Origin of the sequence: Streptomyces sp. NPDC021622 (genome assembly GCF_040640795.1) — a bacterium.
In the GTDB taxonomy this organism is placed as follows: Bacteria; Actinomycetota; Actinomycetes; order Streptomycetales; family Streptomycetaceae; genus Streptomyces.
This window is the reverse complement of sequence record NZ_JBFACK010000002.1, coordinates 398,096-628,781: the sequence shown is the minus strand read 5'-3', so window position 1 is coordinate 628,781 and position 230,686 is coordinate 398,096. Positions and strand designations below refer to the sequence as shown.

The window sequence follows — 230,686 nt, the reverse complement described above, 5'->3', positions numbered from 1 at the left end:
GGGTCGTACCCGCCGAGTACAAGGGGCGGGCCTGGAAGGGGAACTTTGCGTACTGCGTCTTCCTGCTCGACGGGTTTCTCGCTGGGGTGTGGCGGTGGGAGGAGGACGCGAAGGGCGGGGGCGGCGTGCTGACCATCGAGCCGTTCGGGCGGGTGAGCCGGGCTGGGCGGGAGGAGCTGGTGGAGGAGGGGGAGCGGATGCTGGGGGTGCTCGCCGGGGCGGCGGCGTCTTCTTTTGACGTTCGATTCGGGAACGTCATCGAGGGCTGAGGCGCGGGCTTCGCTTCTTTCCCCGACCCCGCCGACCCCGCCGACCCCGCCGACCCCGCCGACCCCGCCCCTTCCCGGCTGTGACATGTGCGGCTCCGCCGCGTGAGGAGGCAAGCCCCCGGACCCCCATCGTGGCGCTCGGTCCCGGGGCTCCGCCCAAGCCCCGCTCCTCAAATGCCGGAGGGGCTAAGTGCACATCACGGCAGCAGCCCCGCCCGCCGCGCCGCCACCACCGCCTCCAACCGCGTATGCGCGCCCAGCTTCCGCATGGCCGCCCGCAGGTACCCCTTGACCGTCTCCGGGCGCAGCCCAAGCCGCTCCGCCGTCTTCGCGTTCGTCAGGCCGCCGGCCACGCACGTCAGGACGTCCACCTCACGAGGGGCGAGGGACACGTCGGGTTCGGGGACGGGGGCCGCCGCCGTGGCCAAGCGGCCGCATGCCGCCAGGAGTTCCTCGCGCAGCGCCGGATCCAGGACGCGGGGGGCCAGGCCGCGCAGCGCGCTGTGGGCCTCGCGTACCTGTTCCCAGGCGGCGGGCCCGGCCACCGGTTCCCGCGCCGTCACCAGGAGTTGGCGCACCTCGTCGCGTACGACGTCGCGTACGACAAGGGCCTGCTCCACGTCCCGCGCCGCGGCCACCGCCGCCGACAGCGTCCGGTCGCCCAGCGGCTGGGCGGTACGCAGGGCGCCGTACAGCACGTCCCGCACCCGGCGGCGCACCACCACCGGCACCGCGAGGACCGAGCGCAGCCCCTCCGCGGCGACGGCACCGTCGTACTCATGGCTGATGTGCCGCGAATCGTGGTAGTCCGTGACCGCGCACGGACGCGAGAGCGCGACCGCCTTGCCGCCGAGACCGTTGCCCGCGGTCACCGCGAGCCCGCGCAGCGCACGCGTCGCCGTGCCGCTCAGCTCGCCGATCCGCACCTGACGCTGCCCTTCGAGGAGCCCGCCGAAGGCCACCGGCAGGCCCGTGCCCCGCCGCAGCCGCAGCAGAGCGGACCGCATCTCCACCGCATCGCCGCCGTCAGCCGTCACGCGTGTCGCCCCTTCACCGCACGGACACCCCCGTCCGGGGGTAGTGAGACCCGCAGCACGAATTACACGATGCTAAGTGGCGTCCGGCAATGAGCCCGGCAAAGGTGCGGGGCAGCGGACCGGCGACGAGGGAGAGCGCAATGACGACGACGGGCACCGGCGGCACGGAACAGTTCCGCACCGCTCGGGACTTCCTGCTGCGGCATCGTGAGGACTACGCCGCCGCCTACGAGGGCTTCACCTGGCCGCGGCCCGAGCGGTTCAACTGGGCGCTCGACTGGTTCGACGTCATCGCCCGCGGCAACGACAGGACCGCCCTGCACATCGTCGAGGAGGACGGGACGGAGACCCGAGTCTCCTTCGCTGCGATGTCCGACCGCTCCGGCCGCGTCGCCAACTGGCTGCGCGCGCAAGGCGTCCGCGCCGGCCACCGCGTGGTCGTGATGCTCGGCAACCAGGTCGAACTGTGGGAGATCGCCCTCGCCGCGATGAAGCTGCGCGCGATCGTCATCCCGGCGACCCCGCTGCTCGGCCCCATCGACCTGCGCGACCGCATCGACCGCGGCCGCGCCCGGCACGTCATCGTGCGGCCCGAGGACACGGCCAAGTTCGATGACGTGCCCGGCGACTACACGCGCATCGTGGTCGGCGGCGACAGCCCCGGCTGGATCTCGTACGACGATGCCGAAGACGACGCACCCGAAGCCGCCTTCGAGCCCGACGGCGTCACCCACGCAGACGACCCACTGATGCTCTACTTCACCTCGGGCACGACGGCCCGCCCCAAGCTGGTCGAGCACAACCATGTCTCGTACCCCATCGGCCATTTGGCGACCATGTACTGGATCGGCCTCAAGCCCGGCGACGTACATCTCAACATCTCCTCGCCGGGCTGGGCCAAGCACGCCTGGTCCAACCTCTTCGCCCCGTGGAACGCCGAGGCGACGGTCTTCATCCACAACTACACCCGCTTCGACGCCGCACGGCTGATGTCCGAGATGGACCGCGCGGGCGTGACGTCCTTCTGCGCCCCGCCGACCGTGTGGCGCATGCTCATCCAGGCGGACCTGACCCAGCTGCGCACCCCGCCGCGCGAGGTCGTCGCGGCGGGCGAGCCGCTCAACCCCGAGGTCATCGAGCAGGTCCGGCGCGACTGGGGAGTCACCATCCGGGACGGCTTCGGGCAGACGGAAACGGCCGTACAGGTCGCCAACTCGCCCGGCCAGAAGCTGAAGCCGGGCTCCATGGGCCGGCCGACGCCCGGCTTCGCCGTCGAACTCCTCGACCCGGTCACCGGCAAACCCGGCGCGCGGGAGGGCGAGATCTCCCTCGACCTGGCCAAAAGGCCGGTCGGCCTGATGGTCGGCTACAACGGCGACCCCGAGCGCACCGCCGAGGCCATGGAGGGCGGCTACTACCGCACGGGCGACATCGGCTCGCGCGACGACGACGGCTACATCACGTATGTGGGGCGCGCCGACGACGTCTTCAAGGCCTCCGACTACAAGATCTCGCCGTTCGAGCTGGAGAGCGCGCTCCTTGAGCACGAGGCGGTCGCGGAGGCCGCGGTCGTGCCCGCGCCGGACGCGGTGCGGCTCGCTGTCCCGAAGGCGTACGTCGTGCTGGCGAAGGGCTGGGCGCCGGGCGAGGAAACGGCGGAGGCGATCTTCCAGTACACCCGGTCGGTGCTGGCTCCCTACAAGCGCATCCGGCGCATCGAGTTCACGGAGGGGCTGCCCAAGACCATCTCCGGCAAGATCCGGCGAGTTGATCTGCGGGAGCGGACGGCGGAAGGGTCGGCGGACGAGTGGATGGAGCGCGGCAAGCGCTGAGTTCGTGCCAGAGCGGGGTCCTCAAACTCCCATTTCACTTTTGGGCCGGGCTCCCGCTGGCGCGTGGGCGTGCGGCATGCCCGAGGGCGCGTGGCGTGCCCGAGGGCGCGCTGGAACTGGGCGATTGCACCGTGGGCGCCACTCCCGCAAAACCCGGCTCATCGAGGAGATCCCCGATGTCGCCCAGGCTTGGCGCCTCGGGCAGGCCGTGAACAACGAGATCGACGACATCTGCTCCCACGCAGCCCACGAGATCAACATCCGAACGCGGTAACGCGGTAACGCGGTAACGCAGTACCGCCTCCGGCCAGGCCTGGCCGGAGGCGGTACTGCGTGGTGCCGTGGAGGTCCGCGTCGTCGCCGACCGGCACGACCTGTCGCGTGCGGATCAGTCGAGAACGCTGCCGTTGCCGGGGCGGCTGCCGCGGGTGCGGCGGTTGTCCAGGAGGACGAACGTGCGGTGCAGCCAGCGGTCCCGGCCGTCGTAGCGCGGAGTGAAGGCCGAACGCCCGTGGATGGCGATGCGGTTGTCCACGAACACCATCTCGCCGGAGCGCAGCGGGACCGACGTCGAGGCTTCGACGAACGCGTCCCGCAGTCGCTCCAGGGCCGCCGCGGCCTCCGCGTCGACGGCGGCGGTGGCATTGAAGTCCACCTTGACGTTGGGGTCTTCGGGGTCTCCCGTGAGCACCGCGTGGGCGACGGCCGAGTCCCCCGACCGGAAGGACGGCGGCGGCACGGTGGTGAAGCGTTCCTGGTGCAGCACCTCGCGGGTCGCGGGGGCGAGCAGGCGCAGCGTGCGTCGGAACGACGAGACGAGGGTGCCGGCCGCGTTGTCGGGGTCTCCGCGCAGGCACAACAGGCCCACGAAGTCGGGGCGGTGCGGGTGGAAGGCGTTCTCGACGTGCAGCTCCAGCGGTGTGGAGCCCGCGTTGCTCTGTGACGACTCGCGGCCCGGGACCGGCACCACGTTCTGCACGAGGGCGCCCGACTTCTCGTTGCGGTAGGCGGCGATCTCGCCGAGCTCCGCCGCGATCAGTACGGCGACGGCGGCCGGGACCGTGGCCTCCCGCTCCACCGACTCCGGAACCGTCGGCGTCGTGGGCAGCACCTCCGGGTCCACCGGCAGGTTGCGCAGCAGGAGGGTGCCGTCCTCGCCGGGGTCGTGCCGGTAGGCCCGTATGACCTGGCGCAGCCTCGGCGGCAGGTGGGCGGAGAGTTCCCGGGCCGCGGCCACCCACTTGGCGTCGTCGATCAGCTCCGGAGTGGTGGTGGCCAACTGCCGTGCCACGGCGTCGAATTCATGGCGCTCGGGGTCGGTCAGGGTCAGCGAGAGCGGTGCGTCGGCGTCGGCGTCGGACCGGACCGCCCCGGGATCGGGGGTCGCGATGGACATGCGTCTCCTTCGGGCCTGTGCTTGCGGGGTGCGTCGCCCGACGGGGCCTCGGCGGCCGTTCGGGCGTGCGGGAGTGTGCGTACAGGAGCGTGCGTACGGGAGCGGGCAGTCAGCTGGACATGGCCACAAGGACCCGGCGGCTGCCGGTGAACGAGCGGCGGCCGTGGCCGACCAGCACGTTGTCGATCAGCAGCAGGTCACCGGCGTGCCAGTCGACGTCGACGGCGGCGGCCAGGCCGCGGTCGCGCACCTGCAGCACGTACGCGTCGGGGATCGGACTGCCGTCGGCGAAGCTGACGGACTGCGGCAGTTCGTCGGCGGGCAGCACCCGGGCCAGTGCGGCCGCGTCCTCGCCGAGCGCCGCCGGGTGCCACTGGTCGGACTGGTTGAACCAGACCTCCTCGCCGGTCACCGGGTGACGCAGCGTGGCCGGGCGGTTCTGGGTGACGCGCAGGGCGTCGCCGGGGAGCCACGTCCAGTTCGAGGCGGTCGTGGAGAGGAACTCCTCGACCGCGTCGCGGTCCCCGGTCTCGAAGGTCTCCTGCCAGCTCTTGCCGAGGCCGCGGCCCCCGTGCAGGTTCTGCGTGTAGCGCACCCCGCCGGCGAACGCCTCGCGCACCTCGTCGTCCAGCGACGCGAGCCACAGCGCGCCGTTCACCACGGGGGTGGCGCCGCCGGTTTCCGGGGCGGTGTGGCAGAAGAACAGCAGCCGGGACGGCCAACGGTGCGCGTACGAAAGCTCGTTGTGCATCGAGATGACGAATTCCGGCGGATATTCCGTCGACGTGTAGACGTTCCGTCCGACCTTGGTGCGCGGGGAATTCCCGTGCACATAGGCCGCCCGGTCGGGCAGCAGGCGGTCCATGACGGTGTCGAGTTCGTCGGGGTCGACGCCGAAGCCCCGGAACACCAACGCCCGTTCCTCGGTGAGTCGTTCGGCGAGGTCGGGAAGAGCGTCGAGATACGCGGCGAGCCCTGCGGCGCCAGGTTTCGCGCCCACGCTCGCCGGGGTGATCTCCAGTGGTTTCCAGTTCCGGTGGTCCGGCATCCCGGCCTTCCCTTCTGCGCCCCCGCCGAGGCGTGTGGAATGCGATTCGCCGGACAGCTTGCGGAGCGTTTCTATACCGGCTCTACATGCCGGGGCGGCCCGATATAGAAGCCCTATAGCGCCAGTTCACAGACTCCCGAACGCCGATACGAGCAGATACGACACGTTCGAAACCCAACCGATCAGGGAGCGACATGGCCGAGCAGAACACCGACGCGCAGACCTACCTCGTCGTCCTCAACGATGAGGAGCAGTACTCCATCTGGTGGGCCGAGCGGGAGCTTCCTGCGGGCTGGCACGCCGAGGGCACCCGCGGCACCAAGGAGGAGTGCCTCGCGCACATCGGCGAGATCTGGACCGACATGCGCCCGCTCAGCCTGCGTCGCCGCATGGCGGAGGCGGCGGGCTGACCGCAGAGGCCCGCGCGGAAGCGGAGGCCCGGGGCTGAGCGGAGGCGCCCGCCCCGCTCCCCCTCCCCGCCCCGCGCGCTCGCACTCACCCCGACACCGGGCTTCCCAGCCCTCTCGTCCGGCCCGCACCTCACTCCGCCCACCCACCGCACACGACCCCACGGGGAGCACTTGTGGCACGTCAGTCGCCCCTCCACCTTCTCTTCTCGGACCTGGCAGCCCAGGCCCCGGACCGGACCGCCCTCGTCGACGGCGACGGCGGGCGCGGGATCGGTTACGCGGAGCTCGACGCGGAGGCCAATCGGCTGGCGCACCTGTTGTGCGCGGCCGGTGTGGGCCGGGGATCACTCGTCGCCGTGCACCTGCCGCCCTCCGCGGACCTGCCGACGGCACTGCTCGCGGTCTGGCGGGCGGGCGCGGCGGTCCTGCCGCTGCCGGCCGACGTGCCGGAGGAGGGGCTGCGGGCGCTGCGCCGGTACGCCGAGCCGGCGGCCGTCCTGACCCATGGCAACGCGGCGGTCGCCCTGCGCGCCGGAGCCGGACCGGCTCCGGTGATCGACCTCGACGCCGAGCGCGACACCCTGCGTTCCCAGGCGGCCACCCCGCCCGCGGTCACCGTCGAGGACGGCGATCTGGCCTGGGGAGTCCAACTGGCCGACAACGGCCAGTATCTGATGGTGGATCACACAGCCGTCGCACACCACGTCCGCTGGACCACCCGCCGCTTCGGTGTGACCGACGCGGACCGTGTGCTGTGCACGCCCTCCGGCCTCGCCTCCTACTGGCCGCTGTTCACCGCCCTCACCACCGGTGCGACCGTGGTGACGGCCACGGCGAAGGCCCCCCTCGCCCACACGGTCGCCGCCCACGGCGTCACCGTCATGCCGGTCGCCGCCTCCGGTCTCGACGCCGCCGCGGCAGAGGGCGACTGGGCCGCCTGCGGCGCCCTGCGCCTTGTCCTCGCCGCAGGAAGCCCCGCCGGTCCCGCCGCCACCGCTGTCGTCACCGCGGCCGGCGCGCAGGCCTGGCAGGTGTACGGCCCCGACGGCGGTGCGCTCGCCGTCACCGCGTGCCCTGTGGAAGGCGGGTCCGGCGATGCCGCGGCCGCCGCATCCCTCGGACGGCCGGTCGACAAGGTGCGCGTGCTCGTGCTCGACGCGTACGGAGACCCGGTACCCCCCGGCGTTCCGGGCGAGCTGCATGTCGCCGGTTCCGCGGTGGCTCGCGGGATCCTCGGCGACCCGCTCGCCACGGCCGAGCGGCTGCGGCCCGCCCCCTTCGGGGCGCCGGGCTCGCGCATGTACCGGACGGGCGACGAGGTCCGCTGGCGCGCGGACGGCGCCGTGGAGCTCCTCGGCCGGGTCTCCGACGGCGCACAGGCGCCCGCCGCCTTCGCCGCCGAACTTCCCGGGCGGCCGGTCCACGCGGCCCCGGTCACCGCCGCCGAACGCGCCGTCTGCCAGACGTGGTCGGAGCTGCTCGGCATCGCCGACATCGGCCTCGACGACAACTTCTTCCAGCTCGGCGGACACTCCCTCGTCCTCACCCAGCTCGCCGAAATGCTGCACAGGACCACCGGCCGCCAAGTGGTGCTCGCCGACCTCTTCGCCGCGGTCACGGTCCGCGAGCAGGCCGCGCTCGTCGACTCCGCGGCCGCCGTCGAACCCGCCGTCACCCCCGTTCCCCGCGACGGGGAACTCCCGCTGTCCTTCGGCCAGCGCCGGCTGTGGTTCATGGACACGATGCACCCCAAGAGCCCGGAGTGGACGGCACCCCTCTTCATCCGGCTCTCCCCGGACATCTCCGCCGACACCGTCCGCCGCGCGCTCGACATCCTCGGCGAGCGGCACGAGGCGCTGCGCACCCGTTACGCCTCCCGAGGCGGTGAACCCGTACAGATCGTCGAGCCGTACACGCCGGTCGAGCTGCGGGTCGTGGACGGTGTGCGCGACGACCTCCTCCCCGTCTACGCCGAGCAGTTCGAGGCGGGCTTCGACCTGGCGGGCGGTCAGGTCTGGCGGGCACTGCTCGGCCGGGCCCCCGGCGAGGACCAGCTGCTCCTTGTCACCATCCACCACATCGCCTGCGACGGCTGGACCTCGGCCGTCCTGGAGGACGAGTTCCGCACCCTGTGCCGCACCCTGCACGCCGGTGAGCGGCCCGCGTTGCCCGAACTTCCGGTGCAGTACGCGGACTTCGCGGCCTGGCAGCAGCAATGGCGCACCACCGAGCGGCTCGCCGACGACCTGGACTTCTGGCGCCGCACGCTCGACGGCATGGCCCCGCTCGAACTGCCCACCGACCACCCGCGCCCCCCGGAGCGCGACCCGCACGGCTCCGTCGTCACCTTCAGCATCCCGCAGCCCCTCGTCGACGCCGCGACCGCGCTCGGCCGCCGCAACGAGGCCACGCCGTTCATGACGCTGCTTACGGTCTTCGGCACCCTGCTCGCCCGGCACACCGGGCAGTGGGACGTCGTCGTCGGCGCCCCCGTCGCCGGCCGCACCCGGCCCGAACTGCGCCCCATGGTCGGCTTCTTCCTCAACTCCCTCGTCCTGCGCTGCCCCCTGGAGGCCGGACAGTCCTTCCAGGACGCCCTCGGCCGGGTGCGCGGCGCCTGCCTGGACGCCTTCGCCCACCAGGAAGTGCCGTTCGAGCACCTCGTCGAGGAACTGCGCCCCGAACGCGACCTGTCCCGCACCCCGCTCTACCAGGTCGCCTTCAACATGCACGACGAGCAGCTCACCGGCGGCATGCCCGACCGCACCGACCTCGACTACCTGCGCGGCGCCCGCCAGGTCTCCAAGACCGACCTGACCCTCTACGTACGGCGCGAGGCCGACGGCACCTGGACCGGCGCCCTCGAATACGCCACCGCCCTGTTCGAGCACGCCACCATCGAGCGCTTCGCGGACCACTTCGTACGCCTCCTGGCCTCCGTGACCGCCGCCCCCGCCACCCCGCTCGCCGAGGCGGACATCCTGCCCGACGCCGAGCGCGCGCGGCTCCTCGGGGAGTGGAACGCGACCGCGGAGGAGTTCCCCGCCGGCACGGTCCTCGACCGGATCGAGGCCATGGCCACCGCCCGCCCGGACGCCCCGGCCGTCCTCGCCGCCGACGCACGGCTGACGTACGGCGAACTCGACGCGTACGCCAACCGCATCGCCCACCATCTCGCCGCGCAGGGCGCGGGACCGGAGACCGTCGTCGGCGTCTGCCTCGACCGCGGTCCCGACCTGGTCGCCGCCCTCCTCGCCGTGTGGAAGACGGGCGCCGCCTACGTCCCGCTCGACGCGGCCAACCCCGCCGAGCGCCTGCGCCACGTCCTCACCGACAGCGGGGCCGCGCTGCTGCTCACCGACTCCGCCCTCGCGCACGCAACCGACGGCTTCACCGGCACCCGTGTCCTCCTGGACCAAGAGCGCGCGGCGGTCGCGCAACGCCCCGCCGACGCCCCGCCGCGGAGCGGCGACCCGGACGCCCTCGCCTACGTCATCTACACCTCCGGCTCGACCGGCACCCCCAAGGGCGTGATGGTCACCCACGGCGGTCTGGCCAACCATCTCGGCTGGGCGGCAAGGGAGTTGACGTCCGGCAGCGACGGCGGAGCGCCCCTGTTCTCCTCCGTCGCCTTCGACCTGCCCGCCACGAACCTGTATGTGCCGCTGATGACCGGCGGCCCCGTGCATGTCCTGCCCGCCGATCTGGACCTCGCGGACCTCGGCAGGGCGTTGGACGCCGCCGGACCGTTCGACTTCGTCAAGCTCACCCCCGGCCATCTGGACCTGCTCGCCCACCAGCTCGACGCCGGACAGACGGCCCGCCTCGCGAGGACCGTCCTCGTCGCGGGGGAGGCGCTCTCCGCCAGGACCGCCAACCACTGGCTGACCGCCCTCGGCGCCCATCGGCTGATCAACGAGTACGGCCCCACCGAGGCGTCGATCGGCTCCACCGCCCACCCGGTCACCGAGCCCTACGACGGCCCGGTCCCGCTCGGCGGCCCCCTGCCGAACACCACCGCCCACGTCCTGGACCCAGCAGGGCACCCCCTCCCCGTCGGCGTCGCGGGCGAGCTGCACGTCGGCGGGCACGGCGTGGCCCGCGGCTACCTGGCCCGCCCGGCACTGACCGCGGAACGCTTCGTGCCCGACCCGTTCGGCCCGGCAGGCTCCCGCCTCTACCGCACCGGCGACCTCGCCCGCCGCCTCCCGGACGGCAGCATCGAATTCCTCGGCCGGATCGACGACCAGGTCAAGCTGCGCGGCTACCGGATCGAACTCGGCGAGATCCGTGCCCAGTTGACGGACCTTCCCGGTGTCCTTGACGCCGTCGTCGTGCTGCGCGACGACGACGCGGGCGAAAAGTCCCTGGCCGCCTACCTCGTCCCGGACGGCCCTGCCGACCCCGACCTGACGGCCGTACGCGAAGGGCTCGCGGCCGTGCTCCCCGAGTACATGCTGCCGACCGCCTACGCCGTCGTCCCGGCGATCCCGCTCACCTCCAACGGCAAGGTCGACCACCGTGCCCTGCCCGTCCTCGACCTGGTAAGGGGCGCCTACCGGGCGCCGTCCACGCCGACCGAGGAACGCATCGCCGAGATCTGGGGCGAGATCCTCGGCCTGGAGCGGATCGGCGTACACGACGACTTCTTCGCACTGGGCGGACACTCCATCCTCGCCATCCGGATGACCTCCCGCCTCCAGGACGCCTTCGACGTCGACCTGACCATCCGGACGGTCTTCGAGCAGCCCACCGTCGGTGGCCTCGCCCAGGCGATCGAGGAGCGGATCAGGGCCGAGATCGACCAGCTGACCGATTCCGAACTCGCCTGACCACGCGAGCCCGTTGACTCACCGCCCGACGAACCGGGCCCAGTGACATACCCGTTGAGGAGCGGAAAGACCATGAGCATCGGCGACGCGCCGTCCACGAACGACCGGGAAGCGACCGCACTGCGGGAGGAGCTGCTGCGGAGCAGGCTGGCCGGCCGGCGGGGCGGACGCCGGGCCCCGATCCCGCGCGTCCCGCGGGATCGGGAGCTGCCGCTGTCGTTCGGACAGCAGCAGCTGTGGTTCCTCCACCGCATGGACCCCACGAGCACCGAGTACGCCGTACCGCTCGCGATGCGGCTGCACGGCGCCCTCGACCCCGAGGCGCTGCGGGCCGCCCTGACCCGGATCGTCGAGCGGCACGAGATCCTGCGCACCCGCTACACGCTGGCCGGGCGGGAGCCGGTCCAGGTCGTGGACGAACCAGGCGCCGTCGAGCTGCCCGTCGCCGACCTCACGGACGCCAGTGCCGCCGAGGCCCACGCCCGCGCCGAGGCCGACGCCGGCCGCCCCTTCGACCTGGAAGGGGAGTGGCCGGTCCGGGCCCGCCTCTACCGGCTCGGTGACGACGAGCACCTGCTCGTCGTCACCTTCCACCACATCGCCTGCGACGCCTGGTCGATGGGCGTCTTCGCCCAGGAACTCGGCGCCTTCTACACCGCGTACAGCACCGGCACGCCCCACACCGCGGACCCGCTGCCCGTGCAGTACGCGGACTACGCGGCCTGGCAGCGCGGCGAGCTCACCGGGGCAGCCCTGGAAGGCCATCTCGCGTACTGGCGCGAGCAGTTGGCCGACCTGCCCGTCCTCGAGCTGCCCACCGACCGGCCGCGCCCCGCACGCCGGGACCCGCACGGCGACGCCGTCGCCTTCAGCGTCCCCGCCGACCTCGCCCGGCGCGTCAGCGAGGTGGCCCGCACCCACGGCGTCACGCGCTTCACCGTCCTGCTCACCGCCTACCAGCTCATGCTGGCCCGCCACACCGGCGCCACCGACATCCCGGTCGGCGTGACCGTGTCCGGCCGGAGCCGCCCCGAGCTGCAGCAGCTCATCGGCTACGGCATCAACGTGCTTGTGGCCCGCGCCCGTTGGTCCGGCGACCCCACGTTCGCCGAGCTCCTCGCCGCAGGACGCACCACGGTCCTCGACGCTTTCGACCACCAGGCCGTGCCGTTCGCCACCCTCGTGGACGAACTCCAGCCGGAGCGCGACCTGTCCCGCACCCCGCTCTACCAGGCGGACTTCATCCTGCGCGAGCGACAGGCCCCCGACCTCGCGCTGCCCGGCCTGACGGTGACGCCCGAGACGGGCCACCGCACCGCCAAGACCGACCTCACCCTCGACGTCGCCGACGCCGCGGACGGCCCGCTCGACGCCCATCTGCTCTTCGCCACCGCCCTGTTCGACCGCTCCACCGCCGACCGCATGGCAGGCCACTACCTCCGCCTCCTGGACGGCCTCACCGCAGCGCCCGACGCCCGGATCTCCACCGCCGAGATGCTGTCCGACGGCGAACGCGCGGCCCTGGGCGCATGGGCGGCGGGCGAGAGCATCGACCGTGGCGACGCGGGCACCGTGGACCTGTTCACCCGGCAGGCCGCGGCCACCCCCGACGCGGTGGCGGTCAGGGCGGGCGACAGCGAGCTGACCTACCGTCAAGTCGAGGAGCGGGCCAATCAGATGGCCCACTACCTGCTGGAGAACGGCGTCGGACCCGACACCCTCGTCGGCGTCTGCCTGGACCGCGACGTCCATCTGGTGCCCGCGCTCCTCGGCATCTGGAAGGCCTCCGCCGCCTACCTCCCCCTCGACCCGAGCGTCCCCAGTGAACGCCTCGGCTACATGCTCACCGACACCCGCGCCGAACTCGTCCTCACCACCGGCGCCCACCTGCCCACGCTGTCCGCCGTCCACCACGGCACCCTCACCGTCCTGGACCAGGACGCCTGGCTCATCGACGAGCAGCCCACCACGCCTCCCGCCACCTCCCCCGACCCGCGCCAACTGGCCTACGTCATCTACACCTCGGGCTCCACCGGCCGCCCCAAGGGCGTGATGATCCACCACCGTGGCCTGGCCAACTACCTCTCCTGGACCGTGGGTTCCTACGCCGCCCAGGGCACCGGCGGCGCCCCGCTGTTCTCCTCCATCGCCTTCGACCTCGGCATCCCCGACCTCTTCACCCCCCTCATCACCGGCCAGCCGGTCACCCTGCTGCCCACCGACCTCGACACGGCCGCCCTCGGCAGCACGCTCGCCGCCCACGCCCCCTTCAGCTTCATCAAGCTCACCCCCGGCCACCTCGACCTGCTCACCCACCAGCTCACCCCCGCCCAGGCCAGGGACCTCGCAGGCCTCGTCATCGCCGCAGGCGACAGCTTCACCACCGACCTGGTCGCCCGCTGGCGCGCCCTCGCCGGACCGCAGGGCACCCGGCTCGCCACCGAGTACGGCCCGACGGAGATCACCATCGGCAACTCCGGCCAGCCGATCGACACGCTCCCCGACGGTGAACTGATCCCGCTCGGCGACCCCATCCCCAACTCCGCGATGTACGTCCTCACCGACGACCTCAGGCCCGCCCCCACCGGCGTTGCCGGCGAGGTCTACATCGCCGGCGACGGACTGGCCCGCGGCTACCTCGGCCGCCCCGACCTGACCGCCGAGAAGTTCCTCCCCGACCCGTTCGGCCCGGCAGGCTCCCGCATCTACCGCACCGGTGACCTGGGCCGCCGCCTGTCCGACGGCTCCCTCGACTTCCTGGGCCGCATCGACAACCAGGTCAAGCTGCGCGGCTACCGCATCGAGCTGGGCGAGATCGAGGCCCGCCTGCGGCAGCACCCCACCGTCGCGGAGGCCATCGCCGCCGTACGGCGCACGACGCACGGCGTGGAGCGCCTGGTCGCCTACGTCGTCACGGCCGACGGCGCCGACCCCGACCAGCACTCCCTGCGCGCCCACCTGTCGGCCGCCCTGCCCGACTACATGGTCCCCACGGTCTACGTCCCCATCGACGCCGTCCCCCTGACCCGCAACGGCAAGGTCGACCACCGCGCGCTCGCCGCCCTCGACCAGGTCTCCCCCGCCGAAAACCGTGGCACGGCACCGCGCACACCGGCCGAGGAACACCTCGCCCGCGTCTGGGCCGACGTCCTCGGCCTGGACGAACTCGGCGTCGATGACAGCTTCTTCGAACTCGGCGGCGACTCCATCGCGGCCGTACGCCTCGTGGGCGCCCTGCGCGAGGCCGGCCACGACGTCACTGTCCGCGACGTCTTCGAACACCGAACGGTCGCCGACCTCGCCCTGCTCCTGGGCGGCCAGGAGACGGAGGGCTCCGGCTCGCTGGTGTCACTCGTGTCACGGGTGGCGCCGTTCGCGCTGATCGACGCGGCGGACCGTGCCCTGCTCCCGGCGGACGTGGTGGACGCCTACCCGCTGTCGCAGATCCAGACCGGCATGCTCGTCGAGATGCTGGCCGCGGGCCCCGGCACGAAGGACGTCTACCACAACGTCAACTCCTTCCGCGTCCCCGACGAGCAGCCGTTCTCGCCGGAGGCCTTCCGGGCCGCCGTGGACACGGTCGTCGCCCGCCATGACGTCCTGCGCACGTCGATGCACCTGTCCGGCCACTCCCAGCCGCTGCAACTCGTCCATGCCGAGGCGCGCATCGGCGTCGAGATCCACGACGTACGGACCGCCGGCGCCCCGGAGCGGGAACAGGCCGTCGCCACGTACGTACGGCGTGAACGCGACCGCCACTTCGACCTGACCACCGCCCCGCTGCTGCGGCTCGGCGTACACATCGAGTCCGAAACCGGCTGGTGCCTGACGCTCAGCCACTGCCACGCGGTGACGGAGGGCTGGACCCTCAACACGCTCCTTGTGGAGCTCCTCGACTGCTACCGGCAGCTGCGGGACGGCGGTGAGGCACCGGAGTACGAGGCGCCCTCCGTGCGGTACGCGGACTTCGTCGCGGCCGAACTGGAGTCGGTGGCGAGCGAGGACGACCGGGCCTTCTGGCGGGCGGTGACGGAAGCGCATGCGCCGTTGCGGCTGCCGGAGGTGTGGGGCGATCCGACGGGGAGCGGCGCGCAGCGGGTCGGTCACCAGGTCCCGTTCGTGGATCTGGAAGGTCCGCTGCGGGAGCTGGCGCGTACGGCAGGCACCTCGCTGAAGAGCGTGCTGCTTGCGGCGCATCTGAAGGTCCTGTCGGCGCTGACGCCGGACGAGGCCTTCCACGCGGGTGTTGTCTTCCACGGCCGTCTGGAGGCGCCGGGCGCTGACCGGGTGCTGGGCATGCACCTCAACACCCTGCCGTTCCCTGCGACTCGGCCCTCCTCTGGCAGCTGGCTGGAGCTGGTGGGGCGGGTCCACGCCCAGGAGACGGAGATCTGGGCCCACCGCCGCTACCCGCTTCCCGAGATCCAGCGCGACTGCGGCATCGGCGACCGGCTCGTCTCCGTGCTCTTCGAGCACCAGGACTTCCGCCCGGCCGGTGCGGAGACGTACGGCAGCGGTGCGTCCTGGGACGTCGGCGGCAACGAGTTCACGCTGAACGTGGTGGCTGCTGACGGGGCCGTTCAGCTGGGCTCCACGACGGATGTGATCAGCGGGGAGAACCTGCGGCGGCTGGGGTCGATGTACCGGTCGGTGCTTGAGGCGATGGCGGTGGACCCGGATGGGGACGCAGGGGGCGCGTGTCTGCCCGAGGGGGAGTTCGAGGAGGCCTCGGACTTCACCGAGTGGGGTGGCCGTGTGGGTGCGCTGGAGTTGTTCGCGGGGCAGGTGGCGGATCGGGCCGGTGAGGCTGCCGTCGTCTGTGGTGAACAGCGCGTCAGCTACCGGGAGTTGGAGGAGCGGTCGAGTCGGCTGGCTCGGCATCTGCGGGGTGCGGGTGTGGTGCCCGGCGGTGTGGTGGGTCTGTCGCTGGGGCGGACGCCGGATGTGTTGGTGAGCATGTTGGCGGTGTGGAAGCTGGGTGCCGCCTATCTGCCGATCGACCCTGCGCTGCCCGCTGAGCGTGCCGCGTACATGGCCGAGGATGCCGGTGCGGTCCTGGTGCTCACGGACGACTACCTTGCCGCGCACCGGGCGGACATCGATGCTCTGCCCGCTGCGTTCGAGTCCGTTGCCGCGGATCCCGAGCAGGTGGCCTACGTCCTGTACACGTCCGGTTCGACCGGGCGGCCCAAGGGTGTCGTCATCAGCCACCGCGCCCTGCACAACCTCCTGGCCTCGCTGCGGGATCATCTCGGGGCCGATCAGACGGGTGTCTGGCTGGCGTCGACGTCGATCTCGTTCGACATTTCGGGCCTTGAGCTGCACCTGCCCCTCATTACGGGCGGGCGTGTGGTCCTGGCCGGTGATACCGAGGTCAAGGACGCCACCGCGCTGCGGGGGCTCGCGGAAGCGCATGGTGTGACCCATGTGCAGGCGACGCCTTCGGGCTGGCGCCTGCTGTTGGCGGCCGGGTTCAGTGATCGGTCGGTGGTGGCGTTGACCGGTGGTGAACCCATCGACGCCGAGCTGGCTCAGGAACTCGCCTCGCACGTAGGCCGGTTGGTGAATGTGTACGGTCCGACGGAGACCACGATCTGGTCGTCCATCTGGGACGTGCCGGAATCCGTCGCGCAGGTCTCGATCGGTGGTCCGCTCGCCAACACCCAGTTGTACGTGCTGGATTCGCGGGGGCGGCCGGTGCCGTCGGGCGTCGTTGGTGAGTTGTGCATCGCCGGTGACGGTCTGGCGCACGGCTATCACGGGCGTGCGGGGTTGACGGCGGAGAAGTTCGTCCCGAACCCGTACGGTCCTTCCGGTTCGCGGTTGTATCGCACGGGTGACCTGGCCCGTCGCTTGTCCGATGGCACCTTTGAGTGCCTGGGGCGTATCGACAGCCAGGTGAAGGTGCGCGGTTATCGCATCGAGCTGGGTGAGATCGAGTCGCGGCTGCGTGAGCACCCCGCTGTGACGGATGCCGTGGTCGTGGCGCGTGCGGATGAGGCCGGGGACAAGAGCCTGGTGGCGTACGTCGTCGGCACGGCGGAAACGGCCTCGCTGCGGGAGCACCTGGGCCAGGCGCTTCCGGAGTACATGGTCCCGGCGGCCTACGTGACCCTCGACGCGATCCCGCTGACCAACAGCGGCAAGGTCGACCACCGCGCGCTGCCCGCCCCCGACCAGACCGCGTACACCGGAACCCGTGGAACAGCCCCGCGCACACCCTCCGAGGAGCGACTCGCCGCGATCTGGGCGACCGTCCTGGATGAGGACGAGGTGGGGGTCGAGGACAGCTTCTTCGACCTCGGCGGCGACTCCATCCGGGCCGTCCGTCTGGTCGGCGCCTTGCGCGCCGCCGGTTACGACGTCGACGTCCGCGCGGTCTTCGAGCACCGCACCGTCGCCGCGTTGGCGACCCATGTGACAGGGGACAGCTCTGTCTCGCCGGCCGACACGGTGTCCCCCTTCGCGCTCATCGGCGAGGAGGACCGTGCCCTGCTGCCGGCGGATGTCGTGGACGCGTATCCGTTGTCGCAGATCCAGACCGGCATGCTCGTCGAGATGCTGGCGGCGCAGGAACAGGGCAGGTCGGCGTACCAGAACATCAACTCCTTCCGGATCCCGGACGATCGGCCGTTCTCCGCGGAGGCGTTCCGCGCCGCCGTCGACCACATCACACAGCGGCACGAGATGCTGCGTACGTCGATCGACTTCGTGCGCTACGCGCAGCCGCTCCAGATGGTGCACTCCGGCGCGCAGATCGAGCTGGCCGTGATGGATGTGCGGGGCCAGAGCCCCGATCAGCGGCAGCGGGAGCTGGAGGCGTTCGTCGCCGCCGAGGAGGCCGCCGCGTTCGAACTGCCGGCCGCACCGCTGATCCGTATGGCCGTGCATGTCGAGTCGGACGACGCCTGGCGGATCACCTTCACGTACGTCCACGCCATCGCGGACGGCTGGAGCTATCACAGCCTCGTGATGGAGCTGCTTGACTGCTATCGGCAGCTGCGGGACGGCGGTCAGGCCCCGGTGCACGAGGCTCCGGCCGTCCGGTACGCGGACTTCGTTGCCGCCGAACTCGCCTCGCTGGACGGCGATGAGGACCGCGCCTTCTGGCAGGACCTGGTCGAGCGCCACACTCCCTTGGCGCTGCCGGAGGCCTGGCGCACGGCGACGGGCGGGACGAGCGAGCCGCTGCGACTGCGGGTCGACTTCCGGGACCTGGAGCAAGGCCTGCGTGGGCTGGCCACGCGGGCGCGGACCTCGCTGAAGAGTGTGCTGCTTGCGGCGCATCTGAAGGTCCTTTCGGCGCTGACGCCTGACGAGGCCTTCCACACGGGTGTCGTGTACCACGGCCGTCTGGAGGCGTCGGGTTCGGACCGGGTGTTGGGCATGCACCTCAACACCCTGCCGTTCCCTGCGACTCGGCCCTCCTCTGGCAGCTGGCTGGAGCTGGTGGAGCGGGTCCACGCCCAGGAGACGGACATCTGGGCCCACCGCCGCTACCCGTTGCCCGCCATCCAGCGGGACGCCGGCGACGGCCGACGGCTGATCCCGGTGATGTTCGACTTCCAGAACTTCCACCAGGTCGACACCGAATCGGTCGACGTCGCCTCCGGACTCGGCGCGGGCTTCAACGAGTTCGCGCTCAGCGTCGTGGCCACGGGCGGCGGGCTCGTCGTCAAGACGCACACCGGCGCCCTCGGCCGCGAGGGCGCCGAGCGGCTGGCCTCGATGTACCGGCTCGTCCTGGAGTCCATGGCCGCCGATCCCGACGGCGACGCCACCGCCGCCTACCTTCCCGAAGTGGAGCAACCCCCTGTGTCCCGGCGCACCGAAGCCACCAGCACCGTGCTGACCCTTGAGACGTTCGTCGGCCAGGCGTCGGCGACTCCCGATGCCGTGGCGGTTGTCTGTGGTGAACAGCGTGTCAGCTACCGGGAGTTGGAGGAGCGGTCGAGTCGGCTGGCTCGGCATCTGCGGGGTGCGGGTGTGGTGCCGGGTGGTGTGGTGGGTCTGTCGCTGCATCGGTCGCCGGATGTGTTGGTGAGCATGCTGGCGGTGTGGAAGCTGGGTGCGGCCTATCTGCCGATCGACCCTGCGCTGCCCGCTGAGCGTGCCGCGTACATGGCCGAGGATGCCGGTGCGGTCCTGGTGGTCACGGACGACTACCTTGCCGCGCATCGTGCGGGGATCGATGCTCTGCCCTCAGCGTTCGAGTCCGTTGCCGCGGATCCCGAGCAGGTGGCCTACGTCCTGTACACGTCCGGTTCGACCGGGCGGCCCAAGGGTGTCGTCATCAGCCACCGTGCGCTGCACAACCTCCTGGCCTCCGTGCGGGACGACATCGGCACCGGACGTCGTGGAGCGTGGTTGGCGTCGACGTCGATCTCGTTCGACATCTCGGGTCTTGAGCTGCACCTGCCGCTGATCACGGGCGGGCGTGTCGTTCTGGCCGACGACACCGAGGTCAAGGACGCCACCGCGCTGATCGCACTGATGGACCGGCACCGGGTTACGCACGTACAGGCGACGCCTTCGGGCTGGCGGCTGCTGCTTGCGGCCGGATTCGACAACTACGCCGTGACCGCCCTGACCGGCGGAGAGCCGATCACGGCCGGTCTTGCGCGCGAGCTGATCACGCGGGTGCAGCGGTTGGTGAATGTGTACGGGCCGACGGAGACGACGATCTGGTCGTCGTTCTGGGATGTTCCCGATGTCCTGGACGGTGTCTCGATCGGTGGTCCGCTCGCCAACACCCAGCTGTACGTGCTGGATTCGCAGGGCAGGCCGGTACCGGACGGGATCACGGGCGAGCTGTGCATCGCCGGTGACGGTCTGGCGCACGGCTATCACGGGCGTGCGGGGTTGACGGCGGAGAAGTTCGTCCCCAACCCGTACGGGCCGTCTGGTTCGCGGTTGTATCGCACGGGTGACCTGGCCCGTCGCTTGTCCGATGGCACCTTTGAGTGCCTGGGTCGCATCGACAGTCAGGTGAAGGTTCGCGGTTATCGCATCGAGCTGGGTGAGATCGAGTCGCGGCTGCGTGAGCACTCTGCCGTGACGGATGCCGTGGTCGTGGCGCGTGCGGACGAGGCCGGGGACAAGAGCCTGGTGGCCTACGTCGTCGGCACGGCGGAAACGCCCTTGCTGCGGGAGCACCTGAACGAAGCACTTCCGGACTACATGGTCCCGGCGGCGTACGTGACCCTCGACGCGATCCCGCTCACCAACAGCGGCAAGGTCGACCACCGCGCCCTGCCCGCCGCCGACCAGGACGCCTTCTCCAGCGGTCGGCACATCGCTCCGCGGACCACGGACGAGGAGCGGCTCGCCGCAGTCTGGCGCAAGATACTCGGCCTTGACCGCGTCGGCGTCGAGGACAGCTTCTTCGACCTCGGCGGCGACTCCATCCGGGCCATCCGCCTCGTCGGCGCACTGCGCGCCGACGGGTACGACATCGGCGTACAGGACGTGTTCGAACACCGGACCGTCGCCGAACTCGCCCGCGTGATGGCGGGGCAGAACACGGGCGCCTCACTGACGGAGGCAGTCGCACCCTTCTCGCTCATCGACGACGAGGACCGTGCCGCCCTGCCGGCGGACGTCGTGGACGCGTACCCCCTGTCGCAGATCCAGACCGGCATGCTCGTCGAGATGCTGGCCCGCCCGGACAGCGGCCTGTACTACAACATCAACTCGTTCCGGATCCCCGACGAGCGTCCGTACGCGGCGGACACACTGCGCGAGGCCGTGCGCTCGGTCGTCCAGAGGCACGACATCCTGCGCACCTCCATCGCCATGACCGGCTACTCGCAGCCCTTGCAGCTGGTGCACGCCACCGCCGACGTACCGGTGACCGCCCACGACTGGCGGGGCATGGACCCGGCGGAACAGGAGCGGCTCGGCCGGGAGTTCGTGGCCCGCGAACGATCCGAACCGTTCGACCTGACCGCCGCCCCTCTGCTGCGGTTCGCCGTGCAGGTGGAGTCCGACACCGCCTGGCGGCTGACGCTCAGCCACTGCCACGCCGTCACCGACGGCTGGACCGTGAACTCCCTCCTTGCGGAGGTGCTCGACACCTACCGACGCATCCAGAACGGCGACGGCACCGCGGAACCCGCCCCGCTCGCCGTGCGCTACGCCGACTTCATCGCCGCCGAGCTCACCGCCCTGGCGTCTGCCGAGACCCGCGCGTTCTGGTCCGACGTCGTAGCCCATGCCACGCCGACGGCTCTGCCCGTGAATTGGGCCGATGAGTACGGCAGTTCGTCCGACCGGCATTGGACGCGTGTGCCCTTCGCGGACCTGGAACCAGGTCTGCGCAGCCTGGCGGAACGGGCCGGTGCTTCCCTGAAGAGTGTGCTGTTGGCGGCGCATCTGAAGGTGCTTTCGATGGTGACGGCGGAGGACGCCTTCCATACCGGTGTCGTGTACCACGGTCGTCTTGAGGCTCCGGATGCCGAGCGGGTGTTGGGCATGCACCTCAACACGCTGCCGTTCCCGGCGACTCGGCCGTCTTCGGGCACCTGGCTGGCTCTCATCGAGGAGGTGTTCGCGCAGGAGGCGGGCATCTGGGCCCACCGCCGTTACCCGCTCCCCGTCATCCAGCGGGACTCGGGCGCCGCCGACCGCCTGCTCACCATCCTTTTCGACTACCAGGACTTCCACCAGGTCGACAGCGCGGCGGTCGACGTCGAGGCCAACCTCGGCGACGGCGTCAACGAGTTCGCCCTGAGCGCGATCGCATCCGGTGGTCACTTCAACCTCGGTACGACCACGGACGTTGCCAGCCGCGAGAACGTACGACGTCTCGCCTCGATGTATCGGCGAGTTCTGGAGGCGATGGCTGCTGATCCGCTGGGTGATGCGGGTGCGGTGTATCTGCCGGAGGGCGAGGAAGAGCGTCTGCTGGGTGAGTGGGGTGCCGGTGGGGCGGTCGAGGTGCCTGTTGACCGGCGGGTGCACGAGGTCTTCGCCGAGCAGGCCGCCCGCACGCCCGATCACACCGCCGTCACCTGCGGCGACCACCGTCTGACCTACGCCGAGGTCGATGCCCGGGCCAATCAGATCGCCCACCACCTGGTCGGCCTTGGCGCCGGTCCCGACACCCTGGTCGGGCTTTCGCTGGAGCGGGGGATTGATCTGATCCCGTCTCTGTTGGGTGTGTTGAAGTCGGGTGCGGCGTATCTGCCGTTGGATCCGGCGAATCCGGACGAGCGGTTGGCGACGATCCTGGAGGATGCGGCCGCGCCGATCCTGGTGACGCAGCGCAGTCTGGTCGGCCGGTTGTCTTCGTTCGCCGGGCGTCTGGTGGTCATCGACGATGACGACGACAGGGCTGTGATCGACGGATGCCTGTCCGTGGCAGCACCGGTGACCGGGGGTGTGCCGGACGATCTGATCTACGTGATCTATACGTCCGGTTCGACGGGCAAGCCGAAGGGTGTCGGGCTCAGTCACGCCAATGTGCTGCGGTTGTTCAGCAGCAGTGACCGGTATTTCGGGTTCGGCGCCGATGATGTGTGGCCGCTGTTCCACTCGTATGCGTTTGATGTGTCGGTGTGGGAGATGTGGGGCGCGCTGCTGCACGGGGGCACGTTGGTGGTGGTGCCGGCGCAGGTGACGCGGTCGCCGGAGGAGTTCCTGGATCTGCTGGTCCAGGAGCGGGCGACGGTTTTGTGTCAGACGCCGACGGCGTTTCGGTCGCTGACGGCCCTTGCGGGTCAGGGGGACCCGAGGATCGGTCAACTCGCCTTGCGTGCCGTGGTGTTCGCGGGTGAGCGGCTGGATGTGAGTGAGCTGCGTCCCTGGACCGACCGTGTCGGTGTCGAGCGTCCGGCGCTGGTGAACATGTACGGGATCACCGAGACGACGGTTCACTCCACGTATCACCGGATCACGGGTGAGGACCTGGCCCATCCGGCGCTCAGCCCGGTCGGGTATCCCTTGGACGACACCGTCATCCACCTCTTCGACGCCCACGGACACCTCGTCCCGGTCGGCGTTCCGGGGGAGATCTATGTCTCCGGTCCGGCGGTGTCACGCGGGTATCTGGGGCGGCCGGAGTTGACGGCCGAGCGTTTCGTGCCGGACCCGTTCGGTCCGGCCGGTTCGCGGTTGTATCGCAGTGGTGACCTGGCGTTGCGGCGTCCGGACGGGAGTCTGGAGTCGCTCGGTCGTATCGACAAGCAGGTCAAGATCCGTGGTTATCGGATCGAGCTGGGTGAGATCGAGAACCGGCTGCGTGAGCACCCGGCCATCAAGGACGCCGTGGTCGTGGCCCGCGAGAGCCAGACCGGAGAGAAGTCCCTGGTCGCCTATCTCGTGGGCATGACGGCCGGTTCGGCTGAAGTGGGTGAACTGCGCGCCCACTTGAGCGTTGCACTGCCGGACTACATGGTCCCGGCGGCCTTCGTGGCCATCGACGCGATCCCGCTGACCACCAACGGCAAGCTCGACCACCGTGCCCTGCCCGCCCCCGACCAGGCCGCCTATACCGGTGGCCGGCGCGTGGCGCCCCGTACACCCGCCGAAGAGCGGCTGGCCGCGGTGTGGGGCCAGGTCCTTGATGTGGCCGAGGTCGGCGTCGAGGACAGCTTCTTCGAGGTCGGCGGTGACTCGATCAGCGTGGTGCGCCTGGTGGGCGCGTTGCGGGCCGCCGGGTACGACATCGACGTACGGGAGATCTTCGAGCACCGCACGATCGCCGCTCTGGCTGCTTCGGTCGAGGGGCGGTCCGCTGCCGAAGTGACGGCGGCGGTGGAGCCGTTCGCGCTGATCAGCGCGGAGGACCGGCTTGCCCTGCCGGCGGGCGTCGTGGACGCGTATCCGCTGTCGCAGATCCAGACCGGCATGGTCGTGGAGATGCTGGCCGCGCGGGGCGAGGGCCGGGATGTCTACCACAACATCAACTCGTTCCGGATCCCGGACGGGCAGCCGCTGGACGCGGAGGCATTGCAGCGCGCGGTGGACGTGGTCGTATCCCGCCACGACATCCTGCGTACGTCCGTACACCTGGACGGCTACTCCCAGCCGCTTCAAGTGGTTCACTCCCAGAGCGAGTTGACCGTAGAGGTCGAGGATCTGCGCGGGCGGGACGTCGCTGCGGCGGGTGAGGAGTACGCGGCGCGCGAGCGGGCCCGCGGCTTCGAGCCGACCGGAGCGCCGCTGATGCGGATCTGCGCGCACGTCGAGTCGGATGACGCCTGGCGTCTGACGGTCAGCCACTGCCACGCGGTGACCGAGGGCTGGACGCTCAACACGTTCCTCATGGAACTCCTCGATGTGTACCGGCACTTGAAGGACGGCGACGAGACGCCCGCCTACGAGGCCCCGTCAGTCCGCTACGCCGACTACATCGCGGCCGAGCTCACCTCCCTGGCGAGCGACGACGACCGCGCCTTCTGGCAGAACGTCGTCGGCACCCACACCGCACTGCACCTCCCCACCACCTGGGCTGACACCAACGGCGACACCAGTGACCGCTACTGGGTCCAGGCCCCCTTCGGCGACCTCGAAGAAGGCCTCAAGGACCTGGCGGAACGAGCCGGTGCTTCCCTGAAGAGTGTGCTGTTGGCGGCGCATCTGAAGGTCCTTTCGATGGTGACGGCGGAGGATGCCTTCCACACGGGCGTCGTGTACCACGGTCGTCTTGAGGCTCCGGATGCCGAGCGGGTGTTGGGCATGCACCTCAACACGCTGCCGTTCCCGGCGACTCGGCCGTCTTCGGGCACCTGGCTGGCTCTCGTCGAGGAGGTGTTCGCGCAGGAGGCGGGCATCTGGGCCCACCGCCGCTACCCCCTGCCCGCCATCCAGCGGGACTCGGGCGAGCCCCAGCGCCTGGTGACGACGCTGTTCGACCACCAGAACTTCCACCAGGTCGACACCGACGTCGTCGACACGGCGTCGAACCAGGACGCGGGCGGCAACGAGTTCGCGCTGAGCGCGATCGCGGCCGGCGGCAAAATCAACCTCGGTTCGACGACCCAGGTTGTGAGCCGCGAAAACATGGGGCGCCTTGCCTCGATGTATCGGCGGGTTCTTGAGGCGATGGCTGCTGATCCGCTGGGTGACGCGGGTGCGGTGTATCTGCCGGAGGGCGAGGAAGAGCGTCTGCTGGGTGAGTGGGGTGCTGGTGCGGCGGTCGAGGTACCTGTCGACCGGCGGGTGCACGAGGTCTTCGCCGAGCAGGCCGCCCGCACGCCCGATCACACCGCCGTCACCTGCGGCGACCACCGTCTGACCTACGCCGAGGTCGATGCCCGGGCCAATCAGATCGCCCACCACCTGGTCGGCCTTGGCGCCGGTCCCGACACTCTGGTCGGGCTTTCGCTGGAGCGGGGGATTGATCTGATCCCATCTCTGTTGGGCGTGTTGAAGTCGGGTGCGGCGTATCTGCCGTTGGATCCGGCGAATCCGGATGAGCGGTTGGCGACGATCCTGGAGGATGCGGCCGCGCCGATCCTGGTGACGCAGCGCAGTCTGGTCGGCCGGTTGTCTTCGTTCGCCGGGCGTCTGGTGGTCATCGACGATGACGACGACAGGGCTGTGATCGACGGATGCCTGTCCGTGGCAGCACCGGTGACCGGGGGTGTGCCGGACGATCTGATCTACGTGATCTATACATCCGGTTCGACGGGCAAGCCGAAGGGTGTCGGGCTCAGTCACGCCAATGTGCTGCGGTTGTTCAGCAGCAGTGAGCGGCATTTCGGGTTCGGGCCGGATGATGTGTGGCCGCTGTTCCACTCGTACGCGTTTGATGTGTCGGTGTGGGAGATGTGGGGTGCGCTTCTGCACGGGGGCACGTTGGTGGTGGTGCCGGCGCAGGTGACGCGGTCGCCGGAGGAGTTCTTGGACCTGCTGGTCCAGGAGCGGGCGACGGTTTTGTGTCAGACGCCGACGGCGTTTCGGTCGCTGACGGCGCTTGCCGGGGAGGGCGATCCGAGGATCGATCAACTCGCGTTGCGTGCCGTGGTGTTCGCGGGTGAGCGGCTGGATCTGAGTGAGCTGCGTCCCTGGACCGACCGCGTCGGTGTCGAGCGTCCGGCGCTGGTGAACATGTACGGCATCACCGAGACCACGGTCCACTCGACCTACCACCGGATCACCGGCGAGGACCTGGCCCATCCGGCGCTCAGCCCGGTCGGGTATCCGCTCGCCGATACCGTCATCCATCTGCTGGACGCGCAGGGCCGGTTGGTGCCCATCGGCGTCCCGGGGGAGATCTATGTCTCCGGTCCGGCGGTGTCACGCGGGTACCTCGGGCGGCCGCAGCTGACAGCTGAGCGTTTCGTGCCGGACCCGTTCGGTTCGGCCGGTTCGCGGTTGTACCGCAGTGGTGACCTGGCGTTGCGGCGTCCGGACGGGAGTCTGGAGTCGCTCGGTCGTATCGACAAGCAGGTCAAGATCCGTGGTTATCGGATCGAGCTCGGCGAGATCGAGAACCGGCTGCGTGAGCACCCGGCCGTCAAGGACGCCGTGGTCGTGGCCCGCGAGAGCCAGACCGGAGAGAAGTCCCTGGTGGCGTACGCCGTCGGCGGAGCGGACGCGGCATCGCTGCGGGAACACCTCGCGCCGGTCCTGCCGGACTACATGGTCCCGGCGGCCTTCGTGGCCATCGACGCGATCCCGCTGACCACCAACGGCAAGCTCGACCACCGTGCCCTGCCCGCCCCCGACCAGACCGCCTACACAGGCGGCCGGCACATCGCTCCCCGTACACCTGCCGAGGAGCGCCTTGCCGCGGTGTGGGGCGAGATCCTGGATGTGGCCGAAGTGGGCGTCGAGGACAGCTTCTTCGAGGTCGGCGGTGACTCCATCCGGGCCGTCCGTCTCGTCGGCGCGTTGCGGGCCGCCGGGTACGACATCGACGTACGGGAGATCTTCGAGCACCGCACGATCGCCGCGCTCGCCGCCCGGCTGTCCGGGCAGGGCGGGGGTGCCTCACTGATCCGTGCCGTGGCGCCGTTCGCGCTCGTGTCGGCGCAGGACCGTGCCGCCCTGCCGGCAGACGTGGTGGACGCCTATCCGCTGTCGCAGATCCAGACCGGCATGCTTGTGGAGCTGCTGCGGGCCGGTGACCTGCACACGTACCACAATCTGACGTCCTTCCGGATCCCGGACGAGCACGCGTTCTCGGCGGAGGCCTTCCGGGCGGCCGTGGACACCGTCGTCGCGCGCCACGACATCCTGCGTACGTCGATGCATCTGTCCGGCTACTCGCAGCCGTTGCAGCTCGTCCACGCGTCGGCCGTCCTGCCCGTGACCGTGCACGACTGGCGGGGGCTCGATGCCGTCGAACAGCAGCGGCTCGGCCGGGTGTACGCGGACGAGGACCGTGCCGCCGGCTTCGACCTGGACTCCGCGCCGCTGCTGCGGATCGGCGTCCAGCTGGAGTCCGACAGCGCCTGGCGGCTGACGCTGAGCCACTGCCACGCGGCGACCGAGGGCTGGAGCTATCACTCCCTCCTCATGGAGATCCTCGACTGCTACCGCGAGCTGCGCGAGGGGCGTGAGCCGGCCGCGTTCGTGGCGCCCGCCGTGCGGTACGCCGACTTCGTCGCGGCCGAACTCGACTCCCTGGCGAGCGACGAGGACCGTGCCTTCTGGCAGGACGTGGTGCGTGGGCACGCTCCGCTGACGCTGCCCGACACCTGGGCCGACGAGGACGGCGACGCCGGTGACCACCACCGTGTGTACGTTCCGTTCGCCGACCTGGAGGAGGGCCTGGGGCGTCTTGCGGCACGTGCGCGTACGTCGCTGAAGAGTGTGCTCCTTGCGGCGCATCTGAAGGTGCTTTCGACGGTGACGACGGAGGACGCCTTCCACACCGGTGTCGTGTATCACGGTCGTCTTGAGGCTCCGGATGCCGAGCGGGTGTTGGGCATGCACCTGAATACGCTGCCGTTCCCGGCGACTCGGCCTTCCGGCAGCTGGCTGGAGCTGGTGGAGGGGGTGTACGCCCAGGAGACGGACATCTGGGCCCACCGCCGCTACCCCCTGCCCGCCATCCAGCGGGACTTGGGCGAGGCTCAGCGGCTGATCTCCGTGCTCTTCGAGCACCAGAACTTCCATCAGGTCGACCGCGACGCCGTGGACATGGACGCCGGACTCAACTCGTCGCCGAACGAGTTCGCGCTGAGCGTGGTCTCCGGCAACGGCCGGTTCAACCTCGGCACCTCCACCGACGTACTCGGCCGGGACGCACTGCGCAGGATCGGCGATCTGTACCGGCGGGTCCTGGAGGCGATGGCCGCCGACCCGGACGGGGATGCCACGGTGGTGCCCCTCGCCCAGGACGATCTCGACCGGCTCCTGGTCGACTGGAACACCACGAACACCACGAACACCAAGGCCGAGCAGCCGGTCGAGCAGTGCGTGCACGAGGCGTTCGCCGCCCAGGCCGCCCTTACGCCCGACCACACCGCCGTCACCTGCGGCGACCACGATCTGACGTACGCCGAACTGGACGCGCGCGCCAACGGGATCGCGCACCGGCTGCGCGACTTCGGCGCAGGACCGGACACCGTCGTCGCCGTCCTCCTGGACCGCGACCTCGACCTGATGCCGACCCTGCTCGGCGTCCTGAAGTCGGGCGCCGCCTATGTGCCGCTGGACCCGCACAACCCCGACGACCGCCTCGTCCACATCCTGACCGACGCGCGGGCCGGCATCCTGGTCAGCGCGAGCGGCCTCGCGGAACGGGTGACGGATGACTTCGAGGGCGAGCTGCTCCTCGTCGACATGGAAGACGCGAGCGCCTGGCCGGCCACCGCGCCCGAGGGGCTGAGCGGCCCCGACGACCTGGCCTACGTGATCTACACCTCCGGATCCACCGGCACGCCCAAGGGCGTCGGTGTCAGCCACGCCAACGTGCTGCGGCTGTTCCGCGCGACCCGTGAGCAGTTCGCGTTCGGCGACACCGACGTCGTGACACAGGCCCACTCGTACGCGTTCGACGTGTCCGTCTGGGAGATGTGGAGCGCCCTGTTGCACGGCGGTCGCCTGGTGGTCGTGCCCCCGGACGTCGTCCGCTCGCCGGATGAGTTCCTCGACCTGCTCGTCGCGGAACAGGTCACCGTGCTGCTGCAGACCCCGACGGCGTTCCGCGCCCTCAGCGCGCCCGCCGGCGACGGCGACCCCCGCTTCGACCGGCTCGCCCTGCGCCTTGTCGGCTTCGGCGGCGAGAAGCTGGAGACGGCCGAACTGCGGCCGTGGGTGGACCGGATGGGCCTCGACGAGCCGGTCCTGGTCAACCTCTACGGGCCGACCGAGACCACGATGCACGCCTGCTACCACCTCGTCGGCGCCGACGACCTCGCCCACCCCCGCCGCAGCGACATCGGTCACCCCCTGGCCGACCTGAGCGCCCACCTCCTCGACCCGCACGGACACCTCGTGCCGGTCGGCGTGCCCGGCGAGCTGTACGTGGGCGGCCCGGCCGTCGCCCGCGGCTACCTCGGCAGGCCCGCGCTGACCGCGGAGCGCTTCGTGCCCGACCCGTTCGGGCCCGCGGGCGCGAGGCTGTACCGCACCGGCGACCTGGCCCGCCGACTGCCCGACGGATCCCTGGACTTCCTCGGCCGCATCGACGACCAGGTCAAGGTGCGCGGCTATCGGATCGAGCTCGGCGAGATCGAGAGCCGGCTGCGCGAGCACCCGGCGGTGCGCGACGCCGTCGTGACCCTCACCGAGCCCGTCCCCGGACACAAGGTCCTCACCGGCTACCTCGTCCCGGCAGGACCCGCGCCGACCGCCGCGGAACTCCGCGACCGTCTGGCGTCCGTCCTGCCGGAGTACATGGTCCCGGCGGCCTTCGTCCCCATCGACACCGTCCCCCTGACCACCAACGGCAAGCTCGACCACCGTGCCCTGCCCCTGCCCGACGGCGACGCCTTCGCCACCGCCCACCGCCTCGCGCCCCGGACCCCGGTCGAGGAGCGTCTTGCCGCGGTGTGGGGCGAGATCCTTGACGTGGCCGAAGTGGGCGTGGAGGACAGCTTCTTCGAGGTCGGCGGTGACTCCATCCGGGCCGTCCGCCTGGTGGGCGCGTTGCGGGCCGCCGGGTACGACATCGACGTACGGGAGATCTTCGAGCACCGCACGATCGCCGCGCTCGCCGTCGTGGCCGAGGGGCGGTCGGCCGCCGAAGTGACGGCGGCGGTCGCGCCGTTCGCGCTGATCAGCGCGGAGGACCGGCTTGCCCTGCCGGTGGACGTCGTGGACGCGTATCCGCTGTCGCAGATCCAGACCGGCATGGTCGTGGAGATGCTGGCCGCGCGGGGCGAGGGCCGGGACGTCTACCACAACATCAACTCGTTCCGGATCCCGGACGGGCAGCCGCTGAACATCGGTGCCCTCCAGCAGGCCGTGTACATCGTCGTATCCCGCCACGACATACTGCGTACCTCCGTGCACCTCGACGGCTTCTCGCAGCCGTTGCAGGTGGTGCACGCGCGGGTGGAGCCGATGGTGGAGGTCGTCGACCTGCGCGGTCGGGACGCGGCCGCCGCCGGTGAGGAGTACGCGGCGCGCGAGCGGGCCCGCGGCTTCGACCTGACCACGGCTCCGCTGATGCGGTTCTGCGCGCACGTCGAGTCGGCGGACGCCTGGCGTCTGACGGTCAGCCACTGCCACGCGGTGACCGAGGGCTGGACGCTCAACACGTTCCTCATGGAACTCCTCGACGTCTACGGGCAGTTGACCGGTGACGGCGGCGAGGTCACGCAGTATGCGGCCCCGTCCGTCCGGTACGCCGACTACATCGCGGCCGAACTCGCCTCCCTGGCGAGCGACGAGGACCGCGCCTTCTGGCAGAACGTGGTCGGCGACCACACCGCGCTGCGGCTCCCGGCCGCCTGGGCCGACGACGACGGCACCCCGGAGGACTTCCACTGGGCGCAGGCACCGTACGCCGATCTGGAGGACGGACTCCGTCAGCTGGCGGCACGTGCGCGTACGTCGCTGAAGAGTGTGCTCCTTGCGGCGCACCTGAAGGTGCTTTCGACGGTGACGACGGAGGACGCCTTCCATACCGGTGTCGTGTACCACGGTCGTCTTGAGGCTCCGGACGCCGAGCGCGTCCTGGGCATGCACCTCAACACGCTGCCGTTCCCGGCGAATCGGCCCTCCGGCAGCTGGCTGGAGCTGGTGGAGGGGGTGTACGCCCAGGAGACGGACATCTGGGCCCACCGCCGCTACCCCCTGCCCGCCATCCAGCGGGACTCCGGCGACAGCCGGCGGCTGATCACCACCCTCTTCGACCACCAGAACTTCCACCAGGTCGACCGCGACACCGTCGACGTCGAGGGTGGGCTCGGCGACGGCACGAACGAGTTCGAGCTCAGCGTGGTGGCGTCCGGCGGGCGGATCACTCTCGGTGCGGGCACCCATGTGTTCGGCCGGGACGCCCTGCGGCGCCTCGCGGACCAGTACCGGCGGGTCCTGGAGGCCATGGCCGCCGACCCGCACGGGGACGCGGGCGACCCCTGCCTGCCGCAGGACGAGCTGACCCGGCTGCTCGTCGACTGGAACACCACCGTCGAGCGGCCCGTCCACCACCGCGTGCCGGACGTCTTCGCCACGCATGTCGCCACCGCCCCCGACGCGGTCGCCGTCACCTGCGGGGACCGGCACCTGACGTACGCCGAACTGGACAAGCGCGCCAACCGGCTCGCCCACCACCTGATCGGCCTCGGCGCAGGACCCGGCACCGTCGTCGGCGTCTCGCTCGAACGGGACATCGACCTCGTGCCGACCCTGCTCGGTGTGCTCAAGTCGGGGGCCGCGTACCTGCCGCTCGACCCGACGAACCCCGTCGACCGTCTCGCGTACGTCCTCGATGACGCGGGGGCGCCCCTGCTGGTCACCAGGACCGTGCACGTCGCCACCTTCGACGGGATCCACGAGGGTCCCGTGGTGCTCCTGGACGGCGAGACGGACCGGGCCGCCATCGCGGCCTGCCCGGACACCGCGCCCGCAGTCGCCGGTACGCCGGACGACCTGATGTACGTCATCTACACGTCCGGTTCGACGGGCAGGCCGAAGGGCGTCGGCCTCAGCCACGCCAACGTCCTGCGCATGTTCACGGCCATCGCCGAGGAGATGCGCTTCAGCAGGGACGACGTGTGCACACAGGCACACTCGTACGCCTTCGACTTCTCCGTGTGGGAGATGTGGGGCGCGCTCCTGCACGGCGGCCGTGTGGTGATCGTGCCGACCGGCGTCGGCCGGTCGCCGGATGAGTTCCTCGACCTGCTCGTGGAGCAGCGGGTGACCGTCGTGTGCAGGATCCCGTCGGCGTTCCGCCAGCTTGCCGCGCTTGCCGCCGAGGGCGACGAGCGCATCGACCGGCTCGCGCTGCGGGCCGTGGTCTTCGGCGGTGAACGCCTCGACACGGCCGAACTCCAGCCGTGGGTCGACCGGGTTGGCCTCGACAAGCCGATGCTCGTCAACCTGTACGGCCCGACTGAGATCACCGTCCACTGCACCTTCCACCGCGTGGACGCCGACGACTTCCGCCGTCCCGCGCGCAGCGTCCTCGGCCGGCACCTGACCGATCTGCGCATCCACCTCCTCGACGGCCATGGACGGCTCGTCCCGGTCGGCGTCCCCGGCGAGATCCACGTCGGCGGCCCCGGCCTGGCCCGCGGCTACCTCGGCAGGCCCGCGCTGACCGCGGAGCGCTTCGTGCCCGACCCGTTCGGGCCCGCGGGCGCGAGGCTCTACCGCACCGGCGACCTGGCCTGCCGACTGCCCGACGGACGACTGGAGTTCCTCGGCCGCATCGACGACCAGGTGAAGGTACGCGGCTACCGCATCGAGCTCGGCGAGATCGAGACCGCGCTGCGCGAGCACCCGGCCGTCGCCGACACGGTGGTCGTCGCCCGCGAGGACCGGACGGGGGAGAAGTCCCTCGCGGCGTACGTCGTCCCGGCAGCACCGGGAGACGAAGCCGCATCCGGCGTCCTTCGGGAGCACCTGGCCGCCACCCTGCCCGACTACATGATCCCGGCCGCGTTCGTCACGCTGGCCGCCGTGCCGCTGATGGCCAACGGCAAGATCGACCACCGGGCGCTGCCCGCGCCGGACCGCGACGCCTTCGACACCGGCAAGTACGTCGCCCCGCGCACCCCCGTCGAGGAGCGTCTCGCCTCCGTCTGGGGCGAGGTCCTCGGCCTTGACCGGGTCAGCGTGGAGGACGGCTTCTTCGACCTGGGCGGTGACTCGCTGCGCGCCGTCCGCCTGGCCGGGGCGCTGCGCGCCGCCGGGTTCGACGTGTCCGTCCAGGACGTCTTCGCGCACCGCACCGTCGCCGGACTCGGCACGCACCTCGCGGGACAGGGCGGGGGCACCTCCCTGGTCACCACCGTGGCCCCGTTCGCCCTGATCGACGAGGCGGACCGGGCCCTGCTGCCCGCGGGCGTGGTGGACGCGTATCCGTTGTCGCAGATCCAGACCGGCATGCTCGCCGAGACCATGGCGGGCAGCCCCGACGGACGGGCCGTCTACCACAACCTCAACTCCTTCCGGATCCGCGACGACAAGCCGTTCTCGCTCGCCGCGCTCCAGGAGGCCGTCGACACGGTCGTGGCCCGCCACGACATCCTGCGCACGTCGATGCACCTGTCCGACTACTCCCGGCCGCTCCAGCTCGTCCACGCCACCACCGACTTCGCCGTGACCCTGCGCGACCTGCGTGGCCTGGACGCGGCGGAGCAGGAGCGACGCAAGGCCGAGTACGTGGCCCAGGAGCACGCCGTCGTCTTCGACCTGACGACCGCCCCCCTGATGAACGTCTCGGCGCTCCTGGAGAGCGACGACGCCTGGCGGCTCAACTTCACGTACCACCACGCCGTTTCGGAGGGCTGGAGCTACAACGCCTTGATGATGGAGATCGTCGAGTGCTACCGGCGACTGCGGGACGGTGGTGAGGCGCCGGAGTACGAGGCGCCTTCCATCCGGTACGCGGACTTCATCGCAGCCGAGTTGGCGTCGGTGGCGAGCGCGGAGGACCAGTCGTTCTGGCGTGGGGTCACGGACGGGCACGCCCCGCTCCGACTGCCCGAGACGTGGGGCGACCCGGAGGGCAGCAGCGAGGAGCGGCACGGTCTACAGGTTCCGTTCGCGGATCTGGAGGGGCGTCTGCGGGAACTGGCGCGTACGGCAGGCACCTCGCTGAAGAGCGTGCTGCTTGCGGCGCATCTGAAGGTCCTGTCGGCGCTGACGCCTGACGAGGCCTTCCACGCGGGTGTTGTCTACCACGGCCGCCTGGAGGCACCAGGCGCGGACCGGGTGCTGGGCATGCACCTCAACACCCTTCCCTTCCCGGCGGTTCGGCCCTCCTCCGGCACCTGGCGGGAGTGGGTGGAGCGGGTGTACGCCCAGGAGACGGAGATCTGGGCCCACCGCCGCTACCCCCTCCCCGCCGTCCAGCGGGACGCCGGAAACTCCCGACACCTCATCTCGGTGCTCTTCGAGTACCTCGACTTCCACCACGTCGACACCGACACGGTCGACACCGCCCAGGGCCTGAACGACGGCATCAACGAGTTCGCGATGAACGTCATTCCGACCAAGGGCAACTTCAACCTCGCCTCCACGACGGATGTGATCAGCGGGGAGAACCTGCGGCGGCTGGGGTCGATGTACCGGTCGGTGCTTGAGGCGATGGCGGCGGACCCGGATGGGGACGCAGGGGGCGCGTGTCTGCCCGAGGGGGAGTTCGAGGAGGCCTCGGACTTCACCGAGTGGGGTGGCCGTGTGGGTGCGCTGGAGTTGTTCGCGGGGCAGGTGGCGGATCGGGCCGGTGAGGCCGCCGTGATCTGCGGTGAACAGCGCGTCAGCTACCGGGAGTTGGAGGAGCGGTCGAGTCGGCTGGCTCGGCATCTGCGGGGTGCGGGTGTGGTGCCGGGTGGTGTGGTCGGCCTTGCTCTGCATCGGTCGCCGGATGTGCTGGTGAGCATGCTGGCGGTGTGGAAGCTGGGTGCGGCGTATTTGCCGATCGATCCTGCGCTGCCGGCTGAGCGTGCCGCGTATATGGCCGAGGATGCCGGGGCGGTCCTGGTGGTCACGGACGAGTACCTTGCCGCGCACCGTGCGGAGATCGATGGTCTGCCTGCTGCCTTCGAGGCGGTCGCTGTGGATCCGGAACAGGTGGCCTACGTCCTGTACACGTCCGGTTCGACCGGGCGGCCCAAGGGTGTGGTCATCAGCCACCGTGCGCTGCACAACTTGCTGGCCTCGCTGCGGGATCATCTCGGGGCCGATCAGACGGGTGTCTGGCTGGCGTCGACGTCGATCTCGTTCGACATTTCGGGCCTTGAGCTGCACCTGCCCCTCATTACGGGCGGGCGTGTGGTCCTGGCCGGTGATACCGAGGTCAAGGACGCCACCGCGCTGCGGGCACTCGCGGAAGCGCATGGTGTGACCCATGTGCAGGCGACGCCTTCGGGCTGGCGCCTGCTGTTGGCGGCCGGGTTCAGTGATCGCTCGGTGGTGGCGTTGACCGGTGGTGAGCCCATCGACGCCGAGCTGGCTCAGGAACTCGGCTCGCACGTAGGCCGGTTGGTGAATGTGTACGGTCCGACGGAGACGACGATCTGGTCGTCGTTCTGGGATGTTCCCGATGTCCTGGACGGTGTCTCGATCGGTGGTCCGCTCGCCAACACCCAGTTGTATGTGCTGGATTCGCAGGGGCGGTCGGTGCCGTCGGGTGTCGTCGGTGAGTTGTGCATCGCCGGTGACGGTCTGGCGCACGGCTACCACTGGCGGCCTGGACTGACCGCCGAGAAGTTCCTGCCCAACCCGTTCGGGCCGTCTGGTTCGCGGTTGTATCGCACGGGTGACCTGGCCCGTCGTTTGTCCGATGGCACCTTTGAGTGTCTGGGGCGTATCGACAGCCAGGTGAAGGTGCGCGGTTATCGCATCGAGCTGGGTGAGATCGAGTCGCGGCTGCGGGAACTCCCGGGCATCGAGACCGCGGTGGTCGTCGCCCGCGAGGACCGGGCCGGGGACAAGACCCTGGTGGCGTACCTCGTCGGCGAGGCGGCCTCGGCCGACTTGCGCGGGCAACTCGGCAGCACGCTTCCCGAGTACATGGTCCCGGCGGCCTACGTGACCCTCGACGCGATCCCGCTGACCAACAGCGGCAAGGTCGACCACCGCGCGCTGCCCGCCCCCGACCAGACCGCCTACGCGGGCGGGCGTCGTACCGCTCCGCGCACGCCGGCCGAGGAGCGGCTGGCCGGGATCTGGGCCACCGTCATGGAGCAGGACGAGGTCGGGGTGGAGGACAGCTTCTTCGACCTCGGCGGCGACTCCATCCGGGCCGTCCGTCTGGTCGGCGCCCTGCGCGCCGCCGGTTACGACGTCGACGTACGCGCGGTCTTCGAGCACCGCACCGTCGCCGCGCTCGCCGTCCACCTCACCGGCACCGAAGGGGCGTCCCTGCTCACCGCCGTGGAGCCCTTCGGGCTGCTCGGCGAGGAGGACCGTGCCGCGCTGCCGGCGGACGTCGTGGACGCGTACCCCCTGTCGCAGATCCAGACCGGCATGCTCGTCGAGATGCTGGCGGCGCAGGAACAGGGCAGGTCGGCGTACCAGAACATCAACTCCTTCCGGATTCCGGACGATCAGCCGTTCTCCGCGGAGGCGTTCCGCGCCGCCGTCGACCACATCACGCAGCGGCACGAGACGCTGCGCACCACGCTCCACCTCACCGGCTACTCCCGGCCGCTCCAGCTGGTTCACGACACGTCCGCCGTACCGGTGACGGTGCACGACCTGCGTGGCGAGAGCACACAGGGGCAGCATGCGGCACTGCGGGAGTTCGGTGCCGAGGAGCAGGCGACGGGCTTCGCGTTGGCCGACGACCCCTCCTTGCGGATCGCGGTGCACCTGGAGTCGGACGACGCCTGGCGGATCACCTTCACGTACGTCCACGCCATCGCGGACGGCTGGAGCTACCACACCCTCCTCATGGAGATCGTGGACTGCTACCGCAGCCTGCGGGACGGCGGTGAGGCCCCGGTGCACGAGGCTCCGGCCGTCCGGTACGCGGACTTCGTCGCTGCCGAACTCGCCTCGCTGGACGGCGATGAGGACCGCGCCTTCTGGCAGGACGTCGTCGAGCGCCACGCCCCCGTTTCCCTCCCGGAGAGCTGGGCGGACGCGTCCACGAATCTGCCGGGGACGCACGAGCAGTCGATCCCCTTCGGTGACCTGGCCGATGGCCTTCTCGCCCTGGCCCGGCAGTCCCATACCTCCCTGAAGACGGTCCTGTTGGCGGCGCATCTGAAGGTCCTGTCGTCCCTCACGGCGGACGAGGCATTCCACACGGGTGTTGTCTTCCACGGCCGTTTGGAGGCGCCGGGTTCGGACCGGGTGTTGGGCATGCACCTCAACACCCTGCCGTTCCCGTCGACTCGGCCCTCGGGTACCTGGCTGGAGCTGGTGGAGCGGGTCCACGCCCAGGAGACGGACATCTGGGCCCACCGCCGCTACCCGTTGCCCGCCATCCAGCGGGACACCGGCGACGGCCGGCGCCTGGTCTCCGTGCTCTTCGAGCACCTGGACTTCCACCAGGTCGACACGTCCGCCGTCGACGTGGCCGCCGGTCTGAACGACGGCGCGAACGAGTTCGCCCTCAATGTGGCCGCCTCCCAGCGGCACATCGCACTGATCGCCTCTGCCGAGACGATCGACGGGGCGAACCTGCGGCGCCTTGCGGCCCTGTACCGACAGGTGCTGGAGGCGATGGCCGCCGACCCGGCGGGCACGGCGGGCGAGGCACACCTTCCGGCCGAGGAGCTGACCGCCGCGCTTTCGGCACCTGCCGCGACCGAGTGGGGCTGTGCCGGTGCGCTGGAGTTGTTCGCGGGGCAGCTGGCGGATCGGGCCGGTGAGGCTGCCGTCGTCTGTGGTGAACAGCGCGTCAGCTACCGGGAGTTGGAGGAGCGGTCGAATCGGCTGGCTCGGCATCTGCGGGGTGTGGGTGTGGTGGCCGGCGGTGTGGTGGGGCTTGCTCTGCATCGGTCGCCGGATGTGCTGGTGAGCATGCTGGCGGTGTGGAAGCTGGGTGCGGCGTATTTGCCGATCGATCCTGCGCTGCCGGCTGAGCGTGCCGCGTATATGGCGGAGGATGCCGGGGCCGTCCTGGTGGTCACGGACGACTACCTTGCCGCGCATCGTGCGGAGATCGACGGTCTTCCGGGTGCCTTTGAGGCAGCCTCTGTGGATCCGGAGCAGGTGGCCTACGTCCTGTACACGTCCGGTTCGACGGGGCGGCCCAAGGGTGTGGTGATCAGTCACCGCGCCCTGCACAACCTGCTGGCCTCGCTGCGGGATCACCTCGGCGTCGATCACAGGGGTGTCTGGCTGGCGTCGACGTCGATTTCGTTCGACATCTCGGGTCTTGAGCTGCACCTGCCGCTGATCACGGGCGGTCGTGTGGTCCTGGCGAGCGATACCGAGGCCAAGGACGCCACCGCGCTGCGGGCGCTCGCGGAAGCGCACGGTGTGACCCATGTGCAGGCGACGCCCTCGGGCTGGCGCCTGCTGCTGGCGGCCGGGTTCGACGATCCCGTTGTCACCGCGCTGGTCGGCGGTGAAGCCATGAGCGCCGAGCTCGCTCAGCAGCTGGGCTCGCATGCAGGCCGGTCGGTGAATGTGTACGGCCCGACGGAGACCACCATCTGGTCGTCCACCTGGGACGTACCGCAGGCCCTCGACGGCTGCGTATCCATCGGTGACCCGCTCGCCAACACCCAGTTGTACGTGCTCGACGCGCAGGGCAGTCCGGTCCCGGTCGGCGTCACGGGTGAGTTGTGCATCGCCGGTGACGGTCTGGCTCACGGCTACCACGGGCGGCCTGGACTGACCGCCGAGAAGTTCCTGCCCAACCCGTACGGTCCTTCCGGTTCGCGGTTGTATCGCACGGGTGACCTGGCCCGTCGCTTGTCCGACGGCACCTTTGAGTGCCTGGGGCGTATCGACAGTCAGGTGAAGGTGCGCGGTTATCGCATCGAGCTGGGTGAGATCGAGTCGCGGCTGCGTGAGCACCCCGCTGTGACGGATGCCGTGGTCGTGGCGCGTGCGGACGAGGCCGGGGACAAGAGCCTGGTGGCGTACGTCGTCGGCACGGCGGAAACGGCCTCGCTGCGGGAGCACCTGGGCCAGGCGCTTCCGGAGTACATGGTCCCGGCGGCCTACGTGACCCTCGACGCGATCCCGCTGACCAACAGCGGCAAGGTCGACCACCGCGCCCTGCCCGCCCCCGACCGGACCACGTACGCATCCGGCGGCCCTCGTACCGCCCCGCGCACGCCCGTCGAGAAGCGGCTCGCCGCCATCTGGTGCGAGCTTCTCGGGGTGGACGGCGTCGCTGTGGAGGACGGCTTCTTCGACCTGGGCGGTGACTCGTTGCGGGCCGTACGGATGCTGGCGGAGTGCCGCGAGGCCGGGCTGCCGGTGGCCATGTGGATGATCCTCCAGGCGCGCAGCCTCGGCGACCTCGCGTCGCTGACGGCGGCGGCCGAGGCGGACGACGCCCGGTTCCCGGAAGACGGCATGCCGCTGCTTCCGGGGCACGTCAAGTGGCTCGACGGCTATGCGGCCGGGGCGCGCACGGTGCGGGTGCCGTGGGACGGGCGGGCCGACGCCGACGTACTGCGGAAGGCGCTGGCGGCCGTGGTCCGACACCACCAGGCGTTGCGGCTGATGCTCGACACCGCCGGTTCGCCGGCCGTCGCGCGGCTCGCCGAGGTCGACGACGACGCCCTGCTGCGGGTCGCCGACTTCACCGCCGTACCGGCGGAGCGGCGTGCGGAGGCGGTCCGCGCGGCCGTCGCGGAGAGCTCGGCGGACGTCGACGCGCGCAAGGGCGCCGCTCTGCGCGCCACCCTGGTCCGCTTCGACGACACCCCGGACGACGAACTGTGGCTGTCGGGGCATGAACTTGCCCTGGACCGCAGCTCCTGGTCCGTCGTCCTCGGCGACCTCGCGACGGCCGTACGGCAGGTCGCCCGCGGCCGGGTGGTCCAGCTGCCGGAGGTGCCCGTACCGCTGCACGGCTGGGCCCGGCAGCTCGCCGGTCTTGCCGGGAGCGAGGAGATGCTGGACCAGGCCGAGGCCTGGCTGGGTCTGCCCGAGGCACCGCCGCTGCCCGTCGACCACGAGGTCGGCCACGAGGTCGCCCACGCGGCTCAGGGCGTGACGGTCGACGGCAACACCGTCACCGTGGCGCTCCCGGCGGACGAGACCGCCGAGCTGCTGTCCGGTGACCGGCCTGAGCGGCTGCTGCTGTCCACGCTCGGGCGGGTGCTCGCGCGCTGGGCCGACGCGGACCGCATCGGCGTCGAGGTCACCGTCGACCCGCGCCGGGAGGCGTCCGACGAGGCCGCCGCCCTGGCCCGGACCGTCGGCCCGCTGACGGACCGCGTCCCGGTGTCCCTGCGCCTGCCGCGCGACCGTGGCCCTGCGGCCGATCTGACGTCGGTGACCCGGCAGTTGAAGGCACTGCCCGCACCCCGCCACGGCTACGGCCTGCTGCGCTGGCTGGCTCCTGATCCGGACGTCGCCGAGGAGCTGGCGGCTCTGCCTGCACCGCAGGTGAGGTTCGCGTTCACGCCCGCCGACGAGGTCCGCGACGCGGCCCTTCCGTTCGTACCGGAGCATGCGGTCACCCAGGACACGGAGCTGCCCGACGGGCTGCTCCTGGACGTCGACGTCCGCGTCCAGGGCGACCGGTTGTACCTGCACTGGACCCACCGCACAGCCGTCCACGAGGAGTCGACCGTCCGGAAGCTGGCAGAGGAACAGATGGCCGAGCTCGGCGCGCTGCTGCGCGACGGAGCGCGAGGCCCGCGGCGAGGTGCCGCCCGTGCGGTCCCGGATGTCCGGGACGCCGTCGAGGGGGTGATGGCGCGGCACGGCATCCCGGGCGCGAGCCTGGCCCTCGTCCGGGACGGCGAGGTCGCGGAGGTGCACGCCTTCGGGGTCCAGCGCGCGAACCATGCCGTACCGGTCACGGACGACACGGTGTTCGCGGCCGGGTCGATCAGCAAGCACCTCACGGCCTTCACCGTGCTGCGGCTGGTGTCCGACGGGCTGCTCGACATCGACCGCGACATCAACGACTACCTGACCTCCTGGCGGGTCCCCGACGGCCGTCCGGTGACCGCCCGGCTGCTTCTCGGCAACCAGGCCGGCTTCGCCGGGCACCCCGACCTGACGGAGGGCTACGGCCGGCACGACCCGGTGCCGACGGTGCTCGACGTGCTGAACGGACGGGCCCCGGCCCGCACTCCGGCCGCGCACCGGCAGGACGAGCCCGGCGCGGTGTTCCAGCTGACGCCCTTGCACTACTCGGTTCTCCAGCAGGCGATGAGCGACCTGACGGGCGAGGAGTTCCCCGACCTGGTCCGGCGGCTGGTGTTCGACCCGCTGGGGATGACCGGCAGCGGCTTCGAGCCGCGCTTCCCCGACCTGTCGGGACGGCAGTTCGCCCACGGCCACGACGCGAACGGAGCACCGGTGCCCGACGGCTACTACGTCAACCCGGAGGCCGCTGCCGGCGGTCTGTGGAGCACCGCGGCCGACCTCGCCGCGCTGGCCGTCCAGGTCCGGCGCTGCCGCCTTGGGTTGTCGGGCGCCCTCGTCGAGCAGCAGCTCGTACGGGAGATGCTGACGCCGAGGTCGGGCCGGATGTACGGCTGGAGCACCATCGTCGACGACTCCTCGGGCGACCTGGAGTTCGGCCACGGCGGGCAGGCGTACGGCTACCAGGCCATGACCGGCCTTCGGCTGCACTCGGGTGTCGGCGCGGTCCTGCTGACGAACGCGGTGGCCGGAAGGGAGCTGGTCCGGCACGTGATCGCCACGACCTGGAACGAGCGGACCCGCACGGCGGGCCTGTGGCAGCGCGCGATCGACGACGCGGTACAGCGGGAGCACGGCGCGGACGGTTCGGGCGTGCACGGTGTCTGAGCGCCTCGAAGTGTCCGAGACCGTCCCGCCCTCCGCGGCTGCCCCGGCTGCCCCGGCTGCCGCGGATGCCGCGGACACCGTGACATCGCCTCCCGTCCCCCTCCGCCGCAACGCCGACTTCATCCGGCTGTGGGTGAGCGCCGGTGTCTCACGGCTCGGTACGTCACTGACCATGGCGGCGTTCCCGCTGCTGGTCCTGTGGCACACCGGATCGGCCGCCGCGACGGGTCTGGTGACCTTCGCGGCGGCGCTGCCCGGCTTCCTCGTCCAGCTGCCCTCCGGGGCGCTGGTCGACCGACTCGACCGCCGGAAGCTGATGATCGGCTGCGACGTGGTGGGCGTGCTGGTCGTCAGCAGTGTCGCCGCCACCGAGGTGGCCGGTCGGTTCTGGCTGCCGCACCTGATGGCCGCCGCGTTCCTCCTGGCGTCCGTGACGATCGTCTACCAGCTGTCCGAACGGGCCACCGTCCGGCATGTGGTGAGCCCCGGACAACTGCCGGCCGCGCTCTCCCAGAACGAGGCGCGCGGCGCGGCCATCGGCCTGCTCGGACAGCCCGGCGGCAGCGCCCTGTTCACGCTCGCCCGCTGGCTCCCCTTCGCCGCCAACGCGCTGGCCGCCCTGGTCGCCCTCGTCCTGCTGCTCTTCATCCGACGGCGCTTCACGGCCGAGCAGGCGCCCGGCCCCAGGGAGCCGCTGCGCGCCGAAGTCACCGCGGGTGTCCGCTGGGTGTGGCAACGGCGGTTCCTGCGCACGATGGTGGGGATCTTCGCCGGCAGCAACCTGGTCTTCCAAGTGCTGCTCCTGTCGGTGATGGTGATCGTCCACGACGGCGGCCACTCGCCCGCAGTCGTCGGCGTCGTCGTCGGCGCGGGCGGCATCGGTGGCGTCCTGGGCGCCCTGTGCGCGTCCTGGTGGCTGCGCAGGGCGAGCCTGTACCGGACGGTGGTGACCGGTTTCGCCGTCTGGACCGTGCTCGTGCCGCTGTCGGTCCTTGCGCGCAGTCCTCTCGTCCTCATCGGCACCCTGGCGGGCATCTCCTTCGTGGCGAGCCTCTTCAACGTCGCCGGCGGCATCTACCAGATGCGCGTCACCCCCGACGCACTGCAGGGCCGGGTCAACGGCGCCACCGGCGCCCTGTCCTCCGTCGCGAGCGCCATCGGTGCCCTCGGCGGCGGCTGGCTCCTCGACCGCGCCGGTCTCACCGCCACGGGCGTCGGCGTCGGCGTCGTCGTCCTGCTGCTTACCGTGACGGCCGCCGTGAGCCCCGTCGCACGCGCGGAGGGACGTGGCCGCCAACCCGCCGACACACCCGTCCCGTAGACGGTGCGTCAGGCGTCCGCAGCCGCTGTGCAGAAGCGATATGGGCCGCATATAGATGCGGGCGGCAGCGTGTGGGCCGGGCCCGTACGCCCCGCCCGCGGGGCGGTGCGTCGGCGTGCGGTACCCACCCCCGATCCCTTGCAGGCAAAAGCGCCGCCCGGCGTTCCGGAAGGACTGTGATGACCGAGTCAGCGGACAGGTGGTTCCGCCGCTACCGAGCGACCACCGCACCCCGGCTGCGCCTGGTGTGCCTCCCGCACGCCGGCGGTTCGCCGACCGCCTACCGGACGTGGGCCCGCCGCCTGCCCGAGGACGTCGAGCTCCTTGCCACCTGCTACCCCGGTCGGCAGGACCGGTTCGCCGAGCCCTTCGCCGACTCGATCGGAGAACTCGCCGACGGGGTCGCGCAGGCGCTCAAGCCGCTTCTCGACACGCCGATCGCCCTGTTCGGGCACAGCATGGGCGCGGTCGTCGCCCACGAGGTGACCCGGCTCCTTGACGCCCGCCACGGGGTGCGCCCGCTGAGGCTCTTCGTGTCCGGAGCCGATGCCCCGCACCGTCGCGAGCGCACCGACCTGCACAGCCGGGACGACGCCGAATTCCTCGCCGAGATCCGGCAGTTGGGCTCGTCCTCCCTTGCGGAGATCGATGACCCCGCCCTCCTGGAGATGGTGCTGCCCGTCATCAAGGCCGACTACCGCCTTGTGGAGACGTACCGCCCGGACCCGGCCGCCAAGACCCGCTGCCCGGTGGTGGCCTACGTCGGTGACCAGGACGAGGACTGCGCGATCGAGGACGTCCGCGCCTGGTCGCAGACCACCACGGCCGGCTTCGAGATGCGGGTCTTCCCCGGCGACCACTTCTACCTGGAGCAGCAGGAACCCGAACTGCTCGCCCACCTCACCGGCCACCTCCGGGCCGACCTGCGCCTGCGCGCGGCCGTCGGCCGGACGGCCGGGGCCGCCGCGGAGCACGGCGCGTGACCACCGACCGCATCACAGAAAGGCCGTCCGCGCACATGAGCGACGACCACGACGCCCTCGTGAGCCCCGACCACGCCACGAGCCCCGACCACCTCGTCGGCCGGCTCGAGGCACACGCACGGGACATTCCGGACCAGCCGGCCGTGGTCTTCGTCCGGCACCCCGACGGCAGGCCCGTCGAGGAGACCCTGACGTACGGCGCACTCGACCGCGAGGCCCGCAAGGTCGCCGCCTGGCTGCGCGGGCGGTGCATGGCCGGTGACCGGGTGATGCTCCTGTACGGCACAGGCCTGGAGTTCGTGAAGGTGCTCATCGGCTGCATGTACGCCGGTGTGGTGGCCGTGCCGTCCCCGATGCCGGGGCAGCAGCGCGGCCACGACACCCGGTCCGCCGGGATCGTGCGGGACGCCGACGTCCGGCTCGTGCTCACCACGTCCGGTGAACTCGCCCCCATCACCGCCTTCCTGGCGGAGGCCGACGCCGAGGACGTGCCCTGCGTCGCCACCGACACCCTCGACCTGGCCGAGGCGCCCGGCTGGAGGGTTCCGGTGCTTGACGCCGCCACCCTCGTCATCCTGCAGTACACGTCCGGCTCGACCAGCGACCCCAAGGGCGTGCGGGTCACCCACGGCTCGCTCGCCCACAACGTGGGCGAGATGACCCACGCCTTCGGCCTCGACTCCGGGTCCCGGATAGGCAGTTGGCTGCCGCAGCACCACGACATGGGCCTCATGGGCAAGCTGTTGCTGCCGCTGCACCTGGGCGCGACCACGGTCCTGATGTCGCCCATGGACTTCCTGCGCCGCCCGCACCTGTGGCTGCGGCTGCTCGACACGTATCGCATCACCACCACCGTCGCCCCGAACTTCGCCTACGACCTGTGCGTACGCCGCGTCACCGACGACCAGCTCGCCGGCGTGGACCTGTCCCGGGTGCGCAACGCGGGCAACGGCTCCGAACCCGTCAGCGCCCGCACCCTGCTGAACTTCGCCGAACGCTTCGCATCGGCGGGCTTTCGCCTCGACGCCTTCAACCCCTGCTACGGCATGGCCGAGACGACCCTCCTCGTCACCGGTACGGGCCCCGACCGTGCCCCGGTCCTCGCGACCGTCGACGCCGACGCCCTGGCCCGCAAGGAGCTCCGCGCCCTGCCCGCCGACGCCGAGGGTGCCCGTCTTGTCAGCAGCGGCCGCGTCAACGACATGACCGTGCGGATCGTCGACGCCGACACCGGGCGTACGCTGCCCGACGGCCGGGTCGGTGAGATCTGGGTACGCGGCGACAGCGTCGCCGACGGCTACTGGCGCAACCCCGAGGCCACCGAACGGATCTTCCGCGCCCGCACCGCCGAGGGCGAAGGACCTTACCTGCGCACCGGCGACACCGGAGCCCTGCGCGACGGCGAACTCTTCGTCACCGGCCGGGTCAAGGAGATGCTCGTCGTCAACGGCCGCAACCTCTACCCGCACGACCTGGAGCGCGAGGTCCAGGACCTGCACGAGGCGTTCCAGGGGCTCGCGGGCAGCGTCTGCTCGGTCACCGCCGACGGTGAACGGGTCGTCGTGATGCAGGAGATGCGCCCGCGCGGGTCCTCTGCCGCGGACCTGCCCGAGCTGGCCCGCGCCGTGCGCGGTGCGCTGGCCGAGCGCGTCGGCATCCGCGTCGGCGGCGTGGTCTTCCTGCGGCCTGGCCAGGTCCGCCGCACCACCAGCGGCAAGATCCGGCGCTCCCACATGCGGGAGTTGTTCACGGACGGCTCACTGCCGGGTCTTTACGAAGACCTCGACGCCCCGCTGCTTCGTGAGTTCCGGGGAGCGGCACTGGCCGCCCAGGCTCCTGGACGGTCCGCGTGAGACACGCCCCCTATCTCGCCGCCGCCGAACTCGACCGGCGCCTGGGCGACCCCGCAGACGAGGGCCGGCTGTTCTCGTACGCCCGCTGCGGGGCCCTTGACGACCGCGAGGAGTTCCCGCTGGAGATCTGCCGGGAACTGGACCTGATGGGCCTGCACCGGCAGTACGTCCCCTACCTGCACGGCGGCGAACTGCGCTCCTACGAGCAGGTGCTGCAGCTGATGCGGGCGGTCGCCCGGCGTGATCTGACCGTCGCCGTCGCCCACGGCAAGACCTTCCTCGGCGCCGTCTCCGTCTGGGTCGGCGGCGACGCCCGGCAGATCCGGGAGACCGCGGCGCGGGTGGCCGACGGGGCCGTGGTGTCCTGGGGTCTTACCGAGCGGGACCACGGCAGCGACCTGCTCGCCGGTGAGGTGACCGCGCGCCGGGACGGCGGCCACTACCGGCTCGACGGCGAGAAGTGGCTGATCAACAACGCCAACCGGGGCCAGCTGATCTGTGTCCTCGCCCGTACCAAGGACACCGAAGGGCCGCGCGGCTTCAGCCTGCTGATGGTCGACAAACAGCGCCTCGACCGGAGCGCGTACCGGCCGCTGCCGCAGGTGAGGCTGCACGGCATCCGGGGCGCCGACATCAGCGGGATCGCCTTCACCGACGCCAAGATCCCGGAGGCCGCGCTGGTCGGCGCCGAGGGCGAGGGCAGCGAAATCGTCCTGAAGAGCCTGCAGCTGACCCGGACGCTGTGCGCCGCCCTGTCCCTGGGCGCCGCCGACCACGCCCTGACGCTGGCCACCGGCTACGCCCTCGACCGGCACGCCTACGGCGACCGGCTCGCCGACCTGCCACAGACGCGCAGGCTGCTGGCCCAGTCGTACGCCGACGTGCTGCTCGCCGAGGCGACGACCCTCGTCGCCGGCCGTACCCTGCACACCCTCACCGGCGAACTTGCCACCGTGTCCGCCGTCACCAAGTACTTTGTGCCGACCCTCGTCGACCGGGTCGTCGCCCGCCTTTCCACCGTGCTCGGGGCGCGCTCCCTGCTGGTGGGGGACACCTACGAACACGGCCGGTTCCAGAAGCTGCAACGCGACCACCGGATCGTCGGCATCTTCGACGGCAACACCGTGGTCAACCTGCACGCCCTGATCAACCTGTTCCCGCTCCTCGCCCGGCAGTGGCGGCGCGGCACCGTCGACGAGACGGGACTCGCGGCCGCCACCACGCTCGGCGCCGAGCTGCCCGACTTCGACCGCGACAGCCTGTCCCTGCTGCCGCGCACCGGCTGCAGCGTCGTCCAGGCACTGGCGCCGGGTGTGGAGGAGCTGTCCGCGCTCGCCGCGCGGGGCGAGCTGCCCGCCGCGGTGGCGCGCCGCGCCGAGGGTGTCCTTGCCGCCGCCGAAGGCCTCGCCACCGAACTGGACGGCTACCGGCCGACCGCCGTCGACGTACCGGCGTCCGCGTTCACCCTCGCCGAGCGCTACGCCTGGTGCTTCGCCGCATCGGCGGCCGTCCACCTGTGGCTGCGCAACCGGCAGGCCGTCGCCGACGCTGCGGCGGACGCCGGGCACGCGGCCGAGCTGTGGCAGGACGGCCGCTGGCTGGAGGCCGCGCTCGCCCGGGTCCTCGACCACCTCGGCACCTCCTTGCCCGACGCCACCGACGACGTCCTGGAGCGGTTGGTGCCGACCCTGATCGCCCAGCACGAGTCCGGGCAGCTGCCCTCACTCCTCCACCACCCGCTGAAGGTGAGCGCGTGACCACGATTCCCCGCCCGCCCGCTGCGGCTTCGGTCCACTCCCGGCTGCACGATCCTGCGCCGCTGGAAGCCCTCCTCGGCGACCCCGACGACCCGGACAACCCGCTCGGCTTCGCCGCCCTCATCGCTGCCGACGAGCGCGGCGACCTCCTGGCGACCGGCGAACGTGCCCTGGACGCCTACGGCCTGGGCGCGGAGTTCGTGCCGGGCGACCTCGGCGGGCGACTCACCCGCGCCGACGAACTGGCGCGTGTGCTGCGCCCGTTGTTCCGCCGCGACGTCGCCCTGGGCCTCGGGCACGGAGCAAGCAACCTGGTCGGCTCGGTGAACGTGTGGGCCGCGGGGCGACCGGACCAACGCCGGTGGCTGGCCGACGTCCTGCTGCGCAACGGCCGTATCGCCGCCGCGTACACCGACATGTCGACCGGCAACGACGTGACCCGCACCGGCTTCCGCGCCGAGGTGCGCGGCCGTGAGCTCGTTCTCAACGGCCGCAAGGAGATCATCAACAACATCGCGCGCGCCGAGGCGGTGACCGTCCTGGCCCGCACCAGCGAAGCCCCCGGCAGCCGCAGCCACTCCCTGGTGCTCATGGATTCCGCCACGGCACCCCGTGACCGGCTGCGCTTCCTGCCCCGCTACCGCACCAGCGGTGTGCGCGCCATGTACCTGGGCGGCCTTGAGTTCCGCGACTGCCCGCTGCCCGTCGACACCGTCACCGGCGACCTCGGTGAGGCGATGGAGACCGTACTGCGCGCCTTCCAGGTGACCAGGGCCGTGCTGCCCGGCGCGGCCGTGGGCACCCTCGACCAACAGCTGCGCACCGTCCTCGACTTCGTGACGGAGCGGCGCCTGTACCGCCGTACCGTCGTCGAGATCCCGCACGCCCGATCGGTCCTGACCGGCGTCTTCCTGGACCTGCTCGCCGCCGACTGCCTCGCCACGACCGTGTGCAGGGCGCTGCATCTGCTGCCCGAGCAGACCAGTGTGTACGCGGCCGCCGTGAAGTTCCTCGTGCCGCTGCTGATGCGGGACGCGGTGGACTCCCTCGCGGTGGTCCTCGGGGCGCGCTCGTTCCTGCGCGAGGGCCCGCACGCGGTCTTCCAGAAGCATCTGCGCGATCTGCCGGTGGCCTCGCTGGTGCACGCGGGCGGCACTGTCTGCCTGGCGACGATCATCCCCCAGCTGCCCCGGCTCGCCCGCCGCGCCTGGCTGTCCGACGACGTCCCGGCGCCTGCCGGCCTTTTCGACCTCGACGGCCCGCTGCCCGACCTGGACTTCGGCCGCCTGGCCATCACCGCAGGCCGCAAGGACCCGCTGATCGCGACCCTGCTCGCCGCAGAGGCCGAGCTGCGCGGCGAGCCCGTCCTCGGCCCCCTGCTCGGCCGGTTCACCGCCGAGCTGCGCGAACTGGCCGCCCGGTGCGGCGAATTGGCGCCACGTGATCGCACGCCGCTGGCCGGACCCGTCAGCTTCGAGCTCGCCGAGCGCTACGCCGTACTGCTCGCGGCGGCCGCCTGCGTCGGCGTCTGGCGGCACAACACCGACAAGGCAGGTGCCTTCCTGCGCGACCCCGGCTGGCTCACCGGCGTACTCGGCCGGCTTGCCGTCCGGCTGCGGCTCGCGCCGGTACCCGGAGCCGACGCGGCACACGAGGAGATGACCCGTGAGCTGTTGAACCGTCACGAGCAGCGCGACGGCTTCGATCTCGTCGGCCGCCGACTGGCGTGACAGCAGGACAGCGACAGCAGGGCAGCGGCAAAAGGGCAGCGACAACAGGAGGGGATGGACAGTGGCGGTATTCGTCCGGGCCGAGAAGGAGGGCCGGGTGGCGACCATCAGGATCGTGCGCCCCAAGGTCAGCGGGGTGGATCCGGCCGTACCGGGGGAGATGACCGCGGCCGCCGACGAAGTGGGCCGCGACGACGCCGTACGGGCCGTGATCCTGCGTGGCAGCAAGCGGGTCTTCGCCTCCGGCGCCGATCTGCGCGGCATGGCAGGACGGCCCACGGCCGAGGTCCGCGCCCACACCGGGCGACTGCAGGCCGGGTTCAGCGCCATGGCCGCCATCCCCAAGCCCGTGGTGGCCGCGATTAGCGGTTACGCCCTCGGCGGCGGCCTGGAACTCGCCCTGTGTGCCGACTACCGGATCGCCGGCCGTGGCGCCCTGCTCGGCCTGCCCGAGATCCGGCTCGGCCTGATCCCCGGCACCGGCGGCACCCAGCGGCTGCCCCGCCTGGTGGGCCCCGGCCAGGCCAAGAAGCTCATCTTCACCGGTCGGCCCCTGACCGCCCAACAGGCCCTGGACATAGGCCTGGTGGACGAGGTGGTCGCCGACGAGGACGTCGACGGCGCCGCCCGGAGCCTCGCCGAGGAGTTCGCCCAGGGGCCCACCGCGGCCCTGGCCGCAGCCAAGCGGGCCGTGGACGAGGGCCTCGGCACCCCGCTGGAGACCGGAATGGGCGTCGAGTGCCGGGAGTTCGCGGGTCTTTTCGCCACCGAGGACCACCGCATCGGCATCGACGCCTTCCTCGACGGCGCGATCCCCACCTTCACCGGCCGGTGAACGGGCCGCCGCCGCGGACGATATGGCCGCCGTATAGATCACTCCGGCAGCCTGGGCAGAGGCGAGCCCAGCGGCGATGAGCGCGTTCCCCACCGACCCGAACCGACCGGCCACCGGCGGCGCCGACAGAAAGACAACCATGCCGACTCACCATCAGCTCTCGCACGCACAGCAGGCCTTGTGGTTTCTCCACGAGCTGGCGCCTGTGAGCAGCGCCTACCACACCGGGGTCGCCCTGGCCGTGCGCAGCGCGCTCGACACGGCGGTCCTCGCCGATGCCGTCGCCGCGACGGTCCACCGCCACCCCATGGCCGACTCCGCCTTCATCCGGCACGGGGGACACCCCGTAAGGCTCCACACGGCGCCCGCGCCCCCGCGCCTCGAGGTGCGCGAGGTGCCGGGAGCCGACGACGCGGAGCTGCACCGGGCCGTCCGCGACGCCCTCAACGAGCCGTTCGATCTCGAGACCAGGGGCGCGTTCCGGTTCGTCCTGCTGCGCCGTACGCCATCGGACGCCGTCCTCCTCGTCGCGGGCCACCACATCGGCACCGACGCCACCTCCAACTGGCTGCTGCTGCGCGACGTGGTCCACGCCCACGGCCGCATCGCGTCCGGCGACGAGGCGGGCCTCGCGCCGGTACCCGGCGACTACGACGCCTATGTCGCCAAGGAGGCGAAGCTCCTTGCCTCGCCCCGTGGCGAACGGCTCGCCGCCCAGTGGCACGCCCGCTGCGACGGCGCCGCCCCCGCCGAGATTCCCACGGACCGGCCCCGCACCGCACACCGCTCGGGCGTCGGCGCGACCCACACGATCGACCTCGACGCACCCCTGGTGGCCCGTCTGCGGGAGGCCGCGCGCACCTGCGGCGTGACCCTCTTCTCCTACCTGCTCGGCACCTTCCAGGGGCTGCTGCACCGCTACACCCGGCAGAACGACTTCCTCGTCGGCTGCCCGACCACCACCCGCATGGCGCCGGCCCTGCGTGAGGTCGTCGGGAACTTCATCAACACCCTCGTCTTCCGCGCCGAGTTCGGTCCCACGACGACGTTCCGCGAAGCGGCCGGGGCCGCCGACGCCCAGGTCCGCGCGGGCATCGCCGGGGTGGGCTACCCCTTCTCGCTGCTGACCCGCACCGCGAACCGCCCGCGCAGCAGCTCGGGCGCCTCCCTGTGCCAGATCACCTTCAACATGATCGGCACCGCGGCCCCTGACCCCCTCATGCGGCTGCTCCTCGACAGCGAGAGCGGCGGCGACGCCATCGAGTACGCCGGTCTTGTGCTTGCGCCGTGCCCGCTGCCGCAGGCGGAGGGCCAGCTCGACCTCTCCGTGAACATCCGGCAGAGCGCCGAGACACTGTCGGTCGACTTCCGCTACGACGTCGACCTCTTCGACCCGGACACCGTGCGGCGCTTCGCCGACCTCTTCGTCCGCGCGGCCGACCAGTCCGCCGCGGACCCGGACGCCCCCGTCGCCCGGCTGCGCCTGATGGACGCCGCGGAACTGGCCCGCCTGATGGGCTTCGACGACGACACGTATGACGACGACGCCGACGACGCCGATGACACCGACGCGTACGGAGAGGTGGCGGGGCGTGGCTGAGATCACCCACCGCACCCTGCGTGCGGGAGGCCGCAGCTTCCACGTCGCCGAGGCCGGCGAAGGCCCCCTCGTCCTGCTGCTGCACGGGTTCCCCGAGCTGTCGTACTCGTGGCGGCACCAGCTCACCGGGCTCGCAGCGGCGGGCTTCCACGCCGTCGCCCCGGACCTGCGCGGTTACGGCGGCAGCGACCGCCCCGACGGCGTCGACGCCTACACCATCCACCACCTGGTCGGCGACGTCGTCGCTCTCCTCGACGCGCTGGGCGCCGAGCGCGCCGTGGTCGTCGGCCACGACTGGGGCTCCCAAGTCGCCTGGCACACCGCCCTGATGCGCCCGGACCGGGTGCGCGGGGTGGCGGGCCTGAGCATCCCCTACCGCCCGCGCAGCGGCCTGCCCCCGCTGCCCGCCCTGCGCCGCGCCTTCGGCGACCGCCACTACATGCTCTACTTCCAGACCCCCGGCCTCGTGGACGAGGAGCTGGCCAGGGACCTGCCCGCCACGTTCCGCCGCATGCTGGGCGGCACCTCCGGCGGTGCCCCCGCCGTCGACCCGGTGGTCCCGCAGGGCGGCTGTCTGCTCGACATCTATCCGGACTCCGGCGTCCTGCCCGACTGGCTGACGGAGGACGACATCGCCGTCTACGCCCGGGAGTTCGGCCGCACCGGCTTCACCGGCGGCCTGAACTGGTACCGCAACCTCACCGCCAACTGGGAGCTCACCGCCCCCCTCGCCAAGGCCCGGATCCCGGTGCCCGCGCTGTATCTGGCCGGCGCGGACGACTTCGTCATCCGCGCCGTCGACCCCGCCCACCTGGAGACCGAACTCCGGCGCTGGGTACCGCACTTGAGAGATCTCGTCCTGCTGCCGGGCTGCGGCCACTGGGTGCAGCAGGAGCGGCCGGCCGCCGTGACCGATGCGCTGGTCGCCTTCGCCCGATCCCTCGAACCGTCCGACCCTTCCACGACCTTGACCTTGGAGCACCGATGACCACCGCACAGCAGCCCTCCGCCGCCACCGCCGAGCACCAGGCCGTCGTCGACTGGCTGGTCGAGAAGGTGGCCTTCTACCTCGACGTCCCGGCGAGCGGAATCGCACCCGACGGCAAGCTCGTCGAGTACGGCCTCGACTCGGTGTACGCGCTGGCCCTGGTCGGCGACATCGAGGACGAGTACGACATCGAGGTGGAGGCCACGCTGGCCTGGGACCACCCGACGATCGAGTCCATCGCCGGACTGGTGCGGGAGCTGGTCGCCGGTTCGCGCGCCGACGGCTGACCGGACGAGGAAGAGTACGGCGGAGGAAGGAGTACGCCCATGCGCGCCGCGATCACCCGTGACGGAGCCCTCGTCGTCGAGGAGGTGCCTGATCCCGTACCGCAGGCAGGACAGGTCCTTGTGCGCACCCTGGCCTGTGGGATCTGCGGGTCGGACCTGCACGCGCTCGACGACCCGGACGCGTTCATGGACATCATGCGCCGCACGGGCGGAACCCCGCACGACATCCGTGAAGGCATCGTGCTCGGCCACGAGTTCGCGGGCGAGGTCGTGGATTACGGCCCCGGCACCGTGCGTGCGCTGCCAGTGGGCACGACGGTGTGCGGACCGCCGATCGGGTTCGGCCCGCAGGGCTCCGGGATCATCGGCTACACACCGGCGTTCCCGGGCGGCTTCGGCGAGTACATGATCCTGCCGGAGGCGTTCACGATGGCGGTGCCGGGCGGAGTGCCGGCCGAGGTCGCGGCCCTGACGGAACCCTTCTCCGTCGCGACGCGCGCGGTCCGGCGCTCGGGCATGGACGCGGGTGACGTGGCGGTCGTCCTCGGGCTCGGCCCCATCGGCCTCGGTGTCGTCGCCGTACTGAAGGCGCAGGGGCACGGGCCCGTGGTCGCCGTCGACTTCTCGGCCGAGCGGCGGGCGCTCGCCGAACGGCTTGGCGCGGATGTGCTGATCGACCCCGCGGTCGAGTCGCCGTACGACCGCTGGAGTTCGCTCGGAGTGGTCACAGGGACGATGGACCGGATGGCCGCCGAGTACCGCGGGTTGAAGGTGCGCGACGCCGTGCTGTTCGAGTGCGTGGGCGCGCCCGGCATGCTCGACCAGGTGGTGCGGGGCGCGCCTGCCGGTTCCACCGTCGTCGTGGTCGGAGTGTGTCTGCGGCCCGACACCGTCGACGCCGGGGTGGTGGCGCACAAGGAGCTGGACATCCGCGGCTCGTTCGGCGGCAGCCCGGCCGAGTACCGGCAGACCCTGCGGGACATCGCCGACGGCCGGATCGACGCGGGCGTCGTCATCACGGGCCGCACCGGACTCGACGGCCTGGCCGACGCCGTCGCCGAGCTGTCCGGAGGGGGCCGGCACGCCAAGATCACGGTGGATCCGCGGCTCGGCGGCACCTGATACCCCCTTTCGTCCCTGGCATGGCACGGGCCGCACCGAGGAACTCTCGGTGCGGCCCGTGCTTTTGGGTATTCGCCGGTTGTCGCGAGGGATTCCGCGGGCTCCGGGTTCCGGGCGGAGCGCAAAGAAACCGCAATGTGTTTCCATGGTCACGGATAATCACTCTTGGTTAGTTCAATACTAAACTCGCGGCCGGGTGACCTGCGGTTTCATGTACGATGCTTAGCGGTGCAACGCCCTGCACATGGAATGCACCAGGGGGTAATACAGTGGATACGATAAATTTTCGCATCCTGGGGCCGATTGACGCCCTGTCGAATGGAGACGCAATACAGCTCGGCGGGGCCAAGTCGAAGACTGTGCTCGCAGCGCTCCTGATGGCCGAAGGCCAGGTCGTCACCGTTTCCAGACTCGGGTACCTGCTCTGGCGTGACCAGCCGCCGAAGACGTGCGATGCGCAGGTCTACACGTACATCTCGCGGTTAAGGAAATCCCTGGACTGCCAGGTGTCGATAACACGTCGGGGGCATGGCTACGCAATGTCCGTCGGCGATGCGTCGTGCGATTGGAAAGATTTCGAACGGCTGTCGCGAATGGGGCGCGGCGCGCTGGCAGAACGTCGCTTCCGCCTCGCGGCGAAGTATCTCAGCGACGCGCTGTCCCTGTTTCGGGGAAACGCGCTCGCGGACGGCACGGAACACCTCATCAGCGAGGAGTCGGCCAGCTTCGACGAGGCCCGGATGGCCGCTCGGGAGGGCCGTATCGAGGCGTATCTCGCGCTCGGAGTACACACGGATCTGGTGCCTGAGCTGCTCAAAATGGTCACCAGATACCCGTTCCACGAGCGGGTGCGGGCCCAGTTGATGCTCGCCCTGCACCGCTGTGGCAGACAGTCCGAGGCCATCGCCGTCTACCACGAAGGGCGTCGGCTGCTCGCCGAGGAACTCGGTGTGGACCCCAGTCAGGTCCTTGCCGACGTCTTCCAGGGCATCCTCACCGGCCGTCCCGAGCTGCAGCCCGCGGTGTGATCCTGTGCGTGCCCGGCCGTGGTGCCCGTCCGTCTCCGGGCCTCAACTCCCGGAGCCGCGCGCGCAGATGGCCGCGCCCGCCAGCCACGTCGCGGCGACCGCGTACGGAGCCTCCCGCAGCAGTACCGACACCCCGCACAGAGCCGCGACGACCATGCAGAGCCGCAACCAGGACAGCCGCCGTCGGCGTGCCGCATGTGTGGCGATCGCCATATCGACGGCCTCGTCGACGATCTCCGCGATGCGGTCGTCGATCAGATCGCCGTACCGGTCGACGAACCGGTGCAGCTCCTCACGGGAAGCGGGTCCGGCCGGGGCGTTGCTTTCGTGGGGGGCGTCCGCGATCAGCGTGTCGCCCTCAACTGCCGTGTTCTGCTTCGTCATACGGATCACTCTGGACGACCGGGTGCCGCGCTGTCGGTCACGTGAACCCACGGACCGGGGGTGGGTTATCCCTACCCCCGACTCGTCGGTTGTCCTCGTATCGGCCCAGGCCACAGCCTCGCTACCGTCCCGGTGTAATCAGGAATCGTCAGTCGAGGAGGGCCGCATGGTTCTGGCCGACACCCACGAAGCCGGCCACCGGTCGGAACCGGGTGACCCCGTGATCGCCGGTGACCAACCGATGGCACGACCGCAGGGCCCGGCCCTGCCACCGAATCCTTACCGGGCTCTGGGATCCCCGTACTTGTGGCGGGCGAGCGTCCAGCTGGCCACCGACGCGGTGATGGGTGTGGCAGGACTGGCTGTGCTGACCGCGCTCGGTGCCGCGGTCTGCCTGGTGCCGGCCGGTCTTGTCGGCGTACCGCTGGTCATACTCGCGGGCCGGGCGCTGCATCTGCTCGGCGCCGCCGAGCGCCAACGCTGGTCCGCCATCTGCGAGTTGGACATACCGCCGCAGCCGCGTCCCGCGCTGTCCGGACCGCTGCTCGCATCGGCGGCGGCGCTCGCCAGGAGCCGGTCGAGCTGGCAACTGGTGGCCTACTTCGGGGTACTGGCCCCCTGGTCGCTGGTGACCCTGCTCGGCAGCGCGCTGGTGTGGGGCCTCCCGCTCGCTCTGGTCATGCTGCCCGCCTACTACACCCAACTACCTTCGGGATCCGCCTCGTTGGGGCTGATCACGGTCGGCGACCTCGGTACCGCGCTCCTGGTCTCCGCGGTCACGCTGTTGCTGTGGGCCGCCCTCGCCCCGCTGGTGGTGCGCGGTCTGCTCGCCGCCGACGTGCTGCTCGCCCGCACCCTCCTCGCGCTGCCCCGCGATGTCACACTGGCCCAGCGGGTCGAGTACTTGACGGAGAGCCGGGCCCGCGTGGTCGACGCCGCCGAGGCCGAACGCCGGCGCATCGAACGCGACCTGCACGACGGCGCCCAACAGCGCCTGGTCGCCATGGCGATGACGCTCGGCCGGGCCCGCTCCCGGCTCAAGGGCTCCGGCCAGGACGCGGCGCTCGAGCTGGTGGACGAGGCCAGGGCCAGCGCCCAGGAGGCCATCATCGAACTGCGCGACCTCACCCGCGGACTGCACCCGCCCGTCCTCACGGACCGGGGTCTGGACGCCGCCCTGTCCGCCGTGGCCGCCCGTCTTTCGATCCCGGTCGACGTCGACGTGGATGTGGCACCTCGCCCGTCGGCGACCGTGGAAGGCATCGCCTACTTCGTCGTCACCGAAGCCCTCACCAACGTCGCCAAGCACGCGCAGTCCCGGAAGGCCTGGGTGCGGATCCGGCGCACCGCGGACCGGCTTGCCGTGACGATCGGCGACGACGGCGTCGGCGGGGCGAAGGTCTCGCCGGGCGGCGGACTCGCGGGCCTGGCCGACCGGGTCTCCGGCGTCGACGGCCGACTGCACGTCACAAGCCCGCCCGGTGGACCGACCCTGATCGAAGTGGAAATGCAATGCGCGTAGTGATCGCCGAGGACTCCGCCCTGCTGCGGCAAGGCATCGTCCTGCTCCTGCGGGACGCCGGCATCGACGTCGTCGACGCCGTCGGGGACGGGGAGGCGCTGCTGCGCTCCGTCGCCGAGCACCGGCCCGACATCTGCGTCGTCGACGTACGGATGCCGCCCACCTTCGTCGACGAGGGCCTGCGCGCCGCCCTCGTCATCCGCAACCGCTGGCCGGAGACCGGGGTGCTCGTGCTGTCCCAGTATGTGGAGCAGAGCTACGCCGTCGATCTCATCGAGAGCGCGACCAGCGGCGTCGGCTACCTGCTGAAGGACCGGGTCTCGGACGCGGACGAGTTCGTCGACGGCCTGCGGCGCGTCCGGGCCGGCGACACCGTCCTCGACCCGGAGGTGGTCAAGCAGATGCTCGCCCGCAGTCGCAGGCAGGACCCCATGGCCACGCTCTCGCCCCGGGAGCGCGACGTGCTGGCCGCGATGGCGGAGGGCCGGTCCAACACGGGCATCGCCGACGAGCTGTGCATCGGCTCCGCCGCCGTCGAGAAACACATCCGCAGCATCTTCGTGAAGTTCGGGCTGCACCCGGAAGACGGCGAACACCGCCGTGTACTCGCCGTTCTACGTTACTTGGGAGCTTGAAAGACATGGCAACGCGCAAGAACCGCTGGATCCTGGCCGTCGGCCTGATCATCCTCGTCGTGGTCGCCGGCACCGGCGCTTGGCTGGTCACCGGCGCCCTTCCCGCCCACAAGAAGTACTCCTCCGACCACACCGCGAACGCCGCGTCCAGCACCCTGCTGCGCGTCGGCACCCACGGCGGCGTCACCTTGCACGCCGGCCATGACTCCAAGGTCCACGTCACGGCTACCGGCGACTACGCGGACACCCCGCCGAAGGTGACGGTGAAGTCCTCGGGGAAGACGACCGAGGTCACCGGCTCCTGCGGCGACGACTGCTCCCTGAACCTGGACATCACCCTGCCCGCCGCCCTCGCGGCCGAAGTCAGTTCCGACCAGGGGCAGATCACCGGAAGCGACCTCACCGGACGCCTCGCCCTGACCACCGATGCCGGTGCCATCGACCTCACCAACCCGCGGGGCTCGCTCGTGCTGCACACCGCCGGCGGCCAGATCGACGTGAAGGACGCCAAGCCCGCCACCTTCGAGGCAAGGACCCGGCAGGGCGAGGTCCGCGCCACCTTCGCGACCGCCCCCACCACGACGGCCGTCACCACCGACCAGGGCGGCGTCGACCTGACCCTGCCGCGCCACTCCGGCTACTACATCCAGGCGCAGAGCAAGACCGGAACCCCGCACATCACCCTGCCTTCGAACCGCGACGGCAAGCACACGGTCACCGTGCACACGAAGGAAGGCGGCGTGGAGATCCACTGAGGCTCATGGTGCGGGGGGCTCGAGGGTCGACGCGGCGCCGACCCCCGGGTCACACTTGACGCCGTTTCGGGTTCTGGGAGTGGTTCATGGGCGTGTTGACAGATGTCTCCGGCGAGGTCCGGCGGACCGAGCTCTCGTACGCGCACGGCGTGAGCGCGACGCCGCTGCTCGGTGACACGATCGGGCGGAACCTCGACCGGGCCGTCGAGGCCTGGCCGGAGCGGGACGCGCTGGTGGACGTGGCGGCGGGTACGCGGTGGACGTACGCCGAATTCGGGACCGCCGTCGAGCAGTTGGCGCGCGGGTTCATGGGGAGCGGGGTCGCCAAGGGGGACCGGGTCGGGATCTGGGCGGTGAACTGTGCCGAGTGGGTGCTCGTGCAGTACGCCACCGCGCGGATCGGCGCCATCATGGTCAACATCAACCCGGCTTATCGTGCACATGAGTTGGAGTACGTGCTCAAGCAGGCCGGGGTGTCGGTCCTGGTCGCGTCGCAGTCGCACAAGTCGAGCGACTACCGATCGCTCGTCGATCAGGTGCGGCCCGGCTGTCCCGACCTGCGGGCTGTTCACTACATCGAGGACGGTTCCTGGGATGTGCTGCTTGATGCGGCGAACGCCGTCTCAGGTGCCGAACTTGCCTCCCGCGAAGCCGAGTTGAGTTGCGACGACCCCGTCAATATTCAGTACACGTCCGGCACGACCGGCTTTCCCAAGGGGGTCACCCTCTCCCACCACAACATCCTGAACAACGGTTACTGGGTTGGGCGTACGGTCGGCTACACCGAGCAGGATCGGGTGTGTCTGCCCGTGCCCTTCTATCACTGCTTCGGGATGGTCATGGGGAATCTGGGTGCCACCTCTCACGGGGCCTGCATCGTCATCCCCGCGCCCTCCTTCGACCCCGTCGCCACGCTGCACGCCGTCGAGCGCGAGCGCTGCACCTCGCTGTACGGGGTGCCGACCATGTTCATCGCGGAGCTGAACCTCGCCGACTTCGCGACGTACGACCTGAGTTCGCTGCGCACCGGCATCATGGCGGGCTCGCCCTGCCCGGTCGAGGTGATGAAGCGGGTGGTCGCCGAGATGCACATGGAGGAGGTCTCCATCTGTTATGGAATGACGGAGACTTCGCCGGTCTCGACGCAGACGCGGCGTACCGACGACCTGGAGCGGCGCACCGGCACCGTGGGGCGGGTGTTGCCGCACATCGAGGTCAAGGTGATCGACCCGGTGAGCGGAGTGACGCTGCCGCGCGGCGCGTCCGGTGAGCTGTGCACTCGGGGCTACAGCGTGATGCTCGGCTACTGGGACGAGCCCGAGCGGACGGCCGAGGTGATCGACTCGGGGCGTTGGATGCATACGGGTGACCTCGCGGTCATGCGCGAGGACGGTTACGTCCAGATCGTCGGGCGGATCAAGGACATGATCATCCGGGGCGGCGAGAACATCTACCCGCGGGAGATCGAGGAGTTTCTGTACGGCCACCCGAAGATCGCGGATGTCCAGGTGGTGGGGGTTCCCGACGAGCGGTACGGGGAGGTTCCGCTTGCCTGCGTCATCCTCCGGGACGCGGACGCGGAAGATCCGCTGACGCTTGAGGAGCTCCGGGCGTACTGCGACGGGCAGTTGGCGCACTACAAGATCCCGGCCGGGCTGCGGATCCTGGCGGACTTCCCCATGACGGTGTCCGGGAAGGTGCGGAAGATCGAACTCAGGGAGCGGTACGGGGCGTAGCTCCGCCGGGGGTGAGGTCGCGGCGCATGGCCACCCGTGGCCAGCGGTCGAGGCCCAGCTCGGCCTCGTGGGCGCGGATCTTCCGCAGCCCCGGGGTGAGTTCGGCCTCGCCGAGCACGCGGAATCCGATGCGGGCGTAGTACGGGGCGTTCCAGGGGACGTCCGCGAACGTGGTGAGCGTGAGGGGCCTGCGGGTGCGGTCGGCGGTGTGCTCGATCAGGGCCTGGCCGATGCGGTGGCCCGCGGCGCGGGGGTGCACTGAGATCTGCTCGATGTGCTCGGCGTTGTCCACGGGTTCGCTGATGAGGTACGCGACGGGGGCGTCGTCGGTGGCGCCGTGCGCCGGGGTGGTGGCCACCCAGGCGTTCCCGGCGCGCCGGAAACGGTCCAGGGTTTCCAAAGTGGGCGGTTCGTCGTCGGCGATGGCCCCCATGCCGAGGGCGCGGAAGGGCTCGCCTGCTGCGCGCTCGATGTCCTGGAGCGTTGCCAGGTCGGCGGGGGTGGCCGGGCGGATTCGCATGCGCCGACTATGCCTGGTCCGGTGTGTCCGGGTGCGGGATTTTCTGGCCCGCCGCTTCGCGGCGGATTTCTCCCCCCCACCCACCCGATTGCCCTGCGGCGTCCTAAACCCCCATCGCCAGCAGCTCGTCCGCCGGTGAATTCACCGGCTGCGGCGTGCCCGTGAGGTCGATGAGGAACAGGGGGATCGACAGCGCCTGCGCGCGGGCGTGGGCCGGATCCTCGTAGCCGGCCAGGGAGAAGCAGAGACAGGTCGTCGTGGCCGCCATGGCGGACAGCCACAGGCATTCCACGTCGCGCAGGGAGAGGGGGCGTACCGATGGCTCTATCAGCGCGATCACGCCCTCCGCGGCGACCCGCACGCCGGACGGCGCCCGCTCGACCGCCCCGCGGATGTCCCGGTACCCCAGCCACCGCAGATACAGCTCGGCCACCGTCACCACGTCCCGCGCCGTACGGACGGCGATCGGCTGGAACGCGGGGCGCGGCGCCGGAGCCGTCCGGGGAAGCGGGATGTGCGCCGGAGCCGTCGGAGGCGTACGCACCGGTATGCGCAGCACCGCCCCGCAGCCGCACCCCAGCTCCGGCTGCGGCCACTGACCCCGGTGCCCGCACACCTGGCAGCGCACGCTCACCCACGCGTCCGCCCACGTCCGGTCGGTGACCGGCGACACCGCGGCGCCGCGCGCGAGGGGCAGGACCACGGGGGCGCCGCATCCGCAGGGGTATGTCGGCGGCGCGTACAGGTGCTCGCGCCGGCAGACGGGGCACCGCACCGGCATGCTGCTCTGCGTCATCGCCCTCACCGTCCGCCTGCCCCTGGAGCGTCCATCGTCCACCAACGAGGCCTGGCGGGACAGGAGATTGACGGTACATCAGCCAAATCCCACCGCCCCGATCCGCGACTTCGAGCTGGACACGAAGACGACCACCTGCCGCCCGCTCGCCGCCACCACATTGCCGATGCCGTCCATGGCCGCCACGTACGGCAGCGTGCCGTCCCCGTCCGTCGAACCGTCGTCGAGGTCGAAGCGCACGATGTGGGTCGGTTCGTCGGGGGAGCTGTACTCGACCATGCCGGTCACCTTGCCGTCGCCGAGCGAGAGCAGGTTCATGCCGCCGAACGGCAGCGGCTCGTGGAGGCGGACCTCGCCCGATTCCGTGTCGATCACGACGAGTTCGGCCTGTCTGCCGGACAGGCCCCTCGTCTGCGCGGCCACGATGTCGCCCTCGGACAGCATTCTGCCGTCGTCCTCGCCCCGGACCAGGTCGAGTTCGCCGTACGGACCGTGCCGCGCGAGCTCGTGGTGCGCGCGCCCCTTGAGGTCGAGGACGAGCAGCGAGTTCTTGCTGCCGTCGCCGCCCCGTCCAAGGGAGACGGCCACCGGCTCGGTGGTGAGCACCCGCGGCTCGGTGACATTGACCGGCAGCCGGTGCGTCCAGCGCACCTCACCGGTGGCGGCGTCCAGTTCCCGCACGGTGTTGGCGCTCGTGGCCACGCCGTCCCCGCCGGAGCACGTCTGGAGGAGGACGACCGTGCGCCTGCCCACCGTCGCGATGAACAGGCTGCAGTTGTCGACCCCTTCCGTGTAGTGCCACAGCTCCTTGCCGGTGCGGCGGTCGAGGCCGACAACCCCGCGCTCGCCCGACGCGACGAGCGTCCGGCCCGTCATGCCCAGTGTGATCCCCGCGCCGTGCGGTGCGCCGATGTCCTTGTGCCACAGGAGTTTTCCGCTGCCGGTGTCGACGGCGCCGACGCGTGTGCACTTGGCCTGCCGGTTCGGGTCCTTGCCGAAGCTGAGGGCGCCGATGCCGCCGGACGTCGCGCTCGGGCCCGCCGACGCCGAGCAAGTCCGAAGATTATTAGGGGGTTTGACCGTCCAGAGCTCGTCGCCGTTTGCCGCGTCGTATCCCCGCGCGCCGAGCCAGTCGACGCGGGCAGCGGTTCCATTGTGCAGCCAGCCGCCGAGCAGGAAGCGCTCGTCGTCATTCCCGGTGACGTCGGCCGTCCACTTCTTCTCGCGTACGCCTTCCGCCTGCGCCGCGGGGAGTACGTCGCTGCCGGGGCCGGCGGGCGCGGTGCGTGCGCTCTTGTTCGGGGGCGTGGCCGAGGAAGCGGGCGGTGAGCTGCTCGACGCGCCGCCGCCGGGCTTCTTTCCCTGCGGGGTGCCGCCTGCGTCTTCGTCCAGGAGCCGCGGCACGAACACCGCCGCGAGGACAGCGAGCACGGCGGCCGCCGCGACCAGCGGCCACCACGGGCGGCGGCGCCGCGGCGGGGTCACCGGCGGCGGGGGAGCGGGCCGTGGCGGGGGCGGGGCCAGGCGGTAGGAGGTCGGTTCGGGGGAGCCGTCCCACGGCGCGAGGGCCGACTGCGCGGCCCGCGCCGCCGCGATCACCTCGCGGGGCGAGGGCCGCCGCCCCGGCTCCTTCGCCAGACATGCGCGTACGAGGGGCAGCAGCGGCCCGGTGACACCGGCGGTGTCCGCGTCCTCGTGCACGGTCCGGTACGCGATCGTGGCCCCGGGCCCTTCGCCGAACGGATGCCGCCCGGTCGCCGCGAAGAGGAGGACCGCGCCGAGCGAGAAGACGTCCGACGCGGCCTCCACCGGTGCGGAGCCGGTGAGTTGCTCGGGCGACGCGTAGCCGAAGGTGCCGATCATCATGCCCGTACCGGTCAGCGCGGTGGCGTCGGCGGCGCGTGCGATGCCGAAGTCGATGACGCGCGGCCCGTCGTCGGTGAGCAGTACGTTCGACGGCTTGAGGTCACGGTGCACGACGCCCGCGCCGTGGATGACGACGAGCGCCTCGCCGAGCGCGGCGGCCAGCGTGCAGAGCCGGCCGTGCGGCAGCGGACCGCCCTGCGCGAGCGCCTCGCCGAGCGAGGGTCCGTCGACGTAACTCGTGGCGAGCCACGGCGGATCGCCCTCCGGGTCGGCGCCCACCACCGGCACCGTGAAGTAGCTCAACACCCGTTCGGCGGCGGCGACTTCCTGCCGGAAGCGGGCCCGGAACTCGGGGTCGTCGGCCAGCTCGGCGTGCACCAGTTTGACGGCGGCCTGCCGCCCCTCGCGGTCCCGCCCCAGATACACCTCGCCCATGCCGCCCGAGCCGAGCCGCCGCGTCAGCTCATAGCCGCCGACCCAACGCCCGCCGCTCCCGGGGCCGTTCACCGGCGCGGTCACCCCGTGCCGTCCGCGCTGCCGATGACGATCGGGCCCTCGTCCTCGTCGAGGATGCTGAACACGGCGGCCCGGCCGCCGTGCACCACGACCGTCGCCCCGCCGCCGAAGTCGCGGGCGTTCCCGATGGTGCCCCCGGACGTGACGTCCCCGTCGTCCAGGTCGAGCCGCTGGAGCCGGGCCTCGCGGCTGAATCCCTTGCTCTCGTCCCCGTCGGCCACCAGGACCCCGCGGTCGTCCACGCCGAGGACCATGGCGCTCGTCCCGTCGGTGTAGGGATGCCGCCAGCGCACCTTGCCGGTGGCCGCGTCGACGGCTAGCACCCCGAAGCCCTTCTTGTTGTAGTACTCGGTGACGACGACGTCGCGCCAGCCCTGCGGCCCGTCGAACGCGGACCCGAAGCCGCTGGTGGTGACGGTCCCGAAGGACTGCTTGTTGGCGAGCGGCTTCCCCGGGCGGCCCTTGGCGTCGAAGGTCTGCAGGGGCAGGTCCTTGGAGTCCTCGACGAAGAGCATCGCCGACACCGGCTCGGCGGTGGCCAGCGTCATCCCGGTCACGTCCTCGGGAAGCTGGGTGGCCCAGCGCACCGAACCGTCCTTCGCGTCGATCTCGCGTACGCGGGCGCGCCGCTGCCCGTCGTCGCCGCAGGTGGCCGACTCGACGACGGTGGCCCGGCCCACCAGGGCGGTCTGGAGTACGCAGCCCTTGGCGAAGTAGGGTCGCCGCCACCGCCGGTCACCGTCGCCGACCGCGTAACCCGCCTCGTCCGCGGCGGACAGGACGACGACGGTGTCGCCCGCGATGCCGACCCGCGTCCAGGCCCTGGGCGCGGGCGGATTCCGTACGGCCAGGGACTTCGACCAGGCGATGGCGCCGTCGGCCAGGTCGAGCACGGCCAGCTGGTCGCAGCCCTTCTTGAAGTCCGGGTCGGGGCCGTAGACGACGGCGCCGCGGCTCCCGTCGTCGGTGGCCGTCCGCGACATCGCGCACGGTTTGAGCCCCGGCTTCGGCGGCTTCGCGGTCCACAGGACCTTTCCGGTGGACGGTTCGAAGGCGCGGACCGCGTCCTCGTTCGCGCGGATCAGGGCCTTGTCCGTGAGCCAGACGCCGACCAGCTGCTGCCGGTCCTTGGACGTGTTGCTGCCTTCACCGGCGGCCGGCGGCTCGGGCCGCTCGGCCCACTCCTGCGACCACGATCCGTCCAGGGGTACGTTCCCGAGCGGGCTCACGAGGTCGCCGATGGGCCGCATGGCGCGCGGCCCCAGGGCCTCGGTGACCTTGCCGAGCCGCTTCGGGATCTTGTCGCCGTCGGGCCGGGCCCCGCCCGCGGAGCCGGAGCCGGAGCCGGAGCCGGAACCGGAGCCCGAGCCCCCGGACCCGCTCCCACCCCCGCTCTCCTCGCCCGGCACGAGCAGCAGCCCCGCCACCACGCCCGCCACGGCGAGCAGCGTGCCCGCCACGGTGAACGCCCGGCGCCTGCTGCCCGGCAGCGGACGCCCCGCCATGCGGGCGACGGTGCGCGGGGCGGGACGGGCCGCCGGGGTCTTGGCGAGGCAGGCGGAGATCAGCGGAAGGAGCTCCTCCGGGACGCCCGCGAGGTCAGGATCGGCGTGCACGGTGCGGTAGCCGACCGCGTCGGAGGGGCCGCTGCCGAAGGGGGCGCGGCCGGTCGCGGCGAAGGCGAGGACCGCGCCGAGCGAGAAGACGTCGGCGGCGGGCGTGGAGACGCCCTGCGTGAGGTGCTCCGGGGCCGCGTATCCCGCGGTGCCGGGCGTGGCGCCGCTCGCGGTGAGCCGGGTGCCGTCGGTGGCCCGCGCGATGCCGAAGTCGATGACGCGGGGTCCGGCGGGGGAGAGGAGCACGTTCGACGGCTTGAGGTCACGGTGTACGAGCCCGGCGCGGTGGATGGTGCTGAGCGCTCCGGCCAGGGCGCCGGCGAGGGAACGTAACTCGGCCACCGGGAGCGGACCGCCCTCGCGCACGCGCGCGGTGAGTGTGGGACCCGGGACGTACTCCGTGGCGAGCCAGGGCACGGCGGCGCCGGGGTCCGCGTCCACGAGCGCCGCGGTCCACGGGCCGCGGACCGCGCCGAGAGCGGCGATCTCGCGGGCGAAGCGGGCCCGGAACTCCTCGTCCCCGGCGAGAAAGCGGTGCACGACCTTGAGGGCGACCGTGCGGCCCGCGCCGTCGTGCGCGACATGGACTCTGCCCATGGCGCCCTGCCCGAGGAGCGGTCCGGTCGTCCAGCAGCCGAAGCGTTGCGGTGATGCGGCCACGGTCGACCCCCCGATGGTGTGGCCCGAATCCACCGACTGGGACGCCGTGCCGAGCGGCCCGGTTCCCGGATGTCTCTTGACGGTCTCCGTCACACCCCCCTACATTGCTTCCATATAGCAGAACATAATTTCCACAATGCGGAAACAGAAGCTCACCGCGGGGCGCGACGGGAGCCGAAACCGCCAGCCGTATCCGTCGGCCGCAAGGCCGTCGAAGCTGTCGAAGCTGTTGTCGAAGCAGGAGAACCCCATGGCTCGTATGACCGCTGCCCGCGCGGCAGTTGAGATCCTCAAGCGCGAAGGCGTCGTCAACGCGTTCGGTGTGCCGGGCGCCGCGATCAACCCCTTCTACAAGGCGCTCAAGGAGGGCGGTGGCATCGACCACACGCTCGCCCGCCATGTCGAGGGCGCCTCGCACATGGCCGAGGGCTACACCCGGGCCAACCCGGGCAACATCGGTGTCTGCATCGGCACGTCGGGCCCTGCGGGCACCGACATGATCACCGGCCTCTACTCGGCGACCGGTGACTCGATCCCGATCCTCTGCATCACGGGCCAGGCGCCGACGCACCTGCTCCACAAGGAGGACTTCCAGGCGGTCGACATCGCGACGATCGCCACGTCGGTCACGAAGATGGCCGTCACGGTCCTGGAGGCCGCGCAGGTCCCCGGCATCTTCCAGCAGGCCTTCCACCTGATGCGCTCCGGCCGTCCCGGCCCGGTCCTGATCGACCTGCCCATCGACGTCCAGCAGACCGAGATCGAGTTCGACCCGGAGACGTACGAGCCGCTGCCGGTCTACAAGCCGTCCGCGACCCGCGCCCAGATCGAGAAGGCGATCACCTTCCTGGTCGAGTCCGAGCGCCCGCTGATCGTCGCCGGCGGCGGCATCATCAACGCCGACGCCTCCGACCTGCTGGTGGAGTTCGCCGAGCTCACCAACACCCCGGTCGTGCCGACCCTGATGGGCTGGGGCACCATCCCCGACGACCACGACCTGAACGCCGGCATGGTCGGCCAGCAGACCGGCCACCGCTACGGCAACGCCACGTTCCTGGAGTCGGACTTCGTCCTCGGCATCGGCAACCGCTGGGCCAACCGCCACACCGGTTACAAGCTGGACGTCTACACCCAGGGCCGCAAGTTCGTCCACGTCGACATCGAGCCGACCCAGATCGGCAAGATCTTCGCCCCGGACTACGGCATCGCCTCCGACGCCAAGGCCGCCCTCGAACTCTTCGTCGAGGTCGCCAAGGAGCTCAAGGCCGCCGGCAAGCTGCCCGACCGTTCCGAGTGGGTCGCCTCCCACCTGGAGCGCAAGGAGACGCTGCAGCGCCGTACGCACTTCGACGACATCCCCATGAAGCCGCAGCGCGTCTACGAGGAGATGAACAAGGCCTTCGGCCCGGAGACGCGGTACGTCACCACCATCGGCCTCTCGCAGATCGCGGGCGCCCAGATGCTGCACGTCTACAAGCCGCGTCACTGGATCAACTGCGGCCAGGCGGGCCCGCTCGGCTGGACCATCCCGGCCGCGCTCGGCGTCGCCAAGGCCGACCCGGACACCCCGGTCGTCGCCCTCTCCGGCGACTACGACTTCCAGTTCATGATCGAGGAGCTGGCGGTCGGCGCCCAGCACCGCATCCCGTACGTCCACGTCCTGGTCAACAACGCCTACCTGGGCCTGATCCGCCAGGCCCAGATCGGCCTGGAGATCAACTTCCAGGTCAACCTGGAGTTCGAGAACCAGAACAGCCCCGAGCTGGGCGTCTACGGCGTCGACCACGTCAAGGTCGCCGAGGGCCTGGGCTGCAAGGCCATCCGGGTCACCGACCCGAACGACCTTGCCGCGGCCTTCGAGCAGGCCAAGAAGCTGGCTCAGGAGCACCAGGTGCCGGTCGTCGTCGAGGCGATCCTGGAGCGCATCACCAACATCGCCATGAGCCCCACGGCCGACATCAGCGCGGTCAAGGAGTTCGAGGAGCTGGCCACGGAGCCGGGCCACGCGCCGACGGCCATCCGGCCGCTGAAGGTGTGATGTGACGCTGCGCTGAGCTTTGGCAGGGGCGGTTCACCCGTGGGGGGTGGACCGCCCTTTTGTCATGGGCTCCTTTGTCATAGGCGCGAACTACCTTGGGCGGATGGAATCGCTCGCTGATCTGAAGGTCATGACCTGCGCGGACCGGGCCGAGTTGGAGGCCTGGCTGGAGGAGCACCACGCCGGCTCCCCGGGCGTCTGGGTCAAGCTCGCCAAGAAGGGCTCGGGGGTGGCCTCGGTGACGGCCGCGGAGGTCAACGACGCGGCGCTCTGCTACGGCTGGATCACCGGCCATCGCAAGTCGTACGACGACGTCTACTACCTGCAGAAGATCACGCCCCGCCGGCGGGGCAGCCTGTGGTCGAAGGTGAATGTCGACCGGGTTGCGGAATTGACCGCGGAGGGTCGTATGCGGGAACTGGGGCTGGCCGAGGTGGCCTTGGCGAAGGCTGACGGGCGATGGGAGGCGGCGTACGAGTCGCAGGCGACCGCGACGGTGCCGGACGACTTGGCTGCGGCCCTGGACGCGAGCCCCAGGGCTCGCAAGACGTTCGACGGGCTGACGAAGTCAGAGCGGTACGTGGTGCTGCACCGTCTGATGACCGCGAAAACCCCAGCCACGCGTGCCGCGAGGCTTGAACGGATGGTCGCGAAGCTAGGTGCGGGAGCGCCCCTTTAGGGGCGCGGGGAACTGCGCGACAAGCCACGACGCACCCGCAGACGTAAGAAGCCCCGCGAACCGCCAAAGCAGCGCACGCAAAAGAGCGCCGGGTCAGGGGACCGTCCCTGACCCGGCGCTCAGCTGAGGAGTTGTAGCCGTCCGACCGCGCGCGACTGGCGGAACATGCATACGCGCCGCCGGACGGAGACTTTGGTCCGCGGTGGCTGCGAATGGACGGGCGGGCTTCCTTCCCTCAGGTCGAGAAGGGAGCCGCCTGACCTTTACCACCGCACTGGCTCGCAGAGCCACCGCGGACTGCCCGCTTACCACGGGACCACCCCTCATCCGGGTCCGTGACGGTGCGGGCGTCGCGTCAGGGGAATGACCTCCCGTCATACCCCTGACGCAGCTGGGGAGTTCTAGTCCTCGCGCAGGGCGCGGACCGCCTCCTCCACGCGCTTGCCGTAGTCGGCGTCGGCGGCGTGGAAGTGGGCCAGGTTCTTCTCGATGACGTCGTCGCGGGAGACCTGGGACAGGCCGCCGGCGATGTTCGCCACCAGACGGGACTTCTCCTCCTCCGTCATCAGGCGGTACAACTCGCCCGCCTGGAAGAAGTCGTCGTCCTTGGTGTGGGCCGGGGCCTCGTGCGTGCCCGTGTGGCCGTTGACGGCGAGCGGGGCCGACAGGGCCTGGCCCGTCTCGGCGGGACCGTCGTACGAGTTGGGCTCGTAGTTCTTGCGGTCACGGCCGTACGCGTTGGACGCCATCAGACCGTCACGGCCGTAGTTGTCGGCCTTCGTCGCCTTCGGCGCGTTCACCGCGAGCTGGGTGTGGTTGACGCCCAGGCGGTAGCGGTGCGCGTCCGCGTAGGCGAACAGACGGCCCTGGAGCATCTTGTCGGGGGACGGACCGATGCCGGGGACGAAGTTGTTCGGGGAGAAGGCTGCCTGCTCCACCTCGGCGAACACGTTGTCCGGGTTGCGGTCGAGGACCAGACGGCCCACGCGCTGCAGCGGGTAGTCCTTGTGCGGCCACACCTTGGTGAGGTCGAACGGGTTGAAGCGGTACTCCGCCGCTTCGGCCGCCGGCATGATCTGCACGTGCAGCGTCCAGGACGGGTTCACGCCGCGCTCGATGGCCTGGAGGAGGTCCGTCTGGTGCGAGTTCGGGTCCTTGCCCGCGATCTCGGCGCCCTGCTCCGAGGAGAGGCTGCGGATGCCCTGGTTCGTCTTGAAGTGGTACTTGACGAAGAAGGCCTCGCCCTGGGCGTTCGTCCACTGGTAGGTGTGCGAGCCGTAGCCGTTCATGTGGCGGTACGAGGCGGGGATGCCGCGGTCGCCCATCAGCCAGGTGATCTGGTGCGTCGCCTCGGGGGCGTGCGCCCAGAAGTCCCAGACGTTGTCCGCCTCCTGCTTGCCCGTGAACGGGTCGCGCTTCTGGGAGTGGATGAAGTCGGGGAACTTGATCGGGTCCTTGATGAAGAACACCGGGGTGTTGTTGCCGACGAGGTCGTAGTTCCCGTCCTCGGTGTAGAACTTCAGCGCGAAGCCGCGCGGGTCACGGACCGCGTCCGCGCCACCGAGGTTGTCGGCCACCGTGGAGAAGCGCAGGAACGTCTCGGTGCGCTTGCCGACGGTGTTCAGGAAGTCGGCCGAGGTGTACGCGGTGACGTCGTCCGTCACCTCGAAGTAGCCGTACGCGCCGGAACCGCGGGCGTGCACCACGCGCTCCGGGATGCGCTCCCGGTTGAAGCGGGCGAGCTTCTCGAGCAGGTGCTGGTCCTGGAGGAGAAGCGGGCCACCGACGCCGGCGGTGGCGGAGTTCTGGTTGTCGGCGACAGGAGCGCCGGACTCGGTCGTAAGCACGCGCTTCGACATGTGTCGGGTGGGCCTTCCGTGCGGGAACTGCTGAGGTGACGCGAGCGTAAGTACGCCTGAACAGCTACGTCAACAGTTTGTTGAAGTTGAGGTTATGGTTCCGGGCCGCGGCGACGCCTGGGCGCGACAGGACAGGTGTCAGCGCCGCCACGGCCCGGAAGTTCGGTTGAGCTCTAAGCGCTCCGCTGGAAGTGCGGTGATGGATCCGCGGGCCGGTGGGGGCTGGTCGCGCAGTTCCCCGCGCCCCTTACGGGGCGCGATACCGCACCGGACTTCGTCGGGTCCGCTTAGAGCTCGGCGCCCGAGAGGCGCTCGACGGCGCGCAGCAGGGCGGAGTGGTCGAGGCCGCCGTCGCCCTGCGCGCGCAGGGAGGCGACCAGCTGGGCGACCACGGCGCCGACGGGCAGCGCGGCACCGACATTGCGGGCGGCGTCGGTGACGATGCCCATGTCCTTGTGGTGCAGGTCGATCCGGAAACCGGGCTTGAAGTCGCGGTTCAGGAAGTTGTCCTTCTTGCGGGTCAGTACGGTCGAGCCCGCAAGCCCTCCGTTGAGGACGTCGAGCGCGGCGGTCAGGTCCACGCCCGACTTCTCCAGGAAGACCACGGCCTCGGCGCACGCCTGGATGTTCACGGCGACGATCAGCTGGTTGGCGGCCTTCACGGTCTGACCCGAGCCGTGCGGACCGCACAGCACGATGGTCTTGCCGAGGGCGTCCAGGAGCGGCTTGGCCTCGTCGAAGTCGGCCTGCTCGCCGCCGACCATGATCGACAGTACGGCCTCGATGGCACCGGCCTCGCCACCGGAGACGGGGGCGTCCAGGACGCGCAGACCCTTCTCCTTGGCCGCCTTGGCCAGGTCCACGGAGGTCTGCGGGGTGATCGACGACATGTCGACGATCAGCGCGCCGGACTTGGCGTTCTCCAGGATGCCGTTCTCGCCGTACGCGATGGCCTCGACCTGCGGGGAGGCGGGCACCATCGTGACGATGACGTCGGCGTCCTTGACGGCCTCGGCGATCGACGTGGCGGCGGTGCCGCCGGCGGCGCTGAGCCGGTCCAGCTTGTCCTGCTCAAGGGTGAAGCCGGTGACGGAGTAACCAGCCTTGATCAGGTTCTCGGACATGGGGGACCCCATGATGCCGAGTCCGATCCACGCGATCTTGGGAAGGTTGCTCATTGGTGGAGCCTTTCTAACTGCGGAGTTTCGGGAGGGGGGTGCCCCCTGCTCCTTAAGAGCTTGGGGGAGGGCGGGAAAGATCCGCCGCGAAGCGGCGGTCTAGTCCGCAGTCGGCAGCCAGCCGAAGGACTCCGCGCTAGGACGGTCGCCGGCCTTGTACTCCAGCCCGACGTATCCCTCGTAACCGGCCTTGCGGAGCTGATCCAGCAGCTCCTCAAGCGGCAGCGACCCTGTCCCCGGGGCCCCACGGCCCGGGTTGTCGGCGATCTGCACATGCCCGGTCTGAGCGACGTACTGCTCAATGACGGCAGGCAGGTCCTCGCCATTCATGGACAGGTGGTAAAGGTCCATAAGGAACTTGGCGTTACCAAGCCCGGTAAGGGCATTCACCTTGTCCACCACGGCGACAGCCGCAGGCGCGCTGACGATGGGGCAGAGCGGCGACTCGGGCTTGTTGAGCGCCTCGATCAAGAGGATCGCACCGACCCGGTCGGCCTCCCGCGCCGCCAACGCCAGGTTCTCCAGAGCGAGTTCGTCCTGGACGGCGGGGTCCACGCCCTCCACCCGGTTGCCGTACAGCGCGTTCAGCGCCTTGCAGCCCAGGGACTGGGCGAAGTCCGCGGCCACCGAGAGGTTCGCACGGAACTTCTCACTCTCCTCGCCGGGGATCGAAAGCGCGCCCCGGTCGGGGCCCGGCAGCTGCCCGGCGTAGAAGTTCAGGCCCACCAGCTGTACGCCGGCGTCCGTGATCGCGGCCCGCAGGGCGTCGAGCTCGGACTGCTCGGGGGTGGGGGCGTCGACCCAGGGCCACCACAGCTCGACCGCTGTGAAGCCCGCCGCGGCGGCGGCCGCGGGGCGCTCCAGGAGCGGGAGTTCCGTGAAGAGGATCGACAGGTTCACATTGAAGCGCTGGTCGGAGTATCCCATGGGGCTTCCGCGCTCCTTCCGTATTGCGGAAGTTAATTTCTGTCTGATGGAAGATTGCCGTCGAGGCTCGGCCCTTGTCAAGAGGGGCCTCCCGGAAATCGGAAACGCGGCAGTAGGTTGGGCCCGTGCGATTGCGAGTGGAGTTCACGACCGAACCGTTCGACCTGGACGAGGCCCCGCCCCATGCGGTGGTGGCCCGGGAGGTCATTCAGGGAGCCGATCTCGACGCCGTGGACGTGGGTCCGTTCGGCAACACCGCGGAGGGTGGTGCCGACGAGGTCCTGACCGCCGTCGACGCCCTGCTGCGCAAGGCCCTGGCGGCGGGCGCCACCCGCGTCTCGCTCCAGGTGAACGTGCTCGGAGAGTCGGGGGAGGCCGCCGGATGACCGGGTCCAGAGACGACCACGACCCCTTCGTGGCCGCCGTCAAGCCGCTCGTGGACGCCATGGGCGGCGAGATGGTGCCGCCCTCCCAGGCGGGCACCGACGACGTCGTGCTCGCCTGGGAGGGGCAGGACGTGGTCGCCGTACGCCTTCCGCAGCTGGCGGACTCCCTCGACCACATCCTGCTGGCCCTGGAGCGCAAGCGGGGCATGCCCCTGTCCGAGCTCGACCGCAAGGCCAAGCAGGAGGTCGTACGGATACTCGAGGCGCGTGGCGCCTTCGCCGTACGGCATGGCGTGGAGACGGTCGCCGGCGCGCTCGGCGTCAGCCGTTTCACCGTCTACAACTACTTGAACCGCTCAACCTGAGCCCCAGCGGTTCGAGGAACCCCAGGTCATCGACCGTGTGAGGTCTACTACCGAGGCCGCCGTCCGGATACCGGACGGCGGTTTTCTGTAACGCGAAGTTTTCAACAAAGTGTTGACGTGGTGTTTCAGCTGGCGTTAGCTATCCGCAGCCCGTCCAGCACAAGGCCACGGAGGCTCCCCGTGACTTCGAGTACGACACCGGGTCTCGCCCGGTTCAACGCCTTGACGGAGAGCGCGGCAGCCGCCGCCCTCCACGAGGTCTGTGCCTCTTCGGCCTGGGGAAGCACATTGCTCTCCCAGCGCCCCTTCTCCACCGTCGAAGCCCTCTTCGCCGCCAGTGACGCCGCCACGGCCGAACTGGCCGACAAGGATCTGGCCGAGGCGATGGCGGGGCACCCGCCGATCGGCCGCCCGAAGCCCGGCGACCCCACCTCGTCCCGCGAACAGCGGGGCATGGCGGGGGCCTCCGAAGAGCTCAAGGCCGAAATGCTCGAACTGAACCTGGCCTACCAGGAGAAGTTCGGTCATGTCTTTCTGATCTGCGCCACCGGGGCGACCGGTGAGCAGATGCGCGATGCGGTCCGGACCCGGATCGGCAACACCGCCGAGCAGGAGCGCGACATCGTGCGCACCGAGCTTGGCAAGATCAACCGCATCCGGCTGACCCGCCTCGTCGAGGAAGCAGAGGAAGAGAACGCATGAGCACGGAAACCACCGCCTCGGTGTCCACGCACATCCTGGACACCAGCGTCGGACGCCCCGCAGAGGGTGTCGCCATCACGCTCACGGCCCGCAGCGGCCGGAACGCGGAATGGGTGACGCTCGGCGGGTCCGCGACCGACGCGGACGGGCGCTGCAAGGACCTCCCGGCCCTGCCGGAAGGCACCACCCACGTACGACTCGACTTCGAGGTCGAGGAGTACTTCGACAAGAAGCAAGCCGAGGCGCAGCAGGACGCCCCCCGCGTAAGGGACAGCGGTGCGTTCTTCCCGGAGGTGGCGATCACATTCGCCGTCACACCGGGCGAGCACTATCACGTACCGCTGCTGCTCAACCCGTTCGGCTACTCCGTTTACCGAGGGAGCTAGCAGACATGCCCACGATTCTCGGCCAGAACCAGTACGGCAAAGCAGAGAACCGCGTCGTCAAGATCACGCGGGACGGCGACACCCACCACATCAAGGACCTGAACGTCTCGGTCGCCCTCTCCGGCGACATGGACGACGTGCACTACTCGGGCTCCAACGCCAACGTCCTGCCGACCGACACCACCAAGAACACGGTGTTCGCGTTCGCCAAGGAGTACGGCATCGAGTCCGCCGAGCAGTTCGGCATCCACCTCGCCCGTCACTTCGTGACGTCGCAGGAGCCGATCCACCGCGCTCGGATCCGGATCGAGGAGTACTCCTGGGAGCGCATCGCGACCTCGGACAACAACTCCAAGTTCATCGGCTCGGACGAGGTCAACCACTCCTTCGCCCGCAAGGGCCAGGAGCTGCGCACCTCCCAGATCACCTTCGACGGCGAGAACTGGGAGATCATCTCCGGGCTCAAGGACCTCACGGTCATGAACTCCACCAACTCGGAGTTCTGGGGCTACGTCAAGGACAAGTACACGACGCTGAAGGAGGCGTACGACCGCATCCTGTGCACCGACGTGTCGGCCGCCTGGCGTTACAACTGGACCAGCGACGCGGACCGGATGCCCAACTGGGAGAAGTCGTACGAGCAGGCCAAGAAGCACATCCTGCAGGCCTTCGCCGAGACGTACTCCCTCTCGCTGCAGCAGACCCTCTACCAAATGGGTTCGCGCGTCATCAACAGCCGGAGCGAGATCGACGAGATCCGCTTCTCGCTGCCGAACAACCACCACTTCCTGGTGGACCTCGAGCCCTTCGGGCTGAAGAACGACAACGAGGTCTACTTCGCGGCTGACCGCCCCTACGGCCTGATCGAGGCCACGGTTCTCAGGGACGGCGTCCAGCCGAAGATCCCGGTCGACATGACCAACCTCTGACGCGGGACGCGCGCCCCCGCACCGCAGTGGGCGGGGGCGCGCCACACCGGAGGGAACAGCAGCAATGGCACAGCCTGCATCGGGGCCGGCGAAAGGCCCGTGTACCACCCCATCGGACATGGCCGACGGCGAGTCAACTGCCGCCTGCCATCCGGTGGATGAAAAGCTTCACCCCTCGCGGCTGTTCCCCGCCGCGCTCCAGCACATCGCCGCCATGTACGCGGGCGTCGTCACCCCTCCGCTGATCATCGGCCAGGCCTGCGGCCTGGACACCGTGGCCCAGACCCGGCTCATCGCGGCAGGGCTGCTCATCGCCGGTCTCGCCACCATCCTGCAGACGCTCGGCGCCAAGGGCTTCGTCGGCAACCGGCTCCCCTTCGTCAACGCGGCATCCTCCGCAGGCATCGCGCCGATCCTCGCCATCGCCGAGACCAACGCCAAAGGCGACCAACTCCCCGCGATCTACGGCGCGGTGATGGTCGCGGGCGTCTTCTGCCTCGCGATCGGCCCCTTCTTCGGCAGGCTGCTCCGCTTCTTCCCGCCGCTGGTCACCGGCGTCGTCATCACGCTCATCGGCGTCACGCTGATGCCCGTGCCCGTGAAGTGGGCGCAGGGCGGCGACGACACGGACCCGACCTTCGGCGACATGAAGTACCTGGCGCTCGCCGCCTTCACGCTCGTCGTGATCCTGCTCTTCCAGCGCTTCGGGCGCGGCTTCCTCAAGCAAGTCGCCCTGCTGGCTGGCATGTTCATCGGAACGCTCGCCGCGATCCCGTTCGGGATGGCCGACTTCAGCTCCGTGCAGTCCGCGCCGCTCGCCGCGCTGCCCACCCCCTTCGCCGCGGGCGCCCCCACCTTCCAGCCCGCAGCGATCCTCTCGCTCTGCATCGTGATGCTGGTCCTGATGACCGAGTCGGCGGCCGGGATGCTCGCCCTCGGAGAGATCTGCGACCGCAAGACCGACGGGAAGACCATCACCCGCGGCCTGCGCACCGACGGCATCGCGACCCTCGTCGGACCCGTCTTCGGCGGCTTCCCGACCTCGGCCTTCGCGCAGAACGTCGGCGTGGTCTCCCTGACACGTGTACGCAGCCGCTATGTCGTGGCCGTCGCGGGCGGCGCGCTCATCGTGCTCGGCGCCTTCCCGGTGCTCGGCGCGGTCGTCAACGTGGTCCCCATGCCGGTCCTCGGCGGCGCGGGCATCGTCCTCTTCGGCTCCATCGCCGTCAGCGGCATCCGCACGCTCTCCGAGGCGGGCCTGGACGACAGCTCCAACATCATCCTGGTGGCCGTCGCGCTCGGAGCGGGCATCATCCCGCTCGCCGCGCCCACCTTCTACGCCGATTTCCCGGCCTGGGCGCAGACCGTGCTCGGCTCCGGCATCAGCGCGGGCGCGCTCGTCGCGGTCTCGCTCAATCTGTTCTTCCACCATCTCGGCACCCGTGGCTCCACCGCCGCGGCACTCAAATCTTCCTAGGGTCATGCCGTGCCCACCTCGCCACTCACCCACAAAGGAAGCACCATGGCAGCATCGGCAAACCCCGACAGTGCGGTAGAGCGCATCGTCATCGAGAACGCCGCGATCGCGACGGTCGACGCCAGTGACACCGAGTACGCATCGGGGTACGTCGTCGTCGCGGGCAACAAGATCGAGTCCATCGGCGCCGGCAAGGCCCCCGAGGGACTGGAGAACGTCGTACGCCGTGTCGACGCGACCGGCCACCTCATCACGCCCGGCCTGGTCAACACGCACCACCACTTCTACCAGTGGATCACCCGTGGCCTGGCCACCGACCACAACCTCTTCAACTGGTTGGTGGCGCTCTACCCGACGTGGGCGCGCATCGACGAGCAGATGACGTACGCGGCCGCGCAGGGCTCCCTCGGGATGATGGCCCGCGGCGGTGTCACCACCGCCATGGACCACCACTACGTCTTCCCGAAGGGTTCCGGCGACCTGTCGGGCTCGATCATCCGCGCCGCCTCCGAGATGGGCGTCCGCTTCACCCTGGCCCGCGGCTCCATGGACCGCAGCGTCAAGGACGGCGGCCTGCCGCCGGACTTCGCCGTCGAGACCCTCGAAGGCGCGCTCGCCGCCACCGAGGAGACCGTCAGGAAGCACCACGACGCGTCCTTCGACGCGATGACGCAGGTGGCCGTCGCCCCCTGCTCGCCGTTCTCGGTCTCCACCGAACTCATGAAGCAGGGCGCCGAGTTGGCCCGCCGCCTGGGTGTACGCCTGCACACCCACGGCAGTGAGACGGTCGAGGAGGAGAAGTTCTGCCATGAGCTCTTCGGCATGGGCCCGACCGACTACTTCGAGTCGACCGGCTGGCTCGGTGAGGACGTGTGGATGGCGCACTGCGTCCACATGAACGACTCCGACATCGCCGCGTTCGCACGCACCGGCACGGGCGTCGCCCACTGCCCGTCCTCCAACGCCCGCCTCGCGGCAGGCATCGCCCGCGTACCCGACATGCTGAAGGCGGGCGTCCCCGTCGGCCTCGGCGTCGACGGCACCGCCTCCAACGAGTCGGGCGAACTCCACACCGAACTGCGCAACGCGCTCCTGATCAACCGCCTCGGCGCGCACCGTGAAGCCGCCCTGAACGCGCGCCAGGCGCTGCGCCTCGGCACGTACGGCGGCGCGCAGGTCCTGGGCCGCGCCACGCAGATCGGCTCCCTGGAGGCGGGCAAGCTCGCCGACCTGGTCCTCTGGAAGATCGACGGCATCGGGCACTCCTCGATCGCCGACCCGGTGACCGCCATCGTCTTCGGCGCGGCGGCCCCGGTCACGCTCTCCCTCGTCAACGGCAAGCCGGTCGTCGAGAACGGCCGCCTGCTCCACGTCGACGAGGACGCCATCGCCCGCTCCACGCGGGAGGAGGCACAGCGCCTCGCGCGGATCTCCGCCGAGAGCTGACACCTGGAACTCCGGTCAGGGGGGACGGCCCTTGACCGGACTTGAACAGCCGAGCGGGCTGTTCAAGTGCCGCCCCGGAACGTGGCCCAAAGCTTCACGTTCCCGGGGCGGTCAGTACTACCTGGGCGCACCACCCACAACTTCATACCGAGCAAGTCCTTGCACCACGCACCACCTCCCAGAAGCGAAGTGCCGGCACAGCCCGTACGCACTGGAAAACAACCGGAGGAGCCACAGTGGCCACAAAGCCCAGGTTCACCAAGCAAGGCACCACCCCAGAAACATCAGACAGCGACGGCGAGGGGTCCATACCACCCGTACATCCCGTAGACGAGAAGCTCCCACCCCTGAAGATGGCGACCACCGGCCTCCAGCACGTGGCCGCCATGTACGCGGGAGTCGTCGCCCCGCCGCTGATCGTCGGCGCGGCGATCGGCCTCTCTGCCAAGGAACTCACGTTCCTGACCGGCGCGTGTCTCTTCACCGCCGGACTCGCGACCTTCCTCCAGACGCTCGGCATCTGGAAGATCGGCGCCCGACTCCCCTTCGTCAACGGCGTCACGTTCGCCGGTGTCGCCCCCATGCTCGCGGTCGTCGACTCGACCAAGGACAAGGACGACGCGCTGCCGATCATCTTCGGCGCGGTCATCGTGGCGGGCCTCCTCGGCTTCATAGCGGCCCCCTTCTTCTCGAAGATGGTCCGCTTCTTCCCGCCGGTGGTCACCGGCACCGTCATCACCCTCATCGGCATCTCGCTCATGCCGGTGGCCTTCGGCTGGGCCCAGGGCCCGGTGCCGGGCGCCGACGACTACGGCTCGATGAAGAACCTCGGCCTCGCCGGCATCACCCTGGTGATCGTCCTGCTCCTGCGCCGCTTCACCACCGGCTTCGTCAAGCAGATCGCCGTGCTGCTCGGCCTCGTCGTCGGCACGCTCGTCGCGATCCCCTTCGGCGTCACGGACTTCAGCCCGGTCGGCGAAGCGGACATCGTCGGCTTCCCCACGCCGTTCCACTTCGGCGCCCCGCAGTTCGCGGCGGCGGCGATCGTCTCCCTCTGTGTCGTCATGGTCGTCTCCATGACGGAGTCCACGGCCGACATGCTCGCCCTCGGTGAGATCGTGGACCGCCCCGCCGACGAGAAGACCATCGCCGCGGGCCTGCGCGCCGACTGCCTCGGCTCGGCGGTCAGCCCGCTCTTCAACGGCTTCATGTGCAGCGCCTTCGCGCAGAACATCGGCCTGGTCGCGATGACCAAGATTCGCAGCCGGTACGTCGTGGCCGTCGGCGGCGGCTTCCTGGTCCTGATGGGCCTGTGCCCGATGGCGGCGTCGCTGATCGCGGTCGTGCCCCGCCCGGTGCTCGGCGGCGCGGGCGTCGTGCTCTTCGGCTCGGTCGCGGCGAGCGGCATCCAGACGCTGGTCAAGGCGAACCTGGAGAAGGACAACAACGTCCTGATCGTCGCCGTCTCGCTGGCCGTCGGCCTGATCCCGATCGCGGCGCCGGAGTTCTACCACGCGTTCCCGGAGACCGCGAAGATCATCCTGGACTCGGGCATCTCCACGGGCTGTGTCGCCGCGGTGCTCCTGAACCTGGTCTTCAACCACATCGGCGGCCGCAAGGACGACGACGATGTGACGGCTCCGATGGAGGCCGGGGGAGAAATAGCCGAACAGAGGGTGCACGAAGGGTCTTCCGCGGCGGGGGCCCACTGACGTAGCCGCGTGCGGAGTTCTTGTCCCGTGGGGGCACGGCTCCGCACGCGGCGCAGGCGACGCACCGAGGGTGCGCCGTCCACGCCTACGCTGGGGCACCGTGATCACCCAGCAACGAGACCTCACCCGCACGGCTGCCCCCGCCCGGCCCGCCACGCAGCCCCGCAGGCTCACCGCCGCGACCGTCGACGCCCTCATCGCCCTGATGTGCGGCCTTGCGGCCGCCGGGGCGACCGGCGTCACGGCGGCCGACGGGGTGGTCGAACTCCACGTGCAGTCCCCGACGGTGTGGGCCGCGGCGCTCGGCGCGTTGCTCGGCTCCTCGTTCCTGAACCACGTCCTGCTCACCCGCGCGACCCGCGCGAGCCTCGGCAAGCTGACGACGGGCCTGCGCGTCGTCCGCGCCTCCGACGGCGGCCGCCCCCGACTCCTCCCGCTCGTCGGCCGCTGGCTGTTCGGCTTCTACTGGACGGTGGTGTTCGTGCCCCTGCACCTCGCGGTGGACAGCGGTGTGGAGCAGCAGGATGCGGTGGGGATACGGGTGGTGCGCAGAAGCTGAGCGCTGCCGCTGCGGTGGATACATTGACGTCGGCACATTGACGTCGAATTCATGCCAGACCGGGGGCAGTTGGCGCTGATGGACTCGGCGTCATGCCCGCTCCCGCACCTGCTCCCGCTCTCCGCCCTCCGCTCAACGGCTGGCCCGCCGTTCTCTCCGTGACGATGGGGATCTTCTGCATCGTCACCACCGAGATCCTGCCGATCGGCCTCCTGACCCCCATCGGCGACTCCTTCGCCCTCTCGGACGGCACCTCGGGCCTGATGATGACCCTGCCCGGCATCCTCGCCGCCGTCGCCGCCCCCACCGTGACGGTGACGACAGGACGCGTCGACCGGCGGCGCATGCTCTGCGCCCTGATGCTGGTCCTCGCCCTGGCCAACTTCCTCGCCGCGATCGCGCCCGGGTACTGGCTGATGCTGGTCTCCCGCGTCCTCGTCGGACTCGTCATCGGCGCCTTCTGGTCCATCGGCGCCGGACTCGCCGCCCGCCTGGTCCCCGCGGCGCAGGCGGGACGGGCGACCGCCGTGATCTTCTCCGCCGTACCGCTGGGTTCCGTGCTCGGGGTTCCCGCGGGGACGCTGTTGGGTCAACTCACGGGCTGGCGTGCGGCGTTCATTGCGATGGGTGGTTTGACCCTGGCCGTTTTCGCCGCGCTGGTCGTGTCCGTACCGCCCCTGCCGCCGGAGCGGGTCACCCGGCTGACCGTGCTGCGGGACCTGCTGGGTACGGCTCGCGTGCGGGTCGGCCTGCTGGCCACGTTCCTCATCGTGACGGCCCACTTCGGTACGTACACCTACGTCACGCCGTTCCTGGCGGACGTGACGCATGCGGGCCCGCGGCTCATCACCGTGTTCCTGCTGGCGTACGGCGTCGCGGGCATCCTCGGCAACTTCCTCGCGGGAGCGTGGGTACGGCGTGAACTGCGCGCCACGTTCACGGTGGCCGCGTCGCTCCTCGCCGCCGCGACGCTGCTGCTGCCCGTACTCGGCACGGGGAGGGTGGGTGCGTTCGCGCTGCTGCTGGTGTGGGGCGTCGCGTACGGCGCCGTGCCGGTCTGCTCGCAGACGTGGTTCGTGACGGCGGCACCGCGTGCGCCCGAGGCGGCGTCCGTGCTGTTCACGTCCTCGTTCCAGGCGACCTTCGCGTTCGGCGCGCTGGCGGGTGGGGCGGTGGTGGACGCGTGGTCCACCACCGTGGTGATGGTTATCGGCGGGATCGTCGCGGTACTGGCGGCCGCCGGCACCGTTCTGCTCAGTCCAGGTACTCGAAGAGCTCGTCCCAGCGGCCCTACTGGTGTGTACGGGCGAGGCCGACGAAGGCCTGCCAGGTGATGGGGGAGAGGGCGAGTTGGGGGCCCTCGGGGTTCTTGGAGTCGCGTACGTGGATGGTGGTGGGGCAGGGGGCGATTTCCAGGCAGTCGCCTGAACTGCCGCTGCTGTAGCTCGACTTGCGCCAGGCCAGGGCGACTTCAACGCAGTCGTCGCCGGAGCTGCCGCTGTAACTGCTCTTGAACCAGGCGAGTTCGATGGTGCTCATTGCGCTCCTCGCAGTTGCTCCAACAGGCGCACGGAGTCCTCGGGAGTGAGGGCCTGTGAGCGCAGTTTCGCATACCGCATCTGCAGCGTACTGGTGACTTTCGGGTCGGCGACGAACTGTCCGCTCTCCTGCCCCTCGCAGTACCCGAACCACCTGTTGTCCGGCGTCTCCAGGAGCCGGATGGGTCCGTCGAGCCCGGGGTGCATGCCCCGCGTCAGCGGCATGATCTGCAACTGGATGTTGCGGGGCGAAGTGGTTTCAAGCGCATGCTCGATGAGCCCTTGGGTCGCCTCTGCGCCGCCCCGCCGAATGACGTACTCCTCGATGATGAAGCTGAAGTCCGTGTTGGGGCGCTCCCGTAGCAGCCGCTGCCGCTCCAGCCGGGCCGCGACCTGCTCCTCCAGTTCCTGGTCGGAGAGGAGCGGGACCCGAGAGCTGAACAGGGCCCGGGCGTACGCCTCCGTCTGCAACAACCCCGGAATCAACCGGCATTCGTACGTATAGAGATTCAGTGCCTCCTGCTCAAGCTGAGCCCAGCGGCGGAACCACGACGCAAGCCCCCGCTGCCGCGAAAGCTGATTAACCATCAGGCGAAGTGTGCCGAAGGCGTCCAGCGCGGCCTCGCACTGGTCGACGAACCGCGGCGGCGGAAACCTCCTCCCCTGCTCGATCGATGCAAGGAAGTGCGTGGAGTAGCCGATCTCGGGGGCCAGCGCTTCCTGCGTAAATCCGGCCCGCTTGCGGAAGCTCTTGACCGCCGCGCCGAAGGCCTTGAGCCCATCAGTCGGTTCGGGCTCATTGCTGCCCTGCGTACTTGACGACATCACGGGTATCCCCTGACGCTCGCTTACCTGTCCCCGCCAACTCGCCCATGGTCACGGTCGGTTACGCGTACTGTCCACACTTCGCACTCGTACAAATACGGAGCGTACGAGTTGGGGTCCTGGTGAGGGACGTGCCGCGAGGCCACGGTGGGCGCCATGCCACAACGAGCGCAAACCGCCACCCCCGTAAGTGTGTTCACGCAGCGTTTCAGCGCGACGCCCCGAGGTGCGCGTCTCGCGAGACGTCTGGCGAGGTACCACCTCGACGAGTGGGGACTGCCGTACGGCAGTGAACGCTCCGAGGCCGCGGCGCAGATCGTGGCCGAGCTGGCGGCGAACGCGGTGACGCACGGCCGGGTCGCGGGCCGTGACTTCGAGCTGCGCCTTGGGTGCGCGGACGGTGTCGTACGCATCGAGGTGAGCGATTGCCGTACCGAGAGCCGGCCGCCGCTGAACCCCCAACTGCCCGCCCCTGAGGAGGAGTCGGGCCGGGGTCTGCTTCTGGTGGCGGCGCTTGCGAGCGAGTGGGGCGTGGCCGAGCGGGAGGTCGGCAAGACGGTGTGGGCGCGGCTCGCCTAGGTCCGCTGATCCGGGCGGTCCGGGGCATCCGGTGTCTCGCGCGGTTCCAGCGGGCGGGTGGCCGGGCCGTGCAGGACGGAGCCGTCCGTGGCGAACCGGGAGCCGTGGCAGGGGCACTCCCACGCTCGTTCGGCGTTGTTGAAGTGCACCAGGCAGCCGAGGTGGGTGCAGCGCGCGGAGACCGCGCTGACCTGCCCGGCCTCGTCGCGGTAGACCGCGCACCGGTGGCCGTCCAGGCGTACGACGGCTCCGCTGCCGGGCGGGATGTCGGTCACCGCGTCGACGTGACTGGTGTGCAGTCGGTCGCCGATGAAGTGCTTGGCCACGGCCGCCTGGTGGGCGGCCAGTTCACCGGTGGCGCGGACCGGCGGCAGTCGGCGCGGGTCGAACAGCTCGGTCCAGGCGGGACGGGGCCCGCCCACGATGTGGGCGGTGAGCAGCCGGCCCGCCATGACGCCGTTGCTCATGCCCCAGCCGCCGAAGCCGGTGGCGACGAAGACGTGCTGGGTGCCGGGGTTGGCATGGCCGACGTAGGGCAGCCGGTCGACGGAGTCGTTGTCCTGCGTCGCCCAGCGATAGACGGAGTCCGCCTGCGCGAAAGGCGGCAGGGACGCGCTCGCCCAGGCGTCGAGGCGGGCGAACCTGCCACGGACGTCGTCGCCCGCACCCGGTTCGAACGACTCACCGGTCACGATGAGCAGCCGCCGACCTTCGTCGTACGGGGCGCTGCGCACCGAGCGGACCCGGTTCTCCGGCGTGATGTACATGCCCGTGGGCGCCGCGTCGGCCGGCACCGGCGCCGCGATCACCAGCTCACGCCGGGGTGTGAGCAGGGTGAAGAGCAGGCTGTGGTCGAAGACGGGGTAGTGCGTGGCGATGACCGTGTCGCGCGCCCGGACCGTGGCTCCGCTCTCGGTGGTCAGCCGGCAGACGTGGTCCTCGTGCAGGGCGGTGACCCGCGAGCGCTCGAAGATGCGTCCACCGGCCGTGATGATGTTCTCGGCCAGTGCGAGCAGGAACTTCCGCGGATGGAACTGCAGTTGGCCGCCGACGCGTACCGCCCCGGAGATGTCGAAGGGGAGTTCCGTGTCGGTCACGAAGGAGGCGTCAAGGCCGGCCCGCCGTGCCGCCGCGGCCTCCTGCTCGATCTCGTCGACGCGTTCGGGGTCCTGTACGTAGGTGAAGGCGGGGGCGCGTTCCAGCTCCGCGTCGATGTGCAGCTCGTCGCAGAGGGCGGCGGTGCGGTCCACGGCTTCCTGCTGGGAGCGCGCGTACAGCCAGGCCGCGTCGGCGCCTTGCTTGGCCTCCAGCCGCGCGTAGATCAGACCGTGTGCGGCGGTCACTTTGGCCGTGGTGGCGCCGCTCACGCCGGCGGCGATCCGGTCCGCCTCCAGGACGACCACGTCGAGGCCGGCGCGGACCAGGTCCCAGGCGGTGCAGAGCCCTGCGATGCCGCCACCGATGACGGCGACGTCCGCGGTCAGGTCCGCGTCGAGGGGCGGGTAGCCGGTACCGGGGGTGGTCGCCATCCAGTAGGACTCGTCGGTGGTCGGGCGCTGCGCATTCATGTCTGTCTACCCCTGTCGGTCAGGTGGGCCGGCCCCGCGAGACTGCGATGGGTGGCCAGGCTCGCGCAGAACCGCGAAGCCGGCATACCGCAGGGATCCCAATGGCCGAGTGCCCTCCCTCGCGCGTGTCAGTCGCGGTGTCAGGGCAGTGACAGGTGGGTGTCAGGCCCGGCCCCGATGGTTGAGCCATGACTTCAGCGATCGCAGTCGCAGGACTGCACAAGGCATACGGCGAGAAGGTCGTCCTCGACGGCATCGACTTCGATGTACCCGCGGGTTCGGTCTACTCCATGCTCGGCCCGAACGGGGCGGGCAAGACGACGACGGTGAACGTCCTGACGACCCTGATGAAGGCCGACGCCGGGACGGTGCGGATCGCCGGGCACGACGTGGCCACCGGCACCAAGGGCGTGCGCTCGGCCATCGGCGTGACGGGTCAGTTCGCCGCGGTGGACGAGCTGCTCTCGGGCCGGGAGAACCTCCAGCTGATGGCGGACCTGAAGCGTGTCCGCTCCGGCGGCAAGCTGGTCTCGGGGCTGCTTGAGCGGTTCGACCTGGTGGAGTCGGCGGACAAGCTGGCGGCGACCTACTCCGGCGGCATGCGCCGGAAGCTGGACCTGGCGATGACGCTCGTGGGCAGCCCGCAGATCATCTTCCTCGACGAGCCGACGACGGGCCTCGACCCGCGCAGCCGGCGCACGATGTGGGAGATCGTCCGCGAGCTGGTGGTCGAGGGCACCACCATCTTCCTCACCACCCAGTACCTGGAAGAGGCCGACGAACTCGCCGACCGCATCGCGGTCCTGAACAAGGGCAGGATCGCCGCCGAGGGGACGGCGGAGGAGCTGAAGCGGCTCATTCCCGGCGGTCATGTGCGGCTGCGGTTCTCCGACCCGATCGCGTACCGGTCCGCGGCCGTCGCGCTGCGCGAGGTCACCACGGACGACGAGACGCTGTCCCTGCAGATCCCCAGCGACGGCACCCAGCGCGAACTGCGTTCGATCCTCGACTGGCTGGACTCGGCCGGCATCGAGGCGGACGAGCTGACCATGCACACCCCCGACCTCGACGACGTCTTCCTCGCCCTGACCGAGCACACGAACGACACGAACGACACCAACGGCATCACCACGGAGGCGATCGCAAAGTGAGTACCGCATCGATGGCAACGACACTGGCCGACTCGGCGATCATGCTGCGCCGCAACGTGAAGCACACCCTGCGCAACCCCACCACGATGTTCAACGCGGTCCTGTTCCCGATCGTCCTCATGCTCATGTTCGTCAAGGTGCTCGGCGGCGGATTCGACGTCGGTGAGGCCTACATCGACTACGTGACACCAGGTCTGCTCGTGATGGCCGTCGGCTACGGCCTCGGCGCCACCGCGACGGAGGTGAACTCCGACATGACCAAGGGCGTCATCAACCGCCTCAAGGTCATGGACGTATCCCGCGGCGCCATGCTCAGCGGCCACGTCGTCATCACCACACTGCGCGCCCTGGTGGCCTGCGCCGCCATCATCGGGGTGGCCTTCCTGATGGGGTTCGACCCGGGCGCGAGCGCCCTCGACTGGCTCGGCGTGCTCGGGATCGTCGTGCTCTTCGGCTTCGCGGCCAGCTGGCTGACCGTCGCCATGGGGCTCTCGGCGAAGACCGTGGAGTCGGCGGGCATGTCCACCGTGCCGCTGGTCATGCTGCCGTTCCTCAGCAGCGCGTTCGTACCCGCCGACACGATGGGGACCGGCGTACGGCAGTTCGTGGAGTACCAGCCCTTCACCCCGATCATCGAGACCCTGCGCGGACTGCTCGCGGGCAACCCGTCGGGCGGCGACGCCATCGCGGCCGTCGCCTGGTGCCTCGGGATCGCCCTCCTCGGGTACGTCTGGGCGGTCTCCACGTTCAAGAAGCGAGCGTGACCTCGACCAGCAGGGACCAGTCGGTCCGCGTCCCCTCCAGAGCCGCCTCGGCGAACTTCTCCTCGCCGAGGCGGCTTCGGGCGCTCTCCTCGATCCGGGCCACGTCCGGGTGGGAGCTGTCCGGCAGCCCGCGCACGACCCCGCCCGCCGCGAGCAGCCGCGCGGCCTGCTCGTACTCGCCCTGGCGCAGCGCCAGGTCCGCGACCCCGACGAGCACCCCCGCGGTCAGCGGCGCTATGCCCGCCTCGGCCGCCGCCTCGCAGGCCGCCGCGCGGTGTGCACGGGCCTCGCCGATGTCGTCGGCGAGGTAGCCGAGCAGGTCGTGCGTCATGGCCCGGACGTACGTCTGCTCGGCGTCGTCGCCCAACAGGGCCTTCGCGACGCCGAGTTGGTCCCGCGCCTGCTGGGCGTCACCGTCCCACCGGGCGAGTTCCGCCTTCGCGAGGGCCAGTTCGGCCAGCGCGTCGGGCCAGGCGACGCGTTCCGCGTACCGCTCAGCCTCGGCGATGGCGGCCGCGGAGGCGCTCTTGTCGCCGAGGAACCAGTAGAGCCGTGCCTGCAGCGACCGCATCCGGATGATGTCCTCGGTGGCACCGACCTCGGTGACGACCGCAATCGCTTCTTCGTAGCGCTCGCACGCGGCGGCGAACTCGCCGTGCATGGCCATCCGGTCCGCCAGCTCGGTCAGGGCGAAGGAGATCCCGAACCGCTCGCCCAGCGCCCGGAATTCGGCGAGCGACCTCTCCAAGTACGCGTCCGCCTCCCGCCCTTCGTGGCCGAGCATGATCCGCATCTTGCCGAGGTGGAGCCGGGCAAGGGCGCGCACCCAGGGGTCCTCGTCGTCGAGGACCAGTTCCCATGCGGGCAGGAACGCGTCGGGCTCGGCCTCCAGCATGCGTATCAGCGGGGCGACGAGGCCCAGTGCCGGGTGGCGGCGCCGCCCGCTCCGGTCGCTCTCGCTGAACCGGTGCGCCTCGCGGATCCACCGTTCCGCCAGGTGCTGGTCGCCCCGCCCGGCGCTCGCGAACATCGAGACCACCGCGGACACCGTGGCCCGGACGTCGTCGCTCACTTCACCCGGCACCTCGGCGGCCGCGGTGAGCAGCTCGTAGCCTTCGGTCCTGCGTCCGCTGAGCCACCAGTACCAGCCCGCGCCCGCCGCGAGCTCCATCGCCTTCTGCGCCTCGCCCGCGGCGAGCGCGCCGCGCATGGCCGCGGCGATGTTGTCGTGCTCGGCCTCCAGCCTGGCCAGCCAGTCCAGCTGCTCGGCGCGGCGCAGGTGCGGTTCCGCCGTCTCGGCGAGCTCGGTGAAGAAGGCGAGGTGCGCCTGGCGCGCGAGCTCCGATTCCCCCGCTTCCGCGAGCCGCTGCCCGGCGTACTCCTTGATGGTGCCGAGCATGCGGTAGCGCGGGGCGCGGTCGTCCTCGGCGCGCAGCAGCGACTTCTCGGTCAGCGAGGTGAGCAGCTCGAGCACCTGCCAATGCTCGATGCCGTCTCCGCCGTCTCCGCCGTCTCCGCCGTCTCCGCCGTCTCCGGTGTCCCCGGCCTCCCCGGTGTCTCCCGAGCAGACCCGTTCGGCCGCCTCCAGGCTCGCCCCTCCCGAGAACACCGAGAGCCTGCGCAGAACCGTCCGCTCGGCGTCGCTGAGCAGCTCCCAGCTCCAGTCGACCGCCGCGCGCAGCGTCTGGTGGCGCGGCAGCGCGGTCCTGCTGCCGCCGGTCAGCAGGCGGAACCGGTCGTCGAGCCGGTCGGCGAGCTGCTCGACGGACATGGTGCGCAGGCGGGCAGCGGCCAGTTCGATGGCCAGCGGCATTCCGTCGAGGGCCCGGCAGATCCGCACCATGGTCGCCAAGGTGCGCTCGTCCGCATCCAGGTCCCGGCGCACCGCCCCGGCCCGGTCCCGCAGCAACTGGACGGCGGGCGATGACTCGATGTCCCCCGGGCCGGCATTCCCCTTCGGCAGGGCCAGCGGCTCGACCTGCCAGAGCGCCTCGCCGGTGATGCCGAGCGGTTCCCGGCTGGTCGCCAGGATCCGCAGCCGCCGGCACTCCCCGAGCAGCCGGTGCGCGAACATGGCCGCGGACTCGATCACATGCTCACAGTTGTCCAGGATCAGCAGGGCGTCCCGCTCCCGGATCGCGGCTATGAGCCGGTCGGTCAGCTCCGTGTTCGCGGAACCGCCCAGCAGGGCGTCCCGCAGCCCGAGCGCGGCGAGCGTCGCCTGCGCCACATCGCCCAGGTCGCCGTCCGCGCCGACGGCGGCGAGCTCCACGACCCAGGCGCCGTCCGGCAGTTCACCGAGCAGCGTGCGCGCGGTTTCCGTGGCCAGCCTGGTCTTGCCCGCGCCGCCGGGCCCGATGACGGTGGTGAGCCGATGCCCGGCGACGAGCTCACGGACGGCGCCGACAGCGGCGCCCTCACCGACGAAGCTGGTCAACTCGGCCCGCAGATTGGTCTTGCGGGGCTTCTCCTTGGGCGGCCCCAACTCGCCCCGCAGCAGCGCGACATGCAGCGCGGCAAGCTCCGGAGAGGGATCGACCCCCAGGGCATCGGCCAGGGCCTCCCTCGCACGCTGATACACAAGGAGGGCCTCGCTGTCGCGACCGGCGGCGGCGAGGGCACGCATCTGAGCGGAGACGAGCCGTTCCCGCACGGGGTGCGCGGCCACGAGGTCGGTCAGTTCGCTGACCATCTCGGCACCGCGCCCGAGGGTGACCTCCGCGTCGGCCCGCTCCTCGGTGGCGGTCAGCCGCAGCCCTTCGAGCCGGTCGACGGCGGCGTCGAACGCGGCGCTGTCCTGCAGCCCGACGTCCTGCATGGCCGCGCCACGCCACAGTTCGAGCGCTTCCCGCAACAGCCGCGCCCGCCCGGAGCCATCCTCGCTGCGGGCCTGCCCTGCGGTGACGAGCCGCTCAAACCGCACGGCATCGACATCATCGGCCTCAACAACCAACCGGTAGCCGTCAGTCCGCCCTTCGATCACCCCGGCAGGCAACACCTTCCGCAGCCGGGAGACGAGCCGCTGCAGGGCGTTCGTCGCATCGGCGGGCGGGTTCTCCCCCCAGATCCAGTCGACGAGCGACGCCTTCGGCACCGCGTGCCCCGGCCTGAGCGCGAGGGCGATCAACAGGGCGCGCAGCCGCGCGCCCGGCACGTCGATCAGGCTGCCGTCGCCCGCGCGCACTTCAAATGGACCGAGCATCCGGATCTGCATCCGCCGATTTTGCCATGACCGCTAGTCAGCCACTTTGTCAGGCACCCAATGGCTCTTGACCTCAAGCGAAGTTGAGCTTTTAGCGTGGCGTTACTCGAGCACCACAGGTGGCCCAGGACGCACCGGGCCCCACCCCAATTACCTGAATGAGGATGACATCGATGACCACTACCTCAGACCAGACGCAAGCCAAGCCGGCCGTGACCGTGATCGGCCTGGGCGAAATGGGCTTCACGCTCGCGAGCGCCTTCCTGGACGGCGGGCATCCGACCACGGTGTGGAACCGCACACCGGAGAAGGCCGACGACTTGGTCGCCAGGGGAGCCGAACTGGCCGCGTCCGTACGCGACGCAGTTGCCGCAGGCTCGCTCGTGGTCGTCAGCGTGAAGGGCAACGCGACGGCACGCGACCTCCTGGAATCAGCAGGGGGCGACGCACTGTCCGGCCGCGCCGTGCTCAACCTGACGGACGGGACATCGGCGGAGGCGAGGGCTGTGGCCGACTGGGCCACGGGCCAGGGCGCGCAGTACCTCCACGGGCAGATCATGACGATTGCGCCGGGCATCGGGGGAGCGGAGTCAGTCATCTTCTACGGCGGTTCGGACACCGTGTACAACCGCTACCGGCCGACGCTTCAACTCATAGGCGGCCGGGGAGCCCTGGTGGCGGACGACCCCGGCGTACCGACGCTGTACGGGATGGCCGTGCACGACACGATGTGGGGCACGCTGAACGGATTCCTGCATGCGGCCGCGCTGCTGTCCAGCGAGGGAATCGAGGCAAAGCGATTCCTGGACGACGCGGGCGCGTCGGTCTCCGCCCTGCTGGGGTACCTCCCGATGATCGCCGGCGAGGTAGACAGGGCCGAGTACGCGACGGAGTACGGCGCACTCCAACACCACCGCCCCTCGGTCGAGGACCTGATCAGGGAGAGCAGGGCACGGAACATCGATGCGGAGTTCCCGAGCTACACGCTCGGGCTTGTGAACAAGGCTGTGGAGGGTGGGCATGCGGGGGACAGCTACTCACGTCTGATCGAGCAGTTCAGGAAGTAGGGGGTGGTGGGGCGGGGGCTTTGCTGGGCCGGTGGTGGTGTTCTTACCGGGGCCGCCCGGTTGTCCTGAGGTTGGCGGTTCCGGGCCGGGAGTCAAGGGCGCTCCTTCGTCGCGTCGGCTGCGCCGATTCCGCTGCGCTCCACCCTTGACACCCAACCCTCCACCGCGAGAAGCGAATTGACCGGGCGGCCACGAAGCGGGGCTCACGGGGACGGGTCCTTGGGTCATCCGGCTTCGCTGCCGGGTGCGGACTAGTCCGTCGCAGCGCGCCGTGAGGCTGGAGGGGTGCGCGGCCGGTCCGGGGATGGGTCACGGCTTCGTCAAGCGTCTACCGGCCGGATCTTCCGGGGTGGCCGTCGCTTCCTGGATGAGTGGGGTGTGGGGGACCTACTTTGGAAAAGTAGTGTTCTGGCACAAGGGGGGCGCGCGCGTTAGGCAAACGCAACTTTCCCAAAGTAGGTCCCCCACACCCCCTCTCTGTCCCTCTCTCCTGGCCGGGGCCGGGAGATCCGGTCGCCAGACGCTTGACGAAACCGGCCACCCATCCCCGAGCCGATGGCGCACCCCTCCCACCCGGCTGCGCTGCTACGAACTAGTCCGCACCCGGCAGTGAAGCCGGATGGCCCGCCGGGTGGTCCCCGTGAGCCCCGCTTCGTGGCCGCCCGGTCGTCTTCCTTCTCGCGGTGGAGGGTTGGGTGTCAAGGGTGGAGCGCAGCGGAATCGGCGCAGCCGACGCGACGAAGGAGCGCCCTTTACACCCGGCCCGGAACCGCCAACCTCAGGAAAACCGGGCGGCCCCGGCGCCAACTCGACGCCGGGACACCAAAGCCCCCCGCCCAGAACCCTCAGCCGATCCGGTAGGAGTCCCCGTACACCTTCCACTCCAGCGGCGGATCCAAGTTCAGGTTGCCCTTCCGGAGGAACACCCGCTGCGCCGTGTCCACACGACTCGTGTCCTCGTGCGCCTCCTCCTGCTTCATCGCCCAGACCCGCGCATCGAGGAACGCGTTCAAGTAGTCCGTCTCGTCGCCGCCCTGCGAAGGCGGCTGCGCCTCGCCCAGAGCGCGCTTACGGATGTTCCCGAAGCTCGTGCTGTCGCCGCCGTCGCCGTGCATGACGATCGCGTCGTAGTACGCGAACTGGCCCAGCACGCCAAGGCCGTCCGCCTTGCCCTGCTCGACCGCCGGGTTGAAGTAGACGCGGTCCCGCTCGTCGTTCTGTGCCTTCTGGAACTCGGGGTCCTCCGCCGCCTTCTCCCAGTCGGGCTTGAACGTGGGGTCCAGGCCCTCGTGGGAATCGGTGCCGTCGACCTCGCGCAGGGCGGGGAGGTACTTGGCGAGGATGTTGTCGGGCTTGCGGTCGGTGTAGAGCTCGACCAGGTCCAGCATGTCGCCGGTGCCGGAGCAGAAGCCGATGATCCCGGCGGTGTAGCCGCGGCCGTCGCCGATGTCCTCGCAGTAGCGGTAGTAGTCCTTCCAGTTGAGGTCGGAGTTCTCTGCGGAGCACACGATCTTCATGGCGATCTCCTTCTTCGCCGGATCGTCGAGGCCGCCCGCCTCGGCGGTCGGTGCGGCCCCCGCCGTCTGCGAGGCGATGACCGGCCCCGCGACGAGCGCGGCGCCCATGAAGGCGAGCAGGGTGCGGCGTGAGGTGTGTATGCGGTGCGCTGGAGTGCTGTGGGGGGTGGGCACGGGGCCTCCAAGGTGGGGGGAGGGTGCACGTCGTTCCGGGTCGGATGACCCTGCCTTGCACTGTTAGGAAAGTTTCCTACCAGAGAATTGGGGTGACGTATACCCGTCAATGGAGGGGGAGTTGGTGACCTTGGGGGTCTTCGCGCGGGGCGCTATCGCCCTTCCGTCAGGCGTTCGCGCACCTGAACAGCGACTTTGTACGTGTCTCCGGTCGGGCCGGTGGCAAGTGATCCCGGATCGCGAATCCAGCCCTCCTCGACCGCGAACCAGTCGATCGGCTTCGGCTCCCGGCTCTCGGTCAGCGCCGCCCGCAGCTCCTTGAAGTACGTGTCCCAGCGCAGCCGGTAGAGACCGCCCACGAGCCCGGCCCACTCCCGGTTGGCGTAGTCACGAAGGCCCGCGTCCGCCCCGGATCGCGTACCCCACACGGTCAGCAGCGACAGCTGGTCGTACGCGAGCCGGTCCTTCTCCGTGGTGTCGGCACCCCACGAACGCGCGTCCGCCACCCAACGGCCAAGGAGGTGACGGGAGTCGGTCGCCGTCAGCTTGTCCAGTAGGTCCATTAGTGCGAGCCAGTCGCGCGTCAGCTCGTCGAAGCGAGGGGTGTCCTTGGCGTCGTACGCCTGCTTGATCCGGGGGAGCAGGGTGCGGCTTCGGTTGGAGAGGGCCTGGCGTGCCACGTCCAGTACGTCCCTGCGGTATGCGGACGAGTCGCGCAACTCACTTCGCACAGCGAGGAGTTCGCCCAGCGCCGGCTCGAACTCTGACGGTTCGTACCGCATCGCCTGCGGCGACCACGCCGCCGCCGACTTCGCCGACAGGCTCGGTCGCGCTCCGAAGAGGCCGTCCGCGCCCTCCGACCACTCGTCGGCGCGTGTCGTGCCGTACGCCGTGCGGCGCAGGATGTCCCAGGCGGCCGCCGCGTGCTGGTCCGCCGCGCCGTAGCGGGACACGGACCACTCGGCGAACCACTCGTCAAGGTTCAAGTCACCTGTCCGCCACGCCAGTTCGGAGAACAGCTCGAACGCCGCCGGGTTGTTGTCCGCCGCCTCCGGCATCAGCGAGATGCCGGACAGTGCGCTGCCCTCCTTGGTGCGCCACTTCTCGTACAGCGCCGCCCAGTCGGGGGCGTTGGCGCCCAGCGTCGTGTGTCCGCCGAAGTTCCAGATCGAACCGAAGGTGTACGGCGTTGAATTCCAGTCGGACTCGCGGTCGGTGACGGTGGGGAAGCGGTCGGAGAGGCCGTCCACCACCAGCATCCGCGACTTGTCGACGGCGTCCACGATGGCCTTCGGCGGATTGCTCTGCCAGCCGAGGATCACCCAGGTCGCACCGGGGTGCGCGGTGTGGAGTGCCTTCTCGACCGCCTTGGCCGCGTCGCCGACGGGGACGTCCCCCGGCTTTCCGCCCTCGTGGAGGAGATCCATCTTGTACATCGTCGACGCGCCGAACAGCTTGTCCTGGGCGCGATAGAACGCGGCGGACACGCGGGCGAAGTGTTCCGTGCGCGGGTCCAGCCAGTCCGGGCGCGTAAAGCCGACCCAGTCGCCCTGCGGCACCGTCTTCGCTCCGGGGTTCTTCGCCGTGAACTCCGGCGGGACCGTGCCGAAGTAGCCGGGGAGCACCGGCGTCATGCCCAGCTCGCGGAGCCGGTCCGCGATGCGCCTGCCCAAGGCGGCCCGGCGGTCGAGGAGTTGGCGCGAGACGGGGTAGGGGAACGCCGACATGTTCTGGAGCAGCCACCATGGCTGGTGCGCCGGGGCCGGGATCCACGCCCGCAACTCCTGGTCGGAGTAGCCGAACTCCTGGAACACCCGGTGGTAGAGCGCGTCCGCGCCCACGTACACGAGCACCTCGTTGTAGCCGTGCAGTGCGAGCACGTCGATCTCGCGCTCCCAGTACGACCAGTCGTGGTACGCCCCCGTGTAGCCGTCGTTCGTGTCGTTGAGCACGAAGCGGTGCGGGGTGTTGGCGCGGCCGTTCAGTGGTCTGTCCGGGGCGGGGAGCCGGTCGGGGAGGTCCGTCTGGCTGCCCGCCCAGGTGATGTTCGTGTGGGTGGTGTGCTTCAAGTAGTGGCGCAGACCAGTGAGTTGGACTGCCGGTGTGCGTCCGGTGATCGTGATGTTCCCGCGGCTGCCGGACACCCGGAACGTGTCGGCGGGGCCCGACGTCTCGAAGGTGAGCTGTTCCCAGTGGCGGGGGAGCAGGCGCCGGGCGGCACCGGCGGCGGGGGGCCGCCCGGCCGGTGTGCTGTCGGCGGCGGCTCCGGAACAGGCGACCGTGGCGCCGGTCGTGCCGGCGATGGCGGCCAGGAAGGTGCGGCGGTCCAGGGGCATGGTGAACGGATACCCTCCCGGTTCGGCGGTGCTCGACAGGCGTGGACGGCGCCTCACGATGAAGGGGCCGGGGGGGCGCGGTCAAGGTTCCGCGCCGGGCGGCCGCCGGGCCCGGAATACGCCTACCGCTTCGATAGCCGAAGCGGCAGTGCTAGCGTCGGCGGATGAGCACACCGCTGCCCGGCAGGCCGACCGGCGCCTCCACCACCGGGCGCCCGCTGATGGCCGCGCTCGATCTGTTCGGGCGCCGCTGGAGCCTGCGGATCGTCTGGGAGCTGCGGGCGGATCCGCTGGGCTTTCGCGCGCTGCGGGAGCGCTGTGACGCCATGTCGTCCAGCGTGCTGCGCCAGCGCCTGACCGAACTCCTCGAAGCACGTCTTGTCCAGCAACTGCCGGACAGTTCCTATACGTTGACCGCGCTCGGCCGTGAGGCCCATCAGGCGCTCATGCCGCTGGACGCCTGGGCCCGGCGGTGGGCTACCGAGGTCGGCGCCGACTCGGCAGCGGATCGGCCCTGAACGCCTCGCCCATCAGCGTGACGGCGGTCCGCAGCGTACTGAGCGGACGAAACAGGAGCGTGGCCTCACTCAAGTCGCCGTCGGCGTCCAGCTACTGCTGATTCGATTTTCGAAGCGTACTCGCGGGGCCGGCGCCTCCGGAAGTCCACTAGGTGCTCCCGGAAGTCCACGAGGTCTGCCGGGGATCTCCTGGGACTTTGTCCCGTCCCCATGGGCGATCCGCCCCCGCGTGCCCGGCCTCAAGTCCCGACGTCGGCGGCGGTCTATGCCCATAGATGAGGACGCCGCCCCCGTCTTACGTTCGTTCGCGGCGCCTGTGAAAGCCCTTTGAAATCCGAAAGCGGCCGGGCGCCTCATCCCTTCACTTCATCCCTTCAGGGAAAGGCAGCACATGAAGCGCGTGCACAGGACAGCAGTCAAGGCCGAGATCGTCCGCGAACCGGGGGCGAAGGAGACCACCCACCGGAAATTGATCGACACACCGGACGGCGCCGACCGATTCGTACTCACCGAATTCGAGGTTTCTCCCAACGGCTCCACACCGCCCCACTATCACGAGTGGGAACACGAGATCTATGTGCTCGAAGGGTCGATGGGGCTCGTCATGCCGGAGCTCGGCAGGACCGAGGAGGTCGGGCCGGGCGACGCCATCTTCATCCCGCGCAACGAACCCCACGGATTCGTCACCGGGCCCGGCCAGACCTGCCGGTTCCTGGTCGTCGCGCCGTGCGAGCGGCCGCCCGTGCGCAACGTCTTCCTCTCCGACGACCCGTACGAATACACGCAGAACCCCGAGTACGTGAGCCTCGTGGAGGGCGGCAAGTGACCGCCCCGGTCGTAGCCGCCGAGCGCCGCGCCCTCGCGCCGTACGAGGACGCCCCGGACCCCGGCCCGCTGCTCGCCCTGAACTTCGGGTTCGCCCGCGCCAGGGTCCTCGGCACGGCACTGGAACTCGGCGTGTTCACCGGTCTCGCCCGAGGGCCGCGCGGCACCCGGGGTCTTGCCGCCGAGCTGGGCTGCGACACCGCCGCGCTGCGCGCACTGCTCGCCGCCCTGGAGGAGCTGGGCCTCGTCACGGGCGGCGACGACGAGAGCTGGGGGCTCACCGAGGCCTCCCGTGGGCAGCTGGTCGCGGGGGGCCGGGGGTATCTCGGCGACCACTTCGCGGACGTACTCGCGGAGTGGGAGCAGTGGAGCGGCCTGACCGAACTCGTGCGGCGGGGCGGGCACGGCGGGGGTGAGCTTGGTGCGCCCGAGGCGCGCGGGCGGTACCCCGGCATGTTCTGCGGGATCTTTCCCGTGGCCGTGCGCACCGCCTTCCGTGTGGTGCGGGAGCTGGCGCTGCCTGCCGCCGGTCGTGTCCTCGACTTCGCGGCCGGCAGTGGGGAGTGGGGCATCGCGCTGGCCGCCGCCGATCCGCAGGCGCGGGTGGTGGCCCATGACGATCCCGCGCTGCTCGGCGCCGCGCGCGAGCGGGCGGAGGAGTTCGGCGTGGCCGAGCGGTTCCGTTTCGTTCCCGCCGACTTCACCGGGGATGCGGAGAAGGGGGCCATCAGGGCGCCCTTTCCCGACGGCTGCTTCGACACCGTCGTACTGGCGCATCTGAGCCGTTTCGCGGGACCGGCCGCCACGGAGCGGCTCGTCGCCGAGTGCGCCCGGCTGCTGTGTCCCGGCGGCAGGCTCCTGGTCGTGGACGTCATGCGCCAGGAGCCGGGGCGGCCCGCCCTGCACCGGCCGATGATCGCGCTCAGCCTGCTGGTGAACACCGAGGCGGGCGCGGTCCAGGAGGAATCCGCGTACCGCGCGGTCATGGAGAAATACGGCGTGACGGCGAAGGAGTCCGTCACGCCCGGTCTCATCACGGTCCTGACAGGAGAAAGGCGTTAGTGGTGCGAGAAGTCGTGGTCACCGGGCTCGGTGTGGTCAGCCCGGCCGGCATAGGTACAGAAGAATTATGGAAGACCATCTCAGCGGGGAAGAGTGTCACCAAGCCCCTTTCCGACATCACGAGTTCGGCGCTCTTCGGAGATTTCGACTTCCTGTCGGACTCGATCGCCGAGGTCGAGGGGTTCGAAGAGCAGATATCCGCGCTGCCGCCCGAGGTGCAACGGCTCGACCGCTACACGCAGTTCGCCGTCGCGGCCGCGTATCAGGCCGTCCGTGACGCGGGCCTCGAACAGGGCGGATACGACCCCGATCGCGCCGGACTCTCGCTGTCCACGGCGATCTGCGGCACCCCGAGGATGGAGGAGGAGTTCCTGCGGGTGACCGACGAGGGGCGCAAGCCCATCGACCCGGCGAAGGCGGGCCGTGATCTCTACCTCGCCTCGATGTCGAACACTCCGGGGACGATCCTGTCCGCGCTGCTCGGCATGCGGGGCCCGTGCGTGACCCTGTCGACGGGCTGCATCGGCGGCGTCGACGCGGTCGGGCACGCCTACGAGACGATCCGGCACGGCGACGCGGACGTGATGATCGCGGGGGCGAGCGAGGCACCCATCACCCCGGTGACCGTGGCGTCCTTCGAGATCATCAACTGTCTCTCGCGCTCCCACAGCGACCGGCCCGAAGCTGCATCGCGCCCGTACGACGTGGGCCGCGACGGGTTCGTGCTCGGCGAGGGTGCCGGAGTGGTCGTCCTGGAGTCGCGTGAGCACGCGGAGAGGCGGGGGGCCACGCCGTACATGACCATCGACGGCTTCTCGCACACCTCCAACGCCGCGCACATGACCGATCTGCTGTCCGACGGCGCGGACCTGACCCGCGCCATGACTCAGGCCGTAGCGGAGGCCGGCCTGCGTCCCGAGGACATCGATCACGTCAACTCGCACGGCAGCTCCACGCCGCAGAACGACACCTGCGAGACCAGCGCGCTCAAGCTCGCCCTGGGCGAGCGCGCCCGCCAGATCCCGGTGAACTCGGCCAAGTCGATGGTCGGCCACGCGCTGGCCGCGGCGAGCGCCATGGAAATCGTGCTCTGCGCCCTGGAGGGCAAGCACTCCTTCGTCCACCCCACCGCCAACTACGAGACCCCGGACCCGACTTGCGACCTGGATTACGTCCCAGGAGTCGGCCGCCCGTGGCACGGCGACACGATCCTCAAGGGCGCCAGCGGATTCGCCGGGCTGCACGCAGCGCTCGTCACCCGTGCCGTACGGGAAGGGGCCCACCGATGAGCGTCGTCATCACCGGAATCGGCGCGGTCACGCCCGCCGGCATCGGCATCGATCCCCTCTGGGACAGCGCACGCGACGGCACACCGCTGGTCGGCGCCATCGACCGGTTCGACGCGTCGGAGTACGCGTGCGACGCCGCGGGACAGGCGGGCTTCGACGCCCGCGCCGAACTGCCGTCCCGCTTCGTCAAGCGCACCGACCGCTTCACCCACCTGTCCGTACACGCCGTGCGCCAGGCATTGGCGGACGCCCGCGTCACCGTGGGCGACCAGGTCACGCCCGAGCGGACCGGCGTCATGGTCGGCAACATCCTGGGCGGCTGGGAGTTCGCCGAGCGGGAGCTGCGCCACCTGTGGACCGACGGGCCGCGGGCCGTCAGCCCCTACCAGGCGACCGCCTGGTTCCCCGCAGCGCCGCAGGGCAACATCTGCATCGACCAGGGGATCAAGGGCCCGGCCCGTACGTACGTCGCCGACCGGGCCAGCGGTGCGTACGCGCTGATCGGCGCGGCGGAGTCGCTGCTCCGCGACCGCGCGGACGTGGTGGTCGCGGGAGGCGTGGAGGCGCCCCTTTCGCCGTACGGCTGGCTCTGCATGGAGACCAGCGGGCTCGGCGCCAAGTCCCGCGGCTCGCTCGCCCCGCACGAGCTGTACCGGCCCTTCGACGCGGGCCACGGCGGCAGCGTCTTCGGCGAGGGCGCGGTCTTCCTGGTCATGGAGCGCCGCGAGCACGCCGAGCGGCGCGGCGCGACGATCATCGGCGAACTGGCCGGGTGGGGTGTGACGACGGACGGTTACATGCCGTACTACACCGTCGAACCCACCGGACAGGTCCTTGGCCGCGCCATGCGGACCGCCACCGAACGCGCCGGGATCACCGGCGCCGACATCGGCGCGGTCTTTGCGCACGGCTCGGGCATCCCCTTCGAGGACGTCACGGAGGGGTACGCGCTGCACGAGGCGTTCGGTGCCAGGGCGGGTCAACTCCCGGTCACCGCGCCCAAGTCGGGCTTCGGGCATCTCCTTGGAGCAGCGGCGCCCGCGGACACGGCGCTCGCGCTGCGGGCGATGCGCGAAGGCGTCGTACCGCCGACGGTCAACCTGGACAGGAAGGCGCCGGGCATCGACCTCGACCTGGTCGCCGGCGCGGCGCGCCAGGTCTCCGGCCTGGAGCACACGCTGGTCGTCTCCCGCGGTCTGGGAGGTGTCAACGCATGTCTGCTGCTGAGGCGTTGACCGCGAAGAGGGTCCTGCCCGCGCTCGTGGGCATCCGCGCCGTGGGCATCGACGTCGTCGACGTCGAGCGGCTGCGGGGCATGGTCGAGCGGCGCGGACAGCGGATCGTCGACCGCCTGCTCACGGTCAACGAACAGGCCCTGTGCGACGGTTCGCCGCGCCACCGGGCACACCGCATGGCAGGACGGATCGCCGCCAAGGAGGCCGTGCGCAAGGCGCTCGGCGGATACGGCGAAGGGTGCGGCTGGCTGGACGTCGAGATCGGCCGCGACGCCTCGGGGCAACCGGTGCCCCGGCTTACGGGCCGGGCCGACGAGGCCTTCCGGCGCGCCGACTACAGCGGTCTTCACGTGAGCATCTCGCACGAGGCGGGCGTCGCCGTGGCGATCGCGGTCGCCGACTGACGCGGATGTCGCCGACTGACGGCACATCAGAAACATCAACTTTCCCAAGGAGTACGTGAGTTCCATGGATGTACGAGAGAACGTGGTCACCGTCATGCGCGGTGCGGGCTTCGAGGGCGAGGAGCTCGCCGACGACCGGCGCATCGCCGAGGACCTGGACATCGACTCGACCGAGCTGGTGGAGGTCGTCGTCGCCCTCGAACAGCACTTCGGCATCAGCATCGACGCGGACGCCGAGGGCGGCTTCCGTACCTTCCGCGACCTCGTCGACTACGTGGACCGGCTGCTGTCGGCGGGCGCCGGGGCGGTGAGGAGCTGAGATGCCAAGGATCGAGAACAGCCTCGTCATCGAGGCGGACGCGCGGCACGTCTTCGACGTCACCAACGACATCGGCCGCTGGCCCCACCTCTTCGACGAGTACAGCCACGCGAAGGTGGTCTCGGAGGAGCGTGAAGGACGCTGGACCGAGATCCTCTTCGAGCTCAGCAACCCGGAGGGCTCCACCTGGACGTCCTGGCGGCTCCTGGACCACCGGGAGCTGACCGCGGTCGCCGAGCGGCGCGATCCGCTCTACCCGTTCCGCTATATGCACCTCAGGTGGAGCTACCGGCAGGTGCCCGAGGGGACGCTGATGACCTGGGTGCAGGACTTCGAGGTCGACGACAGGTTCGATGTCCCGCTGCCGACCGTCGTGGAGCGCATGAATGCGCACACCCGGCAGAACCAGACGGGCATCAAGCGGAAGATCGAGTCCGGGGTCTGAGTGCCCTGTGCCCATCGCAGTCACGGGGGTCATCGCGATGGACCACCTCATCACCTTCCCGGGCCGCTTCCCGGTGCGGCCGGTCACCGGCCGGCCGCACATCGCGTCCCTGACGTTCCTCGCCGAGCGCGTGGAGACACGCAGGGGCGGCACGGCGGCCAACATCGCCTACGGGCTCGGCAGGCTGGGCCAGGACCCGGTCCTGGTGGGCGTGGCGGGCTCCGACTTCGCCGACTACCAGGTGTGGCTCAAGCAGCACGGCGTGGACACCGATTCCGTACGCGTCGTGCCGGGCGAGCCCACCGCGCGACAGGTGTCCACGACCGACGTCGACGGGCACCGGATCAGCACCTTCCGGCCGGGCGCGACGCGTTCGGCGCGGGCCCGCCCGCTGCGTTCCGTCGTGGAGCGCACGGGCGGCATCGACCTGGTGATGATCGCGCCGGGCGACGACCCGGCCACGATGCTCCGGCACGTGAAGGAGTGCCGTGCGCTGGGGCTGCCGTTCGCGGTCCACGTCGCCCGGCAGATCTCCGGGATGAGCCGGAGAGACGCCAAGTCCCTGCTGCCGGGGGCGCGTTGCCTCTTCAGCGGCGAGGGGGAGTCCGAACTCCTGAGGGAAGCGACCGGCTGGACCGCCGTGCAGCTCCTCGACCGGGTCGGGGCGTGGGTGACCGCGCTCGGCCCGGCCGGGGTACGGATCGAGCGGGCGGGCCACCGGCCGTCCCTCGTCCCCGCGATCGGCTCGGTCACCGTGGCCGATCCGGCCGGGGCGGGGGACGCGCTGCGGGCGGGCCTCGTGGCCGGCGTCGCGCGCGGCATCCCGCTGGAGCGGGCGGCCCAACTGGGCTGCGTCCTGGCCTCGTTCGCCCTGGAGTCACCCGGCTCGCAGGAGTACCCGATGGACGTACGCGTCCTGCTGAACCGGGCCAGGGGCGCCTACGGGCACACGGCGGCGGCAGCGATCCGTCGCCTGCTCACCTACGCGGCATGAACCTCAACAGCGGCGTGAACCTCAACAGCGCATGAACCTCAACAACGTCATGAACCTCGACAACGGAGAGCGAGACGCATCCGACCATGTACGTCGACCTGAGCATTCCCATCAGCCGCCGGGCACCCGGCGTCGAGTTCGAGCAGTGGCTGCACCGCGACGGGATCCGCCAACTGTCCCGCAGGATCCGGGCGTTGCCCGGTGACAGCAGAAGGGACAGGTACCTCAACTTCTGGCGGTGGCTCACCGGCGCCCGGCGTCTGCGCGAGCGCGATCTGCCCGGCGGCTGCTTCCTCTCCAACGAGTTCTACCGGATGTCCGTGCACCAGGGCACGCACGTCGACGCGCCCTTCCACTACGGCCCCGAGTGCGCGGGCGAACCGGCGAAGAAGGTGATGGACCTGCCCCTGGAATGGTTCAGCGGTCCTGGTGTCGTGCTCGACGTCCGCGGCTGCGGGGGCCGTGTCACGGCGGCCGGCGTCAAGGAGGCGCTGGACGCGGCGGGTTCGGGGCCGGAGCCCGGGACGGTGGTGGGACCCGGGACGGTGGTGCTGTTCCGCACGGACTCCGATCTCCGGCTCGGCACTCCCGCGTACTACACGCAGTCCACCGCCATCACCCCCGAGGCCGTCGACCACCTCCTCGACCTCGGCGTGAAGGTCATCGGCACGGACTGCTGGAGCTTCGACGGCCCGGCCCGCGCGATGGTGGAGTCCTTCTACGAGACGCGTGACCCCGGAGCGCTGTGGCCCACTCATCTGCACGGCAGGGAGCGGGAGTTCATCCAGATCGAGGGCCTTGCGGGGCTGCGAGGGCTGCCGCGGCGCGGCCCGTTCACCTTCATGGCCTTCCCGATCGCCCTCGCGGATGCGGGCGCGGCATGGTGCAGGGCGGTGGCGCACGTACAGGAACCGCGCTGAATTACCCAATTGCCGAGGAATTCCACTCACATCACGGGTCGGTCGCCAGATCTCCTTGCCGGCCCAATGAGCGTTTTGCGTACAGCACGGTCTGTACGCGATTGGGTGTGCCCAGTTTGGCGTAGATACGGCTGAGATAGTTCCGGACAGTCTTCGGGCGCAGTCCGAGATGCTTGGCGATGCAATCCGTCTCGTGGTCGTCGGCCACCATGGACAGAATCTGCCGCTCGCGTTCCGTCAGCATCGCGAGGGGTGAGTCGTCGCCGCAGCCGCGGCCCGCCATCAACTGCAGGATCGGGCCCGCGGTGGCCGCCGTGAACGCGGCGCCGTCGCGGTGCACGGCGAGCAGCGTCTCGCGCAGCTCTCCGGCGTCGATGCTGCGGGAGAGATAGGCGTTGGCGCCGGCCACGAAGGCTTCTCGCATGTAGACCGGCTGTTGGTTGGAGGAGAGGATGACGATCCGTACGTGGCCGGATGCGCGGCGGATCGCCCGGATCGCGTCCACACCGCCCGTGCCGGCCACGCCGAGCCCCATCACGACGATCTGCGGGCGGTGCCTGTGTAACTGCGCCAGCGCCGATGCCGCGTCGTGGGTTATCGACACCACGCAGAATTCCGTAAAGCCGTCGAGGAGCTTTCGGAAACCTTCGAGCACCAGTTGTTCGCTGTCGACGAGCAGGACCCTTATCGATGACATTGAAGACCCCCCTGGGTTCCGCATTCACGACTGTGAAAGATCAGAACATGGGGGCACCAAGTCTCCTGCTCCTTGCCCCCGTTGGCTGATTCTCATCGTCGATGAATATCTGCCTCATCCGATGCTACACCACTGGACGAATCACTCTTCTGGTTAATTGTCAATTATTCGGCGGACGCCTTTCGGTGTTTGATCGCATTTCGGTTGAACCTTTCATTGGCGCGGGGCGGGTCGTGGAGTGGGCGGGCCCGCGGGGTGCGTGCCGGTTGCCGGTCAGTCATCGGAGCGATGCGAGGTGAAGCAGTCAACATCCGGTGTAGAAGGGTCAGTTGGGCGCATTGACATCCGATGTATTCCTCCCTACGTTCCCGAGCGACCCCTCAACCTCAGGAGCCGCCCCATGCGCAAGAGAGCCGCCGGACCAGCCCTGCTGCTCGCCGCCTCGCTGGCCTTCGCCGTCGTCCCCCAGGCGACCGCGGTTCCGGACCGCGAGCCGGAGCCGGTCGCGGGCCCCGGGACCGACCACGCCACGGACGACCCCTTCACGGCCGACCGCACCAGCTGGTTCCGCCAGGACCGCTTCGGCATGTTCATCCACTTCGGCGCGTACTCGAACCTGGAGGGCGAGTACAAGAAGGCCGACGGCTCCGTCTGCCGTGACGCCGAGTGGATCCAGCGCCAGTGCGACATCCCGCAGGCCGAGTACGAGAAGCAGGCCGCGACCTTCAACCCCGCCGACTTCGACGCCAAGGCCGTGGTCAAGGCGGCCAAGGACGCCGGGATGCGCTACATCGTCATCACCTCGAAGCACCACGAGGGCTACGCGATGTGGCCCACGAAGGTCAACGACTGGAACCTGCGCGACCACTCGTCCTTCGACAAGAATCGCGACATTCTCGCCGAGCTGAAGAAGGCCTCCGACGACGCGGGCATCAAGCTCGGCTTCTACTACTCGATCTGGGACTGGCACGACAAGGACTTCCCCGACCCGGCCACGTTCCCCAAGTACGAGAAGCGGATGCGCGCCCAGCTCAAGGAGCTGGTCGACAACTACGACCCGGCGCTCCTGTGGTTCGACGGCGAGTGGGACACCGACAAGCCCAACAACCCCTGGACGGCCAAGGACGGCGAGAAGCTGGAGGCCTACCTCCGCGACCTCGACCCCGACCTGGTCATCAACAACCGCGTGGGCAAGCGGCGCGTCGTCGACGGCGACTACGGCACCCCCGAGCAGGAGATCCCCGGCGCCCCCGTCGACGGCCAGCTCTGGGAATCCTGCATGACCCTCAACGACCACTGGGGCTTCGCCCGTTACGACCAGAACTGGAAGTCGGCGGCAACCCTGACCCGCAACCTCCTCTCCACCACGTCCCGCAGCGGCAACTACCTCCTGAACGTCGGCCCCGACGCCCGCGGCCGCGTCCCGCAGCCCTCCGTCGACCGCCTCAAGCAGATGGGCGACTGGCTACGTACGTCCGGCCAGGGCGAGGCAATCTTCGGCGCCCTCTACGGCGGACTCGTCGAGGAACCGGCCTGGGGTTCGGTGAGCCGCAAGGGAGACAAGCTCTACGCGGCGGTCACCCAGTGGCCGACGGACGGCACCGCCCTGCATCTGAAGGCGCGCACGGACTTCAAGGTCACATCGGCGCGAGTGCTCGGCAGTGACCAGCGGGTGGAGGTCACCAAGTCCGGTGACGGATACGACATCAAGCCTTCCGGAGCGGCGACGAACGACACCGCCACCGTCATCGAGCTGAAGGTCGATCCCGGCCCGACGGCCCGCCCCGGCAAGGGCAAGGGCCTCAAGCAGGAGATCTTCGACAACGCGGAGCTGAGCGGCACACCGAAGATCACCCGCACCGACGCGACGGTCAACCACGCCTGGAAGTACGAGGGTTCACCGGCCGCCGACATTCCCTCCGACAAGTTCGGCGTCCGCTGGACGGGCAAGCTGGAGCCGCGCCGTTCGGAGACGTACACGCTGACGGCCGTCTCGGACGACGTGGCGCGGGTGTGGATCGACGGCAAGCTGGTCATCGACTCCTGGACGCCGCACGAGCCGAAGATCGACAAGGCCCAGGTGAAGCTGACGGCGGGCACCCGGCACTCCATCAGGATCGACTACGCGGAGAACACGGGCGAGGCCCACATGAAGCTGCTGTGGTCGAGCCCCGGCCAGGAGCAACAGATCGTCCCGGCAACGCAGTTGTACGCGGACTGAGGGCCTAGCCCCCTTCCCGGCGGCGGATCGCCGCCTCCGGTGAGGTCGCGGGCAGCTTCCCCGCCCGTGACCTCACCGGACTCACCTGCGATATGGCGCCGTCAAGTGCCGCCGGAACAGGGTCAGTTGGGCCCATTTCCCGCTACAGTTTCCTTCTTGCCCCATTAGGGGGAACATTCGACGTCACCCTCTCCGGGAGGCCGAATGCGTGTCCGTGGCTCACCTTCAGTGGAGTCGATGCGGCGGCTGCGCCTCGCCGGGCGGGTGTCGACGGCTCAGGTGGACAGGGTGCTTGCGGACGCCTCGGCCCATCCGCAGCCTTCGGGGTCTGTGCTCCTCGACCTCTCCTCGGCGACCGCCTTCGACGTGGTGGCGCTGCAGCAACTCCTGTCGGTGTGCGCCGCCCGCAGGGACGCGGGCCTGGACACCAGGATCCGGCTGCCCGTGGACGCCGCCGCCCGGCATGTCCTGCGGCAGTGGCAGTTCCCGCTCGCGGCCGGTTCGGCCGCCCGGGTCCCGTTCAGGGATCTGGTCATGGACGAGGACCGTGCGTACTTCGGTGAACAGGCGCCGTCCGGCGCGACCGTCCCCGGCTCCGCGAGCCCACGCTCCTCGGTTCTCGCCTACCTCACGGCCCAGCGGCGGTTCGGACTGCGGCCCTACCGGATCGACGGTGCGGCGGCCCGTCTGCGGATACTCGAGGACGAGGTGGCCTGCTGGGGAGGCTTCGCCCTGACGCGGCTGCTCCGCAGCATGCTCCTGGGGCCCGCGCCCGAGGTGATCCGCGTACTGGTCCAAGAACTCGTCAGCGGCCCGCTGCTGCAACGCTGGTACGGAAAGGCCGCGATCACCGGAGCGCAACTCGAGCTGCCCGGCGAAGGGCCCGGCGCGGGCACCCTCACGCTGGCCATCTGGGACGACAGCGAGTCGCTCATCAGTGAGCTGAGGAAACGTGATCTGGCGGCCGAGCTGCCCCGGACGGAGGAGTTCACGGTGGCCGCTCAGGGCTGGTCCCCGGGCGAGGAGCCAGGGCGCGGCACCTGGCAGGCATGGCCCGATTCGGAGGATCCGGAAGTCCTCCTCGCCGGGTTGATGCGAAGCACGCCGCGCGACCGGTCGGCGGGCGGCGGCGCGGAAGGCAGCGACGGCATGTACGCGCTCTACAACTGCGCGGTCGACGTGTTCGGCGGGAGCCTCTGCATCGCGTCGAGGCGGACCCGGCTCACGATATCCGCCGCCCCGGCCGCGGACCGGGCCCGATACCGGGTCGAGGTGGCCGCCGGACCCCAACTCCCGGACCAGCACGGCAATCTGCTCGCCGTGCGGATACCGGTGCGAGATGGCTAGGCCCCTGCCCCTGGTCACCGCCCGGCAGATCACGGTGGCCCGCGACGCCCCCGAACCGGTCGCCGATGAGCGGGGCGACTTCTACCAGTGGCTGGGCGAGACCCTCGTAGGGCGGAGTGTCTCGATCGGGCCCGCCGGGGACACCGTCTACATCACCTCCGAGGAACTCACCTACGAGTCCTTCAGGATCGCGGACTATCTGGGCAGGACGCTGCCGACGGGCCGGGGGCCGCAGTTCCTCGTCATCGATCTGGCGGCCACCCCCTACAGTCAGCTGTGCGAGTCGCTGCTCATCGGCGTGGCCGACACCGTCCGGCTCTGGGCCGCGCAGGCCGCGAACCGGTCGCTCGCGATCCTCCTGCCGGCGTTCCCCCACGCCCGGTCCGAATTCTGGCCGGCCCTGCGCTCACTGGCGGACGGCCGCGAACCCGCGGCCAAACTGGTGGTCATCTCCAACGACGGGACCATCAGATGGCTGCACGGCGACAGCGGATCCCTGCGACGGGACTTCACGTCCGTCTACCCGCTGAAGCAGGATCCGCCGCAGCGTGATCCCCGCGAGCGGATGTCCGGCCAGATCGTCCGCAGACTCGGCCACTATGCCTCCCGCGAACGCAACGGCCCGCTCTGCAAACGCTACTTCTTCGACACCGGCCATGCCGCGCCGGAGATCGCCGAGCTCGCCGAACGATGGCTGCGCACCACGGTGCTCGCCGATCCTGACGTGCCGGGCGACCTCCTGCTGCTGAGCAAGGACCGCCAGACAGGCCTGGACGAGGCCATCGCCGGCATCGCCGCCGACCTGCGGCTCGACTTCGGGACGTTCGACTCCGAAGGCGGCGTCTTCGGCCCGGACGGGAAGCCCCTGGACGGCGTGACCATCCACAGCACGGTCGTGCTCTTCTTCGCCGTGGTCAGCAAGCGGCAGAAGTTCGAGCGGATCATCAGGAACATGCGCCGGGAAGGGATCCGCCTGGCCCCGCGGGCCTGGACCGTCCTGGCCACCGACGACGAGGCGGAACTCGCGGACACGGTGCCGCCACTCGACGTCGAACGGACGGTGAGCCGCAAGGCGTCCCGCCAGCAGGACTGCGAGCAGTGCACCATCGGCCTGCCGCACACCGACCCGCTGAGGGAACACCACACCCTGCGCACCTTCGACGCCTGGGAAATCCTCCTCACGTCGAAGTGGGGAGAGGAAAGAGTCGCCCCGACACCCGAGGGGAGCTTCTTCCGCTACGCCCCTGACATGGGGGACGTATTCGACAACTACGGGAACTGGATCGCGTCCAAGGTGATCTCCCTCCTGCGGACACGGGGCCTCGCGCCCGCCAGCACGGTCTTCGTCTTCCCCGACGAGGAGCGCATCAAGAGACTTCTCGTCAGGATCAGCACCCTCATGCGGGGCCGGCCGGTGACGATAAGGATCCCCAGCGAGGTCCTGGGGCACCGCACGTCCGCCGACGGCCGGAGCGCCGCCGGTGTGCGGCGCGGGCGGACGAGCAGTGACATCTGGGAGCGCCAGCTCCACCATCTGCGGGGCAGCAGGGACAAAGTGGTGATCCTCGACGAGTTCCGGGCATCGGGCCACACCGCCCGCGCGATGCTCTCGCTTCTCCTCAGCAGGGAGATCCATCCGGTGGTCTACATCCCCATCCTCGACTTCTCCGACGAGACGGACCTCGACGGCCTGCCCGTCCACCCGCTGTACCGGATACGGGCCACCAGGGGCGGGGCATGAAGGCCGGCGGCGTGCGCGCCCAACTGGTGGAAGAGGCCTGTCTGACGCTGGTGTATCTGCTGCACAACCGACGCCGTGAATGGGCGCTCGGCCGGCACAATCCGGATGAACTCGGCCACATCAAACGCAACATGCTGATCGCCGACTATGCGCGCAAGGCCCTTGACCTCCCCATGGGGGTGCGCCGCGAGCTCGACCGGATGGTCGTCGAATCCTTCCTGCCGCCCCATCCGACGGCCCCCTGGAACGGACCCGCCATGCCGCCCCCGCCGCCCGAGCCCGAGCCCGTCGACGTCGCCGTGGTGGTCGTCATCATCGAGGAACTCGACGCGGCGCTCGGCGTCTTCGGCATGACCCAGGACGACTTCCGCAGGGATGCCGTCGTGGGCGATCAGCGCTTCTTTCCGACCCGTGTGCCGAACGGATACCGCCCGGAGAAGCCCCTGTCGGTCGTCATCACCTCGGCGGGCAGGACCGGGAACGTACAGATGGTGAAGTCCGTCGACGCTCTTCTCAGGCGCTACGAACCGGAGTTGATCTGCCTGCTCGGCACCGCCTGCGGAGTGCCGGAAGCGGTGCGGATCGGGGACGTGGTGGCCTGCGACCGCGTCCACTACTTCCCACCCGGTCGACGGCTCCCCGGGAAGATCTTCCAGCCACGGCCGAAGCACGGGCAGGGGCGCAGCGACTACGGCCACGGGCTGCACTACTACAACCCCGCAAGGACCGACTACGCGAGCAGAGTACGGGAGTTCGTCCGCGGTCTGTCTCCCGCCGAAGTCCCCGAGACCTTCTCGGCGGCCCGCATTCCCGAGGTGCACACCACCGGTGTCACCATTGCCTCGGGCGAAGAGGTCCTGAGGGACGGGGAGTTGCTGCCCGGCCTGCGGGAGGTCGACAACACCATCTGCGCCGGCGACATGGAGTCGTACGGATTCTCCCAGGCCGCGGAGGGGCTCCCCTGGCTGATCTTCCGAGGGATCAGCGACTTCGGGCCGGGGCGCGAGGAACGCTGGAAGTACGTCTCGACGTCGTTCGCGGCCCTCTGCCTCGAAGACTTCCTCAGGACGCGTTACCTTCCGCCGGGGGCCGATGACCTGTGAGCGAAAGGTCGTGGCGGTACCCTGACCGGTCGTGGTGGGCCCTCTGACGGTCATCCCCGGTCGCGCGACGCTCTGGCGGGACTGCGTCCATCTGGTGCTGTTCGCGGCGTACTTGGTGCCGGCGGTCATCCCCCGGCGGCACCGGCTCCCGCCCCGGGGGGCCTGCCGCCCAGCCCCGGGATCAGCACCGCCGCCACCGCGAGGTGCATCAGAGTGAGGGAGACCCGAGTGCCGCCGTCCATGCCGTCGCCGATGAACGGCAGGAAGGACACGGCCAGTACGGCGCCGCCCACCCTGGTCCAGATGGCGCGGGCGCGCCGCACCCCGAACCGCTCCAGGGCGGCCAGTAGCCCCCAGCCGGAGAACGACGGCCCCGGACAGAGGCAGTTGGCCCGAACGAGTTCGCAACCGGCTCATAGGTAGGCCGCCGGGTCTTTCCCGGCGGCCTACCTATGGCGCTGCTTAGGGCAGCGACCACCAGTTGACCCACAGGTCGGAGTCATCCGTGATGACGAACGCGTACGGCCGCTGCGTGGCGTTCGGGTTGTCCTGCATGGTGATCGCCTCGCCGGGGCGCTCGATGACGCGTCCGGGCGGGGTGTTCTGGGCGGCCCAGTGCCACGCCTTTCCATCCCACCAGTTGACGTACAGCTTCGAGTCGTCGGCGATGACGAAGACGTACGGGCGGGTGAAGGCGTTCGGGTCGTCCTTCATCGTGACCACGCCGACAGAGTCGAGGATGAGCCGCCCACTGGGCGCGCCCTGCGCGCTCCAGTTCCACTTGCTGCCGTCCCACCAGTTCACGTACAGCTTCGAGTCGTAGCCCTGGACGAAGACGTACGGCCGCTCCGCCGCGTCCGGGTCGTTCTGGGCGCTGATGACGCCCGCGCCCTTCTTGACCGGCTGCCCGGACGGCGCGCCCTGGTCGCTCCACTTCCACTTGGAGCCGTCCCACCAATTGACCCAGACCTTGGAGTCGTCGGTGATGACGAAGACGTAGGGGCGGGTGAAGGCGTTGGGGTTGTCCTTCATCGTGGTGACGCCGATGGGGCGGGAGATGGTGCGGTTCGGCGGCGTGCCCTGGTCGCTCCAGTTCCACTTGGAGCCGTCCCACCAGTTGACCCACAGGTGGAAGTCATCGGTGATGACGAAGGCGTACGGGCGCTGCGCCGCGCTTGGATTGTCCCGGGCGGAGATGACGCCGACACCCTCACGGATCAGGCGTCCGGCGGGCGCGCCCTGGTCGCTCCAGTGCCACTTGCTGCCGTCCCACCAGTTCACGTGCAGCTTCGAGTCGTCGGTGATGACGAAGACATATGGGCGCTGCTGCGCGTCGGCGTCGTTCTGCATGGTGACGGCGCCGACCTTCTCGATGACCGTGCGCCCGGCCGGCGTGCCCTGGTCGCTCCAGTGCCACGCCTTGCCGTCCCACCAGTTGACGTGCAGACGCGAGTCATAGCCGCGCACGAAGACGTACGGTCGCTGTACGGCCTGTGGGTCGTCCTTCATGGTGACGGCGCCCATCGTGGCCCGGACACCGACTGTGGTGGTGGGCCTTTCTTGGTCGTTCCACTGCCATGAACCCATCGCGTTCCCTCTCCGGCCCCCATCCCGGCATCACGGACAGGGGCATGCTGAAGTGAGACGTGCTCTCAAGGACCTGGTGCCACGGGAGGCGGGCGCCAGGGTGCGGGGATGGGTCCGGCCGGAGTCCCACGACGTACCGTGCGCGCACACTCTGACACCGCCTTGCCGACCTGTCATCGCCGCAGAAGCGAAGAAGACGATCCACTGGCCTGTTCCGGACATGTCTGTCGACGGCACCGCATTCCCGGCAGCAGGCTTCATGTGCCAGGTCAGCGCGCAATCCGCAGAGGGAAGAACGCCGAAGATCACGTGACAGACGAGGAGATCCTGGGGGCCGAATGGCCAAGTACCGGCTGCGCCTGGCTACCCACCCTTGCTGTGATGGAGGGCGGCGCCACACTGCACTCGGCAGGATTCGAACCTGCAACCTTCTGATCCGTAGGTTGGGGCGGTGGCCTGCGGTTCTCCCGGTTAGGCAGCTGGCCACCTTGCTGGTGTGGGCCGTTGTGCGGCTCCGTGCGGAGACGTTGCCGTCAGGGCCGCCGTCAACCCCATAAAGCGCGCCCGTGCTCTGACGCGACGGCCCAGGGGTCCACCTCAGGCGGTATATATGGAGGCACAGCGCACTTTAAGTCCTGTTCAGCTACTCGGTAACTGCCTCGCTGATGAGAAGGGGTGCTGGGCGGGCGAGGACACCCTGAGCGTGTACGCCGCAGCCCGCGAGCTGCTGGCATGGTCTCAAGACAAGAGAACCTACGTTAAGAAACATCACCACGCCGCCTGGACGTCAGCTATTAGGGAGGTTGCAGCCTTAGTCATATTCCCGGAGCGCGGCAGCCAACTGTGGCCCTTCCTTCGCTCCTCGGCGCATCAGCACGGCGGCCGTGGAGTGCAGCTCGTTCCACTAGTGCGGACGCCCGATGTCGGCGGCGTCGGGGACGCTCGCCACAGCAACTGACGCGGCTTGGCCAGACTCACCGGCCCCGGCGAGTGCGTGCGCGAGGCAAGCGCGGTACCAAGTCTTGTCGCGTCGGTACTCGTCCGGCAGTGCGGCGAGCCCGACCGTGATCTGATCCACGGCCTCCCGCCAGTCACGCAAGTGCAGTGCAGCCATGCCTCGTTGCAGGGTGAACCACGTCTCGTCGTAGAAATACATCCACACCGGCTCGTCCTCGGGGTGCTCGGAGGCCCGGCGGATGAGCCCCTGCGCTTCATCGAGCAGGCGGTGAGCGTCGTCGGCCTCACCGTTGAGCGCGTGCCCTCGGGCAGCCATCTGTGCGGCCATGCCCTGCACTCCGAGCGAAGTGCCCGGCGCTGACCAGCGGGCTGCTTCCGCCAGGCGGACACACCTGGTTCCCCGGCCACCGGACCACGCCATGTGGGCCTTCACGCTGAGCGTCGTGGCGGCCATGTTGGCGTCTCCCGCTTCCAACGCCCACTCGTGCGAACGGTCGTACCAAGCAAGGGCAGCGGCAGACTGCGCCTGGTCCTGGGCCATCCATGCGAGGAACTGCGCATGTTCGGAGGCGAGTCGTACGACGCGGTCTGCGAGCGGGCCACGCGCCCCCGCGTACAGGTCAACGACGGTCCGGAGTTGCTGACGCATCACCTCGACGAGCGGCCGTGACCCAATGTGGTCCTCGGCGCGACGGTGCTCGGCGAGGAGACGGTCTAGCCAATCGAGAGTCGCTGCGTCGACTCGGTGGGAAGAGTCGACCACGCTCGTCACACGGGCCAATAGATCCTCATCCGGCGCGGCTCCCGGTAGCGAAAGCCCCGGAATCGGAGTCTCTGTCCGGCCTGCCTCTGCTGCTACGGCCTGGAGTTCGGCCGGAATCCCGAGCCCGGCCACGATCCGCTGCCTCACCTCGACGGAGGTGATCCGGCGGGGCTCCCGCTCGATGTCCGACACGTCAGGCTGGGCGAGGCCGACCCGTTCCCCCAGCTTCGTCTGGCTCAAGCCGGTGAGCTTGCGGTACGCGCGAAAGACGCGCCCCCAGTCCTCACTGGTGACCGCCGCTGCGAGCTGCGGGTGCGACCACAGGTTCCCGGGCGTGTCTCCCATATCTCCAATATAGGGCGGGTCTATAGGGCCATGGGATGGGATCAACAGGTGTTCGGCGCAAGGGTCTTGCTGAAGAAGGACCCCCGTGACCGAGCCGCACGGTACGGAGGTGATCGCGTGACGGTCGCGACGCACACGGCACGGCTGCTTCCTTGGTCGACCCCCGAAGGCAAGCCTTGCTACCTGTCCAGCGACGGCAACGGCTACTTGGCCCGCGTGGCGGACAACATCGAGTCCGTACAGCTCGGCATGGCGGGTGACCTGCTGAGCCATGTTGCCGAGTTGCTCGACGACAGTAAGGCCACTGCTGATCAGCTCCGGTTCGCGCTGTCCTGCATGAGCCAGTCTCTGCGCGACACGAAGCGGATCGCAGACAGCAGGGGCACACGGCTGCCCGTACCCGATGACGATCCTGGCCCGGTCGACGCGGAGGAGGACGATCGCGACGACGGGGACGGTCCACAGCTTCCGGCTGAGGCATTCGGATGAGCGCGGGCAGAGTCTCGCGCGGCGTCTATCGCTTCGCTGAGTGGACGCTGAAAGCCGAACCGGAAGTGGCCGTGCGCCACATCGGCAAGTGCCTCACCTGCTCAGAGCAATGCGTCGATACGGCGGCGGGAGATGACGCCCAACTGTGGTGTCAAGCACGCCGGGATCACTGGGCACGGCGGCTTTGAACTGTCGGCGTTCCAACACTTCACCGCCAGCATGGCCGACCCGGCGGCGAATCCCCCACCAGCTTCGTGACCTGCCAGATTCTCGTCGGCTCCGCCTAGGTAGAGGCGCGCGTGCCCACGCGGCCGGCCGCAGCGGCTTTGGTCGGTGTCCTGCCTGGGTTGGGGTCGGGCATGTTCAGGGGGCCGTACGCTCGCTGGCAACTCGGGCAGGCTCTGCGTCTGCCCGGAATGTGAACGAGTGGCCCCCTGGACTTGCCCGCCGCGGGCCCCGATCCGGGGAGGTGGCTAAAGCCGTGAAGGCCGTCTGCCCCAGCCACAGGGGTACACGAACCGTTCTGAGGCGTAGGGCGCAGTTGACTACAGGACAGAAGTGGCAGCGTGTCTCCTCTGCTCACCCTTCCAAGGTGCTGATGGCCTCGGCCAGCCACTTCTTCTCCTCTGTGCCCGTCGCGCGGGCGATCCTGAGCATGCCCTGGCGGAAGAGGTCGGGGGTCTCCTCCGCCTTCACCGGTTTTCCGTCGCGGTAGAAGAAGCTCGCCGGAGCGTCCAGGAAGGCCTGGCGGCGGCGGAGCACCGCGGCCTGCTCGGTGGGGTCGGGAAGGTGGCGCAGGAAGGCGAGCAGCGTGAAGAACCGTTGCCCGTCGGTGATTTCGGCGTCCTTGGGATCCCTCAGGCGGGCGAGCAGTTCGGTGCGGCCGGCCTCGGTGAGGGAGAGGATCCGGCGGGGTGCGGCGCTCTTGCCGGGCTCGGTGTGCTGCTCGACGAGGCCCGCCTTCACGAGCCGGGTGATCGCCGGATAGAGCGCGCCGTCGCTGACCGGGCGGATATGGCCGCTCAGGCCCTGGATGCGGGTCTTGAGTTCATAGCCGTGCAGGGGCTCCTCGCTCAGGAAGCCCAGGATCGACAGTTCCAGCATGTGAGGCGAGCCCCTTTCCGTTGCCGCGCACTTGTCCATCTCCTGCCGTGATGCTATCTCTTTCCGCTGTACCTCGATTCGATGTACAGCGGAAAGAGGGGGATGTGCCATGGGGGGATGTGTCATGGGACCGACCGAGCACCGGCGCAGGCTGGTGTCGCTCGCGTACCCGGTCTACTTCGAGCTCCTCGCGGGGGTCACGGCCGGGATCATCAACATGGTCTGGGTGGCCCGGCTCGGCGGCGACGCGGTCGCCGCGGTGGCCGTCGCCACGAACGTCGAGAACGTGCTGCTCGGCGTCATCCTCATGGCCGGGTCCGGAACCACCGTGCTGGTGGCCCGGGCCAGGGGAGCGGGGGACCCGGCGGCGGCCCGGTCCGCGGTGCGCGGCGGCTGGGCGCTGTGGGCGCTGATCACTCCCGTGGTCGCCGTCGGCGGCTACGTATGGCGCGAGCCGCTGGCCCGCCTGGTGCTCGGCTCAGGCGCCGGCGACGCCCTGCCGCTCGCCACGGAGTACTTCGCCGTCGCACTGCCCGGCATGGCGGTCTACTTCGCCACCAACGTCGTCGACGGCATCCTCAAGGGCACGGGAGACACCCGTACGCCGATGCGGCTCGCCCTGCTGGCCAACGGACTGATCCTCGTACTGGATCCGCTCCTCATCCTGGCCTGCGGACTCGGCGTACGCGGCGCGGCGATCGCTACGGTGGCCGGGCGGACGGTGGCGCTGGTGTGCGGGATCCTGGCACTGCGGGGCGGTATCGAGCCCCGTAAGGGGCGCGGGGAACTGCGCGACCAGCCCCCGCCGACCCGCAGGTACATCACTGCACAAGGCAGGCGCCTCTACGCCGACGCACGCGGAACGGCCGCGACCGGCCTCCCGATGTCGGCGGACTTCGTCATCCGAATGACGGGAGCGCTCGCGCTCGTCGCGGTCGTCGCCAGACTGGGCGTCGAGGAGGTAGCCGCGTACGGCATCGCGACCAAGGCGATGTACCTGGCGACCATGGCCTTCTACTCCGTACGCCAGGCCGCCGCGATCCACACCGCCCATCTGCTCGGCGCGGGGAGCGACGCACGCCGCGCCGTAGGGCGCCAGGCGCTGCTCGTCGCCGGGGCGCTGGGGCTGTTCGCCGCGCTGGTGCTGCTAGCCGCGGGCCCCTGGATCATGCGGGGCTTCGGCGCCGGGGGAGAGGTGGCCGACGCGGGGGCGCTCTATCTGCGGTGCCTGGGCCCGTACTTGGTGCTGCTCGCCTGCTTCATCGCGCTGGGCGGCGTCTTCGAGGGCAGCGGTTCGAGCCCGGCCCTCGCCCGCATCACCGCGTGCGGCGTCGTGCTCCAACTTGCCCTGGCCTACGCCCTGTTGGGCCTCGGCCTGCCGGGTGTCTGTCTGGCCATGGCGGTGTCCATGGCCCTGCAGTGCGCGGGGGTCACCCGAATGTACCGGCGTACAGGGCGAGTTCAGGAGCTCAAGGGAGGAGGCGGCGGGCCTCGACGGCTCCGCCCCGGGGTCAGGCGCAGAAGCGGGCGGTGGTGACCGAACCACCCGCGTTCTCGTCGTCCGTGCCGAGGGCGGCGAGGCCCGAGCCGGGGACGCAGTGCAGGGCCTCGATCTTGTGGCCCTTGAACTTCCGCAGGACATCGGGTGACTTGGCGAGCGTCAGGCGCCACTTCCCGGCGTCGGTGACGGCGAGCCTGCCCGCGTCGCTCACGGCCGAGTCGAACGGGCCGTCGTCACCGCCGTCCGAAGCCGAACTGATGAGAATGCGCCCCGACTTGGTCACGTCGATGTCGGAGGCGTGCCGGACGTCGCCGTTCGGGTAGGGCGCGCGGAACTCCGTCTTCGACACCGCGCCGAACTTGGACTCGCCGTAGGGGCTGATCGAGAACGGCGCCGCGTACAACGTGGCCGGACGGTCGCCCGCGCCCCGGTCGGCCCAGACCGCGGCCAGCTTTCCCTTCTGCGAGGTCAGCGTGAAGCTCTCGAAGTCGTCGCCGTTGCCGATCGCGGGGAGCGGCGAGATGTCGAGGACCTCCACCGCCTCGCCGGAGTCGGTCAGCTTCAGGTGGTAGACGAGGCCGCGGCTCGCGACCGCCACGTACTCGTCCGAGGTCCCCGGCACCCGGTCGAGCGCCTCCAGGTCGACCGGCTCGGCGCCGCCCTGCCAGGTGAGCGGCGAGGTATCGGGGGTCTGCCCCGGCCTATAGGTGACTTCGGCGATGCGATTCTGGCCCGGCTTCTTGTTGTCGCGTACGACGAGGGCGCTGAACGTGTCACCCGAGCGGGAGGCGACGGCGAGACCGCTGATGCCGGACCGCAGGTCGTACCCGACCCGCTGCCAGTCGGCGGCGGCCTTCGGCTGGGCCGGGGACAGGCCTGCGGTGAGGAGAACGGCAACTCCCGCGCCGAGGGCGGTCATTGCGGTCAAGACGGACTTACGCATGGTCAGGGCCTCTCACTCGATGTGCAACGCGCGTAGATTCACGGCTGGCCGGACGGTAGTGGTCCGCCCGTCCGTGAGGCAAGTGAGGTACGCGGACCGGGCTAACGGGCGCTTCGCACAGCAGCCGCCTCGCGGTGGCCGGGTGTCGGCCCGACGGTGACGGCGGGGCGGCGCCCCGGCCGCAGGACCGTCGCGGCGACGGCGAGGCCGAGCGCCGCGATCCCGGCGGCGACCCAGAAGGCGAGCCGGTAGCCGTCGGCCGTGGCCGCCAGGGTGCGTCCGCCGTCGGCGAGCAGTGCCTCCGTGCGGCTCGCAGCCAGTGTCGTCAGCACGGCGAGACCCAGCGAACCGCCCACCACCTGCGTGGTGTTGAAGAGCCCCGAGGCGAGCCCCGCGTCCTCCTCGCGCACCCCGGACATCGCGAGCCCGGTCACGGCGGGCATCGCGGCGGCGAATCCCGCGCCGAGCAGAATCATCGGGGGAAGCACGTCGGTGACGTACGAACCATCGGCGGGCAGCCGGCCGAGCAGGGCGAGACCGGCGGTGATGAGGGTGAGCCCGGCGAGCAGCGGGCGGTAGGGACCGAACCGGCCGATCAGCCTCGCGGACACGCTCAGCATCAGTACGCCGATGACGACGGGGGCGGGGAGGAAGGCGAAGCCTGTCTTCAACTCTCCGTATCCAAGGACGCGTTGGAAGTAGAGGGCGCCGATGTACTGGAAGCCGTACATCCCGGCGATCATCGCGATCTGCACCGCGTTGGCGCCGGTCAGCGACCGGGAGCGGAAGACGCGCAGCCGCAGCAGGGGGCGGGCGGCGCGGGCCTGGCGGACGGCGAAGGCGGCGTACAGGGCGAGGGAGAGCGCGGCGAGGCCGAGGGTGGCGGACGTTCCGTGCTCGGCGGAGCCGACGATCGTGTAGACGGTGAGCATCAGCGCACCCGTGATGAGCGCCGCGCCCGGATAGTCGGCGCCGCCGCCGAGCCCGGTGCCGCGGTCGTTCGAAAGAACGCGCACCGCAGCGACGAGCGCGACGACACCGATCGGCAGATTGATCAGGAAGATCCAGTGCCAGTTCAGGGTCTCGGTCAGCGCGCCGCCGAGGAACGTGCCGAGCGCACCGCCCGCCGCGCCGACCGCGCTGAACACCGCGACGGCCTTGGCCTGTTCGCGCGGCTCGGGGAAGAGCGCCACCAGCATGCCGAGCACGACGGCGGAGGTCATCGCCCCGCCGACACCCTGCACGGCGCGCGCCGCGATCAGCACGCCCTGGTCGGCGGCGACCCCGCAGAGCACGGAGGCGGCGGTGAACAGGGCGAGGCCCCACACGAACATCCGTTTGCGCCCGACGAGATCACCGAGCCGCCCGGCCAGCAGCAACAGACCGCCGAAAGCGATGAGATAGGAGTTGACCACCCAGGCGAGACCCGGCGCGGAGAAGCCGAGATCGCTCTGGATGGACGGCATCGCCACGGTCACGATATTGCCGTCGATGATCGTCATCAGCAGGCCCGAGGACAGTACGGCGAGCGAAGCCCAGCGTGAGCGTGCTGGCGTGGAATGCCCCTTGGGCTGCCCCTTGGACTGCCCCTTGAACTGACCCTCGGACACGACAAAAACCTCCATGAACTGCATAGGTGCACGACTTGTAACGGGACTCATCGTGGGTGACCATGGAGGCGTCGAGAAGGAGGCACTTCAATGTCCCAAGGGAACACCGGTGTTACCTCGCAGGTGGTGAACGCGCAGGCGTGCCCGGTGCGGGAAGTTCTTGACAGGGTGGTCGGGAAATGGAGCGTCCCGATCCTGGTCGCGGCGGCGCACGGGCCGATCCGCTTCACTGAACTGGAGCGCAGCATCGACGGAATCAGCCGCCGCATGCTGACCCTGACCCTGCGGAATCTGGAGCGCGACGGCCTGCTCGTGCGCACGGTGCACCCGACGGTCCCGCCGAAGGTGGAGTACGAACTGACGCCGGTGGCCGAGGAGTTGCACGGAACCCTGCTTCAGCTGACCGGCTGGGCGGAGCGCCACCGGGTGACGATCGCCGAGTCGCGGGCGGCGTACGACGAGCGGCGGGGCCTGGCCGACGCCTGACCCCGGCCGCTGCGATTGGCTGTGGGTGCCGTCCGCTTCAACGGTTCACGGTGTACGAGTTCAACCTCTACCAGCCGGCCCTGCGCGGTGAGGCCAGCAGATAGTGGCTGCCGCCCGGCCGCTCGGCATGCTCGCTGACCTGCCAGCCCGCCGCCGACAGCGCGGCCGCGCACGCCCGCAGGCCCTCGGCCGACACGTCGCGCACCGCGACGGCCTCCGGCTGCGGGGTCTCGCCCACCCCGTAGCCCTCGGGTCCCGGCGGGCGGCCCGCCGCCTCCAGGGCCAGGGCCGCGGCCTGGACGAGGTGCGTCCGCTCCCAGGCGCAGGGGCGGTCCCGCGCGCCGTCCGGGTTGGTCATGCGGCGCATTTCGAGGAGGCCTTCCCACGCGCTGCGTACGTCGCGGGCGCGGGCTGGGCCGGTCGCGCCCGGCGGGGGCGCGGGCTCGGTGCCGGTGCGGGCGGCGAAGAGGCCGGAGGGGGCGGCGGTTGGTGCCTCTGGGGTGTCGGCCTTGGCACCCGGCGCCTCCTCCCGTATCCGATGTCCCGCGGGCGTCAGGAAGAAGGCGTGCGGCGGCCGGGGGTGCCGGAAGGCGAGGCGGTGGCGCACGAGTGCGGCCAACTGCGCCTCGCTCCCGGTCAGCCGCCCGGTCGCGGGGTCCGCGGCCTCGATGATGCGGCGCTGAGCTGCCGTCGGCGGCTTCGCCATGAGTCCACCTCTTCCCAGGTTCTCCTGCTCCTGGTCCCGATGGTGCCTCGCGCCACTGACAACGGCTTCAGCGAACGTCCCCCGTGGCGAGGTCGACGACCTTCTCCGCGACCACTTCGAGTACGCGACGGTCGTCCTCGGCGGTGCCTCGCTCGCCCGGAGTACCGGGGTAGGTGTCCAGGAGGACGTCCGTGGCGCCCAGTTCGGCGAGGGCCTCCAGGTCGCCGCGGAGCTGGTCGACACTGCCGTGCCCGAGGGGGCGCTCGGCCGTGTCCGGCTGCGGGGCGAGCCGGAGCTGGAGCCGCGGCACCAGGGCGGGGGCCGGCCGGCCGGCGGCCTCGGCCTCCCGCGCGATCAGCGGCAGCGCGGCACGCAGCGCTGCGAGCGTCGGCATGAACGGGTGCCAGCCCTCGCCGAGTCGGGCGGCGCGGCGCTGGGCCGCGGGGGAGTTGCCGCCGACCCAGACGGGCAGCTGCGACGCCGCCGGGGCGGGGGCGGTGTGGACGCTTTCGTAGGAGACGTACCGCCCCTGGAAGGACGTCGTCTCCTCGGTCCACGCGGCGCGGATCGCGGCGAGGTACTCGTCGGTGATGGCGCCGCGCTCGCGGAAGGGGATGCCGAGCGTCTCGTACTCGGCGGCGGACCAGCCGACACCGGCGCCGAGGACGAAGCCGGCGTCGCCGTTGAGCTGGTCGATGTTGGCGGCGAGGCGGGCCGTCTGGAGGGGGTGCCGGTAGGGGATCACGGTGATGGTGGTGCCGAGCCGCAGCCCCGGTACGCGGCCCGCGAGGTGGGCGGCGAGGAGGAACTGGTCGTAGAACGGGGCGGGGTAGACGCCGTGCACGTCCGGGGTGACGGCTATGTGATCGGAGATCATCGCGAAGGTGTAGCCGAGGTCGCGGGCGTCGGTGGCCTGGCGGGTGAGGGTCTCCGGGGTGGTGCCGGAGCCGAAGTTGAGGAGATTTACGCCGTATCGCATGAGGGCCAGTCTCGATGATCTTGACGCTGTGTGTCGACCAAGTCCGGGTCCGCCGTCAGCCGCCGGACGGGTTATGAACTCGGCCGCAGATTCCAGCCCGCCACCACCGGACGCCCATGCTCCGTGCTCAGGCGGCTCACCGTCCCCGTCGCGAGTTGGAACAGCGCCCCGCCGGAGACGGGAAGCCCGAGCCGCCGCGCGGCAAGCACCCGCAGAAAGTGCGAGTGCGCGAACAGCACCACGCTGCCCTCGTTCTCGGCCAGCGCCGCGTCCACCTTGGCGAGCATCCGGTCCGCCCGCTCCCCGACCTGCTCCGGGCTCTCCCCGGGATGCTCCGGGGGCCCGGGGGCGACCCCGTCCGTGAACAGGTACCAGTCGGGGCGGTCGCGGTGGATCTCCACCGTCGTCACGCCCTCGTACGCCCCGTAGTCCCACTCGCTCAGGTCGGCATCGACCCGCGCGTCGCCGAACCCCGCGAGCGCCGCCGTGTCCCGGGCCCGCTCCCGGGGGCTCGTGAACGCCGCCCCGATCCGGTACGTCCCGATCAGCGACGCGAGCCCCCGCGCCTGCTCCCGGCCGTTCTCCGTGAGCGGGATGTCCGTCCAGCTGGTGTGCTGCCCGGTCAGGGCCCACTGGGTCTCGCCGTGCCGGACGAGCAGCAGATCACCCATGGCGCGGAACTTCCTGAACCAGAGTGCTGGGAACGCGCGCTTCGATGATCATGGCTCCTGATCCTAATGCTCACCGGCCGCACTCCGACGCTGATGCGCCCGCCGCAGGGGCGTACCGACCAGCGGGTGGCCAAGGCCAGCCGCGAAAGCCCCAGCCTGGGCGAGCCTATGGGAATGCCTCATGAGCGCAACGACGAACGTTCTTGACCGTTCTGAGCTCCTGGGGTGATGGATACGCAGCAAAGTGAAGGTTCGCCAGAGGGCTGCGTTAATGACGAGCCATGCTCATCCGTATGGGGAGTGAGGGCGCGGTAGCGCCACCCATCGGAAGGTCGAGGAGCGCCTGATGACGCCCCTGGAGTTCGCCGGATATGTGCCGGCAGGAGTATGTGCGGCTCGTGCGCTGGTCGCTGTGTTGCGCCGCTTTCGTCCGGCGCAACCCCCTGACTACGCGGGCATGGTGGAATCCAAGCTGTGGTGAGGACAGGTCCATCCACTCCGGACGATCCTCCGTTGCAGTTCGACGGCGAACAGAGCAGGGCGCTCCTGGACTGCTACGAGAGGTACCTGCAGAAGACCGAGCGGATGATCCGGCGCACCTTTCCAACGGCCTCTACGCCGTTTCCCCTGAACACCGAATCTCACCTCTGACAGGAGGGAATGCCCAAAGTTCCCGATTGCACCGAGCCCTCCATGAATTGCGTGAGGAACTGGGTGCGGCCGTCTATCTGAGCAGGTATGTCGATGGCGAGGTCGACATCGTCGACTTCGCCGACGGCCCACGGACTCCGCGGGCGAACGAATGGGTGGACTTCCGGGAAGCCGCACATGCCACCGCCCTGGGGAAATGCCTGCTCGGTCAACTCGACCACGAGGGACGCATGGACCATCTGTCCCGACACAAACCTGTCCGGCTCACGTCCAGGACCCTCGTCCATGAGCGGCTCCTCCTCTCCGTACTCGAACGCCAGCAGCTCAGCGACGCCCCAGTCCTGGGCCTGCAGGAATACGCCATCGGAACCGTATGCGCAGCCGTACCCCTCTCTGTCGGCACGGCCATCGGCTGCCTGGCCCTGTCCTTGCCCGTCGAGCACGCCCACCGCCTGCGAAGCGCGGCCCAAACCCTCAGCCGGCGAGCGGCAACGCTGTCACGGCACCTGGAGATCTGACACTGGGGCCGATTCCCGCCGGAAGCGGCAGCATGCAATGGCTCAGCCGGTCCGTGCTGACTGCCAGGCCGCGGCGTCGAGGAAATGCACGTCGTAGCGCTCCTGCTCGGACTCAAGGCTGTCAAAGGAGTCCAGGCCGTGCTGAATGCGTCCCAGAGCGCGGAAGTAGCCGAACCGGTCGATGCCTGGGGTCAGCACCGCGAGTAGGTCGGCGGTGGAACCGGGGGCGGCGCCGAAAGCATGCGGCATTCTTGGCGGAACGACGACAAGACCACCTGGTCCCACGGATGTCATCTCACCGTCCAGGAAGAACTCCACCGTGCCGCAGAGTACGTAGAACAGCTCTGACGACAGCACGTGAAAATGCGGCCTGGCACCGTCGGCGCCCGCGCCGAGGATCAGGCGGTTCGCGCCCAGCGCGCCGCCGGTTGCCCCGGCTTCGGCCAGCAACCGGAAGCCTCCGCCGTGGGGCAGTGGTACGTACTCGGCCTCCTCGGACCTCACGATCAGCGCGTCTTTGGTGTTGTCAGCGTCCCGAACCATTTTCTTGGATCCTCTCGCCCATCTCTGTGACCGGGTTCCATTCCAACCGGGGAACAAGCCGCGAACCAGAAGCAGTTGTCGCCTGTAGAAATCACCGGTCGCGATCAATCGGAGGGGCATGTGGAGCTGCGGCAGTTGCAGTACTTCGTGGCCGTCACCGAGGAGGGGGGCTTCGGCCGTGCCGCCGAGCGCCTGGGCATCGTCCAGTCAGCGGTGAGTCAGCAGATCCGCCGCCTCGAACGCGAGCTGGGGGTGGTGCTGTTCGAGCGCTCCACCCGTCATGTGCAGCTGTCCGGCGCCGGTGAGCGCTTGCTGCCCGAGGCGCAAGCCGTGCTCGTGGCCGCGCGCCGCACCCGCCAGGTGGCCGCCGACATCGCGTCCGGAGACGACGGCCTGCTGCGCCTGGGCAGCGTCCAAGGCCCCGGCGACCGGATCTACCGCCTGCTGAACGAGCTGTCGGCCACCGCGCCTCGGCTCCAGGTCCGACTGCGGCGCCTGGCCCTCGCCGACCGGCTGACCGCAGTGCGTTCCGGTCAGCTGGACGCCGCTCTCGTACGGGCGCTGCCCGCGGCACCGGGTCTTGAACTCCTGCCCGTGTGGAGCGATCCGCTGTATGTGGCCCTGCCCGACAACCAGGCGCTGGCGATCGAGCCGATCCTGCGCCTGGAGCAGCTGGCCGACCTGCCGCTGCGGCTCGCGCCGCGGGAGAACAATCCGCCCTTCCACGATCTGATCACCGGCGCCCTCCGTTCAGCCGGGGCCGAACCGCTTCTGGGGCCGCCGTTCACCAGTTTCCAGGAGACGCTCACCGCGATCGGTACCAGCGCGCCCTCCTGGACCGTCTTCTATGACGTGGTCGGGCTACCGCCTTTCCCACGGGTAGCCCTGCGCCCCCTGGCCGAGCCCGCCCTCGCCACGTCGCTGGCCGTCCGACCGGGGCCGCCCAGCCCCCAACTGCGCCACCTGCTCCGGGTCCTTGCTCATGCCGATACCAGTGCAACTCCATCGGTGGTGGCCGCACCCGGGCGCGCGGTGCGGCCACCACAGAGGTCAGATCCCGGCGGGCACGCGTGACGGGCGGCCCGAGCCGCGTGTCAGGCAGTAGCCGCCGACACCCGCGAGCGCGGCGAGTACGCCGCCGCCCGCGGTCCACAGCCAGCGCGACGACCACCACGCGGACGACCAGCCGTCCTCCGGCTCACTGGACGCCGCGGCCGTCTTCGTGCCGATCCCCGGCACCGGCGGCTTCGCAAGCGCGCCGTCCACCGCCTGCGCGCCGCCTCCGTCGTTCGACGTGACCTTCGTCGAGGCCTTCATCGGCAGCCCCAGGGCGTCCGCGTCCAGGTCGGTGACCGTCAGGCGTACGTAGTACGTGCCCTGCAGCGGGTCGTTGGCCCACGGTTCGGCCCAGCCCTTGACGGTGCGCAGGGTGCAGGACAGTTCGACCGTCTTCGCGTCCTGCGCCGCCGTCTTTGTCTGCGCGCCGTACCGGCACGCCTGGTGGCGCCGCAACCCGTCGTACACGTCGACCTGCCAGGTGGACCCGGAGCGACCCGACGCGGCCTCGGGCAGCTCCACCGTGGCGTGCACGGTGGGCCGTTGGCCGATGTCCGCGGGGAACGCCCAGTACAGGTAGTCGCCGGTGGACGCCTCCGCGGTGGCCTCCTGGTCCTGCTGGATCGCGGTCGCCGTGCGGAAGGACGTACCGGCCTCCGTCGGTGTGGCGGGCTTCTCGTCGCCGTCGGAGGAATCGGCCACCGCGACGCCCGCCGTCCCGGCCAGGGCCAGCAGTGCGGCCGCCCCCAGCGTGGCCACCCGGCTCAACACACGTGTCGTACGCATCAGTTGGTCCTCCAGACCGCGAAGCGCCAGCGCGAGACCCAGCCCCAGACCAGACCGGCGACGAAGCCGGTGAGGATCAGTGTGCCGAGCAGCCACCAGCCGTTGCCCAGGCCGAACGACGCCACGTCCGACGCCTCGTCGGGCGCGTCCACCACGTCGATGTTCAGCTCGACCGGCAGGCCGGGCGTCGTCTTGACGGACGCGGGTGCCGAGAAGGAGTTGCTGACCCGCAGGCACACCGTCTCGGCGACGGGCTCGCTGGCAGAGTCATCGGAGTCGTCGGAGTCCTGCTCCGGCTTCGGGTAGCGCAGGCCCGTCGAGATCACGTCCGTGCGTCCGTCACCCGCCTCCGCGCCCCGTACGATCTCGCGTCCGCTCTCGGTGGAGGCCCGGAGCAGTACGCCGTAGTCCTGATGCACCGCCCGGTCCGCCGCGACGCTGACGGAGGCGCGCAGTTCCTTCCCGGGCTCGACGTCCACGCGGTACCAGCGGTGCTCGCCGAACTTCTCGCGGTCGGTGTAGAGCCCGGCCTTCAGCTGCGGGGCGTCGGAGCACTGCGCCGCGCCCTTCGCGGCGACCGGCGTGGCGACGGGGTCGGCCGCGCGGTCCACCAACTGCTTGACGCGGCCGGAGAGTTCATCGGTGTGGCGTACGGATGTGTATGTTCCGCCGGTCGCCTCGGCGATGCAGCTGAGCTGGTCGCGGGTCTTGGCGTCCGGCACCAGGCCGAGCGTGTCGACGGTGAGGTGGATGCCCTCCGCGGCGATCTTGCGGGCCACCTCGCAGGGGTCGAGCGGCTGGCAGGTGTCCTCGCCGTCGGAGATGAGGACGATGCGGCGGCTGCGCTCGGTGTTGTCGTCCTTGAGGTCGTCGGCGGCCTTCAGGAGCGTGGGGCCGATCGGCGTCCAGCCGGTGGGCGCGAGCGTCGCCACGGCGGTCTTGGCGTCGGTGCGGCCCGCGCGGTCGAGCTCGGCGACGGGGTAGAGCAGCTCGGTGTCCTTGCAGCCCGTCTTGCGGTTGTCGCCGCGGTAGTTGGCGCCGAGCGTGCGTATGCCGAGCTGGACCTCGTCCGGCGTGGCGTCGAGCACCTCGTTGAAGGCCTGCTTCGCCGCCGCCATCCGGGACTTGCCGTCGATGTCGCGGGCCCGCATGGAACCGCTGACGTCGAGCACCAGCTCGACCTTGGGGGAGGGCTGGACCGGTTCGTCGGCTTCGGCCGCGGCGGGGCCCGCCGTGCCGAGTCCGGCGGTCAAGGCGGCGAGCAGGGCGAAGGCCCCGGCCGCCAGCCGTTGTCTTGTGATCATCGCCGGATCTTATTGATCTTGGCGTGCATACCCAAACCGGCGGCTGGGTATCAGCTTTCACCGCCCCGGTCCCACACTCGACTACCGCTTCAGCTCGCGCCCCCCCGAACGCCCCGCCGCCGTCCGCCTGCTTCCACCACGTCTCGAGCGCCGTCTGGTCCATGGACCGCCACGGCGGCGTCTCCTCCACAAGGGCGCGCCCGAGGCGGCGCCCCAGGTCGACCATCACGGCACCGGCGACGGTGCGGTCGGTGTCGTACGTGTCCAGGGCGTCCGGCCAGGTCGTCGCCGTGGCGAAGGCGGACTCCAGGACCGTCGCGTCCTGCAGCGCCTTCACCGCGCCCGCCCCGGTGTGCGGCCGGGCGACCGTGGCCGCGTCGCCCATGAGGAGCACCCGGCCCGTGGTGTAGCGGGGCGCCGTGAAGTCGTACATGGGCTGGAGGAAGAGCTCGTCGGGAGTGGTCGTACGGACGAGGTCGCCCCAGTAGGGCGGCAGAAACTCGTCGCACACGAACGTGAGATGGGAGGTGAGGGCCTCCGTGAGGCCGCCCGGCGGCAGGCTCGTGGGGGCGGTGAGCCGCAGATCGCGGCCGAGCCCGAGATCCAGGTCCGCGGGGGGCGCCGTGTAGAGCACCCAGTTGACGCGGTGGCCGCCCGTGCCGTCGGGGATGCGGTAGACGATGAGATGGCCGCCGGGGAAGACGACGTACACGCAGTCCTGCTCCGCCCACAGCTCCGGGTCCACGAGGCGGTCTGCGGGGAAGGCGCCCCGCCAGGCGAGATAGCCGGCGTACGTGGGACGCACGTCGGCGAACGCCGCCGTACGGACCACCGAGCGGTAGCCGTCCGCGCCGATCACGAGGTCGAAGCGCGCGGTTCCCTCGGCGGTATCGATCTCGGCGCCCTCGCTCCCCGGCCGCACCTCCTCCACCGGGACCCCGGACCGGAACTCGACGGACTCGGGAACCCTGCGGCGCAACTCCTGCCACAGCGGGCCCCAGTTGTACGTACGGAACGTGAACGGCAACACCCCGATCTCGTGGCCGAGCGGCCCGGCCGCGGATCCGTCCCGCACATACCAGCGCCGCCGCTCCAACTGCACCCACGGCATGTCCGCGTCCAGATATCCGGCCGAATCCAGCTCCGCGTAACGGGAGTTGTGCACCGCGAGCCCGACGCCGCGGTCCGCCAGGTGCCCCGCGGCACGCTCGTACACCGTGATCTCATCGGCGCCACCGCGGTGCGCGGCGAGTGCGGCGGCGCATCCGGCGATGCTCCCACCCACGATGGCGACCTTGCCTCCACGCATCATCGCGCCATCCTGGCAGCAAGGGTGACCGTCTGTCAGTGCAGGGACACCCCGCGCCCGGCGAAGAATGGCTCGAACTCGGCCAGGGTCAGGTCCGCCGTCCGTGTGCCCGCGTCGATCCCCGAGGGGTTGTGCAGATGCAGGCCGCCGTCCGGGGAACGTCCCGTGACCAGCACCAGGTGGCCGCCGCGCCCGGGGGACTGCCGGTGCGGACGGCGGATCTCGTAGTGCACCGAGACCATGACCTGGCGTCCTTGGTCAAGCAGCCCGGTGATCTCATCGACCGTAAGGTGCCGGTGGACCGTGGCGTTGACGCCGTGCACCTCACGTACGTACTCCGCGAAGGGCGCGTAGATCAGACCGCGGATCGTGCCGTCGGGATCCTCCGTGTACGCGCCGTACTTCAGCGCGCCGTCCCGCAGCTCGAAGAGCGTCGGTGCGGACGGGCCGAGCGCCATCCGCAGGCAGGTCAGACCGCACAGATGGCCGCACCAGCGCGCGTAGTCGTCGAGCGTCGCGGCACCCGACTCGGGCCAGGCGGGGTCGGCCGCGCGGTCGAATCCGCCGTACACGATGGGCTCGACGAGATCGGCCGAAGCGAACTGGGTGTGGGAGGGGACCTGGCAGGTGGGACAGAGCGACACGCGACCCCCGACTGCTGTCATGACTGGCGGTATCCGCTGAGGAAGCGGCCGATGCGGCTGATCGCCGCGTCGAGATCGTCAGCGTAAGGGAGGGTCAGGATGCGGAAGTGGTCGGGGCGCGGCCAGTTGAAGCCGGTGCCCTGGACGACCTGGATCTTCTCCTGGAGCAGCAGGTCGAGGACGAACCTCTCGTCGTCGTGAATGGCGTGGACCTTGGGGTCGAGGCGCGCGAAGGCGTACAGCGCGCCCTTGGGCTTCACGCACGAGACGCCGGGGATCTCGTTCAGCTTCTGCCAGGCCATGTCGCGCTGCTCGTGCAGCCTGCCGCCCGGCGCGGTGAGCTCGCGGATGGACTGGCGGCCGCCGAGCGCGGCCTGGATGGCGTACTGGGCGGGGGTGTTGGGGCACAGGCGCATGGAGGCGAGCATGGTCAGCCCCTCCAGGTAGCTCTTCGCGTGCTGCTGCGGGCCCGTGACGACCAGCCAGCCGGAGCGGAAACCCGCAACCCGATACGTCTTCGACAGGCCGCAGAAGGTCAGGACGACCAGATCAGGGGCGAGGGCGGCGACGCTGTGGTGCACGGCGTCGTCGTACAGGATCTGGTCGTAGATCTCGTCGGCGAAGACCATCAGGCCGTGCCGGCGGGCGAGGTCGAGGATGCCTTCGAGGACCTCCTTGGGATACACGGCGCCCGTGGGGTTGTTCGGGTTGATGATCACGACGGCCTTGGTCCGGTCGGTGATCTTCGACGCCATGTCGTCCAGGTCCGGATACCAGTCCGCGGACTCGTCGCACGTGTAGTGGACGGCCTTGCCTCCGGAGAGGGTCGTCACGGCGGTCCAGAGGGGGAAGTCCGGTGCGGGGATGAGGACTTCGTCGCCGTCTTCCAGCAGGGCCTGGACGGCCATCGTGACCAGCTCGGAGACGCCGTTGCCGAGAAACACGTCGTCCACGGAGACCTCGTCCAGGCCAAGGGCCTGGTAGCGCTGGGCGACAGCGCGCCGGGCCGAGAGGATGCCGCGCGAGTCCGTGTAGCCGTGCGCCTGAGGGAGCATCCGGATCATGTCCTGGACGATCTCCTCGGGCGCCTCGAAGCCGAAGAGCGCCGGGTTGCCGGTGTTCAGGCGCAGGACGCTGTGGCCCGCCTCCTCCAGGGCGTTGGCGTGCTCGATGACCGGGCCCCGGATCTCGTAACAGACCTCGCTGAGCTTGCTGGACTGCCGGAACTCCATGCGCTGTGCCTCCCGTGACGTGAGTTACTTGGTTTTACCAAGCTTGAGCTTGGAAAGTCCAACAACTTGCATAGACTGCGTCGCATGCCACCTGCACCCAGGTCCCGCCGAAGCTATGACCAGTACTGCGCCGCCGCCCGTGCCCTCGACGTCGTGGGTGACCGCTGGACGCTGCTGATCGTCCGCGAACTCCTGGTCGGCCCGCGCCGCTACACCGATCTGCACGCAGATCTGCCGGGGGTCAGCACGGACGTCCTCGCGTCCCGGCTCAAGGACATGGAGCGCGAGGGTCTGACGACCCGCCGCCGCCTTCCCCCGCCCGCCGCGGCGTACGTGTACGAACTGACCGACCGGGGGCGGGAGTTGCTCCCCGTCCTGCAGGCGCTCGCCACCTGGGGCGCGCCCGAGCTCCAGGAACGCAGGCCGACGGACGCGGTCCGCGCGCACTGGTTCGCACCGCCCCGCCCGACGCACCCGACGCACGCCTGACGCTGGACGCGGAGACCTGTGTGGCGGTGGGCCGGGGCGCGCTGACCGTGGGGGACGGGGTGCGGGCGGGCAGCATCGATCTCTCGGGCGAGGGAGTCCCGGCGAAGGCCCTGCGCGCGTCCTGACGCGCCGGACCGGTCATCCGCACCACCCGGGAAATATTCAGGGCGGCCGCGTGAACCTGTCCGATGTCCCGTCCCGCGGCTTGGGTCAGAGTGAATTCCGTGCCTCACAGGGGGTGGGGCACGGGAGGTGAACATGTCTTTGAGGACCGATCTCTACGCGGATATCACGGGATTCCTCCTGGCCAAGTGTGATGCCGACCCGGATGAACTCTCCGCGGAATCAGATCTGTACGACGACATCGGCATCGACTCACTCGACCTCGTCGCCATGGCGCAGACCCTTCAGGGTGCGTACGGCATCTCGATGGACGACGAGCGCATCGGTTCGCTCCGCACCGTCGGTGACGTCCTGGACTTCGCCGTCTCCAAGTGCGAGACCAAAGCAGCCGCCTAGATCACGGGGAGACTCCGCAATGCCTGCCTACATCACCGCCATGGGACGCTTCCTGCCCGGCGAACCGGTGCCCAACGAGGAGATCGAGGACTATATCGGCAGCGTGGGCCGCGCGAGTTCGGGGTTACGCGAGCAGACGTTGAGCAACTGCGGGATCAAGTCGCGGCATTACGCCATCGACAAACAGCAGAAGACCCTGTTCTCCAACACCGACATGGCGGCCGCGGCCATCCGCCAGGCGGTGGACCGCTCGGACATCACTCTCGACGACATCGACCTCATCGCGGCGGCCACCGGCGTCCCGGATCTCATCGCGCCCGGCATCGCCAGCGGCATCCACGGCGAACTGGGCAGCCCGCCCTGCGAGATCGTCACCACCCACGGCATCTGCAGCGCCGGGATGATGGCGCTCAAGAACGCCTACCTCCAAGTGGTGGCCGGGGAGAAGAAGAACGCGGTCGCCTCCGCGTCCGAACTGGTCTCGCGATTCATGAAGAGCGACCGGTTCGCCGACGTCAGGCCGGTCTCGGACGACGGTGCCATCGCCATGGAGATGGCGTTCCTGCGCTACATGCTCTCGGACGGCGCCGGCGCCGCGGTGGTGCAGGACCGCCCGGCGGCCGACGGGGTGAGCCTGCGCATCGACTGGATCTCGCTCACCTCGTACGCCAACACCGAGAAGACCTGCATGTACATGGGCTCGGCCGACAACTCGGCGGAGCAGACCTGGTGGGACTACCCCTCCGCGGCCGAGGCCGCCGCCGACGGCGCCCTTGCGCTGCGCCAGAACCTGGGCCTGCTGCCGCATCTCGTGCGGCTCGGGGTCAAGGAGTACCAGCGGCTGCTCGACGAGGGCCGCTTCGACCCGGACGAGCTCACCTGGTTCCCCGCGCACTACTCCAGCGAGCGCATGAAGTCCATGGTGCTCAAGGAGATCGAGAAGAAGAAGGTCAGGGGCCCCGCCATCGAGAAGTGGTACAGCAATCTGACCCGGGTCGGGAACATGGGCTGCGCCAGCATCTACGTGATCCTGGAGGAGATGCTCGGCGAGGGCCTGGTGTCCCCCGGCGACAAGCTCCTGGTGATGGTCCCCGAGTCCGGCCGGTTCGCGGTGTCCTTCGCGCATCTGACGGCCGTCTCCGCCGGGGAGGCCTGAGGCCGTGGGTGCACAGCCCCGAGTGACGGTCTACTGGTACTCACAGACCGGTCAGCTCCTGGAATCCGTCTCCGCCGTCACCGACCCGCTGGAGAAGGCGGGTTGGGACATACGCAAGGTCGAGATCAGGCCGCGGGAACCCTTTCCCTTCCCTTGGCCCGTGCGCCGATTCTTCGGTGTCTTCCCCGCCTCCGTCGACCCCGACGCGGCACCCGAGATCACCGCACGGCCGCCGGTGGCCGAGGTTGACGACGCAGACCTGGTCGTCTTCGCCTTCCCCGTCTGGTACTTGGCTTCTGCGCTGCCCATGCGGGCGCTCGTCGGCGCCGAGCCGAAGGCGTTCGACGGGCGTGCCGTCGTCGGCCTCGTGGCCTGCCGGAACATGTGGTACTCGGCCGCCATCGAGGTGCAGCGGCTGCTCCAGGCCGCGGGCGGGCGCTACTTGGGCACGATCGCCGCCGTGGACACCGCGTCCGCCGGGATCACCTTCGTCACCACGCTGCGCTGGCTGCTCGCCGGCAAGCGGGAGGCGTCCTGGGGGTTCCCGCGCGCCGGTGTCGGCACGGACGAGCTGGACCGGCTTGCGCTGCTCGGCGAGCGCATTGCGGAACTCGCCCCGCCGCGCCCCGAATTCGCTTCGGAGCAAGCCGGACCCGCGTCCCGCACCGCTTCCGAGGAGGCAGCCTTGGCCGACCGGGTCCGCGAAGTGCTCGCCACCCATGACGCGGCCCCCGTGCACCCTCCGCTGGCCGCGGCCGACCTCCTTGCCGGGAAGGTCTTCCGGGTCTGGGGCCGGATCATCCGCGCCGGCGGCCGGCGTGGCGAGGCTCAACGCACCGCGCTCACCGGTGTGTTCGTGGTCTGGCTGCTCGGCGCCATCCTGGCCGGGCTGCCCGCGGTCGTCGTCGCCCGCGTCCTGTTCAAGGCCGGCTTCGACGCCGCGGTGGCCCGGCGCCTTGCGCCCGTCGTCGCCGGTCTTGCGGAGGTGCGCCGATGACCGCAACCGAATCCCGTCCGCCGGAGGCCACCGAGCTGGTGGAGGCCGATGTCGTGGTGGTCGGTGCCGGGCCCACCGGCCTCGCAGCGGCCCACTTTCTCGCCGGACACGGCGTCCGTACGGTCGTCCTGGAAGAGCGCCCCGCGCCATCCGGTCACCCACGCGCCACGGTGATCAACTCGCGCACCATGGAGCTGCTCAGGCACCTGGGCGTCGACACCGAGGTGCGCCGCGCCGGCGTGCCCCTGGAGAACACGGCACGCATCACCTGGTGCACCGAGCTCGCCGGCACCGAACTCGCCGCCCTCGACGTCATCGATTCGGCGGACGCCCTGATGCAGCGGGCGGTCAACAGCCCGGTCCTGCCCGTGATTTGCTCGCAGAACCGGGTGGAGGCGCTGCTCGTCGACCGGCTCCCCGAGAACGCACGAGTGATCCGCGGCGTCAGGGCCGAGGAGCTGACCCGCACTCCGTCCGGCGTCAGGGTGACGGCATCGGGCGAGCGCCCCACCGTCGTCGAGGCCCGCTACGCCGTCCTGGCCGAGGGACTGCACGGCCCGCTGCGCGAGACGGTGGGCCTGCGGCGGACCACGGCCACGCCGCTCGGCAGGCTCCTCGACATCCACTTCAGCGCCGACCTCTCGCCCTGGACGGCAGGACGGGAGAGCGCCCTGTACTGGGTGCTCAACGACACCGTGCGGGGCGTCCTCATCACCGTGGACCCCAAGCGCGGCGAATGGCTCCTGGAGATCCCCGCCCTCACCCCCGACGAGGAACACACCTACTTCGAGCAGGAAGTCGATCACCACAAGCTGATCGAGGCCGCCATCGGCGAGTCGGGCGAAGCGATCGGGGAGCTGCGCATCCACTCCGTACGGAACTGGGTGATGGGCTCCACCGGGCTCGCCTCCTGGCGCAGCGCCGACGGCCGGGTGCTCGCCGCGGGGGACGCCGCCCACACCTTCCCGCCCACCGGGGGCTTCGGCATGAACACCGGCATCCAGGACGCCCACAACCTCGCCTGGAAGCTGGCCGCGGTGCTGCGCGGCGGCGCCCCCGGCGCGCTGCTCGACTCGTACGAGCGTGAGCGGCGCCCGGTCGCGGAGTTCAACGCCCGGCACAGCGAGAGCAACGCCCTCCAGAAGCGGGCGCTGCTCCAGTCCGACGCCGACCGGGCGGAGTTCGCCCGGACCATCGAACAGCACCGGCCACACTTCGACTTCGAGGGGCAGGCGCTTGGCTTCACCTACGCACCGGACCCCGGCGAGCCGGTGGTCCAGGACGTGGTCACCTATCTGCCGACCGCCAAGGCCGGCCACCGGGCCCCGCACGCCTGGCTCGACCGGGCCGGCGACCGGATCTCCACGACCGACCTGGCCCGCACCGGCTTCGCCCTGCTCACCGGGGCGGCGGGAGCCGTCTGGCAGCACGTGGCGCGGGAGACACCGACCGTCGTGGGCCTGCCCCTCACGGCAGCCGTGATCACCGCGGACGGGCCCCAACTGCGCGATGTCACCGGAGCCTTCGCCGACAGCTACGCCCTGCAGGGGCCGGAAGCGGTTCTCGTACGGCCCGACGGCCATGTCCTCGCCCGGCTGCCCGGCGTCGCACCACGGCAGGAACTCCGGGAGGCCGTCGACCGAATAGTCAGCAGCGGGCCGGTGCCCGCACGAGCGGAAGAGCCCTCATGACGGCCGAACCCACCTCTGCGTCCCTGTTCTCCCCGGAGCGAGTCGCGGCACTGCGCTCCGGCGCACTCTCCGAAGTCCGCGCCGCCCTCGACGGGCTGCCGCGCGAGGACCTGGCGGCCTGGCTGGCCACACCCGAGGGCGAGGCCGTGCTGCGCTCGGCCTTCGAGCGGATGCCCGAGCGCTACACCGGAGACCCCATGGACGGGCCGCAGACCGCCCGTTGGGAGGTGGCAAGGCCGCCGGCCGGCACCGTCGCGTACGACCTCGTACTCACCGAGGACACCTGCGACGTACGCGAGACGGGGAGCTCGGGCGCCCCCACGGTCACCCTCGCCCTCGACGCGGTCAGCTTCGTCGAGATGGCCTCCGCCACGACCCAGGGCATGGATCTGCTGCTCAACGGCCGGCTGCACATCCAGGGCGATGTCCAGCTCGCGATACGGATGGAGTCTCTCTTCGGGCTCGCCGAGCCGGGTGAGCCCGTATGAGCACCGCCCCCGGGCGCCACCGGGTGGTGGTGACGGGCATCGGCATGGTCACCCCGCTCGGCGTCGGCACCGAGAAGGTCTGGACGCGGCTGCTCGCCGGAACCTCCGGCGTGGGACCGATCCAGAGCTTCGACGCCGACCGCCTTCCGGTGCGGATCGCCGCCGAGGTGACGGACTTCGACCCGACCGACTGGCTGACCCCCAAGGAGGCCAGACGACTCGACCGGTTCTGCCACTTCGCGATCGCCGCGGCCGAACTCGCCGTGGAATGCGCGGGCCTCGACGGCATCGACCGGGACGGCGCCGCCACCGTGATCGGCAGCGCCATCGGCGGCGCCGACACCATGCGGGCGGGGGTGCTGAAGGACGTGGCGGCGCCCCGGATGGTCTCCCCGTTCTTCGTGCCGAGCTCCATCATCAACATGGGCGCGGGCACGGTCGCCCAGCGCTTCGGCTTCCGCGGCCCCGGCGCCGCACCGGTCACCGCCTGCGCCTCATCGGCCGACGCGATCGGGCAGGCCTACCGCATGGTCCGCGACGGCTACGCCGGGGCCGCGCTGGCGGGCGGCTCCGAGGCCTGCATCGCATCGCCGCTGATCGCGGGCTTCGCCAACCTGCGCGCGCTGTCCCGCCGCAACGACGAACCCCGCCGGGCCTCCCGCCCGTTCACCGCGGACCGGGACGGTTTCGTCATGGGGGAGGGCGCCACCATGCTGCTCCTGGAGACCGCGGAGTCGGCCGACGCACGCGGCGCTCACGTCTACGCCGAGATCTGCGGCTACGGCCAGACCAGCGACGCCTACCACGTCACCGCCCCCGATCCCTCCGGGGAGAGTGCCGCCCGCGCCATGCTCGCCGCGCTGCGCGAGGCCGACCTCAAGCCCGGCGAGATCGACCACGTCAACGCCCATGGCACCTCGACCCCGTTCTCCGACGCCGCCGAGACGAAGGCGATCAAGTCCGCCTTCGGCACACACAGCGGGAATCTCGCCGTCAGCTCCACCAAGTCGATGACCGGCCATCTCCTCGGCGCGGCCGGCGCGACCGAGACGGCGTTCTGCGCCCTGTCCATCGACCGCGGGATCATCCCGCCCACCATCAATCAGGACGCGGCCGACCCCGAGTGCGACCTCGACTACGTACCGAACACCGCCCGTCCGTACGACGTCCAGGCGGCCCTCTCCAACTCCTTCGCCTTCGGCGGGCAGAACGTCGCGCTCGCCCTCCAACGCTTCGTCAGGGAGTGACACCACGATGACCCAGCTCTCCACCGCACCCGTGGCCACCGACGCCCCCGGTCCCACAGGGCGGCTGCGCGCCCTGCTCGCGATATCCGGCAATCCGATGGACTACTTCACCGGGCTGCGCGACCAGTACGGCCCCGTCGTGCACATCCCGGTCGGCTTTCGTGACTTCTACCTGGTCAGCGACCCGGAGGAGATCCACGAGGTCCTGGTCACATCGCACCGCAACTTCTCGAAGGCCACCATGAGCGCCGGACGCGGCAAGTGGGCCGCCCCGCTCTCGGTGGTCTTCGGCAACGGCCTTACCACCAGCGACGGCGAGTTCCACCGCAAGCAGCGCAGGCTGATCCAGCCGATGTTCCATCACGAGCGCATCGCCGGCTACGGCCGTGCCTTCGCCGAGATCTCGGACGACATCCAGTCCGGGTGGAAGGACGGGGAGCGGCTCGACATGTCGGTCGAGATGACCGAGCTGACCCTCGCCGTCGTGGCCCGCACGCTCTTCGACGTCTCGCTCGACAGCGATGTGGCCCGCACCATCCGCACCGCCATGCCGCGCCACGAGGGTCCGCTGCGCTGGGACTCGCTGCCCTTCGCCCGCTATCTGTCGATGCTGCCGCTGGCCAGCAACAAGCGCTTCTTCGAGGGCCGGGAGAGGCTCGAAGCCATCGTCTACCAGCTCATGGCGGAGCGCAGGAAGGGCGACGGCCAGGGCGCCGACCTGCTCTCCCTGCTGCTCGCGGCGCGTGACGCCGACACCGGGGAGCCGATGGACGACCGCCAGGTGCACGACGAGGCGATCACCCTCCTCATGGCAGGACACGAGACCACGGCCAACGCTCTCGCCTGGTCCTACCACCTGCTCGGCAACCACCCCGAGGCACGGGAGCGGATGCACGAGGAGATCGACGAGGTGCTCGGCGACCGGCTGCCCACGATCGAGGACGTGCCCCGCCTCGCCTGGACCGACGCGGTCCTCACCGAGGCGATGCGCCTCTACCCGCCGATCATGGGCATGGCCCGCCGTCCGCTGGCCGACTTCGAGCTCCGTGGCCACCGCATCCCCAAGGACAGCTTCGTCGCGATCCTCCCGTGGGTCACCCACCGCGATCCCGAGCTGTGGCCGCAGCCGGAGCTCTTCGCCCCGCAGCGCTGGCTCAAGACACCCCGGCCCGCCGACGCGGCGGACGCACTCACCGGTCACGCGGTGGCGCCCGGACGCCCGCGCCTCGCCTATCTCCCCTTCGGCGCCGGTCCGCGGCAGTGCATCGGCAACACCTTCTCGCAGACGGAGGGCGTCATGGCGCTGGCCACCGTGGGGCGGCACTGGGAGTTCGAGCCCGTTCCCGGGTTCCAGGTCAACCCACTGGCAAGGATCACCATCCGGCCGGAGCACGGTCTGCCCGTGACCGCCAGGCGCCGCGGCGCCTGACTATGCTTCTCCCCAGTTGAGCACGGAGGAACTGGGGGAGCGGGACCTTTGGAAGCGCTGAGGCAGGTCGTTGCAACCCGCTACATCGAGCCGCTGCGGACCGGGGGCTCCGTGCCCGGCGTCGTCGAGGCCGACGACCTGGGCACGTACGTCGTGAAGTTCACCGGTTCCGCGCAGGGCCGCAAGGCGCTCGTCGCCGAGATCATCGTCGGCGAGCTGGCCCGCCGCCTCGGCCTGCGCTTCCCCGAGCTCGTCCTCGTCCACTTCGACCCGGCGGTCGCCGCGGACGAGCCGCACCAGGAGGTGCGGGACCTGCTTGACGCAAGCGCCGGGCTCAACCTGGGCATGGACCTGCTGCCGGGCGCCAAGGACTTCACGCCGGACGCGCTGGACGTGGACCCGCTGGAGGCCGGCAAGGTGGTGTGGCTCGACGCGCTCACCGCGAACGTCGACCGCACGGTGCACAGCTCGAACCTGATGGTCTGGCCCACGTTCGGCATCCATGAGCCGCTGTTGTGGTTGATCGACCACGGGGCGGCGCTGGTGTTCCATCACCGCTGGGGCGCGTCCGCGCCGGACAAGGTGTACGACTTCCGGCACCATGCGCTGGGGGGTTATGGCCCGGACATGGTGGCCGCCGATGCGGTGCTTGCGCCGCTGGTCACGGAGGCGATGCTGCGGGAGGTCGTCGCACTGGTGCCGGAGTCGTGGCTCGCCGATGAGCCGGGGTTCGCGTCTCCGGAGGAGGTGCGGGAGGCGTACGTCGGCTTTCTGCTGGCCCGCGCGAGGTGCTCCGCGGTGTGGCTGCCGAGGGGTTTTCCCAGCCGCGAGGAACTGGTGGCCGCCGATGCGAGGCGTGCCGCCGCTACTGAGAAGGGCCGCCCGGGGTGGCTGAAGCGGGTTCCTGATCTGCATGGGAAGCCTGGCGCGGAGCGGGACTGGTCGCGGCACGTCGGTTAGCTGCGGGTCGTTTGTGGCTGGGCGCGCAGTTCCCCGCGCCCCTGACGGGGCCCCCGAAGCGGCATCCAACGACAAAGCCCCCGGCGCTGTGCGGTGCCGGGGGCCTCGTCATGAACGTACTCCGGAGTGTCAGCTCAGCTGCTCGTACGCCGGCAGCGTGAGGAAGTCTGCATAGTCCGCGTCCAGGGAGACCTGGAGGAGGAGGTCGTGGGCCTGCTGCCACTTGCCGGCCGCGAAGGCCTCGTCGCCGATCTCGGCGCGGATCGCGTCCAGTTCGGCGGCGGCGACCTCGCGGGCGAGCTCGGCCGTGGCGGTCTGGCCCGTCTCGAAGACGACGCCCGCGTTGATCCACTGCCAGATCTGCGAGCGGGAGATCTCGGCGGTGGCCGCGTCCTCCATCAGGTTGAAGATGGCGACGGCGCCCAGGCCGCGCAGCCAGGCCTCGATGTAACGGATGCCGACCTGGACGGCGTTGACCAGGCCGTCGTACGTGGGCTTCGCGTCGAGGGAGTCGATGGCGATCAGGTCGCCGGGGGCGACGCTGACGTCCTCGCGCAGGCGGTCCTTCTGGTTGGGCTTCTCGCCGAGCACGGCGTCGAACGAGGCCATCGCGATCGGGACCAGGTCCGGGTGCGCGACCCAGGAGCCGTCGAAGCCGTCGCCCGCCTCGCGGTCCTTGTCGTTCTTGACCTTCTCGAAGGCGACCTTGTTGACCTCCGCGTCCTTGCGGGACGGGATGAACGCGGCCATGCCGCCGATCGCGTGCGCGCCGCGCTTGTGGCAGGTGCGGACGAGGAGTTCGGTGTACGCCCGCATGAACGGGGCGGTCATCGTGACCAGGTTGCGGTCCGGCAGGACGAACTTCGAGCCGCCGTCACGGAAGTTCTTGACGATGGAGAAGAGGTAGTCCCAGCGGCCCGCGTTGAGGCCGGAGGCGTGGTCGCGCAGCTCGTAGAGGATCTCCTCCATCTGGTACGCGGCCGTGATCGTCTCGATGAGGACCGTGGCGCGGACGGTGCCCTGCGGGATGCCGACGTAGTCCTGGGCGAAGACGAAGATGTCGTTCCAGAGGCGGGCCTCCAGGTACGACTCCGTCTTCGGGAGGTAGAAGTACGGGCCCTTGCCGAGCTCGATGAGGCGCTTGGCGTTGTGGAAGAAGTAGAGCCCGAAGTCGACGAGCGCGCCGGGGACCGGCTTGCCCTCGAACTGCAGGTGGCGCTCGTCCAGGTGCCAGCCGCGGGGCCGCATGACGACCGTGGCGAGCTCGGACGCGTCCTTCAGGGCGTACGACTTGCCGCTGCGCTCGTCGGTGAAGTCGATGCGGCGGGCGTAGGCGTCGGAGAGGTTGACCTGACCGAGGACCACGTTCTCCCAGGTGGGAGCCGATGCGTCCTCGAAGTCGGCGAGCCAGACCTTGGCGCCCGAGTTCAGGGCGTTGATGGTCATCTTGCGGTCGGTCGGTCCTGTGATCTCGACACGGCGGTCGTTCAGGGCGGCCGGAGCGGGGGCCACCTTCCAGGAGTCGTCCGCGCGGATCGGCGCGGTCTCCGGCAGGAAATCGAGCGTGGAGGTGCGGGCGATCTCGGCGCGGCGCTCGGAGCGGCGGGTGAGGAGCTCGTCACGGCGGGGCGTGAAGAGCCTGTGCAGCTCGGCCACAAAGGCGAGGGCCGCGTCGGTGAGGACCTCCTCCTGCCGCGGCAGAGGCTCCGCGTCGACGATGGCCAGCGGGGACTGCGCTGGTGCGGACATGAGCTGTCACTTCCTTCAGCGAGCTTCACGCGCAGGTGCCGTGGCTGCCGCCGGGCATTCTCAGTGACACTCAGTGCCACAGGAGCCGAGATACGGCCGCGGGCCCCACGTGAGGGAACGGGTGCTTCTGAACAGTGGATACTAGTTTCCTCATGGTGGAAGTTCAATCGTTTGTTGATGTCGAGATTCTCCTCATCAACAGAACGTGTCGCTGAGTGCCATGCCGATCACTCCAGGTGGACCAGGTCGGAGGGGGTGTCGATGTCGTACGCACGGGCCACGTCCCCGCACTCGACGAGCACGATTTCCCCGGCGTGTTCCTTCAGATAGGCGCGCGCCCCGCGGTCGCCGACCGCACTCGACTCGATGCCCGCCCAGTGGTCGGCGCCGAAGAGCACCGGGTGGCCGCGCTCCCCGTCGTAGGCGGCGGCCGCGAGGGTCGCCGGCGAGCGGTACGCGGCGTGCACGCGGGCGATCGCCGCGGGGCCGATACCCGGCTGGTCGACGAGCGAGACGAGGGCGGCGCTCGCGCCGGTGCCGCGCAGTGAGCGCAGGCCCGCCCGCAGCGAGGAACCCATCCCTTCCTCCCAGTCCGGGTTGTCGACCAGGACGCAGCCGGGGAGCGAGGCCTTCTCGCGTACGACATCGGCGTCGGCGCCCAGCACGACGTGCACGCGCGTGCAGCCGCCCTCGCGCAGGACGCGGACCGCGTGCTCCACGAGGGGGCGGCCCTGGTGGTCGAGGAGGGCCTTCGGGCGGCCGCCGAGGCGGCGACCGCCGCCGGCGGCGAGGAGGAGCCCGGTGATGTTCGTGTTCAGAGGGTCGATGTTCTGCGGATCGGTCATGGCTGGATCGGTCATGGCTCCTGCATACCGCACCGCGGGGCCGGTCTTCCGACCGCAAAGTGGCGCGTCCCGCTTCCTGTGGCGTTTACTGGCCCGCGTCCCCCTGGTGTCTGACCAGCGCCTGTGCGGGGGCGGCACGAACTGCACGAGAACACGCGCACGACGGAGTGCGAGGGGGAGAGCTGTGTTGCAGAGCATGGGGCAGAGGCGAGTGACCGGCAGCGACGAGGATCCGCGAGTGGCGGAGCTGCGTACCGCGGTGGCGCGGCTGCGCCGCGAGCTCGCCGCGCATCCGGCCGAGTTCCCCGACCGGGGTATCGCCGAGGACGAGTTGGCGGCGTTGGCCGCGATGGCGGTGAGCGGTGCGCCGGAGGCCCCCCGGCTGCGGCGGTCGCTTCTGCTGGTCGCGGCTGCGATCGGCTCGGTGAGCGCACTGGCGGCGGGGCTTGCCGCGGTCCGCGGCGCGGTGGACCTCTTCGGGGAGCAGGGCCGGGGGTAGTCCTGAACCCCCGCCGCTCCGCGGCGGGGTCTCCCACCCGCCCACCCGATTACCCCGCAGCCGCCTGCCCCCTCCCCGTTGTGGGCAGGCGTTCCGCACGGCGGAACGGGTGGGCACAACGGGCAGCCGCCGGGTGCCGATGGAGGGGCGGTGAGGGATACCGAGAGTTCAGGCCACCCAATGGCGAGGCGCTCCCGCTGCGGAGGGGGCAACGAGGCTGCCCCCGTCCAGCGCCGCAGCCAGCCTCAGCACAGCCTCCTCGCCCAGCGCCGCAGGCAACGTGTACGGAATCCGCAGCCGGTGTTCATGCGTGCCGGGGTCCGCGCCGAAGCGGGCCCCGCCCTCGATCCGCACCCCGTGGTCCAGCGCCGCCTCGGCCAGCGCCGAGGAGATCGGACGCCCCAGGTCCACCCACAGGGAAAGCCCGCCCGGCGGCAACTTCCAGCGCCACTCGGGAAGATGACGGGAGAGCGCCGCGGCCAGCGCGTCCCGCTGCGCCCGCAGCCGCGGCAGCCGCTCCCGCAGCACCTCGTCCATGCCCGCGATCAGCTCCACCGCGACCAGCTGGTCGATCACCGGGGTCGCCATGTCGGACGGCACCCGCGCCATCGCAAGCTCCGTGATCAGCCGTGACCCCGCACGCACCCAGCCGATCCGCAGCCCGCCCCAGTGCGTCTTGCTCAACGAGCCGACGGTGACGACCTGTTCACCCACGCCGTGCGGCGCGAGCGAGGCGAAGGGCGCGGGCGGCGGGCCGTCGAGCGCGATGTCGGCGATCGTCTCGTCGATCAGCAGCCAGCTGCCGGTGGCGCGGGCCGTCTCCAGGACGCGCAGCCGCTGCTCACGCGGCATCAGACTGCCGGTGGGATTCTGGAAGTCGGGCACCAAGTACGCGATACGGGGCGCCGCCTGACGGAGCGTCGACTCCACGAGCCCGGTGTCCCAGCCGGTGTCGGTGACCGGCACGGGCGTGGCGCGCAGCCCCGCGCGGCGGATCGCGTCCAGGGCGTTGGGGTACGAGGGGTTCTCGACCAGGACGCGGTCGCCCGGCCTGCCGAGCAGGGCGAGGGTGAGGGACAGCGCGTGCTGGGCGCCGGTGGTGATCAGGATCTGGTCGGGGATCGTCGGAAGCCCGCGCCGCGTGAACCGCTCGGCCACGGCTTCCCTCAACTCCGGGAGACCGTAAGGGTGGTAGCCCGGGGTCGACGCGTGCCGGGGCAGCGCGGCACCGGCCGCGGCAAGGGCCTCGCCCAGCTCCGCCTCGGGCGCGCCGGGCGCCGCCACCGCCAGGTCGAGCATGCCGTCCCCCACGGGGAACGCGGCCACGCCCGCGGGACGCCGGCCGTCGGGCAGCTCGGTCCAGGTGCCCGCGCCGCGCCGGCTGCGGGCGAAGCCGCCCTCGCGCAGCAGGTCGTACGCCGCGGTGACGGTGGCCCTGCTGACGCCCAGGGCCGTGGCGAGCTCGCGCTCGGCGGGCAGGCGGGTGCGCAGGGGGATGCGGCCGTCCAGGAGGAGGGTGCGGACGCCGTGGGCGAGCGCACGGTAGCCGGGGCGTTCCCCGGCCGTGCCGGTCACGAGCGCGGACAGCCGCCCGCTGCCCAGGCGCCGGTCCACATCGTGGATCCCTCGTACGTCTGCCATGCCACCTCCCGCTGATTGGCCCTGCTGGCCAGGCCAATCAGCGTACAGAATCGGGACCGTTACGCCGCATTGGCCTGGTGCGGTGGCTGACGGGGAGGTGTGCGGCATGGGAGCGCGGGTTGTGGTCGGGGTGAGCGGATCGCTGGCGAGCCTCGCGGCGCTGCGAGCGGCGGCGGGGGAGGCGCGGCGCGCGGGGCGGATCCTTGTGGCGGTGATCGCGTGGGAGCCGCCGGAGGGGGAGGGGCTGTATGCCCGTCGCCCGGACCGGGCGTGGGCCCGCCACTGGGAGGCCGAGGCGCGGGCGACCCTGGACCGGGCCTTCGAGGAGGCGTTCGGTGGGGCGCCGCAGGGAGTGTCCGTCGAACGCCGGGTGGTGCGCGACAGGCCCGGCCGCGCGCTGTGCGGCCTCGTGCAGCGCGGGGACGACCTGCTCGTCCTGGGCACGAGACGCCGCTGGAGCAGAACAGGCCGCCACGTGCACGCGCACGCGGGCTGCCCGGTGATGACGGTCCCGGGCCCGTCGGTACCGAAGCGCGCACGCCGCACCCTGCGAAAGGCCAGCGCGGCGGACTTCTCGGCGCCGGCGCCCTTCCCCGACGTATCGGGAAGGTCCGCGAGCGGCGGCGGAGCGCGCACGTTCCGCCCGCTGCACCCACGCGGCAACGGCCTCGACCACCGACGGGGCTGAGACCGGGCCCCGGCACCGGCGCGTGAGGTGGAGGGTGGGCGGCTGTACACGGGCTCGCTCCGCGCCGGGAGCGCCGTACGCCGGGCCGTGTGCGGGAGGTGGCTGACCCGCCGACTCCCCGGAAGTGATACCCGCGCGGGTCACTGGGCAAGGGTCGGTGCCCGGATCCCCGAGCCGGACAGCAGCGGCGTCCCGGCTACGTGATCGAGTCCCGGCCTGTCGCCGCGGCGTTGCGTCCGCTGCCGCCATCGGCCAAGGGGTCGGTGGCCGGATCCCTGGGCGGGGCAGCAGTGGTGGCCGGGCTGTGGGCCGCTCGCCGCCCTGATCGGGTTCCGGCCTGTCGCCGCGGCGTCGCGCCCGCTCCCGCCATCGGCCAAGGGGTCGGTGCCTGGACCCCCGAGCCGGACAGCAGCGGCTTCCCGGCTACGGGCGGCCCGCCCCCCTGATCAGGCCCCGGCCCGTCGCCACGGCGACCGCTGCCGTGCGGGAGTCGACGTTCAGCTTCGCGTAGATGTGCACCAGATGCGATTTCACCGTCGCCTGGCTGAGGAACAGCTGCTTGCTGATCTGGTGGTTGGAGAGGCCGTCGCGGACCAGTCGCAGGACCTCCAGTTCGCGGAGGCTCAGGGCCTCGCCCGGGGCCCGCATGCGGTCCATCAGGCGGTGCGCGATGGCGGGGGCCAGCGCCGACTGGCCCGCCGCGGCCGTGCGGACCGCGGCGGCGAGCTCCTCCGGTGGCGCGTCCTTGAGGAGGTAGCCCGCGGCGCCCGCCTCGACCGCCGCGAGGATGTCCGCGTCCGTGTCGTACGTGGTGAGGACCAGGACGCGGGGCGCGCCCGGCACCGCCGTGATCGCCGCGGTCGCCTGCGAGCCGTGCATGCCGGTGCCGAACTGGAGGTCCATCAGGACGACGTCGTACTCGCCGGTGGCGGCCAGGGAGACCGCCTGCTCGGCCGTCGGCGCCTCCGCCACGACGGCGAAGTCCGGTTCCGTGTCGAGGACCGCGCGCAGCCCGGCGCGGACCACGGGGTGGTCGTCGGCGAGCAGCAGTCTGATGGGGGCCGATGGGGTCACTGTGCGACCTCCAGCGGAGCGGGCGACGTCGTTGCCGGGAGGGGGAGCGTTACCGCCACCGCCGTGCCCTGGCCCGGGGCCGATTCCACGCTCAGCGTGCCGCCGAGCGACCGTGCCCGGGAGCGCATCGCGGGCAGTCCGAATCCGCCGTCGCCGCGCGGCGCGGACGCCGGGTCGAAGCCGCGTCCGTCGTCCACCACGTCGAGGGACACCGACGTGTCCATGAAGCTGAGGGTGATCTCGGCGCGGTCCGCCTCCGCGTGCCGGACGGTGTTCGCGAGGGCGGACTGGGCGGTGCGCAGGAGGGCCACCTCGTAGGGGGTGGGGAGTTCGGTGGGCGTGCCGCTGACCGTGAACTGGACCTTGGTGCCGTGCGACGACGTCGAGAGCCGCTCCAGGGCCGCGGCCAGCGAGCCGTGCTCCAGGTCCGGCGGGCTCAGCGCGCGCACGAAACGGCGTGCCTCGGCGAGGTTGTCCTGCGCGGCGGTGCGGGCCTGCTCGATGTGCGGGGCGGCGGGGGAGCCCGCGGGCAGCACGCGCCCCGCGGCGCGCAGCAGGAGCTGGATGGAGGACAGGCCCTGGGCGAGGGTGTCGTGGATCTCGCGGGCAAGCCGCTCACGCTCGGCGAGGGTCCCCGCGGTGCGCTCCGCGGCGGCGAGTTCGGCCCGCGTCGCCATCAGCTCGTCGATCAGCTCGCGGCGGCGCTCGCTCTCCCGGTACAGCGCCTGGTACCCGAGGACGGTGGCGACCGCGACGGCGGCGCCGAGCGGCGGCCCGATGAAGATGCCCGGCGAGACGGGAGAGGCGGGCGAGCTGTGCAGCAGATAGCCGGCGATGGCGGCCGCGGCGGTCAGCGCGACGGCGGGCAGCGCCCAGCGGACCGGCAGGAGATGGAGCTGCAGGAAGTAGAGCGGGAACGCGGCCCACAGCCCGTCCGGGGACAGGGCGAGCAGCACCACCCAGCAGACGCCGAGCGCCCCGAGCCACACCGCGGCCGCACGCCGTGATCGCGCCACGGCCGGGCTGAGCGTGCCCGCCGCGTACACGGCGCCCATGGCGAGGACGGCCCCCACGACGGCACCGGCGCGCGGCGCCCCGTCGGCGACGGCCCGCACCGCGGGCAGCGCGAGCAGTCCGGCGAGCAGCGCGTGCAGACAGAGCCGCAGGACGAGCGCGACGGGCGTGCGCTGAACGGCGTTCATGGTCACCTCCCGCGGGGCGCGGTGGTCGGGAGGCCGAGGGCCTGCGGTGGGGGGCTGGGGCTGGACAGAGCCCCGTCCAGCGTAGGCGGCCGCCCGTCCTTTCCCGTCAACCGAAAGTTGGAAAGCGGGCTCCCTCCTTCGATTCGGGTGAAGCGTGCTGTGGCGCGATGCCCGGTGCGGCCCCGCGGCCGCAGGGTTGAGGCATGTTCGTCGCATGGAGAGACCTGCGGTTCGCCAAGGGGCGGTTCGCCCTGATGGGAGCCGTCGTCGTGCTCATCACTCTGCTCGTGGGGCTGCTTTCCGGGCTCACCGCCGGGCTCGCCAAGGAGAACACCTCCGCCATCACCGGCCTCCCCGCCGACCGGCTCGCCTTCGCCGCGCCACCGGGCGGTCAGTCGGTCTCCTTCACCCAGTCACAGGTGGAGCAGCGCGCCTGGGAGACCTGGGCGGCCCGGCCAGGCGTACGGTCCGCGGAGCCGATCGGCATCAGCACGCTCAACGCCACCGCCGGTGACCGCTCGGCCGCCGTGTCCGCGTTCGGCGTCGAGCCCGACTCCGGGATCGCGCCGGACGGCCTCGCGCCCGGACAGGTCGTGCTCTCCCACAAGGCGGCAGCCGACCTCGGCGTCGGCCCCGGCGACGACGTACGCATCGGCGGGGTGAAGGAGCGCGTCGCGCGGGTCGCGTCGGACGCCTCGTACAGCCATACGCCCGTCGTGTGGACGCCGCTCGACGACTGGCAGGCGCTCGGCCACCGGGGCACGTCCCTGGACGAGCAGGCCACGGTCATCGCCCTGCGCACGGGTGACGGCGTCGACATCGGCGCCGGGGACAAGGCGGCGGGCACGGAGAGCAGGACGCTCGACGGGGCGCTCACCGCGATCGGCTCCTACCAGGCGGAGAACGGTTCACTACAGCTGATGCGCGGCTTCCTCTTCGTCATCTCCGCGCTGGTGATAGGGGCGTTCTTCACTGTGTGGACCATCCAGCGCGCCGGCGACATCGCGGTCCTGAAGGCACTCGGTGCGTCCACGCCCTCACTGCTGCGGGACGCGCTCGGGCAGGCGGTGGTGATGCTCGCCGTCGGGACGGCACTGGGTACGGGGATCGCGGCGGCCGTCGGTTCCGTGATCAGCGGCGGTGACGTCCCCTTCGTACTCGATGCGCCGACCGTCCTGTGGCCCGCCGCCGTACTGATCGCCCTCGGGGCGCTCGGCGCGGGCCTGTCCGTCCGGCGGATCACCGCCGTCGATCCGCTGACCGCGCTGGGGAGTGCCCGATGAGTCCGACCGGTCTGACCCTCGAAGACATCACGCTGACGTATCCGGACGGGGAGGGGCGTCTCACCGCCCTCGACGGCGTCGGCATCGAGGTCCCCGCGGGAACGCTGACGGCGGTCGTCGGGCCCTCGGGCTCCGGGAAGTCCAGCCTGCTCGCGGTGGCGGCGACGCTGGTGACGCCCGACCGGGGCCGGGTCATCGTCGACGGTACGGAGACGGGCGCGCTGTCCCGTGCCGAGCGGGCGGAGCTGCGGCGCCTGCGCATGGGCATCGTCTTCCAGCAGCCGAATCTGCTTGCGTCGCTGACGGCGCTTGAGCAGCTGATGCTGATGACGCATCTGGGCGGGCGCGGGCGCGGGCGCCGCCGGACGGCGGAAGTGCGGGAGGGGGCCCGGGAGTTGCTGTCGGAGGTGGGGCTTGCCGACCTTGCGCACCGTCGGCCGCATCAGCTGTCCGGCGGTCAGCGGCAGCGGGTCGGCATTGCGCGGGCGCTGATGAATGCGCCTGCGGTGCTGCTGGTCGATGAGCCGACCAGTGCGTTGGACCATGAGCGGGGGGCCGCGGTGATGGATCTGCTGGGGAGGCTCACGCGGGACCGGGGGACGGCGACGGTGCTCGTCACGCACGATCGTGCGCGGTTGGCCGTCGCCGACAGGGTGGTGGAGATGGTGGACGGGAGGCTGGGGGGTACGGCGGCGGATTCTTCCCCAAACCCGCCCCTTCCCGGCTGTGACATTTGCGGCTCCGCCGCGTGAGGGGGGCAAGCCCCCGGACACCCGGGTGGGCACCCGGGGGTGACCAAGATCGGGGCTCCGCCCCCAGGCGCCCTTCTGGGGCTCCGCCCCAGACCCCGCTCATCAAACCGCTGGAGGGATCTGATCCGCGGGCCGTCCGGGGCTGGTCGCGCAGTTCCCCGCGCCCCTTAAGGGGCGCGGGGCGCGTTTACGCCGCCGGGCCCGAGCTTGCCAAGGCGGCGGACAGTTCCACCGCCACCTCCTGGAGGACCGGGACGATCTTGTCCACGGCTGCCTCCGTCACGCGGCCCGCCGGGCCGGAGATCGAAATGGCCGCCGATGTGGGGGAGTTGGGCACCGACACCGCCAGGCAGCGCACCCCGATCTCCTGTTCGTTGTCGTCGACCGCGTACCCCGCCCTGCGGACCTCCTCCAGCGCGTCCAGGAAGCCGTCGGGCGTGGTGATCGTCTTCTCCGTCGCGGCCGGCATGCCGGTGCGGGCGAGCAGGGCCCGCACCTCATCCGGCGGGGTGTGCGCGAGGAGGGCCTTGCCCACGCCGGTGGAGTGGGGCAGGACCCGGCGGCCCACCTCGGTGAACATCCGCATGGAGTGCTTGGACGGCACCTGCGCGACGTACACGATCTCGTCCCCGTCGAGCAGCGCCATGTTCGCCGTCTCGCCGGTCTCCTCGACCAGGCGGGCGAGGTAGGGCCGCGCCCAGGTGCCGAGGAGGCGCGAGGCCGATTCGCCGAGGCGGATCAGGCGCGGGCCGAGCGAGTAGCGGCGGTTGGGCTGCTGACGTACGTACCCGCAGGCGACGAGCGTGCGCATCAGGCGGTGGATCGTGGGCAGCGGCAGGCCGCTGCTGGCGGAGAGCTCGCTGAGACCGACCTCGCCACCCGCGTCCGCCATCCGTTCGAGCAGGTCGAAGGCGCGCTCAAGGGACTGGACACCACCGCTGGCAGCGGGCGGCTTGGAGGCAGCGACTTCGGTGGAGGCGTCGCTTGCGCTTGACGTCGGCACGGCGCGGTCCTTTCGGGGCTGACGGGCAAGGCAGCAGCCTACCGGGCGGTTCTTCGCGGGGTCCTGTGATGGCCAAGACGTCTTGGCCGGTCAGGGGGCCTTTGTCCGCTTCTCCGCGGGAACGGCCGGTGATCGCTCGGCGGTCCGGTTGTGCGTAGCTACGTTCTCTCTTTCGGAATCCTATTTCCACTTTGTGGAAACGTCCAGGGTGTTCCAGGTGGCCTCTTGACGGGTCAGGGGTGGGCGTGAAGACTGATTCAACAGAACGTTGAATTCCGTTTAGCGGAACCGAAAGGTCTGTGTAGCGGAAGAGAACGGACGACGGAGACAGGACAAAGACAGGCAAACGTCGGCAAACGGCGACGGACAACAGCTAAGAGAGGGCGTTGAGGGTGGACGTTGAACTGGTGCTGCGCTCGACTCGCGTCATCACCCCGGAGGGAACCCGCGCCGCGTCGGTGGCGGTCTCCGGCGGGAAGATCACGGCCGTGCTCGCGCACGACGCCGACGTACCGGACGGTGCCCGGCTCGAAGACTTCGGGGACGACGTCCTGCTTCCCGGCCTGGTGGACACGCACGTCCATGTGAACGACCCGGGCCGCACGGAGTGGGAGGGGTTCTGGACCGCGACGCGCGCCGCGGCCGCCGGCGGCATCACCACCCTCGTCGACATGCCGCTCAACTCCCTGCCGCCGACCACCACCGTCGACAACCTGCGCACGAAGCAGGATGTCGCACGGACCAAGGCGCACATCGACATCGGCTTCTGGGGCGGCGCCCTGCCCGACAACGTCCGGGACCTCAAGCCCCTGCACGACGCAGGTGTCTACGGCTTCAAGTGCTTCCTCTCGCCTTCGGGTGTGGACGAGTTCCCGCATCTGGACCAGGACCAGCTCGCCGCCTCCATGGCCGAGATCGCCGGCTTCGGCGGACTGCTGATCGTGCACGCCGAGGACCCGCACGAGCTGGACGCCGCCCCGCACAAGAGCGGCCCCAAGTACACGGACTACCTGGACACCCGGCCGCGCGTCTCCGAGGACGTCGCGATCGAGGGCCTCATCGCCCAGGCCAAGCGGCTCGGCGCCCGTATCCACGTACTGCACCTGTCGTCGTCGGACGCGCTGCCGCTGATCGCCGCCGCCAGGCGCGAGGGCGTCAAGCTCACCGTCGAGACCTGCCCGCACTACCTCACCCTCACCGCGGAGGAAGTCCCGGACGGGGCAAGCGAGTTCAAGTGCTGCCCGCCCATCCGCGAGGCCGCCAACCAGGACCTGCTCTGGGCCGCGCTCGCCGACGGCACCATCGACTGCATCGTGACGGACCACTCCCCGTCCACCGCGGACCTCAAGACCGACGACTTCGCGACCGCGTGGGGCGGCATCTCCGGGCTCCAGCTCAGCCTCCCCGCCATCTGGACCGAGGCCCGCAAGCGCGGCCACAGCCTCGAGGACGTGGTGCGCTGGATGTCGACGCGCACCTCCGAACTGGTCGGACTCGACCAGAAGGGCGCCATCGAGGCCGGCCGCGACGCCGACTTCGCGGTCCTCGCGCCCGACGAGACCTTCACCGTGGACCCCGCGGAGCTGCAGCACCGGAACCGAGTCACGGCGTACGCGGGCAAGACCCTCAGCGGCGTCGTGAAGTCCACCTGGCTGCGCGGCGAACGCATCCTGCACGGCGGCGAGTTCAGCGAACCCGCAGGCCGACTTCTGGAAAGGAAGAACTGATCACTGTGACGGCGATACCCAGCTTCACCGGCGACGCGAGCCCCTACGGCGGCGGCGACCCGTACGCGGACTACCGCACCGCCGACTTCCCCTTCACGCAGTACGCGAACCTGGCGGACCGCCAGCTCGGCGCCGGTGTCATCGCCGCCAACGACGAGTTCTTCGCGATGCGCGAGAACCTGCTCCTGGCGGGCGCCGCCGAGTTCGACCCGGAGCACTTCGGGCACAAGGGCAAGGTCATGGACGGCTGGGAGACCCGCCGCCGTCGTGGCGTCTCCGCCGAGCACCCGTGGCCGACCGCCGAGGACCACGACTGGGCGCTCGTACGCCTCGGGGCCCCCGGCGTCGTACGCGGCATCGTCATCGACACCGCCCACTTCCGCGGCAACTACCCGCAGGCCGTCTCCGTCGAGGCCGCATCGGTCGCCGGTTCGCCGACGCCGGACGAGCTTCTCGCCGACGACGTGAAGTGGACGACCCTCGTGCCCCGCACGCCGGTCGGCGGCCACGCGGCGAACGGCTTCGCCGTGGACGTCGAGCAGCGCTTCACGCACCTGCGGATCAACCAGCACCCCGACGGCGGCATCGCCCGGCTCCGCGTCTACGGCGAGGTCGTCGCCGACCCCAAGTGGCTCGCGGCGCTCGGCACGTTCGACGTCGTCGCCCTGGAGAACGGCGGCCAGGTCGAGGACGCCTCCGACCGCTTCTACTCCCCGGCCACCAACACCATCCAGCCGGGCCGCTCCCGCAAGATGGACGACGGCTGGGAGACGCGCCGCCGCCGCGACACCGGAAACGACTGGATCCGCTACCAGCTGGTCGCCCAGTCGGAGATCCGCGCCGTCGAGATCGACACGGCCTACCTGAAGGGCAACTCGGCTGGCTGGGCGTCTCTTTCGGTACGTGACGGCGGCGAGGACGGCGCATGGGTCGAGGCCCTGCCCCGCACCCGCCTGCAGCCCGACACGAACCACCGCTTCGTCCTGGACACCCCGGCGGTGGGCACGCACGTCCGCATCGACATCTTCCCGGACGGCGGCATCTCGCGGCTGCGGCTGTTCGGCTCCTTGACGGAGGCGGGCGGGGTCGCCCTGACCGCGCGCCACCAGGAGCTGGGCGGCTAGTTCCGCACCGTCGATCACCGGCTCCGCCGAGTTCGTCCTCAAACGCCGGACGGGCTAAGTCCCTTTAGCCCTCCGGCGTTTGAGGAGCGGGGCCGCCCCTACGCCCCATACCCCCCGTCCGCCACCAGCTCCGCCCCCGTGATGAACCCCGCTTCCTCCCCCGCCAGATAGGCGACGAGCGAAGCCACCTCGTCGGCGGAGCCGAAGCGGGCCAGTGCCGTGGCCGCTCGCTGCGGTTCGGCGAACGGGCCGTCCGCCGGGTTCATGTCCGTGTCGATCGCCCCGGGATGCACCACGTTCACCGTGATCCCGCGGCCCGCGAGCTCCCGCGCCAGCGGCTTGCTCATCCCCGCGAGCGCCGCCTTGCTCATCGCGTACAGCGTCCCGCCGGGCCCGCCCGCGAACCGCGCGAGCGCCGAGCCTGTCGAGATGATCCGGCCCCCGTCGGCAAGCCGCCCTGCCGCCGCCTGCGAGGCGAGGAACACCGCGCGTACGTTGATGTCGAGCACCCGGTCGACATCGGCGAGCGCCAAGTCCCCGATGGGGCCGAGCACTCCGATGCCCGCGTTGTTCACCAGGATGTCGAGCCGGCCCAGATCATCCGCCGCGCGCTCCACCGCGCCCGCCGCGTCCCCGGGATCAGCCGCATCCGCCTTGATGGCGAACCCCCGCCGCCCCGCCGACTCGATCTTGGCGACGACATCGAGAGCGGCGGCCTCCCCATGGACGTACGTGATCGCCACATCGGCACCCTGCTGGGCAAGCCGCAACGCGATCGCCGCGCCGATGCCGCGGCTGCCGCCGGTGACCAGGGCCGTCTTACCGGTCAGTGAAGACATGTCGAAACCTCATCATCTACAGAATCTACAGAGCGAGAGAAGTGCTTGCGGTTTCAATGGAAGCGGGCGGCGCGTGCCATCGCTGGCGGGAATTGGACAGCGATTTCCCGGGGGTCCGCCGGGGTGCGATGACTTCCGGGCAGGCGCAGGGTCTGAGTAGGTGAAGGAACCGCAGAGGCGGCACGCACCCATAAGAGAGGCCTCGCCATGAAGCTCACGCTCACCCAGTTCCAGACCCTCGACGGCGTCATCCAGGCGCCCGGCGGCCCGGAGGAGGACCGCGTCGGCGGCTTCGAACACGGCGGCTGGTCGGTGCCCTTCGGCGACGACGACTTCGGCCGGTTCATCAACGGCGTCTTCGACCGCGCCGACGCCTTCCTGCTCGGGCGGCGTACGTACGACATCTTCGCCTCGTACTGGCCCAAGATGACCGACCCGGCCGACCCGGTCGCCTCCCGGCTCAACACGCTGCCCAAGTACGTGGCCACCACCACGCTCACCGGCAGCGACTGGGAGAACACCCACCTCATCGGGCGCGAGGACATCGCCAAGGACGTCGCCCTCCTCAAGGAGCAGCCGGGCCGCGAGCTCCAACTGCACGGCAGCGCGGGCCTCGCGCAGTCCCTCCTCGCGCACGACCTGATCGACACGATCCACCTGCTGACGTTCCCTGTGACCCTCGGCACCGGTAAGCGCCTCTTCGTAGAGGGCGGCTTGCCCACCTCGTTCAGGACGACTGCGTCGAGCGTGACTTCGACGGGCGTCGTCATCAGCACGTACGAGCGCGCGGGGCGTCCTGAGTACGGCACCTACTAGGCGTTGGCGGCGCCCGAAGGGGCGCGGGGCTGTGACATGTGCGGCTCCGCCGCGTGGGCGCGACCAGCCACGACGGACCCGCAGACGAGTACCGCTCTTCCCGCGGAGCGCTCCTCCGGATACGGTGATCGACCCACGTGAGAGCCACCGAAGTCTCCACACCGCCGCATCCGTTGGAGACCGCTCCCCGTGTCGACGCTCGCCGCGCCCGCCGCGCCCACCGCGCGCCCCGCCTGGTTCACCGATCTGCCCGTTCTGCTGGTGGCCGTCGTCTGGGGCGCCAGCTACCTCGCGGCGAAGGGCATCACGACCACGCACACCGTCATCGCCGTCCTGGTGCTGCGCTTCGGCATCGTGCTTCCGGCGCTCGTGGCGGCGGGATGGCGGGGGCTGCGCGCGCTGACGGCGCCGCAGTGGCGCGGCGCGGGGACGCTCGGGCTGATCCTGGGCGGAATCTTCCTCCTGGAGACCTACGGAGTCGTCCACACCTCGGCGACCAACGCGGGCCTCATCATCAGCCTCACCATGATCTTCACCCCGCTCGCCGAGGCCGCGGTGACCCGGAAGCGGCCGCCGCGCGCCTTCCTCGCGGCGGCGGGACTCTCCGTACTCGGCGTGGTCCTGCTGACCCAGGGCGGCGGCTTCACGCGGCCCTCGCTGGGCGACGGCCTGATCCTGCTGGCGGCGCTCGCCCGCACGCTGCACGTCCTGGCGATGTCACGCATCAAGGCCGTCCAGGATGCCGACTCGCTCTCCCTCACCACCGTCCAACTCGGCTCAGCCGTGGCCGTGTTCGCGGTGCTCGCCGGCGCGGGCACGGGGGAGAGCCCGTGGTCCGTCGCCGCGGACTTCGGCGTACGCGAGTGGGCGGGGCTGCTCTTCCTCTCCGTGTTCTGCACGCTCTTCGCCTTCTTCGTACAGATGTGGGCGGTGCGCAGGACCTCTCCCTCGCGCGTGAGCCTGCTGCTCGGCACGGAGCCGCTGTGGGCGGCCGCGGTCGGGATCGCGGTGGGCGGCGAACGGCTGGGTGTGGTGGGTCTGGTGGGAGGTGTGCTGGTTCTGGTGGGGACCAGCTGGGGGCGTCGGGCGCGGTGATACGTTCCGTGGTCGATCAAGGAGGGGGAGGCTCATGAACGAGTACTTCGAGCAGCGGTTCGCGGCGAGCGCGGAGAAGCGCCGTAACTGGGGCGGCGTGCTGCTGTTCCTGGCGGGCGTCATCTGGGTCGTGCTCGCGTACCAGCTGATGGTGCCGTTCGGCGACGGGGACGACGACTATCCCAGCAGCCGCAAGTGCTCGTCGGTGCTCTTCTACGAGGGGGACGCCCCGACCTGGGCGGAGGGCGAGACGCGGGACGACTGCCGCGCCCAGCGCCGTTGGCCCGAGATGCTGGCCTGGCTGGGACTGTCCGTGCCGCTCTCGGTCGGCGGCGCCGTGCTCTACACCAGCGGGTCCACCAGCCTTCGGATGCGTGAGTACATGGCGGAGCACCGCATCGCCGCCGCGAAGAAGGACGCAGCCGCCAAGAAGGACGCCGCCGCGAAGAAGGACTGACGAACCGTGGGCGGCGCACGGTTAACTCCCGGAAAATTCACCGCACTTGAAGTTGACACGACAACCTCTACGCGCGTCACACTGGACCCATGCGAATCCCCCCACGAATCGTCAGCGTCACAGCCCTCGCCGCCGCCCTGCTCGTCGGCGGCCCTGTCGCCGTCTCCGCGAACGCGGCGCCGGCATCGGCCCCGGCCCCCACGTCGGCGTCGTACTCCATCACCGCCGTCGGCGACATCTGCTACTCCGCCCTGCCCTCCCAGGCGCACGACACCCTCGACCTGATCGAGGCGGGCGGCCCCTACCCGTATCCGCAGGACGGCACGGTCTTCCAGAACAGGGAAGGCATCCTGCCCTCGCAGAGCTCCGGCTACTACCACGAGTACACGGTCAAGACCCCTGGCTCACCGGACCGCGGCGCGCGCCGCATCGTGACCGGTGAGGAGAACCAGGAGGACTACTACACGGCGGACCACTACGAGTCCTTCGACCTGGTGGACTACGCCTGCTGACCGCGAAGGCCCTCTAGCGCCCCTTCCGGCTCCCCGCGGCCGCGAACAGCGCGAACGCCAGCGCGATGAGCGTGACGCCCGCGTAGATCTCGTATCCGTCGAGGAACCCGATCCGCCGCACGATGCCCCAGCCGTCGAACCGGCCGGTCAGCTCGTGCACCAGGGCGGCCACGCCCTGGATCAGGAGAAGGACGCCGAAGACCTCAAGTACCTGCTTCATACCGAAGAGCCTCGCCCCGTGGACTCCCCACGCACATCGGCCACGGGGCGAGGCTTCTTCCCGCCCGCTCCGCCGAAAGTCTCGACCCGTGCGACTTTCGTAGCCGATCACGTCCGATGGGCGTCCGGCGCCCGCCGCGGTGCGTAGATTTATCGACCATGAGCGGCAATGAACCCACGCGGTATCCCTTGGCCAGAAGTCCATGGGCGCTGCCGTCGGCCATCGCCGCGGAGCTCGACCCGGACGGTCGCGCGGGGCGCAGGCACAAGCGGACCGTGCGCGACTGGCTGGTCGACTTCGCCTGCTTCTTCGTGGCCGTCTTCATCGGCCTGCTGGGCGCGGATTCGGTCTCAGGGAACCCGGAGCTCTCCGAGGGCGCCGCCGCGCTCGACCAGCTGGTCGGCGCGCTCGCCTGCGCCGCGGTCTGGCTGCGCAGACGCTGGCCGCTCGGCCTCGCCATCGCCATGGTGCCGGTCAGCGTGGTCTCCGAATCGGCGGGCGGCGCGGCCGTGGTGGCCCTGTTCACGCTGGCGGTGCACCGACCCTTCCGGTACGTCGCCTGGGTGGGCGGGATCTCGATCGCCCTCGTGCCGTTGTTCTACTTGGTGCGGCCCGATCCCGATCTTCCGTACGTGGTCTCCGCCCTGCTCGGCGTCCTGCTCAGCGCCTCCGTCATCGGCTGGGGCATGTTCGTGCGCTCCCGCAGGCAGCTGCTGCTCAGCCTGCGCGACAGTGCCATCCGTGCCGAGAACGAGGCCGCGCTCCGTGCCGAACAGGCCCAGCGTCTGGCCCGCGAGGACATCGCCCGCGAGATGCACGACGTCCTGGCCCACCGCCTCACCCTGCTCAGCGTGCACGCCGGCGCCCTGGAGTTCCGCCCCGACGCACCCCGTGCGGAGATCGCCCGCGCCGCCGGAGTCATCCGGGAGAGCTCGCACGAGGCGCTGCAGGATCTACGTCAGGTCATCGGCGTGCTGCGCGGCGGCGATGGCGAGGCATCGGGCCGCCCGCAGCCGACCCTCGCCGCCCTGGACACGCTGGTCGCCGAGTCGCGCGACGCGGGCATGAAGGTCGCGCTCGACCAGCGGGTCGGCGATGCCGCGGAGGTGCCCGCCGCGATCGGCCGCACCGCGTACCGCATCGCCCAGGAAGCCCTGACCAACGCCCGCAAGCACGCCCCCGGCGCCGAGGTGACCGTCGCCGTCTCGGGGCGGCCCAGCGAGGGCCTGGCCATCGTCGTACGCAACCCGCCGCCACCCGGCGACGTGCCGCACGTTCCCGGCTCGGGCCAGGGCCTGATCGGCCTCACCGAACGGGCCACGCTCGCGGGCGGGCGCCTGGAGCACGGCACGTCGGCGGACGGCGGCTTCGAGGTCAACGCCTGGCTGCCGTGGGCCCCGTGACGGAGCCTGCGCCTCCGCCTGGATACGATCAGCGGCCACATCGGGCGAGGCGAGGCGGATGACGCGGTGACGGGGGAGATACGGGCGGGGCGGTTTCGCCGCGCACGAGGAGCGGCGCGGGGGCTCATACGCACACGGCGCCGGGCGGCTGTCACGGGCGCCGTGGTGCTTGCGCTGGCCGCGGGGCTCGGCACGTGGGCGTTCCAGGGGCCTTTGGACGTCAAGGACCGCTACTGCTGGGGTGGTTGGGAAGAGGACAGCGGTCCCGGCATCCTCGGCGACGACGGTTTCGCGGGCGAGGACGGACGCAGCCGTACGTCGAAGGGGGCGGCGCCCACTGCGGGGAAGCCGGCGGGCACGTGCACCCTGGCCGTGCGCTCAAGACACACTTTCTCCGACGGCGACACGGGCGTCCAGGACACCACGGTCACGGTGACCTACGGCCGGGCGCCCAAGGGGGCGCAGGACCGCCTGGAGTGGCTGGTCGGTTACCTCGGTGACGGTGCGATGCCGCTGCCGGACGGACTGCCCGGCGCCGTCGACGCCGACCGCGGCCTCCTTGTGCTGCCGAAGCGGTGCGACACGCGCGACGGGCGGCCGGTCGCGGTCACCCTCGACGCGCGGGAGCGCTCGGAGCCGGACGAGGCGCTGCCGAGGACGGTGGACCTGGGCGGCTCGCGCACCGTCGCCGAACTTCTGGTGGCGGCAGCCAACCAGGGCATGGAGAAGGCGGGTTGCGCCCCGGCGGAGCCGCTGCGCGTCACCTCGCCCCTGCTCGCGCTGCCGGAGAAGCGGGAGACCTTCTACTCCGACCCCGCATGCCGCATCAAGGGCCTCGACCTCGACCTGGGTGACGACGCGGAATCCGACACGGAATACCAAGTCGGCCCGGTCACCCGCGACATGCAGTCCTGCTCGGTACGGATCGGCCGCGACGACGCGCAGTTCCTCGACGCCCTGATGGTCGCCCAGCCCCGGGTCGACGCCCTCATCGCCGACGTGACGGGCGAGCGGCCGCCCGCGCGCGGCTGGCGCGGCAAGGGCGTCCTGGGCGAGGGCCACCAGGTCGTACGGGCCCAGTGCGCGGGGCGTCCGACGACGTTCCTGATGCTGGGCTCCCCGCAGCGGGAGGCGACGGACCACTTCGCGGCGTTCAGCAACGCGGTGGCGCAGCGCCTCGGGTGCCCGGCGGTGGCACCGACGACGTCGAGTGAAGCCGGGGGGACCCACGGATGACCGGGAACGAAGAGACCGCAGCGACCGCAGCGACCGCAGAGACCGCAGAGACCGCAGTGACCGACGAGACCAACGAGACGGCGGGTGCGACGGTCGGCGTGCCCCCGAATGACGACGCGCCGCCCCGCCCCTGGTGGCACTGGCGCCGCCTCACGCGCGGCCGGCTGCGGCCCGCGATCGCCGCCGCCGTCGCGGGAGCGCTGCTCGGCGGTGCGGGGGTGGCCTGGCAGGCGCAGGCGGGCCCCTTCGAGGAGGCAGCGGCGTGCTGGGGCGCGCTCAGCGAGGACGACGTGGCGGACCTGTTCGGCGGCAAGCGGGACATCGAGGCGTCCGACGTGCCCGTCACCTCGGACCACATCTTCTCCGAGGGCCCCTCCGGGCTGTGCCGGCTGAAGTCGCCGCGCGGCCGCCGCGTCACGGCCCAGGTGCATGAACTCGACACCCGGTTCGGCGGTTCGGGCGACAAGTGGGCCGACGAGTATCTCTCCGCGCGGATGACCCCGCTCGGCGGCGGACTCCTGGGCATGGCCTCCGACACGCGCGCGTGGCTCGCGGTTCCGGAGGGCTGCGTCGGCAGGCCGGCGGAGGGCCACGGCCCGCTGGTGATCGACATCGAGGCCGGCTGGACCGTCTACGACGAAGAGGTCGACACCGGCGAACGCGCCCGCCTCACCACCGCCGTGGTCAGGCTCGTCAACGGCTACCTGGCCGAACAGGGCTGCCGGGGCAAGGTCGACGACCCGGCGGACCGGCTGCCCGGTCCTGCCCGCTTCCAGGACGAGAAGCCCGACGCGGTCTGCGGCATCAAGGGGCTGCACATGCGGGGCATGCGGGACGTCGACAAGTACAAGCCGCCGCTGGTGACCAAGGGCGAAGGCCCCGTACGGACCTGCGACCGCGACGTGGTCTTCGGTCACCCCGCACTGCGGCTCATGACGGTCGAGGACCCGCGCATCGCCGAGCTGTACCGGCAGCTGAAGTTCGACGGCGGCGACAACGTCAAGGCGGTGGGCGACGGCTCGGGTTCGGGCTTCCTGCGGGACGACTTCGGGTTCTTCCAGGCCGAGTGCCAGACGGGCGACGTCACCTTCCTCATCCGCGCCGAGGACACGGACCGCGCCGCCGACATCCGTACGCTGCTGCCCCGCTACGTGGCCGCGGAGTCGGCACGCGTCGGCTGCGGCCCTCTTCGGATCAAGCTGCCCGCATGACGCCGGGCTCCGCTCTTCTACCTGGTTACGGTGGTCGCATGAACCCCATCAAGCTGCTGCTCGTCGACGACGACCCACTGGTCCGTGCGGGCCTGTCGTTCATGCTCGGCGGCGCGGACGACATCGAGATCGTGGGTGAGGCGGGCGACGGCACGGAGGTCGCGGGACTCGTCGCCGAACGGCGTCCCGACGTCGTCCTGATGGACATCCGCATGCCCACGATGGACGGCCTCGCGGCGACGGAGGCGTTGCGCAGACGCCCCGACGCCCCCGAGGTGATCGTCCTGACCACCTTCCACGCGGACGAGCAGGTGCTGCGGGCCCTGCGGGCGGGCGCCGCGGGGTTCGTCCTGAAGGACACCGCGCCCGCCGAGATCGTCGAGGCGGTGCGTGCGGTGGCGGCGGGGGAGCCGGTGCTCTCGCCCTCGGTGACCCAGCAGTTGATCACTCGGGTGACCGGGGACGACCCCCAACAGGGGCGCAGGGAGCGGGCGTTGGGTCGGCTTGCGCTCCTTGGTGAGCGGGAGCGGGAGGTGGCGGTCGCGGTGGGGCGAGGGGCGTCCAACGCGGAGATCGCGGCGGAGCTGTTCCTGAGCGTGGCCACGGTGAAGGCGCATGTCTCCCGGATCCTGACGAAGCTGGACCTCAACAATCGTGTTCAGGTTGCGCTGTTGGCGCATGACGCGGGGCTGTTGGACGGGGTGGAGTAGCCCCGGCCGGGGGAAAATTCAGCCCGTCCGGCGTTTGAGGACGAACTCGGCGAAGCCGGTGATCGACGGTGCGCAATCACCGGGCGGAGCTGTCAGCCCCCTTCGACCTCCGTCAAGCGAACCACCCGCCCCGACCGCCGGGACGTCTCGCACGCCTCCGCAATCCGCAGCGCGGCCAGCGCCTCGCGGCCGTCGCAGGGGTTCGCCCGCTCGCCGCGTACGACCTCGACGAACGCGGCGAGCTCCGCCTCGTACGCGGGCGCGAATCGCTCGAGGAACCCCGGCCAGGGCTTCTCGGGCGGCGGCGGGCCCGCCGGTTCCACCGACGACAGGGGAGTGCGGTCGTCGAAGCCGACGACGATCTGGTCGTTCTCGCCCGCAAGTTCCATGCGTACGTCGTAGCCCGCGCCGTTGCACCGCGTCGCGGTGGCCGTGGCGAGCGTGCCGTCGTCGAGGGTGAGGACCGCCGCGGCCGTGTCGACGTCGTCCGCCTCGCGGAACATCGCGGGCCCCGCGTCGGACCCGGTCGCGTACACCTGTGTCACCTCACGGCCCGTCACCCAGCGCAGCATGTCGAAGTCGTGGACCAGGCAGTCCCGGTAGAGCCCGCCGGACAGCGGCAGATACGCGGCCGGCGGCGGCGCCGGGTCGGCGGTGATCGCGCGGACGGTGTGCAGCCGCCCGAGCCGCCCCGCGCGCACGGCATCGCGCGCCGCCAGGTACCCCGCGTCGAAGCGCCGCTGGAAGCCCAGTTGGAGCACAGTCCCCGCGGACTCGACCTCCCGCAGTGCGGAGAGCGTGCCCGGCAGGTCGAGGGCGATGGGCTTCTCGCAGAAGACGGGGAGGCCGGCCCGGGCCGCCCTGCCGATCAGCTCGGCGTGCGCGGAGGTCGCCGCGGTGATCACCACCGCGTCCACGCCCCCGGTGAAGAGCTCGTCCACCGACGCGGCGGCCGTCGCCCCGATGCGGGAGGCGAGGTCGGCCGCGCGCTCGGCGTCCACGTCGGCAACGACCAGTGCCGCCACGTCCGGGTGCCGCCGCAGAGCCGCGGAGTGAAATGTGCCGATACGGCCCGTTCCGATGAGTCCGATGCGCATGGACCCACCCTCGCCAGGCCCAGAGGTCCTGTCAATCCTTTGTCCGGACAAAGGGTCGTCAGAAATGGGGTTCCGCTTCCCCGGGCCGTCATCTGTTCCGATGTCGGCGACATGATCGGGGCTCCGAACTACGGTGTACAGCAGCGTTGTTCGGCCGAATCGCGTGACCGATTGCCTGATCCATTGCCTGATCTATGGCCTGATCTATTGAGAGAAGCACTGTCATGAGCAGCGAACCAGCAGACATCCACAAGATAGACACGTCCCTGCCGCACAGCGCGCGCGTCTGGAACTACTGGCTTGGCGGCAAGGATCACTACGCGTCCGACCAGATGGCCGGTGATGCCTACAAGGAGAAGTTCCCGCTGATCGTCCCGATGGCCCGGGAGTCCCGCGACGTACTGCGTCGCTCGGTGACCTGGATGGCGCGGGAAGGCGTCAAGCAGTTCCTCGACGTGGGCGCCGGGCTGCCCACGGCCAACAACACCCACGAGATCGCCCAGCGGGTCGCGCCGGACAGCCGGGTGGTCTACGTGGATCACGACCCGATCGTCCTCATGCACGTGGACACGCTTCTCAGGAGCTCGCCTGAAGGCGCTACGGACTATGTCCTCGCGGACATGCGTGACACCGACACGATCCTTCAAGGCGCCGCGAAAACGCTGGACATGTCCCAGCCCATCGGTCTCGTGATCAACGACGTATTAGGCCACATCTCCCCGTGGGAGGACGTCCTGACGTTGGTGCGCGGTCTGGTGTCGGGCCTTCCTTCCGGCAGCTATGCCTCGCTGACGCACTCCGACGCCGACGACGAACTGCATCGCAGTGTGCAGGAGGAGTACAACAACTCCGGCGCGATCCCCTACATCCTGCGCAGTCCGGAGCAGACGGTCTCCCTCTTCGACGGCCTTGAGCTCGTCGATCCCGGGTTCGTCCCCTGGCCGAAGTGGAAGCCGGACTCGGACATGCCGGGCTCGCTGACCATCCGGGCCGGATGGGTCGGTGTCGCGCGGGTGCCGTGACGCCGCCCGCGGTGAAGTGCGCGGGCCGGGGCCGAGCCGTTGTCCGCGCCGGGTTTGTCCGGACAACAGAACTTCAGAACTTCCCGTCATCATTCCCTGGGGCTACGCTCGGCCCGTGCCCAAATCTGCCGCCAAACCAGCCGTGGACCCGACGGTCTCCCTGCAGCTCGGCGTCGACCGCAGCAGCCCGGTCCCGCTGTACTTCCAGCTGTCCCAGCAGCTGGAGGCGGCGATCGAGCGCGGCGCCCTCACCCCGGGCAGCCTGCTCGGCAACGAGATAGAACTCGCCGGACGCCTCGGTCTGTCCCGGCCGACCGTCCGCCAGGCCATCCAGTCGCTCGTCGACAAGGGGCTGCTCGTACGGCGCAGAGGCGTCGGCACCCAGGTCGTGCACAGCCAGGTCAAGCGCCCGCTGGAGCTCAGCAGCCTCTACGACGACCTGGAAGCGGCCGGTCAGCGGCCCGAGACCCGCGTCCTGCTCAACACCGTCGAGCCCGCGTCCGCCGAGGTCGCGGCCGCCCTCGGCATCGCGGAGGGCGACGAGGTGCACCTGGTCGAGCGGCTCCGGCTCGCCCACGGGGAGCCCATGGCGTACCTGCGCAATCACCTCCCGGCCGGGCTGCTCGCGCTCGACACCGACCGGCTCGAGGCCACCGGCCTGTACCGCCTGATGCGGGCCGCCGGCATCACCCTGCACAGCGCGCGCCAGTCGGTCGGCGCCCGCGCAGCCACCGCGGAGGAGGGCGAGCGGCTCGTCGAGCCCGCGGGTGCCCCGCTGCTCACCATGGAGCGCACGACCTTCGACGACACGGGCCGCGCGGTCGAGTTCGGCTCGCACATCTACCGGGCCTCGCGCTACTCCTTCGAGTTCCAGCTCCTCGTACGGCCGTAGCGCCCGCTCACATCACCGTCGTAAGAATGTTCTGACAAATCCATTGACGGTGCCGCGCACCCACCGCTAGAACTCCCCCCAGCCGCATCGAGGCGGCCGGGAGAAGAGGTGGTCCTACCATGCGCACATCCCGTACGGCGACAGGTGTCGCGGCCTGCATCACGGTGATCGCCCTCGCGGCCGGATGCAGCAGCTCCGGCGGCAAGGACGACGAGGACACGTCGGGCGACGGCGGAGGCGGCGGCAAGGGCGTGAACACGCCCCGCCTCAAGATCGCGATGGTGACGCACTCCGGGGAGGGCGACACGTTCTGGGACATCGTGCAGAGCGGCGCCAAGCAGGCGGCCCGCAAGGACAACGTCGAGTTCCTCTACTCCAACGACAAAGAGGCCAAGGGCCAGGCCGAGCTGGTCCAGTCGGCGATCGACAAGAAGGTCGACGGCATCGTCGTGACCCTGGCCAAGCCCGAGGCGATGAAGACGGTCCTCGGCAAGGCCGAAGCCGCCGGGATACCCGTCGTCACCATCAACTCCGGCGGCGAGTTCTCCGCCGGCTTCGGCGCGCTCAGCCACATCGGGCAGGACGAGTCCGTGGCGGGCGAGGCCGTCGGCGACGAGCTGACCAAGGGCGGCAAGAAGAAGGTGCTCTGCGTCATCCACGAACAGGGCAACGTCTCGCTGGAGCAGCGCTGCGCGGGCGTCAAGAAGACCTTCAAGGGCTCGGTCGAGAACCTCAACGTCGAAGGCACCAACGCACCGGGCGCCCAGTCCTCCATCAGCGCGAAGCTGCAGGCCACCAAGGATATCGACGCGGTGGTCACGCTCGGCGCGCCCATCGCCGCGCTCTCGGTCAAGGCCAAGGAAGACGCCGGAGACGCAGCCAGCGAGGTGGAGGTCGCCACCTTCGACCTGAACGCCGAGGTGGTCAAGCGCCTCAAGGCCAAGGAGGTCGGCTTCGCCGTCGACCAGCAGCCCTACCTCCAGGGCTACCTCGCCATCGACGAACTGTGGCTCTACAAGACCAACGCGAACGTCATCGGCGGCGGCAAGCCCGTCCTCACCGGACCCGCGATCGTCACCGAGAAGGACGTGCCGAAGCTGGAGAAGTACACCGCCCGCGGTACCCGATGAGTACATGCGTGATCCGCGTGGTCGATACTTGGGCGGCTGGGGCCGGGGATCCGGACCGGCCTCACCGAGGAGCAGAGCAAGAAGGGCACGGCGTCGTGGCAAGGGTTCAGACAGGGGTACGTGCGGTGGGCGCCGTGCTGGTCGCGGTGCTCGGGGTATCCCTTGCGGGGTGCAGCAGCACCGGTGGCAAGCGCGCGGAAGACGCCCGCAAGGCAGCGGCGGCACAGGGGAAGGCGGCGGTGAACACGCCGCGCTGGACTTTCGGGATGGTGACCCACTCGGGCGACGGCGACACGTTCTGGGACATCGTGCAGAACGGCGCCGAGCAGGCGGCGGTCAAGGACAACATCAAGTTCCTGTACGCCCATGACGACGAGGCACAGCAGCAGGCCCAGCTCGTGGACTCCTACGTGGACAAGAAGGTCGACGGCATCATCGTGTCGCTGGCCAAGCCCGACGCGATGAAGGGCGCGCTGGCCCGCGCCAAGAAGGCCGGCATCCCGGTGATCACCGTGAACTCCGGCTCCGCGGAGTCCAAGGAGTTCGGCGCGCTCACGCACATCGGCCAGGACGAGACGATCGCGGGCGAGGCCGTCGGCGAGGAACTCAACAAGCGCGGCAAGAAGAAGGCGCTCTGCATCCTGCACGAGCAGGGCAACGTCGGCCACGAGCAGCGCTGCGACGGCGCGAAGAAGACCTTCGACGGCAAGCTGCAGAACCTGTACGTGACGGGCACGAACATGCCCGACGTGCAGTCGTCCATCGAGGCCAGGCTGCAGTCCGACAAGGACATCGACGCGGTCGTCACGCTCGGCGCGCCGTTCGCGGACGCCGCGGTGAAGGCCAAGGACGGCGCGGGCAGCAAGGCGGAGATCGACACCTTCGACCTGAACGAGAAGGTCGCCGCCGGCCTCAAGTCCGGCACCCTCGGCTTCGCCGTCGACCAGCAGCCCTACCTCCAGGGCTACGAGGCCGTCGACCTGCTGTGGCTTTACAAGTACAACGCCGACGTCCTCGGCGGCGGCAAGCCGGTCCTGACCGGACCGCAGATCATCACCAAGGACCAGGCCGCCGAGCTGGAGGACTACGCGAAGCGAGGGACCCGATGACAGCGACAGCACCCGCGCCCGCTCCGTCCCCGGACACCAGGACGGACGAGCGCCTCCTGAAGACCTCGCCGCTGAAGAAGCTGATGGGCCGCCCCGAGCTCGGCTCGGTCGTCGGCGCCGTCGCCGTCTTCGTCTTCTTCTCCTTCGTGGCCGACAGCTTCCTCCAGGCCACGAGCCTCGCCACGGTCCTGTACGCGGCGTCCACGCTCGGCATCATGGCGGTGCCGGTCGCGCTGCTCATGATCGGCGGCGAGTTCGACCTGTCGGCGGGCGTCCTGGTGACGACGTCCGCGCTGGTCTCGTCGATGTTCAGCTACCAGATGACGGCGAACGTCTGGGTGGGCGTGGGCGTCTCGCTCCTCACCACCCTGGCCATCGGCGTCTTCAACGGCGTGATGCTGACCCGCACGGACCCGCCGAGCTTCATCATCACGCTCGGTACGTTCCTGATGCTGACCGGCATGAACCTCGGCTTCACCAAGCTGATCAGCGGCACGGTCTCCACGAAGTCGATCGCCGACATGGAAGGCTTCTCCTCCGCGAAATCCCTCTTCGCCTCGACATTCACCATCGGCGGCGTCGACTTCAAGGTCACCATCCTGTGGTGGCTCGGCCTGGTCGCCGTCGCCAGCTGGATCCTGCTGCGCACCCGCGTCGGCAACTGGATCTTCGCGGTGGGCGGCGGCGAGGAAGCGGCCCGCGCGGTCGGCGTCCCGGTCGCCAAGACCAAGATCGGCCTCTACATGGGCGTCGCGTTCGGCGCCTGGATCTCCGGCCAGCACCTGCTCTTCTCGTACGACACCGTGCAGTCCGGCGAGGGCGTCGGCAACGAACTGATCTACATCGTCGCGGCCGTCATCGGCGGCTGTCTGATCACCGGCGGCTACGGCTCCGCGGTCGGCGCGGCGGTCGGCGCCCTGATCTTCGGCATGGTCAGCAAGGGCATCGTCTTCGCCGAGTGGAACTCCGACTGGTTCAAGTTCTTCCTCGGCGTGATGCTGCTCCTGGCCACCCTGCTCAACCACTGGGTCCGCAAGCGGGCGGAGGCGACGAAGTGACCACGGACATGACGAAGGCCGACGAGGTGCCGACGCCGGAGCCGGGGCGCACGCCGCTCGTCGAGCTCGACGACGTATCCAAGTACTACGGCAACATCCGCGCCCTCGAAGGCGTCTCCCTGGAGGTGCACGCGGGGGAGATCTCCTGCGTCCTCGGCGACAACGGCGCAGGCAAGTCCACCCTCATCAAGATCATCGCGGGCCTGCACAAGCACGACGCGGGCACCTTCCGCATCGAGGGCGAGGAGGCCAGCCTCGGCTCGCCCCGCGAGTCCCTGGACCTGGGCATCGCCACGGTCTACCAGGACCTGGCGGTCGTCCCCCTCATGCCGGTCTGGCGGAACTTCTTCCTCGGCTCGGAGCCGACGAAGGGCGCGGGCCCCTTCCGCCGCATGGACGTCGACTTCATGCGCGAGACGACCCGCGCGGAGCTGCTGCGCATGGGCATCGACCTGCGCGACGTCGACCAGCCCATCGGCACCCTCTCGGGCGGCGAGCGCCAGTGCGTGGCGATCGCGCGCGCCGTCTACTTCGGCGCGAAGGTCCTGGTCCTCGACGAACCGACGGCGGCGCTCGGCGTCAAGCAGTCGGGCGTCGTCCTGAAGTACGTCGCCGCCGCGCGGGACGCGGGCCTCGGCGTGGTCTTGATCACCCACAACCCGCACCACGCGTACCTGGTCGGCAACCGTTTCATCCTCCTGAAGCGCGGCACGATGTTCGGCAGCTACGCGAGGGACGAGGTCACCCTGGATGAGCTGACCCGCCAGATGGCGGGCGGCTCAGAGCTGGACGACCTCCGTCACGAACTAGAGGGACGCTGACGCAAGCGCGCCGTCAGGGGCGCGGGGAGGCCGTGGGCCGGGCCCCGAAGGGGCGCGGGGAACTGCGCGCTCAGCCCAAGAAAAGCCGCAGACGCGTCTGCCGAGTGTCGAGCAGACGCGTCTGCGGCCTTTTCGTGGCTGGCCGCGCAGTTCCCCGCGCCCCTTCGGGGCGCACCCCCCCGGGTCTGTTGTGCGCGCCCCCGCGAGCGTGAGGCAGAATCCAGGCAATGAGCACCTACCGCGACCTCGCGCACCGCGGCTCCGCACGAGCCACCGTCCTGCGGACCGTGGGCACGCGTGAACGCCGATCGCATCTGACGGCGCCCCGCGTGCCCACCGTCGGCATCGACATCGGCGGCACGAAGGTGATGGCGGGCGTCGTCGACGCCGACGGCAACATCCTGGAGACGCTCCGCACGGAGACCCCGGACAAGTCCAAGAGCCCCAAGGTCGTCGAGGACACCATCGTCGAGCTGGTCCTCGACCTCTCCGACCGGCACGACGTGCACGCGGTCGGCATCGGCGCGGCCGGCTGGGTGGACGCGGATCGCAACCGCGTCCTGTTCGCCCCGCACCTGTCCTGGCGCAACGAACCCCTGCGCGACCGCATCTCGGGCCGCCTTGCCGTGCCCGTCATGGTGGACAACGACGCGAACACGGCCGCGTGGGCCGAGTGGCGCTTCGGAGCGGGCCGCGGCGAGGACCACCTCGTCATGATCACGCTGGGCACCGGCATCGGCGGCGCGATCCTGGAGGACGGCGCCGTCAAGCGCGGCAAGTTCGGCGTGGCCGGCGAGTTCGGCCATATGCAGGTCGTCCCCGGCGGCCACCGCTGCCCCTGCGGCAACCGCGGCTGCTGGGAGCAGTACAGCTCCGGGAACGCGCTGGTCAGGGAGGCCCGGGAGCTCGCCGCTGCCGACTCCCCGGTGGCGTACGGCCTGATCGAACGGGTCAAGGGCAACATCCCCGACATCTCGGGCCCGCTGATCACCGAGCTGGCCCGCGAGGGCGACGCGATGTGCGTCGAGCTGCTCCAGGACATCGGCCAGTGGCTCGGCGTGGGCATCGCGAACCTCGCCGCTGCCCTCGACCCCTCCTGCTTCGTCATCGGCGGCGGTGTCAGCGCCGCCGACGACCTCCTCATCGGCCCGGCCCGCGACGCCTTCCGCCGCCACCTCACCGGGCGCGGCTACCGCCCCGAGGCCCGCATCGCCCGCGCCCAGCTCGGCCCCGAGGCGGGCATGGTGGGCGCCGCCGACCTGGCCCGTCTGGTCGCCCGCCGCTTCCGCCGCGCCAACCGCCGCCGCGTGGAGCGCTACGAACGCTATGAGCGGTACGCCGAAGCGCGCCGCTCCAACAACCGCACCTCTCAGGGAACCCAGTAAGCAGATGACCGTGCCCCGCCAGCCCTCGTCCCCGGACTCTCCGGACTCATCGGATTCCCCGGACTCCCCGGACGAGGGCAAGCGTCCCCCTGAGGACCGCCGCCACATGATCCGCCGCCGCTGGCTGACGGCGACGATCATCGTTCTGCTCATCGGCGTACCCGCCGGCTATCTGGTGATCTCCGCCAACCAGAGCCGCAACAGCGGGCGCGACAAGGAGGCCAAGTACTCCGCGACGGGCCTCACGGCGGGCTGGCCCTCCAAGGTGCAGCGCCGCCTGTACGACGTGCCGATCCCGCCGTACTCCAGGGAAGTCGCGTACTACGAGACGAACAACTGGCGCACCAGCCGCCTGTACGCCCAGTTCCTGACGAGCAACAAGGGCCTGAACAAGTTCCTCAAGCAGATCGGCACGAGCACCGCCGACCTGGAGAAGAACGACATCACGATCAGCAAGCGCGACCGCAAGGTCGTCGGCTGGGAGTTCACGGACCCGGGCCCCTGGTACGGCCTCACCCACGAACAGAAGGACCCGATCCCGACACTGGACGTCGTGGTGAACCGCGCCAACCCGGACCACCCGATGGTGTACGTGGTGTCGACGACAACTCCGTAACTGGCGCGTTTCACCGGTGAGTTGCCCAAGGGGTGGCTCGTACGATGACGCCCATGATCTCCAACGGGCTCTCCGAAGAGGCGTACGACGGACGTCGAAGGGCCCAGTGGCTCGCGGGGGAGGCCCGCGCGGCCGGGGTGGCGCGCAGGGACATGCTGCGGCTGCTCGCGGCGGCGGGCGGGGCGACGGCGCTGGCGTCGGCAGGCCCGCGGGCGGTGGCCGCTTCGCGCCCACCGGGCGCCGCACCGGGGATCGTGAAACCACTCCCCGCGGACCGCTTCACGATCCGGGGCACGAACGCGGAGACAAAGTTCGAGTCACTGGCGGAGACGGGCCTGTGCACCCCCGCCTCCCACTTCTTCGTACGCAACCACACCTCGACTCCGCGGCTGGACGCGAAGACCTGGAAGCTGAAGATCTGGGGCGACGGACTGCGGGGCGGGCCAAGGGAGTTCACCCTCTCCGACCTCAAGCGCCTCCCTTCGGTGTCACGCACCGCCTTCGTCGAATGCGCGGGCAACGCCCGCAGCTTCTTCGCCACACAACAGGGCAACCCCGTCTCCGGCACCCCGTGGACCCTGGGCGCGATCGGCAACGCCCGCTGGCGCGGCGTACGCCTCTCCGAAGTCCTGCGCCTGGCCGGCGTGTCACGCCACGCGGTGGACGTGCTGCCGCGAGGCCTGGACGCCGACTACGTCACGGACGACGGCACGAACCTGGGCAGGGTCCGCCGCCCCCTTCCCCTCTCCAAGGCGATGGACGACGTGATCCTGGCCTACGAGATGAACGACGCCCCGCTCCCGCCGGACCACGGCCACCCGGTCCGGCTCCTCGTCCCTTCCTGGGTGGGCATCGCCTCGATCAAATGGCTGGGCGACATCGAGGTCTCCACAACTCCCCTCTACTCACCCTGGAACACGGACTTCTACCGCCTGTTCGGCGATGCGTACCCGGACGAGGGCAGCGCCCCCTTGACCCGCCAGACCCTCAAATCCGCCTTCGAACTCCCCTGGAACGCAAGCCTCCCGGCAGCCGCAACCCACCGCCTCACCGGCCGCTCCTGGTCGGCGTCCGGCGCCATCACCCGGGTCGACATCAGCACGGACGGGGGCGCCACCTGGCACCCCGCCCACCTCAACGACAAGCCCCACCAGCCGAGTTGGACCCGCTGGACCACACGGTGGCACCCCACGGCCCCCGGCCCGACCGCCCTCCTGGCCCGCGCGACGGACACGACCGGGCGCACCCAGCCGGAGGCGACGGTGCACAACACGCAGGGGTATCTGTTCGATGCGGTGGTGCGGCATGCGGTGCGGGTGGTGTGAGACGGCGCGGGCCGCTCGTGTGGCCGCGCCCTAACCGGCGGACGAACCGAGGGCGGCCCACCCCTCGTACACACTCACCGCCACCCCCAGGTCCTCCCATGCCATCCCCGCCGACTTGAACAGCCGGGGCCGGTCGCCGGGGATCGTGAACTCGCCCCGTACCAGTTCGCTCAGCGTCCGCAGCCAGGCCACGTCGAAGGCGCCCGACTCGATCGCCAGGACGATGTCCCCGCACTCCCGCAGGGCCACGCCGCGGGACTCCGCCACCACCGAACCGCGGGCCAGGAGGGCCTCGTCGACCTCGCGGGCGTCCGGTTCGTGTGCGCCGACCGCCGCCACCGTCGCGTGGTCCGCGAGCAGGGTGCTGTCGAAGAGGGGGGTGCGCGCCGTCGTGCAGCAGCAGATCACGTCGGCCGACGCGACGTCCGCCGCGGTGGCGGCCGCCGCCGAGAGGCCCGCGGCGCGGCAGCGTTCGACGAAGGCCGTCACCCGCTCAGGGGTCCGCGCGACCACGTCGACATGCTCCAGGGCGGGCCGCACCGCCCGGACCGCCTCCACGTGCCCCCAGGCCTGCGGGCCGGTCCCGAAGACGAGCAGGCGGCGCGCTTCCGGCACCGCCAAGTACTTGATCGCGGCGCCCGATACGGCGGGCGTCCGCAGGGACGTCAGGGCGATGCCGTCCATCAGGGCGCGCGGCGTGTGCGTCACGCCGTCCAGGAGCGCGTACATGCCCTGGATACGGGGCAGTTCGCGGGCCGCGTTGGAAGGGGTGACCGTGGCGATCTTCACGCCGGTGTACGCGGTGGTGGCCGACGGCATCAGGAGGAGTTGCCCGCCGGGGATGTCGACCACGCCTCGGGGCGGTTCCGCCTCCGGGTCCAGGTCCGTCTTCAGGACGGCCTCCACCGCCCCGATCGCCGTGGACATGGGGACGAGCCGGGACATCGTCTCGGCGTCGATGTACGGCGGCGGAACGGTTCCGGACGGCATGGGCGGTTCCTTTCGGGGAGCGGTGCGGTGCGGTGTGGCTCAGTGGGAGGTCGAGGCCAGGCGTTCGAGGAAGTCGGGGAGTGCGGCGAAGGAGTCGAGCACGTGGTCCGGTGTGCCGGAGGCCGAACGGTGGGTCTCCGGAAGGTACTTGCCGGTCTTGACGAGTACGCCGGTGACGCCGCCGCGCTGGGCTGCGAGCACGTCGAACTCGATGTCGTCGCCGATCATGAGCGTCGCGGACGGCTCGGCGCCCAGGTGGGCGAGCGCGGCGGCGAAGAAGGCATCGGACGGTTTGCCTGTGATGGTCGCCTCGACCCGGGCGGCCCGTTCGAGACCGAGGAGGAAGGCGCCGGTGTCGAGGTCGAGGCCGTCGGCGGTGCGCCAGTAGAGGTTGCGGTGCATGGCCACGAGGTGCGCTCCCCGTTGCAGGTGACGGAAGACGCGGTTGAGGGCCGCGTAGCCGAACTCGTCGCCCGCGCCGCCGACCACCACGACGTCCACGTCCACGTCGACGTCCGCTTCGGACTCGTCGACCAGTGTCACGCCCGTCAGGTCGTCCCGGATGTCACCGGCGTTGAGCAGCAGGCAGCGCGCGCCCGGATGGTGCTCACGCAGGTAGGCGGCCGTGACGGCGGGGGCCGTGAGGATGTCGTCGACCGTGACGGGGAACCCCGCCTCCGCGAGGCGCGCGGAGATCGAGGCGCGGGTGCGCGAGGTCGTGTTGGTGACCAGAGCGAGCGGGATCCCCGCGGCGCGCAGCCGCTCCATGGCCGCGACGGCGCCTGGGAGCGGCTCCCAGGACACCGTGAGCACTCCGTCGATGTCGATGAGGACTGCGCCGATTCCGCCGACTTGCTCCATAGGACGACCGTACTCCGTAGATCACCTCGCCCCACCGGCGAAACCGGCGCCGCCACAACGGGGCTCCGCCCACTGCGGACGAGCCCCCGTTCGTCCGCTCAGCCGAACCGCAGGATGCGCGGGGCGAAGGTGCCCTCGGGACCGTCGGCGCGGCCGACCGACCACACCGTCTCCGTGCCCGGCACCGGCGCGAGCCGCAGCGCCCAGGATTCACCCTCCCCGGCCACCGCCGGTTCGCCGTACTCGGTGAACGATTCTCCGTTCCAGGCGAAGAAGTCCGGCCCGGGGACGAACGGCGGCCAGCTGCCGGGCGGGCCGTACTTCTGCGAGCGGGCCACCGAGACCCAGCCCAGCGCGCCGGACGTGGTGGGCGCCAGTGAGCTGATCGAGCCGAAGTCGGTGGGCACGGTCACCCGGTTCCACGCCTGTCCGTCGAAGCGGACCAGCAAGGGCGGAATCGGCTTGCCTACCGGGCCGCCGACGAAGCCGGCCGTGCCGCCCGCCCACACCTCCGTCGGCGAGACCGCCAGCACACTGCTCACGCCCGAGCGCGGGAACCCGCTCACGATCGTCTGCCGCCACTCCTGCCCGTTCCAGTGCGAGACGGCCGCACCCGCTTCGGTGGCGCCCGCGGCCCAGACGTCGTCGGACCTCAGGATGTGCAGGCCGTACACGGATCCCGGCGGCACCGGCACGTCCCGCCAGCCGCGCCCGTCCCGGCGCAGCAGTACCTGCGCGCCGTCCCGCGAACCGATCAGCCAGGTCTCACCGCCGCCGGTGACGACTCTGGTCAGCACGACACCGCGCGGCGGCCGGTTCTCGGACCACGCTTTGCCGTCGTGGCGGAGCAGGCGGGCGCCGCCCGCCGAGTCGCGGCCGACCGCCCAGACCGCGGTCGGTGAGGTCGCGGCGACGGACAGCAGCTCTCCCTGCTAGCCCACCCCGGGCAGACTCTGGCGCTGCCACGCGGTTCCGTCCCAGCGCAGCACCAGCGGGAAGCCCGGCGCCTCGCGCCCGACGGCGTCGGCACCCACCGCCCACGCCCGGTCGGGACCGAACGCCACGGCCTCGTTGAGGCCGGCCTGTGGGCGTACCTGGGCCGGGACCGGAACGTGTTGCCAGGACGGGGCTTGTGCCGCGGCCGAGGACATGACGGCCACGACGGTCAGGGCGACGGCGAGAGCCGCGACGAGAAGTCTGCGTGCCATGGTCAGCCTCCCAGCCGCTCGCTCATCAGGTTCGGTTTCGAGCCGTAGATCTCGACGGTCCCGAAGGACAGCAGTGCGGAACCGGCCTTCGCCAGCGCACGCGGCTTGACGTCGATCGCGTCTCTGCGCTCCGGTCCGTACGAGAACGTGGTGCGGGAGCCGACCCGTGCGTACTTCGACTGGAACGCGCGGTCGCTGCGCACCGGAAGCCACAGAGCGCCGTCCGGGCCGCGGACCATGGCCTCGGTGTAGGTGTCACCCAGCGGTGGGTAACTGGTGCGCCAGGCATGCCCGTTGAAGGTCATCAGGTAGGTGCGGGACACGCCGTCGGTGTACTGGCTGCCGCCGATCGTGACCCGGCCGGACGGTTCGGGCAGGATCGTGTGCACGTTGCTGTTCGGCGGCAGTGCCACCTTCGCTTCCCGCCACGCCGTGCCGTCCCAGCGCAGGACGGTGGTCCCGGCCCCGGTGCTGGTGTCCGCCCAGGCCCAGGCGTCGGTGGCCGTGCGCGCGTTGATCCCCATCACGTACAGCACGCCGTCCGGCGTTGGCTGTGTGGTCCAGCCGGAGCCGTCGTAGTGCAACACCTTCAGGCCGGTGTCGTCCTCACCGACCACCCAGGCGGCGCCCGGTACCGCGGTGAAGTCCTGGTAGACCGACAGGGTCTGCGGCAGCGGGAGGGCACTCCAGCCCCCTGTCGCCGACCGGCGCAGGATCTCGCCCACCCCGCCGCGGTTGTGGAAGACCCACACCTCATCGCCGACGAACTGCACCTTGCCGAGCCAGCCCGGCTCACCGGCGCCGGGGAAGGCGGTGTCCCGGCTCCACGCCGTGCCGTCCCACCGGTACAACATCGGCCGCAGCCCATCGGCGGCGTGCTCGTACCCGGTCGCCCACGCCTCGCCGGGACCGCGGGCGGCGAGATCCTTCACGGTCACCGGCGGGGCCGCCGCCGGCACCGGCAGCGCCGACCAGCTCGGATTCGCATCAGCGGCAGCGGCAGGTGTCGCCGTCACGGCCGCGGCCGGCGACACCATCGCGGCACACGCGAGCACAAGGCAGACAAGGACCGCACGGAGACCGTTCACGAGACCTCCCCAGGACGCACGCGAAGGGCGCACAGCATATTGGCATGCTCACGCCTGCGACCAGGCGGCATCCGGCCGACAGCGGTTCCTTGTGGAGCGCCGGACAGTCACATCTGTCCGTATGGCCATCGATTGAGGCTCTGTGGGTGCTCTGTTCACCCCTCGCTTTGGTGTCAGCGAATTCTCGGCGGAGCCCTTCTCGGTCGCCCGGCCGTCCGTGCCGGTGTTCTTGCCGACGTCCTCGCTCGCACTGCTCTTGGCGTTGTCGGTGGCGGAGTCCCCGCCGCCGCAGGCGGTCAGACCGCCCAGGGCGAGGTGGCGGTGGCGGCGGCCAGGGCGGCGGGGCGGATGCGGGAAGAACACTGCGGGCGCGCTTCTGATCCGGCTCGTGGAACGCCCTGCCGCGCGGCTGCTCGACGCCGGCCCGGCGAAAAGCGTGGTGTGCGGGACCGACGGAACCGGGTAACGTCTTGCCTCATGTTCTTCCAGACGCTGATTTACGAGTGAGAGCGTGATGGGCCCCTGCTGACGTCCCCCGACGTCGCCGCGCCCGTCCCCCACCGATGAATCCGTAGGTCCCTTCACATCATTCCGGGAGAACCCGTGAGCAAGAACATCAACAACCCCGTGGGCATGGGCGGCGGCCAGCGCAAGAAGCTGTCCCGCGCCGAACGGCAGAACAACGGTCCGCACCGCAACCTCGACCGCAAGGGCGCCGCCGACCAGAAGGCGGAGCTGGTGCGCAAGATGCGCGAGAAGGTGGCCGCGGCCGAGGGCGCCGGGCAGCCGGGCGACGACACCGAACAGAGCTGACGCACCGCCGCCGCAGGGCGGCACCGCACGGGGCAGGGCCCGGACCGCGACGCGCGGTCCGGGCCCTGCTGCCCTTGTCGGGCGTGGCCGGTCCCGCTCGCCTGCGAGCCCGCAGCCGCGCCGGAGCACGTGACGCGGTGGTGACGGCGGGCTGGCTAGCGTGTGGTCAGTCGTGGCGCCATACGCCCGGGGCGAACAGCAGGCGGGGGAGTGTGGTGGTGATGGCCGTGTTCGAGCCTCCTCTGCGACGTCAACTCAGCGCTCCCGCCCGGGAATCCGGCACCGCCGACGGGCCCGCCCGGGAATCCGGCACCTCCGCCCGGGAATCCGGCACCCGGCGTGGCGCGGACGCGCCAGGCCAACGCCTCGACCCTGAGGTCCGCGCCACGTTCCAGCGCGCGCTGGGGCACGACTTCAGTGACGTACGAGTGCACACCGATGCGCAGTCCGCGGCCGGAACGGGCCGCCACGGAGCGGCGGCATGCGCCGGCGGATCCGACATCTTCTTCGCCCCCGGGCATTACGAGCCGCACCTCGACCGGGGGCGACGGCTGCTCGCCCACGAACTCGTGCATGTCGTCCAGCACCACCGCGCCGGCGCCGGCGCCCCGCGTGTCTCCCAACCGCACGACCCGGCCGAAACCGAGGCAGGTTCGGCCGTCGCGGCTCTGGGCTGGGGCGGTCTGCGGGCCGCCTACCCGACTCTCACGACCGAGGTCGACGGCGATTCCGGCCGTCGGGCGGCCACGGCACCGCCCAGCATGTCGAGCCGTCCGGCACGGATCTCCCGGCTCGAGCTCACCTACGACGACGGGCCCGACGCGGCCGGCAACACCGGCCGAGTGCTCGACGCCCTCAATGCCGCAGGGGCGCGGGCCACGTTCTACCTGGTCGGCAAGCGGGTGGTGCAGGGCGAGAACTGGCGCCTGGTCTTCGACATGGCCGCAGGCGGCCACTGGCTGGGCAATCACGCCTACGACTGGAACGACACCAAGGACAATCACATCTTCCTGTACGGCACGGTGCAGGAACGTGCGGAGAAGATTCTCCAGACGGAATGGGCCATCCGCGACGCGCTCATCAAAGGGCGGGACGACGCGCAGCGACGGAACATCTGGGCCGGCATTCCGGAGCCCAACCGGTCCTACATCGCAGATGTGATCGCCCACGGAACCGGCCGCTTCCGTACCCCCGGATTCAGGAGCCACGTCTGGACCGCGGACGGTGCGACCTCGGCGGCGGCCCTCTCCTCGGTGAACCAAGTACTGGCGGCCAGTGGTCTGCGCACGCTGGTCATCACCAAGGTCGGGATCCTGTCGCGTGAAGGCGTCACCGTGGACCCCGAGGACTATGTGAAAGGCCGGACCAAGGAACAGATCACGGCCACGGTGACCAAGGAAGTGTCGGACAACGACGAATCAGTGCTCCTGCACTCGCGGATCGCCGCCTCCGCGGAAGCGACTCCCGCGATCGTGGCCGACTTCCAGAAGCGGAAGCTCACGTTTGATCCCACGGTTCAGGGCATGGTCGGCAAGGTCTACCCGAGGCCGGGCTTCGCCGGCCTCGACGCGATCTCCGATCCTCCGACCGCCCAGCAGATAGCGTCGGCGCGGTCCTACCTGCGCACGAAGCGGGCCTTGTTCGGCCCCTATGTCTCCGGCAGCCTGGCCATCGGCATCTTCCAGCTGGCCCAGCGTGCCGGAGCGCATGAGGTCGACGATTTCATCACCGAGATACGGACGACCACCGTGCCGATGCCGCCGCCGACCGGGCCTGTCCCGCTGGCGAACTGGATGGCCGTGAACCCGGAGTGGAGCCTCTTCCTGGGCTTCTACGAAAACTGGCGCCTCGCCAAGCCCTTCCCCCGCGTCAAGGGCGTCACGCCCTGAGGGCAGCTATAGGGGCTGCGTGGAGGATCGCTGCGGGGAGCGGAGTACGAGCAGGGTGATCTCGCTGGGGGCGAAGACGCGGAACGGCGGGCCCCAGAAGCCGGTGCCGCGGCTGGTGTAGAGGAGGGTGCGGGTGCCGTGGCGGCTGAGGCCGGCGAGGGCGGGCTGGTCGATGCGGACGAGGTGGTGGAAGGGCCAGATCTGGCCGCCGTGGGTGTGGCCGGAGAGCTGGAGGTCGACGCCGCCCGCAGCGGCCCGGTCGACGAACTTGGGCTGGTGGGCCAGGAGCAGGACGGGGTGGTCGGGGTCGGCGCCGTCCAGCGCTCCGGCGAGGTGGGCGCGGTGGCCGGCCAGGCCGGAGGACTCGGCGGTGACGTCGTCCACGCCGGCGACCACAAGGGTGTCGCCGCCGCGTTCGAGCAGCAGATGGCGGTTGCGCAGCGGCTCCCAGCCCAGCTCGTCCATCAGGTCGACCCAGCCCTGGGCCTCGCTGTAGTACTCGTGGTTCCCGGTGACGTAGACCCGGGCCCGGGTGGCTTGCACGGTGCCGAGCGGAGCGGCCTGGGCGCGGCGGCGTTCGGCCGTGCCGTCCGCGATGTCGCCGGTGTGGCAGACCAGGTCGGCTTCCAGGGTGTTGACCGTCTCGCAGACCCGCGCCGACCAGCGGGCGCGGTCGAGCGGGCCGTAGTGGGTGTCGGTGACGAGGACGACGCGGGTGCCGTCCAATCCGGCTCCCAGGCGCGGGAGTTGTACGTCGAGCCGGCGTACCCGTGGCACCCGGCGGGCCTCGGCGTACCCCCACGCGAGCAGCACGGCGGCCGTGCCGAGGATCGCCCAGGTGACGGTCCGGGCCCGGTCCTGGCCGTCGCCCACGCCGGCCACGGTCAGGGCGAGGCGCAGCAGGACGCCGAGGATGAGGGACCAGGTGAACAGTATCCAGCCGGCCCCAAGGAGGGTGTCCCCGACGATGGCCGCCCGGTCCTGCTGCCGCCGGCCGTGGCCGCGCGTCATCGCGAGCGGCATGGTGATCAGGCCGAGGACGAACAGGGCGGTGCCGCCCAGCGCCACGGGGAGCGGCCAGTGCTGGCCGGCGTGCAGCAGCACCCAGCAGGGCACGGTCCACAGCAGGACGGGGGCGATCAAAGGGAGGTAGCGCATCAGCCGGCGCAGTCGGCTCTGCTCGGCCGCATGCGCCGCACCGTCCGCGGATCGGGCTTCGCTGGTGTCGGTCACGCTTCCCCTCCTCAAGCAACCGGACTGCCGAAGCGCGCACTGTATCCGGTCGTCCCAGGGACCCCCGCACGTGCCGGTGGACAGCTGGAGGGGTGACCACAGGGTGTGAGCTATGTTGGGTGACGAGTGACATGAGAGGGAGGCCCGTCGGTGTCATCCGGGCAGCAGGCACGCGCCCAGGCGGCCGCCATCACGCCGGGCGGGAAGTCGCCGGACCAAGAGCACACCCCCGGCGAGCGGGTCCGTGCGCTGTTCGACGGCCATCGGCTGTCCCCGGGGCAGCGGCGCATCGCCCAGTACCTGATCGATCACCTCACCGAGGCCGCGTTCCTCTCGATCACGGAGCTTGCGGAACGGGCCGGTGTCAGCCAGCCGTCCGTGACCCGCTTCGCCGTTTCCCTCGGCTTCAGCGGTTATCCCGCCCTGCGGGAGGCGCTCCAGCCGATCGCCCTGAGCGCGGTCGCGGGCTCCCCGGGGGGCAGCGGGCAGTTCCGGCACAACGCGTTGCAGGAGGCCGTGGACGCCGAGATCGAGAACCTGCAGAACCTGCGTCGCCTGCTCGCCGACACCGACCAGGCGCTGGACATCGGGCGCGAGCTGGCCGGTTCCGTGCCGCTGACGGTACTCGGCCTGCGGATCTCGGTGTCCCTTGCGGAGTACTTCGCTTACGCGGCCCGGCGCATCCACCCCGACGTACGCCTGGTGACCCGTGGCGGCAGCGTGGCCTACGACGCCCTGCTGCAGTCCCGGGCTGCGGGCGGGACCTGGATGCTGGCCTATGCCATGCCCCGGCACGCCAAGGAGACCCTCGGCGCGCTCCGGGCCGCGCGGAGCGTGGGGCTCCGTACCGCGCTGATCACCGATCCCACCCTGGGGCCGCTGGCGGACGCGGCGGACGTGACGCTGACCGCGGGCACCGGGTCCCGGCTCGTCTTCGACTCGTACGCGGCGCCCGGCCTGCTGTCCGCGGCCCTGCTGCAGGCGATGGCCGACGCGGACCCCGAGCGGACGCAGGCGCGCCTCGAAGGCTATGAGCAGGTCGCCGACCAGCACGGTTTCTTCCTGTAGGCCGGTCCCCACTCGGCGCGCCCCCCGGGTTTTGCCCGTCTTGCGCCGGGCGTTTTCACCCTTACCTCCGTATGTAATTTTTCATTCCCTTGCGTACTCGGCGGTATATATATTTACTTGCCCAGCGCCCCGGATCCACCAGACGCCAGGGAGGGCGACCCCAAGCCCTCCCGGAAACCGGCACGCGGTGTGACGCCTCCTCCTCACGTCCCGCCCGTGCCCGGTCCCGGCTTTCGGATCCAACGGAGCGCTCACGGCGGCCTCGGTCAACCCCTGGGCCGAGGCCGCCACAACAACGTCTCGATCAGAGTTCGACACCACTCGGAAGCGACGAGAATGCGCCAGACTGCCTCCATCACGCTCAGCCCCGACTGGCCCTGCCAGGTCAAGGCGCCCGGCACCCAGGACTGGGAACGCACGGCGATGCGCTGGCTGCGGGACCTGCTCCCGGCCCGGTACGGCACCTATCCGACGCTGAACCGCCATCCCGCACTGCTCGCCCGGCACGCACAGCTCCAGCTGCAGCACGAGGTCCGGACGGTGCGGATCGCCCTGGAGACCAGCCGGGCGGAACTGCCCGCGATGGGCCTGTCCGCGTCCCTGATCGAGAACTCCATCAGGATGTACGCCGTCGAACTCCAGCAACTGGGCCGCCTGTCCCGAGGAGTCCGCCTCATCGGCGACGCCCTCCAGGTCCACGACGCCAACCGCCGTCCGTGACACCGCACTGTCGCTTGCCAACACCCTCACACCCTCACCCGACGGCCCCAATCGCCCTGTCCTGAAGCGGTGTTGTTGCTCCAGACGGTGGTGACACCCGGCGGCTTACGCCCCATCATGGGTGGGTCATGGCGCCTTCGGTCCTTCTGTTCCGTTCGCACCGTCGCGGCAGTGTGCCGCCCGCGGTGCCGGTGGCGGCCGTCCGGGCGGCATTGTTCTCCGGGGTGGGCTCGGCGCTGGCCGGCATGGTCCATCACCTGGCGTTCGACTCCAACCCGTCCTGGGGTGCGCGGATCCTCGCCGCGCTCGTGCTGTTCGGGGTCGCCTTGCCGGGCGCGGGCCAGGAGACGCCGCTGCGGCGGCAGGTGCTCCTCTCGTACGGAACACAGCTGGCTGTCGGCTGGTGGTTCGTGCTGGCCGACGACTCGACGGGCCTTGCCCCGCACGGGGAATGGCCGTCCGCCGTGCACGCCGGGGCGCCGGTCGTAGTGGCCCATCTGGCGCTGACGTTGCTCTGCGCGATCCTGCTGCACGGCCTGGGCGCCTGTCGGCGGCGGGTGCTGTATGCCGCGGGGCGGGATCACGGCGCGCTCGGCGATCTCGTACGCAGGCTGTTCGCTCCCCTGCCCACGCCCTGCGACATGGGCCTGGGCGGTGGCCTCCCGCGTCTTTCACCGCTGCCCGCCAGAGCCTCCCCGGTCGCGTTCTTGCTGACTGACGAGGTCGTCCGGCGCGGCCCCCCTTCCCCACGGCCGCTCGCTGTCTGAGAAGGCTCCCGCCGCACCCATCACACGTCCATGCCGGTACGCGGCCTGCCCGAGCATGCTTTCGGTCCGCCGCGTCAGGAGGGGATTCTCGTGTCTCGTACCACCGCATCTGCCGTTGTCATCGGGGCGGGCCCGTACGGCCTGTCCACCGCCGCGCACCTGAAGGGGCGCGGCCTGAAGGTCAGGGTCTTCGGCTCGCCGATGGCGAGCTGGGACCGGAACATGCCCAAGGGCATGCTGCTCAAGTCGCCGCCGAGCGCGTCGATGCTGTCGGCGCCCGATCCGGGTTTCACGCTGGAGGGGTACTGCCGGCAGGCGGGTGAGCCCGTCCTGAGCGGGCACGACACCGTGCCGGTGGAGCTGTTCGTGCGCTACGGGCGCTGGTTCGCCGAGCAGTTGGTGCCGGAGGTGGAGGACGTCCGGGTACTCGGGGTGGCCCGGCAGTCCGACGGGTTCCGGGTCAAGCTGTCGTCCGGGGAGGAGGTGCGGGCGCCCGCCGTGGTCGTGGCCAGCGGGATGGACGGGTTCGCGCACGTGCCGGGCGCGCTCGCTCCGCTGGTGGCCGACGGGCTCGTCTCGCACGCCTGCGACCATCCCGACCTGGGGGTGTTCGCGGGCCGCGAGGTGGTCGTGGTCGGGGCCGGGCAGTCGGCGCAGGAGAGCGCGGCGCTGCTCCACGAGGCCGGTGCCCAGGTGCGACTCCTCGCCCGTACGCGGGAGTTGGCGTTCGGGGCCGGGCCCACGCCGCCGCCGCACTGGCAGCCGGACACGCCGCTCGGGCGCTCGTGGGGCCTGTACGGGGTGGTGCACCACGCGGCCGCGTTCCGGTATCTGCCGCGGGAGGCGCGGCTGAAGCTGGTGCGCCGGGCCCTTGGACCGTTCGGGGCGTGGTGGCTCAAGCCGCGCCTGGACGGCGTCGTGCCCACCCTGCTGGGGCGGCGGATCACCGGGGCAAGGGCCTGCGGCGACGGCGTCGAGCTGACGACCCGGGACATGCAGGGACGCACGCACACCCTGCACACCGGGCATGTGCTGGCGGCCACCGGGTACCGCGTACGCCTGGACGCCGTCGACTTCCTCGACCCCGCCCTGCGGGCCCGGCTCGCCCGTACCGCCGGCTATCCCCGCCTGGACGCCGGGTTCGCCTCCTCGGTACCCGGGCTCTACTTCACCGGGATCCAGGCGGCGGCGACGTTCGGGCCGCTGATGCGGTTCACCTGCGGGACGGCGTTCGCCGCGCCCCGGCTCGCGGCGGCGCTGGCGGCTCGGAAGGGGCAGGGCCGATGAGGGCGGCGAGGAAGGGGACGTCGGCGTTGAAGTCCGGGGTCAAGCGGCTCTTGGGGCGTGCCGGGTTCGACATCGTGCGCAGCACCAACCCCCGGGGTGGAGTGGACGATTTCATCCCGTTCGAGGCGACGATGCGGGCCGCACGGGCGGCAGGTCTGTCGGTCGGCGACTACATCGACGAGGTCATGAACGGGACGCCTGGCGCCACTCAGTCCACCATCGATGAACTACGCGCTCTCGGCGTCTTCGCCGCCGCCCCGGACACGGTCCTTGAGATCGGCCCCGGGTCCGGCCGGTATCTGGAGAAGACGCTGAAGGAGTGTTCGCCGGGCCGCTACGAGATCTACGAGACGGCGGCGCCCTGGGCCGACTACCTGGTGGACACCTTCGGCGTGGTCGCCAGGCCGACCGCCGGAAGCAGCCTCGCCCCGACACCGGACGCCGGCGTCGACCTCGTACAGGCCCACAAGGTCTTCAACACCCTGACCTTCCTCGGCGCCTCCCGCTACTTCTTCGAGATGGCACGCGTCACGCGCCCCGGTGGCCGGATCGTCTTCGACGTCATGACGGAGACCTGCCTGGACCCGGCCGCGATGCGCGCCTGGGCGACGCAGGGCGGCGCGGGACACGACTCCTACCCGGCCGCCATGCCCCGCCGGACATGCGTGGACCTCTTCGCGACCCTCGGCTGCGGCCTGGAGGCCAGCTTCCAGGCGCCCATGGGCGTCGCCACCACCGAGGTGCTCGTCTTCCGCAAGGGGGCCTGACCCTCGCCCTGTCAGGACACGTCGCGCCGCATGCTCGTGGTGACGGCGAGCACCGCGAACACGAGCGTGTAGGCGGCCAGGACCCCGCCGCCGCCCCAGCGGGGCAGCAGGTCGCTGTTCATCATGGGCTCGGCCGCGGCGCCCAGGGCCTGGCCCGCGTTGAAGGGCAGCCAGCGGGCGAAGTCGCCGATCAGCTGGCCGACGATGCCCTCGACCAGGGCGACCCAGGCCAGTGCGGCGGCGATCGCGCCGATCAGGTTGCGGATCAGCGCGCCGGCACCGACACCGATGGCGGCGAACGCCGCGCTCCACGCGATGCCGCCGCCGATCGTCGTCCACATCTCCGCGTCCGCCCAGGCGAAGGAGGCACCCTTGCCCGCCCACCAGGCGGCCGCGACACCGAGGCCGACGAGACCGGCGGCCACCCCGGCCAGGGCGCCGAGGGCCGCGTACACCAGGAGCTTCGCCCCGATGACAGGCCCGCGCGCGGGAGTGCTCAGATACGTGTCCGTGATCGTCTGGTGCCGGTACTCCCCGGCGACGGCGAGGATCCCCAAGACCAGCGTGAACAGCGAGGCCAGGCCGACGTGGGCGAGCGCCTGGCTCTGTGCGGTCGCGTCGAGCGGCCTCTCACCGGAGACGACCAGGCCGCTCGTGCCCGCGACGACCAGCAGCGGGGAGGCAGCGAGGAGCAGCCACGGGCTGCGCACGGTGCGCAGCTTCAGCAGTTCGGTACGGGTCGTACGGATGAGGGTGTGCATGTCGTGTGCTCCTCGGGCTCAGCTGCGGGTGGGCACGGTGGCGGCCGTGCCGGTGCCCGGGGTTTTTGGGGGTGCGGTCAGCCGGAGGAACGCGGCTTCCAGCGTCTCTCCCTTCGCGTGCGTCAGGTCTGCCAGCGGGCCCGCGTAGCGCAGCGTGCCGCCGGCGACGATGACGACGCGGTCGACGGTCTGCGCCACTTCGCTCAGTACGTGGCTGGACATCAGGACCGTGCGGTTTTCGGCGGCCAACTCGCCCAGCAGGGCCCGTAGTTCGGCCATACCGGCCGGGTCGAGGCCGTTGGCGGGTTCGTCGAGGACGAGTACCCGCGGGTCGCCGAGCAGGGCGGAGGCGAGGCCCAGGCGCTGGCGCATGCCGAGCGAGTAGCCGCCCACGCGCCGGTTCGCGGCGTCGGTCAGGCCCACCCGTTCAAGCACTTCATCGACTCGCGCGTACGGGATTCCGGCCGCGCTCGCGAGAATCCGCAGGTGGTCGCGGCCGCGGCGGCCGGGGTGGAAGCCGGTCGCCTCCAGGACCGCGCCGACGGCCCGGCGGGGCTCGCTCAGCTCGGCGTACCGGTGGCCGTCGATCAGCGCCCGGCCCGCGGTGGGTGTCACCAGGCCGAGCAGCATGCGCAGGGTGGTCGTCTTGCCCGCGCCGTTGGGGCCGAGGAACCCGGTCACCACGCCGGGCTCGACCTCGAAGGTCAGACCGTCGACCGCGGTGACCGTGCCATACCGCTTGGTGAGTCCGTCCACCGCGATGCCGCCGCCGCTCATCGTGCGGCCCCCGAGGTCGTGTGCGGGCGGCGGGGCGTGGACGGTTCAGTGGGGGTGGGGTGCGTGAGGTGCATCGGGGGTCTCCTGTTCGGGGTGTCGCGGGTGAGGTGCGTCGGGGTCTGGGGACGGGGGTACGCCGGGTCCTATGGACGGGGCACGCCCGAGGGCTGCGACGTGGTGTGCCCGTGGTGGCGCGGATGGTGCAGGCCCGTTCCGGCGCTGTGCCTGCGTGAGGTGCATCGGGTCTCCTCTTCGGGGTGTCGCCGATGAGGTAGGTCGGATCTGCGGACGGGGTACGCCGGGCCCTATGTGCGAGGCAGGACGGCGGCCCGCCGGCGCGGTGTGCCCGTGGTGGAGCGGATGGTGCGGGCCCGTTCCGGCGTCGTGCCTGCGTGAGGTGCGTCGGGGGTCTCCTGTTCGGGGTGTCGCGGGTGAGGTGCGTCGGGGTCTGCGGAGGGGGTACGCCGGGTCCTATGGACGGGGCACGTCCGAGGCCCGCCGACGTGGTGTGCCCGTGGTGGCGCGGATGGTGCAGGCCCGTTCCGGCGCCGTGCTCACCTTTCCTCCGGCGCCACACTCACCCTCCCGACGGCGGCGCCGCGCGTCATCGCCCGGGCACGGTAAGCGCGGCTGCCGTGCACGCGGTGATCGTCGGGCGGGCTACCGCGTGCGCGGTAGGCGGGCCTGACGCGTAGGGCCGACGTCTGGCGGTGGGGGCGCGCCTATCGTGAACACATGACCGCCGTCCTCGCCCACCTGCGCAGCGCCGTGCGCCGGCACGCGCATCTGGCGGACGCGGTGATCGCCGTGGCCGTGTTCGCCGCCACCCTGGTGACCGCGTTCGCGGACCGGCCGGGCGGCGACCGGACCGTCGCGATCGTCGTCGCCGCGCTCGGCTGCGGGGCCCTTGCCTGGCGCCGCCGCCACCCCCTGGTGGCCCTCGCCGTCAGCGCGGGCGCCGCCGAGGTGTTCCTCGCCAAGAGCGGCAGCGGCAGCGGGGAGCTGATCCTGCTCGCTCCGTTGATCGCCCTCTACACCGTGGCCGACCTGGTCGAACGGCGGCCCGGACTGGTGCTCGGCGCGGGCGCGGTCGCCGCGCTCGCCCTCATCCATGCCGTCCACGAACCGGCGCTGCTCGGCCCGCAGAATCTCGCGTTCATCGCGCTCGGCGGCCTGGCGATCGCCGCAGGCGACTCCTCCCGCAACCGCCGCGCCTACCTCACCGAGGTCGAAGCCCGCGCGGCCCGCGCCGAACGCGAGCGCGAGGAGGACGCGCGGCGCCGCGTCGCCGAGGAACGGCTGCGTATCGCCCGCGATCTGCACGACGCGGTGGGACACCAACTCGCCCTCATCAGCGTGCAGTCCAACGTCGCCGGGCAGGCCCTCGACGGTGACACCGTGGCGGCCCGCGAGGCGCTCGACCACGTGAAATCCGCCAGCCGCCAGGCACTGGGTGAACTGCGCGACACGGTCAGCCTGTTGCGCCACCCCGGCGACGCCGTCGCCCCCACCGCCATCCCCGCACCCGGCCTCGACGGCCTCGCGGACCTGCTCGCCTCCCTCACCGCGTCGGGCCTCGACATCGACCACCGCACCGAGGGCACCGTGACCCCGCTCGCCCCCGCCGCCGATCTCACGGCGTACCGGGTCGTCCAGGAGTCGCTGACCAACGTCTACAAACACTCCGACGCACGGCGGGCCCGCCTCACCCTCACCTACGAAGGCGACGAACTCCTCATCACCGTCGACGACTTGGGCTCCCGGATTGCCGCTCCACGACAGGACGGGGAGCGCGCCGACCGGCACGGCATCCTCGGCATGCGCGAACGCGTTCTGGCCCTCGGCGGGCGGTTCACCGCGGGGCCGCGCGCGGACGGCACGTTCCAGGTGGCCGCGGCCCTGCCCCGCAAGCCCCTCGACCTCGCGCCGACATCCCCGCAGCCGCAGCCACGACCAGCCGCACGGACCACCCCGGAGTCCCGCCCATGACCATCCGCGTCGTCATCGCCGAGGACCAGCCGCTGGTCCGCACCGGCCTCAAGGCCCTCATCGACCCGGCGCCCGACCTGGAAGTGGTCGGCGAGGCGGGCGACGGCCGCGAGGCGGTGCGCCTGGCCAAGGCCGCCCGCGCCGACCTCGTCCTGATGGACATCCGGATGCCGGTCCTCGACGGCCTCGCCGCGACCCGGCAGATCACCGCGGACGAGGACCTCGCCGGGGTACGGGTCCTGATCCTCACCACGTTCGAGATCGACGAGTACGTCTTCGAGGCGCTGCGCGCCGGGGCCAGCGGATTCCTCGGCAAGAGCGCCGACGCCGAGGAGCTGCTGCACGCCCTGCGCACGGTCGACCGCGGCGACGCGCTCCTCTCCCCGACCGCGACCCGCACCCTCATCGGCCGGTTCCTGGCCACCCCCGCCGCGCCGCGCCCCCTCGACGAGACGGCCCGCCGCGCCCTGGACTCCCTCACCGACCGGGAACGGCAGATCACCACCCTCGTGGCGACCGGCCTGTCCAACGACGAGATCGCCGCGCAACTCGTGCTCAGCCCCGCCACCGTCAAGACGCACGCGAACCGGGCCATGATCAAGGTCGCCGCCCGCGACCGCGCCCAACTCGTCGTCTTCGCCCACCGCAGCGGCCTCGCCCCCACGAACTGAGAACCCGCTGACAGCCGGTGACCTCAGCGTCGGGCGTGCAGCCCGTCCGCCACGACCAGGTGACTGTGCCGCCACCTGCCGTCCACAGCACGGGCGTTGACGAGGTGCGGGTGATCGGGCGCGAGCCCGACGTGCTCGTGCACGACGTACGGGACCGCCTCCTCGCCCCGCGCCGGCCACAACCGCACCGCCCCCACGGCCGCGACCAGCGCGATCCCCCCGAGGGCGGCCACCGCCCACCCGAGCCCTGCCGCCCCGCCCAGCCATCCCGCCAGCGGGTACGTCAGGAGCCAGCAGGAGTGCGACAGCGAGAACTGCGCCGCGAACGCCGCCGTACGCTCCTGCTCCGGCGCCGCACGCCGGATCAGCCGCCCCGTCGGGGTGAGCACCATCGAGCACGCGGCACCGAACGCCGCCCAGACCACGAGCAGCGCGGGCCAGCGCCAACTCCCGTCCGTCCCGGCCGTGACGATCCCGAGCCCGGCGAACACGACGACGAGCAGCAGCGCCCCGCCCAGCATCACGGTCCGGTCCCGTACGCGGTCAAGGACGCGGGGCAGCACCAGCGCGACGGCCATGGATCCGCCCCCGTACATCCCGAGTGCGAGCGACACCGACCCGGCGGACAGGCCGAAGACCCCCTGGACGTACACCACGGAGTTCACGGTCACCATGGCACTGGCCGCCGCAACCGCGAGATTCAGCGTCAACAGGGAGCGCAGCTGCGGCAGTTGGAAGAAGAGCCGGCTGCCTGCGGTGGCCTTGGCATAGACGGAACCGGTGTGCGGTGCGGCGGCGATCGGCTTCGGCAGCGCGACGGAGACGACAAGCGCCGCTGACCCGAGGAAGCCGACCACCGTGCCGGTGAACAGCCAGTTGTACGTCATCGCGGTCAGCAGCAGACCGGCGAGCGCGGGACTGAACAGGCTCTCCAGGTCGTAGGCGAGCCGCGATAGCGACAGCGCCTGCGTGTAGTCGCGCTCGTTGGGCAGCACGTCGGGGATGGCCGCCTGGAAGGCCGGGGTGAACGCCGCCGACGCCGACTGCAGCAGGAAGATCAGGACGTAGACCTGCCAGACCTGCCCGACGAACGGCAGACACAGCGCGACCCCCGCCCGGATCAGGTCGGCGCCCACCATCAGCGTGCGGCGCGGCAGCCGGTCGGCGAACGCTCCGATCGCCGGGGCGATGAGCACGTACGCCGCCATCTTGATCGCGAGCGCGGTGCCGAGCACCTCACCGGCGCTGTCGCCCGCGATGTCGTAGGCGAGCAGGCTGAGTGCCACCGTCGCCAGGCCGGTGCCCGTGAGGGCGACGACCTGGGCAGTGAAGAGGTGACGGTAGGTGCGATTGCCCAGCACGGACAGGACGGACGGCATACGGCGGGCCCCCGTTCGAGTGTCGACTGCCCTGCCAGTGTACGCATCATGTGCGCATCTGCGCACATGAAAGTTCAGGGTGCGCCATCCTGCGGGCGCCCGGCTCTAGGCTGGGCGTATGCCCATACGCGAGCCCGTCCCAGCTGCACCTCATGCGCATCTGCGCGAACCCGACACCGCCCGTCTCGCTGAGGCGACCCGGGTGTTCGCGCTGCTCTCGGACCCGACGCGGCTGCACCTGCTGTGGCTGCTCGCGCTGGAAGGGCTGGAAGAACCGGGGGAGCCGGGGGAGCCGGGGGAGGGCGAGTCGGACGTCGGTTCGCTGGCCGAGCGCTGCGCCGCCTCCCGCACCGCGGTCAGTCAGCACCTGGCGAAACTCCGCCTAGCCGGACTCGTCGAAACCCGCCGCGAGGGCCGCCACGTCCACTACCGCCTGACCGACGGCCACTTGAGGCGCCTGGTCATGGAGGCGCTCAGCCATGCCGACCACCGCGTGAGCGGACAGGCGCCGCACGACTGAGCCTCGCGGCGACCACGGCGGCCGTGCTCCTGCCGTCATACGGAAACGCGGCGGCTCTCCGGCAGAGAAGGTCAACAGTTCGCGCAGGCCGTCCAGGTCGACGACGGCGTCCACCGCGGGGTGGGCGAGGATCGCCTTTGTCTCGGAGGCGAACAGGAGCCTGTGGCCGGCGAGATGAAGGTAAAGGGCTTGATGCCGAGGCGGTCCCGTACGAGGAGCAGTTGCTCGCGGCGGCCGTCCCAGATGGCGAACGCGTACATCCCCACGAGCCGGTCGACGAGGTTCTCGCCCCACTCAGATAGGCGCGCAGCACCACCTCGGTGTCCCCGTGTGTGGTGAATCGGTGGTCCAGCAGGCGGAGTTCGTCCCGCAGCGCACGGTAGTTGTAGACCTCGCCGCCGTCAGCGACCGCCGTCATGGGCTTCAGGTAGCCCTCGTCGTCCAAGTCCAGCTGCCCCTGGAAGAGTTCGGTGCGCGGATCGTGACCGATCGCGATGAACAGGCCCGTCGCGTCGCGGTCGCGGGTCCTGCCGGTGAGGGTGTCGCGCAAGGTCAGGCCGGACAGCTTGCCGTTCGCCTCGTGGATCTCGGCGATCTCGGCGATCTCGCTGTCGAACGCGAAGGAGATCTTGTCGTCGGCGAACGCGCGGTTCTGCATGACCTGGGAGGCTCGCAGGACGGAGCGGCGGTGAACGACCGTCACGGACTTGGCGAAGCGGGTGACCGTCTTGATGGTGCCGATCAGGTCCACCTCGACGGCGTCGTCGTCGACCATCTCGGCGCCGAAGCGCTCGGCCTGGGCCCGCATGTTCTCCATGAGGACCGGGCCGTCGACCCCTTGGGGAAGCCGGGGAAGTTCTCGACCTCGGTGGTCGTGGTCAGCGACCCGCCCACGAAGATCGAACTGCCGAAGAGCAGGGGTATCAGATCGGCGCGGGCGTGTAGAGGGCTGCGGTGTATCCGGCGGGACCGGAGCCGATGACGACGACCTCGCGTATGCCGTCTCTGCCGGTCATCGCGCTCACACCTCCTGCCGGGCGTCGATCTCGGCGACAAGCGCCTCGATGCGGGTCTTGATCTCGTCGCGGATGGGCCGTACGGCGTCGACTCCCTGGCCGGCCGGGTCTTCCAGCGCCCAGTCGAGGTACTTCTTGCCGGGGAAGACCGGGCAGGCATCCCCGCAGCCCATGGTGATGACGTAATCGGACGCCTGGACGGCCTCGGTGGTCAGCACCTTGGGCTTGGCGCCGGAGATGTCGACGCCGACCTCCTTCATCGCCTCGACCGCGGCCGGGTTGACCTGATCGCCGGGGATCGACCCGGCGGAGCGGACCTCGACGCGGTCGCCCGCGAGGTGGGTCAGGAATCCGGCGGCCATCTGCGAGCGCCCGGCGTTGTGGACGCAGACGAAGAGTACGGAGGCGAGGGGGGCGGCGGTCATGAGGTCTTCCTTCACAGGCAATGAGCGGTAGCGATGAGCGGTCAACAGGGCGTACGGGTGGGAGCGTTCAGGCGCCAGGCAAGGTGCCGAGGGCATCGGCAAGGTCGACGCCCACTTCGGCCAGGGCCTGGGCGATGCCCCTCAGAAGAGGGGGAGGGGAGAGGCGGTCATGAGGGAACCCTTTCGGCGGGCCCTGCGAGTCAGCCCGGACTGGTATCAGCTCCGAATGATGTGACAGTATCAGCCCATGATGACGTCAGTCGACACTGATCTGATCCGGGTCCTCGCCGACCCGCTCAGGCTGCAGATCGTGACCCTGCTCGCCCAAGAGACGCTGTGCACGACCCACCTGGTGGAGGAGACCGGCGCCCGCCAGACCAACCTCTCCAACCACCTGAGAGTCCTGCGCGAGGCCGGGGTCGTGGAGACCGAGCCGTGCGGCCGCTTCACCTACTACAAGCTGCGCCCGGACGTCATCGCCCAGCTCGCAGGCCAGTTCACCGAGCTGGCCGAGAGCGCCCGCACCGCCGCCGACAACAAGAGGGCCTGTCCGTGACCCGCACCGAAGCAGTCACGACCACCGCGACGACCGAGGATTCCTCGGTCGTCGCGAAGCTGTCGACGCTCGACCGTTTCCTGGCCGTCTGGATCCTGCTCGCCATGGCCCTCGGTCTCGGCCTGGGCCGCCTGATCCCGGGCCTGAACGACGCCCTGGCCAAGGTGGAGATCGGCGGCATCTCCCTGCCGATCGCCGTCGGCCTGCTGATCATGATGTATCCGGTCCTTGCCAAGGTCCGCTACGACAAGCTCGACGCGGTCACCGGCGACAAGAAGCTCATGGTCTCGTCGCTGGTCATCAACTGGATCCTCGGCCCCGCGGTGATGTTCGCACTGGCGTGGATCTTCCTGCCGGACCTGCCCGAGTACCGCACCGGCCTCATCATTGTCGGGCTCGCCCGCTGCATCGCCATGGTCATCATCTGGAACGACCTCGCCTGCGGCGACCGCGAGGCCGCCGCCGTCCTCGTCGCCCTGAACTCGGTCTTCCAGGTCATCGCGTTCGGCCTGCTCGGCTGGTTCTACCTTGACCTGCTGCCCGGCTGGCTCCGCCTGGGCGAGGGCGAGCACCTGGACATCTCGATGTGGAAGATCGCCCTGAACGTGGTCATCTTCCTCGGCGTGCCCCTGGCGGCCGGTTTCCTGACCCGCCGGATCGGCGAGAAGAAGCTGGGCCGCGAGAGCTACGAGGCCGACTTCCTGCCGAAGATCGGCCCGTGGGCGCTGTACGGCCTGCTGTTCACGATCGTCATCCTCTTCGCCCTCCAGGGAAAGACGATTACTTCGCAGCCGCTGGACGTGGCCCGCATCGCACTGCCGCTGCTTGTCTACTTCGCGATCATGTTCTTCGGTACGTTCCTGCTGGGCAAGGCCATCGGCCTCGCCTACGACCGCACCGCGACCCTCGCCTTCACGGCGGCGGGCAACAACTTCGAGCTGGCCATCGCGGTCGCCATCGCCACCTTCGGCGTCACATCCGGCCAGGCCCTGTCCGGCGTCGTCGGACCGCTCATCGAGGTGCCGGTCCTGATCGCGCTCGTGTACGTGGCGCTGGCCTGGCGCAAGAAGTTCGACGCCCACGCGGCGACGACGGCCCCGTGACGCGCACCGTGGACGTGGTGGTGATCGGCGGCGGCCAGGCAGGGCTCGCCGCCGGCTACCACCTGCGCCGCCTCGGCGTGGACTTCGTCATCCTCGACGCCCAGTCCGCGCCCGGCGGCGCCTGGCAGCACACCTGGGACTCGCTCCACCTGTTCTCCCCGGCGGCCTTCTCCTCACTGCCGGGCAGCGCCATGCCCGTACAGATCGGGGAGACGTATCCGGACGCCGCGCACGTCGTCACGTACCTGAGCGAGTACGAGCACCGCTACGAACTGCCCCTCATGCGGCCCGTATCGGTGCACGGGGTGCACCGGGACGGTGCCTTCCTGCGCGTGGAGAGCGACGCCGGTGTGTGGCGGGCCCGCGTGGTGATCAGCGCGACCGGCACCTGGTGGCGCCCCTTCCTTCCCGCCGTGCCCGGCCGGTCCGAGTTCGCCGGACAACAGCTCCACACCGTCGAGTACCGGAGCCCGGCCGAGTTCGCGGGCCGGCGCGTCGAGGTCGTCGGCGGCGGCAACTCCGGCGCCCAGATCGCCGCCGACCTCGCGTACGACACCGAACTGACCTGGGTCACCCGGCGCCCGCCGCGTTTCCTCGCCGACGACATCGACGGCCGCGCCCTCTTCGACGCCGCCACCGCGCGGCGCAAGGCTCTGGAGAGCGGCAGTGCCGACACCGGCGGCGTGGCCTCGCTGGGCGACATCGTCGCCGTGCCGCCGGTGCGCGAGGCCCGTGATGCGGGCCTGTTGAAGGCTTCACCGATGTTTGCCCGGCTCTCCTCGGACGGCGTGGAGTGGGCCGACGGGACGCGCGCCGAAGCGGACGCGGTCATCTGGTGCACCGGCTTCAGGCCCACGCTCTCCCACCTCGCCCCGCTCCAACTCCGGGGCTCACGCGGGCACATCACCACGGTCGGGACCCGCGCGGCGGACGAGCCGCGCCTGCACCTGCTCGGCTACGGCGACTGGACCGGACCCGCCTCCGCCACCCTGATCGGCGTCGGCCGCCCGGCCCGCGACGCCGCCCGGGAGATCGCGGGCCTTCTCGGGCCGCGTTCCTGACGTCCACCGCACAGGGCGGGTGACGGGATCAGGGCACGAGTGCGGGAGAAGGCGCGCTGCCGAGCAGAGCCGTGGCGCGCGCCCGGCCATCGCTCGTGAGGCGGTAGTGCGCCCAGCCGTCGCGCCCGCGGCGGGCGAGAAGCCCGGCTCCCAGCAGCACCTCCAGGTGGGCGTCGAGCAGTTCGGGGCCCAGCTGCGGCAGGGCCTCTGCCAGGCGGCACACGCACACCTCACCCGCGCCCGCGAGGGCGAGCAGGCTGAACACACGCAGCCGGTCGGTGTCGGCGAGGGCACTCAGGACCTCGGCCGTGCGTATAGCGGTCGCCCGGTCCAGGGCGATGCCTCGTGTGGGCGTGCACACCGCGGCGTGTCCCTGTGCCCGTGACGTCGGCATGCCCCCAGAATCCCAGCCGGACAGATGGCTGTCCATGAAATCGGGGGCGGGCGAGGGGAGGTCAGGCGAGAAGGCTCTCCACCGTGCGCAGGCGCTCGGGGACGATCGTGTACCAGGCCCATGTGCCGCGCTTCTCCCGGGTGAGGAGCCCCGCGTCGACCAGGATCTTCAGGTGGTGGCTGACCGTGGGCTGGGTGAACTCCAGGGTGTCGGCGAGGTCGCACACGCAGGCTTCGCCCGCCGGGTCGGAGGCGATCAGACTCAGGAGCTGCAGCCGGGTGGGGTCGGCGACCGCCTTGAGGGAGCGGGCGAGCTCTTCGGCCTCGGCGCGGCCGAGGGGACGGCCGATGAGGGAGCCCTCGCAGGCCTCGTCCGGAGCCGTGACAGCGCCCATCGTTGCATCGTCCACCGGGTCAGTTTACGAAGTGACGAACGTGCGGTCGATCACGGACAGGTGAGGCGGTACCCGAGGCCGCGTACGGCGTCGATGGTGCAGCAGCTGGCGGGCGGCTGTGCCAGGCGTTTGCGCAGGCGGCCGATGTGGACGCTGAGGGTGTTGCTCTCGGGGACGTAACTGCTGCCCCAGACCTGGTCGAGCAGCGCCTCGCGGCTGATCACCTGGTTGGGCCTGGCCATCAGGCAGGCGAGGAGCTGGAACTCGCGCAGCGGCAGTATCGTCGCGGTGCCACCGCGGCGGAACTGGTAGCCGACCGGGTCGAGTTCGAGATCGCCCACCCGCAAGAGTCCGGACGTCACGAGGAGCGGCTGCCGGCCGGTCGGCGCGGGGCCTGTCGTGGCCAGGCGCAGCAGGTCGAGAGGGCTGTAGGGCCGGAGCAGGCACGCGGCGGCTCCCGCGGCGAGGCCCAGCGAGATCAGCTCACCCTGGTCGGGCCCTGCGGCCAGGACCACGGCCAGAGCGAGTCGCCGGCTCAACAGGCGGACAGTGGAGGGCAGTTCGGCGCCCGGGAGCCCGATGTCCAGAAGGACCGTGTCGGGGCGTGTGGCGGCGGCCTCCACGAGGAGCTCCGGCAGGGTCTGGCAGACGGTGATCTCCAGTGCCTGGTCGGCCAGTTCGTGCTGGACGCGGGAGAGCAGCTGCCGGTCCCGGTCGGCGACGAGGAGCGTCGGCAGAAGCCGTCGCGCCTCCTCCCGCTGACCCCGCTCTGCTTCGGTGCCCGCTTCGGCTGCCATGACGGTCATCCGAACCGGCCGGAGATGTAGTCCTCGGTCCGCTGGTCGCTCGGCCCCTCGAAGATCTTCTCGGTGTCGTCCACCTCGACGAGCCGCCCGTGCCGCTCGCCCTTGTCGTCGACGTCGGCGGTGAAGAAGGCCGTGCGGTGCGAGACGCGGGCTGCCTGCTGCATGTTGTGCGTGACGATGACGATGGTGAACTGCGTGGTCAGTGCCGCCATCAGGTCCTCGATCTTGGCGGTGGCGATGGGGTCGAGCGCCGAGCAGGGCTCGTCCATCAGGATCACCTCGGGGCGTACGGCGATGGTGCGGGCGATGCAGAGCCGCTGCTGCTGCCCGCCGGAGAGAGCGAGCGCGCTGCCGCCCAGCTTGTCCTTGACCTCCTCCCACAGCGCCGCGTCCTTGAGGGCCTTCTCGACGATGCCGTCCAGGGCGGTGCGGCCGCGCTCGCCGTTCACGCGCGGGCCGTAGGCGACGTTGTCGTACACGGACTTGGGGAAGGGGTTCGGCTTCTGGAAGACCATGCCGATGCGGCGGCGCACCTCGATGGGGTCGACGTGCTCGGCGTACAAGTCCTCGCCGTGGTAGGCGACTTTGCCCCGCACGCGGGCGCCGGGGATGAGGTCGTTCATGCGGTTGAGGCAGCGGATCACCGTGGACTTGCCGCAGCCGGACGGGCCGATGAGAGCGGTGATCTGGCGGGGCCGGACGGCGAGGTTCACCTCGCGCACGGCTTCGTAGTCGCCGTAGAAGACGGACAGGTCCTTGATGTCGAAGACGGAGCCGCTCGGCGCGAAGTCGACGGGGGCCGTGTCGGTCAGGGCCGTTCCGGACATGGCGGGGTCACCAGCGCTTTCCGTACTTGTTGCGGATGAAGATGGCGAGGGAGTTCATCGCGAGCAGCAGGACGAGCAGGGCGACGATGGCCGCGGCCGCGAGCGCCGCGAACTCCTCGCGGGACTGGCTGGTCCAGTTGAAGATCTGGATGGGCAGGACGGTGAACGCGGAGTTGATGCCGTCCGGGTTGAACGCGACGTACGTGAGCCCGCCGAGCAGCAGCAACGGCGCCGCCTCGCCCATGGCGCGCGACAGGGCGAGGATCGATCCGGTGGCGATGCCGGGCAGGGCGGCGGGCAGGACCTGGCGCCACACGGTCTGCCACTTGGTCGCGCCGAGGGCGAGCGAGCCGAGCCGGATGGAGTTCGGCACGGCCCTGATCGCCTCCCGCGAGGCGATGATCACGATGGGCAGGACGAGCAGTGCGAGGGTCAGGGACGCGGTGAGGATCGTGGTGCCAAGGCCCATGCCGCGGGCGATCAGGCCGAGCCCGAGGATGCCGTAGACCACGGACGGCACCGCGGCGAGGTTCTGGATGTTCAGCTCCAGCCAGCGGTTGTACCAGCGCGTGGGGTCGGCGTACTCGTCCAGGCGAATGGCCGCGGCGACCCCGACGGGCAGGCACAGCAGGCCGGTCAGGCCCACCACCCACACCGAGCCCCAGATCGCGGACTGCGCGCCGGCCCGCTCCGGGTGGCGGATGGAGGGGAAGTTGTTCCACAGCCGGCTGTCGAGACGGCTCACACCTTCGTAGAGGACGTATCCGATCAGGACAGCGAGGAAGAGCAGGGCGACGGCGAGGGAGGCGAGCAGGGCGAGGCGGAAGAGGGCGTCGGCCGGGCGGGGGCGTTTGCGGCCCAGCGGGGTCGGCGGCACCGGCTTGGTCATGACGGGCGGTGTCGGGGCGCTCATTCGTACACCTCCCGGAAGCGGCGGACCAGGCGGATGGAGACGGCGTTCATCGCGAACGTCAGCGTGAACAGGAGCAGTCCGACGGCGAAGAGGGTGTGGTAGTCCACGGTCCCCACGGGCACGTCGCCGCTCGCGGCCTGGGCGATGAAGCCCGTCATGGTCTGCATCGCCTCCAGCGGATTCCAGCTGAGGTTGGGCCGGTTGCCGGACGCGATCGCGACGATCATCGTCTCGCCGACCGCGCGGGAGACCCCGAGAACGAAGGCGGCGACGATCCCGGAGAGCGCGGCGGGCACCACGACGGTCGTCGCCACCACGCGTTTGCTCGCCCCCATCGCGTATGCCCCGTCGCGCAGCGAGTGCGGAACGGCGGAGAGCGCGTCCTCGGACAGGGACGCGATCGTCGGGATGATCATCATGCCCATCACAAGCCCTGCGGAAAGGGCGTTGAAGATGTCGGGGCCCTCGCCCCACGGCCAGATGCTCTGCAGCCTCGGCGTGAGGAACTTCAGCGCGAAGAAGCCGAAGACGACGGTCGGGATGCCGGCGAGGAGTTCGAGCGCGGGCTTGAGGATCTTGCGGGTGCGTGGCGTCGCGTACTCGGAGAGGTAGATCGCGCTCGCGAGGCCCAGCGGCAGCGCGACGAGCAGGGCGATCACGGTGATCAGGAGCGTCGCGGCGACCAGCGGGAGCACGCCGTAGTGGGGCGGCTCGAACAGCGGGGTCCACTCGGTGCCGGTGAAGAACTCCTTGACGGAGACCTCACCGAAGAAGCGGGCGCTCGGCTCGATCAGCGAGACGACGATGCCGATGGTGGTGGCGATGGAGACCAGGGCCGCCGCCACCAGGCCGATCCGGATGACGCGCTCGCCGTGGCGGGGGCGGGAGCGTCCCAGGCGCGGGCCCCCGCCGGCACCCGGGACGCTCTCCTTCTTCCGGGCGGGCACGGACTACTCCTTGCCGCTCTTGAACTTGTCGAAGGTGGCCTTGAGTTCCTTCTCCTGCGCGCTGTTGAGCGGGATGAACTTGGCGTCCTTGGCGACGTCGGCGTTGTTCTCCACGTAGTACTCGACGAACGCCTCGACCTCGTCCCGGTCCAGGGCCTTCTGCGAGGGGTAGATGAACAGCGGCCTGGAGAGCGGCTTGTACGTGCCGTCCTGCGCGGCCTTGACGCTGGGCGCGACACAGCCGTCACCGCCGTCGATCTTCAGTGCCTTGACCTTGTCGGTGTTCTCCTCGAAGTAGGAGTAACCGAAGTAGCCCAGACCGCCCTTGGAGCCGGCGACGCCCTGCACGGTGACGTTGTCGTCCTCGCTCGGGCTGTAGTCGGTACGGGACTTGCCCTCTTCACCGTTGATCTTCTCGGTGAAGTAGTCGAAGGTGCCGGAGTCGGTGCCCGCGCCGAACAGCTTGAGGGGCTCGTCGGGGAACTTCGCGTCGATGTCCCGCCAGTTGTCGACCTTCGAGCCCGGCTCCCACATCTTCTTCAGCTGGGCGGTGGTCAGGCAGTCCGCCCAGTCGTTGTCCTTGGGTACGACGACGGTCAGCGCGTCGTTGGCGACCATGAATTCGTCGTACGTGACGCCGCCCTCGTCACACGCCTTCTTCTCCTCGTCCTTGATGGGCCGCGAGGCGTCGGAGATGTCGGTCTCGCCCTTGCAGAACTTCTCGAAGCCGCCGCCGGTGCCCGAAGTGCCCACCGTGACACGGATCTTGGGCTGCTCCTCGGCGAACAGCTCCGCCGCGGCCGTGGACAGCGGCGCGACCGTGGAGGACCCGTCGACCTTCACGGTGCCCGACACCTGATCGCCGCTGTCGCCGTCGCTCCCGCCACAGCCGGTGAGGGTCACCGCCGCCAGACCGATGGCCGACAGCCCCGCCAGCCCCTTGCGCACACCATCCACGACGCACCTCTATCTGTCGGCCCGTCAAGTGCGGGCTGCCAGGCGGCCGTTGGCCGCAACCAACGACATAGATAGAAGTACGTCTATGTTAACGGGGAGCGAAGGAAGGATGACTCACACCTGAACATAGATGGAGGTCTATGAATGAGGTTCGCGTCACGACGGGGGCCTCGGTGGCGGCGGACCGACGCACTGGCCAACGGGCCGGCGCGTCAGGCTGCGACGTGCCCCAGCATCTGCCCCATCGCGGCGATGACTGCCGGCTCGACGCGGTAGTACACCCAGGTCCCGCGCCGCTCGGAGGCGAGCAGCCCCGCCTCTTTCAGCTTCTTCAGGTGGTGGGACACCGTGGGCTGGGACACCCCGACGTCGGAGATGTCGCAGACGCATGCCTCGCCGCCCTCGTGCGAGGCGACCAACGAGAACAGTCGCAGCCGGACCGGATCGCCGAGCGCCTTGAACATCGCGGCCGTCCGCGCCGCCTCCTCGGCGGTCAGCGGGCGCTCGGTCAGGGGTGGGCAGCAGGGATCGACGTCTGACTCCAGCAGGGGCAAGGCCTTCACGTTCGACATACGTCTATGTTGACACACGTCGAATCAACCGGACTGCCTGCCGCCGATGACGCGACATCGAAATGCTCCATGATCGGACCCCGCTGATTCGATGCATGTCTATGTTGACGTGTATCGAAACAGGTGTAATGCTTGGGTACGCAAGCCATCGACGGATGTCGAAACAACCAGGGGAGTCACCGTGACTGAGCCGATCAACGACGCGCCTGCCACTGCCCTGCCCACCGTGGTGATCGGCGCCGGACCGATCGGTCTGGCCGCCGCGGCCCGGCTTATCGAGCGAGGCATCGAGCCGCTGGTCCTGGAGGCCGGAGCCGCAGCCGGAAGCGCCGTGCGCGAGTGGTCGCACGTACGGCTCTTCTCGACCTGGGCCGAGGTCGTCGACCCCGCCGCCGAGAAGCTCCTGGCCCCCACCGGCTGGGTGAAGCCGGACGGCGCCACCTGTCCCACCGGCGGCGACTGGGCGAAGAAGTACCTGCAGCCGCTGGCCGACGTCCTGGGCGAGAGGGTCCGCTTCGGTGCGACGGTGACCGGTGTCTCCCGCCAGGGCCGCGACCGGGTCGTCGACGCCGACCGCGAGCAGCAGCCCTTCACCGTGTACGTCCAGAACGCCGACGGCAGCGAGGAGCGGATCACCGCCCGCGCGGTCATCGACGCCTCCGGCACCTGGTCGACGCCCGGCCCGATCGGCGGCGACGGCCTGCCCGCCCTCGGTGAGCGCGCCGCGGCCGCGCACATCTCGTACCGCGTGCCCGACCTCAACGACCCATCCGTACGCGCCCGTTACGCGGGCAAGCGCACCGCGGTCATCGGCTCCGGCGCCTCCGCGTTCACCGCGCTCGCCTACCTGGCCGACCTCGCCAAGGAGGCAACTGCCACCCACACGGTCTGGGTCCTGCGGCGCGGCATCAGCGGCTCGACCTTCGGCGGCGGCGAGGCGGACCAGCTGCCTGCCCGCGGTGCGCTGGGCCTGGCGGCCAAGGCGGCGGTGGACGACGGTCACGCCGATGCCGTCACCGGGTTCCGCACCGATGCCGTCGAGTGGAGCGGCGAGCAGCTGGTGCTCGTGGCCGAGGACGGGCGCCGCCTCGACCCGGTCGACGAGGTCATCGTCCTCACCGGCTTCCGCCCCGACCTGTCCTTCCTGAACGAGCTGCGCCTGGGACTTGATGAACGCCTGCAGGCCCCGGTCGACCTGGCCCCGCTGATCGACCCCAACGTCCACTCCTGCGGCACCGTCTACCCACACGGCGTGGGCGAGCTCTCCCACCCGGAGAAGGACGTCTACCTGGTGGGCATGAAGAGCTACGGCCGCGCCCCGACGTTCCTGGCCATGACCGGATACGAGCAGGTCCGCTCCATCGCCGCATCCCTCGCCGGAGACCAAGAGGCCGCCGAGCGCGTGGAGTTGACCCTGCCGGAGACCGGGGTCTGCGGCGGGGCGGGTCTCTTCGACGAGCCCGAGAGCGCGGAGGGGGCCGGCGGGGGCTGCTGTGCCACCCCGGCCGTGGTGCAGCTCGGCGTCGGCGCGCCGGTCACCTCCGGCGGCTGCTGACCACCGTGTCCCGCACCGACGCAGACGCAGCCGCGACCGGAACCGGAACACCGGACCGCTCGCGGCCGCGCGCCGTCCTGCCCGCGCTGTGCGCCACGCAGATCACCAGTTGGGGAATCGTCTACTACGCCTTCCCCGTCCTCAACTCCCACATCACCGCCGACACGGGATGGTCGACGGCGGCCACAACCGCCGCCTTCTCAGGGGCCCTTCTCGTATCCGCCGCCGCTGGAATACCCGTGGGGCGCGCCCTCGATCGCCGCGGCCCGCACCTGGTGATGACCGCGGGCTCGGTCATCGCCGCGACGGCTGTACTGGCCATCGCGGCCGCCCCGAACCTGGCGGCCTTCGTCGCGGCCTGGCTGCTCGCCGGGGTAGCCATGGCAGCCACCTTCTACCACCCGGCGTTCGCCGCCCTCACCCGCTGGTGGGGCCCGCACCGCGTGCGCGCGCTCACCGTGGTGACCCTCGCTGGCGGCCTTGCCTCCACCGTCTTCGCCCCGCTGACCGCTGTCCTGGCGGACCACCTGAGCTGGCGTGCGACCTACGCTGTCCTCGCCGCGATCCTCGCCCTCATCACGATCCCCGCCCACGCCCTCGCACTGCGCGCACCCTGGCCACCGGCGCCACCACAACCCGACCATCTGACGGCCGAAGGGCACCGCAGCATCGCGCGGGGCCGTCCCTTCCTCCTGCTCGCCGCCGCCTTCACCCTGTCGGGATTCGCCGTGTACGGGGTCGTCATCGGACTCGTACCACTCCTGACGGAACGTGGCGCAGATCCGACAACGGCAGCCTGGGCCCTGGGACTTGGCGGAGCAGGACAGACCCTCGGCCGCACCCTCTACGCCACTCTCGCCCGCCGTACCGGCGTCGCCACCCGCACCGTCGTGCTGCTCGCAGCAGGCGGTGCCACCACGCTGGCGCTCGGCCTCGCCCCAGGCCCCATCCCGCTCCTGATCCTCCTGGCCGTCCTGGCCGGCATCGTCCGAGGCAACCTCACCCTCCTCCAGGCAACCGCCATCACCGACCGCTGGGGCACCACCCACTACGGCCGCCTGTCCGGACTCCTGGCGGCCCCGGCGACCGTCGCCGCAGCACTGGCACCCTGGGCCGGAGCGAGCCTGGCCCAACAACTGGGCGGCTACGCCGAGTTGTTCACCGTGCTCTCCGTGACCTCGCTCGCCGCAGCGCTCCTGGCGATCGGCTCCGCCGGCCTCCAGCGCAAGCGTCATCTCACTCTGATGCCGCGCTTGCCTCGCCATCCCCGCCGCCTAAGGTTAGCCTGACCTAATAATTGCTATTTGCCCGAAAAGATCAGGTGCCCCATGTGCAGCCCGGCCGGCCGGCAGCGGAGGAGTGGGATGGTGCGTACCCCCTGGATGAGGCTCGCGAAGGCGTCGGCTCTCGGCGGTGTGTTGGCCCTTGGAGCCGCGGCCTGCGGCTCGGATCAGGGCGGGCAGAGCGAGTCGGGGCCCGATTCGGGGTCCGACAAGAAGATCACCGTGTACAGCGGCCGGAGCGAGTCCCTCGTCAAGCCCGTACTCGACGACTTCCGGGAAGCCACCGGCATCACCGTCGATGTGCGCTACGGCGACACCGCCGCGATGGCCGCCCAGCTCCAGGAGGAGGGCGACCGGAGTCCGGCCGACGTCTTTCTCGCCCAGGACGCCGGGGCTCTGGGAGCCGTGGCCAAGCAGGATCTGTTCGCCGAGCTGCCCGACGCAGTCCTTGACAAGGTGCAGGACGCCTACCGGGACGACGACGGGGAGTGGGTCGGGGTGACCGGCCGCGTGCGCACGATGGTCTACAACGTGGACCAGGTCCCCGGCTCGGACCTGCCGAAGTCCGTGTTCGAACTGACCGAGCCCCAGTGGAAGGGCAAGGTCGGCATCGCGCCGACCAACGGCTCGTTCCAGGCGTTCATCACGGCGATGCGCGTGCAGCACGGCGATGACAGGACCAAGGAGTTCCTCACGGGGCTGAAGGCGAACGACGCTCAGATCCGGGAAGGGAACGCGCCCATCGTCGCCGACGTGAACAAGGGCAGGATCGCCGCCGGTCTTGTCAACCATTACTACGTGTACGAGCTGGCGAAGGAGGAGGGCACCGCCGTCGACGCCCTCAAGGCGAAGAACCACTTCTTCCCGGACAGGGACATCGGCAGCCTGGTGAACGTCTCCGGGGTCGGCGTGCTGAAGAAGGCCGACGACGATCCCGACGTGCGTGCGTTCGTCGACCATCTCCTGGGCAAGCAGGCGCAGACCTACTTCGCCGAAGAGACGTACGAGTACCCGCTGGTGGCCGGTGTCGACTCCGCCCCCGGCCTGCCCGAGCTCTCGTCGCTGAACGCGCCGGACATCGACCTCAACGACCTGGACGATCTGGAGGCCACGGTCGAAATGATCAAGGATTCGGGGCTCGTCTGAGCACGCCACCTGCCCTTGCCCTGCGTCGGGTACGGCGATTCCTTCCGCGCCCGACACTGGCGGCTGCCGCGACGCTTGCGGTCGGCATCGCACTCATTCCGTTGGCCTACCTGGGCGTACGGGTCGGCGAGGCAGGCTGGGCCCGGATCACCGATGAGCTGTTCACGGCGCGCACCGGGGCGCTGGCCGTCCGGAGCGTGGCGCTGGCGGCGGTGGTCACAGCGGCGTGCACCGTACTCGGCGTGGTCCTGGCGTTTCTGGTCACCCGTACCGACGTACCGATGCGGCGGCTGTTCGGGCTGCTCGCCGCGCTGCCGCTCGCTGTCCCCAGCTACGTCGCCGCTTTCGCCTGGGTCTCCACCGTCGAGGGCTTCGAGGGCTTCTGGGCGGCCGCACTCGTCCTCACACTGGTCTCGTACCCGTACGTCTACCTGCCGGTCGCCGCCGCGCTGGCCGGCGTGGACCCGGCGCAGGAGGAAGTGTCGCGGTCACTGGGGCGGGGGCCCTGGCGCACGGCGGTCGGTGTGACGCTGCGCCAGGTGCGGCCGGCTGTGGGGGCAGGCGCGCTGCTCGTCGCGCTGTACGTGCTCTCCGACTTCGGTGCCGTCTCCATCGTGCGCGTCGACGTCCTCACCCGAGCCGTCTTCACCTCGGTCAACCTCGGCTTCGACCGCACCGGTGCGCTGGTGCTCGCCACGGTGCTCGTCGCCCTCACCGCTCTCGTCCTCCTGGCCGAACAGCTCACCCGACGGCGCGGTGCCCGCTACGCCCGCGTCGGCGGCGGGGCGCCCCGACCGCCGACCCGTCTGGACCTGGGCGTACTGCGGTGGCCGACCGCGCTCGCGGTCACCGGGGTGATCGCGACGGCTCTCGGTGTGCCGGCCGCCAGTCTGCTGCGCTGGTCCGTCGAGGGGGTCTCACGGCCCGGTTCGATCGCCGAGCTGGCCACCGCGGCACGAAACTCACTGGGAGTCGCCCTGCTCGGCACAGGTCTGACCGTGCTCCTCGCCCTGCCGGTGGGGCTGCTCACCACCCGTGTGCCCGGTCCGCTCGCCGTCGCCCTTGACCGCCTGACCTACCTCTCGCACGCCCTGCCCGGCCTGGTCATCGGCCTCTCGCTGGTGTTCTTCGGGATCAACGTCGCCTACCCGCTCTACCAGTCCGTGTGGCTGCTCGCGCTCGCCTACGCGGCGCTCTTCCTGCCCCTGGCCGTGGCCGCTGTCGGCTCCGCCGTGGCCCAGGCGCCACCCGGCCTGGAAGAGGTCGCCCGCTCGCTCGGACGCCGACGGGCGTACGTACTGCGCACGGTGACCGTGCCCCTGGCCGCGCCCGGCATCGGCGCCGGGGCCGCACTGGTCTTCCTCACCTGTATGAAGGAGCTCCCCGCCACCTTGCTGCTGCGCCCGACCGGCCTTGACACGCTCGCCACCGAACTGTGGGCACAGACGTCGGTCTCCGCATACGCCGCCGCCGCACCCTACGCGGCCCTGCTGGTACTCATCGCCGCCGTGCCCACCTGGTGGCTGTCGGCACGCACCGGAGTCCTCACCCGGGGAGGCGGCTGACATGGCGGAACTACGCATCGCCGACGTCCGCAAGGCCTATGGCCGCGTCCAGGCGCTCGATGGTGTGAACCTCACCGTCCGCTCCGGCACGCTGGTGGCCGTGCTCGGCCCCTCGGGCTCGGGCAAGACGACACTGCTGCGCTGCATCGCCGGCTTCGAGACGCCGGACGGAGGCGACATCCGCGTCGACGGCCACCGGGTCGCCGTCCGCGGTGCCGCGGTGCCGCCCGAGCGACGACGGATCGCGGTGGTCCCCCAGGAAGGCGCGCTCTTCCCGCACCTGTCCGTCCTGGGCAATGTCGCCTACGGCCTTGACCGGGCCACCCGCCGGGGCGGCCGCGCGGACGCGGTACTTGACCTGGTGGGCCTGGCCGGCTTCCAGGACCGGATGCCGCACCACCTCTCCGGCGGGCAGCAGCAGCGCGTAGCCGTCGCCCGCGCACTCGCGCCGCGCCCGCCGGTCGTGCTGCTCGACGAGCCGTTCAACGCGCTCGACGCCGCGCTGAGGGCCGAGGTGCGCCGGGACGTATGGCACGCCCTGCGCGCCGACAACGCCACGGCCGTCCTCGTCACCCACGATCAAGCGGAGGCCCTGTCGATGGCCGACGACGTCGCGGTCATGCGAGACGGCCGGATCGTCCAGAGCGGACCGCCCGAACGCCTCTACCACGCACCGACCAGCCCGTGGGTGGCCGGTTTCGTCGGCGACGCGGTCTGGCTGCCCGCCGTCCTTGACGGCAACCGGGCCCGCACCCCGCTGGGCGCCATACCGGTCACACCCGCCGAAGGCGCCCTGCCGACCGGACCGATGCGCGTGCTGCTACGGCCCGAGCAGATCGCGCTCGCCCCGCCCGGGGCCCCCGACACGGCCACCGCGACCGTCGTACGACGCGACTTCTACGGCCACGACGCGGTACTCGCCCTGCGCCTGCGTGACGGCACGCCGGTGGCCGCCCGGATCTTCGACCCGGCCTCGGTCCCGCCCGCAGTCGGCGACGAGGTCGCTCTGCGCGTCCAGGGCACCGGCCGCGTCTTCTCGCACAGCGGACGCCCGGCTCCCACCCGGCCATCCGCTCCGTAGGTGGCGGGGATCGACGAAAGCCCCGTTGTCTCCGGTGTGCCCGTTTCCCGGGCCGTCCTTCCGGCTTGCCTGTGGGCACGACGGCAGGTCCCTCACGCGTGGAATGTCATGCCCTGCAGCTGCTTGAGGTGGTCGGGATCGGTCCGGACACGGCCATCGCTCTGCTGATGACGGTGTGGGACAACCCGCAACGGCTGGGCAGCGAGGCGTCCTTCGCCTCGTTGTGGCCAACGCCGCCCTCCACAGGCGGGTATGGCACCGACCAGGCCGCCGTCGATGACAGGATCCTGACCGCTGATGTAGGACGCGTCGGCCGTCCAGCAGCTCTGCCCCCCCAGGACTTGCTCTGAGCGTCCGTGTCGGTCCATGCGTCGGCCCGATATCGCAACCCACCGCTGACGCAGACCCGCAGGCGCTCTGCGGGGGAGTAGTCGTACTGCGATTCTGCCTCGGGGCGACTCTTCCGGAAACATTGCACTCCGGGTGAATCAATATCTGTGCTCGAGACGTCAGGGTTTGATGGAACGCGCGGTGAGAGTTTATGCCGTGGTGAGCGGAGTGGAATGAGAAAACGCACACAGGTCGTTGCTGTGTGCTACCGTCTATCTCAGTTGCAGTTGTGGTTCCCAAAGCTTCAAGTGCCCCCACTCGGCTTCTGCCGGTGGGAGTGCTTTGTATTTCCGGTAATTTTCCCGGCGGGGTAATCATCGCGGCGACACGGTGTCCGCACAGTGTGGATTCCGATGTACTGCCCCAAAGGAGATATGACATGGCTGCTGGTACCGTGAAGTGGTTCAACGCGGAAAAGGGCTTCGGCTTCATCGAGCAGGACGGTGGCGGCGCTGACGTGTTCGCCCACTACTCGAACATCGCCGCCCAGGGCTTCCGGGAGCTGCTCGAAGGCCAGAAGGTGACCTTCGACATCGCGCAGGGCCAGAAGGGCCCGACGGCCGAGAACATCGTTCCGGCCTGACGCTGACTGCGTAGCTGGGGCCCGCATCCCTCGGGGTGCGGGCCCCAGCTACACGCATTTCCCGCGGTGTTTTCACCCGCGGACGACGCCGAGGAATCCGCGGTCTCACCCCGCGCGGGTTCTCCCCTCGGCGGTGCAGACGCATCCTGAAAAGCCACCCCGCAGTCGACGTCCGGATATTACGTCCCCGCCGCGTCACACATTTCGGCACTCGTGCCCGCATGGATTTCTGTCGGCCAGATGTGCTTTGTTTTTTCATGGGTCCATACTTGTAATTCTCCAGGCGGTCGCTCACCGCTGCGGGAATTCCTTGATATGTGCCGCATCGAGGAAGGTTCCGCATGAACCGCACACGCACGTACGACCGCTCTGCCCGCACCGGTAACGGCACTGCCGACGCCAGGAGGGGTGGCAGCCGCTTCGGCTCGCAGGCACCGCGCCGTTCCGGCGGGCCGGCCCGTTCCGGCGGTTACGGCCGTCGGCCCGCTGCGCCGCAGGGTGAGTTCGCGCTCCCCAGGACGATCACCCCCGCGCTGCCTGCCGTTGAGGGCTTCGCCGATCTCGACATGCCCGAGCAGCTGCTGGCCGAACTCGGCAGGCAGGGCGTCACCGTACCGTTCCCGATCCAGGGCGCGACGCTGCCGAACTCCCTGGCGGGCCGTGACGTCCTGGGCCGCGGGCGCACCGGCTCCGGCAAAACCCTCGCCTTCGGCCTCGCCCTGCTGGCCCGCACTGCTGGGCGGCGTGCTGAGCCCCGCCAGCCGCTGGGGCTGATCCTCGTACCGACACGTGAGCTGGCGCAGCAGGTGACCGACGCGCTCACCCCGTATGCCCGCTCCGTCAAGCTGCGGCTGGCCACGGTGGTGGGCGGGATGTCGATCGGCCGTCAGGCCGGCGCGCTGCGAGGCGGCACCGAGGTCATCGTCGCCACGCCCGGCAGGCTCAAGGACCTCATCGACCGTGGCGACTGCCGGCTGAACCAAGTGGGCATCACGGTCCTGGACGAGGCCGACCAGATGGCGGACATGGGGTTCATGCCGCAGGTCACCGCGCTCCTTGACCAGGTGCGTCCGGAGGGACAGCGGATGCTGTTCTCCGCCACCTTGGACCGTAACGTCGACCTGCTGGTGCGCCGCTACCTGACCGACCCCGTCGTGCACTCGGTCGACCCGTCGGCCGGTGCGGTCACGACGATGGAGCACCACGTCCTGCACGTCCACGGCGCCGACAAGCACGCCGCCACGACCGAGATCGCCGCCCGCGACGGCCGCGTGATCATGTTCCTGGACACCAAGCACGCCGTTGACCGGCTCACCCAGGACCTGCTCAACAGCGGGGTACGAGCCGCCGCGCTGCACGGTGGCAAGTCGCAGCCGCAGCGCATCCGCACACTGGCGCAGTTCAAGACGGGGCACGTCAGCGTGCTGGTGGCGACCAATGTCGCGGCGCGCGGCATCCACGTCGACAACCTCGACCTCGTCGTGAACGTCGACCCGCCCACCGACCACAAGGACTACCTCCACCGCGGCGGCCGTACCGCCCGCGCCGGCGAGTCCGGCAGCGTCGTCACCCTCGTCACACCCAACCAGCGCCGGAGCATGGCCCGCCTCATGACGGACGCCGGGATCCGGCCGCAGATCACGCAAGTCCGCTCGGGCGAGGAGGCGCTGAGCCGGATCACCGGCGCCCAGACCCCGTCCGGCATCCCGGTCGTCATCACCGCACCGGTAGCCGAACGCCCCAAGCGCAGCGCCTCCTCATCCCGAGGCCGACGCCGCCCCGCTTCGGCAACGCGGCGCGCACCCGTACGCCGGCCCGTCAGCGATGCGGCGGCCTAGAACCTTCGTGATCAGGAAGCTGACCCATCTCTGCAGGAGGCACCTTTTGACGCTGGTTCAGATGCAGCCGCGCCCGGCGAGCGCCCACCCCGCGCAGAACACGGTGGAGGCCAGGGACGTGGCCGGACCGCAAGTCTGGGACGACATGAGCGTGGAGGTGGCGCTCTCCGTCATGACCGCCGCCCGCACGGGCCGGCTGGTCGTCTGCGACCAGGACGGCCAGCGCACCGACCTGGTGACCCAGGCCGAACTTACCGCCGCCCGCGAGCACTCCGCCTACACGGACCGCATCCGCCTGCGCGACATCATCGGCGATCAGGGGGCGCCCATCTCGCCCGTGAGCACTGCCTCCGATGCCGAGCATGCGATGCGCTCCCGCCGGCTTGGTGCCCTGCCGGCGGTCGAGGGACGAGGAAGCGCCCTGGGCGTCCTTTCCCTCTCCCGCTGAGCCGCTCACCCAGGTCGGACCGCTCACTCCTTGTCTCTGTGAGGCCACATGCGTTGTGTCATCGCCCGCTTCCCCTTCGACCTCACCAAAAACGGCGTGCTGGAATCGATGAAAGGCATCAAACCCGAACCGGGCAGCGGCGCATCGGTGATCATCGGCCGCCGCCACTACCCGGTCAAGCAAGTCGGCCAGGTCATCACCCGCCAGGACCGGCGTGACTTCAGCGCCGCCGAAGTCCTTCGGGCCATGGCGCAGCTCGGCTTCACCTGCCGCGCCCTCCCCTCGGCCGCACCCGTACGCAACCTCAGCCCGCTCCAGCAGGCTTCCGCGATGCTCGGCACTCCCGTATCCGTCTGACCGACGTATCCGTCTGACCGGGGAAGCGCGAACGGGCCAGCGCCTGGAAAGCAGTGTGGGCCCGACCGGTGGACGCCGGTCGGGCCCACACTGCGCGCAGCGGGTTCTTGCCGAGTGGCTGCTCAGTGGTCGGAATAGCTGAAGTCGCCCACGGTCCAGGTGCTGATGTCCTCGATCGCCACGCGGTACATCCCGCCCGTCTCGGGAATCCCTACCGCGCCCTGCAGGATCCGGGCGACATGGAAGTGCAGATGCGTAGGCGGCCCGTCCTTCGCCACGGGGGCATCGAAGACGGCGGAGAACTCTGCCAAGCGGTCCGAGTCCGTCAGCACCTCCGACACCCTCTGCCGCCACACCGCTTCGGGAGCAAGGCGGCCGGTGATGACAGCACCACCGGTGACCACGGTCAGGGACATCTGGTTGCTCTGCCCGGATTCCACCAGGGCGGCGACGTCAACGAGCAGCTCGTCAGGCTTCGACATGCGGAAAATTATATTCGCCGGGCGGCCGGCTGCTTGGGCAGCGTGCTGCGGTGCCACCGGGGAGGACGGGCGCTCGCCGTCTTGCCGCCGGAGACCCGGCGGGTGACCGCGGTGGAGTGGGCGAGGCGGTTGACCACGGGCCGGCCGAAGCCCACCACCCCCGAGTGATCCCGCCCTGGAACCCCTGTGCAGCAGCTACGGGCCCGGAGCCCGCCCCGATCTCCTGTTCACCCGCCGCAGGAGCACCCGGTCCTGCCTGTCGATCCGCCCCGCGCCCCGCCCTATCTCGCCAGGGCTCGATTACCTATCCGTCGCACACGCAGAAATCTATGTCGGCCAGAGTAGACATTGGGTGGCGGTGTGGTTACGATTTCTCTCGTAGCCGAGATCGAGCACGGCCCGGCAGGCATGAACTGGCGGGCAGCAGTAACCGCAGTTGCAGTGCGCAGGACGGTGCGGTGGTGGAGTTCCGAAGCCAGAGCTGCTGCAGGACGGCGACGGGGCTGACGGCCGGACCGGGCGGCCCGCAGTGATCAGGGGCCGCCGAGAGAAGTACCGCAGTACCCGCAAGTGCAGTACCCAGCAGTGGAGTTGAGTGAGCAGCACCTCGGTGAAGGCGTCGGCTGCGGGCGCGCGCACCGGGAAGTTGCAGTTCCAGCAGTACGCAGTCCCCTTCGGTAAGTAGTTGATCAAGAGGAAAGAACGGAGGAGCCGAGCGCCATCAGGATCGCCCGGGCGGAATCGCTGAGCCCGGGTACCGCAGGACATCGATAGTGAGGTGGTCTCCGGTCAAGCAACCGCGATCCCCGCGGCCCCGACATCTTCCAGGTCGGGCCGGCGGAAACAGAAGGCCGGCGCAGTACCAGGGCCGGCAGATGGTGTAGCAGTTCCTTCGGGGCCCTGGTGCCATATGGCACCAGGGCCCCTCAAGCGCGTTCCACAGAGAGGTGCAATGACAGCAGACGACTCGTTCAACCGGCTCGATGACGACGACTATCCCGCCTACACCATGGGCCGGGCCGCCGAGATGCTCGGCACCACCCAGGGCTTCCTCCGCGCGGTCGGCGAGGCCCGCCTGATCACTCCGTTGCGCTCCGAGGGCGGGCATCGCCGCTACTCCCGCTACCAGCTGCGCATCGCCGCACGCGCGCGGGAGCTCGTCGACCAGGGCACGCCCATCGAGGCCGCCTGCCGCATCGTCATCCTCGAAGACCAGCTCGAGGAAGCGCAGCGCATCAACGCCGAATACCGCCGCGCCGCCGAATCGGCCGATCCGACGGCTGAGGCCTGAGGTGGCTGGGCAGCGTCCGCCTCCCCGGCAGCTTCTTCACTGATCACATGGTGGTTGACTCCCGCTTCGGCGGGATCAGTCAGTGAAACGAGGTCTGCTGAACCATGGATCGCTCAGGCACCGCTGCTGCGAGGTGCGCACGGACGGGAACGGCCTTTGTGTGAGAACGGGCGAGCTTCGTGCTATCCGGTCCCTGTCAGATGATCACCGCATCTGAGGCGGCGGAGTCCAGGCTCTCGGGCGAGGTCGCTGCCGGCGGTGATGCTCCGCTGAAAGGCACCGCGCATGCCACCGTTGTGCGATCAGGGGTCAGCCGGTCCCAGCCCGGGCGGTGAACTCGGGCGCGATACCCCAAGGCCCACGGCAGCGGCCGGCGAGCCCAGCGGCCGGGGACCAGGCCGCCAGAAGCCTCTTGGGAACCGTCTGCCGGTAGTCGGCCGCAGATGCGGGCCCCGAGTGCGCCGGTCGTGTGCCCTTCACAGCTCACGACTCCCGCCCTACGCTCCCCGAGGGACAGTTGGGCCGGACGGTGATGTACGCACCACCGCCATCCACCGGTTCCCAGGCTCCCAGCCCATGAGCCGGTCGCACACCGTCGAAGCCCGGCCGGAGCCGTATCGCCGACGACACGGCTCCAGCCTTCGTCCTCCCCACAGGGACCGCAGCGGGATATTCCCGCGGCCCTGCTGCCGTGGAGGACCGCGTGAGGACGTGGCGAGGGGGCCTCGCATCCTCGCGCCCACGGCCGTCGCCCAGGGGGAGCGGCGGCCGTCCGGCCGATCGTCCCGGGCCGGAACTCCTGTGCGGCCAGCCTCCCACCAAAAGCGCGCGGTGCCCCCGTGCTTCGGGTCATGTGACGCCGGGGACGAGTCGTGACACGCACCCCGGGAGCGGAGGCATGCGAACTCGGCTGCTTCGTATGGTCCGTTGCGCCTGACCGGGGAGTAACCTGGAGAAACCGAGAGCATGTCGCACACGGGCCATCGCGCCCTAGTCGTTCTCGGTGAGCAAATACACCAGCCAACTGCCCTCGGACAGCTGTCTGGAGACGGGTTCGCGCCATGTCCGCGACCATCAGCCTTCTCCCACCGCCGCCCACGGACCCCGCCGTACCGGCCGCCCGCCTCTCGCTGAAAGCCCCGGGCACCCCCCGTGGCCTGCTGGACGGCGCGTGGTGGCCCCGCTCTCGCGACCTGCTGCGTGAACTACCCGATCTGACCGACGTGCTGGACCCGCGCTGGGGGCGCATCACCCGCATCGCCGTCAATCCCACCCACTGGCCCGTGATCCCGCGCAAGTTGCCCGTCCACGGGCACGTGGTGAAGGTCGGCTGGTTCACCCTGGAGCTCGACCCGCACAAGGTCTTGCTGCTCTCCTACAGTGTCGGACGCTGGGACCTGCTGGTGATCCCACCTGAGACCCGCCCTGCCGCCGCCGCCCGGCTGATGGCCGCCGCGAGCGACCCCATGGGGGCGCCGCTGACCGCGAGCGCACTGCTGGCCGCGGAGGAAGCCCGCCACGGCGACTCGTCCGCCGGCCGGGTACAGGACCCCGAAGAGGCGTGGGATTACGAGGGCGGCGCGTCCTCGACCCACGCGGCCGCCGTGGCCCTGGCCGGCCGTCCGGGAGCAGGGGCGTGATCGCCATGGACACGTCCCTGACCGTCGGCGTCCTGCTGATCCTGGTCATGGGAGCGGCGTACGTGATCCAGCGGCTCAACGCCCAGCGCGCCGACAGGATCGCACTGCACCACTACAGCCACTCTCAGCCCACCGGCCGAGGCGCTCGCGGCACCACCACCCGACCGCTCCCGGCCCTGCCCCGGCCGCCCTCCGCTCCCGAGCGCCGCGATCACCGGGACGGGGGCCGAGGGCGCCTGCGCCCACGGCGCCGCCGGACACCCGGTCAGCGCTGACCCGACGCACTTCCGGGCTCGCAATGGCCCTCAAGATCGTCAAGCAGTACGAGGAAGGGGTCCTCTTCCGGCTCGGACGCCTGGCCGGAACGCGAACTCCCGGGCTTCGCACCATCGTTCCGATCGTCGACGTCCTGCACCGGGTGTCGCTGCGCATCGTCACGATGCCGATCCAGTCGCAGGGCGTCATCACCCGCGACAACGTCAGCGTCGACGTATCGGCCGTCGCGTACTTCCGCGTCGTGGACGCCGTGAAGTCGGTCGTCGCCATCGAAAACGTCCACGCCGCGACCAACCGGATCGCCCAGAGCGGGAGAAGAGGGCGAAGATCATCAACGCGGAAGGCGAATCACTCGCCGCCGCGGCACTCGGAGGCGCCTCGGACACCATGATGGCGCACCCCTTGGCACTCCAACTCCGCAACCTGCAAAGCCTCGTGGAGATCGGCGTCGACAAGAACACCACCGTCTTCCCCGCACCCGCTGATGAGCACCATCGGCGAACTGGGCGCCTTCCTCAGCAGGGAATCCGCAGCCGCCACGGCGGCGCCGGCACCGGCCCTGCCCGCGACTCCGGACCCGGCCGACCTCACCGAGCCGCGTCACGATCCGGGACCGAACCACAGGCCTGGCCCGGTCCCACAACGGGTCTGACCCTGCACCTCGGCCTGCCCGCACCTCGACCAGGGCCAACTCCCGCCTGCTTACAAGGGCATCGACGTACCGGTCGGCTTCCACCCCGACCGGTACGCACCCCTATCCGGCTCCTGGAGCACGCGCCCCCTTACAGACCAGACACCGCTCTCCCGCACTGGAGGACCCGCACCCATGGCCACGACACCCCGGCCCCTGAGATCATTTCGCCCGCTCCGCCTGCGCCTGGCACCGCCAGGAAACGATCCGCAGCACATCGACGGCGCCTGGTGGCCCCGATCCGACGACTTGACCGCTGAACTGCCGCGCCTGATCCGCGCGTTGCCGCACAGCTGGGCACAGATCGCCCACGTGACCGTGAACGCCGCCACATGGTCCGCCTTCCCCGGCCGGATCCTCATAGCCAATCACGTGATCCAGCTGCACCGGGCCGCCGGTCTGCACACCCCGGACACCGTCTGCCTGATCGCACCCGGCAGGGGCAGATGGGACCTCCTGGCCGTCCCTCCCCACACAGCCAAAGCCGAGGCCACACGCCTGATGGCCACTGTCGAGAGTCCCGGAGGCCCCTCCCGGCCCGACCTCTTCCCACGGCGCCCCCTCCCTGCCTGATCAAGCTGCTGCAGGGAGGTTCTTGAGGACATCGAAGCCGAATCCCAGCCCAGGGTGATGCAACATCCATAGCGTGAGCGGGTGCGTGCAGATCAAACGAAGGCACCCGTCGTGCGCGGTAGTGGCATCGCGGGCAACCGCGAGGACCGCGAGGCCCGTTCCGTCGATGAAGGCGACCTGCCGCAGGTCGACCAGCACATCCGGCCGAGCGCACGCGGTCAGCGGCGCCAACAGGGCACCGAGCGCTGGCGCCGTCAGCAGATCAATCTCGCCGTGCAGCGTGGCAACAACGCTGAGTCCATGACTTTGGGTATCGAGTAGTGATGTTCGTGGAGGGTTGGGCATGACGCCCTCGATCCCTGGTGAGGTGCACGAATGGATGGGCTGAGAAAGCCCTCACCAGGGACCGGGGCCCGAGCCAACCACCCGAAGCTACGCCGCCGGGCACTGAGGCGAAGTGGCTTGTGGGATCTCAGACTCGAACGAGTGATGAGTCATGCGTATCCCCGCTCCGGCGCCATGTGGGAGCCGACTAGCCCCCACGCACAACAGGCTCTCGAACGTCGACCAGAGCGCGGACGCGGCCGCGAACCCGCTGGGCTCGAACACGGGCGAGTCCGGCTTCCATGCGAAGCACGAGTCTCGGGAATGCTCCCCACCGCAGCAGCCGTGTTGGGAGGATGGGCGGGTGCTGTCCCGGGCCCGGGCTCTGACTCACGTGTTGTTTGACCGGCCCGGTACCGGCAACGCGACACGTCATCGGACCGGAAGCGGAACTGGCATGTCCAGATCGACCATGCGCACATCGATCATGTTGAGTACGCAGCCTGCTCTGTAGCCCGTCGTCGTCGCCCCACGGGTGACATGGCGCTGGAGGGGACATGCACCGGGATGCTCATGCCGCCGCGGCGCTCTCCACGACGGGGACCGCGCTCGCCGCCGGCGAGTTCCCGGCAACCGCGGCGGGATACCGCGATTTGCAGAAGTGAGCCAGGAAGTCTTGAACCGTGAGGTGGCCCGAGAGGTCTTCCACCTGGTCCTACAGTTACGGCCAGGACCCCGCTCATAGGGGCTGTTGCGACACGAGGAATCCCGCCGGTGTGCTCGGGCGGGGGGTCGTGTGTGGCGGGTTCTGAGGGTGTGCAGTGTCAGGTATGAGCCCTGCTGTACTCCGGCTCGCGGCTTTCGAGGACCCGGAGCAAGGATGCGGTGACGACTCGCTGGCTGCGGCCGATGCGGAGCACAGGGCACGGGAACTTCCCCTGGCGAACCAGGTCGTAGCCGTTTGCTCGTGAGAATCCAAACGCCTTGGACTCCTCCTTGACGTTCCCGGTCCCGCCCAGGTGGCCCGGATACGCGTGGGGCTGTACTGGGCATAGTGCATCGCGCTGTGGCTGCTCAGCCCGACGCGTTGGTCTCCGGCTCGATCAGGCCCTCGCGGTATGCGATGCCGACGGCCTCGGTACGGCTCGCGGCACCCAGCTTGGCGAGGATGTTGGAGACGTGGACGCTTGCTGTCTTGCCGCTGATGTACAACTCTTCGCCGATCTGGCGGTTGGTGCGCCCCCGGCCGAGTAGCCGCAGCACCTCGCTCTCCCGGGCGGTCAGGTCGGCGATCCGCTCCCCGGCGGCCGGTGCGTCGGCGATACGGCCGCGTCGTACCAAGGCGTCGAGCGCCTCCCGCAGCGGTACGGCGCCGAGACGCACGGCCGTGTCCCGGGCCGCATGGGCCTGCTCGGCCGCCTCTTCGCGGCGGCCGGCGGTGAGCAGGGCCTCCGCGAGCCGCCGTCGGCACCGGGCGAGTTCGTATGGTTCGCCGTAGCCGAACGCGTTCACGGCCCGCTCCCAGGCGGTGACATCCGGGCCGGCGGCGGCGCGCACTTCCTCGGCCTGGGCGCGGGCCAGCCAGGCCAGGCCCTCGGGCCCCAGCTCAGTGCCGTCTTCGTGGGCCGCCGTGGTCCGGGCCAGCTCTACGAGCTCGGCCGCAGTGTCCGTCCAGCGACTGGTGCTCGGTGCGTCACCCGCCAGGCGGGACTCCTCCGCCGCGTCCGCAACGGCCGACAGGCTGAGCGCGGCCAGCCGGACCAGGACGTCGGGCCTGTCGGTAGGCACGCCCTCCGTGAGTGCGTCGACCGCGGCACTCAACTGCCGTACACAGTCCTCGGCGTCACCACGCAGCGCTGCGGCGTCGATGAGCACGATGCTCGCGACAAGCGAGGCCATCCAGTCCGGGGGGCCGTCGAGCAGTGCGCGGGAGCCACCGACCGCCACGTCGAACTCGCCGCGCGCCAGGGCGACATACAGCGCGGGTGCAGTCGTCAACCCGGAGTTGGCCGTGAGCAGGGTGACGTCGGCGGCGGCCGTTCGTGTGCACTCGTCCCAGCGTCCCAGCGTGTAGAGCAGCAGGGATTGCAGATAGCGCAACTCCACGGCGTACGGCGAGGAGAGGAGGCCGGCACGGCGGGCGCGGTCGAGTCCGTCGCTGATCCAGGTCAGGCACGGGTCCATTTCGCCGCACTCGTAGCAACCGATCGCCAGGTTGTACAGCGCCCGCATCTCCACCTGGAGGTTCCCGGCGGTGCGGGCCAGCTCACGGGCTCCGAGGAGCCGCTCCCGACCCTGCGGAGTACGCCGGTTGTGCGCCTCGAGACCGACTAGCGATATCACCAGATCGGCCTGGGCGTCGGCCAGTCGGAGCCGCTCGGCGATGTCCAGGGCCTGCCGGGCGACGCGTTCGGCGTCCTCGTCACGGCCCACGTAACGGGCTGCCATGACGTGGGTCGCGGCTGCCCACACCCAGGTGCGCGAGGGCGGCTCGGCCGGGATCAGCCCGAGCGCCTCGCTGCTGTACGCGAACGCGGCCTCCAGATTGTCGATCTGCATCAGGTTGCCCGCGAGGGTGTAGCGCACGCGGGCGGCAAGTTCGGAGTCGGTCTCCGAGCCGGCCCGCGCGAGCGCGGAGCGGGTGAGCTGGACCGCGCGATGGGGATCCCCGGCGTGTGCGGCGGCGGCCGAGGCACGCAGGGTGAGAGTGACCGGGTCGCTGTGCTCGGGGTGCGCGGACGAGTCCACCACGGCCCACAGTTCGAGCGCGGTCTCCAGGTGGCGCAGTTCTTCGGCGGGTGCGCGGAGGCGCTGGGCGTGGTCGGCGGCTTCGAGGGAGGCCGCCAGTGCGTCAGCCAGGTCGTGGCTCGCGCGTGAGTGATGGGCCCGCTCCGCCGCGCTGTTCGCCGGTCGGCCCTCGCCGGCGAGGAGCGCAGCGAACACCCCGTGCAGCCTGACCCGTTCGCCGGGCAACAGATCCGCGTACACGGCCTCGCGGGTGAGGGCGTGCCGGAAGGAGTACGTCGCGGCGTCGTCGGTCACAAGGAGTTGGTGACCGACTGCCTCGCGCAGCGCCGATTCCAGCTCCTCCTGCGGCAGTTGCACGGCGCCACGCAGCAGGTCGTGCCCGACCCGGCGCCCCGCCACAGCCGCCGTGCGCAGGACCTGCTGGGCAGTCTCGGTCAGCTGCTCGATCCGGATGAGCAGGACGTCGGCCAGGCCGCTGGGCATGGCGACTGAGTCCGCGCCCTCGTCGTCCTCGGGCAGCGCGGCGAGCAACTCCTCGGCGTAGAAGGCGTTTCCCTCGGCGCGGTCGACGATGCGGCGAACCGCAGCGTCGGAGACGGGGCCCATGCGTTGCGCGTACACGAGCCGGGCCACGTCCGCGTCAGCCAGCGGGTGCAGTTCGAGCCGGTCGACGGCGGGCAGCCTGACCAGCTCGGCGAGCAGAGGCCGCAGCGGGTGACGGCGGTGCAGGTCGTCCGCGCGGTACGAGGCGAAGACCGCGAGCCGGTGGGGCGGGCCGCCGGGCGTGGGCCGCTGTAGGACACCCCGGCTGAGCAGGAAGCGGAGCAGGTCACGAGACGACTGGTCCGCCCAGTGGAGGTCCTCGATGACCAGGAGAAGCGGGGCCAGGGCCGTCAGGTCGGCGAGGAGGCCGGCGATACCCTCAAAGAGCTGGAGGCGGCTGCCGGCGTCGGGCACGGGGCCTGCCCCCGCTGCCGTGCCGATCAGGCGCTCCACCGCGGGGTACGCGGCGAAGGCCGGGGCGAGCCGTTCGTCGGCGGCGGCCGCGCCGAGGATCTCCGTGAACGGGAGGTACGGCAGGCCGACGTCCCCAAGGTCCACGCAGTGGCCGGTCAGGACGGTCATGCCGGTGGTGGTGGCGTGCGCCGAGGCCACGGTCAGCGTGCGGGTCTTGCCGACGCCGGCGTCCCCGGCCACGAGGACGGCGCGCGGGTCGCCGGCCGCGGCCCGCTCCAGCACACCGGTGAGCCGGGTGAGTTCGGTTGCCCGGCCGACGAACGGTGTATCGATTGTCTGGGCCACAGGTCCATCCAAGCACGCCCGGCCGGTACCGCTCGTGGGTCCCCGCTCCCCGGAGTGCGAGGACGCGGTTCGGGTACCGCGGGGGTGGCTATGTAGCTGAGAAGTGGGATTAGGTACACATTCCGTGAGGATGATCAAGGTTCGGGGTCGTCCCACTTCCATCCGGCTTCCATCCGGCTTGTGGGAACTCTTCGAGGAAGGCAGCGAGTGAAGACGCCTGGTGGACAGCGGACGACCAGTCCTGTGCGGAGACGTCGAGCAGGACCAGGTCGTAAAGCAACCTGAACCTGTCGTCCTCTGTGCCGCATAACGATCGGCCGGAGTCAGATTCAGGTGTCCCAGGAGCTGGGACTGAGCATGCTCTGTGTTTCTGGGTGGCGGTGCTGTGGCGGGCGGGAGGATGAGTGGGTGCTGTCCCGGGTCCCGGGGTCTGACTCACGGTGTTCCTGACCAAAGTGTCCCGGTGTCACAGTGTCGGCTGTTGGCCGGGGATGGTGCGTTGTCGGTGCCGGGCCGGCGGGGTGTGTCTCGATAGACGCGTCGTCGGACCGGAAGGGGAACGGGCATGTCGACTTCGACGGTGCCCAGTACGTCGCTTGCTCCGCAGGGCCGCCGTCGCCGTGCTGTGCTGGGGGTGGACACGCACCGGGATGCGCACGTGGGTGCGGTGCTTGCTGTGACAGGGGCAGTGCTGGCCACCGATGAGTTCCCGGCCACGGCAGCCGGTTACCGGGATCTGCTGAAGTGGGTCAGGAAGTCGGGTGTGGTCAGGCGGCCCGGGGTGGAAGGGACCGGCTCCTACGGGGCGTCCCTGTCGCGCTATCTGCTGGCGCAGGGTGTGGACGTGAACCGGATGGACCGGGCGGATCGCCGGCGGCGCGGCAAGTCGGATCCGCTGGATGCCCAGAACGCGGCGCGAGCCGTGCTGAGCGGGCGGGCGCGAGCCCGGGCCAAGGCGGGCGACGGGCCGGTGCAGGTCGCGAGGATGCACAAGCTCACGAAGGTGTCGGCCGTCAAGGCCCGCACGCAGGCCGTCAATCAGCTCAAGGCCGTCCTCGTCACTGCCGACCCAGCTCTACGGGAAGAACTGGCAGGTCTGGGCAATGCCGAATTCTTCCGTACCTGTGCGGGTTCGCCGATCCGGGCAGTCGCGAGGAGGTCGGCGAGGAGTCGGTGCTGCAGGCCACGCGGATCACGCTGGGTCTGCTGGCTGACCGGATCGGCCAGCTCTCCGAGCAGATCCGGGAGGTGGACGCTCGTCTGGCCCGGCTCGTCGAATGTCATGCCCCGCAGCTGCTGGAGGTGGTGGGGATCGGCCCGGACACGGCCGTCGCTCTGCTGATCACGGTGGGGGACAACCCGGAGCGTCTGGGGAGTGAGGCGTCGTTCGCCGCGCTGTGCGGGGTCAGTCCGGTCGAGCGTTCCTCGGGGCGCCGGCAGTACCGCCGTCTCAACCGCGGCGGCGACCGGCAGGCCAACGCCGCGCTCCACCGGATCGTGTTCACCCGGCTGCGGGTCGACCCACGCACCCACGACTACTACGAGAGCCGGATCAAGGAGGGCAGGACCCGGCGCGAAATCATCCGGTGCCTCAAACGCTACGCGGCCCGAGAGGTCTTCCACCTCATCGGACAGCCACAGTCAGGGCCCCGCGCATGGGGGCTGATAGGCAGTGACGGCTGAGGCCCCCTGCCGGGCGTGCAACGCCTGGTCCTCGACCACCCCGAAGACGATCTGACCCTGCGGACGCTGGCCCGCGTGGCGTTCGCGTCCCGGCGGCTGACCGAGACGGCCGACAGTCCGGAAAGCATCGCCCGGGAGGTCGGCTTCGGTACGGAGGCCACGTTGCGCCGTGCGTTCCTGCAGGTGATGCGGATCTCGCCGATCGAGTACCGCGAGCGGTTCACCTGAGCCGGGTTTCCAACTGGCCGGGAACTGACGCCGCTTCTGCTCCGACTACTGGACCGGGTGACGGAGGTTCGCCCCGTGTACCGAGTTGTGCCCCGGCCGGCGACGAGGCGGTACGGAAGCAGGAGACGCAAGGGGCAGAACGGTGACGCACCAGGGTTCGGGAACGGAACAGCCCGGCCACATGGCCCTCGGTGAGGACCGCTGGCCGCTGGTGGCCGTGGCAGGCGTACTGGCGTTCATGGCGATGCTCGACATGAACATCGTCAACGTGGCCCTGGTGGACATCGCGGACGGACTGCACGTGTCCGCCGCAACCGCCCAGTGGGCCGCGCTGGGATACCAACTGCCCGTCGTGGCCCTGCTGTTGCCGGCCGGGCGATGGCTGGACGGCGTCGGCATGCGCTCGGCCCTGCTGGTCTGCACCGCCGGCTTCGGCCTGTGCAGCGCGCTGGCGGCCGCCGCGCCCTGGATGGCCTGGCTGATCGCCGCCCGGCTTGCGCAGGGCGCCTTCGGGGCGGCGCTGTTCGTGCTGATGCCCGTGCTCGCCATGCGCTCGGTACGGCCGGAGCTGCGGGGGAGGGCGATGAGCGTGCCCGCGACCCTGGGGCCGCTGGGCGCGGTGACCGGACCGGCCGTGGGCGGCCTGCTACTGGACCACTTCGGCTGGCACGCCGTCTTCCTCGTCAAACTCCCCTTCTGCCTGCTCGCCCTCGCCGTGGCGTGGCGTGTGATGCCACGGGACGCACGTCTGAGGCGTCCCGAGCGCCGCTCGGCGGTGGATGCCCTGCTGGTGGCCTCCGGTGTGGCTGCCCTGCTGCTGCCGCTGACCCTCGCTGCGGACGAACCGGCCCGGCTCGGGCTCGCCCTCGCCGCGATCCCGCCTCTGTGGTGGTGGCTGAGCCGCTCGGGCGGCCGTCCGGTGACCGGCGTACTGCGTGTTTCAGGGCTGTTCCGGGCGCACGGGGCCGTGCTGGCGCTGGCCGCGGGTTTTGCCGCGATGCACTATGTCGTCGCGCTGCACCTCCAGCGCGACGACGGCGTCAGCGCCACGACGACCGGTCTCGTGGTCCTCGCCTTCCCGCTCGGCATGGGGGTGGCGGGACCGTTCGGCGGACGTCTGGCCGACCGGTACGGGGCCCGGCCCGTCGCAGCGGCAGGCGCCGCGCTCACCGCCGCCGGGTTGCTGCTGCTCGTCCCGCTGGGCGACGGCTGGTCACCGTGGGACGTCGCATGGCGACTGGCGCTGGCCGGCGTCGGCATGGGCCTGAACGGCGGCCCCATCCAGGCCCTGGTCATGAGCGCGGCCCCGCCCGACCGTACGGCCACCGTCGGCTCCACGGTCCAGTTCGCCCGCAGCCTCGGCTTCACCCTCGGTCCGGCCCTGGCCACCGCCGTCTCGGGCCTCACCGGCCCCGGCAACGGCAACGGCGTACACGCCGGGCTCGCCCTGGCCGCCGCTGCCGCTTGCCTCGCGGTACCCCTCGTCGCGCTGCCCGGTCGGCCACCTGCCCCCTTGCCCGAGCAGACCACCGACGCCGCCTGCGCCTGACCCAGGAGACCCCCCATGTGCGGAATCACCGGCTGGGCGTCCTTTCACCACGACGCCCGCACCCACGCCCCGGTCATCGAGGCCATGACCGCCACCCTCACCTCACGCGGCCCGGACGCCGGAGGCGTCTGGCTCGGCGAGCGCGCTGCGATCGGCCACCGCCGGCTGGCCGTGATCGACCTTGTCGGCGGCGTGCAGCCGATGACCGACCGGCCGGACGAGCCGGACATCGTGCTCACCTACAGCGGCGAGATCTACAACCACCACGCCCTGCGCACCGAACTCCGCGCCCGAGGCCACCAGTTCGGTACGCGCAGCGACACCGAGGTCGTGCTGCGCGCCTACGCCGAGTGGGGCGAGAACGCCGCCGACCATCTGGAGGGCATGTTCGCCTTCGTCGTCTGGGACGAACGCCGACAGCGCCTGCTCCTCGTCCGGGACCGCCTCGGCGTGAAGCCCCTCTTCTGGACCGCCGTCGACGGCGGTCTCGCCTTCGCCTCCGAGCCCAAGGCCCTGTTCGCCCACCCGGAGATCCGGCCCCGCGTGGACGCCGACGGGCTGCGGGAGGCGTACAGCCTGCTGTTCAACACCGGGCCGACGGTCTGGTCCGGCATACGTGAGGTCGAGCCTGGCGGGATCCTCGTCCTGGACCGGGACGGCATCCGCGAACGTCGCTACTGGCAGCTGGAATCCGGCGTCCACGTCCACGACCGGGAGGCGACTGTCGAACGTGTCCGTCAGCTGATCGGCGCGGCGGCACACAGCCAGCTGGAAGCCGATGTCCCGCTGTGCAGCCTGCTCTCCGGCGGCCTCGACTCCACCGTCCTGACCGCCCTGCTCGCCGACGAACTCCGCCGGCGCGAGGGCCCGGACGCCCGCATCCGCTCCTACGCCGTCGACTACAGCGACCAGGCGTCGGCATTCAAGGGCGACGTCCTGCGCACCGGGCACGACACGCCCTACGCCACCGAGGCCGGCGCCTTCATCGGCACCGACCACAGCACCGTCGTACTCGACCCGCGCGCCCTCCTCGACCTTGAGCACCGTAGAGCCGTCGTCGTGGCCCGCGACTCGCCGATCGGTGTCGGCGACATGGACACGTCCCTCTATCTGCTCTTCGGGGAGATACGCCGGCACTCGACCGTCGCCCTGTCCGGCGAGGCCGCGGACGAGGTGTTCGGCGGTTACCCCTGGTTCCACAACCCCAAAGCCCTGGCCGCCCGGACCTTCCCCTGGCTCCTTGTTACCGACGACGAGGCCGCCATGCCGCTCAACCCGGCGCTCGACCTGCGCATACGCGAGTTCCGCGCCGACACCTACGCGAGCGCCATGGCCGCCGTACCCCACCTGGACGGCGAAACGCCCGCGGAGCACCGCCAACGCGAGATGCAGCACCTCTCCCTGACCCGCTGGCTGCGACAGCTCCTGCACCGCAAGGACCGGCTGAGCATGGCCCAAGGACTGGAGGTCCGCGTCCCCTACTGCGACCACCGCCTGGTCGAGTACGCCTTCACCACCCCCTGGGCGCTGAAGAGCTTCGACGGCCGCGAGAAGAGCCTGCTGCGCGCCATCGGCAAGGGCCTCGCCCCCGACTCGGTGCTCCACCGGCCCAAGAACCACTACCCGGCCACCCACCACCCCGATTACAACCGCGGCCTGCAGGACATGGCCCGCGACGCCCTGGCCACCGAACAGGTCCGTGCCCTGGCCGACGAGACCCTCATCAAACCGTGCCTGGACACTCCGCCCGACCAACTGGAGTGGGGCCACCGTCTGCGCCTGGAACGCGTCGTCGACCTCGCCCTGTGGCTCGACCATTACCAGCCCGAACTCGCCCTCTGAGGAGCCTGCCCATGACCACCCAGGAACCCTTGCCGGCCGTGGACCCCGGGACGACGCTGCCCGACCCGGTCCCGCTGATGGGCTGCCCCTACAAGGCCGACCCCTACCCCCTTTACGAGCAGATGCGCGAGGCCGGCCCGGTTCACCGCGTCCTGTTCCCCAGCGGCGTACAAGCCTGGCTCGTCACCGGCTACGACGCCGCCCACTCCGCCCTGGGCGACGACCGCCTGGGCAAGAACCACGACCGGGGCAACGACCGCTGGCGGGCCCGCGCTTCGATCATGCCCGAGCCGCAGCACTCCCAGCTCCAGGTACACCTCCTCCACCAGGACCCGCCCAAGCACACCGGCATGCGCAGCCATGTCGCCGACGCGTTCACGCCACGTCGGATCGAGAGCCTGCGGCCCCGCTTCCAGGAGCTGGCGGACGACCTGGTCGACGCCCTGCCCGAGAGCGGCCCCGCCGACCTCGTCGGCGGCTTCGCCGCGCACTTCCCGTTCGGCGTCCTCGCGGAGGTCATCGGCCTGCCACCGGTGCTGGCGGCCCGCTTCGACCGCGACTGGGGCAAGGTCGTCCAGCCGGTCGGCCCCACCGACCCCGGACGCCGGCTGTACGAGGCCCGCCTGCACGGCTTGCAGAGTTACATCGCCGAGGTCGTCACGCACAAGCGCGAGCACGGGGAGGACGACCTGCTCAGCCGTCTGGTCGGGGCCCGGGACCGCCGCGAACTGTCCCAGGAGGAGCTGGACTCGATGATCTTCCAGCTCCTCGTCGCCGGCCAGGAGCCGGTCACCAACCAGATCACCACCGCCCTCGTCGCCCTGCTCCGCAACCCGGATCAGCTCACGCGCCTGCGTGAGGACCCTTCCCTGCTGCCCCGCGCGGTGGAGGAACTTCTCCGCTACGACAGCGCCTTCGAGCTGACCACCTGGCGCTTCTTCGACAAGGACAGCCACCTGCACGGCACCGAGGTCCCGGCCGGTGACTCGGTGATCGTTTCGCTGTGCGCCGCCAACCGTGACCCGCGCCGCTTCTCCGATCCGGACACGCTGGACCTCGACCGCTCACCCAACCCCCACCTCGCCTTCGGCCACGGCATCCACTTCTGCCCCGGCGCCGCCCTCGCCCGCGCCGAACTCCAGATCGCCCTGGGCACACTCCTCGCCCGGCTGCCCGGCCTGCGCCTGGCCATCAGGGACGAGGACATCGAGTGGATCCCGGCCGTCCTGGGCCGCGGCACCAATCGTCTTCCCGTCGGCTACGGCCGACGCCTCTGACACCGGCCCACCAGCTGACCCACGCCCGCTGACCACCGGCGCCCGGCCACCCGCCACGGCGCCATTTCGCCGTGCCCGCGTACACCAGGAGGAACGACATGCCAGCGACGACCGCGCCCGACACGCTCCACAGCACCACCAGCGTCGCGATACTGAAGCAGCTCCTGCCCCACCACCGCACCACCGACCAGGCCCGGGCCTCGGCCGAGGCGTTCCCGCATCAACTGCGCCGGATCACCGGCTTCATACGCGACGGTGCTCCGATCGTCTTCACCCTGCCGGGCTTCCCCTGCAAGTCGCCCAACCCAGCCAAGGTCCTCGGCCACCTCCCCGACCGGGGCGAACGCCTCTCGCTCACGTTCCTTGACACTCTGTGCGGAGAGATCGAGCGGATCTACCCGCCCGGTGCCCGAGTGATCATCTGCTCCGACGGTCATGTCTTCGGCGACCTCATCGGCGTCCCCGACGACCACATAGACGCCTACGCCGACGACCTGCGCCTGCAGATCGACCGAGGGGGCCTGGACAGACTGTCCGTCTTCGACCTGCGCGACGTGCTCGGCGACCTCCCGCACGACACCAAACGCGCCCACGTCCACGACCACTACGCCCCCACCCTGGATGCCCTGCGCACCGAGATCCGCGCCGACGACCACGCCCTCGCCCTCTACCGCGGCATCACCCGGTTCCTCGCCGAGGACACCGCCCACTGGACCGGGACCCGCTCCGCCCTCCAGCGCATGTGTCGGCAACGCGCGTACGGCGTCATCCAGCGCAGTCGCGCCTGGGGCGACCTCATAGCGGAACACCACCCTGACGCCGTACGCCTCTCCATCCATCCCCAGCCCATCGGCGCCACGAAGTTCGGCATCCGCCTGCTCGACGCCCCGGACGCCTGGACCACCCCCTGGCACTCCGCCGCCCTGCACCGCGCCGACGGCACCTGGACCCTCATGCCTCGCGCCGAGGCAGCCCGATGGGGCCGACTGGTCCGGCGAGATGGCAGGCCCAGTCACTTCGCCGAGCACTGAGTCCGAACACGAGGGTGCTAGTCGTGACGCACGGTGGACGACGCTCCGGCGTCCTTCCCGCCACATCGCGAACAGCAAAACCGCCTCTGACCTGTTCTTTTCTTGGGCTCATTTCTTGTGATGCCTTTCCGATGACGCACCATGTGAAGTGTGAGGCCAACTTGTCACTGTTGAGAGGTTCCTGGGTTTAAGGGCGTCGTCTTTGCCGGCAGTGCCGTCCTTTCGGTGAGCCAGGCCGTGAACTGTGGCTTCCATGCGAGTCCATGCGAGGCACGAGTCTCGGGAACGATCCCTTGTCGCAGCAGCCGTGCTGGGAGCATTGGTGGGTGCTGTCCCGGGTCTGGGGTCTGACTCATGACATCCCTGACCGGAGCGTCTGAATTTCGCAGTGTCGGCTGTTGGCCGGGGATGGTGCGTTGTCGGACCGGAAGGGGAACGGGCATGTCGACTTCGACGGTCCCCAGTACGTCGCTCGCGCCGCAGGCCCGCCGTCGCCGTCCTGCGGCCGACGAGTTCCCGGCCACCGCAGCCGGTTACCGGGGTCTGCTGAAGTGGGCCAGGAAGCCGGCGTGGTGAGGCGGGCCGGGGTGGAAGGGACCGGCTTCTACGGGGCGCGTCCCTGTCGCGCTACCTGCTGGCGCAGGGTGTCGACGTGTTGGACGTGAATCAGATGGACCGGGCGGATCGCCGTCGGCGCGGCAAGTCGGATCCGCTGGATGCGCAGTCCGGTTGCGGACCCGCGTCACGAGGCGCCGACTCCCGCACCGCCGCCCTGGCCATGGTCTTCGAGCTCGTCGAGTCCGCCCAGCAGCGGTGGCGGGCCGCTTCGAACGCGGCCAGCTCGTCGAGCGGCCCCGGGAGCGGGCGGCATGACGGCCATCGGCCTGCGGCTGGCCACTGCCTCGGACAGCGAGTACTGCTTCCAACTGCACAAAGCCGCCATGGGCGCCGACATCACGGCCATCTGGGGCTGGGACGAACACGTTCAACGCGGCTTCCACGCCCGCGCGTTCACCCGGCGACTGAGCCTGCACGAGGTCACTCGTCACAGCGAGAACGACATCAAGATCAGGATGTCCACAAATCGCCTCAGCCCGGCCCGATCCACAGATCTTGACAATCGACTCCACAATCGGCATCCCTCATGAGAGATCAAGACAAGGAGTTAATGATTTGCAGGCGTTATGCCGTGCCCCTCGGATCATCGGATCGTTGTTCTTGTGCGTAGCTGAGTGACCCCCAACGGGCGTGAATCGAGCCCCTGTTACCGGACCAGACGGCGAAGCGGGGAGGCCAGTGCCGTAAGCGTCGGCGGGTGCACCGAAGCGAACCTCTGGAAGTACCGCGGCTTGCCCTGGCTGGACCTGCCCGAGCGGTACGACTCCTGGGAAGGCAGGTACATCCAGTTGCGGAACTGGCCATCGACGGCAGGTGAGAACGAGTCCGAGTGCCCGGATCTCCAAGAGCGACACGCTTCCACGCTGTATACGCCCCTTTCCAGTCTCTGACCTCGAAGAGCATGTGATGAACTCCTGGACCACATCCACCCACCACGGTCAGCCGCTTGCCGACTGGTACGCCCGCCGCAGCAGCACCCTCCGCGGCGCTGTACGCCACCAGCTTGTGGACCGAGCGCTGATGGAACACCTTCCCGTTGCACCGCCGCAGCGTGTGCTCGATGTCGGAGGCGGCACCGGCGTGCAGGCCCGGATGCTGGCCCATCGTGGCCACCACGTCACCGTTCTCGACCCCGACGAGAACATGCTGGCCAAAGCCCGCACCGCCTGGCTGCCACACGCCGACAACTCCCCGGGCAGTGTCAGCTTCTGCCACGGCACCGGCGAGCAGGCCCCGCAGCTGGTAGGCGCCGACTGGGACGCGGTGCTGTGCCACGGCGTCCTGATGTACCTGCAGGACCCGGCCCCCCTGCTGCACGTGCTCACGCAATGCCTGCGGCCTAAAGGTCTCATCTCCCTCCTCGCCTATCAGGCCGATGTCCTGGCCATGCAACGAGGACTCGCGCGGGACTGGGACGGCGCACTCAAAGCACTGCACAGCCCGGTCGAATACAGCAGCATCGGCACGATCAGCTTCGGCGTGGACCGCACCGAGATCCTGCGGATCCTCGCCGAAGACCACATCGACCTCGTGCAGTGGTACGGAGTCCGGGTATTCACCGAACACCTCGAAGACGAACCCGTCGGCAACGACTTCGACAGAGTGCTCGAAGCAGAGTGGGAAGCC

181 protein-coding genes and 9 pseudogenes (2 of these 190 cut by a window edge) are annotated in these 230,686 nt (G+C 70.6%); 125 read left to right on the top strand and 65 right to left on the bottom strand.

The annotated features are described in order from the left end of the window. Positions 1 to 269, top strand: partial view of a winged helix DNA-binding domain-containing protein gene (locus tag AB0G47_RS07115; protein ID WP_360764899.1) — the 3' end only. The gene continues 913 nt to the left of window position 1, outside the view; the window shows 269 of its 1,182 coding nt (coding positions 914-1,182); its start codon lies off the left edge, out of view; it ends in the stop codon at positions 267 to 269. A 197-nt stretch (positions 270 to 466) separates the two neighbouring features. Here AB0G47_RS07115 and AB0G47_RS07110 read toward each other — a convergent pair whose 3' ends face one another. Beyond that, on the bottom strand, positions 467 to 1,276 hold the full coding sequence (locus AB0G47_RS07110) for a LuxR C-terminal-related transcriptional regulator (protein ID WP_360765156.1): 810 nt from the start codon (positions 1,274 to 1,276) through the stop codon (positions 467 to 469). A gap of 170 nt (positions 1,277 to 1,446) precedes the next feature. On the opposite strand from AB0G47_RS07110, the gene AB0G47_RS07105 reads away from it, so the two are divergent. Then, on the top strand, positions 1,447 to 3,138 hold the full coding sequence (locus AB0G47_RS07105) for an AMP-binding protein (RefSeq protein WP_360764897.1): 1,692 nt from the start codon (positions 1,447 to 1,449) through the stop codon (positions 3,136 to 3,138). A 388-nt stretch (positions 3,139 to 3,526) separates the two neighbouring features. Here the strand turns inward: AB0G47_RS07105 and AB0G47_RS07100 are convergent, their stop codons facing one another. Both AB0G47_RS07100 and AB0G47_RS07095 read right to left on the bottom strand, forming a co-directional pair. After that, positions 3,527 to 4,534, bottom strand: coding sequence for a TauD/TfdA family dioxygenase (locus AB0G47_RS07100; RefSeq protein WP_360764894.1), 1,008 nt, complete (start codon positions 4,532 to 4,534; stop codon positions 3,527 to 3,529). A gap of 109 nt (positions 4,535 to 4,643) precedes the next feature. Further along, positions 4,644 to 5,582 carry a TauD/TfdA family dioxygenase gene (locus AB0G47_RS07095; protein ID WP_360764891.1) on the bottom strand — a complete coding sequence of 313 codons (939 nt, stop codon included), beginning with the start codon at positions 5,580 to 5,582 and terminating at the stop codon, positions 4,644 to 4,646. Between the two features lie 194 nt (positions 5,583 to 5,776). Here AB0G47_RS07095 and AB0G47_RS07090 point away from each other — a divergent pair, with 194 nt between their 5' ends. From AB0G47_RS07090 to AB0G47_RS07025, 14 genes are all read left to right on the top strand, one after another. Further along, positions 5,777 to 5,992 carry an MbtH family NRPS accessory protein gene (locus tag AB0G47_RS07090; RefSeq protein ID WP_160507932.1) on the top strand — a complete coding sequence of 72 codons (216 nt, stop codon included), beginning with the start codon at positions 5,777 to 5,779 and terminating at the stop codon, positions 5,990 to 5,992. 173 nt (positions 5,993 to 6,165) lie between these two features. Then, a complete protein-coding gene (locus AB0G47_RS07085) occupies positions 6,166 to 10,824 on the top strand; it encodes an amino acid adenylation domain-containing protein (RefSeq protein ID WP_360764888.1) in 4,659 nt (1,552 codons plus the stop codon). 72 nt (positions 10,825 to 10,896) lie between these two features. After that, entirely contained in the window at positions 10,897 to 41,805 is a 30,909-nt protein-coding gene (locus AB0G47_RS07080) for a non-ribosomal peptide synthase/polyketide synthase (protein WP_360764886.1), read from the top strand. 10 nt (positions 41,806 to 41,815) lie between these two features. Continuing rightward, complete coding sequence (locus AB0G47_RS07075) at positions 41,816 to 43,126, top strand: MFS transporter (protein ID WP_360764883.1); 1,311 nt, start codon at positions 41,816 to 41,818, stop codon at positions 43,124 to 43,126. Positions 43,127 to 43,305: 179 nt separating this feature from the next. Further along, complete coding sequence (locus tag AB0G47_RS07070) at positions 43,306 to 44,109, top strand: alpha/beta fold hydrolase (protein ID WP_360764880.1); 804 nt, start codon at positions 43,306 to 43,308, stop codon at positions 44,107 to 44,109. Further along, positions 44,106 to 45,962, top strand: coding sequence for a fatty acyl-AMP ligase (locus AB0G47_RS07065; RefSeq protein ID WP_360764877.1), 1,857 nt, complete (start codon positions 44,106 to 44,108; stop codon positions 45,960 to 45,962). The genes AB0G47_RS07070 and AB0G47_RS07065 overlap by 4 nt, the downstream gene beginning before the upstream one ends. Next, positions 45,959 to 47,719: an acyl-CoA dehydrogenase gene (locus AB0G47_RS07060; RefSeq protein ID WP_360764874.1), complete on the top strand. Its 1,761-nt coding sequence runs from the start codon at positions 45,959 to 45,961 to the stop codon at positions 47,717 to 47,719. The genes AB0G47_RS07065 and AB0G47_RS07060 overlap by 4 nt, the downstream gene beginning before the upstream one ends. Beyond that, positions 47,716 to 49,449, top strand: a complete 1,734-nt coding sequence (locus tag AB0G47_RS07055) for an acyl-CoA dehydrogenase (protein ID WP_360764871.1) — start codon at positions 47,716 to 47,718, stop codon at positions 49,447 to 49,449. Before AB0G47_RS07060 ends, AB0G47_RS07055 begins: the two co-directional genes overlap by 4 nt. A 61-nt stretch (positions 49,450 to 49,510) precedes the next feature. Continuing rightward, positions 49,511 to 50,284 carry an enoyl-CoA hydratase/isomerase family protein gene (locus AB0G47_RS07050; RefSeq protein WP_360764868.1) on the top strand — a complete coding sequence of 258 codons (774 nt, stop codon included), beginning with the start codon at positions 49,511 to 49,513 and terminating at the stop codon, positions 50,282 to 50,284. Positions 50,285 to 50,423: 139 nt separating this feature from the next. Then, the gene (locus AB0G47_RS07045; RefSeq protein ID WP_360764865.1) at positions 50,424 to 51,884 is read left to right on the top strand and encodes a condensation domain-containing protein; all 1,461 of its coding nucleotides are present in this window, start codon (positions 50,424 to 50,426) and stop codon (positions 51,882 to 51,884) included. After that, positions 51,877 to 52,872, top strand: coding sequence for an alpha/beta hydrolase (locus AB0G47_RS07040; protein WP_360764863.1), 996 nt, complete (start codon positions 51,877 to 51,879; stop codon positions 52,870 to 52,872). The genes AB0G47_RS07045 and AB0G47_RS07040 overlap by 8 nt, the downstream gene beginning before the upstream one ends. Continuing rightward, complete coding sequence (locus AB0G47_RS07035; protein WP_360764860.1) at positions 52,869 to 53,159, top strand: acyl carrier protein; 291 nt, start codon at positions 52,869 to 52,871, stop codon at positions 53,157 to 53,159. Before AB0G47_RS07040 ends, AB0G47_RS07035 begins: the two co-directional genes overlap by 4 nt. A 39-nt stretch (positions 53,160 to 53,198) precedes the next feature. Further along, positions 53,199 to 54,281 (top strand): zinc-binding dehydrogenase, encoded by a 1,083-nt coding sequence (locus AB0G47_RS07030; protein ID WP_360764858.1) that lies wholly within the window; start codon positions 53,199 to 53,201, stop codon positions 54,279 to 54,281. Positions 54,282 to 54,550: 269 nt separating this feature from the next. Beyond that, positions 54,551 to 55,309, top strand: a complete 759-nt coding sequence (locus tag AB0G47_RS07025) for an AfsR/SARP family transcriptional regulator (protein ID WP_360764855.1) — start codon at positions 54,551 to 54,553, stop codon at positions 55,307 to 55,309. Between the two features lie 42 nt (positions 55,310 to 55,351). Here the strand turns inward: AB0G47_RS07025 and AB0G47_RS07020 are convergent, their stop codons facing one another. Then, positions 55,352 to 55,693 carry a hypothetical protein gene (locus AB0G47_RS07020; RefSeq protein ID WP_360764852.1) on the bottom strand — a complete coding sequence of 114 codons (342 nt, stop codon included), beginning with the start codon at positions 55,691 to 55,693 and terminating at the stop codon, positions 55,352 to 55,354. Between the two features lie 166 nt (positions 55,694 to 55,859). On the opposite strand from AB0G47_RS07020, the gene AB0G47_RS07015 reads away from it, so the two are divergent. The 4 genes from AB0G47_RS07015 to AB0G47_RS07000 all read left to right on the top strand — a co-directional run bounded on the left by AB0G47_RS07015 (position 55,860) and on the right by AB0G47_RS07000 (position 60,341). Then, positions 55,860 to 57,215 (top strand): sensor histidine kinase, encoded by a 1,356-nt coding sequence (locus tag AB0G47_RS07015; protein ID WP_360764848.1) that lies wholly within the window; start codon positions 55,860 to 55,862, stop codon positions 57,213 to 57,215. Then, positions 57,206 to 57,850, top strand: coding sequence for a response regulator transcription factor (locus AB0G47_RS07010; RefSeq protein WP_360764845.1), 645 nt, complete (start codon positions 57,206 to 57,208; stop codon positions 57,848 to 57,850). Before AB0G47_RS07015 ends, AB0G47_RS07010 begins: the two co-directional genes overlap by 10 nt. A 5-nt stretch (positions 57,851 to 57,855) precedes the next feature. Then, positions 57,856 to 58,605 (top strand): DUF4097 family beta strand repeat-containing protein, encoded by a 750-nt coding sequence (locus AB0G47_RS07005; RefSeq protein ID WP_360764842.1) that lies wholly within the window; start codon positions 57,856 to 57,858, stop codon positions 58,603 to 58,605. An 86-nt stretch (positions 58,606 to 58,691) separates the two neighbouring features. Continuing rightward, positions 58,692 to 60,341 carry an AMP-binding protein gene (locus tag AB0G47_RS07000; protein ID WP_360764839.1) on the top strand — a complete coding sequence of 550 codons (1,650 nt, stop codon included), beginning with the start codon at positions 58,692 to 58,694 and terminating at the stop codon, positions 60,339 to 60,341. Here the strand turns inward: AB0G47_RS07000 and AB0G47_RS06995 are convergent. From AB0G47_RS06995 to AB0G47_RS06980, 4 genes are all read right to left on the bottom strand, one after another. Beyond that, on the bottom strand, positions 60,319 to 60,861 hold the full coding sequence (locus tag AB0G47_RS06995) for a GNAT family N-acetyltransferase (protein WP_360764836.1): 543 nt from the start codon (positions 60,859 to 60,861) through the stop codon (positions 60,319 to 60,321). The genes AB0G47_RS07000 and AB0G47_RS06995 overlap by 23 nt on opposite strands. 103 nt (positions 60,862 to 60,964) lie before the next feature. Then, positions 60,965 to 61,657 (bottom strand): hypothetical protein, encoded by a 693-nt coding sequence (locus tag AB0G47_RS06990; RefSeq protein ID WP_360764833.1) that lies wholly within the window; start codon positions 61,655 to 61,657, stop codon positions 60,965 to 60,967. Positions 61,658 to 61,735: 78 nt separating this feature from the next. Continuing rightward, complete coding sequence (locus AB0G47_RS06985; protein WP_360764830.1) at positions 61,736 to 64,030, bottom strand: protein kinase; 2,295 nt, start codon at positions 64,028 to 64,030, stop codon at positions 61,736 to 61,738. An 8-nt stretch (positions 64,031 to 64,038) separates the two neighbouring features. Beyond that, positions 64,039 to 66,315: a protein kinase gene (locus AB0G47_RS06980; protein ID WP_360764828.1), complete on the bottom strand. Its 2,277-nt coding sequence runs from the start codon at positions 66,313 to 66,315 to the stop codon at positions 64,039 to 64,041. A 250-nt stretch (positions 66,316 to 66,565) separates the two neighbouring features. Here AB0G47_RS06980 and gcl point away from each other — a divergent pair, with 250 nt between their 5' ends. Further along, positions 66,566 to 68,353, top strand: coding sequence for a glyoxylate carboligase (gene gcl, locus AB0G47_RS06975; protein ID WP_360765154.1), 1,788 nt, complete (start codon positions 66,566 to 66,568; stop codon positions 68,351 to 68,353). Positions 68,354 to 68,456: 103 nt separating this feature from the next. Further along, entirely contained in the window at positions 68,457 to 69,032 is a 576-nt protein-coding gene (locus AB0G47_RS06970) for a YdeI/OmpD-associated family protein (RefSeq protein WP_360764825.1), read from the top strand. Positions 69,033 to 69,433: 401 nt separating this feature from the next. Here AB0G47_RS06970 and AB0G47_RS06965 read toward each other — a convergent pair whose 3' ends face one another. The 3 genes from AB0G47_RS06965 to AB0G47_RS06955 all read right to left on the bottom strand — a co-directional run bounded on the left by AB0G47_RS06965 (position 69,434) and on the right by AB0G47_RS06955 (position 72,996). Further along, complete coding sequence (locus tag AB0G47_RS06965; protein WP_360764822.1) at positions 69,434 to 70,891, bottom strand: catalase; 1,458 nt, start codon at positions 70,889 to 70,891, stop codon at positions 69,434 to 69,436. Between the two features lie 287 nt (positions 70,892 to 71,178). Beyond that, positions 71,179 to 72,069, bottom strand: coding sequence for a 2-hydroxy-3-oxopropionate reductase (locus tag AB0G47_RS06960; RefSeq protein WP_360764819.1), 891 nt, complete (start codon positions 72,067 to 72,069; stop codon positions 71,179 to 71,181). Positions 72,070 to 72,168: 99 nt separating this feature from the next. Continuing rightward, positions 72,169 to 72,996 (bottom strand): TIM barrel protein, encoded by an 828-nt coding sequence (locus AB0G47_RS06955; protein WP_360764816.1) that lies wholly within the window; start codon positions 72,994 to 72,996, stop codon positions 72,169 to 72,171. Between the two features lie 125 nt (positions 72,997 to 73,121). Between AB0G47_RS06955 and AB0G47_RS06950 the strand changes: the two genes are divergently transcribed. The 10 genes from AB0G47_RS06950 to AB0G47_RS06905 all read left to right on the top strand — a co-directional run bounded on the left by AB0G47_RS06950 (position 73,122) and on the right by AB0G47_RS06905 (position 82,292). Then, positions 73,122 to 73,382 (top strand): hypothetical protein, encoded by a 261-nt coding sequence (locus AB0G47_RS06950; RefSeq protein WP_266871818.1) that lies wholly within the window; start codon positions 73,122 to 73,124, stop codon positions 73,380 to 73,382. Beyond that, positions 73,379 to 73,747, top strand: a complete 369-nt coding sequence (locus AB0G47_RS06945; protein ID WP_360764813.1) for a helix-turn-helix domain-containing protein — start codon at positions 73,379 to 73,381, stop codon at positions 73,745 to 73,747. Before AB0G47_RS06950 ends, AB0G47_RS06945 begins: the two co-directional genes overlap by 4 nt. Positions 73,748 to 73,927: 180 nt before the next feature. After that, entirely contained in the window at positions 73,928 to 74,449 is a 522-nt protein-coding gene (uraD, locus tag AB0G47_RS06940; protein ID WP_360764810.1) for a 2-oxo-4-hydroxy-4-carboxy-5-ureidoimidazoline decarboxylase, read from the top strand. Beyond that, positions 74,446 to 74,835, top strand: coding sequence for a hydroxyisourate hydrolase (gene uraH, locus AB0G47_RS06935; protein WP_360764807.1), 390 nt, complete (start codon positions 74,446 to 74,448; stop codon positions 74,833 to 74,835). The genes uraD and uraH overlap by 4 nt, the downstream gene beginning before the upstream one ends. A gap of 5 nt (positions 74,836 to 74,840) precedes the next feature. After that, complete coding sequence (pucL, locus tag AB0G47_RS06930; protein ID WP_360764805.1) at positions 74,841 to 75,764, top strand: factor-independent urate hydroxylase; 924 nt, start codon at positions 74,841 to 74,843, stop codon at positions 75,762 to 75,764. A 64-nt stretch (positions 75,765 to 75,828) separates the two neighbouring features. After that, positions 75,829 to 77,241, top strand: coding sequence for a nucleobase:cation symporter-2 family protein (locus tag AB0G47_RS06925; protein ID WP_360764803.1), 1,413 nt, complete (start codon positions 75,829 to 75,831; stop codon positions 77,239 to 77,241). Positions 77,242 to 77,286: 45 nt separating this feature from the next. Further along, positions 77,287 to 78,687 (top strand): 8-oxoguanine deaminase, encoded by a 1,401-nt coding sequence (locus tag AB0G47_RS06920; protein WP_360764801.1) that lies wholly within the window; start codon positions 77,287 to 77,289, stop codon positions 78,685 to 78,687. Positions 78,688 to 79,040: 353 nt separating this feature from the next. Continuing rightward, on the top strand, positions 79,041 to 80,399 hold the full coding sequence (locus AB0G47_RS06915) for a nucleobase:cation symporter-2 family protein (protein WP_360765152.1): 1,359 nt from the start codon (positions 79,041 to 79,043) through the stop codon (positions 80,397 to 80,399). A 100-nt stretch (positions 80,400 to 80,499) separates the two neighbouring features. After that, the gene (locus AB0G47_RS06910; RefSeq protein ID WP_360764799.1) at positions 80,500 to 80,958 is read left to right on the top strand and encodes an RDD family protein; all 459 of its coding nucleotides are present in this window, start codon (positions 80,500 to 80,502) and stop codon (positions 80,956 to 80,958) included. Positions 80,959 to 81,050: 92 nt separating this feature from the next. Continuing rightward, positions 81,051 to 82,292: an MFS transporter gene (locus tag AB0G47_RS06905; protein WP_360764797.1), complete on the top strand. Its 1,242-nt coding sequence runs from the start codon at positions 81,051 to 81,053 to the stop codon at positions 82,290 to 82,292. On the opposite strand, the gene AB0G47_RS06900 is transcribed toward AB0G47_RS06905, so the two are convergent. Together AB0G47_RS06900 and AB0G47_RS06895 are read right to left on the bottom strand one after the other, a co-directional pair. Further along, entirely contained in the window at positions 82,249 to 82,497 is a 249-nt protein-coding gene (locus AB0G47_RS06900; RefSeq protein WP_360764795.1) for a DUF397 domain-containing protein, read from the bottom strand. The genes AB0G47_RS06905 and AB0G47_RS06900 overlap by 44 nt on opposite strands. Next, the gene (locus AB0G47_RS06895; RefSeq protein ID WP_360764793.1) at positions 82,494 to 83,321 is read right to left on the bottom strand and encodes a helix-turn-helix transcriptional regulator; all 828 of its coding nucleotides are present in this window, start codon (positions 83,319 to 83,321) and stop codon (positions 82,494 to 82,496) included. Before AB0G47_RS06895 ends, AB0G47_RS06900 begins: the two co-directional genes overlap by 4 nt. Positions 83,322 to 83,477: 156 nt before the next feature. On the opposite strand from AB0G47_RS06895, the gene AB0G47_RS06890 reads away from it, so the two are divergent. Further along, the gene (locus AB0G47_RS06890; protein WP_360764791.1) at positions 83,478 to 83,900 is read left to right on the top strand and encodes an ATP-binding protein; all 423 of its coding nucleotides are present in this window, start codon (positions 83,478 to 83,480) and stop codon (positions 83,898 to 83,900) included. Here the strand turns inward: AB0G47_RS06890 and AB0G47_RS06885 are convergent. Continuing rightward, complete coding sequence (locus tag AB0G47_RS06885) at positions 83,897 to 85,468, bottom strand: FAD-dependent oxidoreductase (RefSeq protein ID WP_360764789.1); 1,572 nt, start codon at positions 85,466 to 85,468, stop codon at positions 83,897 to 83,899. The genes AB0G47_RS06890 and AB0G47_RS06885 overlap by 4 nt on opposite strands. 188 nt (positions 85,469 to 85,656) lie before the next feature. Here AB0G47_RS06885 and AB0G47_RS06880 point away from each other — a divergent pair, with 188 nt between their 5' ends. After that, positions 85,657 to 86,619 carry an ATP-binding cassette domain-containing protein gene (locus AB0G47_RS06880; RefSeq protein WP_360764788.1) on the top strand — a complete coding sequence of 321 codons (963 nt, stop codon included), beginning with the start codon at positions 85,657 to 85,659 and terminating at the stop codon, positions 86,617 to 86,619. An 11-nt stretch (positions 86,620 to 86,630) separates the two neighbouring features. After that, the gene (locus tag AB0G47_RS06875; RefSeq protein ID WP_360764786.1) at positions 86,631 to 87,383 is read left to right on the top strand and encodes an ABC transporter permease; all 753 of its coding nucleotides are present in this window, start codon (positions 86,631 to 86,633) and stop codon (positions 87,381 to 87,383) included. Here AB0G47_RS06875 and AB0G47_RS06870 read toward each other — a convergent pair. After that, the gene (locus AB0G47_RS06870; RefSeq protein WP_360764784.1) at positions 87,367 to 90,597 is read right to left on the bottom strand and encodes a BTAD domain-containing putative transcriptional regulator; all 3,231 of its coding nucleotides are present in this window, start codon (positions 90,595 to 90,597) and stop codon (positions 87,367 to 87,369) included. The genes AB0G47_RS06875 and AB0G47_RS06870 overlap by 17 nt on opposite strands. Positions 90,598 to 90,758: 161 nt before the next feature. Here AB0G47_RS06870 and AB0G47_RS06865 point away from each other — a divergent pair, with 161 nt between their 5' ends. Continuing rightward, positions 90,759 to 91,652 (top strand): NAD(P)-binding domain-containing protein, encoded by an 894-nt coding sequence (locus AB0G47_RS06865; RefSeq protein WP_360764782.1) that lies wholly within the window; start codon positions 90,759 to 90,761, stop codon positions 91,650 to 91,652. An 845-nt stretch (positions 91,653 to 92,497) separates the two neighbouring features. On the opposite strand, the gene AB0G47_RS06860 is transcribed toward AB0G47_RS06865, so the two are convergent. Both AB0G47_RS06860 and AB0G47_RS06855 read right to left on the bottom strand, forming a co-directional pair. Then, complete coding sequence (locus AB0G47_RS06860; RefSeq protein WP_360765150.1) at positions 92,498 to 93,277, bottom strand: chitosanase; 780 nt, start codon at positions 93,275 to 93,277, stop codon at positions 92,498 to 92,500. A gap of 218 nt (positions 93,278 to 93,495) precedes the next feature. Next, positions 93,496 to 95,679, bottom strand: a complete 2,184-nt coding sequence (locus tag AB0G47_RS06855; protein WP_360764780.1) for an alpha-N-acetylglucosaminidase — start codon at positions 95,677 to 95,679, stop codon at positions 93,496 to 93,498. 164 nt (positions 95,680 to 95,843) lie between these two features. Between AB0G47_RS06855 and AB0G47_RS06850 the strand changes: the two genes are divergently transcribed. The 10 genes from AB0G47_RS06850 (at position 95,844) to AB0G47_RS06805 (ending at position 103,690) form a co-directional block, all read left to right on the top strand. Continuing rightward, positions 95,844 to 96,197 (top strand): helix-turn-helix domain-containing protein, encoded by a 354-nt coding sequence (locus AB0G47_RS06850; RefSeq protein WP_360764779.1) that lies wholly within the window; start codon positions 95,844 to 95,846, stop codon positions 96,195 to 96,197. Between the two features lie 391 nt (positions 96,198 to 96,588). Beyond that, positions 96,589 to 97,023 (top strand): cupin domain-containing protein, encoded by a 435-nt coding sequence (locus AB0G47_RS06845; protein WP_360764777.1) that lies wholly within the window; start codon positions 96,589 to 96,591, stop codon positions 97,021 to 97,023. Then, entirely contained in the window at positions 97,020 to 98,084 is a 1,065-nt protein-coding gene (locus tag AB0G47_RS06840) for a class I SAM-dependent methyltransferase (RefSeq protein ID WP_360764775.1), read from the top strand. Before AB0G47_RS06845 ends, AB0G47_RS06840 begins: the two co-directional genes overlap by 4 nt. After that, positions 98,084 to 99,373 carry a beta-ketoacyl-[acyl-carrier-protein] synthase family protein gene (locus tag AB0G47_RS06835; RefSeq protein WP_360764774.1) on the top strand — a complete coding sequence of 430 codons (1,290 nt, stop codon included), beginning with the start codon at positions 98,084 to 98,086 and terminating at the stop codon, positions 99,371 to 99,373. The genes AB0G47_RS06840 and AB0G47_RS06835 overlap by 1 nt, the downstream gene beginning before the upstream one ends. Further along, complete coding sequence (locus AB0G47_RS06830; RefSeq protein WP_360764772.1) at positions 99,370 to 100,608, top strand: beta-ketoacyl-[acyl-carrier-protein] synthase family protein; 1,239 nt, start codon at positions 99,370 to 99,372, stop codon at positions 100,606 to 100,608. The genes AB0G47_RS06835 and AB0G47_RS06830 overlap by 4 nt, the downstream gene beginning before the upstream one ends. Next, positions 100,587 to 101,012 carry a holo-ACP synthase gene (gene acpS / locus AB0G47_RS06825; protein ID WP_360764771.1) on the top strand — a complete coding sequence of 142 codons (426 nt, stop codon included), beginning with the start codon at positions 100,587 to 100,589 and terminating at the stop codon, positions 101,010 to 101,012. The genes AB0G47_RS06830 and acpS overlap by 22 nt, the downstream gene beginning before the upstream one ends. A gap of 64 nt (positions 101,013 to 101,076) precedes the next feature. Then, on the top strand, positions 101,077 to 101,331 hold the full coding sequence (locus AB0G47_RS06820) for a phosphopantetheine-binding protein (protein WP_360764769.1): 255 nt from the start codon (positions 101,077 to 101,079) through the stop codon (positions 101,329 to 101,331). 1 nt (position 101,332) lies between these two features. Further along, entirely contained in the window at positions 101,333 to 101,776 is a 444-nt protein-coding gene (locus tag AB0G47_RS06815) for an SRPBCC family protein (RefSeq protein WP_360764767.1), read from the top strand. A 7-nt stretch (positions 101,777 to 101,783) separates the two neighbouring features. Then, positions 101,784 to 102,770 carry a PfkB family carbohydrate kinase gene (locus tag AB0G47_RS06810; protein WP_360764765.1) on the top strand — a complete coding sequence of 329 codons (987 nt, stop codon included), beginning with the start codon at positions 101,784 to 101,786 and terminating at the stop codon, positions 102,768 to 102,770. Positions 102,771 to 102,856: 86 nt separating this feature from the next. Next, a complete protein-coding gene (locus AB0G47_RS06805; RefSeq protein WP_360764763.1) occupies positions 102,857 to 103,690 on the top strand; it encodes a cyclase family protein in 834 nt (277 codons plus the stop codon). Between the two features lie 31 nt (positions 103,691 to 103,721). Here the strand turns inward: AB0G47_RS06805 and AB0G47_RS06800 are convergent, their stop codons facing one another. After that, positions 103,722 to 104,387 carry a response regulator transcription factor gene (locus AB0G47_RS06800; protein WP_360764761.1) on the bottom strand — a complete coding sequence of 222 codons (666 nt, stop codon included), beginning with the start codon at positions 104,385 to 104,387 and terminating at the stop codon, positions 103,722 to 103,724. A gap of 400 nt (positions 104,388 to 104,787) precedes the next feature. Between AB0G47_RS06800 and AB0G47_RS06795 the strand changes: the two genes are divergently transcribed. The 5 genes and pseudogenes from AB0G47_RS06795 to AB0G47_RS06775 all read left to right on the top strand — a co-directional run. Then, positions 104,788 to 106,608: an alpha-L-fucosidase gene (locus AB0G47_RS06795; RefSeq protein WP_360764759.1), complete on the top strand. Its 1,821-nt coding sequence runs from the start codon at positions 104,788 to 104,790 to the stop codon at positions 106,606 to 106,608. Positions 106,609 to 106,845: 237 nt separating this feature from the next. Beyond that, entirely contained in the window at positions 106,846 to 107,955 is a 1,110-nt protein-coding gene (locus AB0G47_RS06790; RefSeq protein WP_360764757.1) for a hypothetical protein, read from the top strand. Next, positions 107,948 to 109,696 (top strand): hypothetical protein, encoded by a 1,749-nt coding sequence (locus AB0G47_RS06785; RefSeq protein ID WP_360764755.1) that lies wholly within the window; start codon positions 107,948 to 107,950, stop codon positions 109,694 to 109,696. The genes AB0G47_RS06790 and AB0G47_RS06785 overlap by 8 nt, the downstream gene beginning before the upstream one ends. Continuing rightward, a complete protein-coding gene (locus tag AB0G47_RS06780; RefSeq protein ID WP_360764753.1) occupies positions 109,693 to 110,799 on the top strand; it encodes a hypothetical protein in 1,107 nt (368 codons plus the stop codon). The genes AB0G47_RS06785 and AB0G47_RS06780 overlap by 4 nt, the downstream gene beginning before the upstream one ends. A 28-nt stretch (positions 110,800 to 110,827) precedes the next feature. After that, positions 110,828 to 110,932: pseudogene (locus tag AB0G47_RS06775) on the top strand (ion transporter permease); the annotation flags it as partial. On the opposite strand, the pseudogene AB0G47_RS06770 reads toward AB0G47_RS06775, so the two are convergent. From AB0G47_RS06770 to AB0G47_RS06760, 3 genes and pseudogenes are all read right to left on the bottom strand, one after another. Beyond that, a pseudogene (locus AB0G47_RS06770) lies at positions 110,925 to 111,158 on the bottom strand (DUF6069 family protein); the annotation flags it as partial. The pseudogenes AB0G47_RS06775 and AB0G47_RS06770 sit on opposite strands and share 8 nt — an antisense overlap. A gap of 103 nt (positions 111,159 to 111,261) precedes the next feature. Beyond that, positions 111,262 to 112,386, bottom strand: a complete 1,125-nt coding sequence (locus tag AB0G47_RS06765) for a hypothetical protein (protein ID WP_360764751.1) — start codon at positions 112,384 to 112,386, stop codon at positions 111,262 to 111,264. Between the two features lie 907 nt (positions 112,387 to 113,293). Then, positions 113,294 to 114,451 (bottom strand): annotated as a pseudogene (locus tag AB0G47_RS06760) (helix-turn-helix transcriptional regulator); the annotation flags it as partial. Between the two features lie 117 nt (positions 114,452 to 114,568). Between AB0G47_RS06760 and AB0G47_RS06755 the strand changes: the two are divergent. Beyond that, positions 114,569 to 114,940 carry a hypothetical protein gene (locus AB0G47_RS06755; RefSeq protein ID WP_360764749.1) on the top strand — a complete coding sequence of 124 codons (372 nt, stop codon included), beginning with the start codon at positions 114,569 to 114,571 and terminating at the stop codon, positions 114,938 to 114,940. Positions 114,941 to 115,519: 579 nt separating this feature from the next. Here the strand turns inward: AB0G47_RS06755 and AB0G47_RS06750 are convergent. Next, the gene (locus tag AB0G47_RS06750) at positions 115,520 to 116,044 is read right to left on the bottom strand and encodes a PadR family transcriptional regulator (RefSeq protein WP_360764748.1); all 525 of its coding nucleotides are present in this window, start codon (positions 116,042 to 116,044) and stop codon (positions 115,520 to 115,522) included. Between the two features lie 124 nt (positions 116,045 to 116,168). Here AB0G47_RS06750 and AB0G47_RS06745 point away from each other — a divergent pair, with 124 nt between their 5' ends. Then, positions 116,169 to 117,581: an MATE family efflux transporter gene (locus tag AB0G47_RS06745; RefSeq protein ID WP_360764746.1), complete on the top strand. Its 1,413-nt coding sequence runs from the start codon at positions 116,169 to 116,171 to the stop codon at positions 117,579 to 117,581. Here AB0G47_RS06745 and AB0G47_RS06740 read toward each other — a convergent pair. Both AB0G47_RS06740 and AB0G47_RS06735 read right to left on the bottom strand, forming a co-directional pair. Next, entirely contained in the window at positions 117,556 to 118,488 is a 933-nt protein-coding gene (locus tag AB0G47_RS06740) for a hypothetical protein (protein WP_360764744.1), read from the bottom strand. The genes AB0G47_RS06745 and AB0G47_RS06740 overlap by 26 nt on opposite strands. 101 nt (positions 118,489 to 118,589) lie before the next feature. Continuing rightward, positions 118,590 to 120,008 carry an MFS transporter gene (locus AB0G47_RS06735; RefSeq protein WP_360765148.1) on the bottom strand — a complete coding sequence of 473 codons (1,419 nt, stop codon included), beginning with the start codon at positions 120,006 to 120,008 and terminating at the stop codon, positions 118,590 to 118,592. 180 nt (positions 120,009 to 120,188) lie between these two features. Here AB0G47_RS06735 and AB0G47_RS06730 point away from each other — a divergent pair, with 180 nt between their 5' ends. After that, a complete protein-coding gene (locus tag AB0G47_RS06730) occupies positions 120,189 to 120,584 on the top strand; it encodes a helix-turn-helix domain-containing protein (protein ID WP_360764742.1) in 396 nt (131 codons plus the stop codon). Positions 120,585 to 120,651: 67 nt separating this feature from the next. On the opposite strand, the gene AB0G47_RS06725 is transcribed toward AB0G47_RS06730, so the two are convergent. From AB0G47_RS06725 to AB0G47_RS06715, 3 genes are all read right to left on the bottom strand, one after another. Further along, positions 120,652 to 121,290 (bottom strand): hypothetical protein, encoded by a 639-nt coding sequence (locus AB0G47_RS06725; RefSeq protein WP_360764740.1) that lies wholly within the window; start codon positions 121,288 to 121,290, stop codon positions 120,652 to 120,654. 67 nt (positions 121,291 to 121,357) lie between these two features. Continuing rightward, positions 121,358 to 122,269 carry a TIGR03619 family F420-dependent LLM class oxidoreductase gene (locus AB0G47_RS06720; protein ID WP_360764739.1) on the bottom strand — a complete coding sequence of 304 codons (912 nt, stop codon included), beginning with the start codon at positions 122,267 to 122,269 and terminating at the stop codon, positions 121,358 to 121,360. Positions 122,270 to 122,340: 71 nt separating this feature from the next. Then, a complete protein-coding gene (locus AB0G47_RS06715; protein WP_360764737.1) occupies positions 122,341 to 122,940 on the bottom strand; it encodes a histidine phosphatase family protein in 600 nt (199 codons plus the stop codon). A 674-nt stretch (positions 122,941 to 123,614) separates the two neighbouring features. On the opposite strand from AB0G47_RS06715, the pseudogene AB0G47_RS06710 reads away from it, so the two are divergent. After that, a pseudogene (locus AB0G47_RS06710) lies at positions 123,615 to 124,109 on the top strand (IclR family transcriptional regulator C-terminal domain-containing protein); the annotation flags it as partial. Positions 124,110 to 124,151: 42 nt separating this feature from the next. Here AB0G47_RS06710 and AB0G47_RS06705 read toward each other — a convergent pair. Beyond that, positions 124,152 to 124,652: a cupin domain-containing protein gene (locus AB0G47_RS06705; RefSeq protein WP_360764735.1), complete on the bottom strand. Its 501-nt coding sequence runs from the start codon at positions 124,650 to 124,652 to the stop codon at positions 124,152 to 124,154. A gap of 120 nt (positions 124,653 to 124,772) precedes the next feature. On the opposite strand from AB0G47_RS06705, the gene AB0G47_RS06700 reads away from it, so the two are divergent. Further along, positions 124,773 to 125,726, top strand: a complete 954-nt coding sequence (locus tag AB0G47_RS06700; protein ID WP_360764734.1) for a LysR family transcriptional regulator — start codon at positions 124,773 to 124,775, stop codon at positions 125,724 to 125,726. On the opposite strand, the gene AB0G47_RS06695 is transcribed toward AB0G47_RS06700, so the two are convergent. From AB0G47_RS06695 to AB0G47_RS06675, 5 genes and pseudogenes are all read right to left on the bottom strand, one after another. Next, on the bottom strand, positions 125,703 to 126,494 hold the full coding sequence (locus AB0G47_RS06695; protein WP_360764732.1) for a hypothetical protein: 792 nt from the start codon (positions 126,492 to 126,494) through the stop codon (positions 125,703 to 125,705). The two genes, AB0G47_RS06700 and AB0G47_RS06695, sit on opposite strands and share 24 nt — an antisense overlap. Further along, positions 126,494 to 127,798 carry a VWA domain-containing protein gene (locus AB0G47_RS06690; RefSeq protein WP_360764730.1) on the bottom strand — a complete coding sequence of 435 codons (1,305 nt, stop codon included), beginning with the start codon at positions 127,796 to 127,798 and terminating at the stop codon, positions 126,494 to 126,496. Before AB0G47_RS06690 ends, AB0G47_RS06695 begins: the two co-directional genes overlap by 1 nt. Before the next feature lie 277 nt (positions 127,799 to 128,075). Next, positions 128,076 to 128,183, bottom strand: a pseudogene (locus AB0G47_RS06685) (hypothetical protein); the annotation flags it as partial. A 959-nt stretch (positions 128,184 to 129,142) separates the two neighbouring features. Further along, positions 129,143 to 129,772 carry a peptidase gene (locus AB0G47_RS06680; RefSeq protein WP_360764728.1) on the bottom strand — a complete coding sequence of 210 codons (630 nt, stop codon included), beginning with the start codon at positions 129,770 to 129,772 and terminating at the stop codon, positions 129,143 to 129,145. Beyond that, complete coding sequence (locus AB0G47_RS06675) at positions 129,769 to 130,983, bottom strand: pyridoxal phosphate-dependent aminotransferase (RefSeq protein ID WP_360764727.1); 1,215 nt, start codon at positions 130,981 to 130,983, stop codon at positions 129,769 to 129,771. Before AB0G47_RS06675 ends, AB0G47_RS06680 begins: the two co-directional genes overlap by 4 nt. A gap of 84 nt (positions 130,984 to 131,067) precedes the next feature. Here AB0G47_RS06675 and AB0G47_RS06670 point away from each other — a divergent pair. The 9 genes and pseudogenes from AB0G47_RS06670 to AB0G47_RS06630 all read left to right on the top strand — a co-directional run bounded on the left by AB0G47_RS06670 (position 131,068) and on the right by AB0G47_RS06630 (position 139,959). Beyond that, positions 131,068 to 131,597, top strand: a pseudogene (locus tag AB0G47_RS06670) (helix-turn-helix domain-containing protein). A gap of 133 nt (positions 131,598 to 131,730) precedes the next feature. Beyond that, the gene (locus AB0G47_RS06665; protein ID WP_360764726.1) at positions 131,731 to 131,991 is read left to right on the top strand and encodes an acyl carrier protein; all 261 of its coding nucleotides are present in this window, start codon (positions 131,731 to 131,733) and stop codon (positions 131,989 to 131,991) included. Between the two features lie 19 nt (positions 131,992 to 132,010). Beyond that, entirely contained in the window at positions 132,011 to 133,147 is a 1,137-nt protein-coding gene (locus AB0G47_RS06660) for a 3-oxoacyl-[acyl-carrier-protein] synthase III C-terminal domain-containing protein (protein ID WP_360764724.1), read from the top strand. Positions 133,148 to 133,151: 4 nt separating this feature from the next. After that, positions 133,152 to 134,144, top strand: coding sequence for a hypothetical protein (locus tag AB0G47_RS06655; RefSeq protein WP_360764722.1), 993 nt, complete (start codon positions 133,152 to 133,154; stop codon positions 134,142 to 134,144). Next, a complete protein-coding gene (locus AB0G47_RS06650; protein WP_360764720.1) occupies positions 134,141 to 135,835 on the top strand; it encodes an FAD-dependent oxidoreductase in 1,695 nt (564 codons plus the stop codon). Before AB0G47_RS06655 ends, AB0G47_RS06650 begins: the two co-directional genes overlap by 4 nt. Beyond that, the gene (locus AB0G47_RS06645; RefSeq protein ID WP_360764718.1) at positions 135,832 to 136,323 is read left to right on the top strand and encodes an SCP2 sterol-binding domain-containing protein; all 492 of its coding nucleotides are present in this window, start codon (positions 135,832 to 135,834) and stop codon (positions 136,321 to 136,323) included. Before AB0G47_RS06650 ends, AB0G47_RS06645 begins: the two co-directional genes overlap by 4 nt. Then, positions 136,320 to 137,570: a beta-ketoacyl-ACP synthase II gene (gene fabF / locus AB0G47_RS06640; protein ID WP_360764716.1), complete on the top strand. Its 1,251-nt coding sequence runs from the start codon at positions 136,320 to 136,322 to the stop codon at positions 137,568 to 137,570. The genes AB0G47_RS06645 and fabF overlap by 4 nt, the downstream gene beginning before the upstream one ends. A gap of 7 nt (positions 137,571 to 137,577) precedes the next feature. Continuing rightward, on the top strand, positions 137,578 to 138,999 hold the full coding sequence (locus tag AB0G47_RS06635) for a cytochrome P450 (protein WP_360764714.1): 1,422 nt from the start codon (positions 137,578 to 137,580) through the stop codon (positions 138,997 to 138,999). 57 nt (positions 139,000 to 139,056) lie between these two features. Continuing rightward, positions 139,057 to 139,959: a HipA family kinase gene (locus tag AB0G47_RS06630; protein ID WP_360765146.1), complete on the top strand. Its 903-nt coding sequence runs from the start codon at positions 139,057 to 139,059 to the stop codon at positions 139,957 to 139,959. 129 nt (positions 139,960 to 140,088) lie between these two features. Here AB0G47_RS06630 and aceB read toward each other — a convergent pair whose 3' ends face one another. Both aceB and AB0G47_RS06620 read right to left on the bottom strand, forming a co-directional pair. Next, positions 140,089 to 141,708, bottom strand: coding sequence for a malate synthase A (gene aceB, locus AB0G47_RS06625; protein ID WP_360764712.1), 1,620 nt, complete (start codon positions 141,706 to 141,708; stop codon positions 140,089 to 140,091). A 227-nt stretch (positions 141,709 to 141,935) separates the two neighbouring features. After that, entirely contained in the window at positions 141,936 to 142,553 is a 618-nt protein-coding gene (locus AB0G47_RS06620; RefSeq protein WP_360765143.1) for a nucleotidyltransferase family protein, read from the bottom strand. A gap of 196 nt (positions 142,554 to 142,749) precedes the next feature. Between AB0G47_RS06620 and AB0G47_RS06615 the strand changes: the two genes are divergently transcribed. Continuing rightward, complete coding sequence (locus AB0G47_RS06615; protein ID WP_360764710.1) at positions 142,750 to 143,052, top strand: DUF5955 family protein; 303 nt, start codon at positions 142,750 to 142,752, stop codon at positions 143,050 to 143,052. A gap of 168 nt (positions 143,053 to 143,220) precedes the next feature. On the opposite strand, the gene AB0G47_RS06610 is transcribed toward AB0G47_RS06615, so the two are convergent. After that, positions 143,221 to 144,693 (bottom strand): PLP-dependent aminotransferase family protein, encoded by a 1,473-nt coding sequence (locus AB0G47_RS06610; protein WP_360764708.1) that lies wholly within the window; start codon positions 144,691 to 144,693, stop codon positions 143,221 to 143,223. A gap of 106 nt (positions 144,694 to 144,799) precedes the next feature. On the opposite strand from AB0G47_RS06610, the gene AB0G47_RS06605 reads away from it, so the two are divergent. Beyond that, the gene (locus AB0G47_RS06605) at positions 144,800 to 145,381 is read left to right on the top strand and encodes a universal stress protein (RefSeq protein ID WP_360764706.1); all 582 of its coding nucleotides are present in this window, start codon (positions 144,800 to 144,802) and stop codon (positions 145,379 to 145,381) included. 423 nt (positions 145,382 to 145,804) lie between these two features. Here AB0G47_RS06605 and AB0G47_RS06600 read toward each other — a convergent pair whose 3' ends face one another. Next, positions 145,805 to 146,455, bottom strand: a complete 651-nt coding sequence (locus tag AB0G47_RS06600) for a response regulator transcription factor (protein WP_360764704.1) — start codon at positions 146,453 to 146,455, stop codon at positions 145,805 to 145,807. Then, a complete protein-coding gene (locus tag AB0G47_RS06595; protein ID WP_360764702.1) occupies positions 146,452 to 147,657 on the bottom strand; it encodes a sensor histidine kinase in 1,206 nt (401 codons plus the stop codon). The genes AB0G47_RS06600 and AB0G47_RS06595 overlap by 4 nt, the downstream gene beginning before the upstream one ends. 203 nt (positions 147,658 to 147,860) lie before the next feature. Between AB0G47_RS06595 and AB0G47_RS06590 the strand changes: the two genes are divergently transcribed. Together AB0G47_RS06590 and AB0G47_RS06585 are read left to right on the top strand one after the other, a co-directional pair. Next, positions 147,861 to 148,940 (top strand): FtsX-like permease family protein, encoded by a 1,080-nt coding sequence (locus AB0G47_RS06590; RefSeq protein ID WP_360764700.1) that lies wholly within the window; start codon positions 147,861 to 147,863, stop codon positions 148,938 to 148,940. Further along, the gene (locus AB0G47_RS06585; RefSeq protein ID WP_360764698.1) at positions 148,937 to 149,692 is read left to right on the top strand and encodes an ABC transporter ATP-binding protein; all 756 of its coding nucleotides are present in this window, start codon (positions 148,937 to 148,939) and stop codon (positions 149,690 to 149,692) included. The genes AB0G47_RS06590 and AB0G47_RS06585 overlap by 4 nt, the downstream gene beginning before the upstream one ends. Before the next feature lie 187 nt (positions 149,693 to 149,879). Here the strand turns inward: AB0G47_RS06585 and AB0G47_RS06580 are convergent, their stop codons facing one another. Beyond that, positions 149,880 to 150,695 (bottom strand): IclR family transcriptional regulator, encoded by an 816-nt coding sequence (locus tag AB0G47_RS06580; RefSeq protein ID WP_360764695.1) that lies wholly within the window; start codon positions 150,693 to 150,695, stop codon positions 149,880 to 149,882. Between the two features lie 392 nt (positions 150,696 to 151,087). Between AB0G47_RS06580 and allB the strand changes: the two genes are divergently transcribed. Further along, positions 151,088 to 152,422, top strand: coding sequence for an allantoinase AllB (allB, locus tag AB0G47_RS06575; RefSeq protein WP_360764693.1), 1,335 nt, complete (start codon positions 151,088 to 151,090; stop codon positions 152,420 to 152,422). Between the two features lie 5 nt (positions 152,423 to 152,427). Continuing rightward, complete coding sequence (gene alc, locus AB0G47_RS06570) at positions 152,428 to 153,546, top strand: allantoicase (protein ID WP_360764691.1); 1,119 nt, start codon at positions 152,428 to 152,430, stop codon at positions 153,544 to 153,546. A 98-nt stretch (positions 153,547 to 153,644) separates the two neighbouring features. Here alc and AB0G47_RS06565 read toward each other — a convergent pair whose 3' ends face one another. After that, on the bottom strand, positions 153,645 to 154,385 hold the full coding sequence (locus AB0G47_RS06565) for an SDR family oxidoreductase (RefSeq protein WP_360764689.1): 741 nt from the start codon (positions 154,383 to 154,385) through the stop codon (positions 153,645 to 153,647). 207 nt (positions 154,386 to 154,592) lie between these two features. Here AB0G47_RS06565 and AB0G47_RS06560 point away from each other — a divergent pair, with 207 nt between their 5' ends. The 4 genes from AB0G47_RS06560 to AB0G47_RS06545 all read left to right on the top strand — a co-directional run bounded on the left by AB0G47_RS06560 (position 154,593) and on the right by AB0G47_RS06545 (position 157,265). Next, positions 154,593 to 155,201, top strand: coding sequence for a dihydrofolate reductase family protein (locus AB0G47_RS06560; protein WP_360764687.1), 609 nt, complete (start codon positions 154,593 to 154,595; stop codon positions 155,199 to 155,201). 189 nt (positions 155,202 to 155,390) lie between these two features. Beyond that, positions 155,391 to 156,296 carry a DMT family transporter gene (locus AB0G47_RS06555; protein ID WP_360764685.1) on the top strand — a complete coding sequence of 302 codons (906 nt, stop codon included), beginning with the start codon at positions 155,391 to 155,393 and terminating at the stop codon, positions 156,294 to 156,296. A gap of 34 nt (positions 156,297 to 156,330) precedes the next feature. Continuing rightward, positions 156,331 to 156,753 (top strand): hypothetical protein, encoded by a 423-nt coding sequence (locus tag AB0G47_RS06550; protein WP_360764683.1) that lies wholly within the window; start codon positions 156,331 to 156,333, stop codon positions 156,751 to 156,753. A gap of 89 nt (positions 156,754 to 156,842) precedes the next feature. After that, positions 156,843 to 157,265, top strand: a complete 423-nt coding sequence (locus AB0G47_RS06545; protein ID WP_360764681.1) for a ribonuclease — start codon at positions 156,843 to 156,845, stop codon at positions 157,263 to 157,265. Between the two features lie 13 nt (positions 157,266 to 157,278). On the opposite strand, the gene AB0G47_RS06540 is transcribed toward AB0G47_RS06545, so the two are convergent. Further along, the gene (locus tag AB0G47_RS06540; RefSeq protein ID WP_360764679.1) at positions 157,279 to 157,485 is read right to left on the bottom strand and encodes a hypothetical protein; all 207 of its coding nucleotides are present in this window, start codon (positions 157,483 to 157,485) and stop codon (positions 157,279 to 157,281) included. A 158-nt stretch (positions 157,486 to 157,643) separates the two neighbouring features. On the opposite strand from AB0G47_RS06540, the gene AB0G47_RS06535 reads away from it, so the two are divergent. The 4 genes from AB0G47_RS06535 to AB0G47_RS06520 all read left to right on the top strand — a co-directional run bounded on the left by AB0G47_RS06535 (position 157,644) and on the right by AB0G47_RS06520 (position 162,045). Next, positions 157,644 to 158,888: a histidine kinase gene (locus AB0G47_RS06535; protein ID WP_360764677.1), complete on the top strand. Its 1,245-nt coding sequence runs from the start codon at positions 157,644 to 157,646 to the stop codon at positions 158,886 to 158,888. A gap of 162 nt (positions 158,889 to 159,050) precedes the next feature. Next, a complete protein-coding gene (locus AB0G47_RS06530; protein WP_360764675.1) occupies positions 159,051 to 160,124 on the top strand; it encodes a hypothetical protein in 1,074 nt (357 codons plus the stop codon). Continuing rightward, positions 160,121 to 161,335 carry a hypothetical protein gene (locus tag AB0G47_RS06525; protein WP_360764674.1) on the top strand — a complete coding sequence of 405 codons (1,215 nt, stop codon included), beginning with the start codon at positions 160,121 to 160,123 and terminating at the stop codon, positions 161,333 to 161,335. The genes AB0G47_RS06530 and AB0G47_RS06525 overlap by 4 nt, the downstream gene beginning before the upstream one ends. A 38-nt stretch (positions 161,336 to 161,373) precedes the next feature. Beyond that, the gene (locus AB0G47_RS06520) at positions 161,374 to 162,045 is read left to right on the top strand and encodes a response regulator transcription factor (protein ID WP_360764672.1); all 672 of its coding nucleotides are present in this window, start codon (positions 161,374 to 161,376) and stop codon (positions 162,043 to 162,045) included. Positions 162,046 to 162,137: 92 nt separating this feature from the next. Here the strand turns inward: AB0G47_RS06520 and AB0G47_RS06515 are convergent, their stop codons facing one another. Beyond that, positions 162,138 to 163,142: a Gfo/Idh/MocA family oxidoreductase gene (locus AB0G47_RS06515; RefSeq protein WP_360764670.1), complete on the bottom strand. Its 1,005-nt coding sequence runs from the start codon at positions 163,140 to 163,142 to the stop codon at positions 162,138 to 162,140. A 224-nt stretch (positions 163,143 to 163,366) separates the two neighbouring features. Between AB0G47_RS06515 and AB0G47_RS06510 the strand changes: the two genes are divergently transcribed. From AB0G47_RS06510 to AB0G47_RS06470, 9 genes are all read left to right on the top strand, one after another. Continuing rightward, a complete protein-coding gene (locus tag AB0G47_RS06510; RefSeq protein WP_360764668.1) occupies positions 163,367 to 164,164 on the top strand; it encodes an SAM-dependent methyltransferase in 798 nt (265 codons plus the stop codon). 142 nt (positions 164,165 to 164,306) lie between these two features. After that, positions 164,307 to 165,056, top strand: coding sequence for a GntR family transcriptional regulator (locus tag AB0G47_RS06505; RefSeq protein WP_360765141.1), 750 nt, complete (start codon positions 164,307 to 164,309; stop codon positions 165,054 to 165,056). A 119-nt stretch (positions 165,057 to 165,175) separates the two neighbouring features. Beyond that, positions 165,176 to 166,186: a sugar ABC transporter substrate-binding protein gene (locus AB0G47_RS06500; RefSeq protein WP_360764666.1), complete on the top strand. Its 1,011-nt coding sequence runs from the start codon at positions 165,176 to 165,178 to the stop codon at positions 166,184 to 166,186. A gap of 95 nt (positions 166,187 to 166,281) precedes the next feature. After that, positions 166,282 to 167,295 carry a sugar ABC transporter substrate-binding protein gene (locus AB0G47_RS06495; protein WP_360764665.1) on the top strand — a complete coding sequence of 338 codons (1,014 nt, stop codon included), beginning with the start codon at positions 166,282 to 166,284 and terminating at the stop codon, positions 167,293 to 167,295. Beyond that, positions 167,292 to 168,353 carry an ABC transporter permease gene (locus AB0G47_RS06490; RefSeq protein ID WP_360764663.1) on the top strand — a complete coding sequence of 354 codons (1,062 nt, stop codon included), beginning with the start codon at positions 167,292 to 167,294 and terminating at the stop codon, positions 168,351 to 168,353. The genes AB0G47_RS06495 and AB0G47_RS06490 overlap by 4 nt, the downstream gene beginning before the upstream one ends. A gap of 8 nt (positions 168,354 to 168,361) precedes the next feature. Further along, on the top strand, positions 168,362 to 169,174 hold the full coding sequence (locus AB0G47_RS06485; RefSeq protein WP_360765138.1) for an ATP-binding cassette domain-containing protein: 813 nt from the start codon (positions 168,362 to 168,364) through the stop codon (positions 169,172 to 169,174). Positions 169,175 to 169,401: 227 nt separating this feature from the next. After that, the gene (locus tag AB0G47_RS06480; protein ID WP_360764661.1) at positions 169,402 to 170,559 is read left to right on the top strand and encodes an ROK family glucokinase; all 1,158 of its coding nucleotides are present in this window, start codon (positions 169,402 to 169,404) and stop codon (positions 170,557 to 170,559) included. A gap of 4 nt (positions 170,560 to 170,563) precedes the next feature. Further along, positions 170,564 to 171,175, top strand: a complete 612-nt coding sequence (locus AB0G47_RS06475) for a sugar kinase (RefSeq protein WP_360764659.1) — start codon at positions 170,564 to 170,566, stop codon at positions 171,173 to 171,175. Positions 171,176 to 171,219: 44 nt separating this feature from the next. Further along, positions 171,220 to 172,500 carry a sulfite oxidase gene (locus tag AB0G47_RS06470; protein ID WP_360764657.1) on the top strand — a complete coding sequence of 427 codons (1,281 nt, stop codon included), beginning with the start codon at positions 171,220 to 171,222 and terminating at the stop codon, positions 172,498 to 172,500. 30 nt (positions 172,501 to 172,530) lie between these two features. Here the strand turns inward: AB0G47_RS06470 and AB0G47_RS06465 are convergent, their stop codons facing one another. The 5 genes from AB0G47_RS06465 to AB0G47_RS06445 form a co-directional block, all read right to left on the bottom strand. Next, entirely contained in the window at positions 172,531 to 173,490 is a 960-nt protein-coding gene (locus AB0G47_RS06465; protein ID WP_360764655.1) for an ornithine cyclodeaminase family protein, read from the bottom strand. A gap of 39 nt (positions 173,491 to 173,529) precedes the next feature. Beyond that, positions 173,530 to 174,351: an HAD-IIA family hydrolase gene (locus AB0G47_RS06460; RefSeq protein ID WP_360764654.1), complete on the bottom strand. Its 822-nt coding sequence runs from the start codon at positions 174,349 to 174,351 to the stop codon at positions 173,530 to 173,532. A 98-nt stretch (positions 174,352 to 174,449) separates the two neighbouring features. Next, a complete protein-coding gene (locus AB0G47_RS06455) occupies positions 174,450 to 175,148 on the bottom strand; it encodes a hypothetical protein (protein WP_360764652.1) in 699 nt (232 codons plus the stop codon). A 135-nt stretch (positions 175,149 to 175,283) separates the two neighbouring features. Then, positions 175,284 to 175,559: a hypothetical protein gene (locus tag AB0G47_RS06450; RefSeq protein WP_360764650.1), complete on the bottom strand. Its 276-nt coding sequence runs from the start codon at positions 175,557 to 175,559 to the stop codon at positions 175,284 to 175,286. Between the two features lie 2 nt (positions 175,560 to 175,561). After that, positions 175,562 to 176,647, bottom strand: coding sequence for a hypothetical protein (locus AB0G47_RS06445; protein WP_360764649.1), 1,086 nt, complete (start codon positions 176,645 to 176,647; stop codon positions 175,562 to 175,564). Positions 176,648 to 177,250: 603 nt separating this feature from the next. On the opposite strand from AB0G47_RS06445, the gene AB0G47_RS06440 reads away from it, so the two are divergent. Both AB0G47_RS06440 and AB0G47_RS06435 read left to right on the top strand, forming a co-directional pair. Then, positions 177,251 to 177,460: a DUF6243 family protein gene (locus tag AB0G47_RS06440; RefSeq protein WP_360764646.1), complete on the top strand. Its 210-nt coding sequence runs from the start codon at positions 177,251 to 177,253 to the stop codon at positions 177,458 to 177,460. 227 nt (positions 177,461 to 177,687) lie between these two features. Then, positions 177,688 to 179,349, top strand: a complete 1,662-nt coding sequence (locus tag AB0G47_RS06435) for a DUF4157 domain-containing protein (protein WP_360764644.1) — start codon at positions 177,688 to 177,690, stop codon at positions 179,347 to 179,349. 6 nt (positions 179,350 to 179,355) lie between these two features. Here the strand turns inward: AB0G47_RS06435 and AB0G47_RS06430 are convergent, their stop codons facing one another. Next, entirely contained in the window at positions 179,356 to 180,582 is a 1,227-nt protein-coding gene (locus AB0G47_RS06430; RefSeq protein WP_360764642.1) for a metallophosphoesterase, read from the bottom strand. Between the two features lie 150 nt (positions 180,583 to 180,732). Here AB0G47_RS06430 and AB0G47_RS06425 point away from each other — a divergent pair, with 150 nt between their 5' ends. The 5 genes from AB0G47_RS06425 (at position 180,733) to AB0G47_RS06405 (ending at position 185,191) form a co-directional block, all read left to right on the top strand. After that, positions 180,733 to 181,650: a MurR/RpiR family transcriptional regulator gene (locus tag AB0G47_RS06425; protein ID WP_360764640.1), complete on the top strand. Its 918-nt coding sequence runs from the start codon at positions 180,733 to 180,735 to the stop codon at positions 181,648 to 181,650. Between the two features lie 336 nt (positions 181,651 to 181,986). Then, a complete protein-coding gene (locus tag AB0G47_RS06420) occupies positions 181,987 to 182,370 on the top strand; it encodes a hypothetical protein (RefSeq protein WP_360764638.1) in 384 nt (127 codons plus the stop codon). Between the two features lie 128 nt (positions 182,371 to 182,498). Beyond that, positions 182,499 to 183,137: a hypothetical protein gene (locus AB0G47_RS06415; protein ID WP_360764636.1), complete on the top strand. Its 639-nt coding sequence runs from the start codon at positions 182,499 to 182,501 to the stop codon at positions 183,135 to 183,137. 90 nt (positions 183,138 to 183,227) lie between these two features. Next, positions 183,228 to 184,424 carry an NAD(P)-binding domain-containing protein gene (locus tag AB0G47_RS06410; protein WP_360764634.1) on the top strand — a complete coding sequence of 399 codons (1,197 nt, stop codon included), beginning with the start codon at positions 183,228 to 183,230 and terminating at the stop codon, positions 184,422 to 184,424. Next, positions 184,421 to 185,191: a class I SAM-dependent methyltransferase gene (locus AB0G47_RS06405; protein WP_360764632.1), complete on the top strand. Its 771-nt coding sequence runs from the start codon at positions 184,421 to 184,423 to the stop codon at positions 185,189 to 185,191. Before AB0G47_RS06410 ends, AB0G47_RS06405 begins: the two co-directional genes overlap by 4 nt. Before the next feature lie 11 nt (positions 185,192 to 185,202). Here the strand turns inward: AB0G47_RS06405 and AB0G47_RS06400 are convergent, their stop codons facing one another. Both AB0G47_RS06400 and AB0G47_RS06395 read right to left on the bottom strand, forming a co-directional pair. Further along, positions 185,203 to 185,952 (bottom strand): hypothetical protein, encoded by a 750-nt coding sequence (locus AB0G47_RS06400; RefSeq protein WP_360764631.1) that lies wholly within the window; start codon positions 185,950 to 185,952, stop codon positions 185,203 to 185,205. An 18-nt stretch (positions 185,953 to 185,970) separates the two neighbouring features. Then, complete coding sequence (locus AB0G47_RS06395) at positions 185,971 to 186,729, bottom strand: ATP-binding cassette domain-containing protein (protein ID WP_360764630.1); 759 nt, start codon at positions 186,727 to 186,729, stop codon at positions 185,971 to 185,973. A gap of 735 nt (positions 186,730 to 187,464) precedes the next feature. On the opposite strand from AB0G47_RS06395, the gene AB0G47_RS06390 reads away from it, so the two are divergent. Beyond that, positions 187,465 to 188,718 carry a sensor histidine kinase gene (locus AB0G47_RS06390; RefSeq protein WP_360764628.1) on the top strand — a complete coding sequence of 418 codons (1,254 nt, stop codon included), beginning with the start codon at positions 187,465 to 187,467 and terminating at the stop codon, positions 188,716 to 188,718. Then, positions 188,715 to 189,389 carry a response regulator transcription factor gene (locus AB0G47_RS06385; RefSeq protein ID WP_360764626.1) on the top strand — a complete coding sequence of 225 codons (675 nt, stop codon included), beginning with the start codon at positions 188,715 to 188,717 and terminating at the stop codon, positions 189,387 to 189,389. Before AB0G47_RS06390 ends, AB0G47_RS06385 begins: the two co-directional genes overlap by 4 nt. Before the next feature lie 23 nt (positions 189,390 to 189,412). Here the strand turns inward: AB0G47_RS06385 and AB0G47_RS06380 are convergent, their stop codons facing one another. Next, a complete protein-coding gene (locus AB0G47_RS06380; protein WP_360764624.1) occupies positions 189,413 to 190,768 on the bottom strand; it encodes an MFS transporter in 1,356 nt (451 codons plus the stop codon). A gap of 118 nt (positions 190,769 to 190,886) precedes the next feature. On the opposite strand from AB0G47_RS06380, the gene AB0G47_RS06375 reads away from it, so the two are divergent. After that, a complete protein-coding gene (locus AB0G47_RS06375; RefSeq protein ID WP_360764622.1) occupies positions 190,887 to 191,288 on the top strand; it encodes a metalloregulator ArsR/SmtB family transcription factor in 402 nt (133 codons plus the stop codon). A gap of 71 nt (positions 191,289 to 191,359) precedes the next feature. Here the strand turns inward: AB0G47_RS06375 and AB0G47_RS06370 are convergent. The 3 genes and pseudogenes from AB0G47_RS06370 to AB0G47_RS06360 form a co-directional block, all read right to left on the bottom strand. Next, a pseudogene (locus AB0G47_RS06370) lies at positions 191,360 to 191,706 on the bottom strand (hypothetical protein). 3 nt (positions 191,707 to 191,709) lie between these two features. After that, a pseudogene (locus tag AB0G47_RS06365) lies at positions 191,710 to 192,304 on the bottom strand (thioredoxin-disulfide reductase); the annotation flags it as partial. 5 nt (positions 192,305 to 192,309) lie between these two features. Continuing rightward, positions 192,310 to 192,729, bottom strand: a complete 420-nt coding sequence (locus AB0G47_RS06360; RefSeq protein ID WP_360764620.1) for an arsenate reductase ArsC — start codon at positions 192,727 to 192,729, stop codon at positions 192,310 to 192,312. Positions 192,730 to 192,976: 247 nt separating this feature from the next. Here AB0G47_RS06360 and AB0G47_RS06355 point away from each other — a divergent pair, with 247 nt between their 5' ends. Genes AB0G47_RS06355 through AB0G47_RS06345 form a run of 3 tightly spaced genes read left to right on the top strand, consistent with a single transcriptional unit; the run spans position 192,977 to position 195,449 of the window. After that, positions 192,977 to 193,285 carry a metalloregulator ArsR/SmtB family transcription factor gene (locus AB0G47_RS06355; protein WP_360764619.1) on the top strand — a complete coding sequence of 103 codons (309 nt, stop codon included), beginning with the start codon at positions 192,977 to 192,979 and terminating at the stop codon, positions 193,283 to 193,285. Beyond that, positions 193,282 to 194,388, top strand: coding sequence for an ACR3 family arsenite efflux transporter (gene arsB / locus AB0G47_RS06350; protein WP_360764617.1), 1,107 nt, complete (start codon positions 193,282 to 193,284; stop codon positions 194,386 to 194,388). The genes AB0G47_RS06355 and arsB overlap by 4 nt, the downstream gene beginning before the upstream one ends. Continuing rightward, positions 194,385 to 195,449 (top strand): ArsO family NAD(P)H-dependent flavin-containing monooxygenase, encoded by a 1,065-nt coding sequence (locus AB0G47_RS06345; RefSeq protein ID WP_360764615.1) that lies wholly within the window; start codon positions 194,385 to 194,387, stop codon positions 195,447 to 195,449. Before arsB ends, AB0G47_RS06345 begins: the two co-directional genes overlap by 4 nt. Before the next feature lie 28 nt (positions 195,450 to 195,477). On the opposite strand, the gene AB0G47_RS06340 is transcribed toward AB0G47_RS06345, so the two are convergent. The 8 genes from AB0G47_RS06340 to AB0G47_RS06305 all read right to left on the bottom strand — a co-directional run bounded on the left by AB0G47_RS06340 (position 195,478) and on the right by AB0G47_RS06305 (position 201,259). Next, positions 195,478 to 195,843: a hypothetical protein gene (locus tag AB0G47_RS06340; RefSeq protein ID WP_360764613.1), complete on the bottom strand. Its 366-nt coding sequence runs from the start codon at positions 195,841 to 195,843 to the stop codon at positions 195,478 to 195,480. A 61-nt stretch (positions 195,844 to 195,904) separates the two neighbouring features. Continuing rightward, positions 195,905 to 196,252 carry a metalloregulator ArsR/SmtB family transcription factor gene (locus AB0G47_RS06335; RefSeq protein WP_360764611.1) on the bottom strand — a complete coding sequence of 116 codons (348 nt, stop codon included), beginning with the start codon at positions 196,250 to 196,252 and terminating at the stop codon, positions 195,905 to 195,907. A 35-nt stretch (positions 196,253 to 196,287) separates the two neighbouring features. After that, positions 196,288 to 197,034 carry a response regulator transcription factor gene (locus AB0G47_RS06330; protein ID WP_360764609.1) on the bottom strand — a complete coding sequence of 249 codons (747 nt, stop codon included), beginning with the start codon at positions 197,032 to 197,034 and terminating at the stop codon, positions 196,288 to 196,290. Positions 197,035 to 197,039: 5 nt separating this feature from the next. Beyond that, entirely contained in the window at positions 197,040 to 197,870 is an 831-nt protein-coding gene (gene pstB / locus AB0G47_RS06325) for a phosphate ABC transporter ATP-binding protein PstB (RefSeq protein WP_360764607.1), read from the bottom strand. Between the two features lie 7 nt (positions 197,871 to 197,877). Further along, entirely contained in the window at positions 197,878 to 198,783 is a 906-nt protein-coding gene (gene pstA / locus AB0G47_RS06320; RefSeq protein ID WP_360764605.1) for a phosphate ABC transporter permease PstA, read from the bottom strand. Beyond that, positions 198,780 to 199,730, bottom strand: a complete 951-nt coding sequence (gene pstC / locus AB0G47_RS06315; protein ID WP_360764604.1) for a phosphate ABC transporter permease subunit PstC — start codon at positions 199,728 to 199,730, stop codon at positions 198,780 to 198,782. Before pstC ends, pstA begins: the two co-directional genes overlap by 4 nt. A 3-nt stretch (positions 199,731 to 199,733) precedes the next feature. After that, entirely contained in the window at positions 199,734 to 200,687 is a 954-nt protein-coding gene (locus AB0G47_RS06310; protein ID WP_360764602.1) for a PstS family phosphate ABC transporter substrate-binding protein, read from the bottom strand. A 212-nt stretch (positions 200,688 to 200,899) separates the two neighbouring features. Then, positions 200,900 to 201,259 (bottom strand): metalloregulator ArsR/SmtB family transcription factor, encoded by a 360-nt coding sequence (locus AB0G47_RS06305; RefSeq protein WP_360764600.1) that lies wholly within the window; start codon positions 201,257 to 201,259, stop codon positions 200,900 to 200,902. Between the two features lie 181 nt (positions 201,260 to 201,440). Here AB0G47_RS06305 and AB0G47_RS06300 point away from each other — a divergent pair, with 181 nt between their 5' ends. The 9 genes from AB0G47_RS06300 (at position 201,441) to AB0G47_RS06260 (ending at position 211,505) form a co-directional block, all read left to right on the top strand. After that, on the top strand, positions 201,441 to 202,814 hold the full coding sequence (locus tag AB0G47_RS06300) for an NAD(P)-binding domain-containing protein (protein WP_360764599.1): 1,374 nt from the start codon (positions 201,441 to 201,443) through the stop codon (positions 202,812 to 202,814). Positions 202,815 to 202,819: 5 nt separating this feature from the next. Continuing rightward, on the top strand, positions 202,820 to 204,103 hold the full coding sequence (locus AB0G47_RS06295; RefSeq protein ID WP_360764597.1) for an MFS transporter: 1,284 nt from the start codon (positions 202,820 to 202,822) through the stop codon (positions 204,101 to 204,103). A gap of 75 nt (positions 204,104 to 204,178) precedes the next feature. After that, entirely contained in the window at positions 204,179 to 205,243 is a 1,065-nt protein-coding gene (locus tag AB0G47_RS06290) for an iron ABC transporter substrate-binding protein (protein WP_360764595.1), read from the top strand. A gap of 101 nt (positions 205,244 to 205,344) precedes the next feature. Further along, entirely contained in the window at positions 205,345 to 206,808 is a 1,464-nt protein-coding gene (locus tag AB0G47_RS06285) for an iron ABC transporter permease (RefSeq protein ID WP_360764594.1), read from the top strand. Between the two features lies 1 nt (position 206,809). Next, positions 206,810 to 207,889, top strand: coding sequence for an ABC transporter ATP-binding protein (locus tag AB0G47_RS06280; protein ID WP_360764592.1), 1,080 nt, complete (start codon positions 206,810 to 206,812; stop codon positions 207,887 to 207,889). A 769-nt stretch (positions 207,890 to 208,658) separates the two neighbouring features. Beyond that, the gene (locus AB0G47_RS06275) at positions 208,659 to 208,862 is read left to right on the top strand and encodes a cold-shock protein (protein WP_023586116.1); all 204 of its coding nucleotides are present in this window, start codon (positions 208,659 to 208,661) and stop codon (positions 208,860 to 208,862) included. A 341-nt stretch (positions 208,863 to 209,203) separates the two neighbouring features. Further along, a complete protein-coding gene (locus tag AB0G47_RS06270; protein WP_360764590.1) occupies positions 209,204 to 210,700 on the top strand; it encodes a DEAD/DEAH box helicase in 1,497 nt (498 codons plus the stop codon). Positions 210,701 to 210,746: 46 nt separating this feature from the next. Continuing rightward, on the top strand, positions 210,747 to 211,148 hold the full coding sequence (locus tag AB0G47_RS06265; protein ID WP_360764589.1) for a CBS domain-containing protein: 402 nt from the start codon (positions 210,747 to 210,749) through the stop codon (positions 211,146 to 211,148). A 48-nt stretch (positions 211,149 to 211,196) separates the two neighbouring features. Then, a complete protein-coding gene (locus AB0G47_RS06260; RefSeq protein ID WP_360764587.1) occupies positions 211,197 to 211,505 on the top strand; it encodes an SCO5918 family protein in 309 nt (102 codons plus the stop codon). A 122-nt stretch (positions 211,506 to 211,627) separates the two neighbouring features. On the opposite strand, the gene AB0G47_RS06255 is transcribed toward AB0G47_RS06260, so the two are convergent. Beyond that, positions 211,628 to 211,987 (bottom strand): hypothetical protein, encoded by a 360-nt coding sequence (locus AB0G47_RS06255; protein WP_360764585.1) that lies wholly within the window; start codon positions 211,985 to 211,987, stop codon positions 211,628 to 211,630. A 952-nt stretch (positions 211,988 to 212,939) separates the two neighbouring features. Between AB0G47_RS06255 and AB0G47_RS06250 the strand changes: the two genes are divergently transcribed. From AB0G47_RS06250 to AB0G47_RS06230, 5 genes are all read left to right on the top strand, one after another. Continuing rightward, positions 212,940 to 213,278, top strand: a complete 339-nt coding sequence (locus AB0G47_RS06250) for a MerR family transcriptional regulator (protein WP_360764583.1) — start codon at positions 212,940 to 212,942, stop codon at positions 213,276 to 213,278. A 1,061-nt stretch (positions 213,279 to 214,339) separates the two neighbouring features. Continuing rightward, the gene (locus AB0G47_RS06245; RefSeq protein WP_360764581.1) at positions 214,340 to 214,918 is read left to right on the top strand and encodes a DUF5994 family protein; all 579 of its coding nucleotides are present in this window, start codon (positions 214,340 to 214,342) and stop codon (positions 214,916 to 214,918) included. A 5-nt stretch (positions 214,919 to 214,923) separates the two neighbouring features. Then, the gene (locus AB0G47_RS06240) at positions 214,924 to 215,193 is read left to right on the top strand and encodes a hypothetical protein (protein WP_360765135.1); all 270 of its coding nucleotides are present in this window, start codon (positions 214,924 to 214,926) and stop codon (positions 215,191 to 215,193) included. A gap of 23 nt (positions 215,194 to 215,216) precedes the next feature. Next, a complete protein-coding gene (locus AB0G47_RS06235) occupies positions 215,217 to 215,585 on the top strand; it encodes an SPFH domain-containing protein (RefSeq protein ID WP_360764579.1) in 369 nt (122 codons plus the stop codon). Positions 215,586 to 216,020: 435 nt separating this feature from the next. Next, positions 216,021 to 216,458, top strand: coding sequence for a DUF5994 family protein (locus AB0G47_RS06230; RefSeq protein WP_360764577.1), 438 nt, complete (start codon positions 216,021 to 216,023; stop codon positions 216,456 to 216,458). Here AB0G47_RS06230 and AB0G47_RS06225 read toward each other — a convergent pair whose 3' ends face one another. Next, on the bottom strand, positions 216,459 to 216,803 hold the full coding sequence (locus tag AB0G47_RS06225) for an STAS domain-containing protein (protein ID WP_360764575.1): 345 nt from the start codon (positions 216,801 to 216,803) through the stop codon (positions 216,459 to 216,461). Positions 216,804 to 217,856: 1,053 nt separating this feature from the next. After that, positions 217,857 to 220,832 (bottom strand): AAA family ATPase, encoded by a 2,976-nt coding sequence (locus AB0G47_RS06220; RefSeq protein ID WP_360764573.1) that lies wholly within the window; start codon positions 220,830 to 220,832, stop codon positions 217,857 to 217,859. Between the two features lie 565 nt (positions 220,833 to 221,397). On the opposite strand from AB0G47_RS06220, the pseudogene AB0G47_RS06215 reads away from it, so the two are divergent. The 10 genes and pseudogenes from AB0G47_RS06215 to AB0G47_RS06170 form a co-directional block, all read left to right on the top strand. Next, positions 221,398 to 221,835 (top strand): annotated as a pseudogene (locus AB0G47_RS06215) (transposase); the annotation flags it as partial. Between the two features lie 170 nt (positions 221,836 to 222,005). Further along, positions 222,006 to 222,515, top strand: a complete 510-nt coding sequence (locus AB0G47_RS06210) for a transposase (protein WP_360764572.1) — start codon at positions 222,006 to 222,008, stop codon at positions 222,513 to 222,515. A gap of 15 nt (positions 222,516 to 222,530) precedes the next feature. Continuing rightward, on the top strand, positions 222,531 to 222,743 hold the full coding sequence (locus AB0G47_RS06205) for a helix-turn-helix domain-containing protein (protein ID WP_360764571.1): 213 nt from the start codon (positions 222,531 to 222,533) through the stop codon (positions 222,741 to 222,743). Positions 222,744 to 222,885: 142 nt separating this feature from the next. Further along, complete coding sequence (locus tag AB0G47_RS06200; RefSeq protein ID WP_360764569.1) at positions 222,886 to 224,292, top strand: MFS transporter; 1,407 nt, start codon at positions 222,886 to 222,888, stop codon at positions 224,290 to 224,292. 15 nt (positions 224,293 to 224,307) lie between these two features. After that, a complete protein-coding gene (gene asnB, locus AB0G47_RS06195) occupies positions 224,308 to 226,134 on the top strand; it encodes an asparagine synthase (glutamine-hydrolyzing) (protein ID WP_360764567.1) in 1,827 nt (608 codons plus the stop codon). A gap of 11 nt (positions 226,135 to 226,145) precedes the next feature. Then, positions 226,146 to 227,411: a cytochrome P450 gene (locus tag AB0G47_RS06190; RefSeq protein ID WP_360764565.1), complete on the top strand. Its 1,266-nt coding sequence runs from the start codon at positions 226,146 to 226,148 to the stop codon at positions 227,409 to 227,411. A 98-nt stretch (positions 227,412 to 227,509) separates the two neighbouring features. After that, positions 227,510 to 228,442 carry an isocyanide synthase family protein gene (locus AB0G47_RS06185; RefSeq protein ID WP_360764563.1) on the top strand — a complete coding sequence of 311 codons (933 nt, stop codon included), beginning with the start codon at positions 227,510 to 227,512 and terminating at the stop codon, positions 228,440 to 228,442. Between the two features lie 441 nt (positions 228,443 to 228,883). Then, the gene (locus AB0G47_RS06180) at positions 228,884 to 229,018 is read left to right on the top strand and encodes a hypothetical protein (protein ID WP_360764561.1); all 135 of its coding nucleotides are present in this window, start codon (positions 228,884 to 228,886) and stop codon (positions 229,016 to 229,018) included. Positions 229,019 to 229,311: 293 nt separating this feature from the next. Next, complete coding sequence (locus AB0G47_RS06175; protein WP_360764559.1) at positions 229,312 to 229,590, top strand: hypothetical protein; 279 nt, start codon at positions 229,312 to 229,314, stop codon at positions 229,588 to 229,590. 376 nt (positions 229,591 to 229,966) lie between these two features. Further along, positions 229,967 to 230,686, top strand: partial view of a methyltransferase domain-containing protein gene (locus AB0G47_RS06170; protein ID WP_360764557.1) — the 5' portion only. The gene runs 90 nt beyond the window's last position; 720 of the gene's 810 nt are visible here — the first part of the coding sequence; it begins with the start codon at positions 229,967 to 229,969; its stop codon lies beyond the right edge, outside the window.

Bases quoted from the DNA above. Each gene is read 5' to 3' on its own strand.
- AB0G47_RS06250 (WP_360764583.1), top strand. From the start codon at position 212,940: ATGACAGCAGACGACTCGTTCAACCGGCTCGATGACGACGACTATCCC.
- AB0G47_RS07105 (WP_360764897.1), top strand. From the start codon at position 1,447: ATGACGACGACGGGCACCGGCGGCACGGAACAGTTCCGCACCGCTCGG.
- AB0G47_RS06225 (WP_360764575.1), bottom strand. From the start codon at position 216,803: ATGCCCAACCCTCCACGAACATCACTACTCGATACCCAAAGTCATGGA.
- AB0G47_RS07070 (WP_360764880.1), top strand. From the start codon at position 43,306: ATGACCGAGTCAGCGGACAGGTGGTTCCGCCGCTACCGAGCGACCACC.
- AB0G47_RS06865 (WP_360764782.1), top strand. From the start codon at position 90,759: ATGACCACTACCTCAGACCAGACGCAAGCCAAGCCGGCCGTGACCGTG.
- AB0G47_RS06610 (WP_360764708.1), bottom strand. From the start codon at position 144,693: ATGGCAGACGTACGAGGGATCCACGATGTGGACCGGCGCCTGGGCAGC.
- AB0G47_RS06355 (WP_360764619.1), top strand. From the start codon at position 192,977: ATGATGACGTCAGTCGACACTGATCTGATCCGGGTCCTCGCCGACCCG.
- AB0G47_RS06875 (WP_360764786.1), top strand. From the start codon at position 86,631: ATGGCAACGACACTGGCCGACTCGGCGATCATGCTGCGCCGCAACGTG.
- AB0G47_RS07100 (WP_360764894.1), bottom strand. From the start codon at position 4,534: ATGTCCATCGCGACCCCCGATCCCGGGGCGGTCCGGTCCGACGCCGAC.
- AB0G47_RS06375 (WP_360764622.1), top strand. From the start codon at position 190,887: ATGCCCATACGCGAGCCCGTCCCAGCTGCACCTCATGCGCATCTGCGC.
- AB0G47_RS06955 (WP_360764816.1), bottom strand. From the start codon at position 72,996: ATGGGATACTCCGACCAGCGCTTCAATGTGAACCTGTCGATCCTCTTC.
- AB0G47_RS06175 (WP_360764559.1), top strand. From the start codon at position 229,312: ATGACGGCCATCGGCCTGCGGCTGGCCACTGCCTCGGACAGCGAGTAC.
- AB0G47_RS06280 (WP_360764592.1), top strand. From the start codon at position 206,810: ATGGCGGAACTACGCATCGCCGACGTCCGCAAGGCCTATGGCCGCGTC.
- pstB (WP_360764607.1), bottom strand. From the start codon at position 197,870: ATGTCCGGAACGGCCCTGACCGACACGGCCCCCGTCGACTTCGCGCCG.
- AB0G47_RS06680 (WP_360764728.1), bottom strand. From the start codon at position 129,772: ATGACAGCAGTCGGGGGTCGCGTGTCGCTCTGTCCCACCTGCCAGGTC.
- AB0G47_RS07010 (WP_360764845.1), top strand. From the start codon at position 57,206: ATGCGCGTAGTGATCGCCGAGGACTCCGCCCTGCTGCGGCAAGGCATC.
- AB0G47_RS06245 (WP_360764581.1), top strand. From the start codon at position 214,340: ATGTCCGCGACCATCAGCCTTCTCCCACCGCCGCCCACGGACCCCGCC.
- AB0G47_RS06925 (WP_360764803.1), top strand. From the start codon at position 75,829: ATGGCACAGCCTGCATCGGGGCCGGCGAAAGGCCCGTGTACCACCCCA.
- AB0G47_RS06690 (WP_360764730.1), bottom strand. From the start codon at position 127,798: ATGATCACAAGACAACGGCTGGCGGCCGGGGCCTTCGCCCTGCTCGCC.
- AB0G47_RS06490 (WP_360764663.1), top strand. From the start codon at position 167,292: ATGACAGCGACAGCACCCGCGCCCGCTCCGTCCCCGGACACCAGGACG.
- AB0G47_RS06545 (WP_360764681.1), top strand. From the start codon at position 156,843: ATGCGAATCCCCCCACGAATCGTCAGCGTCACAGCCCTCGCCGCCGCC.
- fabF (WP_360764716.1), top strand. From the start codon at position 136,320: ATGAGCACCGCCCCCGGGCGCCACCGGGTGGTGGTGACGGGCATCGGC.
- AB0G47_RS06845 (WP_360764777.1), top strand. From the start codon at position 96,589: ATGAAGCGCGTGCACAGGACAGCAGTCAAGGCCGAGATCGTCCGCGAA.
- uraH (WP_360764807.1), top strand. From the start codon at position 74,446: ATGAGCACGGAAACCACCGCCTCGGTGTCCACGCACATCCTGGACACC.
- AB0G47_RS06790 (WP_360764757.1), top strand. From the start codon at position 106,846: ATGCGGCGGCTGCGCCTCGCCGGGCGGGTGTCGACGGCTCAGGTGGAC.
- AB0G47_RS06590 (WP_360764700.1), top strand. From the start codon at position 147,861: ATGTTCGTCGCATGGAGAGACCTGCGGTTCGCCAAGGGGCGGTTCGCC.
- AB0G47_RS06745 (WP_360764746.1), top strand. From the start codon at position 116,169: ATGGGACCGACCGAGCACCGGCGCAGGCTGGTGTCGCTCGCGTACCCG.
- AB0G47_RS07035 (WP_360764860.1), top strand. From the start codon at position 52,869: ATGACCACCGCACAGCAGCCCTCCGCCGCCACCGCCGAGCACCAGGCC.
- AB0G47_RS06480 (WP_360764661.1), top strand. From the start codon at position 169,402: ATGAGCACCTACCGCGACCTCGCGCACCGCGGCTCCGCACGAGCCACC.
- AB0G47_RS06870 (WP_360764784.1), bottom strand. From the start codon at position 90,597: ATGCAGATCCGGATGCTCGGTCCATTTGAAGTGCGCGCGGGCGACGGC.
- AB0G47_RS06465 (WP_360764655.1), bottom strand. From the start codon at position 173,490: ATGCCGTCCGGAACCGTTCCGCCGCCGTACATCGACGCCGAGACGATG.
- AB0G47_RS06850 (WP_360764779.1), top strand. From the start codon at position 95,844: ATGAGCACACCGCTGCCCGGCAGGCCGACCGGCGCCTCCACCACCGGG.
- AB0G47_RS06180 (WP_360764561.1), top strand. From the start codon at position 228,884: ATGTCGACTTCGACGGTCCCCAGTACGTCGCTCGCGCCGCAGGCCCGC.
- AB0G47_RS06185 (WP_360764563.1), top strand. From the start codon at position 227,510: ATGCCAGCGACGACCGCGCCCGACACGCTCCACAGCACCACCAGCGTC.
- AB0G47_RS06635 (WP_360764714.1), top strand. From the start codon at position 137,578: ATGACCCAGCTCTCCACCGCACCCGTGGCCACCGACGCCCCCGGTCCC.
- AB0G47_RS06260 (WP_360764587.1), top strand. From the start codon at position 211,197: ATGCGTTGTGTCATCGCCCGCTTCCCCTTCGACCTCACCAAAAACGGC.
- AB0G47_RS06800 (WP_360764761.1), bottom strand. From the start codon at position 104,387: ATGTCATCGATAAGGGTCCTGCTCGTCGACAGCGAACAACTGGTGCTC.
- AB0G47_RS06660 (WP_360764724.1), top strand. From the start codon at position 132,011: ATGCCTGCCTACATCACCGCCATGGGACGCTTCCTGCCCGGCGAACCG.
- AB0G47_RS06390 (WP_360764628.1), top strand. From the start codon at position 187,465: ATGACCGCCGTCCTCGCCCACCTGCGCAGCGCCGTGCGCCGGCACGCG.
- AB0G47_RS07005 (WP_360764842.1), top strand. From the start codon at position 57,856: ATGGCAACGCGCAAGAACCGCTGGATCCTGGCCGTCGGCCTGATCATC.
- AB0G47_RS06730 (WP_360764742.1), top strand. From the start codon at position 120,189: ATGTCCCAAGGGAACACCGGTGTTACCTCGCAGGTGGTGAACGCGCAG.
- AB0G47_RS06460 (WP_360764654.1), bottom strand. From the start codon at position 174,351: ATGGAGCAAGTCGGCGGAATCGGCGCAGTCCTCATCGACATCGACGGA.
- AB0G47_RS06405 (WP_360764632.1), top strand. From the start codon at position 184,421: ATGAGGGCGGCGAGGAAGGGGACGTCGGCGTTGAAGTCCGGGGTCAAG.
- AB0G47_RS06650 (WP_360764720.1), top strand. From the start codon at position 134,141: ATGACCGCAACCGAATCCCGTCCGCCGGAGGCCACCGAGCTGGTGGAG.
- AB0G47_RS06525 (WP_360764674.1), top strand. From the start codon at position 160,121: ATGACCGGGAACGAAGAGACCGCAGCGACCGCAGCGACCGCAGAGACC.
- AB0G47_RS06945 (WP_360764813.1), top strand. From the start codon at position 73,379: ATGACCGGGTCCAGAGACGACCACGACCCCTTCGTGGCCGCCGTCAAG.
- AB0G47_RS06860 (WP_360765150.1), bottom strand. From the start codon at position 93,277: ATGGGCGCCGCGCTCGTCGCGGGGCCGGTCATCGCCTCGCAGACGGCG.
- AB0G47_RS06750 (WP_360764748.1), bottom strand. From the start codon at position 116,044: ATGCTGGAACTGTCGATCCTGGGCTTCCTGAGCGAGGAGCCCCTGCAC.
- AB0G47_RS06485 (WP_360765138.1), top strand. From the start codon at position 168,362: ATGACGAAGGCCGACGAGGTGCCGACGCCGGAGCCGGGGCGCACGCCG.
- AB0G47_RS07015 (WP_360764848.1), top strand. From the start codon at position 55,860: ATGGTTCTGGCCGACACCCACGAAGCCGGCCACCGGTCGGAACCGGGT.
- pstA (WP_360764605.1), bottom strand. From the start codon at position 198,783: ATGAGCGCCCCGACACCGCCCGTCATGACCAAGCCGGTGCCGCCGACC.
- AB0G47_RS06400 (WP_360764631.1), bottom strand. From the start codon at position 185,952: ATGCACACCCTCATCCGTACGACCCGTACCGAACTGCTGAAGCTGCGC.
- AB0G47_RS06990 (WP_360764833.1), bottom strand. From the start codon at position 61,657: ATGACGCAGAGCAGCATGCCGGTGCGGTGCCCCGTCTGCCGGCGCGAG.
- AB0G47_RS07110 (WP_360765156.1), bottom strand. From the start codon at position 1,276: ATGCGGTCCGCTCTGCTGCGGCTGCGGCGGGGCACGGGCCTGCCGGTG.
- AB0G47_RS06330 (WP_360764609.1), bottom strand. From the start codon at position 197,034: ATGGCAGCCGAAGCGGGCACCGAAGCAGAGCGGGGTCAGCGGGAGGAG.
- AB0G47_RS06450 (WP_360764650.1), bottom strand. From the start codon at position 175,559: ATGGCACGCAGACTTCTCGTCGCGGCTCTCGCCGTCGCCCTGACCGTC.
- AB0G47_RS06230 (WP_360764577.1), top strand. From the start codon at position 216,021: ATGGCCACGACACCCCGGCCCCTGAGATCATTTCGCCCGCTCCGCCTG.
- AB0G47_RS06415 (WP_360764636.1), top strand. From the start codon at position 182,499: ATGGCGCCTTCGGTCCTTCTGTTCCGTTCGCACCGTCGCGGCAGTGTG.
- AB0G47_RS07095 (WP_360764891.1), bottom strand. From the start codon at position 5,582: ATGCCGGACCACCGGAACTGGAAACCACTGGAGATCACCCCGGCGAGC.
- AB0G47_RS06290 (WP_360764595.1), top strand. From the start codon at position 204,179: ATGGTGCGTACCCCCTGGATGAGGCTCGCGAAGGCGTCGGCTCTCGGC.
- AB0G47_RS06855 (WP_360764780.1), bottom strand. From the start codon at position 95,679: ATGCCCCTGGACCGCCGCACCTTCCTGGCCGCCATCGCCGGCACGACC.
- AB0G47_RS06275 (WP_023586116.1), top strand. From the start codon at position 208,659: ATGGCTGCTGGTACCGTGAAGTGGTTCAACGCGGAAAAGGGCTTCGGC.
- asnB (WP_360764567.1), top strand. From the start codon at position 224,308: ATGTGCGGAATCACCGGCTGGGCGTCCTTTCACCACGACGCCCGCACC.
- AB0G47_RS06585 (WP_360764698.1), top strand. From the start codon at position 148,937: ATGAGTCCGACCGGTCTGACCCTCGAAGACATCACGCTGACGTATCCG.
- AB0G47_RS06915 (WP_360765152.1), top strand. From the start codon at position 79,041: ATGGCGACCACCGGCCTCCAGCACGTGGCCGCCATGTACGCGGGAGTC.
- AB0G47_RS06965 (WP_360764822.1), bottom strand. From the start codon at position 70,891: ATGTCGAAGCGCGTGCTTACGACCGAGTCCGGCGCTCCTGTCGCCGAC.
- AB0G47_RS06475 (WP_360764659.1), top strand. From the start codon at position 170,564: ATGACCGTGCCCCGCCAGCCCTCGTCCCCGGACTCTCCGGACTCATCG.
- AB0G47_RS06805 (WP_360764763.1), top strand. From the start codon at position 102,857: ATGTACGTCGACCTGAGCATTCCCATCAGCCGCCGGGCACCCGGCGTC.
- AB0G47_RS06675 (WP_360764727.1), bottom strand. From the start codon at position 130,983: ATGGAGTTCCGGCAGTCCAGCAAGCTCAGCGAGGTCTGTTACGAGATC.
- AB0G47_RS06715 (WP_360764737.1), bottom strand. From the start codon at position 122,940: ATGGGTGATCTGCTGCTCGTCCGGCACGGCGAGACCCAGTGGGCCCTG.
- AB0G47_RS06420 (WP_360764638.1), top strand. From the start codon at position 181,987: ATGCGCCAGACTGCCTCCATCACGCTCAGCCCCGACTGGCCCTGCCAG.
- AB0G47_RS06720 (WP_360764739.1), bottom strand. From the start codon at position 122,269: ATGCGATACGGCGTAAATCTCCTCAACTTCGGCTCCGGCACCACCCCG.
- AB0G47_RS06820 (WP_360764769.1), top strand. From the start codon at position 101,077: ATGGATGTACGAGAGAACGTGGTCACCGTCATGCGCGGTGCGGGCTTC.
- AB0G47_RS06340 (WP_360764613.1), bottom strand. From the start codon at position 195,843: ATGCCGACGTCACGGGCACAGGGACACGCCGCGGTGTGCACGCCCACA.
- AB0G47_RS06540 (WP_360764679.1), bottom strand. From the start codon at position 157,485: ATGAAGCAGGTACTTGAGGTCTTCGGCGTCCTTCTCCTGATCCAGGGC.
- AB0G47_RS06960 (WP_360764819.1), bottom strand. From the start codon at position 72,069: ATGAGCAACCTTCCCAAGATCGCGTGGATCGGACTCGGCATCATGGGG.
- AB0G47_RS06895 (WP_360764793.1), bottom strand. From the start codon at position 83,321: ATGTCGTCAAGTACGCAGGGCAGCAATGAGCCCGAACCGACTGATGGG.
- AB0G47_RS06305 (WP_360764600.1), bottom strand. From the start codon at position 201,259: ATGTCGAACGTGAAGGCCTTGCCCCTGCTGGAGTCAGACGTCGATCCC.
- AB0G47_RS06380 (WP_360764624.1), bottom strand. From the start codon at position 190,768: ATGCCGTCCGTCCTGTCCGTGCTGGGCAATCGCACCTACCGTCACCTC.
- aceB (WP_360764712.1), bottom strand. From the start codon at position 141,708: ATGTCCGCACCAGCGCAGTCCCCGCTGGCCATCGTCGACGCGGAGCCT.
- AB0G47_RS06500 (WP_360764666.1), top strand. From the start codon at position 165,176: ATGCGCACATCCCGTACGGCGACAGGTGTCGCGGCCTGCATCACGGTG.
- AB0G47_RS06890 (WP_360764791.1), top strand. From the start codon at position 83,478: ATGCCACAACGAGCGCAAACCGCCACCCCCGTAAGTGTGTTCACGCAG.
- AB0G47_RS06520 (WP_360764672.1), top strand. From the start codon at position 161,374: ATGAACCCCATCAAGCTGCTGCTCGTCGACGACGACCCACTGGTCCGT.
- AB0G47_RS06615 (WP_360764710.1), top strand. From the start codon at position 142,750: ATGGGGCAGAGGCGAGTGACCGGCAGCGACGAGGATCCGCGAGTGGCG.
- AB0G47_RS06740 (WP_360764744.1), bottom strand. From the start codon at position 118,488: ATGCGTAAGTCCGTCTTGACCGCAATGACCGCCCTCGGCGCGGGAGTT.
- AB0G47_RS06970 (WP_360764825.1), top strand. From the start codon at position 68,457: ATGGAATCGCTCGCTGATCTGAAGGTCATGACCTGCGCGGACCGGGCC.
- AB0G47_RS06780 (WP_360764753.1), top strand. From the start codon at position 109,693: ATGAAGGCCGGCGGCGTGCGCGCCCAACTGGTGGAAGAGGCCTGTCTG.
- AB0G47_RS07020 (WP_360764852.1), bottom strand. From the start codon at position 55,693: ATGACGAAGCAGAACACGGCAGTTGAGGGCGACACGCTGATCGCGGAC.
- AB0G47_RS06385 (WP_360764626.1), top strand. From the start codon at position 188,715: ATGACCATCCGCGTCGTCATCGCCGAGGACCAGCCGCTGGTCCGCACC.
- AB0G47_RS06565 (WP_360764689.1), bottom strand. From the start codon at position 154,385: ATGTCTTCACTGACCGGTAAGACGGCCCTGGTCACCGGCGGCAGCCGC.
- AB0G47_RS06725 (WP_360764740.1), bottom strand. From the start codon at position 121,290: ATGGCGAAGCCGCCGACGGCAGCTCAGCGCCGCATCATCGAGGCCGCG.
- AB0G47_RS06535 (WP_360764677.1), top strand. From the start codon at position 157,644: ATGAGCGGCAATGAACCCACGCGGTATCCCTTGGCCAGAAGTCCATGG.
- AB0G47_RS06620 (WP_360765143.1), bottom strand. From the start codon at position 142,553: ATGACCGATCCGCAGAACATCGACCCTCTGAACACGAACATCACCGGG.
- AB0G47_RS06905 (WP_360764797.1), top strand. From the start codon at position 81,051: ATGCCCGCTCCCGCACCTGCTCCCGCTCTCCGCCCTCCGCTCAACGGC.
- AB0G47_RS06560 (WP_360764687.1), top strand. From the start codon at position 154,593: ATGAAGCTCACGCTCACCCAGTTCCAGACCCTCGACGGCGTCATCCAG.
- AB0G47_RS06510 (WP_360764668.1), top strand. From the start codon at position 163,367: ATGAGCAGCGAACCAGCAGACATCCACAAGATAGACACGTCCCTGCCG.
- AB0G47_RS07080 (WP_360764886.1), top strand. From the start codon at position 10,897: ATGAGCATCGGCGACGCGCCGTCCACGAACGACCGGGAAGCGACCGCA.
- AB0G47_RS06470 (WP_360764657.1), top strand. From the start codon at position 171,220: ATGACGCCCATGATCTCCAACGGGCTCTCCGAAGAGGCGTACGACGGA.
- AB0G47_RS06815 (WP_360764767.1), top strand. From the start codon at position 101,333: ATGCCAAGGATCGAGAACAGCCTCGTCATCGAGGCGGACGCGCGGCAC.
- AB0G47_RS06705 (WP_360764735.1), bottom strand. From the start codon at position 124,652: ATGGTTCGGGACGCTGACAACACCAAAGACGCGCTGATCGTGAGGTCC.
- AB0G47_RS07000 (WP_360764839.1), top strand. From the start codon at position 58,692: ATGGGCGTGTTGACAGATGTCTCCGGCGAGGTCCGGCGGACCGAGCTC.
- AB0G47_RS06665 (WP_360764726.1), top strand. From the start codon at position 131,731: ATGTCTTTGAGGACCGATCTCTACGCGGATATCACGGGATTCCTCCTG.
- AB0G47_RS06765 (WP_360764751.1), bottom strand. From the start codon at position 112,386: ATGGGTTCATGGCAGTGGAACGACCAAGAAAGGCCCACCACCACAGTC.
- AB0G47_RS06190 (WP_360764565.1), top strand. From the start codon at position 226,146: ATGACCACCCAGGAACCCTTGCCGGCCGTGGACCCCGGGACGACGCTG.
- AB0G47_RS06395 (WP_360764630.1), bottom strand. From the start codon at position 186,729: ATGAGCGGCGGCGGCATCGCGGTGGACGGACTCACCAAGCGGTATGGC.
- AB0G47_RS06695 (WP_360764732.1), bottom strand. From the start codon at position 126,494: ATGCGTACGACACGTGTGTTGAGCCGGGTGGCCACGCTGGGGGCGGCC.
- AB0G47_RS06785 (WP_360764755.1), top strand. From the start codon at position 107,948: ATGGCTAGGCCCCTGCCCCTGGTCACCGCCCGGCAGATCACGGTGGCC.
- AB0G47_RS06920 (WP_360764801.1), top strand. From the start codon at position 77,287: ATGGCAGCATCGGCAAACCCCGACAGTGCGGTAGAGCGCATCGTCATC.
- AB0G47_RS06880 (WP_360764788.1), top strand. From the start codon at position 85,657: ATGACTTCAGCGATCGCAGTCGCAGGACTGCACAAGGCATACGGCGAG.
- pucL (WP_360764805.1), top strand. From the start codon at position 74,841: ATGCCCACGATTCTCGGCCAGAACCAGTACGGCAAAGCAGAGAACCGC.
- AB0G47_RS06550 (WP_360764683.1), top strand. From the start codon at position 156,331: ATGAACGAGTACTTCGAGCAGCGGTTCGCGGCGAGCGCGGAGAAGCGC.
- acpS (WP_360764771.1), top strand. From the start codon at position 100,587: ATGTCTGCTGCTGAGGCGTTGACCGCGAAGAGGGTCCTGCCCGCGCTC.
- AB0G47_RS07090 (WP_160507932.1), top strand. From the start codon at position 5,777: ATGGCCGAGCAGAACACCGACGCGCAGACCTACCTCGTCGTCCTCAAC.
- AB0G47_RS06605 (WP_360764706.1), top strand. From the start codon at position 144,800: ATGGGAGCGCGGGTTGTGGTCGGGGTGAGCGGATCGCTGGCGAGCCTC.
- gcl (WP_360765154.1), top strand. From the start codon at position 66,566: ATGGCTCGTATGACCGCTGCCCGCGCGGCAGTTGAGATCCTCAAGCGC.
- AB0G47_RS06255 (WP_360764585.1), bottom strand. From the start codon at position 211,987: ATGTCGAAGCCTGACGAGCTGCTCGTTGACGTCGCCGCCCTGGTGGAA.
- AB0G47_RS06270 (WP_360764590.1), top strand. From the start codon at position 209,204: ATGAACCGCACACGCACGTACGACCGCTCTGCCCGCACCGGTAACGGC.
- AB0G47_RS06885 (WP_360764789.1), bottom strand. From the start codon at position 85,468: ATGAATGCGCAGCGCCCGACCACCGACGAGTCCTACTGGATGGCGACC.
- AB0G47_RS06995 (WP_360764836.1), bottom strand. From the start codon at position 60,861: ATGCGAATCCGCCCGGCCACCCCCGCCGACCTGGCAACGCTCCAGGAC.
- AB0G47_RS06795 (WP_360764759.1), top strand. From the start codon at position 104,788: ATGCGCAAGAGAGCCGCCGGACCAGCCCTGCTGCTCGCCGCCTCGCTG.
- AB0G47_RS06360 (WP_360764620.1), bottom strand. From the start codon at position 192,729: ATGACCGCCGCCCCCCTCGCCTCCGTACTCTTCGTCTGCGTCCACAAC.
- AB0G47_RS07030 (WP_360764858.1), top strand. From the start codon at position 53,199: ATGCGCGCCGCGATCACCCGTGACGGAGCCCTCGTCGTCGAGGAGGTG.
- AB0G47_RS06515 (WP_360764670.1), bottom strand. From the start codon at position 163,142: ATGCGCATCGGACTCATCGGAACGGGCCGTATCGGCACATTTCACTCC.
- AB0G47_RS06900 (WP_360764795.1), bottom strand. From the start codon at position 82,497: ATGAGCACCATCGAACTCGCCTGGTTCAAGAGCAGTTACAGCGGCAGC.
- AB0G47_RS06645 (WP_360764718.1), top strand. From the start codon at position 135,832: ATGACGGCCGAACCCACCTCTGCGTCCCTGTTCTCCCCGGAGCGAGTC.
- AB0G47_RS06830 (WP_360764772.1), top strand. From the start codon at position 99,370: ATGAGCGTCGTCATCACCGGAATCGGCGCGGTCACGCCCGCCGGCATC.
- AB0G47_RS06235 (WP_360764579.1), top strand. From the start codon at position 215,217: ATGGCCCTCAAGATCGTCAAGCAGTACGAGGAAGGGGTCCTCTTCCGG.
- AB0G47_RS06240 (WP_360765135.1), top strand. From the start codon at position 214,924: ATGGACACGTCCCTGACCGTCGGCGTCCTGCTGATCCTGGTCATGGGA.
- AB0G47_RS06595 (WP_360764702.1), bottom strand. From the start codon at position 147,657: ATGAACGCCGTTCAGCGCACGCCCGTCGCGCTCGTCCTGCGGCTCTGT.
- AB0G47_RS07045 (WP_360764865.1), top strand. From the start codon at position 50,424: ATGCCGACTCACCATCAGCTCTCGCACGCACAGCAGGCCTTGTGGTTT.